The sequence below is a fragment of the Mesorhizobium sp. BR1-1-16 genome, assembly GCF_020165495.1.
Classification (GTDB): Bacteria; Pseudomonadota; Alphaproteobacteria; order Rhizobiales; family Kaistiaceae; genus Kaistia.
The window spans coordinates 113789-337339 of sequence record NZ_JAIUIE010000004.1 but is presented as its reverse complement, the minus strand read 5'-3'; the positions used below and the strand labels follow the sequence as shown (position 1 = coordinate 337339).

224 protein-coding genes, 1 tRNA gene and 3 pseudogenes (2 of these 228 only partly in view) are annotated in these 223551 nt (G+C 64.2%); 148 read left to right on the top strand and 80 right to left on the bottom strand.

All coding sequences use genetic code 11. The annotated features are described in order from the left end of the window. The 3 genes from fabB to hrpB form a co-directional block, all read left to right on the top strand. Positions 1-298: the final stretch of a beta-ketoacyl-ACP synthase I gene (gene fabB, locus LB518_RS12315; protein ID WP_224577800.1), read on the top strand. 926 nt of this gene lie to the left of the window's left edge; only the last 298 of its 1224 coding nucleotides appear in the window; the start codon falls outside the window, past its left edge; its stop codon occupies positions 296-298. Between the two features lie 120 nt (positions 299-418). Next, positions 419-1261: an enoyl-ACP reductase FabI gene (fabI, locus tag LB518_RS12310; RefSeq protein ID WP_224577799.1), complete on the top strand. Its 843-nt coding sequence runs from the start codon at positions 419-421 to the stop codon at positions 1259-1261. 16 nt (positions 1262-1277) lie between these two features. Beyond that, positions 1278-3740: an ATP-dependent helicase HrpB gene (gene hrpB / locus LB518_RS12305; protein ID WP_502845825.1), complete on the top strand. Its 2463-nt coding sequence runs from the start codon at positions 1278-1280 to the stop codon at positions 3738-3740. Positions 3741-3749: 9 nt separating this feature from the next. On the opposite strand, the gene glk is transcribed toward hrpB, so the two are convergent. Continuing rightward, complete coding sequence (gene glk, locus LB518_RS12300; RefSeq protein WP_224577797.1) at positions 3750-4784, bottom strand: glucokinase; 1035 nt, start codon at positions 4782-4784, stop codon at positions 3750-3752. Between the two features lie 29 nt (positions 4785-4813). Beyond that, positions 4814-5218, bottom strand: coding sequence for a methylglyoxal synthase (locus LB518_RS12295; RefSeq protein WP_224577796.1), 405 nt, complete (start codon positions 5216-5218; stop codon positions 4814-4816). Between the two features lie 225 nt (positions 5219-5443). Here LB518_RS12295 and cdd point away from each other — a divergent pair, with 225 nt between their 5' ends. Continuing rightward, positions 5444-5857, top strand: coding sequence for a cytidine deaminase (gene cdd / locus LB518_RS12290; protein WP_353619950.1), 414 nt, complete (start codon positions 5444-5446; stop codon positions 5855-5857). A 14-nt stretch (positions 5858-5871) separates the two neighbouring features. Here the strand turns inward: cdd and LB518_RS12285 are convergent, their stop codons facing one another. After that, positions 5872-6633 carry an SDR family NAD(P)-dependent oxidoreductase gene (locus LB518_RS12285; RefSeq protein WP_224577794.1) on the bottom strand — a complete coding sequence of 254 codons (762 nt, stop codon included), beginning with the start codon at positions 6631-6633 and terminating at the stop codon, positions 5872-5874. A 95-nt stretch (positions 6634-6728) separates the two neighbouring features. Beyond that, positions 6729-7775 (bottom strand): Gfo/Idh/MocA family protein, encoded by a 1047-nt coding sequence (locus LB518_RS12280; RefSeq protein ID WP_224577793.1) that lies wholly within the window; start codon positions 7773-7775, stop codon positions 6729-6731. A 211-nt stretch (positions 7776-7986) separates the two neighbouring features. On the opposite strand from LB518_RS12280, the gene LB518_RS12275 reads away from it, so the two are divergent. Beyond that, a complete protein-coding gene (locus tag LB518_RS12275) occupies positions 7987-8394 on the top strand; it encodes an SMP-30/gluconolactonase/LRE family protein (protein WP_224577792.1) in 408 nt (135 codons plus the stop codon). Then, a complete protein-coding gene (locus LB518_RS12270; RefSeq protein WP_224577791.1) occupies positions 8286-8843 on the top strand; it encodes an SMP-30/gluconolactonase/LRE family protein in 558 nt (185 codons plus the stop codon). Before LB518_RS12275 ends, LB518_RS12270 begins: the two co-directional genes overlap by 109 nt. A 3-nt stretch (positions 8844-8846) precedes the next feature. Here LB518_RS12270 and LB518_RS12265 read toward each other — a convergent pair whose 3' ends face one another. From LB518_RS12265 to ubiE, 7 genes are read right to left on the bottom strand one after another with little or no spacing between them, the layout of a single operon-like run. After that, positions 8847-9239: a VOC family protein gene (locus LB518_RS12265; RefSeq protein ID WP_224577790.1), complete on the bottom strand. Its 393-nt coding sequence runs from the start codon at positions 9237-9239 to the stop codon at positions 8847-8849. A 5-nt stretch (positions 9240-9244) separates the two neighbouring features. Next, positions 9245-10219 (bottom strand): cysteine synthase A, encoded by a 975-nt coding sequence (gene cysK / locus LB518_RS12260; protein WP_224577789.1) that lies wholly within the window; start codon positions 10217-10219, stop codon positions 9245-9247. Between the two features lie 46 nt (positions 10220-10265). After that, entirely contained in the window at positions 10266-10745 is a 480-nt protein-coding gene (gene dut, locus LB518_RS12255) for a dUTP diphosphatase (RefSeq protein WP_224577788.1), read from the bottom strand. Between the two features lie 13 nt (positions 10746-10758). Beyond that, positions 10759-11787: an Lnb N-terminal periplasmic domain-containing protein gene (locus tag LB518_RS12250; protein ID WP_224577787.1), complete on the bottom strand. Its 1029-nt coding sequence runs from the start codon at positions 11785-11787 to the stop codon at positions 10759-10761. Further along, a complete protein-coding gene (gene coaBC / locus LB518_RS12245; RefSeq protein WP_224577786.1) occupies positions 11784-13013 on the bottom strand; it encodes a bifunctional phosphopantothenoylcysteine decarboxylase/phosphopantothenate--cysteine ligase CoaBC in 1230 nt (409 codons plus the stop codon). The genes LB518_RS12250 and coaBC overlap by 4 nt, the downstream gene beginning before the upstream one ends. Before the next feature lie 19 nt (positions 13014-13032). Further along, on the bottom strand, positions 13033-14607 hold the full coding sequence (ubiB, locus tag LB518_RS12240) for a 2-polyprenylphenol 6-hydroxylase (RefSeq protein WP_224577785.1): 1575 nt from the start codon (positions 14605-14607) through the stop codon (positions 13033-13035). Positions 14608-14620: 13 nt separating this feature from the next. Beyond that, positions 14621-15451, bottom strand: coding sequence for a bifunctional demethylmenaquinone methyltransferase/2-methoxy-6-polyprenyl-1,4-benzoquinol methylase UbiE (gene ubiE, locus LB518_RS12235; RefSeq protein ID WP_224577784.1), 831 nt, complete (start codon positions 15449-15451; stop codon positions 14621-14623). Between the two features lie 98 nt (positions 15452-15549). Here ubiE and mutM point away from each other — a divergent pair, with 98 nt between their 5' ends. The 10 genes from mutM to LB518_RS12185 all read left to right on the top strand — a co-directional run bounded on the left by mutM (position 15550) and on the right by LB518_RS12185 (position 25740). Continuing rightward, positions 15550-16413 carry a bifunctional DNA-formamidopyrimidine glycosylase/DNA-(apurinic or apyrimidinic site) lyase gene (gene mutM / locus LB518_RS12230; RefSeq protein WP_224577783.1) on the top strand — a complete coding sequence of 288 codons (864 nt, stop codon included), beginning with the start codon at positions 15550-15552 and terminating at the stop codon, positions 16411-16413. A gap of 58 nt (positions 16414-16471) precedes the next feature. Then, complete coding sequence (locus tag LB518_RS12225) at positions 16472-17245, top strand: enoyl-CoA hydratase (RefSeq protein WP_224577782.1); 774 nt, start codon at positions 16472-16474, stop codon at positions 17243-17245. Between the two features lie 150 nt (positions 17246-17395). Then, positions 17396-17662, top strand: coding sequence for a 30S ribosomal protein S20 (gene rpsT / locus LB518_RS12220; RefSeq protein ID WP_073053666.1), 267 nt, complete (start codon positions 17396-17398; stop codon positions 17660-17662). Positions 17663-18312: 650 nt separating this feature from the next. Further along, positions 18313-18759 (top strand): rhodanese-like domain-containing protein, encoded by a 447-nt coding sequence (locus tag LB518_RS12215; protein WP_224577781.1) that lies wholly within the window; start codon positions 18313-18315, stop codon positions 18757-18759. A 29-nt stretch (positions 18760-18788) separates the two neighbouring features. Next, positions 18789-20312 (top strand): chromosomal replication initiator protein DnaA, encoded by a 1524-nt coding sequence (dnaA, locus tag LB518_RS12210; RefSeq protein ID WP_224577780.1) that lies wholly within the window; start codon positions 18789-18791, stop codon positions 20310-20312. 183 nt (positions 20313-20495) lie between these two features. Beyond that, positions 20496-21623 (top strand): DNA polymerase III subunit beta, encoded by a 1128-nt coding sequence (gene dnaN / locus LB518_RS12205; protein ID WP_224577779.1) that lies wholly within the window; start codon positions 20496-20498, stop codon positions 21621-21623. Beyond that, entirely contained in the window at positions 21620-22792 is a 1173-nt protein-coding gene (gene recF, locus LB518_RS12200; protein WP_224577778.1) for a DNA replication/repair protein RecF, read from the top strand. Before dnaN ends, recF begins: the two co-directional genes overlap by 4 nt. After that, complete coding sequence (locus tag LB518_RS12195; RefSeq protein WP_224577777.1) at positions 22789-23412, top strand: LysE family translocator; 624 nt, start codon at positions 22789-22791, stop codon at positions 23410-23412. Before recF ends, LB518_RS12195 begins: the two co-directional genes overlap by 4 nt. 95 nt (positions 23413-23507) lie before the next feature. Further along, positions 23508-25313 carry a DNA helicase RecQ gene (gene recQ, locus LB518_RS12190; protein WP_224577776.1) on the top strand — a complete coding sequence of 602 codons (1806 nt, stop codon included), beginning with the start codon at positions 23508-23510 and terminating at the stop codon, positions 25311-25313. Between the two features lies 1 nt (position 25314). Continuing rightward, positions 25315-25740, top strand: a complete 426-nt coding sequence (locus LB518_RS12185) for a hypothetical protein (protein ID WP_224577775.1) — start codon at positions 25315-25317, stop codon at positions 25738-25740. Here the strand turns inward: LB518_RS12185 and LB518_RS12180 are convergent. Beyond that, on the bottom strand, positions 25718-26359 hold the full coding sequence (locus LB518_RS12180; protein ID WP_224577774.1) for a LysE family translocator: 642 nt from the start codon (positions 26357-26359) through the stop codon (positions 25718-25720). The two genes, LB518_RS12185 and LB518_RS12180, sit on opposite strands and share 23 nt — an antisense overlap. A gap of 116 nt (positions 26360-26475) precedes the next feature. Here LB518_RS12180 and LB518_RS12175 point away from each other — a divergent pair, with 116 nt between their 5' ends. The 9 genes and pseudogenes from LB518_RS12175 (at position 26476) to LB518_RS12135 (ending at position 38404) form a co-directional block, all read left to right on the top strand. Further along, a complete protein-coding gene (locus LB518_RS12175; RefSeq protein ID WP_224577773.1) occupies positions 26476-27570 on the top strand; it encodes an AbrB family transcriptional regulator in 1095 nt (364 codons plus the stop codon). A gap of 176 nt (positions 27571-27746) precedes the next feature. Continuing rightward, on the top strand, positions 27747-28595 hold the full coding sequence (locus LB518_RS12170) for a sugar phosphate isomerase/epimerase family protein (RefSeq protein ID WP_224577772.1): 849 nt from the start codon (positions 27747-27749) through the stop codon (positions 28593-28595). Positions 28596-28864: 269 nt separating this feature from the next. Continuing rightward, positions 28865-28941: transfer RNA gene (locus tag LB518_RS12165), tRNA-Arg, on the top strand. 584 nt (positions 28942-29525) lie between these two features. Next, positions 29526-30102 (top strand): annotated as a pseudogene (locus tag LB518_RS12160) (BREX system ATP-binding domain-containing protein); the annotation flags it as partial. Beyond that, positions 30077-32224 (top strand): DEAD/DEAH box helicase, encoded by a 2148-nt coding sequence (locus tag LB518_RS12155; protein WP_224577771.1) that lies wholly within the window; start codon positions 30077-30079, stop codon positions 32222-32224. The pseudogene LB518_RS12160 and the gene LB518_RS12155, both read left to right, overlap by 26 nt. 327 nt (positions 32225-32551) lie before the next feature. Continuing rightward, the gene (locus tag LB518_RS12150; RefSeq protein ID WP_224577770.1) at positions 32552-33745 is read left to right on the top strand and encodes a DUF932 domain-containing protein; all 1194 of its coding nucleotides are present in this window, start codon (positions 32552-32554) and stop codon (positions 33743-33745) included. A 174-nt stretch (positions 33746-33919) separates the two neighbouring features. Then, complete coding sequence (locus tag LB518_RS12145; RefSeq protein ID WP_224577769.1) at positions 33920-36043, top strand: ParB/RepB/Spo0J family partition protein; 2124 nt, start codon at positions 33920-33922, stop codon at positions 36041-36043. Between the two features lie 70 nt (positions 36044-36113). Continuing rightward, positions 36114-37154 (top strand): DUF7146 domain-containing protein, encoded by a 1041-nt coding sequence (locus LB518_RS12140; protein WP_224577768.1) that lies wholly within the window; start codon positions 36114-36116, stop codon positions 37152-37154. 314 nt (positions 37155-37468) lie between these two features. Then, complete coding sequence (locus LB518_RS12135; RefSeq protein WP_224577767.1) at positions 37469-38404, top strand: DUF2493 domain-containing protein; 936 nt, start codon at positions 37469-37471, stop codon at positions 38402-38404. 203 nt (positions 38405-38607) lie between these two features. On the opposite strand, the gene LB518_RS12130 is transcribed toward LB518_RS12135, so the two are convergent. After that, positions 38608-38913 carry a BCCT family transporter gene (locus LB518_RS12130; protein WP_224577766.1) on the bottom strand — a complete coding sequence of 102 codons (306 nt, stop codon included), beginning with the start codon at positions 38911-38913 and terminating at the stop codon, positions 38608-38610. Between the two features lie 42 nt (positions 38914-38955). Then, entirely contained in the window at positions 38956-41376 is a 2421-nt protein-coding gene (locus LB518_RS12125; RefSeq protein ID WP_224577765.1) for a membrane-bound PQQ-dependent dehydrogenase, glucose/quinate/shikimate family, read from the bottom strand. 137 nt (positions 41377-41513) lie between these two features. On the opposite strand from LB518_RS12125, the gene cyoA reads away from it, so the two are divergent. The 9 genes from cyoA to LB518_RS12080 all read left to right on the top strand — a co-directional run bounded on the left by cyoA (position 41514) and on the right by LB518_RS12080 (position 49600). Continuing rightward, a complete protein-coding gene (gene cyoA / locus LB518_RS12120) occupies positions 41514-42476 on the top strand; it encodes a ubiquinol oxidase subunit II (RefSeq protein ID WP_224577764.1) in 963 nt (320 codons plus the stop codon). Positions 42477-42479: 3 nt separating this feature from the next. Continuing rightward, on the top strand, positions 42480-44483 hold the full coding sequence (locus tag LB518_RS12115) for a cbb3-type cytochrome c oxidase subunit I (RefSeq protein WP_224577763.1): 2004 nt from the start codon (positions 42480-42482) through the stop codon (positions 44481-44483). Continuing rightward, positions 44480-45175, top strand: coding sequence for a cytochrome o ubiquinol oxidase subunit III (gene cyoC / locus LB518_RS12110; protein ID WP_224577762.1), 696 nt, complete (start codon positions 44480-44482; stop codon positions 45173-45175). The genes LB518_RS12115 and cyoC overlap by 4 nt, the downstream gene beginning before the upstream one ends. Further along, positions 45172-45579, top strand: a complete 408-nt coding sequence (gene cyoD, locus LB518_RS12105) for a cytochrome o ubiquinol oxidase subunit IV (RefSeq protein ID WP_224577761.1) — start codon at positions 45172-45174, stop codon at positions 45577-45579. The genes cyoC and cyoD overlap by 4 nt, the downstream gene beginning before the upstream one ends. A 31-nt stretch (positions 45580-45610) precedes the next feature. Then, positions 45611-46861 (top strand): cation:proton antiporter, encoded by a 1251-nt coding sequence (locus LB518_RS12100; RefSeq protein WP_224577760.1) that lies wholly within the window; start codon positions 45611-45613, stop codon positions 46859-46861. Positions 46862-46889: 28 nt separating this feature from the next. Continuing rightward, positions 46890-47375, top strand: coding sequence for a DUF305 domain-containing protein (locus LB518_RS12095; RefSeq protein ID WP_224577759.1), 486 nt, complete (start codon positions 46890-46892; stop codon positions 47373-47375). 523 nt (positions 47376-47898) lie between these two features. Beyond that, positions 47899-48066, top strand: coding sequence for a hypothetical protein (locus LB518_RS12090; protein WP_224577758.1), 168 nt, complete (start codon positions 47899-47901; stop codon positions 48064-48066). Between the two features lie 144 nt (positions 48067-48210). Next, positions 48211-48651: a hypothetical protein gene (locus LB518_RS12085; RefSeq protein ID WP_224577757.1), complete on the top strand. Its 441-nt coding sequence runs from the start codon at positions 48211-48213 to the stop codon at positions 48649-48651. Positions 48652-49270: 619 nt separating this feature from the next. Beyond that, on the top strand, positions 49271-49600 hold the full coding sequence (locus tag LB518_RS12080) for a DUF736 domain-containing protein (protein ID WP_224577756.1): 330 nt from the start codon (positions 49271-49273) through the stop codon (positions 49598-49600). A gap of 71 nt (positions 49601-49671) precedes the next feature. Here the strand turns inward: LB518_RS12080 and LB518_RS12075 are convergent, their stop codons facing one another. Further along, positions 49672-49890 carry a helix-turn-helix domain-containing protein gene (locus tag LB518_RS12075; protein ID WP_224577755.1) on the bottom strand — a complete coding sequence of 73 codons (219 nt, stop codon included), beginning with the start codon at positions 49888-49890 and terminating at the stop codon, positions 49672-49674. 213 nt (positions 49891-50103) lie between these two features. Here LB518_RS12075 and LB518_RS12070 point away from each other — a divergent pair, with 213 nt between their 5' ends. The 14 genes from LB518_RS12070 to LB518_RS12005 all read left to right on the top strand — a co-directional run bounded on the left by LB518_RS12070 (position 50104) and on the right by LB518_RS12005 (position 60407). Next, entirely contained in the window at positions 50104-50364 is a 261-nt protein-coding gene (locus tag LB518_RS12070; protein ID WP_224577754.1) for a DNA -binding domain-containing protein, read from the top strand. A gap of 113 nt (positions 50365-50477) precedes the next feature. Beyond that, complete coding sequence (locus LB518_RS12065) at positions 50478-50837, top strand: transcriptional regulator domain-containing protein (RefSeq protein ID WP_353619951.1); 360 nt, start codon at positions 50478-50480, stop codon at positions 50835-50837. A gap of 97 nt (positions 50838-50934) precedes the next feature. Next, positions 50935-51264 carry a DUF2285 domain-containing protein gene (locus LB518_RS12060; RefSeq protein WP_224577752.1) on the top strand — a complete coding sequence of 110 codons (330 nt, stop codon included), beginning with the start codon at positions 50935-50937 and terminating at the stop codon, positions 51262-51264. A gap of 140 nt (positions 51265-51404) precedes the next feature. Then, entirely contained in the window at positions 51405-51686 is a 282-nt protein-coding gene (locus LB518_RS12055; RefSeq protein WP_224577751.1) for a helix-turn-helix transcriptional regulator, read from the top strand. A 17-nt stretch (positions 51687-51703) separates the two neighbouring features. Continuing rightward, entirely contained in the window at positions 51704-52861 is a 1158-nt protein-coding gene (locus LB518_RS12050) for a replication initiator protein A (protein ID WP_224577750.1), read from the top strand. Next, the gene (parA, locus tag LB518_RS12045) at positions 52858-53511 is read left to right on the top strand and encodes a ParA family partition ATPase (RefSeq protein WP_224577749.1); all 654 of its coding nucleotides are present in this window, start codon (positions 52858-52860) and stop codon (positions 53509-53511) included. Before LB518_RS12050 ends, parA begins: the two co-directional genes overlap by 4 nt. Further along, positions 53508-53759, top strand: coding sequence for a ribbon-helix-helix protein (locus tag LB518_RS12040; RefSeq protein WP_224577748.1), 252 nt, complete (start codon positions 53508-53510; stop codon positions 53757-53759). Before parA ends, LB518_RS12040 begins: the two co-directional genes overlap by 4 nt. Beyond that, a complete protein-coding gene (locus LB518_RS12035) occupies positions 53756-54277 on the top strand; it encodes a DUF2840 domain-containing protein (protein ID WP_224577747.1) in 522 nt (173 codons plus the stop codon). The genes LB518_RS12040 and LB518_RS12035 overlap by 4 nt, the downstream gene beginning before the upstream one ends. Further along, entirely contained in the window at positions 54274-54819 is a 546-nt protein-coding gene (locus tag LB518_RS12030; protein ID WP_224577746.1) for a S26 family signal peptidase, read from the top strand. Before LB518_RS12035 ends, LB518_RS12030 begins: the two co-directional genes overlap by 4 nt. A gap of 67 nt (positions 54820-54886) precedes the next feature. Next, complete coding sequence (locus LB518_RS12025) at positions 54887-55222, top strand: DUF736 domain-containing protein (RefSeq protein ID WP_224577745.1); 336 nt, start codon at positions 54887-54889, stop codon at positions 55220-55222. Between the two features lie 4 nt (positions 55223-55226). Continuing rightward, entirely contained in the window at positions 55227-55943 is a 717-nt protein-coding gene (locus LB518_RS12020; RefSeq protein ID WP_224577744.1) for a lytic transglycosylase domain-containing protein, read from the top strand. A 243-nt stretch (positions 55944-56186) separates the two neighbouring features. After that, positions 56187-57926, top strand: a complete 1740-nt coding sequence (locus tag LB518_RS12015; RefSeq protein WP_224577743.1) for a relaxase/mobilization nuclease domain-containing protein — start codon at positions 56187-56189, stop codon at positions 57924-57926. 28 nt (positions 57927-57954) lie between these two features. Further along, the gene (locus LB518_RS12010; RefSeq protein WP_224577742.1) at positions 57955-59955 is read left to right on the top strand and encodes a conjugal transfer protein TraG; all 2001 of its coding nucleotides are present in this window, start codon (positions 57955-57957) and stop codon (positions 59953-59955) included. Positions 59956-59960: 5 nt separating this feature from the next. Next, positions 59961-60407 carry a CopG family transcriptional regulator gene (locus LB518_RS12005; protein ID WP_224577741.1) on the top strand — a complete coding sequence of 149 codons (447 nt, stop codon included), beginning with the start codon at positions 59961-59963 and terminating at the stop codon, positions 60405-60407. 205 nt (positions 60408-60612) lie between these two features. On the opposite strand, the gene LB518_RS12000 is transcribed toward LB518_RS12005, so the two are convergent. The 5 genes from LB518_RS12000 to LB518_RS11980 all read right to left on the bottom strand — a co-directional run bounded on the left by LB518_RS12000 (position 60613) and on the right by LB518_RS11980 (position 65427). Beyond that, positions 60613-61617, bottom strand: coding sequence for an NADP-dependent oxidoreductase (locus tag LB518_RS12000; RefSeq protein ID WP_224577740.1), 1005 nt, complete (start codon positions 61615-61617; stop codon positions 60613-60615). A gap of 30 nt (positions 61618-61647) precedes the next feature. Further along, positions 61648-62511 carry an alpha/beta fold hydrolase gene (locus tag LB518_RS11995; protein WP_224577739.1) on the bottom strand — a complete coding sequence of 288 codons (864 nt, stop codon included), beginning with the start codon at positions 62509-62511 and terminating at the stop codon, positions 61648-61650. 46 nt (positions 62512-62557) lie between these two features. Then, on the bottom strand, positions 62558-63382 hold the full coding sequence (locus tag LB518_RS11990; RefSeq protein ID WP_224577871.1) for an oxidoreductase: 825 nt from the start codon (positions 63380-63382) through the stop codon (positions 62558-62560). A gap of 106 nt (positions 63383-63488) precedes the next feature. Beyond that, positions 63489-64583: an alkene reductase gene (locus tag LB518_RS11985; RefSeq protein ID WP_224577738.1), complete on the bottom strand. Its 1095-nt coding sequence runs from the start codon at positions 64581-64583 to the stop codon at positions 63489-63491. 55 nt (positions 64584-64638) lie between these two features. After that, on the bottom strand, positions 64639-65427 hold the full coding sequence (locus LB518_RS11980) for an SDR family NAD(P)-dependent oxidoreductase (RefSeq protein ID WP_224577870.1): 789 nt from the start codon (positions 65425-65427) through the stop codon (positions 64639-64641). Positions 65428-65538: 111 nt separating this feature from the next. Here LB518_RS11980 and LB518_RS11975 point away from each other — a divergent pair, with 111 nt between their 5' ends. Continuing rightward, positions 65539-66087: a TetR/AcrR family transcriptional regulator gene (locus LB518_RS11975; RefSeq protein ID WP_224577737.1), complete on the top strand. Its 549-nt coding sequence runs from the start codon at positions 65539-65541 to the stop codon at positions 66085-66087. Positions 66088-66603: 516 nt separating this feature from the next. Here LB518_RS11975 and LB518_RS11970 read toward each other — a convergent pair. Together LB518_RS11970 and LB518_RS11965 are read right to left on the bottom strand one after the other, a co-directional pair. After that, complete coding sequence (locus LB518_RS11970) at positions 66604-67797, bottom strand: IS91 family transposase (RefSeq protein ID WP_224577736.1); 1194 nt, start codon at positions 67795-67797, stop codon at positions 66604-66606. Positions 67798-67800: 3 nt separating this feature from the next. Beyond that, a pseudogene (locus LB518_RS11965) lies at positions 67801-68706 on the bottom strand (tyrosine-type recombinase/integrase). Between the two features lie 395 nt (positions 68707-69101). Here LB518_RS11965 and trbB point away from each other — a divergent pair. The 11 genes from trbB (at position 69102) to LB518_RS11910 (ending at position 79054) form a co-directional block, all read left to right on the top strand. Continuing rightward, positions 69102-70118 carry a P-type conjugative transfer ATPase TrbB gene (trbB, locus tag LB518_RS11960; protein WP_224577735.1) on the top strand — a complete coding sequence of 339 codons (1017 nt, stop codon included), beginning with the start codon at positions 69102-69104 and terminating at the stop codon, positions 70116-70118. Continuing rightward, complete coding sequence (locus LB518_RS11955; RefSeq protein ID WP_224577734.1) at positions 70115-70447, top strand: TrbC/VirB2 family type IV secretion system protein; 333 nt, start codon at positions 70115-70117, stop codon at positions 70445-70447. The genes trbB and LB518_RS11955 overlap by 4 nt, the downstream gene beginning before the upstream one ends. Before the next feature lie 67 nt (positions 70448-70514). Then, the gene (locus LB518_RS11950; protein WP_224577733.1) at positions 70515-70808 is read left to right on the top strand and encodes a VirB3 family type IV secretion system protein; all 294 of its coding nucleotides are present in this window, start codon (positions 70515-70517) and stop codon (positions 70806-70808) included. A 13-nt stretch (positions 70809-70821) separates the two neighbouring features. Next, positions 70822-73260, top strand: coding sequence for a conjugal transfer protein TrbE (gene trbE, locus LB518_RS11945; RefSeq protein ID WP_224577732.1), 2439 nt, complete (start codon positions 70822-70824; stop codon positions 73258-73260). Further along, positions 73257-74015 (top strand): P-type conjugative transfer protein TrbJ, encoded by a 759-nt coding sequence (trbJ, locus tag LB518_RS11940; protein WP_224577731.1) that lies wholly within the window; start codon positions 73257-73259, stop codon positions 74013-74015. Before trbE ends, trbJ begins: the two co-directional genes overlap by 4 nt. An 8-nt stretch (positions 74016-74023) precedes the next feature. Next, positions 74024-74416 (top strand): putative entry exclusion protein TrbK-alt, encoded by a 393-nt coding sequence (trbK-alt, locus tag LB518_RS24695; protein WP_286198672.1) that lies wholly within the window; start codon positions 74024-74026, stop codon positions 74414-74416. Position 74417: 1 nt separating this feature from the next. Continuing rightward, complete coding sequence (gene trbL / locus LB518_RS11930; protein WP_224577730.1) at positions 74418-75773, top strand: P-type conjugative transfer protein TrbL; 1356 nt, start codon at positions 74418-74420, stop codon at positions 75771-75773. A gap of 2 nt (positions 75774-75775) precedes the next feature. Then, complete coding sequence (trbF, locus tag LB518_RS11925) at positions 75776-76465, top strand: conjugal transfer protein TrbF (protein WP_224577729.1); 690 nt, start codon at positions 75776-75778, stop codon at positions 76463-76465. Continuing rightward, positions 76462-77538 (top strand): P-type conjugative transfer protein TrbG, encoded by a 1077-nt coding sequence (gene trbG / locus LB518_RS11920; RefSeq protein ID WP_224577728.1) that lies wholly within the window; start codon positions 76462-76464, stop codon positions 77536-77538. The genes trbF and trbG overlap by 4 nt, the downstream gene beginning before the upstream one ends. After that, positions 77535-78791: a TraB/TrbI/VirB10 family type IV secretion system protein gene (locus LB518_RS11915; protein ID WP_224577727.1), complete on the top strand. Its 1257-nt coding sequence runs from the start codon at positions 77535-77537 to the stop codon at positions 78789-78791. Before trbG ends, LB518_RS11915 begins: the two co-directional genes overlap by 4 nt. Beyond that, positions 78788-79054 (top strand): DUF2274 domain-containing protein, encoded by a 267-nt coding sequence (locus tag LB518_RS11910; RefSeq protein WP_224577726.1) that lies wholly within the window; start codon positions 78788-78790, stop codon positions 79052-79054. Before LB518_RS11915 ends, LB518_RS11910 begins: the two co-directional genes overlap by 4 nt. Here the strand turns inward: LB518_RS11910 and LB518_RS11905 are convergent. Next, positions 79005-79919, bottom strand: a complete 915-nt coding sequence (locus tag LB518_RS11905) for a LysR family transcriptional regulator (RefSeq protein ID WP_224577725.1) — start codon at positions 79917-79919, stop codon at positions 79005-79007. The genes LB518_RS11910 and LB518_RS11905 overlap by 50 nt on opposite strands. Positions 79920-80426: 507 nt before the next feature. Further along, positions 80427-80774 carry an AraC family transcriptional regulator gene (locus LB518_RS11900; RefSeq protein WP_224577724.1) on the bottom strand — a complete coding sequence of 116 codons (348 nt, stop codon included), beginning with the start codon at positions 80772-80774 and terminating at the stop codon, positions 80427-80429. Positions 80775-80913: 139 nt separating this feature from the next. On the opposite strand from LB518_RS11900, the gene LB518_RS11895 reads away from it, so the two are divergent. From LB518_RS11895 to LB518_RS11795, 21 genes are all read left to right on the top strand, one after another. Beyond that, complete coding sequence (locus LB518_RS11895) at positions 80914-81669, top strand: SDR family NAD(P)-dependent oxidoreductase (RefSeq protein WP_224577723.1); 756 nt, start codon at positions 80914-80916, stop codon at positions 81667-81669. A gap of 511 nt (positions 81670-82180) precedes the next feature. Continuing rightward, entirely contained in the window at positions 82181-83146 is a 966-nt protein-coding gene (locus tag LB518_RS11890) for an ABC transporter substrate-binding protein (RefSeq protein WP_224577722.1), read from the top strand. Between the two features lie 15 nt (positions 83147-83161). Beyond that, positions 83162-83914: an ABC transporter permease gene (locus tag LB518_RS11885; RefSeq protein WP_224577721.1), complete on the top strand. Its 753-nt coding sequence runs from the start codon at positions 83162-83164 to the stop codon at positions 83912-83914. A 56-nt stretch (positions 83915-83970) separates the two neighbouring features. Next, positions 83971-84672 (top strand): ATP-binding cassette domain-containing protein, encoded by a 702-nt coding sequence (locus tag LB518_RS11880; protein WP_224577720.1) that lies wholly within the window; start codon positions 83971-83973, stop codon positions 84670-84672. Further along, positions 84563-85750 (top strand): lanthanide ABC transporter ABC transporter substrate-binding protein PedA1, encoded by a 1188-nt coding sequence (locus LB518_RS11875; RefSeq protein ID WP_224577719.1) that lies wholly within the window; start codon positions 84563-84565, stop codon positions 85748-85750. Before LB518_RS11880 ends, LB518_RS11875 begins: the two co-directional genes overlap by 110 nt. Further along, on the top strand, positions 85738-86703 hold the full coding sequence (locus tag LB518_RS11870; RefSeq protein ID WP_224577718.1) for a PQQ-dependent catabolism-associated beta-propeller protein: 966 nt from the start codon (positions 85738-85740) through the stop codon (positions 86701-86703). Before LB518_RS11875 ends, LB518_RS11870 begins: the two co-directional genes overlap by 13 nt. Beyond that, entirely contained in the window at positions 86700-87395 is a 696-nt protein-coding gene (locus LB518_RS11865) for an ATP-binding cassette domain-containing protein (protein WP_224577717.1), read from the top strand. Before LB518_RS11870 ends, LB518_RS11865 begins: the two co-directional genes overlap by 4 nt. Continuing rightward, positions 87392-88195 (top strand): lanthanide ABC transporter permease protein PedC, encoded by an 804-nt coding sequence (locus LB518_RS11860; RefSeq protein ID WP_224577716.1) that lies wholly within the window; start codon positions 87392-87394, stop codon positions 88193-88195. Before LB518_RS11865 ends, LB518_RS11860 begins: the two co-directional genes overlap by 4 nt. A 127-nt stretch (positions 88196-88322) precedes the next feature. Then, positions 88323-90068 carry a methanol/ethanol family PQQ-dependent dehydrogenase gene (locus LB518_RS11855; protein ID WP_224577869.1) on the top strand — a complete coding sequence of 582 codons (1746 nt, stop codon included), beginning with the start codon at positions 88323-88325 and terminating at the stop codon, positions 90066-90068. Beyond that, positions 90049-90915 carry a substrate-binding domain-containing protein gene (locus tag LB518_RS11850; RefSeq protein ID WP_502845824.1) on the top strand — a complete coding sequence of 289 codons (867 nt, stop codon included), beginning with the start codon at positions 90049-90051 and terminating at the stop codon, positions 90913-90915. Before LB518_RS11855 ends, LB518_RS11850 begins: the two co-directional genes overlap by 20 nt. After that, positions 90915-91481 carry a c-type cytochrome gene (locus LB518_RS11845; RefSeq protein WP_224577867.1) on the top strand — a complete coding sequence of 189 codons (567 nt, stop codon included), beginning with the start codon at positions 90915-90917 and terminating at the stop codon, positions 91479-91481. The genes LB518_RS11850 and LB518_RS11845 overlap by 1 nt, the downstream gene beginning before the upstream one ends. Next, positions 91478-92509, top strand: coding sequence for a cytochrome c oxidase subunit II (gene coxB, locus LB518_RS11840; protein WP_224577715.1), 1032 nt, complete (start codon positions 91478-91480; stop codon positions 92507-92509). The genes LB518_RS11845 and coxB overlap by 4 nt, the downstream gene beginning before the upstream one ends. Continuing rightward, complete coding sequence (ctaD, locus tag LB518_RS11835; RefSeq protein ID WP_224577714.1) at positions 92506-94425, top strand: cytochrome c oxidase subunit I; 1920 nt, start codon at positions 92506-92508, stop codon at positions 94423-94425. The genes coxB and ctaD overlap by 4 nt, the downstream gene beginning before the upstream one ends. Then, on the top strand, positions 94422-95021 hold the full coding sequence (locus LB518_RS11830) for a cytochrome c oxidase subunit 3 (RefSeq protein ID WP_224577713.1): 600 nt from the start codon (positions 94422-94424) through the stop codon (positions 95019-95021). The genes ctaD and LB518_RS11830 overlap by 4 nt, the downstream gene beginning before the upstream one ends. A gap of 1 nt (position 95022) precedes the next feature. Next, positions 95023-95373, top strand: a complete 351-nt coding sequence (locus tag LB518_RS11825; RefSeq protein WP_224577712.1) for a hypothetical protein — start codon at positions 95023-95025, stop codon at positions 95371-95373. After that, positions 95370-96311: a cytochrome c oxidase assembly protein gene (locus tag LB518_RS11820; protein ID WP_224577711.1), complete on the top strand. Its 942-nt coding sequence runs from the start codon at positions 95370-95372 to the stop codon at positions 96309-96311. The genes LB518_RS11825 and LB518_RS11820 overlap by 4 nt, the downstream gene beginning before the upstream one ends. A 106-nt stretch (positions 96312-96417) precedes the next feature. After that, positions 96418-96837, top strand: coding sequence for a c-type cytochrome (locus tag LB518_RS11815; protein ID WP_224577710.1), 420 nt, complete (start codon positions 96418-96420; stop codon positions 96835-96837). Positions 96838-97325: 488 nt separating this feature from the next. After that, on the top strand, positions 97326-98501 hold the full coding sequence (locus LB518_RS11810) for a zinc-dependent alcohol dehydrogenase (protein ID WP_224577708.1): 1176 nt from the start codon (positions 97326-97328) through the stop codon (positions 98499-98501). A gap of 12 nt (positions 98502-98513) precedes the next feature. Continuing rightward, entirely contained in the window at positions 98514-99206 is a 693-nt protein-coding gene (locus LB518_RS11805) for a hypothetical protein (RefSeq protein ID WP_224577706.1), read from the top strand. Between the two features lie 246 nt (positions 99207-99452). Then, complete coding sequence (locus LB518_RS11800) at positions 99453-100253, top strand: SDR family NAD(P)-dependent oxidoreductase (protein ID WP_224577704.1); 801 nt, start codon at positions 99453-99455, stop codon at positions 100251-100253. Between the two features lie 11 nt (positions 100254-100264). Beyond that, the gene (locus LB518_RS11795) at positions 100265-100573 is read left to right on the top strand and encodes a DUF2934 domain-containing protein (RefSeq protein WP_224577702.1); all 309 of its coding nucleotides are present in this window, start codon (positions 100265-100267) and stop codon (positions 100571-100573) included. Positions 100574-100603: 30 nt separating this feature from the next. On the opposite strand, the gene LB518_RS11790 is transcribed toward LB518_RS11795, so the two are convergent. Further along, positions 100604-100837, bottom strand: coding sequence for a DUF2934 domain-containing protein (locus LB518_RS11790; RefSeq protein WP_224577700.1), 234 nt, complete (start codon positions 100835-100837; stop codon positions 100604-100606). A 247-nt stretch (positions 100838-101084) separates the two neighbouring features. Between LB518_RS11790 and LB518_RS11785 the strand changes: the two genes are divergently transcribed. The 3 genes from LB518_RS11785 to LB518_RS11775 are packed head-to-tail and all read left to right on the top strand — an operon-like array spanning position 101085 to position 102801. After that, positions 101085-101927, top strand: coding sequence for an aldo/keto reductase (locus LB518_RS11785; protein ID WP_224577698.1), 843 nt, complete (start codon positions 101085-101087; stop codon positions 101925-101927). 3 nt (positions 101928-101930) lie between these two features. Further along, positions 101931-102251: a hypothetical protein gene (locus LB518_RS11780; RefSeq protein ID WP_224577696.1), complete on the top strand. Its 321-nt coding sequence runs from the start codon at positions 101931-101933 to the stop codon at positions 102249-102251. A gap of 55 nt (positions 102252-102306) precedes the next feature. Continuing rightward, positions 102307-102801: a DUF2243 domain-containing protein gene (locus LB518_RS11775; RefSeq protein WP_224577693.1), complete on the top strand. Its 495-nt coding sequence runs from the start codon at positions 102307-102309 to the stop codon at positions 102799-102801. A gap of 44 nt (positions 102802-102845) precedes the next feature. Here the strand turns inward: LB518_RS11775 and LB518_RS11770 are convergent, their stop codons facing one another. The 5 genes from LB518_RS11770 to LB518_RS11750 all read right to left on the bottom strand — a co-directional run bounded on the left by LB518_RS11770 (position 102846) and on the right by LB518_RS11750 (position 109161). Beyond that, complete coding sequence (locus tag LB518_RS11770; protein WP_224577691.1) at positions 102846-103349, bottom strand: DUF4142 domain-containing protein; 504 nt, start codon at positions 103347-103349, stop codon at positions 102846-102848. A 115-nt stretch (positions 103350-103464) separates the two neighbouring features. After that, entirely contained in the window at positions 103465-104304 is an 840-nt protein-coding gene (locus LB518_RS11765; protein WP_224577689.1) for a manganese catalase family protein, read from the bottom strand. A 298-nt stretch (positions 104305-104602) separates the two neighbouring features. After that, entirely contained in the window at positions 104603-105586 is a 984-nt protein-coding gene (locus LB518_RS11760) for a chemotaxis protein CheB (RefSeq protein ID WP_224577686.1), read from the bottom strand. Positions 105587-105699: 113 nt separating this feature from the next. Next, on the bottom strand, positions 105700-106053 hold the full coding sequence (locus LB518_RS11755; RefSeq protein WP_224577662.1) for a response regulator: 354 nt from the start codon (positions 106051-106053) through the stop codon (positions 105700-105702). Between the two features lie 15 nt (positions 106054-106068). Then, positions 106069-109161 carry a CheR family methyltransferase gene (locus tag LB518_RS11750; RefSeq protein WP_224577660.1) on the bottom strand — a complete coding sequence of 1031 codons (3093 nt, stop codon included), beginning with the start codon at positions 109159-109161 and terminating at the stop codon, positions 106069-106071. 148 nt (positions 109162-109309) lie between these two features. On the opposite strand from LB518_RS11750, the gene LB518_RS11745 reads away from it, so the two are divergent. From LB518_RS11745 to LB518_RS11735, 3 genes are all read left to right on the top strand, one after another. Beyond that, positions 109310-109501, top strand: coding sequence for a hypothetical protein (locus LB518_RS11745; RefSeq protein ID WP_224577658.1), 192 nt, complete (start codon positions 109310-109312; stop codon positions 109499-109501). Positions 109502-109503: 2 nt separating this feature from the next. Further along, a complete protein-coding gene (locus LB518_RS11740) occupies positions 109504-110082 on the top strand; it encodes a response regulator (protein ID WP_502845826.1) in 579 nt (192 codons plus the stop codon). A gap of 128 nt (positions 110083-110210) precedes the next feature. Further along, positions 110211-110444 carry a hypothetical protein gene (locus LB518_RS11735; RefSeq protein ID WP_224577654.1) on the top strand — a complete coding sequence of 78 codons (234 nt, stop codon included), beginning with the start codon at positions 110211-110213 and terminating at the stop codon, positions 110442-110444. Positions 110445-110723: 279 nt separating this feature from the next. Here the strand turns inward: LB518_RS11735 and LB518_RS24690 are convergent, their stop codons facing one another. Continuing rightward, positions 110724-110846, bottom strand: coding sequence for a hypothetical protein (locus LB518_RS24690; protein WP_286198670.1), 123 nt, complete (start codon positions 110844-110846; stop codon positions 110724-110726). Between the two features lie 32 nt (positions 110847-110878). Next, positions 110879-111385 carry a DUF4142 domain-containing protein gene (locus tag LB518_RS11730; protein ID WP_224577652.1) on the bottom strand — a complete coding sequence of 169 codons (507 nt, stop codon included), beginning with the start codon at positions 111383-111385 and terminating at the stop codon, positions 110879-110881. 196 nt (positions 111386-111581) lie between these two features. Here LB518_RS11730 and LB518_RS11725 point away from each other — a divergent pair, with 196 nt between their 5' ends. Genes LB518_RS11725 through LB518_RS11695 form a run of 7 tightly spaced genes read left to right on the top strand, consistent with a single transcriptional unit; the run spans position 111582 to position 119205 of the window. Continuing rightward, positions 111582-112691 (top strand): NAD-dependent epimerase/dehydratase family protein, encoded by a 1110-nt coding sequence (locus LB518_RS11725; RefSeq protein ID WP_224577650.1) that lies wholly within the window; start codon positions 111582-111584, stop codon positions 112689-112691. Continuing rightward, positions 112688-113758: an NAD-dependent epimerase/dehydratase family protein gene (locus tag LB518_RS11720; protein ID WP_224577647.1), complete on the top strand. Its 1071-nt coding sequence runs from the start codon at positions 112688-112690 to the stop codon at positions 113756-113758. Before LB518_RS11725 ends, LB518_RS11720 begins: the two co-directional genes overlap by 4 nt. Continuing rightward, positions 113755-114843 (top strand): glycosyltransferase family 4 protein, encoded by a 1089-nt coding sequence (locus tag LB518_RS11715; protein WP_224577645.1) that lies wholly within the window; start codon positions 113755-113757, stop codon positions 114841-114843. Before LB518_RS11720 ends, LB518_RS11715 begins: the two co-directional genes overlap by 4 nt. 8 nt (positions 114844-114851) lie before the next feature. Next, complete coding sequence (locus tag LB518_RS11710; protein WP_224577643.1) at positions 114852-115967, top strand: CgeB family protein; 1116 nt, start codon at positions 114852-114854, stop codon at positions 115965-115967. Beyond that, positions 115964-117058 (top strand): CgeB family protein, encoded by a 1095-nt coding sequence (locus LB518_RS11705; protein WP_224577641.1) that lies wholly within the window; start codon positions 115964-115966, stop codon positions 117056-117058. The genes LB518_RS11710 and LB518_RS11705 overlap by 4 nt, the downstream gene beginning before the upstream one ends. Then, entirely contained in the window at positions 117055-118152 is a 1098-nt protein-coding gene (locus LB518_RS11700; protein WP_224577639.1) for a CgeB family protein, read from the top strand. The genes LB518_RS11705 and LB518_RS11700 overlap by 4 nt, the downstream gene beginning before the upstream one ends. Before the next feature lie 18 nt (positions 118153-118170). Then, positions 118171-119205 (top strand): UDP-glucuronic acid decarboxylase family protein, encoded by a 1035-nt coding sequence (locus LB518_RS11695; RefSeq protein ID WP_224577637.1) that lies wholly within the window; start codon positions 118171-118173, stop codon positions 119203-119205. A gap of 27 nt (positions 119206-119232) precedes the next feature. Here LB518_RS11695 and LB518_RS11690 read toward each other — a convergent pair whose 3' ends face one another. Further along, positions 119233-119808, bottom strand: coding sequence for a sigma-70 family RNA polymerase sigma factor (locus LB518_RS11690; protein ID WP_286198669.1), 576 nt, complete (start codon positions 119806-119808; stop codon positions 119233-119235). A gap of 27 nt (positions 119809-119835) precedes the next feature. Then, positions 119836-121575 carry a hypothetical protein gene (locus tag LB518_RS11685; protein ID WP_224577635.1) on the bottom strand — a complete coding sequence of 580 codons (1740 nt, stop codon included), beginning with the start codon at positions 121573-121575 and terminating at the stop codon, positions 119836-119838. A gap of 142 nt (positions 121576-121717) precedes the next feature. Here LB518_RS11685 and LB518_RS11680 point away from each other — a divergent pair, with 142 nt between their 5' ends. The 9 genes from LB518_RS11680 (at position 121718) to LB518_RS11640 (ending at position 130044) form a co-directional block, all read left to right on the top strand. Then, positions 121718-122818 carry an inositol-3-phosphate synthase gene (locus tag LB518_RS11680; RefSeq protein ID WP_224577633.1) on the top strand — a complete coding sequence of 367 codons (1101 nt, stop codon included), beginning with the start codon at positions 121718-121720 and terminating at the stop codon, positions 122816-122818. Further along, a complete protein-coding gene (locus tag LB518_RS11675) occupies positions 122815-123411 on the top strand; it encodes a histidine phosphatase family protein (protein ID WP_224577631.1) in 597 nt (198 codons plus the stop codon). The genes LB518_RS11680 and LB518_RS11675 overlap by 4 nt, the downstream gene beginning before the upstream one ends. A gap of 50 nt (positions 123412-123461) precedes the next feature. Further along, complete coding sequence (locus LB518_RS11670; protein WP_224577629.1) at positions 123462-124229, top strand: TIGR04290 family methyltransferase; 768 nt, start codon at positions 123462-123464, stop codon at positions 124227-124229. After that, on the top strand, positions 124226-125176 hold the full coding sequence (locus tag LB518_RS11665) for a glycoside hydrolase 5 family protein (protein WP_224577627.1): 951 nt from the start codon (positions 124226-124228) through the stop codon (positions 125174-125176). The genes LB518_RS11670 and LB518_RS11665 overlap by 4 nt, the downstream gene beginning before the upstream one ends. Then, a complete protein-coding gene (locus LB518_RS11660; RefSeq protein ID WP_224577625.1) occupies positions 125103-126245 on the top strand; it encodes a polysaccharide pyruvyl transferase family protein in 1143 nt (380 codons plus the stop codon). The genes LB518_RS11665 and LB518_RS11660 overlap by 74 nt, the downstream gene beginning before the upstream one ends. 29 nt (positions 126246-126274) lie before the next feature. Further along, positions 126275-127630, top strand: coding sequence for a Coenzyme F420 hydrogenase/dehydrogenase, beta subunit C-terminal domain (locus tag LB518_RS11655; protein WP_224577865.1), 1356 nt, complete (start codon positions 126275-126277; stop codon positions 127628-127630). Positions 127631-127702: 72 nt separating this feature from the next. After that, the gene (locus LB518_RS11650; RefSeq protein WP_224577614.1) at positions 127703-127966 is read left to right on the top strand and encodes a hypothetical protein; all 264 of its coding nucleotides are present in this window, start codon (positions 127703-127705) and stop codon (positions 127964-127966) included. Positions 127967-128005: 39 nt separating this feature from the next. Next, entirely contained in the window at positions 128006-129016 is a 1011-nt protein-coding gene (locus LB518_RS11645) for an MDR/zinc-dependent alcohol dehydrogenase-like family protein (protein WP_224577612.1), read from the top strand. Positions 129017-129033: 17 nt separating this feature from the next. Continuing rightward, a complete protein-coding gene (locus LB518_RS11640) occupies positions 129034-130044 on the top strand; it encodes a Gfo/Idh/MocA family protein (protein ID WP_224577610.1) in 1011 nt (336 codons plus the stop codon). A gap of 28 nt (positions 130045-130072) precedes the next feature. On the opposite strand, the gene LB518_RS11635 is transcribed toward LB518_RS11640, so the two are convergent. Then, positions 130073-130258: a hypothetical protein gene (locus tag LB518_RS11635; RefSeq protein WP_224577608.1), complete on the bottom strand. Its 186-nt coding sequence runs from the start codon at positions 130256-130258 to the stop codon at positions 130073-130075. Between the two features lie 264 nt (positions 130259-130522). Between LB518_RS11635 and LB518_RS11630 the strand changes: the two genes are divergently transcribed. After that, positions 130523-130774 carry a hypothetical protein gene (locus LB518_RS11630; protein WP_224577606.1) on the top strand — a complete coding sequence of 84 codons (252 nt, stop codon included), beginning with the start codon at positions 130523-130525 and terminating at the stop codon, positions 130772-130774. Next, positions 130753-130983, top strand: a complete 231-nt coding sequence (locus LB518_RS11625) for a hypothetical protein (protein WP_224577605.1) — start codon at positions 130753-130755, stop codon at positions 130981-130983. The genes LB518_RS11630 and LB518_RS11625 overlap by 22 nt, the downstream gene beginning before the upstream one ends. A 61-nt stretch (positions 130984-131044) precedes the next feature. Here the strand turns inward: LB518_RS11625 and LB518_RS11620 are convergent, their stop codons facing one another. Next, positions 131045-131821 carry a Crp/Fnr family transcriptional regulator gene (locus LB518_RS11620; protein WP_224577603.1) on the bottom strand — a complete coding sequence of 259 codons (777 nt, stop codon included), beginning with the start codon at positions 131819-131821 and terminating at the stop codon, positions 131045-131047. A gap of 63 nt (positions 131822-131884) precedes the next feature. Further along, complete coding sequence (locus LB518_RS11615; RefSeq protein ID WP_224577601.1) at positions 131885-132769, bottom strand: MBL fold metallo-hydrolase; 885 nt, start codon at positions 132767-132769, stop codon at positions 131885-131887. Between the two features lie 306 nt (positions 132770-133075). Here LB518_RS11615 and LB518_RS11610 point away from each other — a divergent pair, with 306 nt between their 5' ends. Continuing rightward, positions 133076-134842 (top strand): thiamine pyrophosphate-dependent enzyme, encoded by a 1767-nt coding sequence (locus LB518_RS11610; RefSeq protein WP_224577599.1) that lies wholly within the window; start codon positions 133076-133078, stop codon positions 134840-134842. A gap of 77 nt (positions 134843-134919) precedes the next feature. Continuing rightward, entirely contained in the window at positions 134920-136734 is a 1815-nt protein-coding gene (locus LB518_RS11605) for a YbhB/YbcL family Raf kinase inhibitor-like protein (RefSeq protein WP_224577597.1), read from the top strand. Positions 136735-136941: 207 nt separating this feature from the next. On the opposite strand, the pseudogene LB518_RS11600 reads toward LB518_RS11605, so the two are convergent. From LB518_RS11600 to LB518_RS11580, 5 genes and pseudogenes are all read right to left on the bottom strand, one after another. Then, positions 136942-137082 (bottom strand): annotated as a pseudogene (locus tag LB518_RS11600) (IS3 family transposase); the annotation flags it as partial. A 674-nt stretch (positions 137083-137756) separates the two neighbouring features. Continuing rightward, the gene (locus LB518_RS11595) at positions 137757-138284 is read right to left on the bottom strand and encodes a DUF4142 domain-containing protein (RefSeq protein WP_286198668.1); all 528 of its coding nucleotides are present in this window, start codon (positions 138282-138284) and stop codon (positions 137757-137759) included. An 88-nt stretch (positions 138285-138372) separates the two neighbouring features. Further along, on the bottom strand, positions 138373-138693 hold the full coding sequence (locus tag LB518_RS11590) for a con-10 family general stress protein (protein WP_224577593.1): 321 nt from the start codon (positions 138691-138693) through the stop codon (positions 138373-138375). A gap of 213 nt (positions 138694-138906) precedes the next feature. Further along, positions 138907-139719, bottom strand: coding sequence for a DNA adenine methylase (locus LB518_RS11585; RefSeq protein ID WP_224577592.1), 813 nt, complete (start codon positions 139717-139719; stop codon positions 138907-138909). 200 nt (positions 139720-139919) lie between these two features. Next, positions 139920-140435 carry a host-nuclease inhibitor Gam family protein gene (locus LB518_RS11580; RefSeq protein ID WP_224577590.1) on the bottom strand — a complete coding sequence of 172 codons (516 nt, stop codon included), beginning with the start codon at positions 140433-140435 and terminating at the stop codon, positions 139920-139922. Positions 140436-140592: 157 nt separating this feature from the next. Between LB518_RS11580 and LB518_RS11575 the strand changes: the two genes are divergently transcribed. Together LB518_RS11575 and LB518_RS11570 are read left to right on the top strand one after the other, a co-directional pair. Continuing rightward, the gene (locus tag LB518_RS11575; protein ID WP_224577588.1) at positions 140593-140814 is read left to right on the top strand and encodes a hypothetical protein; all 222 of its coding nucleotides are present in this window, start codon (positions 140593-140595) and stop codon (positions 140812-140814) included. Positions 140815-141310: 496 nt separating this feature from the next. Then, positions 141311-141520: a hypothetical protein gene (locus LB518_RS11570; RefSeq protein WP_224577586.1), complete on the top strand. Its 210-nt coding sequence runs from the start codon at positions 141311-141313 to the stop codon at positions 141518-141520. A gap of 497 nt (positions 141521-142017) precedes the next feature. Here LB518_RS11570 and LB518_RS11565 read toward each other — a convergent pair whose 3' ends face one another. Together LB518_RS11565 and LB518_RS11560 are read right to left on the bottom strand one after the other, a co-directional pair. After that, positions 142018-142257, bottom strand: a complete 240-nt coding sequence (locus LB518_RS11565; RefSeq protein ID WP_224577584.1) for a hypothetical protein — start codon at positions 142255-142257, stop codon at positions 142018-142020. Positions 142258-142357: 100 nt separating this feature from the next. Beyond that, on the bottom strand, positions 142358-142567 hold the full coding sequence (locus LB518_RS11560) for a hypothetical protein (protein ID WP_224577582.1): 210 nt from the start codon (positions 142565-142567) through the stop codon (positions 142358-142360). Between the two features lie 253 nt (positions 142568-142820). Here LB518_RS11560 and LB518_RS11555 point away from each other — a divergent pair, with 253 nt between their 5' ends. Next, positions 142821-143528: a Crp/Fnr family transcriptional regulator gene (locus LB518_RS11555; RefSeq protein ID WP_224577580.1), complete on the top strand. Its 708-nt coding sequence runs from the start codon at positions 142821-142823 to the stop codon at positions 143526-143528. A 12-nt stretch (positions 143529-143540) separates the two neighbouring features. Here the strand turns inward: LB518_RS11555 and LB518_RS11550 are convergent, their stop codons facing one another. The 4 genes from LB518_RS11550 to LB518_RS11535 all read right to left on the bottom strand — a co-directional run bounded on the left by LB518_RS11550 (position 143541) and on the right by LB518_RS11535 (position 145369). Next, the gene (locus LB518_RS11550) at positions 143541-143783 is read right to left on the bottom strand and encodes a DUF6894 family protein (protein ID WP_224577578.1); all 243 of its coding nucleotides are present in this window, start codon (positions 143781-143783) and stop codon (positions 143541-143543) included. A gap of 189 nt (positions 143784-143972) precedes the next feature. Beyond that, positions 143973-144344: a response regulator gene (locus tag LB518_RS11545; protein WP_224577576.1), complete on the bottom strand. Its 372-nt coding sequence runs from the start codon at positions 144342-144344 to the stop codon at positions 143973-143975. Between the two features lie 354 nt (positions 144345-144698). Further along, positions 144699-145112 carry a low affinity iron permease family protein gene (locus LB518_RS11540; RefSeq protein ID WP_224577574.1) on the bottom strand — a complete coding sequence of 138 codons (414 nt, stop codon included), beginning with the start codon at positions 145110-145112 and terminating at the stop codon, positions 144699-144701. A gap of 113 nt (positions 145113-145225) precedes the next feature. Next, entirely contained in the window at positions 145226-145369 is a 144-nt protein-coding gene (locus tag LB518_RS11535; RefSeq protein WP_502845823.1) for a hypothetical protein, read from the bottom strand. 194 nt (positions 145370-145563) lie between these two features. Here LB518_RS11535 and LB518_RS11530 point away from each other — a divergent pair, with 194 nt between their 5' ends. The 3 genes from LB518_RS11530 to LB518_RS11520 all read left to right on the top strand — a co-directional run bounded on the left by LB518_RS11530 (position 145564) and on the right by LB518_RS11520 (position 147413). Beyond that, the gene (locus LB518_RS11530) at positions 145564-146061 is read left to right on the top strand and encodes a YciE/YciF ferroxidase family protein (protein ID WP_224577572.1); all 498 of its coding nucleotides are present in this window, start codon (positions 145564-145566) and stop codon (positions 146059-146061) included. A 67-nt stretch (positions 146062-146128) separates the two neighbouring features. Then, positions 146129-146749: a cysteine hydrolase family protein gene (locus LB518_RS11525; protein ID WP_224577569.1), complete on the top strand. Its 621-nt coding sequence runs from the start codon at positions 146129-146131 to the stop codon at positions 146747-146749. A gap of 91 nt (positions 146750-146840) precedes the next feature. Beyond that, positions 146841-147413: a zinc-binding dehydrogenase gene (locus tag LB518_RS11520; protein ID WP_353619948.1), complete on the top strand. Its 573-nt coding sequence runs from the start codon at positions 146841-146843 to the stop codon at positions 147411-147413. Positions 147414-147896: 483 nt separating this feature from the next. Here LB518_RS11520 and LB518_RS11515 read toward each other — a convergent pair whose 3' ends face one another. The 4 genes from LB518_RS11515 to LB518_RS11500 all read right to left on the bottom strand — a co-directional run bounded on the left by LB518_RS11515 (position 147897) and on the right by LB518_RS11500 (position 151566). Beyond that, positions 147897-148289 (bottom strand): hypothetical protein, encoded by a 393-nt coding sequence (locus LB518_RS11515; RefSeq protein ID WP_224577565.1) that lies wholly within the window; start codon positions 148287-148289, stop codon positions 147897-147899. 108 nt (positions 148290-148397) lie between these two features. After that, positions 148398-149741: a tyrosine-type recombinase/integrase gene (locus LB518_RS11510; RefSeq protein ID WP_224577563.1), complete on the bottom strand. Its 1344-nt coding sequence runs from the start codon at positions 149739-149741 to the stop codon at positions 148398-148400. 519 nt (positions 149742-150260) lie between these two features. Then, positions 150261-151034 (bottom strand): alpha/beta hydrolase, encoded by a 774-nt coding sequence (locus LB518_RS11505; RefSeq protein ID WP_224577562.1) that lies wholly within the window; start codon positions 151032-151034, stop codon positions 150261-150263. 328 nt (positions 151035-151362) lie between these two features. Further along, positions 151363-151566 (bottom strand): 2TM domain-containing protein, encoded by a 204-nt coding sequence (locus LB518_RS11500; RefSeq protein WP_224577558.1) that lies wholly within the window; start codon positions 151564-151566, stop codon positions 151363-151365. A 265-nt stretch (positions 151567-151831) separates the two neighbouring features. Here LB518_RS11500 and LB518_RS11495 point away from each other — a divergent pair, with 265 nt between their 5' ends. Continuing rightward, positions 151832-153157 (top strand): MFS transporter, encoded by a 1326-nt coding sequence (locus LB518_RS11495; RefSeq protein ID WP_224577556.1) that lies wholly within the window; start codon positions 151832-151834, stop codon positions 153155-153157. 3 nt (positions 153158-153160) lie between these two features. Here LB518_RS11495 and LB518_RS11490 read toward each other — a convergent pair whose 3' ends face one another. Continuing rightward, entirely contained in the window at positions 153161-156019 is a 2859-nt protein-coding gene (locus LB518_RS11490) for an ATP-binding protein (RefSeq protein WP_224577554.1), read from the bottom strand. A gap of 150 nt (positions 156020-156169) precedes the next feature. Between LB518_RS11490 and LB518_RS11485 the strand changes: the two genes are divergently transcribed. The 4 genes from LB518_RS11485 (at position 156170) to LB518_RS11470 (ending at position 160358) form a co-directional block, all read left to right on the top strand. Then, positions 156170-157051 (top strand): helix-turn-helix domain-containing protein, encoded by an 882-nt coding sequence (locus LB518_RS11485; protein WP_224577552.1) that lies wholly within the window; start codon positions 156170-156172, stop codon positions 157049-157051. 170 nt (positions 157052-157221) lie between these two features. Next, the gene (locus LB518_RS11480; RefSeq protein WP_224577550.1) at positions 157222-158334 is read left to right on the top strand and encodes an SMP-30/gluconolactonase/LRE family protein; all 1113 of its coding nucleotides are present in this window, start codon (positions 157222-157224) and stop codon (positions 158332-158334) included. A gap of 305 nt (positions 158335-158639) precedes the next feature. Continuing rightward, a complete protein-coding gene (locus tag LB518_RS11475) occupies positions 158640-159398 on the top strand; it encodes an alpha/beta fold hydrolase (RefSeq protein ID WP_224577547.1) in 759 nt (252 codons plus the stop codon). A gap of 234 nt (positions 159399-159632) precedes the next feature. Continuing rightward, a complete protein-coding gene (locus LB518_RS11470; protein WP_224577544.1) occupies positions 159633-160358 on the top strand; it encodes a dihydrofolate reductase family protein in 726 nt (241 codons plus the stop codon). A gap of 115 nt (positions 160359-160473) precedes the next feature. Here the strand turns inward: LB518_RS11470 and dgoD (LB518_RS11465) are convergent, their stop codons facing one another. The 3 genes from dgoD (LB518_RS11465) to LB518_RS11455 all read right to left on the bottom strand — a co-directional run bounded on the left by dgoD (LB518_RS11465) (position 160474) and on the right by LB518_RS11455 (position 164240). Beyond that, the gene (gene dgoD, locus LB518_RS11465; RefSeq protein ID WP_224577542.1) at positions 160474-161610 is read right to left on the bottom strand and encodes a galactonate dehydratase; all 1137 of its coding nucleotides are present in this window, start codon (positions 161608-161610) and stop codon (positions 160474-160476) included. 394 nt (positions 161611-162004) lie between these two features. Next, positions 162005-162766, bottom strand: a complete 762-nt coding sequence (locus LB518_RS11460) for an alpha/beta hydrolase (protein ID WP_224577540.1) — start codon at positions 162764-162766, stop codon at positions 162005-162007. Positions 162767-163175: 409 nt separating this feature from the next. After that, positions 163176-164240, bottom strand: a complete 1065-nt coding sequence (locus tag LB518_RS11455; RefSeq protein WP_224577536.1) for an AraC family transcriptional regulator — start codon at positions 164238-164240, stop codon at positions 163176-163178. Between the two features lie 4 nt (positions 164241-164244). On the opposite strand from LB518_RS11455, the gene LB518_RS11450 reads away from it, so the two are divergent. Continuing rightward, a complete protein-coding gene (locus LB518_RS11450) occupies positions 164245-165024 on the top strand; it encodes an alpha/beta fold hydrolase (RefSeq protein ID WP_224577534.1) in 780 nt (259 codons plus the stop codon). 238 nt (positions 165025-165262) lie between these two features. On the opposite strand, the gene LB518_RS11440 is transcribed toward LB518_RS11450, so the two are convergent. The 4 genes from LB518_RS11440 to LB518_RS11425 form a co-directional block, all read right to left on the bottom strand. Continuing rightward, positions 165263-167971 (bottom strand): DUF8487 domain-containing protein, encoded by a 2709-nt coding sequence (locus LB518_RS11440; protein ID WP_224577533.1) that lies wholly within the window; start codon positions 167969-167971, stop codon positions 165263-165265. An 86-nt stretch (positions 167972-168057) separates the two neighbouring features. After that, positions 168058-169329 carry an extracellular solute-binding protein gene (locus tag LB518_RS11435; RefSeq protein WP_224577531.1) on the bottom strand — a complete coding sequence of 424 codons (1272 nt, stop codon included), beginning with the start codon at positions 169327-169329 and terminating at the stop codon, positions 168058-168060. A gap of 47 nt (positions 169330-169376) precedes the next feature. After that, positions 169377-170219 (bottom strand): carbohydrate ABC transporter permease, encoded by an 843-nt coding sequence (locus LB518_RS11430; protein ID WP_224577517.1) that lies wholly within the window; start codon positions 170217-170219, stop codon positions 169377-169379. Continuing rightward, positions 170216-171133: a carbohydrate ABC transporter permease gene (locus LB518_RS11425; RefSeq protein WP_224577516.1), complete on the bottom strand. Its 918-nt coding sequence runs from the start codon at positions 171131-171133 to the stop codon at positions 170216-170218. Before LB518_RS11425 ends, LB518_RS11430 begins: the two co-directional genes overlap by 4 nt. Positions 171134-171254: 121 nt before the next feature. Here LB518_RS11425 and dgoD (LB518_RS11420) point away from each other — a divergent pair, with 121 nt between their 5' ends. From dgoD (LB518_RS11420) to LB518_RS11410, 3 genes are read left to right on the top strand one after another with little or no spacing between them, the layout of a single operon-like run. After that, on the top strand, positions 171255-172427 hold the full coding sequence (gene dgoD, locus LB518_RS11420) for a galactonate dehydratase (RefSeq protein WP_224577513.1): 1173 nt from the start codon (positions 171255-171257) through the stop codon (positions 172425-172427). Between the two features lies 1 nt (position 172428). Continuing rightward, complete coding sequence (locus LB518_RS11415) at positions 172429-173190, top strand: SDR family oxidoreductase (RefSeq protein ID WP_224577511.1); 762 nt, start codon at positions 172429-172431, stop codon at positions 173188-173190. 37 nt (positions 173191-173227) lie between these two features. Then, on the top strand, positions 173228-173977 hold the full coding sequence (locus tag LB518_RS11410; protein WP_224577509.1) for a FadR/GntR family transcriptional regulator: 750 nt from the start codon (positions 173228-173230) through the stop codon (positions 173975-173977). A gap of 611 nt (positions 173978-174588) precedes the next feature. Here the strand turns inward: LB518_RS11410 and LB518_RS11405 are convergent. Next, a complete protein-coding gene (locus LB518_RS11405; protein ID WP_224577507.1) occupies positions 174589-176001 on the bottom strand; it encodes an aminotransferase-like domain-containing protein in 1413 nt (470 codons plus the stop codon). Positions 176002-176203: 202 nt separating this feature from the next. Between LB518_RS11405 and LB518_RS11400 the strand changes: the two genes are divergently transcribed. The 13 genes from LB518_RS11400 (at position 176204) to LB518_RS11340 (ending at position 188869) form a co-directional block, all read left to right on the top strand. After that, positions 176204-176539 (top strand): non-heme iron oxygenase ferredoxin subunit, encoded by a 336-nt coding sequence (locus LB518_RS11400; protein WP_224577506.1) that lies wholly within the window; start codon positions 176204-176206, stop codon positions 176537-176539. Positions 176540-176651: 112 nt separating this feature from the next. Further along, a complete protein-coding gene (locus tag LB518_RS11395) occupies positions 176652-177755 on the top strand; it encodes an amidohydrolase family protein (RefSeq protein WP_224577505.1) in 1104 nt (367 codons plus the stop codon). Beyond that, complete coding sequence (locus LB518_RS11390; protein WP_502845822.1) at positions 177752-178882, top strand: amidohydrolase family protein; 1131 nt, start codon at positions 177752-177754, stop codon at positions 178880-178882. Before LB518_RS11395 ends, LB518_RS11390 begins: the two co-directional genes overlap by 4 nt. Then, positions 178875-179294: a Rieske (2Fe-2S) protein gene (locus tag LB518_RS11385; RefSeq protein WP_224577504.1), complete on the top strand. Its 420-nt coding sequence runs from the start codon at positions 178875-178877 to the stop codon at positions 179292-179294. Before LB518_RS11390 ends, LB518_RS11385 begins: the two co-directional genes overlap by 8 nt. Positions 179295-179496: 202 nt before the next feature. Next, complete coding sequence (locus LB518_RS11380) at positions 179497-179820, top strand: 2Fe-2S iron-sulfur cluster-binding protein (RefSeq protein ID WP_224577863.1); 324 nt, start codon at positions 179497-179499, stop codon at positions 179818-179820. Beyond that, on the top strand, positions 179820-181055 hold the full coding sequence (locus LB518_RS11375) for an NAD(P)/FAD-dependent oxidoreductase (protein ID WP_224577503.1): 1236 nt from the start codon (positions 179820-179822) through the stop codon (positions 181053-181055). The genes LB518_RS11380 and LB518_RS11375 overlap by 1 nt, the downstream gene beginning before the upstream one ends. A gap of 55 nt (positions 181056-181110) precedes the next feature. Then, positions 181111-182181, top strand: coding sequence for an amidohydrolase family protein (locus LB518_RS11370; protein ID WP_224577502.1), 1071 nt, complete (start codon positions 181111-181113; stop codon positions 182179-182181). Continuing rightward, entirely contained in the window at positions 182178-183278 is a 1101-nt protein-coding gene (locus tag LB518_RS11365) for an amidohydrolase family protein (protein WP_224577501.1), read from the top strand. Before LB518_RS11370 ends, LB518_RS11365 begins: the two co-directional genes overlap by 4 nt. A gap of 5 nt (positions 183279-183283) precedes the next feature. Then, positions 183284-183694: a Rieske (2Fe-2S) protein gene (locus LB518_RS11360; protein ID WP_224577500.1), complete on the top strand. Its 411-nt coding sequence runs from the start codon at positions 183284-183286 to the stop codon at positions 183692-183694. A gap of 102 nt (positions 183695-183796) precedes the next feature. After that, positions 183797-185323: an ABC transporter substrate-binding protein gene (locus tag LB518_RS11355; protein WP_224577497.1), complete on the top strand. Its 1527-nt coding sequence runs from the start codon at positions 183797-183799 to the stop codon at positions 185321-185323. Between the two features lie 63 nt (positions 185324-185386). Beyond that, a complete protein-coding gene (locus tag LB518_RS11350; protein ID WP_224577495.1) occupies positions 185387-186319 on the top strand; it encodes an ABC transporter permease in 933 nt (310 codons plus the stop codon). Beyond that, a complete protein-coding gene (locus tag LB518_RS11345) occupies positions 186316-187218 on the top strand; it encodes an ABC transporter permease (RefSeq protein WP_224577494.1) in 903 nt (300 codons plus the stop codon). Before LB518_RS11350 ends, LB518_RS11345 begins: the two co-directional genes overlap by 4 nt. Beyond that, positions 187211-188869 (top strand): ABC transporter ATP-binding protein, encoded by a 1659-nt coding sequence (locus LB518_RS11340; RefSeq protein WP_224577492.1) that lies wholly within the window; start codon positions 187211-187213, stop codon positions 188867-188869. Before LB518_RS11345 ends, LB518_RS11340 begins: the two co-directional genes overlap by 8 nt. Positions 188870-188910: 41 nt before the next feature. On the opposite strand, the gene LB518_RS11335 is transcribed toward LB518_RS11340, so the two are convergent. Then, entirely contained in the window at positions 188911-189525 is a 615-nt protein-coding gene (locus LB518_RS11335; protein ID WP_224577490.1) for a helix-turn-helix transcriptional regulator, read from the bottom strand. A 149-nt stretch (positions 189526-189674) separates the two neighbouring features. Here LB518_RS11335 and LB518_RS11330 point away from each other — a divergent pair, with 149 nt between their 5' ends. Continuing rightward, positions 189675-190277: a superoxide dismutase gene (locus LB518_RS11330; RefSeq protein ID WP_224577488.1), complete on the top strand. Its 603-nt coding sequence runs from the start codon at positions 189675-189677 to the stop codon at positions 190275-190277. A gap of 134 nt (positions 190278-190411) precedes the next feature. Here LB518_RS11330 and LB518_RS11325 read toward each other — a convergent pair whose 3' ends face one another. The 12 genes from LB518_RS11325 to LB518_RS11270 all read right to left on the bottom strand — a co-directional run bounded on the left by LB518_RS11325 (position 190412) and on the right by LB518_RS11270 (position 204295). After that, positions 190412-191137 carry an SDR family NAD(P)-dependent oxidoreductase gene (locus LB518_RS11325; protein ID WP_224577486.1) on the bottom strand — a complete coding sequence of 242 codons (726 nt, stop codon included), beginning with the start codon at positions 191135-191137 and terminating at the stop codon, positions 190412-190414. Positions 191138-191163: 26 nt separating this feature from the next. Beyond that, complete coding sequence (locus tag LB518_RS11320; RefSeq protein WP_224577484.1) at positions 191164-191889, bottom strand: SDR family NAD(P)-dependent oxidoreductase; 726 nt, start codon at positions 191887-191889, stop codon at positions 191164-191166. A 74-nt stretch (positions 191890-191963) separates the two neighbouring features. Then, positions 191964-192965, bottom strand: a complete 1002-nt coding sequence (locus LB518_RS11315; RefSeq protein WP_224577482.1) for an ABC transporter permease — start codon at positions 192963-192965, stop codon at positions 191964-191966. 70 nt (positions 192966-193035) lie between these two features. After that, the gene (locus tag LB518_RS11310; RefSeq protein WP_224577480.1) at positions 193036-194523 is read right to left on the bottom strand and encodes a sugar ABC transporter ATP-binding protein; all 1488 of its coding nucleotides are present in this window, start codon (positions 194521-194523) and stop codon (positions 193036-193038) included. Beyond that, on the bottom strand, positions 194520-195548 hold the full coding sequence (locus LB518_RS11305) for a sugar ABC transporter substrate-binding protein (RefSeq protein WP_224577478.1): 1029 nt from the start codon (positions 195546-195548) through the stop codon (positions 194520-194522). Before LB518_RS11305 ends, LB518_RS11310 begins: the two co-directional genes overlap by 4 nt. 564 nt (positions 195549-196112) lie before the next feature. After that, positions 196113-196901 carry an SDR family NAD(P)-dependent oxidoreductase gene (locus LB518_RS11300; RefSeq protein ID WP_224577476.1) on the bottom strand — a complete coding sequence of 263 codons (789 nt, stop codon included), beginning with the start codon at positions 196899-196901 and terminating at the stop codon, positions 196113-196115. Between the two features lie 87 nt (positions 196902-196988). Then, positions 196989-198002 (bottom strand): ABC transporter permease, encoded by a 1014-nt coding sequence (locus LB518_RS11295; RefSeq protein ID WP_224577474.1) that lies wholly within the window; start codon positions 198000-198002, stop codon positions 196989-196991. Then, positions 197999-199477: a sugar ABC transporter ATP-binding protein gene (locus LB518_RS11290; protein WP_224577473.1), complete on the bottom strand. Its 1479-nt coding sequence runs from the start codon at positions 199475-199477 to the stop codon at positions 197999-198001. Before LB518_RS11290 ends, LB518_RS11295 begins: the two co-directional genes overlap by 4 nt. 93 nt (positions 199478-199570) lie before the next feature. After that, positions 199571-200515, bottom strand: coding sequence for a sugar ABC transporter substrate-binding protein (locus LB518_RS11285; RefSeq protein WP_224577471.1), 945 nt, complete (start codon positions 200513-200515; stop codon positions 199571-199573). 270 nt (positions 200516-200785) lie between these two features. Beyond that, entirely contained in the window at positions 200786-201514 is a 729-nt protein-coding gene (locus LB518_RS11280; protein WP_224577469.1) for an ABC transporter ATP-binding protein, read from the bottom strand. After that, positions 201511-203385 (bottom strand): branched-chain amino acid ABC transporter ATP-binding protein/permease, encoded by a 1875-nt coding sequence (locus tag LB518_RS11275; protein ID WP_224577468.1) that lies wholly within the window; start codon positions 203383-203385, stop codon positions 201511-201513. Before LB518_RS11275 ends, LB518_RS11280 begins: the two co-directional genes overlap by 4 nt. Positions 203386-203395: 10 nt before the next feature. Beyond that, positions 203396-204295, bottom strand: a complete 900-nt coding sequence (locus tag LB518_RS11270) for a branched-chain amino acid ABC transporter permease (RefSeq protein WP_224577458.1) — start codon at positions 204293-204295, stop codon at positions 203396-203398. Between the two features lie 514 nt (positions 204296-204809). Here LB518_RS11270 and LB518_RS11265 point away from each other — a divergent pair. Then, positions 204810-205970, top strand: coding sequence for an ABC transporter substrate-binding protein (locus tag LB518_RS11265; RefSeq protein WP_224577456.1), 1161 nt, complete (start codon positions 204810-204812; stop codon positions 205968-205970). Positions 205971-206111: 141 nt separating this feature from the next. Here LB518_RS11265 and LB518_RS11260 read toward each other — a convergent pair whose 3' ends face one another. Then, positions 206112-206984, bottom strand: coding sequence for an MBL fold metallo-hydrolase (locus LB518_RS11260; RefSeq protein WP_224577454.1), 873 nt, complete (start codon positions 206982-206984; stop codon positions 206112-206114). Between the two features lie 213 nt (positions 206985-207197). Here LB518_RS11260 and LB518_RS11255 point away from each other — a divergent pair, with 213 nt between their 5' ends. The 8 genes from LB518_RS11255 to LB518_RS11220 all read left to right on the top strand — a co-directional run bounded on the left by LB518_RS11255 (position 207198) and on the right by LB518_RS11220 (position 214758). Beyond that, on the top strand, positions 207198-207587 hold the full coding sequence (locus tag LB518_RS11255) for a hypothetical protein (RefSeq protein ID WP_224577452.1): 390 nt from the start codon (positions 207198-207200) through the stop codon (positions 207585-207587). A gap of 33 nt (positions 207588-207620) precedes the next feature. After that, positions 207621-208499, top strand: a complete 879-nt coding sequence (locus tag LB518_RS11250) for an N-acyl homoserine lactonase family protein (protein ID WP_224577451.1) — start codon at positions 207621-207623, stop codon at positions 208497-208499. 164 nt (positions 208500-208663) lie between these two features. Beyond that, positions 208664-209548, top strand: a complete 885-nt coding sequence (locus tag LB518_RS11245; protein ID WP_224577449.1) for an NAD(P)-dependent oxidoreductase — start codon at positions 208664-208666, stop codon at positions 209546-209548. Positions 209549-209621: 73 nt separating this feature from the next. Continuing rightward, positions 209622-210005, top strand: coding sequence for a carboxymuconolactone decarboxylase family protein (locus tag LB518_RS11240; RefSeq protein WP_224577447.1), 384 nt, complete (start codon positions 209622-209624; stop codon positions 210003-210005). 28 nt (positions 210006-210033) lie between these two features. Continuing rightward, a complete protein-coding gene (locus tag LB518_RS11235) occupies positions 210034-211512 on the top strand; it encodes an aldehyde dehydrogenase (protein ID WP_224577445.1) in 1479 nt (492 codons plus the stop codon). An 81-nt stretch (positions 211513-211593) separates the two neighbouring features. Next, a complete protein-coding gene (locus tag LB518_RS11230; protein WP_224577443.1) occupies positions 211594-212514 on the top strand; it encodes a LysR substrate-binding domain-containing protein in 921 nt (306 codons plus the stop codon). Positions 212515-212561: 47 nt separating this feature from the next. Beyond that, positions 212562-213950 (top strand): MmgE/PrpD family protein, encoded by a 1389-nt coding sequence (locus LB518_RS11225; RefSeq protein ID WP_224577442.1) that lies wholly within the window; start codon positions 212562-212564, stop codon positions 213948-213950. Position 213951: 1 nt separating this feature from the next. Then, a complete protein-coding gene (locus tag LB518_RS11220) occupies positions 213952-214758 on the top strand; it encodes an N-acyl homoserine lactonase family protein (protein ID WP_224577440.1) in 807 nt (268 codons plus the stop codon). Between the two features lie 21 nt (positions 214759-214779). Here the strand turns inward: LB518_RS11220 and LB518_RS11215 are convergent, their stop codons facing one another. The 5 genes from LB518_RS11215 to LB518_RS11195 are packed head-to-tail and all read right to left on the bottom strand — an operon-like array spanning position 214780 to position 221578. Next, complete coding sequence (locus tag LB518_RS11215; RefSeq protein WP_224577438.1) at positions 214780-216276, bottom strand: sugar ABC transporter ATP-binding protein; 1497 nt, start codon at positions 216274-216276, stop codon at positions 214780-214782. Next, positions 216273-217397 carry a hypothetical protein gene (locus LB518_RS11210; protein WP_224577436.1) on the bottom strand — a complete coding sequence of 375 codons (1125 nt, stop codon included), beginning with the start codon at positions 217395-217397 and terminating at the stop codon, positions 216273-216275. The genes LB518_RS11215 and LB518_RS11210 overlap by 4 nt, the downstream gene beginning before the upstream one ends. Then, entirely contained in the window at positions 217394-219517 is a 2124-nt protein-coding gene (locus LB518_RS11205; RefSeq protein WP_224577434.1) for an ABC transporter permease, read from the bottom strand. Before LB518_RS11205 ends, LB518_RS11210 begins: the two co-directional genes overlap by 4 nt. 27 nt (positions 219518-219544) lie before the next feature. Next, entirely contained in the window at positions 219545-220555 is a 1011-nt protein-coding gene (locus LB518_RS11200; RefSeq protein WP_224577432.1) for a sugar ABC transporter substrate-binding protein, read from the bottom strand. Positions 220556-220594: 39 nt separating this feature from the next. Then, a complete protein-coding gene (locus LB518_RS11195) occupies positions 220595-221578 on the bottom strand; it encodes an ABC transporter permease (RefSeq protein ID WP_224577431.1) in 984 nt (327 codons plus the stop codon). Between the two features lie 216 nt (positions 221579-221794). Here LB518_RS11195 and LB518_RS11190 point away from each other — a divergent pair, with 216 nt between their 5' ends. The 3 genes from LB518_RS11190 to LB518_RS11180 form a co-directional block, all read left to right on the top strand. Continuing rightward, entirely contained in the window at positions 221795-222535 is a 741-nt protein-coding gene (locus tag LB518_RS11190; RefSeq protein ID WP_224577429.1) for an SDR family oxidoreductase, read from the top strand. 216 nt (positions 222536-222751) lie between these two features. After that, a complete protein-coding gene (locus LB518_RS11185) occupies positions 222752-223195 on the top strand; it encodes a MarR family winged helix-turn-helix transcriptional regulator (RefSeq protein ID WP_224577426.1) in 444 nt (147 codons plus the stop codon). Between the two features lie 32 nt (positions 223196-223227). Next, positions 223228-223551, top strand: partial view of an isochorismatase family protein gene (locus LB518_RS11180; protein ID WP_224577424.1) — the 5' portion only. It continues 240 nt past the right edge of the window; only the first 324 of its 564 coding nucleotides appear in the window; its start codon is at positions 223228-223230; its stop codon lies beyond the right edge, outside the window.

The window sequence follows — 223551 nt, the reverse complement described above, 5'->3', positions numbered from 1 at the left end:
AGCGATCCGCGAGGTGTTCGGGTCGGGCGACGCCTGCCCGCCGATCTCCGCGACCAAGTCGCTGACGGGTCATTCGCAGGGCGCGACGGGCGTGCATGAGGCGATCTATTCGCTCCTGATGCTCAACAACCGTTTCATCACAAAGTCGGCGCATATCGATGAGCTCGACCCGGCCTTCGCCGACATGCCGATCGTGCGCGAGCGCATTGATGACGCGAAGATCGACACCGTGCTCTCCAACAGCTTCGGCTTCGGTGGCACCAACGCTTCGCTGGTCTTCCAGCGCTATGCCGGCTAGAGCGTCGGGCCGAAGAGTGGAATCCGGTTTTCGGAATCATTCGATGCAGAAACAACGAGCTGGATCGCGCCTTGCGCGTCCGGCAGGACGCGGGCGATCCAGCCGGCGGGGAGACCGAGCATGACGACGACGACAACACTGATGGCCGGCAAGCGCGGCCTGGTCATGGGCGTCGCCAATGATCACTCGATCGCCTGGGGCATCGCCAAGGTGCTCGCAAGCCACGGCGCGGAAATGGCCTTCACCTATCAGGGCGAAGCCTTCGGCCGCCGCGTCAAGCCGCTGGCCGAATCGATCGGCGCCAAGCTGCTGATCCCTTGCGACGTCGAGGATCTCGCCTCGGTTGACAGTGTGTTCGAGACGCTGAAGCAGGAATGGGGCGGCATCGACTTCCTGGTCCATGCCATCGCCTTCTCGGACAAGAACGAGCTCAAGGGCCGTTACGCCGATACGACGCGCGAGAACTTCACGCGCACGATGATGATCTCGTGCTTCTCGTTCACCGAGGTGGCGAAGCGCGCCGCCGCGCTGATGCCGAATGGCGGCTCGATCCTGACGCTGACCTTCGGCGGTTCGACGCGCGTCTCGCCAAACTACAATGTCATGGGCGTCGCCAAGGCGGCGCTGGAGTCTTCGGTTCGCTATCTCGCCACCGATTTTGGCGGCGATGAGATCCGCGTCAATGCGATCTCGGCTGGACCCGTGCGCACGCTGGCTGGTGCCGGCATCGCCGATGCGCGGCTCATGTATAATTTCCAGCGCAAGAATGCCCCGCTCCGCCGCACGGTTTCGACGGAGGAGATCGGCGGCACGGCCCTTTATCTGCTGTCGGATCTTTCGACCGGCGTGACCGGCGAGATCCATTTCGTCGATGCCGGCTATAACATCATCGCGATGCCGCGCCTCGATGATCTGAAGGTGCATGAGGCGCAGGCCGAAAGCACCAACGAGGCGGCCGAATAGGCCGTTTGGCCTTTTCTTGTCGCACGATAACCTCCCCGTTGAAGAAGCCCTCCCCGCGCTGAAGGCGGCGCTTGCGGCCGGCCGCAACGCTGTGCTCGTCGCGCCGCCCGGCGCCGGCAAGACGACTCGCGTTCCCCTCGCCCTGCTCGATGCGCCCTGGCGCGGCGACGGCCGTATCATCCTGCTGGAGCCGCGCCGCCTCGCCGCACGTGCTGCCGCGGCGCGCATGGCGGCAACACTCGGCGAAGAGGTCGGCCGCACGGTCGGCTATCGCGTCCGCATGGAGCGGCGGGTTTCGGCCGCAACCCGCATCGAGGTGGTCACCGAGGGCGTGTTCACGCGGATGATCGTTGACGATCCCGCGCTCGACGGCGTCGCGGCGGTCATCTTCGACGAATTTCACGAACGCAGCCTCGATGGCGATCTCGGCCTCGCCTTTGCGCTCGATGCACAGGCCGGTCTGCGGGATGATCTCCGCCTGCTGGTGATGTCGGCCACGATCGACGGTGCCCGTGTCGCGCGGCTGCTCGGAAAGTCCGAAGTCATCGAGAGCCAGGGGCGCATGTTTCCGGTCGAAACGCGCCATTGCGGCCGCGACGCCAGCCGCCGGATCGAGGACGAGACCGCTGCTGTTGTCCGCCGCGCCCTTGGCGAGGAAAGCGGGAGCCTGCTTGTCTTCCTGCCGGGACAGGCGGAAATCCGCCGCACGGCCGAACGGCTTGCCGACAAGCTTCCATCCGGCGTCGAAATTGCGCCGCTCTATGGCGCGCTCGATTTCGCCGCGCAGGATCGCGCCATCCGTCCATCGCTGCCCGGCAAGCGCAAGGTGGTGCTGGCGACCTCCATCGCCGAGACGTCGCTGACCATCGAGGGCGTTCGCGTCGTCATTGACTCAGGGCTTGCGCGCGTCCCGCTCTATGAACCGGCGACGGGCCTGACGCGTCTTGAGACCCGCCGCGTCTCGCGCGCGAGCGCCGATCAGCGCCGGGGCCGCGCCGGACGGACCGAGCCGGGGGTCTGCTACCGGATGTGGGACGAGGGTCAGACCGCGGCGCTCGCGCCGTTTGACCGGCCGGAAATCCTTGACGCCGATCTCTCGCCTTTCGTGCTCGATCTCCTCGCCTGGGGTGTCGATGATCCCGCGCGGCTCGCCTTTCTCGATCCGCCACCCCGTCCGGCCTATGATGAGGCGATGGCGCTGCTCGCGCGGCTCGGAGCGGTGGACGGCGACAGGCGGCTGACAGCCGAGGGGCGGGCGCTTTCTGGCCTCGCGATGCCGCCTCGCCTTGGACATATGCTACGGAAAGCGGCCGCCCTCGAGCTCGGCGGTATCGCCGGCGCTCTCGCAGCGCTGCTCGCGGAACCCGGTCTTGGCGGCAACGGCGTCGACCTCCGCGACCGGCTTGGCAATCTGCGCGGCGCACGCGACCAGCGCAGCCGCGACGCCCTCGCGCTTGGCGCGCGCTTCGCCCGTCGCGTCGGCGCCGATCCGGCGATCGATGGCGCGGCGATCGAACAGGCCGGCCTTCTGCTTGCTTTCGCCTTTCCTGAACGTATCGCGATGGCGCGCGGCGCACCTGGCGCTTTCGTGATGGCCAATGGGCGTGGCGGGGTGCTCGATCCCGCCGATGCGCTGGCGCGTCAGGATTTTCTCGCCGTGGCCAGCCTGCAGGGCGCTGCCGAGAACGCCCGCATTCTCAGCGCGGCGCCATTGACGCTCACCGAGATCGAAGCTGAATTCGGCGATGCGATCGTCGAGGAGGAAACCGTCGCCTTTGACGAGGCGACGGGCTCGGTTCGCGCGCGGCGAAGCCGGCGGTTCGGTCGCCTCGTGCTCAGCGAGGGTGCTGCCGCCCGTCCGTCCGATGCGGCCGTCGTCACGGCGCTCGTCGCGGCCATTCGCCGGCGGGGGATCGGCGCGCTCGCTTTTGAGGGTCAGGCGGGAGCGCTGAGGGCACGGCTCGCCTTTTTGCGCCGGAAGGCAGGCGAGGATTGGCCCGACGTCTCCGACGAAGCGTTGCTGGCGACGCTCGACGATTGGCTTGCGCCGCATCTCCTCGGCAAGCGGCGGCTCGACGCGATCGATGCCGCTTTGCTGCATGAGGCGCTTGCCGCGTTGATCCCGTGGGACCGCAAGGCGATGCTCGACCGGCTCGCTCCGACGCATTTCGATGCGCCGTCGGGCTCGCGCCTGCCGATCGACTATTCAGACCCGAACGGTCCGGTGCTCGAGGTGCGGGTGCAGGAATTGTTCGGGCTCGATCGCCATCCTGTGATCGCCAATGGCGTGCCGTTGACGCTGCATCTTCTTTCGCCGGCCCGCCGGCCGATCCAGATCACCGGTGACCTGCCGTCGTTCTGGCGCGGCTCATGGCGTGACGTCCGCGGTGATCTGCGCGGACGCTATCCAAAGCATCCCTGGCCTGAAGACCCGCTTGCCGCGCCGCCGACCGCGCGGGCGAAACCGCGCGGCACCTGAGAGTTCGGTTCAGCGGCGCCAGTGGCGCCCTTCCGTCGCGACGCCGAAGGTCTCGGGGTGACGGGCATAGGCTGTGAGTCCCGCCAGCGCCGGCTCGGGATGGATGACCACCGAAGTCGGCATCTTGTCCATGAGCGCCTGATGCGGCGCCTTGTCGATGAAGGCGTCGCGGAAGCCGCTTTGCGCCAGGAACGGCGCGATCCGCGCCGCGATGCCGCCGGCGAGAAACACGCCGCCGCGCGCCATGAAGGCGAGCGCGAGATTGCCGGCGAGCCGCCCGAGATGGACGCAGAACAGCGACAGCGCCTCTTCTGCAGCGCCGTCCGAACCATCCATGGCCGCCGCCGTCACCTCGGCGGGGGTGTCGAAACGGGCCTTGGCGCCGTCGGCTGCGATGACGGCCTTGTAGAGCCGCACCAGCCCCGCGCCGCAGAGCAGCGTCTCGCCGGCGATGCGGCGATAGGGGCCGCTGCCGAACGGCTCGTCGATATGCGGCCAGATCTGGAAATCGCGCTCGGTGACCGGGGCAAGATCGATATGGCCGCCTTCGCCGGGGACCGGGAACCAGGTGCCGCGCGCATGAATAAGCGCGGCGGCACCGAGCCCCGTTCCGGGGCCGACCGCGACCTGCGCCGCGTTGGGGACAGCCTCTCCGCTGCCGATCGCAACGAGGTCGTCACGGCCAAGGCCCGGCAGTGACAGGGCCTGCGCCTCGAAATCGTTGAGCAGGATGACTTCGTCGAGCCCGAGCCGCTCGATCATCCGCCGCGGCTCGATGACCCAGGAGCAATTGGTCAGCGGCACGCGGTCGCCCTGCACGGGTCCGGCCACGGCGAGCACCGCCGAGCGCGGCCGCGCTTCCGGCAGCACGGTGGCGGCGATGGCATCGTCGATGGTGGCGAAATCAGCCGTCTGGGCATTCGTGAAGCGACGGGTCGGACCATCGCCGTCGGAGACGAGCGAAAAGCGGGCGTTGGTGCCGCCGATATCGCCGATCAGCGTCGGAAAACGAACGAAATCGCGGTCGGTGGTGGTTTCGGCCATGGTGCCTCGGTCAGCGCTGGAAGGCGCGATCATGTCGGTCGCGCAATGGCGCCAGGATGGGTGATGATGAGTTCGGCGGTAGCGCTGTTGAGCGCCATCGGGATGTCATAGAGTTCCGCAAGGCGGGTCAGCGCCTTGACATCGACATCGTGCGGCATCGGCGTCAGCGGGTCGACGAAGAAGATGAGCGCGGTAATACGCCCTTCGGCAATCATGGCGCCGATCTGCTGATCGCCGCCGAGCGGCCCGCTCTTCAGCCGCGTCACGGGCAGTTCCGGCGCCGCCTCGACGATCCGCGCGCCTGTCGTGCCGGTCGCAAACAGTTCGAAGGCGGCGAGCCGCTTGGCATGGCTCCGCGCGAAGCGAACCATGTCGTCCTTCTTCTGATCATGGGCGACCAGCGCCAAAGCCGGCTTGTTCGGCGTCTCGGTCATGAATGGATTTGCCCCCGCTGGCGACCTCGTGACCGCAAGTGATAGAAAGATCGGGGTCCGACGAAAAGCAGAAAGTGCGCACCATGCCCGTAAATTCGGCGGGCGGCGCAATTCATCGGCAGTGTGTCGGGGCGGCGGCGCGGCGCTTGACGGGCCTGCCCGCGGGGCGCTTCAATCTCGGCGAGGCGCTGCGGAAGGTGGCGCCAGGCCATGAAGGACCCGCTCTTGGACGCCGAACTCTTCGAACGCGCGCGTGCGGTACGCGACAATGCCCACGCGCCCTATTCCCGCTTTCCCGTCGGCGCCGCCATCCGCACCGAGGATGGCCGCGTCTTCGTTGGCGCGAACGTCGAGAACGCGGCTTTTCCTGAGGGCTGGTGCGCGGAGACATCGGCTATCGGCGCCATGATCGCGGCCGGCACCGATGCGGCCAGCCGCCGTATCGCCGCCGTCACGGTGGTTGCCGACCGCGTCGATGGCGGCATCGTCTGCACGCCATGCGGCGGCTGTCGCCAGCGCCTTCGCGAATTCTCGACAGCCTCGACGGTCATCGAATGCCGAGATCCGGCTGGGGCCGGCAGCGCCTTTGGCATTGCCGACCTGCTTCCCTCGGGTTTCACGATCGAATCCCAGTTCTGAGAGGGGTTGCTCTCTCAGATCCAGCCGCCATCCACGACATAGGCCTGATTGGTGCAGCCGCTGGCCTCGTCCGAGGCGAAGAACAACACAGGCTTGGCGATATCCTCGGGATAGAGCTTGCGCTTCAGGCACTGGCTTTCCATCACGCGGGCCTCGGCCTCCGGCGTCAGCCACAGATCGATCTGCCGCTGGGTCATGATCCAGCCGGGCACGACCGAGCAGACGCGGATATTGAACGGGCCGAGGTCGCGCGCCAGGCTGCGGGTCAGACCAAGCACCGCCGATTTCGACGCCGTATAGGCCGGCATGCCGCCAAGGCCGATCATCCAGCTGGTCGAGCCAAGATTGATGATCGCTCCGCCGCCCGCCGCCTTCATGTCGTCGACCACCGCCTGCGCGGCGAAGAACTGGTGGCGCAGATTCACATGGACCCGGTCGTCCCAATATTCGGGCGTCACGTCCTCGAGCTTGTGGCGCTCGTCATGGGCGGCGTTGTTGACGAGGATGGTGATCGGGCCGAAGGCGGCGCGGATATTGGCGATCGCAGCGCGCAGCGCCGCGATGTCGCGCAGGTCGCAATGCTCGAAATGCACGCTGCCCTGGGACGAGAGCTCGGCGACGAGCGCTTCGGACGCCTCGCGGTTGATGTCGAGAAAGCCGACCTTCGCCCCCTGGGCAACGAAATGGCGGACGATGGATTCGCCGATGCCGCTGCCGCCGCCGGTGACGACGACGGTACGGTCCTTGAGACTCGGATAGATGGCGCCGGTCGGCATGGATGCATTCCTCCCTTGATCGTGTTTCGCTGGCGCAAAGGCGCGCCGACCGGCCGCCGCATGCGGCCGGTCACGGTCGTCCGGTCCTGCCGGCGTCAGGTGATGGCTTCGTCCTTGTGGCTCGCGTCGGAGACCAGCGCCTTGTCCAGCACCTTCTGGATGTTGGCCGCGCGGCGGAAGGAGGGCTCCAGCGTCTTGCCGTCCCGGACGGCCTTGACGAAGCGCTGATAGTTGGTCTCGACCGGCTCGAACTCGATGTCGCGCCAGGTGGCGGTGTGCACGTCCTCGCCGATGCAGGCCCTGAGCGTCGACTTGCCGGTGTCGTAGATCATCTCGATCGAGCCCTTGTCGCCATAAACGCGCAGGCGGAGCTGGTCGAGCTGGCCAGGCGCAGTACGCGTTGCCTGGATCGTCCCGATGGCGCCGTTCGAAAAATCGACATTCATCGTGAAGCTGTCATTGGCGTCGAGATCGTACTCGCCGATCTTGTTGCCGGGCGCCTTGTCGAAGGTCTTCAAGCGTCCGAACACATGGGCGACGTCTAGGCCCGAGCCATAGGACGTGAAATCGACGATGTGGATGCCGATATCGCCGAGCGCGCCGTTCGAGCCGTGCTTCTTCGACAGGCGCCACAGCCATTTGCTCTCGCTCGTCCAGTCGCCCCAGGCGTTGCCGACCAGCCAGCTCTGCAGATGCGAGGCCTCGACATGGCGCACGGCGCCGACAGCGCCGTCGAGCACCATCTGCCGGCCCTTCTGCAGGGCAGGAGAGTTTCGGTAGGTGAAGTTCACCATGCCGACCTTGCCGGCGGCTTCGATCGCCTCCGTCATCTCCATCGCCTTGCCGGCGTCGGTGGCGAGCGGCTTCTCGCAGAACACATGCTTGCCGGCGGCGATCGCCAGCATCGTCGTCGGATAATGGATCCGATCGGGCGTCACATTGGCGACGGCGTCGAATTCACCCCAGGCCAGCGCCTCTTCCAGCGTGCCGAACTGCCGGGGCAGGTTATGTTCAGCCGCGAAGGCTGCAAGGCGTTCGGGCACGACATCCACGCCGCCGACCAGGGTAACGCCATCGATCGCGGCGAAATTGCGGGCATGGGCCGCAGCCATGCCGCCGGTGCCGAGAATAAGCAGTCGCATCAAATTCCTCCCGATGAGATCATCGCCGACTCCTTGCAGTGGTCGGCTGGTGGCTCACTTAACGTCAGTCAGCCGAAAGATTCCAGCCACCTGCGGTGCGTACGTCATCGCGATGGTGTGATCACCGCTTGGAGGGAGGCAGAACGTGGATTTCGCGCGGCCTGTCGGGCTGTGGTCTCGCCATTCGTCCTCTGGATTGCAGGAGGAATCGATGATGAAGCATGCTCGAGACGGTGATCTTCGCATCGTGGCGGAGGGACTGCTGCTGCCCGAATCGCCGCGCTGGCATGCCGGGCTGCTGTGGCTGTCGGATTGGGGCGCAGGCGAGATCAAGCGCATCGAAGCAAATGGGGAAGTGACGGTGATCGCGTCCGTCGACGCGCTGCCCTTTTCCTTCGCCTTCATGCCCGATGGCGAAATGGCGCTGATCGCCGGCACGATGTTATCGATCCGCCGTCCCGACGGGCACTTTGCGCCGCATGCCGATCTCTCCGGCCTCTCGCCGAAGCCATGGAACGAGATCGTCGTCGACGAACGGGGCGCGCCTATGTCAACACGATCGGCTTCGATTTTCCGGGCGGTGAATTCCGTCCGGGGCGCGTCGCATCGATCTCCGTAGAGGGCGCGGTCCGTCTCGAGGCAGACGACGTCGCCTTCCCCAATGGCATGGCGATCAGTCCCGATGGCCAGACGCTCGTGCTCGGCGAATCCTATGCGAGCTGTCTGACGGCATTCACGATCGGCGGCGACGGCGCGCTGACGGCACGGCGACGTCTTGCCGAACTTCCCGGCTTTCATCCTGATGGCATCACGATGGACGCGGAAGGCGCGATCTGGTTCGCAGATGTGCCGAACCGCTGCTGTTGCCGGGTCGCTGTGGATGGCACGCTCCTCCAGCGCATCGATGTCGATCGCGGTTGCTTTGCCTGCATGCTGGGCGGCGCCGACGGGAGGACGCTGTTCATTCTCGCCGCCGACTGGAAGGGACCAGAGGCGATCGGACGCGGCGGACCGAGCGGACGCGTTCTCGCCGTGGAGGTCGCCGTGCCCCGCGCCGGCTGGCCGTAGCGCTCAGTCGGGCCGTCCGGGCTCCGAAAGCTCGACGAGATTGCCGTCTGGATCGCGCAGATAGAGCGAGGCGAACGCGCCCGCGGCACCCTCGCGCGGCACGGGGCCGAGTTCGATCGCCACGCCGGCCGCTTCAAGATGCGCGGCAACGTCGGAAAGAGGCGTCGCCACGATGAAGCAGAGATCGGCCGAGCCGGGCGTTGGACGGCTGGCCTTCGGCTCGAATTCGCGTCCGACCTCGTGCAGGTTGATCTGCTGCGCGCCGAAGCGTAGCGCCTTGCGTCCCTCCCCGAAGGTGACGACCGCCATGCCGAGGACCCCGCCATAGAAGGCGAGGCTCGCCTCGATGCTGGCGACCGTCAGGACCAGATGGTCGAGCCGCGCGACGCGGATCATGTCGTTCAGTCGAGACCCTCGAAGAGCGCCGTGGAGAGATAGCGTTCGGCAAAGGAGGGAATGATCAGCACGATATTCTTGCCGGCCATTTCCGGACGCTGTCCGATCGCAACCGCCGCCGCGATCGCCGCGCCGGAGGAGATGCCGACCGGGATGCCTTCGAGCCGTGCGGCGAGGCGGGCATAATCGAGCGCCTCGGCGCTCTCGACCTGGATCACCTCGTCATAAACAGACGTGTCGAGCACGCCGGGCACGAAGCCGGCACCGATGCCCTGGATCTTGTGCGGTCCCGGCGCGCCGCCGGAGAGAACCGGGCTTTCTTTCGGTTCGACGGCGACGACCCTCAGTCCCGGCTTTCTCGGCTTCAGCACCTGGCCGACGCCAGTGATCGTGCCGCCGGTGCCGACGCCCGAGACGAAGACGTCAATGGCGCCATGCGTATCGTTCCAGATCTCCTCGGCGGTCGTCTGGCGATGGATCTCGGGATTGGCGGGGTTCTGGAACTGCTGCGGGATGATCGCGTCGCCGATCTCGGCCACGAGTTCCTCGGCGCGGGCGATGGCGCCCTTCATGCCCTTCGGTCCCTCGGTCAGCACGAGTTCGGCGCCGAGGAGCTTCAGCATCTTGCGGCGCTCGACCGACATCGTCTCGGGCATGACCAGGATGAGCCGATAGCCCCGCGCCGCGGCGACGAAGGCGAGCGCGATGCCGGTATTGCCCGAAGTCGGCTCGATCAGCACGGTCTTGCCGGGCGTGATGCGGCCGTCCGCCTCGAGGGCGTCGATCATGGCGACGCCGATGCGGTCCTTGACGCTGGCGATCGGATTGAAGAATTCGAGCTTGGCAAGGAGGTTGGCCTTGACGCCCTTCGCCTCGGCGATCCGCTTCAGCCGGACGATCGGCGTGTCGCCGATCGTGTCGGTGATGGATTCGTAGATGCGGCCGCGGCCACGCGGGGCGGCGGTTGATTCCTCGGTCATGGCTTTTCCTCGGCTGCGAAGCGTTGTTGGTTGGAGCGAGCCTAGTTCAACCGCCGCCGCCGGTCGAGCCGAAGCCGCCGCCGCCGCGGCTTGTCTCATCGGTGAAGGCCTCGACTTCGGCGAAGCGTGGCCGCACCACGGGCAGGAACATCATCTGCGCGATGCGGGCGCCCGGCTCGATAACCACGGGCGGTCCCCCCGGCGGGTTGCGGTTCACGAGGCTCGCCATGATCGGTCCCTGATAGTCGGCGTCGATCAGCCCGGCGCCATTGCCGAGCACGAGGCCCTGCTTATGGCCAAGGCCGGAGCGCGGCAGGATCACGGCGCAGAGGAAGGGATCGCGGATGAAGATCGCAAAGCCGGCCGGCACCAGCACCGCCGGGGCCCCGGGTACGAGCGTCAGCGGAGCGTCGATGCAGGCGTGCAGATCGATGGCGGCCGCCGAGGCGCTTTGATAGGCCGGCAGTCCCCAGCTCGCGAGGCGCGGGTCGAGGATCTTCAGCTCGATGGAGGGTTCGGATGGCATTGAGGTCTCTTGCTCAAGGGGCGGGCGACCCGCCGTCGCCCGGCGTCGGTGCCGGCGGCGTCGGCAGGCGGATGCGCGTCGAGAAATCGAGCGCCGCGCCGGCTGCGCGCGCCCGTTCGCTGATCGCGGCCGCGCTGCGGAACTCGTCCAGCGTCATGCCGGCCGGGTGACTCTGGCGGTCGAAGAGATAGCCGGGCAGATAGCCGGAGATGAGGATGCGCCAGTCGAGCGGCAGGCCGGGGTCGAGCGCGCGGACGAGGCGGAAGACGACGGTCGTGCAGTTGGCCGTGAGCGAATTGTAGAAGCGCGGCGTGGCCGCGAGATCGTTGCCGAGTTCGATATAGGAGAGGAAGAGCTGCCGCATGGCCGGTTTCGGCATCGTCAGCGGATAGAGATAGACATCCTCGCCGCGGACATTCGTCCTGAGCTTGACGACATCGCGCTCGTCGGCGCCGATCAGGACAAGCTCGAATTCACGGAAGAAGCCGCCGAGTGCCGAGAACGTCTCCTGCGCCTCTGGCCGGATTTCGGCCGAGAAGGCGATGTGGTCGCCATTGTCGAAGCCGAACGAGACAATGGCATGGGCCAGCGCCGGGCCATCCCAATAGGCAAGGATCAGGTCGACCGAGGAGAGCGTGGAAAGATCATAGCGCCGCGTGCCCCAGCGCGGCGTGAACTCCATTTCCGAGCGCCAGTCGAAATCGCGGACATTCTGCAGCGTCGCGATGTTCCCCGCGACCGTCCCGGTCACGCCGTGTTCGACGGCGTCGGCCCAGTCACGATCATTCGACGGGCGAATGGTCGACCACCAGCCGAGCACGGCCAGGAAAGCGAGGCCATAGACGATGCGCGAGCGCCAGGTCGGCTTCACGATTTCGTTGAGCACGATCGCGACGACGAAGATTGCCCAGATGACGATGGCGATGACGACGGCCTGCTGGCCGAAGGGCAGCTGGAACCAGAAGGCCAGCGCAACCCAGCCTCCCGTGAGGAGGATCACCAGCGCGAACAGGAGCCGGCCGAGCCCGCGCAGGACGATCATCGTGGAATCCGCCCGGCGATCCAGTCGACGAGCCGGCGCGCCACTTCGTCCTTGCCGAGACGCGGCCAGCGATCGACGCCTTCATGGGTCACCAGAGCGACTTCGTTGTCGGCGCCGCCCATGACGCCGCTTTCTGGCGAGACGTCATTGGCGACGATGAGATCGGCGCCCTTCCGCGCGAGCTTGGCGCGGGCATGGTCGAGAAGCGCATCGGTCTCGGCCGCGAAGCCCACCACGAAACCCGGCCGCCCAGCGGGACGATGGGCGATCGTGGCGAGGATGTCGGGGTTTTCGGTCATGGTGAGCGGGGGAACGCGGCCGCTGCCGTCCTTCTTGATCTTGCCGCTTGCCTCGGCCGACGGGCGCCAGTCTGCAACCGCCGCGGCGAAGATCGCGATATCGGCTGGCAGCGCCGCTTCCACAGCGGCGAGCATCGCCCGCGCCGTCTCGACGCCGACAGCGGTAACGCCGACCGGCGGCGGGATCGCGACGGGGCCATGTACCAGCGTCACCCGGGCGCCCGCCCTTGCGGCGGCGGCGGCGATGGCGAAGCCCTGCTTGCCCGAGGAACGGTTGGCGATGTAGCGCACCGGGTCGATCGGCTCATGGGTCGGCCCCGCCGTCACGAGAACATGCTTGCCCGCGAGCGGCTTCTCGCCAGGCGCGAGCAGCGCCTCGGCGGCGGCGGTGATCTCGAGCGGCTCGCTCATGCGACCGGTGCCGGCTTCGCCGCGCTCGGCCATCTCGCCGCTCGCCGGGCCGACAAAAGCAATTCCGTCTGCTATCAGGCGTGCGACGTTGCGCTGTGTCGCCTTGTGGTTCCACATCGCCGGGTTCATCGCTGGCGCGATCAGGACCGGCGCGTTGGTCGCGAGCAGCACGGCGGTGGCGAGGTCGTCGGCAAGGCCAGCTGCCATCTTCGCCATCAGATCGGCCGTCGCTGGCGAGACGATGACGAGATCGGCGCCGCGCGCCAGGCGGATATGGCCGACATCCTGCTCGGCCTCGCGGTCGAAGAGTTCGGTATAGACGGTACCGCCGGCCAGCGCGCCAGCGGCGAGCGGCGTCACGAACTGGCAGGCCGCGCGCGTCATGACGACGGTGACCGCCGCGCCGCGTTCCTTGAGCCGGCGGATGAGGTCGAGCGCCTTGTAGGCTGCAATGCCGCCGCCGATGACGAGAAGGATGGCGCGGCTGGCGAGCGGACCTGGCGTGGCGTCGGTCATGCGGCTTCTCCCTTCCCGATCATCGCAGCGCAAGATAGGCGAGCAGCGCCGCCACCACCCAGACTCCGATCGCCAGCCAGCGATTGCCACGCCCCTCAGCACGGCCGATCGCCGCCACGGTCTCGGGCGCGAGCGTAATGCCATCACGCGTTGCCGCGTCAAGCTGGGCGGCCACGCGCGTGCCATGCTCCAGCAGCGCCGGCAGCCGCGTTGCGGCGCGGCCGAATTCGCCAAGCCCGCTCGCCGCCTGCTCGATGCGGCCGAGTGGCCCGAGATTTTGCTCGATCCAGTCGCGGACGACCGGCTCGGAGGCGCTCCACATATCGAAATCGCGGTCGAGCGAACGGGCGACGCCTTCGACGACCACCATGGTCTTCTGCAGCATCAGCAATTCGGGCCGCGTCTGCATGTCGAAGAGTTCCGTTACCTCGAACAGCAGCGTCAGCAGCTTGGCCATCGAGATGTCGCGCGCGGGCTGGCCATGGATCGGCTCGCCGATGGCGCGCAACGCCTGCGCGAAGTCCTCGGCGGCGTGGCGCGGCGGCACATAGCCGGCCTCGATATGCACCTCCGCGATGCGGAGATAATCGCGGCGGATGAAGCCGTAGAGAATTTCGGCGAGGAAGCGCCGTTCGGCGAGGCCAAGCCGGCCCATGATGCCGAAATCGACGGCCACGACGTCGCCGCTCGCATCGACGAAGAGATTGCCCTGATGCATGTCGGCATGGAAGAAGCCGTCGCGCATCGCATGGCGCAGGAAGGCCTGCATCAGCCGGCGCGCCACCTCTTTCGGATCGTGACCCGCCGCGGCGATGCCGGCCGGATCCGAAAGCTTGATGCCGTCGATCCATTCGAGCGTCAGCACATCGCGCGCCGTCTGCGCCCAATAGACCTTGGGCACGCGAAAGCCTGGATCGCCGCTGGTCCGCTCCGCCATCTCCGACAGCGCCGCCGCCTCGAGGCGAAGGTCCATCTCCATCGAAACGGAGCGGGCGAGGATATCGACGACCGCGACCGGCTTCAGCCGCTTCATCTGCGGGTCGAACCGCGTGGCGAGTTCGGCGCCAGCATAGAAAGTCGAGAGATCGCGGCGGAAGCGCCCGCGCACCCCCGGCCGCAGCACCTTGACCGCGACGGCCCGGTGGGTGCCATCGGCCTCGATCAGTTCGGCCTTATGGACCTGGGCGATCGACGCTGCGGCGACCGGCGGCGAGAAGGCTGCGAAGATCGCATCGGTGGGCCGCCCGAGATTGTGCTCGATCGACGTCCGCGCCGCAGCCTCGCCGAATGGCGCGATCTCGTCGCGCAATTTGCCAAGCGCATCAGCGACGTCCTCGCCGACGACATCGGCGCGGGTCGCCATGAACTGGCCGAGCTTGATATAGGAGGGCCCGAGGCGGTTCAGCGCCGCCGAGATGCGGGCGCCGCGATCCTCCCTGCGGGCGCGGCGGCGCTCCAGCAGTCGGCCTAGCCGCACACCGAGCGCTGCGCCGGGCGGAAGGTCGTCGATTTCGACAATGCTGAACGCGCCCTCGCGGGCGAGGACGAAGCCCGCCTGCGCGAGGCGGAAGAGCTGGACAGGGCCGATTGTCATTCCCGTCGCGGCCTTAGGTCTTCCAGGCGGAATGGATCGCCGCTATGCCGCCGGTCAGATTGCGATAGCTGACGCGCGAGAAGCCGGCCCGGCGGATCATATCGGCGAACCGTTCCTGATGCGGGAAGCGGCGGATCGATTCGACGAGATACTGATAGCTCTCGGCATCGCCCGCGACGAGCTTGCCCATGCCGGGGATGAGATTGAAGGAATAGACGTCATAGATCTTGTCGAGCACGGGCACGTCGACGGCGGAAAATTCGAGGCACAGGAACCTCCCGCCAGGCTTCAGCACTCGGTAGGCCTCGGCCAGCGCCTTTTCGATCCGTGGCACGTTACGAATGCCGAACGCGATCGTATAGGCGTCGAACCGGCCGCTCTCGAACGGCAATTCCTCGGCATTGCCGAGCGTGAAGTCGACATTGTCCGCGAGGTGGCGCTTCTCGGCGCGCTCGCGCCCGACATCGAGCATCGAGGCGTTGATATCGGCGACCGTCACATGGGCCGACCCGCCCGAGCGGCCGACAATGCGGAACGCGATATCGCCGGTGCCGCCGGCAACGTCGACCACCTCGAAAGGCCGTCCACGCGGTGGCGCCAGCCAGGACACGGCGGCATCCTTCCAGATGCGATGCATGCCGGCCGACATGACGTCGTTCATCAGGTCGTAGCGGGCGGCGACCTTGTGGAACACCGCGTCGACCATGCCCTGCTTCGCTTCGACCGCGACGTCGCGAAAGCCAAACGAGGCCTGACGCTCGGCGCGCTCGGCGACAGTTTCTCCCGCGCTCTCGCTTCGGGCAGCCGATCCTGATGGGGTAGCCATTCCTGTCTGGGTAGCCATGGCACGCGGCTCCTTATATGACGCTTGAGGGTCCTTGATAACCGAAGCGCTTCCACCGCGCCACGGTGGCGGGTGCCCAAGTCAGGACGAGCGACACCATGCCCGAGCTTCCCGAAGTCGAAACCGTCCGCCTCGGCCTGCAGCCGGTGTTCGAAGGCGCCCGCATCGAGGCCGTCGAATTGCGACGGCCCGATCTTCGCTTCCGCTTTCCCGAGCGTTTCGCCGAGCGGATTGCGGGCCGGACGGTGCAAAGCCTCGGACGGCGCGCGAAATATCTCCTCGCCGATCTCGACGACCGCACGCGGCTCATCATGCATCTGGGCATGTCCGGCTCGTTCCGCATCGAGGAGGGCGGCGCAAGCACGACGCCCGGCATCTTCTACCATCCACGCGACAAGCAGGCGGCGCACGACCATGTCGTGTTCCATCTCTCGAACGGCCATGCCGTCATCTACAATGATCCGCGCCGTTTCGGCTTCATGGACCTCGCCGATGGGCCCGGCGATGCCGCCTCGCCGCATCTGGCCGCGCTGGGGCTGGAGCCGGTCGGCAATGCCTTCGACGGCCCGGCGCTCGCACCGCTGCTGCGCGACCGCCGCACGCCTCTGAAAGCGGCGCTGCTCGACCAGCGGCTCATCGCTGGGCTCGGCAATATCTATGTGGCGGAAGCGCTGCACCGGTCGGGCCTGTCGCCGCTGCGCCCGGCGGGGACCGTGACGGAAGTCGAGGCCGACCGCCTGGCGGAGGCGATCCGGACCGTACTCGGCGAGGCGATCGCAGCCGGCGGCTCGTCGCTGCGCGATCATCGCCAGGCAAATGGCGAACTCGGCTATTTCCAGCATGCCTTCCGCGTCTATGACCGCGAGGGCGAAGCCTGTCCGACGCCCGGCTGCGATGGCATGATCCTGCGCACCGTCCAATCCGGCCGCTCCACCTTCCATTGCCTCGTCTGCCAGCGTTGAGCTTGCCGGGGCCGCCGGTGTCCGTTACCCCTTCTGCATCCGATCAGGGAGGCTGCGCTTGAGTTTCGAGACCGTCATCGTCGAGCGACAGGGCGCCGTCGGCATCATTCGCCTCAACCGGCCGAAGGCCTTGAACGCGCTGTCGAAGCACCTCGTCGCCGAACTGAACCAGGCGCTCGACGACTTCGAGGCGGATGCCGCAATCGGCGCGGTCGTGCTGACCGGATCGGACAGGGCCTTCGCCGCGGGTGCCGATATCCTGGAGATGCAGCCGCTTTCCTATGTCGATCTGCTCGAGAATGATTTCGTCGCCGCCTGGGAGCGCCTTGCGCGCATGACAAAGCCCGTCGTCGCGGCTGTCGCAGGCTTCGCGCTTGGTGGCGGCTGCGAACTGGCGCTGATGTGCGACATCGTCCTTGCCGCCGATACGGCGAAGTTCGGCCAGCCGGAGATCACGCTCGGCCTGATGCCGGGTGCCGGCGGCACGCAGCGTCTCGCCAGGGCGGTGGGCAAGGCCAAGACCATGGACATGGTGCTGACGGGTCGGATGATTGATGCCGCAGAGGCCGAGAGGATCGGCATCGTCTCGCGCGTCGTGCCATCCGCCGAACTGATGGAGACGGCGCTGGCGGTCGCGGAACGCATCGCCGGGCTGTCGCAGCCCTCGGTCCGGCTTGCGAAGGAGGCCGTGAACCGCGCCTTCGAGGGTGGGCTTGCCGATGGAATCCGCACGGAACGGCGGCTGTTCCACTCGCTATTCGCGACCGAGGATGCGCGCGAGGGCATGGCCGCGTTCACCGAGAAGCGCCCGCCGCAATTTCGCAATCGCTGAATCGGCCTGCGGCGATTGACGGCGTCTTCCAGCGCGACTATAAGGCGCCCTCGAACCGAGGCGGGGTCAAGACCGCCGTTCCGTGCTGCCGTGGCGAGACGCCGCCGGCGCGGAAACCCCGAACACGTTGATGGACCAGGAAGGCCCTGAATGGCCAATACGCCCTCTGCCAAGAAGGCCGCGCGCAAGATCGCTCGCCGCGCCTCTGTGAACCGTAACCGCCGCAGCCGCATGCGCACCGAGGTCCGCAAGGTCGAGGAAGCGATTGCCTCCGGCAATGCGGCGACCGCTGCCGAGGCGCTCAAGAAGGCGCAGCCGGAACTGATGCGCGCCGCCCAGAAGGGCGTGCTGCACAAGAACACGGCGTCGCGTAAGGTCAGCCGTCTGGCGGCCCGCGTGAAGGCCCTGTCTGCCTGAATCAATCCTTTCTGGGGATGATGCAAGAGCCCGGCTTTGGCCGGGCTTTTTGTTATGCGGGTAAGTGGCTGTTCCCGCTGCAAAATGCATTTGCGACCGGAATCGACGTCGTTTCAGACATGCCGGCTTCTCATGAAAATGGCTTCTATATCAATGGCTTGACCATTGGTCTTCTGGCGCGGGGAGATTCCCTGCGAGTCAAGGGGAGAGCGGCTAAAATTTTTCGCCCGCTATGCATCGAATGGCCTTTGGCCGTGCCTGCCAACCGAATCCGTTGACTCGCAATGGCTTACCGAACGAGTCATCGCCCGGCCCGGTCGCAATGGGGCGTCGGGGCCTGCCAGCGGCGTCGCTTCGGCCGTTTCAGCCGTTGCGGCCCTACCCCTCCCTGTGTATTTTCCCCTCATGGAGACGGCGGCCCAAGTTCTCGCCGCAGACGCCCTCAGGGCTCTCATGTGTCTCGCAGCAGCGTTGTTGCTTCCGTAGAATTAGAAGAGCGTGTGTGTTTGAGAATAGAGAAGTTGTGTCTGATTAATCTGTAGCTTGTCTTCATATTTGATTGCCTTCCTTTTGGAAGGGTCCTGTGTCCTGCACCATCATCGACGATCGATAGTGCTGCTGCCGTGAGGCGGCCGCATGAGGGGTAATTTATGTCTCAATCGCCTGCCGGAACCTTTGCCGGGGATGTCTCTGCTGCCGAAGCCTGGGATGGTCTCGCCAGCGAGCCGCAGTCGATGCTGATCGACGTCAGGACCAAGGCGGAGTGGGGCTATGTCGGCATCGTCGACCTCTCGGCCCTCGGCAAGGAGACGCTGCTGGTCGAATGGCAGAGCTTTCCGGCGATGGCGGTGAATGCCGATTTCGCCGAGGTGCTCGCTGGCGAGCTCGATCGGCGCGGCGTGGGCCGCGAGACCGCGCTCTATTTTCTCTGCCGCTCCGGCGTGCGCAGCCTTGCGGCGGCACGGGCGATGGCGGCGGAAGGTTTCGACCGTTGCTTCAATATCGCGGGCGGGTTCGAGGGGCCGCTCGATGAGGGGCGGCACCGGGGTTCAGTTGACGGCTGGAAGGCCGCCGGGCTGCCCTGGGTTCAATCTTGATGACACTTTCGATGAACAGAGGGGCTGTGATGCGCGATGACAGGACGGGAGACTTCGGCTCCGGGACGGCGGCGCTCAAGGCGATCGCCGATGCGGAGGGCATTGTTGTGAGTGGTTCTGCCACTACCGGCCCAGCCGATGCAGCCCTGTGGGACCGCGTCAAGCGCCGCCTGCGCAGCGAACTCGGCGAGGACGTTTTCCAGAGCTGGTTCGCGCGCGTCGAATTCGCCGAGGCCGACGGCCTTTCCGTGAATTTGACGGTCCCGACCCGTTTCCTGAAATCCTGGATTCAGGCGCATTATATCGAGAAGCTGCTCGGTCTCTGGCAGGCCGAGATCGAGAGCATCCGCCGCATCGAGCTCGTGGTGCGGGGCACGATCCGTGCCCGTCCGCTGGCCCGTGTCGAGCCGGTCGTCGCCGTTTCCGAGCCGGCCGCGTCTCAGCCGACCCTCCTTCCCGCCGCGCCGGTGATCATCGCCGCGCCGCAGCGCGCGGACAGCGAAGGCCCTGGCTCGCCGGTCGATCCGCGCTTCAGCTTCGAGACCTTCTGCGAAGGGTCGGCGAACCGTGTCGCCTATGCCGCGGCGCGCGCCATCGCCGAAACGCCGTCGGGACGCCCGACCGCCTATAACCCGCTTTATCTCCATGCCGGCGTCGGCCGCGGCAAGACGCATCTCCTGCATGCGATCGCCCAGGCTGCCCGCGCCGCCGATCCCGCGCGCAAGGTCGTCTATCTGACGGCAGAGCATTTCATGTTCCGCTTCGTCGCCTCGCTCAAGAACCAGTCGGCCATCGCCTTCAAGGAGAGCCTGCGCGAGATTGATCTTCTGCTGATCGACGACCTGCAGTTCCTGCAGGGCAAATCGGTGCAGCAGGAATTCTGCCACATGCTGAACGCGCTGATCGATGGCGCCAGGCAGGTGGTGGTCGCCGCCGACCGGCCGGCAGCGGATCTCGAAACGCTCGACGAGCGCGTGCGCTCGCGCCTGCGCGGCGGTGTTGCCTTCGAGATCGATGCGCCGGATCTCGATCTTCGCCGCCAGATCCTGAAGAGCCGCTACCGGCTCGCGCAAGGCCAGAATACCGGCGTCGCGATCCCTGACACTGTCATCGAATATGTCGCCCAGTCGGTGGTCTCCAACGGCCGCGATCTCGAAGGGGCGCTGAACCGCCTCGTCGCGCAGTGGCAGTTCACCAACCAGCCGGTGACCATGGCCTCGGCCGAGATCACGCTGCGTGATCTCGTCGGCGCGCGCGAGCCCCGCCGCGTCAAGATCGAGGACATCCAGAAGGTCGTCGCCGTTCATTTCAACGTGTCGAAGGCCGATCTCCTGTCGAGCCGACGCACGCGGACAATCGTCAGGCCGCGCCAGATCGCGATGTATCTCTCGAAGACGCTGACGCCGCGCTCATTGCCCGAGATCGGCCGCCGCTTCGGCGGTCGTGACCACACGACGGTGCTGCATGCGGTGCGCAAGGTCGAGGAACTGATGCGCGATGACCGCAACCTCGCCGAAGAGGTCGAGCTCCTGCGGCGGATGATCGACGAATAGCGCGCAGCGCTCACCGCAAAGCGCGTTTCTCCTCCGCGGCGGGTTTTCCCTGCCGCGCTTGGTGTCGGCGCTCTTGCCTTCCGCGGCGGAAACCGCCACCTTCCTTCGTCCGTGGAGGCGGCAGCGCTCGCCTCAATCGACCCCGCGCCGCGCGCGGCTCACTGCCAGGGTTCCCGCGTTTCCATGAGAGCGATCCTCGAGCGTTCCAGTCTCCTCAAGTCCCTCAACCACGTTCATCGCGTCGTCGAGCGGCGGAACACGATCCCGATCCTCTCGAATGTCCTGATCCGGGCGAGCGGGTCCGAGCTGACGCTGAAGGCGACGGATCTCGATCTCGAGATCCTCGAGACGGTGCCGGCGGAGGTTGGCCGCGCTGGTGCGACGACCGTCCCTGCGCATATGCTCTACGACATCGTCCGCAAGCTGCCCGACGGCGCTGAAGTAGCGCTTGAGACGGCGCCCGACGGACAGACGGTTCTGGTGCGCTCGGGCCGGTCGAGCTTCTCGCTGCAGATGCTGCCCGAGACCGATTTTCCCGATTTGACCACCGGCCAGTTCCCGGTGCGGTTCGAATTGCCGGCGACAGCCTTCAAGACGCTGATCGACCGGACCCAGTTCGCGATCTCCACCGAGGAGACGCGCTATTACCTGAACGGCATCTACCTGCACACGCCGACTGTCGAAGGCCGCACGCTGCTGCGCGCGGTCGCGACCGATGGCCACCGCCTTGCCCGCGCCCAGACCAGCGTGCCGGAAGGCGCCGATGGCATGCCGGGCATTATCATTCCGCGCAAGACGGTCGGCGAGATCCAGAAGCTGCTCGACACCCCCGATCCGGCGGCGCTGGCAGCGATCGAGATTTCCGACACCAAGATTCGCGTCACCTTCGGACCTGTCGTGCTGACGTCGAAGCTGATTGACGGCACCTTCCCGGATTACGCCCGCGTCATTCCGCAAGGCAATGACAAGGCATTGAAGGTCGACCGCGCCACCTTCTCCGACGCCGTCGATCGCGTCTCGACCATTGCCAGCGAGCGCGGACGCGCGGTCAAGCTCTCGCTCGGCGATGACGGTCGCCTGTCGCTCACCGTCAACAATCCCGATTCCGGCTCGGCGACCGAAGAGCTCGATGTCGATTACAGCGCATCGCCGCTCGATATCGGCTTCAACTCGCGCTATTTGCTCGACATCGCCGGGCAGTTGAAGACCGCGACGGCGCTGTTCCGCTTCGCCGATCCGGGCTCTCCGACCCTGATCCAGGACGAGGGCGACGATGACGCGCTCTATGTCCTGATGCCGATGCGCGTGTGAGCGTCGGCGAACCGTCCGCCGCGCCGCGCGTCGCGCGGATCATCCTCTCTGATTTCCGCTCCTATCCGAGCCTCGACCTGCCGGTCGCCGGCCGGCTCGTTGCGCTTACCGGAGAGAATGGCGCCGGCAAGACCAATCTGATCGAGGCGCTGTCGCTGTTCACCGCCGGCCGCGGGCTTCGCCGGGCCGATCTCGCCGAGATGGCACGGGCCGGCGGCGACGGCGGTTTTGCAGTGTCGATCGCGCTGGATGGCCCTTCCGGTGATGTCAGGCTCGGCACGGGCATCGAACGCCTTCCGGACGGAGCGCTTTCGCCGCGCCGCTGCCGGATCGATGGCGCTCCTGTCGGCTCGCCAGCGGCCTTCGCCGAGCATATCCGCGTCGTCTGGCTGACGCCGGCGCTCGATGCCATCTTCACCGGGGCTGCCGGTGATCGCCGGCGCTTCCTTGATCGTCTCGTCCTCGCCATCGATGCCCGACACGGCAGCCGGGTCTCTGCCTATGAGCGCGCGCTCCGCGGCCGCAACCGCTTGCTTGAGGAGCCGCAACCCGATCGAGCCTGGCTGGACGGGATCGAAACGGAGATCGCAACGCTTGGCGTCGAAATCGCCCGTGTGCGCAGCGGCGCGGTCGAAAGGTTGGCTGTGCTCGCGGCTGGGACCCGCGATGACGATGCGCCGTTTCCCTGGGCAGACCTTACCATCGAGGGCACCGTCGAGGCGATGCTGGCGGACGGCGAGGCGGCAGCGACGGAGCGCTTCCGCGGAGCGCTCCGCGACGCCCGGCCGCGCGATGCGGCGGCGGGCCGGGCACTCATCGGCCCGCATACCAGCGATTTGAAGGTCCGCCACGGACCCAAGGATGTGGCGGCCGAGCGCGCCTCGACGGGTGAGCAGAAGGCGCTGCTGGTCGGGATCGTGCTTGCTCATGCCCGCCTCGTCGCGGCCGCGAGCGGTCTCGCCCCGCTGGTGCTGCTCGACGAGGTCGCCGCCCATCTCGACCGTCGCCGCCGCGCCGCGCTGTTCGACGCATTGGACGCCTTGGGGAGCCAGGTCTTCATGACAGGCGCCGACCCGGCGCTCTTCGGCGAGCTGCCATCATCCGCCGAGATTTTCATGGTCGGCGCTGGTAGGATCGAGCCGTTCGCGCGGGAGGAACCTGCATCATGACCGGATTGTCGCCGTCGGGCCTTCTGATCTTTGCCCTTGCGCTTGCCGTCGCCGCCTTTGCGCCGGGTCCCGGCATTGCCGCGATCGTCGGGCGGGTGCTTGGACGGGGGCGGGACGGGGCGGTCGCCTTCGTTTCCGGCATGGCGGTCGGCGATGTCGTCTGGCTGTCGCTCGCGGTGCTCGGCCTCGCTGTCCTCGCCGAGACGTTCCGCGAGGTGTTCATGCTGGTCAAATATGCCGGCGCGGCCTACCTCCTCTATCTCGCCGTGAGGATGTGGACCGCCCCCGCCGAGGCGCGCCAGATCGCGCCGGCCCGGGGACGCGAGAGCCACGCGCGTCTCTTTCTCGCCGGCCTTGCCGTGACGATGGGCAATCCGAAGACCATGATCTTCTATCTCGCGCTGCTGCCTAGCCTTGTCGATCTTGCGCGGATCGACGTGCTGGCCTTTGTCGAGTTGACGCTCGTGACGCTGGCGGTGCTGGCCGTGGTGTTCGGCTTCTATATCGTGCTCGCGCTTCGGGCCCGCAGCCTCATCACCAGCCCGCGCGCGGTGAAACTCGTTCAGCGTACAAGCGGCGCGGTCATGGCCGGCGCCGCCGTTGCCATCGCGGCGCGCTGACGCTGCACGTGAAAGGCGTGAATTGCGAGGGGTGAGACGTTAGCATCCCGGTAACGAATCACTCCGCCCCCAAAGTCTTTTCGCCCAGGATCTCCATGACGCTTTCGCGCGCCCGTGCCGCGCTCAATACCATTTTCGGCTATCACGATTTCCGCCCCGGCCAGGAAGAGGTCATCGGCGCCGTGCTGGCCGGCGAAGACGTGCTCGCCGTCATGCCCACCGGCTCCGGCAAGTCGATGTGCTACCAGCTTCCGGCCGTCGTCGATGGCGGGCTGACGGTGGTCGTCTCGCCGCTGATCGCGCTGATGCGCGACCAGGTGCAACAGATGGCCCATGTCGGCGTGGCCGCGGCGACACTGAATTCCAGCAATGGCGATGAGGCCAACCGCGAGGCGCTCGCCCGCGTCCGCGCCGGCGACTTGTCGCTCCTCTTCGTCTCGCCGGAGCGGCTCGCTTCCGATGGGCTGGTGTCGCTGCTGGCCGCCTCGAATGTGCGCCGCCTCGCCATCGACGAAGCGCATTGCGTCTCGCAATGGGGCCATGACTTCCGCCCCGAATATCGCCAGCTTGCCACGGTCCGCACGGCGCTCGGCAATGCCCAGGTCGTGGCTCTGACGGCGACGGCCGACGCGGCAACGCGCGGCGACATCGCCAGCCAGTTGTTTCAAAAGCCGCCGCGCATCGTCGTTCACTCCTTCGACCGCCCGAACATCCATCTCCGCTTCGAGGCCAAGGACCGGCCGCGAAGCCAGATCGCCGACTTCCTGAAACGCCATGAGCGGGCGAGCGGCATCATCTATGCCTCCTCGCGCGACCGCACCGAGAAGCTCGCCGAATGGCTGAACGGCTCCGGCCGCCGCGCCGTCGCCTATCACGCCGGCATGGACGCGGCGCTCCGGGCGAAGAACCAGGACATCTTCCTGCAGGAGGATAATGTCGTCGTCGCCGCGACGATCGCCTTCGGCATGGGCATCAACAAGCCGGATGTCCGCTTCGTCATCCATGCCGACCTTCCGGGCGGCGTCGAATCCTATTATCAGGAGATCGGCCGCGCCGGCCGTGACGGGCTGCCGGCCGATACGCTGACGCTCTACTGCATCGAGGACATGGCCTTTCGCCGCCGCCAGATCGACGACAAGGCGGTATCCGAAGCGCAGCGGCGCCTGGAGCATCGCCGCCTTTCCGCGATGATCGATCTCGCCGAAAGCGCCACCTGCCGCCGACAGTCCCTGCTCGGATATTTCGGCGAGGAGAGCGGCCCCTGTGGCGCCTGCGATCTTTGCCAGGGCGGAGCGGCGCTCGCCGACGCGACGCGGGAGGCACAGATGGTGCTTTCGGCCGTGGCGCGGACCGGCCAGCGTTATGGTGCCGGACATCTGATCGACGTGCTGCGGGGCGAGGCCACCGAGGCGATCCAGCGGCAGGGCCATGACAAGATCAAGACGTTCGGCGTCGGCACGGCACGCAGTGCCAATGGCTGGCGCACGCTGATCCGCCAGATCTTCGCAGCGGGCGCCCTCACGGAGGCCAGCGAGGAGCATGGCGGCTTCCGCCTGACCGAGAAGGGGGAGGCGATCCTGTTCGGTCGCGAGACGATCGAACTGCGCCTGGTCGAGGACGCGCCGCCGCGCGCCCGCCGCTCATCGGCGCGCGAGAGCCGGGCCGATGGTCTCGAAGGCGAGGCGGCCAATCTCTTCGAGGCGCTCCGCGCGCTGCGCCGCGAGATCGCCCGTGACGAGGGCGTCGCCGCCTATATGGTCTTTCCGGATCGGACGCTTATCGAGATGGCGGAGCTCCGCCCGTCGACGCGGGAGGAGATGCGGGCCGTGCAGGGCGTGGGCGAGAAGAAGCTGTCGCTCTACGGCGATGCGTTCCTCGAGGCGATCAGCGAGGCCTCGTGAGATGCGGACGTTCCTGCGCATCATCCTCGTTATCCCGCTCGGACTGATGGCGGCGATCCTCGTCGCGGTCGCGGTCTATCTCCTGGCATTCGGTTTCAACGCCGACGACTTCCAGTTCGCGCCGGATGGCATGCCGCCGGGCGCGCTGGCGCCGGCCTTCGTGCTTACCGGCATCCTCGCTCAGGGCGCGCTGGTCCCGTTTCTGGTCGCGATCGCGGCCGCCGAGATCTTCGCCATCCGTTCGCTGATCGCCTGGGTGCTGTTCGGCGGCGCGCTCGGCTTCGCGCTGCAGCTCGTCGGCCTGCCGGGCAATACGGAGTTCCTGCCGCGGGTCGCAGCGGGCTTCTCCGCCGGCTTCGTCTATTGGGTGGTCGCCGGCCGCGGCGCCGGCCTGCGTGAGCGCGCTATTTTCCGTGCGCCAGAATGAGCCGCACGGCGAAGGCGCCCATCACGCCGGCGAACAGCCAGTCGACGGCCCGCGTCGCTTTGGGCGAGCGCTTCAGGAATGTCGCGATCGAGCCCGCGAACCAGATCAGGGCGAGGCTGATCGGCGTCGCGACCACCACGAACAGGATGCCGAGAAACATCAGTTTGCCCGCGGCATGCGGATCGCCGGGAGAGACGAATTGCGGCAGGAAGGTCACGAAGAACACGATGATCTTCGGATTGAGCAGATTGATCGCGAGACCCTTGAGATAGACCTTGCCGATCGGATCGGACGAGCCCTTTCCTCCGACCGAAAGTGCCGAACCGTGGCGGATGGCCTGAACCGCGAGATAGACGAGATAGAGCGAGCCGACCACTTTCAGGATCGTGAAGGCGGTGACGGAAGCGGCGAGCAGGGCCGAGAGGCCGACTGCTACCAGCACGGTATGGATGACCAGCCCGGTCGACGCGCCGAGAAACGCCGCGCAGCCGGCCAGCCGCGACTGGCCGATCGCCTTGCCGAGAAAGAGCGTCATGTCCGGCCCCGGCGTCAGCGTCAGCGCGACGACCGCGACCAGATAGGCGATGAGAACCGAGGTCTGGGGAACGAATTGCAGCATGGCCGGCCTTCTCCGAAGCCACTGAGCTATAGCACGGCGGCGAGCGGTTGCCGCAATGGCGGTGGCGTGCTGGAGCCGTTCGGATATCATCGGTTCCGCAAGGCATTTCGGGGCCGATGATCTCAACCACTCCTGCCACGATGTTCGGTGCCGCGCCGCGAGTCCTCCAGTGGATCATCGTGCTCGCAGTTTCCCTCGTTCTCGGGGGCGGGCTGTTCGTTGTCGGGCTTCCCGCTGCCCTGCTGCTCGGCCCGATGATCGCGGCCATCGCCGCCGGGCTGAGCGGAGCGACGATCCGCGTCTCCAACCCGCTGTCGCTGGCGGCGCAGGCCATCGTCTCGATGTTGATCGCCTCGGCGATGACGCCGGAGATCGTGGTCGCGTTCCTGGCCGATTGGCCACTGTTCGTGGCGGTGGTGCTGGCGACCATCCTCGCCTCCAGTGCGCTCGGCTGGTTCATGGGCCACCGCCGGATCGTGCCCGGGACAACAGCCGTATGGGGCTCTTCGCCGGGCGGCGCCTCCGCCATGGTGCTGATGGCCGAAGCCGCCGGCGCCGATGCGCGCCTCGTCGCGCTGATGCAATATATGCGCGTCGTCATGGTGGCAGCCGGAGCGGCGATCGTCGCGCGGTTTGCGCTCGACATCGGCGATCTCCACCCGCCGCCGATCATCTGGTTTCCGCCGCTGGAGCCCGGGCCCTTCGCGGCGACGATCGCTGTGGCCGTGATCGGGACCATCGTTGGCCGGTGGCTGCCGATTTCGGCCGGCGCGATGATCGTCCCGATGATCGCCGGTGCCACGCTGCAGGGGCTGGGCCTCATCCAGATCGCATTGCCGGAATGGCTGCTCTCGCTGGCCTATGCGCTGATCGGCTGGCGCATCGGCCTCGGCTTCACGCGGGCGGTCGTGCGTCACGCGGCACGGGTGATGCCGATGATCGCGCTCTCGATCCTTGCCCTGATGACCTTCAGCGCCTTGCTGGCCGGGCTGCTCGTCCTGTTGCTGGGCATCGACCCGCTCACGGCCTATCTCGCCACGAGCCCCGGCGGCATGGATTCGATCGCCGTCATCGCCGCCTCGACCCCCGTCGATCTTTCCTTCGTCATGGCGCTGCAGGCGGTCCGCTTCTTCATCATCGTGTTGACCGGGCCCTCGATCGCCCATTTCGTCGCCCGCCGCATGCATCCCCATCCGCCTGCGGCCCCGTAGAAGAGGGCGCCAGCGATCGGCCATCGAGATGCCGGCCGGCAATCGTGCACAATGCAAGAAAATGCACGGTCGCGGCCGCCGCGCGCGGTGTCGCGCCGCTTCAAACTGCACTAGCCTTGGGCATCGCGGAAACGGCGCACCGACAAGCCGTCGCATCGACAAAGGAGGAGACGGACATGCAGGGCTTTGGAATCCACACCAGTCTTTGGTCACATAGCTGGACGCGCGAGGCAGCCGAGCTTGCCATTCCCGAAGCGGCGGAACGCGGCCTTGCCTTTGTCGAGATCGCGCTGCTGGAGCCCGGCAAGGTCGATACCGCCCATACGCGCGCTTTGCTCCAGAAGCACGAGATCGAGGCCGTCTGCTCGCTCGGCCTGCCGGACGATGCTCGCCCGACCAGCAATCCCGACAAGGCCTATGAGTTTCTCAAGCTGGCACTCGACAAGACCGCGGAAATCGGCGCCAAGGCGTTGTCGGGCGTCATCTATGGCTCGATCGGCGAGCGCACCGGCAAGCCGCCGACGGAAGCGGAATATGACGTCGTCGCCCGTGTGATGCAGAAGGTCGCTGCCCATGCGCGGACGCTCGGACTGGAGCTCGGCATCGAGGCGGTCAATCGCTACGAAAACCACATGATCAACACGACCGAACAGGCGCTCGGGCTGATCGAGCAGATCGGCGCGCCCAACGTCTTCCTGCATCTCGACACCTATCACATGAATATCGAGGCGAAGGGCCAGGCCAACGCCATCCTCGCCGGCGGCGAGCACCTGAAGTATATCCACCTGTCAGAGAGCGACCGCGGCGTGCCCGGCACCGGCACGATCGCCTGGGACGAGGTCTTTGCCGGGCTTGCCGGCATCGGCTTCAAGGGCGGAATGGCGATGGAAAGCTTCGTCCATATGCCGCCTCAGCTTGCCGCGGCCCTTTCAGTCTGGCGTCCGGTGGCCGACAGCCGCGAGCAGCTCCTGGCCGAGGGCCTGCCCTTCCTGCGCAACAAGGCCCGCCAGTACAAGCTGATCTAGAGGCGAGGCCGAGGTGGGCGGGAACGCGTCGCATCGACGGCGCGCGTTCGTCTTTCGCCATTGAAGCGCCGCCCGCCTTCGTCTAAGAGAGGCGTCGGCTCAGCACCCGTAGCTCAGCTGGATAGAGCGCTGCCCTCCGAAGGCTCGTGTCAATCCCGCTGATGCGAAAAGTGAGACGAAAAGCAGTACTGTAATCAGAGGCTTGTGGGTTTTGCCCTTTGGGACTTAACACTCGCAGGAATTCCGCGTAAGCACTGCGTAAGCAGAAGGCACCCGTAGCTCAGCTGGATAGAGCGCTACCCTCCGAAGGTAGAGGCCCCGCGTTCGAATCGCGGCGGGTGCACCACTTTTCTGTGCTGCGATGCTTCGGTTGGATTAACCGCAGGTCCGCCGGTATGCCGAAGCCCTTGAGCGTCGAGGCGCTTCTCTTCGAGACTGCACGCTGCTTGACGGTTTTCTATGCGGTTGCCCAGGCGGCCGGGGCCAAACAACCCACCTCGAAGCACACCTACTGTCCGGGCCGACGGCGCAATCTCTAGCGCGTGGGGCTTCGACATATCGGAACAAATGGTAACCTCCATCGTTCGGTTGCCAACCTAGCCAAACGGACTCCCGCGAAAATTGCTACGGCGCTAACCGCCACGAGACGGTGACCATCTTCACGAAATAGGTGCAAGCCGAGAGCGACCCGGTGCGCGCGGTAGCGGAAGCAGTGAACCGGCGGCGGGCGGGCCTTACTTGGCGGTCGGTCGGCGAGCCTGCCTCCGGTGGTGCCCGAGCGCGAGGTTGTCGAGGCGGGGCTGGCCCCCAGCGGCAGGCCTCTCGGTCCCGACGATGATCATTATAGCTCCCTGACCAAGCTCAGAAGCCATCGGGCGTCCCGTCATCGTTCCGGCGAAAATCGCTCGGCGCGGCCTAGCGTCGGGCGCCAATCTCTGCAAGCTGCAGAGTGTGCAGGCGCAAAAGCAGAACTACGAGCAGATCCTGCGGATTATCAATGATGTCCTGCAGGGAACGACGGAGGGCATCGGATTCGTTCTCGGCGGCACGCCTGAGTTTCTCATGGATACGCGCCGCGGCCTCTATTCCTATGAGGCCTTGCAGTCACGGCTGGCCGCGAACAGCTTCGCCGCAAACGGGCTTGCCGACTATACCGGACCGGTCCTCAACCTGCCCAGCCTGACGGCTGAAGACCTTTTCCATCTTCTCGAGCGCTTGCGCGATGTCTTCGCTGCCGGCAAGGCCGAGGACTGTGCCGGACGAGGCGTTGCACGCCTTCATGGAGCATTGCGCCCAGCGGATCGGCGAGGCCTACTTCCGGACGCCGCGCAATACGGTGAAGGCGTTTGTCGATCTTCTCGCGATCATCCAGCAAAATCCGGGCGTGGATTGGCGGGGCCTGCTCGGATCGGTCGAGGTGATGGAAGATCGCGGCGCCAGCGCGGACCATGAGATCATTGCCGCCGCCGACGATCCGGATGATGAGCTTGTCACTCTCCGCCTTTGATCGGCTGGCCGAGCCGGTCAGACGGTGGATCTGGCAGCAGAAGTGGTCGTCTCTGCGCGATGTGCAGGAAAAGGCGATCCCGGTTGTCCTGGCAGGCGGGGACGTCGTCATTTCGGCCCGTACCGCCGCCGGCAAGACGGAAGCGGCGTTTCTGCCGCTGCTGTCGCGGATCACGACGAGCCGGCGCAGCGCTGACGGGTTCGGGATTCTCTATGTCAGTCCGCTCAAGGCGCTGATCAACGACCAGCATCGGCGGCTCGAGAGCCTCTGCGAGGGCTGCGACGTCGCCCTGCATAAATGGCATGGCGATGTGAACGAGGACGCCAAGGGGCGCGCCCGCAAGCGGCCGTCGGGCATCGTCCTCATTACGCCTGAATCGCTTGAAGCCTTGCTGGTGCGTCGCAGCGGCGAGACGCGGGGCCTATTCGGCCGCCTCGACGCGGTCGTAATCGACGAACTGCATGCGTTCATCGGCACGGAACGCGGCATGCAGCTCCTGTCGATCCTCAGCCGGATCGAAGTCGCCACGGGGCGGGACAGGATCGACCGGATCGGCCTTTCGGCAACCCTCGGCGACATGCGCCTTGCCGCGGAAGCGCTGAGGCCGGGCGCGGGCAACTCCGTCGCGCTGGTCGAGGGAAAGGACGAGGGCAATGGACTGAAGCTGCAGATCCGGGGCTACGCGCTTCCCATCCAGCCGCTGGAGATAGACGGCGAGCCGACGGAGGAGGGCACTGCGCCCGACGACGCATTCGAAGGGAACGACGTTCCAGATGCGCTGGCCGACGATCTTTTCCGATTGCTGCGCGGCCGCAGCAATCTCCTGTTCGCCGGATCCCGCGCCAGGGTCGAAATCTATGCCGATCGCCTCAGGCGGATGAGCGAGGCCAGCAGGCTCCCGAACGAGTTCTATCCCCATCACGGCAATCTTTCCAAGGCGATCCGCGAGGACGTCGAACAGCGGCTGCGCGATGATCCGCGTCCGACCACGGCGGTAGTCACGACGACGCTGGAACCCGGCATCGACATTGGCGATGTCGAGACGGTGGCGCAGATCGGGCCGGCTTTCTCCGTTGCCTCGCTGCGCCAGCGGCTGGGACGGTCGGGCCGCAGGCCCGGCAAGCCCGCTGTGCTGCGCATCTTCGTCACGGAACCCGCCACGACGAAAGGCCAGCATCCAATTGACGGGCTCCATGTCGATCTCGTCCAGTCGATCGCGATGGTCGAGTGCCTCCGCGCAGGCTGGTGCGAGCCGCCCATGTCGGCAGGACTGCATCTCTCGACGCTGATCCATCAGGTGCTGGCGCTCATCCTGCAGACGGGCGGGGTCCGGGCGGCGGTCGCATGGAAGCTGCTCTGCGAAAGGGGCCCCTTTCGCGCCGTCGACAAGCTGCTTTTCGCCGATCTGCTCCGGTCGATGTCGGCCAACCGATTGATCGAGCAGTCTCCGGAGGCACTGCTGATGATCGGCGAGGCCGGCGAAACCCTCACCGAGTCATATGAGTTCTATCCTGTGTTCATGACCGAACAGGAATACCGGCTCCTGCACGAGGGGCGTCTACTCGGGACCTATCCGCTCAGCATGCCCATTGCCCGGGACGGGACGCTGATCTTCGGCGGTCGCCGCTGGCAGGTCATGAACGTCGATGACCATGCGCGCGTCATCGTCGTGCGACCGACACGGTCGGGAAAGCCTCCCTATTTCACAAGCGGCGGAGCTGTCATTCACGATCATATCGTATCGCGGATGCGGGAAATCCTGGCCGGATCCGCAGCATACCCCTATCTGGACGACCAGGCGACGCTGTTTCTCGAGAATGCGCGGTCGGCCTTCAGGCACATGGAGCTTGCGCGGCAATCCATCGTGCCGTTCGACAGCGGCGTCCTGATCTTGCCATGGGTCGGAACGAGGAAGCTCCGTACCCTGATGCTGGCGCTGCAGGTGCGGGACTTCAGGCCACCCAGATGCGCCACGTCGTCGAGGTCGCGGAGTGCAGCGTCGCGGGAATCGTCCACCATCTGCAGGCCGTTGCTGCCGCTCCGGTCGAAGGCGGCGCGCTTGTCCGCCGACTTGCGCAGCCGCAGCTCGCAAAGTTCGATGCGTTCCTTTCCGCCGAGCTGATGAGCCGGGTCACCGAAGTCGAGCGGCTCGACCTTCCCGCGCTGCAGGAGGTGGCTCTGGCTGTGTTTGCGCCAACCGACGCGACGGAGAGCCATCGACTTTGAGGGCAAACGCGACGGCTCTCCGAGGCTCGCTTTGTTCGGACGGCACTGCGATTTGCTGCCTACTGACCTGGTTGCAATAGCTTCGTCGGCCTTAGCCACGCCAAATGAGCTTTCGTGTCAGGCATCCTGCCATCTCGCCCAGAGTGAGAGTGCGGGCAGGATTTCCATGGCGGGGTAAGTGCCGAGAGAGAGGCTTTCGGCGGCCGTCATGGAGATCGATGCCATGAACATGCAGATGCCGAATGCCGGTCACAGCCAGAGCGGTGGTTATAAGGTTGATGTCAGCCGCGGCGAGCGGCTCGGCCGCGTCTCGTCTGAGTGGTTCTCGCGTCCGGCCGACGAACGTTACATCTCGCTCTCCGAACTGGCGCAATCGGTACGCGACCGTGCCGACCGCAGCCGGACTTGCGTGATGGAAAGCGCGCTGATTCATGTAGAGGCGAGCCGCAACGACCCGGAGCGACTGGCCCTGATCCTGCCCGGCACAGATACGGCCATTGCGCCGACCCATTGGAGCTTCGGCCAACTCGCGAGCCTGGTGGGCGCGCCGGCAGCCTATCTGCGCCAGCTTCCCGCGCCGCTCGCCGCGATCAACTTGCAATTTGGCCTGGCTTCCAATCGCGCCGAGCAGATCAAGACGCTGGAAACCGATGACGGCCGCACGGAACTGCGCGCCGTCACCGGTCCAGATTACGGGAGGATATTCGACGCAGAACTGGTGGAAGCCGTGCAGCGCATCGCCGGCAACGGCACGGGCGACACCCGCTGGAAGGTGCCGGGCGTGCTCGACTGGTCGACCGGAGTCTACAATCCGCGCGTCGACATCACCAAGGATACGACCACGCTCTATGCCTCCGATCGCGACGTCTTCCTGTTCCTGGTCGACGACCTGAATCCGATAGAGGCCGGCCGCCTGCCGGACGGTTCGCCCGACCTCTACTTCCGGGGGTTCTATTGCTGGAATTCCGAGGTCGGCGCCAAGACGCTCGGCATGGCCAGCTTCTACCTCCGCGCCGTCTGCCAGAATCGAAATCTCTGGGGCGTGGAGGATTTCGAGGAGATCACCATCCGCCATTCCAAATATGCCGCCAACCGCTTCGCTCATGAGGCGGCGCCAGCGCTGGCGAACTTCGCCAATTCCTCGCCGCTGCCTTTCGTCAACGGCATCAAGGCGGCCCGCGAGCGGATCGTGGCGCGCAGCGACGAGGATCGCACCGACTTCCTGCGCCGGCGCGGCTTCTCCAAGTCCGAGACCGGCAAGATCATCGACACCGTGCTGGCCGAGGAAGGACGGCCGCCCGAAAGCATCTTCGATTTCGTGCAGGGCATCACCGCAGTCGCGCGCGACAAGCCCTATCAGGATGCCCGCCTCGACATGGAGGCCAAGGCGAAGAAGCTGCTCGACCGAGCGGCCTGATTTTCATGAAGCCGGGGATGCGGTTTTCCGTGTCTCCGGCTTTGCGCTTCTATGTCTTTCCGGTTTGCATGTCCGTGGCGCTGCCCCCTTTAGAGGAAGAGGGCGGCGCTTCGCTTCGTGACGGGTTGAGGTCGAGAGAGAGGCTTTCGGTCGCCCGTCGTGGAGTACATCCCCATGGCTACCGCTATCAAGAAGATCACCCTGTCGTCGTCTCGCGACATTCCCTTCAACCAGCTCGTCATCTCCCAGGCGAACGTCCGCCGGATCAAGGCTGGCGTATCGATCGAGGAACTGGCGGAGGACATCGCGCGCCGGACACTGCTACAGAGCACCACAGTTCGGCCGGTGCGCGACGCGGACGGCAACGAGACCGGCATGTTCGAGATCCCGGCCGGCGGGCGCCGCTATCGGGCGCTAGAACTCCTGGTGAAGCAGAAGCGCCTCGCCAAGAACGCGCCGGTCCCCTGTGTCATCCGCGAGGGCGGCATGGCCGAGGAGGACTCGCTCGCCGAAAACATCCAGCGGGCGCCGCTGCATCCGCTCGACCAGTTCCGTGCCTTCCTGACCTTCCGCGAGAAGGGCATGTCCGAAGAGGAGATCGCAGCCAACCAGTTCGTCTCGGTGTCGGTCGTGAAGCAGCGCCTGCGTCTGGCGTCGGTCTCGCCCAAGCTCCTCGACGCCTATGCCGCCGATGGCATGACCCTCGATCAGCTCATGGCGTTCACGGTCAACGGCGACCATGAGCGGCAGGAGCAGGTGTTCGAGCGCCTGGCACAGGGCTACAGCAAGGAACCGCATCTCATCCGGCGGATGCTGACCGAGGGTGCGGTCCGCGCCGCCGACAAGCGTGCGCAATTCGTCGGGCTGGATGCCTACGTCGAAGCCGGCGGCGTCATCATGCACGACCTGTTCCAAGGTGACGACGGCGGTTGGCTGCAGGATGTCGGCCTCCTCGACATGCTGGTGGCCGAGAAGCTGCGCGAACAGTCGGAGGCGATCTCCGCCGAAGGCTGGAAGTGGACCGAGGCGGCCTTGGACTTCCCCTACGGTCACACTTACGGCCTGCGTCACCTCCGTGGCGAGCACCCCGCTCTCACCGAGGAAGAGCAGGCCACGCGCGACGCCCTGCAAGCCGAGTTGGACGGATTGGAGGAAACCTATGCCGATGCCGAGGATCTGCCCGACGAGGTGGATGAACGGCTCAGTCAGATCGAGACCGCGATCAGCGCGCTCGATGATCGGCCGATGGTCTTCGACGCCGAGGAGATCGCGCGCGCCGGCGCCTTCGTCAGCATCGACGGATCGGGCAACCTGCGGGTCGAGCGCGGCTATGTCCGCCCAGAAGACGAACGCCCGATCGAGCCGGCAGCCGATCCCGAGATCGAGGCCGGCGCGAGCGCCATCGCGGCGCGCGCGGAGCATGAGGACGATCACCTGACCCCGGACATCGAGACCACGGCGGACCCCGAGGAAGACGACGGCTTGAAGCCGATCCCGGACCGCTTGATGACCGAACTGACCGCCCATCGCACGCTGGCTCTGCGCCACGCGCTCGGCGAGCAACCCGATGTCGCCTTCCTCGCCGCGCTCCATGCGCTCACTCTTCGAGCCTTCTATCACTATGGCTCGGACACCTGCCTGGAGTTCGACCTGAAGAGCGTCAGTTTCGGCGCGCAGGCGCCAGGTCTGAATGACAGCAGCCTGGCCTCGGCGGTCGATGGCCGCCATCAGACGTGGGTGGCGGCACTTCCGAAGGAGCCTGGCGATCTGTGGGAGGCGCTGCAGGCGTTCGATGGCGACAGCCGTTACGCCCTGTTTGCCCATTGCGTGTCGTTGTCGGTCAACGCGATCTATGAGGCCTACAATCGTCGGCCTCGCGCGCTCGCCCACGCCGACCAGCTCGCCCAGGCGGTCGATCTCGACATGGTCGCAGCCGGATGGGAGCCCACGATCGACACCTATCTCGGCCGTGTCACCAAGGCGCGCATCCTCGCGTCGGTGCGCGAGGCGAAGGGTACACGTGCCGGTGACCGCATCGAGCACCTCAAGAAGGGCGACATGGCCGAAAAGGCCGAGGCGCTGCTCGCCGGGTCCGGCTGGTTGCCGGAGCCGTTGCGCACGCCCGGCCATCTGGTCACCGAAGTCGACGACACGCCGTCTGCGGAGACTGGCCAGTCCAGCGATCGTGAGGTCGAAGATACGGCGGAAGACAGCGGCGAAACGGCCATGGCGGAATCCGAGCCGCAGATCGAAGATGAGCCGGCCCAGATCGACATGCATTTGATCGCGGCTGAATAGCCGAAGCAGCAACACTTCCCCCGAGGGCCCGCCGGCAACGGCGGGCCCATTTTTCGTCTCGGAGTCCGTGATGCAACCTGCCACAGATCTCGCGCGACGGCTGGCTGCTCAGGCCGAGGCCGTTTGTCGCCACTATCTTTCCAACGGCCACCGCGAAGGCCGCTATTGGCTCGTTGGCGACGCGCGCAACACACCCGGCCGCTCGATGTTCGTGCGACTGAAGGGTGGCGAGACAGGCAAGGGCGCCGCCGGCAAATGGACCGACGCCGCCACCGGCGAGCATGGCGATCTCCTCGACGTCATCCGCGAGAGTTGCGGCCTGGTCGATTTCAGGGATGTCGCCGATGAGGCGCGCGCCTTCTTGTCGATGCCACATCCCGAACCGAACCGTTCGCAGGGTGGCGAGCACAAATCACCGGCGCCATCCGGATCACCGGAAGCGGCACGGCGGCTGTTCGCCATGGCGCAGCCGATCTCGGGCACGCTCGTAGAGACGTATCTGCGCACACGCGGCATTACGGATTTGCACGGAACCGGAAGCCTGCGCTTTCACCCCCGCTGCTACTATCGGCCGGACGAGCACTCACCGACCGAGACCTGGCCGACGATGATCGCATCGGTCACCGATCTCGCCGGGCGTCAGACCGGCGCACATCGCACCTGGCTCGCATCTAACGGATCGGACAAGGCCCCGATCGACACGCCGAGACGGGCGATGGGCGACCTTCTGGGACATTCCGTTCGCTTCGGCGTGGCTGGCGACGTAATGGCGGCGGGCGAAGGCATCGAGACGATTTTGTCGCTCAGGATGGCGCTGCCCAACATGCCGATGGCGGCGGCGCTTTCGGCGGCGCATCTCTCGGCCATCCTGTTCCCCGACACGCTGCGCCGGCTCTACATTGCCCGCGACAATGATCCGGCCGGCGACGGTGCGATGGCGACGCTGATCGAACGGGCGAACGCGGCCGGGATCGAGGCGGTCGTGGTGTCTCCGAGCCTGGGAGACTTCAATGAGGATCTCCGTCTGGCAGGCCTGGACAGCCTCCGGACGACGGCCCGGGTGCAGATCGCGCCACAGGACGTCGCCCGCTTCATGGCGCTGGCGGCATAGGCCGAGAGGAGAATACTGGCGGCGGGAGCGCCGTCGTCGGCATCGCTCGGATGATCCCCAAGTCGGAGAGAACCGCGACCCGGCCTTCGAGAGGGCGATCGGCCAGCAAACGGCCCGGACCCGCAATGTATGCGGCGGACTATTTTCCGGCGCGGCCGAGGGCCGCTTTCCATCGCGAGGCAAAATAGCCCGCCTTCGTCCTCCTCCGCTGTGCTCCGGCCCTCCGCTTCGCTGCGGGTGCAGGTCCGGCCCGCCCGCCGGCTTTCGTCGCCATGAAGGCCGCGAGGGTCGCGGTCGAACCGACGGAGCATCCCATGAGCGAGCACGACGACTACGAACCGCACCACGCCTCTTCCCCCACCGACCATGTCCTCAGCGAACTCCAGCTCTACGGCTACCGTCCCTTCACGGATGAACCCGATCCTCGGCCGCTTCCTGAGGGCGACCGTGTCGCCGGCGCCATCGCCGATATCTTCGACGCCCTAATCGCCACCCTGGAGGACACCCGCCTCGAGCCCGACCTCGACGATCTCCTCTGGTCGACCGTCAACCTCTTCCACCGCGCCAACGAACGGATCGAGCGCGAACTGGACGACAACGAGCAGGCGCAGCGCCGCGGCCAGCGTGAACAGGACGGCAGCGAGGTGAAGGCCGTCGAACTGGAACGCCTGACGGCCGAGGGCCAGACCATGATCGAGCGCCGCAACGCTTTCGAGCTGATGCGCGACCAGGCCGCCGAGCACTATGAGCGCCACACCGGGTCGAACTGGCGACCGCGCTCCGGATCGATGGTCAATCACCGCAACCTGACCTCGGCGATGATCGACAGCCGGGACTTTCTCGCCGCCAAGAAGCGGGCCGACAACGAGGTACTGCTCCCCGCCGGTCCGAAGATCGCCTTCACCGGCGGGCTCGACTTCAACGATCACCGCCTGATCTGGGCCAAGCTCGATCAGGTTCACGCCAAGCACCCGGATATGGTGCTGCTGCACGGCAAGTCGCCCAAGGGCGCTGAGAAGATCGCGGCCAAATGGGCGGATGCCCGCAAGGTGCCACAGGTCGGCTTCGCTCCCGACTGGACGAAACACGCCAAGGCCGCACCGTTCAAGCGCAACGATCAAATGCTGGACGTCCTGCCGATCGGGGTCATCGTCTTCCCCGGCACCGGCATCCAGGACAATCTCGCCGACAAGGCGAGGAAGCTCGGCATCCCGCTGTTCGATTTCCGCCCGAAGGGAGGCGGCGCGTAAGCGCCACCTTCCTCACAGCCATTTTTCTGGGAACTCCAACGACGGCGGAAATCGACCCCTTTGTCGTCGTTCCGGCTGCTGCGGTCACTGCCCGCAACCTGCCGTTCAGTCCTGAACTAAGGCGACAGACAAAGAAACCACGGGCTCGATGGCATCCCGTGCCTGGCGTAGGGCCTTGCGCTTCGGTTTCGAATCATGCGCAATCAGACGGAGGCGCTCTCGATCTGCATCGATCGCAAGCGCGGCCTCGGCCCGTTGCAGCGCCTCCCGGGAGTGCCGCCGCGCGTTCTCGGCGAAAGGCGGAGGTCGCCGTAGCGGCCCGCCGCCAGCAAAAGCACCGAGCCGAGGAATATTCCGGCGGCAAGAAGGTATAGCCAGCCGAAGCCGGACAGGATCCATGCTTGAACCGCTCCGAAGATTGCCTCTGCCCGGGTCGGAAGAAGTCCGCCGATCGCTAGGGAAACGCGTGACGCCGACCTGCCCGAAGAAAACGGGAGGATTGATGACAACCTTTGTTCCGAGCAGCCTGCGTCGTCGCGCTATCCTGGCATCTACCTGTCCGGCAGAGCGTAAGCAATCACCTCGTCCCCCACCGGCGTTTCCATGAAATGGTGCCCGCCGGTCATGATGACGACATACTGGCGGCCTTCGACCTCATAGGTCATGGGCGTCGCCTGGCCACCGGCAGGAAGCGAATCCTGCCAGACAGTTTCGCCAGTCTCGATGTCGATGGCCCGCACCAGTCCGTCCGTGGCCGCGGCGATGAAGATGAGACCACCGGCAGTGACGATCGAACCACCATTGTTGGGCGTGCCGATTGAGATCGGCAGCATTGAGGGGATGCCGAAAGGCCCGTTGTTCAAAGCCTGGCCAAACGGACGATCCCACAGGGTTTCTCCCGTTGCCAGATCGATAGCCCGTATGCCGCCATACGGCGGCTCCTTGCACAGCAGGTTAGTGAAGGGCATGCGCCAGCCGGCGTTCACGTCGATGGCGTACGGTGTCCCGGCCTGCGGGTCACCGGCTCCTTCGGCCCCGCCACCATCGCTCAGGCTGCCGCCGCGCTCCTCGCCGCGAGGCACCCAGCCCTGCTTGTCGGCTTCCTCGCGCGGCACCAGCCGGTTGTGGTTCGGCATGTCGTTGTAGTTGGCGATGATGATGCCGCGGCGCGGATCGACAGAGACGCCACCCCAATCGGAACCGCCATTGTAGCCGGGGTACTCGATCCAATAGGTGTCGCTTGTCGGAGGCGTGTAGAAGCCTTCGTAGTGAGCCTGTCGGAACTGGATGCGGCAGATCATTTGATCGATTGGCGACATGCCCCACATGGACGCCTCGGTCAGTTCCGGCTTGCGCAAGGTGTGGTAGGTCGAAAAAGGCTGCGTCGGCGAGCGTTGGTCAGGCTCAACGCCACCCTGCGGCACCGGACGCTCCTCGACACCCGTAATCGGCTGGCCCGTGCGGCGGTCGAGGATGTAGAGATCGCCCTGCTTGCTCGGCAGCACCAGCGCGGGCACGGTCCCGCCCTGCGCCGGAAAGTCGATGAGCGTCGCCTGGGAGCCGAGGTCATAGTCCCAGACGTCCTTATGAACGGTCTGGAATGACCAAGCGGGATCGCCTGTCGTGACGTCTATCGCCGTGAGAGACGTCGAGTAACGGTTCTCTAGTTCGCTTCGGCCGCCGCTCCAATAATCAACCGCCGAATTGCCCATCGGCAGGTACACGAGTCCCAGCTCTTCGTCGCCCGTTGCCGTCGTCCACATGTTTGGCGTGCCACGCGTGTAAACGGCACCCGAGGGCGGCGTCGTCGGAAGATCAGGTTGCGTCATGTCCCAAGCCCAGCGAAGTTCCCCAGTGACCGCATCGAATCCTTTGATGACACCGGAGGGTGCCTCCCGCTTTTGCCCGTCGAGAACCTGATGGCCGACCACCACGACGCCACGGACGATCGTCGGCGCCGATGTCATCGACAGCATACCCGGAACGATATCGCCCATGTTCTCGGACGTCGATACCTGCCCGTCTCCTCCGAAATCGGCACAGGGCTGACCCGTAGCTGCGTCAACTGCGATAAGGCGGGCGTCCAGCGTGCCCTCGATGATCCTACGCGCGCAGGCGGAATCAGGGATCGAGCCGGGCATTTCGAAATAGGCAACGCTGCGGCAGGCAGCCGTATAGGGAATGTTCTGGTCCGACACTTTGGGATCGTATCGCCAGCGTTCCTGGCCGGTGGCTGCGTCGTAAGAAATGATGATGTTCTTTGGAGTGCAGACAAACAGGCTGTCGCCGATCTTCAGCGGCGTGTTTTCTGCGCCATACTTCTCCTGCGCGAACTCCGATTGCGGCAGGTCCCCAGTGTGGGCAAGCCAGACGCGTTGCAGGCTGCCGACATTGTCGCGGTTTATCTGGTCGAGCGGCGAGAAGCGCCGGGCCGAATAGGTGCCGCCATAGGCCGGCCAGTCATCACCGACCTGCTGGAAGGCAGGTTCCGACATCGTGTTCTCTCCCGGGGCGGGTACCGCGCGGACCAATATGGGAGGCGCGCTTGCCGAAATCCCCCAGCCGGCAATGGCTGCGAAGACGATCACGGCCGCAATTCCGGCCCAAGCGTAGCTTGCCCGCACTCTTCGTGGTTCGAGCGCGGGAAGCGCCGCAAGGACAGGCAGAAGCAGCACCAGTGGCGCGATTACGCGCGGCACGAGAGCCCAGCCGTTGGTCCCGACTTCCCAGAAGGCCCAGACCGCCGTCAGCACGACGACGAGGCAGTAGAGCCACGCGCCGGCGGTCCGGCGCATGATGATCAGTGCTCCGGAGGCGACGAGGCCAATGCCGGCGACGAGGTAATAGAGCGAGCCGCCCAGCATGGCCAGCCAGCCGCCGCCGCCAACGAGCACGACGCCGATCAGCAGGATGACCGCTCCAAGAATGCGGATGGCCCAGAGGGCGGCGACCGGCGGGGCGCGGTTTTCCATGGTGTCTCGATCCCTTCTTTCTAAAGCGCACCGAAGCCCTCAAGGCGCCAATTGTTCCGAGATTAAGCGGCGGCGGTGTGCCGGGAACAACTGCCTCGCGAGCCGGTTCGGCGCGTGAATTACCACGCGAGGGGATCATGGCTGGACGCAAGGCGCTCGGCGGGGCGCTTCCTCTGTTATGCGCTGCTCTGCTGTCAGGCTGCGGCAGAGGCGTGCTCGACCCTCAAGGTCCGGTCGGCGAGGGCAACCGGCAGATCCTGTTGAATTCGCTGGCGGTGATGCTGGTCATCGTCGTGCCGACGATCATCGGAGCGCTCTGGTTCGCATGGTGGTTCCGCGCCTCCAATCCGAAGGCACGCTACGACCCGACCTTCACCTATTCGGGCCGCATCGAGCTCATCGTCTGGTCGATCCCGACGCTGACCATCCTGTTTCTCGGCGGTCTGATCTACTACGGCTCCCACCAGCTCGATCCGCGCCGATCGCTCGGTCCGGCGGACCGCACGCTGGAAGTCCAGGTCGTGGCGCTCGACTGGAAATGGCTGTTCATCTATCCCGACCGCCAGGTCGCCACCGTCAACGAGCTCAGGCTGCCGGCGGGCGTGCCGGTCCGCTTCCGCCTGACCTCGGCCAGCGTGATGAACGTGTTCTTCGTGCCTCAGCTCGGCACGATGATCTACGCGATGAACGGAATGGAGAGCGAGCTCAACCTCCAGGCCGATCATGTCGGCCAGCTCTATGGCCAGGGCGCCCACTACAGCGGCGCCGGCTTCCCCGGCATGAATTTCACCGTGCATGTGCTTGCGCAGGACGACTTCGACCAGTGGGCAACCCGGCTGCGCGGCGGCACCGCCGTGCTCAATGCGGAGACCTATGCCGAGCTGGCCCAGCAGAGCCACGACGTCGCCCCCTTCGCCTACAGCCAGGTGCAGGGTGGGCTGTTCGACGCGATCGTCCGCCAGGTGCTGCCGCCGGCGCGCGGCCCCGACAGCGGACGCGGCGGCGAGCCCGAGATCCATCCGCAGCCGCTCGACGCCAGCATCTGCACCACGCCGGTGGATGTCTCCCGCATGGACTTCGACTTCGACGGGAGAGGGTGAGGCATGCTGGGCAAGCTGGACTGGGCCGCCATCCCGTTCGAAGAGCCGATCCCGCTCATCGCCGCGCTGGTTGTCTTCCTCGGTATGGTCGGCCTGTTCGCCTGGGTCGCCCTGAAGGGATGGCTGCCCTATCTGTGGCGCGAGTGGATCACTTCGGTCGACCACAAGCGCATCGGCGTCATGTACATCATCCTGGCCATGCTGATGCTGCTGCGCGGTTTCGTCGACGCCATCATGATGCGCACCCACCAGACGGCGACGCTGTTCGGCGAGGGCTACCTTCCCCCCGACCACTACGACCAGATATTCTCCGCGCACGGCACGATCATGATCTTCTTCGCGTCGATGCCGTTCATGATCGGCCTGATGAATTTTGTCGTGCCGCTGCAGCTCGGCGTCCGCGACGTCGCCTTTCCCACGCTCAATTCGGTCGGCTTCTGGCTGACCGCGTCCGGCGCGCTGCTGGTCAACCTGTCGCTCGTGATCGGCGAGTTCGCGCGGACCGGCTGGCTGCCCTACGCGCCGCTGTCGGAACTCGAATACTCTCCGGGCGTCGGGGTCGACTACTATCTCTGGGCGATCCAGATCTCAGGCGTCGGCACGCTCGTCACCGGCGTCAACCTGGTGACGACCATCCTCAAGATGCGCGCGCCGGGCATGGGCTACCTGCGCATGCCGATCTTCTGCTGGACCTCCCTCGCCTCCTGCATGCTGATCGTGGCGGCCTTCCCGATCCTCACTGCGACGCTCGCCATGCTGACGCTCGACCGCTATCTCGGGTTCCACTTCTTCACCAACACCGCCGGCGGCAACCCGATGATGTTCGTGAACCTGATCTGGGCCTGGGGACATCCGGAGGTCTACATCCTCGTGCTGCCGGCCTTCGGCCTGTTCTCCGAAATCTTCTCCACCTTCTCGTCCAAGCCGCTGTTCGGCTACCGCTCGATGGTGGCGGCGACGCTGTTCATCTGCGTCGTGTCCTTCACGGTGTGGCTGCACCACTTCTTCACCATGGGCGCCGGCGCGGACGTCAACGCCGCCTTCGGCATCGCCACGTCGGTCATCGCGGTCGGCACGGGCGTGAAGATCTACAACTGGATGTTCACCATGTATGGCGGCCGCATCCGGTTCGACACGCCGATGCTGTGGGCGCTCGGCTTCATCACCACCTTCACCGTCGGCGGCATGACGGGCGTGCTGCTGGCGGTTCCGGCAGCCGACTTCGTGCTGCACAACTCGATGTTCCTGGTGGCGCACTTCCACAACGTGATCATCTCAGGCGTGCTGTTCGGCGCCTTCGCGGGCTACACATTCTGGTTCCCCAAGGCGTTCGGCTTCAGGCTGCACGAAGGCTGGGGCAAGGCTGCGTTCTGGTTCACGCTCGTCGGCTTCATCCTCGTCTTCGTGCCGCTCTACGTGGTCGGCCTGCAGGGCATGACGCGGCGGCTGCAGAGCATTCCCGTCGACGGCTGGGCGCCGTCGCTGCTGGTCGCGCTGTTCGGCGTGGCCGTGATGATCGCGGGCGCCGCCTGCCAGGTCATTCAGCTCTTCGTCTCCATCCGCCAGCGTGACAGCCTGCGGGACGAGACGGGCGATCCCTGGGACGGCCGCTCGCTCGAATGGTCGACGCCGTCGCCGCCGCCCGCCTTCAACTTCGCGCGCCTGCCGCATGTCGAGGACGAGGAACCCTACTGGAACATCAAGCAGCGCGCCATCGAAGGCCAGCCTCCCGAAGTCCCGGAAAGCTATCAACCGATCGAGATGCCGAAGAACAGCCCGACCGGCTTCGTCAGCGCCTTCTTCGCCACGCTCATCGGCTTCGCCCTGATCTGGCACATCTGGTGGCTTGCCATCCTCGGCATGATCGGAGCCTACGCGACCTTCGTGGTCTTCGCCTGGCGCGACGAGGCCGAATACGAGATCCCGGCCAGCGAAGTCGAGCGCGTCGACCGCGAGCGGCTGGAGACGCGGCAGGCATGGTACAAGCGACGGGAGGAGCACGCATGAGCGGGGCCGCGGGTTCCTCCACCTTGCCGAGCGACATCTCGGCCCGCAGCGGCGAGCACGACCCCTACCGCGTCGGCCGGCATGGCGGTCACGGACACGGATCGACGGGATCGGGGGCAGTTGGCCCAGCGTCGCGCTATGTGACCGTCACTTACGGCTTCTGGATCTTCCTGCTCTCCGACATCATCATGTTCTCGGCCTTCTTCGCCGGCTACGCCGTGCTTTCGGGCGCCACCGCCGGCGGCCCGACGGGCAGGGAACTGTTCGAACTGCCCCGCGTCGCCATCCAGACGGGACTGCTGCTGACGTCGAGCTTCACCTGCGGGCTCGGCAGCCTGGCCAGCCACCGCCGCGACATGGCCTGGACCCAGATCTGGCTGCTCGTCACCGGCGTCCTCGGGGCCGCGTTCCTTGTGCTGGAAGTGCAGGAGTTCGCCGCCATGATCGACGAGGGCGCGGGGCCAACGCGTAGCGCTTTCCTGTCGTCCTTCTTCGCGCTCGTTGGCTGCCACGGGCTGCATGTCGGGCTTGGGCTGCTGTGGCTCGGCACCATGATGGCGCAGCTGTGGCTGAAGGGTTTCCGCGACGACATCCTGCGCCGCCTGCACTGCTTCAACCTGTTCTGGCACGCGCTGGACATCGTCTGGGTCGCGATCTTCAGCCTCGTCTACCTGCTGGGAGCAAGCGCATGAGCGTCAAGGACCACCGCGAGGACCACGCTCCGGACATGGACGATGCCGCCCCCGGTCAGGAGACCGTCAACGAGCGCGAGCCCGTCGGCGGCCTGCAAGGTTACGTCATCGGCTTCGGCTTCGCGGTCCTGCTCACGGCCGCCTCGTTCGCGGTCGTGATGACCGACCTGGTATACGGTCCCGCGGTCGTCTCGGCGCTCGTCGTGCTGGCGATCGGCCAGATGGGGGTGCACCTCGTCTTCTTCCTCCACCTGACGACGGGTCCGGACAACACCAACAACGTTCTGGCACTGGCCTTCGGCATCTTCGTCGTCGTCCTCGTCGTGCTCGGCTCCATCTGGATCATGTCGCACCTGAACCACGCCATGATGCCGATGCCTGGCATGAACAGGTTCGGAAGCTGACGGCGTGCCCTCGATCTTCGACCTTCTGGCGATGCTGCTGACCGCGACGGCCGTGTTCGCCTGGCTCAACCACGTCTATTTCGGCCTGCCGCACACGATCGGCCTGATGATCATGGGGCTGGTTTCGTCCCTGCTCCTGATCGCGGGCGAGCTGCTCGTTCCCGACGTCCATCTCTACGAGGACCTGACGAGCATCATCCGCCACATCGACTTCCAGCACATCGTCCTGGACGGCATGCTTGCGTTCCTGCTCTTCGCCGGCGCCCTGCATGTCGACTTCTCGCGGCTGCGGAACCGGGCCTGGTCGGTCGGGGCAATGGCCACGATCGGCGTCGTGATCTCGACGGCCATCGTGGGCACCAGCCTCTGGCTTCTCGCCCCACTGCTGGGGCTGCCGATCCCCTTCATCTGGGCGCTTGTCTTCGGCGTTCTGATCAGCCCGACCGATCCCGTGGCTGTCCTGGCCATTCTGAAGACCGTCAAGGTTCCGGCTTCCCTCGAGATCGACATGTCGGGCGAGAGCCTGTTCAACGACGGTGTGGCGGTGGTGCTCTTCTCCGTCCTGCTGGCCGCGGCCACCGGGGCGGGTGAGCTCGCTCCGCTGCCCGTTGCCGAGATGCTGCTGACAGAGACCTTGGGAGGCGCGCTGATCGGCCTGGGGGCGGGCTACATCGCCTATCGCGCGTCGCGCCGGATCGACGACTACGTGATCGAAGTCCTGATCTCCATCGCGCTCGCCATGGGGGCCTTTGCGCTGGCCTCCCGTGTTGACGCCAGCGGCCCGATCGCCGTGGTCCTTGCGGGACTTTACCTGGGCAACCGCGGGCCAATGGATGCGCTGAGCGAGGAGACGCAGCGATACCTGTTCGGCCACTGGACGCTCGTCGACCAGATCCTGAACTCCATCCTCTTCCTGCTCATCGGGCTGGAAGTGCTGGTGCTGCGCTTCGACGGGGGCCACGTGCTTCTAGCCCTCGGCCTCATCCCGGTCGTCGTCGCGGCCCGCCTCCTGGCGACGTCGCTGCCGGTGCTGGTGCTGCGGCGGTGGCAATCCTTCGCGCCCGGTAGCATCGCCATCTTGACCTGGGGCGGGCTGCGCGGCGGCATTTCCATCGCGCTGGCGCTCTCACTGCCCGAAACGCCGGAGAAGGCGATGCTGCTCACCGCCACATATTGCGCGGTGATCTTCACCATCGCGGTGCAGGGCCTTACGCTGAAGCGGGTCATCCGTCACTACTGCGGAGGCTCCTCCGAGCCTTCGCCGGAGCCGCGCGCCGGGTAGGGTACGCCGCCAGCCAGGAGGAAGCAGAATGTCCTATCTCCGTTTCGCCGCCATGATTGCGGTGTCGACCGTTATCATGTACGGCCTGATGTACCTCAACACCTATGCTCTCGATCACGTCACGTTCAGCCAGACGCGCGTATGGATGGCGCTTCTGATGGGCGCGACGATGGCGGTCGTGATGCTCGGCTTCATGTGGTCGATGTATGCAAGCCGGGTGACGAACTTGGCGATCGTCGCGGCCGCGGCCGCCGTCTTCACCGGCTCCCTGTGGCTGGTGCGCAGCCAGGAAACGGTGTCCGATGTGAGCTACATGAAGGCCATGATCCCGCACCACTCGATCGCAATCATGACCAGCGAGGGGGCGCACATCCGGGACCCACGGGTGCGCAAGATAGCGGACGGGATCATCAAGGCTCAGGTTCGCGAGATCGGCGAGATGAAGACGCTCATCGCCGACCTGGAGGCCAACCCCGTGCCGGATACTGCGGAGGACATTCCTCCCTCGCCTTGACGCTGCCCTCACGTGGGCCGCTTCGATACGCCGTGCGCTCGAGTGCCTGACCTCTCGCCAGGGGCAGCGGTGAAGCTGGTTTACCACTCCGCCAGCCAATGGTGTTGCCGCTACTCGTTAAGCCTGGTCTCGAGCTGCCTTCAACGTACAGCGGCCAGAACGACCGCTATCGCAGGGTCAGTGTCCAGAAGCCGTCGGGCAGGAATCCACCCCTCCTCGACATTGTCCTCGAGCGTGAGCCGGCCCCTCTTGGTCAGACGTTGGCGATGCAGTGTGGCGAGGAAGCGCTGAACGGGCGATCCCTCGTGGCCCCTTTCATGGCGGAGAACCATCACCCGCTTCCAATGCGCTGATCCTTGGACCAGCCGCTGGCCTGAAGCCATCAACCCGTAAAGGGTCGGCTATGCGAGAGCATGCCGCCGCTCCAGCTTCCCCTGCGCGGTGATTGCGGCCATCGGTCGGACACATCGGGCGCCTGTCACGCGGGAGATGGTCTCCCGCCTCCAAGACAGGAGCCGGTCAGATGTCCCTCAAGCAAGCGCACGCCTTCGCCTTCAGCCTCGCCACCACCCTCATGGTCTCGATCGTCATCTTCCAGGCCGGCGATGGCACCATGGGCGTCATGCCCGCTGGCGAATATGACGGCGAACTCGCCGCCATCGTTCACGAGATCGACCCCTTCGCCCGCTGACCGCGGGCGCGGCGTCCCGGCCGCAAGCGGAAATCCAACGGGATTTCCGCTGACGTCCCGCCTTCTCTTCGGCTATATTGGCGACGCGCCGCGGTGGTGGTGGAGGCGCGACCGTCAGACCTTTATCTCACGGAGAACACCACCATGATCTTCATCGGCATCCTCGCCAGCACCGCTGCGATCGGCGCTCTGTGCTGGCTGCTGTTCACACTGGCCGTCTTCGCGCTGCCATTCTTCGCTGGCGTCAGCGCCGGGACATGGGCCTATAGCACCGGCGCCGGTTGGCTCGGCGCGATCCTCGTCGGCCTCTTCACTGCTGCGCTGACGCTCGGCCTCGGCCAGTTCCTGCTCGCCTTCATCCGTCCGCTCTGGATACGGCTCGCGATCGCATTCGCCTTCGTCGCGCCTGCGGCTCTCGCCGGCTACCACGCGACCCATGGCATCGTGAAACACACCATGCCCTCCGACACGTGGCAGATCATCTTCTCCGTAATCGGTGCAATCGCCGTTGGCGTCACAGCGCTGGTCCGGGTGACAGCCATGGCCGCGCCCGGACCAACCGGGCAGACCATCGCGCGGGCCTGACATCGTTGCCGGCTGCGGCAGGACGGTGGGCTGATGTCTGGCGTGCCGCCCTCCTCGTCGGCAGGGTTGTTTGCACTCACATCGATTGGATCGATGGCTGATCCAGCCCACGCGCTATGCCCTCGGTGACGGAGTTGGGCAATGCCTTGGCAGTGCAACCGACGATGGGAGTGCCGAGAGGGGGTGATCTCGTGCGCGACGGGTGTGCGCCGGCCGAACGTTGCGTCTGGCGGAGCTGGTTTGAACCGCGGCGTCAGTCGTCGTCACGGTCCATCGGTACGAGATGGTCGCCACGTTCTCCTGTGATGCGTCTCTGTCAGGTCGACCGCTCCAAAACGGGCTCTCAATGGGCTGATCTGGCCGAAGGTCGGCTGCGCCTCGATCGCCTATGCCGCAACGGCGCCGATCGATTTTCTTCCCCTGCCGAGACCACCCCACGCGACATGTCGCGCGGGGACCCCGGATCGCCCCCATTCCTCGCGCAACAAGAAAATCGCCTGGCTGCCATCCTCCGCTGTGCTGCGGTCGCAAGCGATGCCGCGTCGATCGCCTCCGGCCTGTCGATCACCATCGAGGCCGCAATGGTGCGGGCTCGGAACAGAGTTCAAGGAGAACCATCATGGCGACCATCGGCACCTTCAAGAAGACCGGCTCGAACGAGTTCACTGGCGAAATCGTCACCCTCAGCCTGCAGACCAAGAACGTCCGCATCGTCCCTGAGGCCCGCGCCACCGGCGAGAACGCCCCCAGCCACCGCGTCTTCGTCGGCCGCGCCGAGATCGGCGCCGCCTGGTCCAAGACCTCCAACGAGGGACGCGCCTATCTCGGCCTGAAGCTCGACGATCCGAGCTTCAACGCCCCGATCTACGCCAACCTCTTCGACGACGAGGAAGGCGAAGGCTTCTCGCTGGTCTGGTCACGCCCCAGTGGACGCCGCAACGGGGAGTAAGGCCCTGCGAAGCCTCGCCCGGATCCTCCGGGCGGGGTCCTACAGCCAAGGCGCGGCGGCGGTACGATCTGTCAGTCCTGTCCGTCCGGTTTCACAAGCTCGATGTGGCTGGTCTCGAGGGCCTGAGCCAGTTCGTAGAGCGTGATCACCGTGGGATTGCGCCGGCCACGCTCGAGACTGCTCAGATATTGCTGGCTGAAGCCGGAACGCGCCTCGACGTCCTCCTGTGTCAGGCCCTTTTCCCGACGCAGGCGGGCGAAGTTGCGGCCGACCAGTTTGCGCATATCCATGCGCAGGAGGATCTTGATTTACACACTTTGAGTTTATCAACTAAAGTATGTAAACGCATCGCAATGCTCCCTTTGACGCGGTTTGGGCGGGAGGTCTTGCTCCTCATCGGCGGTTACAAGGCAACGGCCATCAGGTGTAGCTATCCTCGCTTCGGTTACCGGATTGCCCTAGAGAACGTTAGTCGTGCGGATGGTTGGGGACGAAGGGCGCAAATGACCGACGCATTCGATGACATCGCACCCTCCAGCGCCGATCTCACCGACTACGATCGCGCGCATATCAAACTCTATATGCGCCTGCTCGACGCGGCAGCCGATGGCGCGGACTGGCGCGAGGCTGTCGCTGTCCTGTTCGGTATAGATCCCGTCCGAGAGCCGGATCGCGCGCGGCGGGTTCACGACAGCCATCTCGCTCGTGCGCGCTGGATGACAGAAACAGGCTACAAGCACCTTCTCCGTACCTCTCAGGAGTGAGGCCGAACGAGGCCCACCACTGTGATGCCGTCAGAGCATCACCTGATGCCGCCGGGTGGTCTTCCGTGAATCAACGCAATTCAGGATTGTCCTCACGCGACTTCAGCATCTCTATGAGGAGCCGAGTGATGAAGCCAGACGTTTCGCAGTGGCGAGAAGGGAAGAGCTACGATTATTTCGACGGACTGTCCGTCGAGGGTCTGACTTGGGAATGTCTGCGCCGCAATGAAGGGTATCAAGAACTCTATAGCGCGCTCGTAGACGACGACACCGAGGCGGCGCCGCTCCCGCGGGAGGCGGAGCTCCGTTGGGGGCTTCGATTTCGCGGCGAGGCCTGGGCTGCCCGCGCCGGAACAGGATGTTCTGTGGTCTCCGCTCGTCGATCCGGCCATCGTCATGCTGACAACGGTTCCCGAATTCTTCGACCAAGTCTCCACTCCCGTGAACCACGCCATCGGCGCGCGTCGCGATAGCGCCGAGGGTAGCTATATCGTCGTCAGATCGGAAGCGCAGGAACCTTTCGAGGTCCTCGTCCTTCCCGGCAGCCGGCCTGCGAAACCCCTGGCAGCTTTGATCCCGCTCGACGCCGACACACCGGGCCGAGTCGAGGCGCTGATCCGCTATTGGCGAGCCGGACGCGGCAAGCCCGTCCCCGCCGACAAACGGATGACCGCGCAGCAGCGGCGGCGTCTACGCCTGATGATGCAGGCGGCCGACGGAAGATCGGACGGCGCAAGCTATCGCGAGATCGGTACGGCGCTGTTCGGCCGCGAACGTATCGCATCGGAACCCTGGAAGACCTCAGCCCTGCGCGACATGGTGATCGGGCTCGTCGAAGGCGCCACCGCCCTGATCGGCGGCGGCTATCTCCAGCTGCTGCGTCATCGCCGCCGGTCCTGAGCTTGCGACCTCATCGCCTGGGGTGGGGATTACAGCCGCCTCAGCTTCCCCATCCCCCACGCCGCTGCTTCTCCGCCACCGTGGTCGTCATCCGCCGCTTCACCGCAGCGGCACCCTGGAACCTCACGGAGCCTCGATCCATGCGACCCGATCTCGCCGTTCTGCCGCCACGCTACCTCCGGACCAAGGAAGCAGCCCATTTCCTGAGCCTTTCCGCGCGCACGCTCGAGAAGCACCGCACCTACGGCACCGGTCCCGCCTATCGCAAGCTCGGCGGGCGAGTCGTCTATGCGCTCGATGATCTCGAAGGCTGGGCTGCACGCGGTGCCGTCACCTCGACCTCCGATCCGCGCGGTTCCGTGCTGCCGGCCAAGCGCCAGGCCGTCCCCGTCAGTCGTCCAAGCGGCAGCAGCGCACGCTGATCGCGGTCGATCCCTCGATGACTCGGCATCGGCCCTCCTCGGAGCGCGGACAGCTCGACCTGTTCCGCGCGCTCCCCGGCGAGTTCGCACCGCGAGACGCACAGGATCTCATGGCCTATCCCTTCTTCTCCCTCTCCAAGACCCATCGCGTCGCGCCGATCGATTTTGCCGCCGGCAATGTTTCAATCAAAGTCGATGCCGTGCCGGACCACGGCATGGCGACGATCTGGGATGCCGATATCCTCATCTGGGCGGCGAGCCAGATCATTGAGGCCCGCGATGCCGGTCTTCGCACCTCCCGGCTGATGGCGGCGACGCCCTATGAGATCTTGAACTTCATCGGGAGAGGCGTTTCGCTTCGGGACTATCAGCGGCTCAAGGCGGCGCTCGACCGGCTGCAGTCGACCACGGTTTCCACCTCGATCCGCCAGCCGGCCGCGGGGCGGCGGCACCGCTTCTCCTGGATCAACGAATGGCAGGAGCGCACCGACCGCTATGGCAAGCCGGACGGGATCGAGATGATCGTCCCCGACTGGTTCTACCGCGCCGTCCTCGACGACGCGCTCGTGCTCACCATCGACCGGGCCTATTTCAGTTTGACGGGTGGGCTGGACCGCTGGCTCTACCGGATCGTGCGCAAGCATGGCGGCCGCCAGCGCAGCGGCTGGCGTTTCGACTTCCGCCATCTGCACCTGAAGTCTGGCAGCCTGTCGCCGTTCAAGCGCTTCTCCTTCGAACTGCGCGACATCATCCGTCGCCAGCCGCTGCCCGGCTACACGCTGTCGCTCGAATACGAGATTGCCGGACGAATGCTGCTCGCCTTCGAACCGTCCGCCTTGGCCGGTCAGCCTGTGGACGGCCTCGTGCTATCGGGAACCCGCACTATCGTGCCATCGGGAACCGGACACTCGTGCTATCGGGAACCCAAACCGGGCCTAACCCACGGTAGGAACAGTCAAAATCGCCCCCTTAACCTAGAGTCTAACCCAGAATCTAACTCGAAAGAGCGCGGGCTCGATGTGGAGAGCATCGCGCGGGACGGGAAAAGCGCGTTCAACACGGCCACATCGGCCACGAAGTCGGACACGTCTTTCCGTAAAGACGGCTCTACGGCTCCCCATACGCTCCGCATGCTGCGTCTTCCTCTCGCTAAGTATCCAGGAGGGACGCGATGATTATCGCCCTCCTCAATCAGAAGGGCGGTGTCGGCAAGACGACGCTCGCTCTGCATCTTGCCGGTGAGTGGGCCCGCAGGGGCAAGCGCGTCACGCTTATCGACGCCGACCCGCAAGGCTCGGCACTCGATTGGTCGCAACAACGAGTGCGTGAAGGACTGTCTCGTCTGTTCGGCGTCGTCGGCCTCGCCCGCGACACGCTGCACCGGGAAGCGCCGGAACTGGCGCGCGACGTCGATCACGTCGTCATCGATGGCCCGCCGCGCGTCGCCGGGTTGATGCGCTCGGCGCTGCTTGCCGCCGACCTTGTCCTGATCCCGGTGCAGCCATCGCCCTTTGACGGCTGGGCCTCGGCCGAGATGCTGGCGCTGCTCGGCGAGGCGCGCATCTATCGCCCGCAGCTCGCTGCCCGCTTCGTGCTCAATCGTTGCGGCGCACGCACCCTGATCGCCCGCGCGACGGCCGATACGCTGGCTGATCACGATCCGCCCGTGCTGGCGGCGACGATCGGCCAGCGCGTCGTCTTCGCCGATGCCGCGCAGTCCGGCCGGCTCGCCACTGAGATCGACGCCGACAGTCTGGCCGCGCGCGAGATCGCCGCGCTCGCCTCCGAGATCGAGCGCTTCGGCATCGGGAGGGCAACGCCATGAGCGCGCGCCCGAACCGTCGTGGCTTTGCTGCGCGCCCTGCCGATCCCGAGCACTGGATCAAGGCAGCGGAGGCTCCGCCACCGCGCGATGCGGCTGCCGGCTTCACCGCCCGGCTGACCATTGACGTGACGCCCGAGCTCCGCGGCCGGATCAAGATTGCCGCGTTTCAACGCGGCGTCACCGTCGCCGACATGTTGCGCGACCTGCTCGCGCGCGCGTTCTCTACCACCGAAGGACAATCCCAATGACCGGCACCGCGGATTCCCGCTTGCGCGGCGGCCCCGTGCCGCCCGTGCATCCCGATGACAATCTCACTCATGTCGAACTGACCCATGTCGAGAAGCGGATCGAGAACTGGATCCGCTTCGGTCGCGCCGCGCATGAGCAGATCCTCGACCGCCGCCGGCGCATCATCTCGTATCGGCCGGGCAGCGTCTTTGCGTTCGTGCGTTGGGCGGCCAATGAGTTCGGCACGGTCATCTCGCGCATCGACATTGTGCGCGCCGTCGAGCACGGTGAAGCCCACCAGACGCTGCCCTTTGTGCGCCCTGGCGGCGAGATCCTGTTGAAGATCGAGGGCTGGCCGAAGGTCGAGCAAGTGCTCCGCCACATCGACGCCGTCGAGGCCGTCGGCATCGATCCCTGCGACATCGCGCCGGATCACTGGCGCCATGTCGCCAGCCGCATCAACGCCGGCTTCGCGCCGCGCGCCTATCTCGTCGAACGTCATCAGGCCTGGATCAAGCGGCGGAGCACCGAAGAATGACCCGCTTCGGCACCACCATGGTGACCTACTTCTCTGTGATGGGCGTCGTCATCACCGCCTTCATTCCAACGCAGCTTCGGCTGGTCTGGAATGTCTCCGCCAGCGTGCCGGTCGGGCTCTACAGCCTGTCGGCGCCGCGCGATTTGGCTGGCGGTGATCTCGTTGCGGTGATGCCGGAGAAGGCGCTCGCCGATTTCCTGGTCGAGCGCGGCTATATCGGCCGCGGCGCGCCGCTCCTGAAGCGGGTCATGGGGCTTCCCGGTCAGCAGGTTTGCCGCACCGGCAACGCCATCATCGTCGATGCCGTGCGCCTCGGCGATGCGCTCGACCGCGATCGGATGGGTCGCGTTCTGCCAACCTGGCAGGGCTGCCGGCGCATCGCTGCTGGCGAGATCTTCCTCATGAACCCGGCTGTTCGCGACAGCCTCGACGGTCGGTATTTCGGGTCGATTCCGGCGCGCGCCGTCATCGGAATAGCCATGCCGCTGCTCACCGACGAGGCCGGCGACGGGCACTTCAGCTGGCGGGCGGCGACGCGCTGATCGCTTCAGCGTCGTCGGGTGCGCGCCCGCCGACGACCGTTCCAATGTCACTGCTAGGGAGACTATCATGCCGCAGATCGGCACGTTCAATCGCGAGACATCCGGCTTCACCGGCCGCATCCGCACGCTCTCTTTCGACACGCAATTCACCATCGTTCCCGCCGAAGAATCGGATGCCGAGAATGCGCCGGACTATCGGGTCCATCTCGGAGACGAAGATGGACCGGAGGTCGGCGCCGGCTGGAAGCGCACCGGCGAGCGCGCGGGCGACCATGTCGCGCTCATCCTCGACGATCCCCTCTTCCTGGCACCCCTCCGCGCCAATCTGTTCCGTGACGACGGCGATGGCTCAACCTGGTCGCTGCACTGGAACCGTCTGCCGAAGCGCGATGGAAGGGTCTGACGCCATGCGCCGATCGGTCCTCCTGCTCGTTTCCGGCCTGTCTCTCGTCGTCCTGTCGCCGCTCCCGGCCACCGCCCAATCTAACTCGGTTTCGCGCTCAGCTCCGGGCGACGTCTATGCCGAACCCATTGCCGAGGCGTCGCAGCGGTTCGGTATCCCGGCCGCCTGGATCCGTGCTGTCATGGTAACGGAGAGCGCCGGCAATCCGCGCGCCCGGTCATCGGCCGGCGCGAGGGGGTTGATGCAAATCATGCCGCGGACGTGGGCCGCGCTCCGTGCCCGTCACAACCTTGGCACGGATCCCTTTGATCCACGCGACAACATTCTGGCCGGCGCGGCCTATCTCCGCGAACTGCATGACCGCTACGGAGCGCCGGGGTTTCTGGCCGCCTATAATGCTGGTCCCGGTCGCTATGAGGCGTCGCTGAACGGTCGGCCGCTCCCGGCAGAAACCCGCGCTTATGTTGCCGCGCTTTTGCCGCTGATTGCTCCCGGTGCCATCGCCAATCCCGTCATCGTGGCGGCCGTCGATCCACTCGTCTGGGCCCGTGCGCCGCTGTTCATCGCACCGCCAGGGCGTGTGTCGGCTGCGGATCCAGCGTCGGGCAAACGTCGATTGGAGGGCGATCCTGCTGCAGCCGCTGTGCACGATGTCTCCGCCATCGTTCCGCTCTCCGCCGGCCTGTTCGTCGCGAGAACTCTGGCTGGAGACGCCCGATGATGGGGTCGGCTGTTGCTCGTGTCCTTTCGGGCTATGGCGTATCGGTGAGTGCTGCGAGGTGGGAAACGGGGAACACGACCGGACGAAGGCAGGATAAAAGGGCGCACATTGCGCTTCGGTCGGTCGGTTGTTTTTGCAGGGATTTTTGGGGCGCTCCGCACCTTGCGCCTTCTGGGCTCAATGTGCCCAGAAGGCCTAAGCCTCTGGATTTGATAGGTCTTCCGCACATTGGGGGGCCGCACTATGGCCGATGAGCATGAGTTTCGGGTTCGTCCGGGCCGCGTCCGCTCGTCCGGCGCCCAGCGCGCGAGGCCCTTCATCGCGCAGGCACTCGCGGCGGCCAAGAATGCTGGCGGCGGCGTGTCGCGTTCAGGCCGCATCGTCGCAGGCAACCGCTCCCGCTTCGGGCAGGGTCAGCGCGCTAGCATCCAGGCGAACCGCCTGATCACGTCGCGCTCGCGCGGCGCCGTCATCAAGGCCCGCGTCGTCCGCCATTCCGCGCGCACCGCGTCGCTCGGAACCCACCTTACCTATTTGCGCCGCGAGGGCGTGACCCGGGATGGGGAGAACGCCCGCCTGTTCGGGTCGGAGACCGAGACTGCCGATGCCGGTGCGTTCGCCGGACGGTGTGAAGAGGACCGGCATCATTTCCGCTTCATCGTCTCGCCGGACGATGCGCTGGAGATGGCCGACCTCAAATCCTTCACCCGCGATCTCGTCGGGCAAATGGAGAAGGATCTCGGCACCAGGCTCGACTGGGTCGCCGTCGATCACTGGAACACTGAGCACCCGCATATCCATTTGATCGTGCGCGGCGTGCGCGACGATGGCCAGGACCTCGTCATCGCCCGCGACTACATCAAGGAGGGCATGCGCGACCGGGCCCGTGATCTCATCACGCAGGAACTCGGGCCGCGCACGGATCTCGACATTCGCCGCATGCTTGAGCGCCAGATCGATACCGAGCGCTGGACCCAATTAGATCGGCAGCTCCTGCGCGACGCTCACGACGCCGGCGTTATCGACCTCGCCCCGCGTGTCGATCGGCAGCCAGACGCGTTTCATGGCTTGAAGGTCGGACGCCTGCGCAAGCTCGAAGGTCTCGGCCTGGCAAGCCAGGTTCGCCCTGGCCAATGGATGATCGACGACAAGGCTGAGGCGGTCCTGCGCGCGTTGGGCGAGCGCGGTGACATCATCAAACGGATGCACCGCGCTCTGACCGAGCAAGGCATCGAGCGCGGCTCGGCAAGTTATGTGCTTGCTGGCGAACAGCTCGATACCCCTATCATCGGCCGGCTGATGACACGCGGACTGGACGACGAACTGAGCGGCACCGCCTACGCCGTCGTCGATGGTATCGATGGCCGCACCCATCACATCAAGCTGCCCGATCTGGCCGCGGCGGGTGACAGTGCGCCGGGTTCGATCGTCGAGTTGCGTAGGTTCGAAGACGCCAAGGGCCAGCACCGTGTCGCCCTCGCCATTCGCTCCGATCTCGACATCAACAGGCAAATAACGGCATCGGGCGCGACCTGGCTCGATCGCCAGACCATCGCCCGCGCGCCGGTCGCCCTCTCGGATGGCGGCTTCGGCGCCGAGGTCAGTCGGGCGATGTCTGCCCGCGCCGAGCATCTGGTCGAGCAGGGCCTCGCCGAGCGGCAGGGGCAGCGCATCAGCTTTGCCACCAACCTGATCGAGACGCTACGTCACCGTGAGCTGGACGCCGTCGGCGAGAAGCTCGCCGCTGAGACTGGCCAGCCGTTCAATCGCGCGGCCAGTGGTGACTATGTCGCCGGCACTTATCGCCAGCGCCTGACGCTCGCTTCTGGCCGCTTCGCCATGCTGGACGACGGCATGGGCTTCCAACTCGTGCCGTGGACGCCCTCGCTCGAGAAGCATCTCAGCCGCCACGTTACTGGTGTCGCCCGCGGTGACGGCGGCATCGACTGGAGTTTTGGCCGCAAGCGCGGCCTCGGCCTCTAGCCTTCCTTCCCATCAAAGGACCGCCGCCATGACCGGCACAAAGATCCTCTGGGGTCAGATTCTTACAGTTGTCTTGATCGTCCTCGCCACAACCTGGGGCGCCACCGAATATGTCGCCTGGATGCTCGGGTTTCAGGCGCAGCTTGGGCCGCCGTGGTTCTCGTTGATGAGTTGGCCCTTTTACCTGCCGCCGTCGTTCTTTTGGTGGTGGTATGCCTATGATGCCTACGCCCCGAGCATCTTCACCGAAGGCGCGTTCATCGCTGCGTCCGGCGGCTTCTTCGCAGTCGCTGTGGCGATTGGGATGTCGGTCTGGCGGGCGCGAGAGGCCAAGAAGGTAGAAACCTACGGCTCGGCGCGCTGGGCCGGGACGGAAGAAGTCAGATCCGCCGGCCTGCTCGGTTCCGATGGCGTGGTGCTCGGCCGCTACGAACGCGACTATCTCCGCCACGATGGGCCGGAGCACGTGCTGTGCTTCGCGCCGACCCGTTCGGGCAAGGGTGTCGGTCTCGTCGTGCCCTCTCTGCTGACCTGGCCGGGTTCTGCCATCGTCCACGACATCAAGGGCGAGAACTGGCAGCTGACCGCCGGCTTCCGCGCCCGGCACGGCCGCGTGCTGCTGTTCGATCCAACCAATGCGAAGTCCTCGGCCTACAACCCGCTGCTGGAAGTGCGCCGAGGCGAATGGGAGGTCCGTGACGTCCAGAACATTGCCGACATTCTCGTCGATCCCGAAGGCTCGCTCGAGAAGCGGAACCATTGGGAGAAGACCAGCCACGCGTTGCTGGTCGGCGCCATCCTGCACGTGCTTTACGCAGAGGCAGATAAGACGCTGGCCGGCGTCGCTGCCTTCCTCTCCGATCCGAAGCGCCCGATCGAGTCAACGCTTTCCGCCATGATGACCACGGCGCATCTGGGAGAAGCCGGCCCGCATCCCGTTATCGCCAGCGCCGCCCGCGAACTCCTGAACAAATCCGACAATGAACGGTCGGGCGTGCTCTCCACCGCCATGTCGTTCCTCGGCCTCTATCGCGATCCCGTCGTCGCAGAATTGACCCGACATTGTGATTGGCGCATCGGCGATATCGTCGGCGGAAAACGCCCAACCACGCTCTACCTCGTCGTGCCGCCCTCCGACATCAACCGGACCAAGCCGCTGATCCGGCTGATCCTCAACCAGATCGGGCGACGCCAGACCGAAGATCTCAATGCGAAGGCGGACCGTCATCGCCTGCTGCTGATGCTCGACGAGTTTCCGGCGCTCGGCCGGCTCGACTTCTTCGAGAGCGCGCTCGCCTTCATGGCCGGTTATGGCCTGAAGGCCTTCCTGATCGCCCAGTCGCTGAACCAGATCGAGAAGGCCTACGGCCCGAACAACTCCATCCTCGACAACTGTCATGTCCGCGTCAGCTTCGCGACCAATGACGAGCGAACGGCCAAACGCGTGTCCGATGCGCTCGGCACCGCCACCGAGATGAAGGCGATGAAGAACTATGCCGGCCATCGGTTGTCGCCTTGGCTCGGCCATCTCATGGTCTCGCGCTCGGAGACCGCCCGACCGTTGCTTACTCCCGGCGAGGTAATGCAACTGCCGCCCACAGACGAGATCGTCATGGTCGCCGGCACCCCGCCGATCCGGGCGAAGAAGGCGCGCTACTACGAGGACATTAGGTTCAAGGAGCGTATCTTGATGCCCCCGGCGCTGACCGCACTGAGGGAGGCGTGGGCCGATGACTGGACCGGTCGGCAGTTGCCAGCGAAGTCGGAACGTGCGGCTGCTGCGACCCTGTCCATGCTCCCGGTCTCCGATGACGAGGACACGACCGACTCCGAGCGTCGCCATCAACCCGAGCTCAGCCGGGCGAAACCCATCGAGACGCAGCCTTCGATCGAGAATGAGTTTGAGATCGACGTGGATCGTGATGACGAGATGGAGAATGCCGCCACGCGCAACCGTCGCATGACCGGGATCATGCAAGGCGTCGCCCGCCAGGTCTCGCTCGATCCGAACGATGGGATGGATCTCTGATAGCTATGCCCGACCCCAAGAGCGTCCGTCGCATCAGGAAGGCTCAGATCTCGGTCTATCTCGATCCTGCCGTGATGAAGAGCCTTGCCGACTATGCTGCCCGCCGCGAGCAGCCGCAGTCCATGATCGCCGAGGCAGCCATCGCATCCTTCCTGTCGCCCGATGCTGACGAGCGGCGCGAGGCCATCGTCACCAAGCGCCTTGATCAAATCGATCGTCGGATGACGCGGCTGGAACGCGATGTCGGCATCGCCGTTGAGAGCCTCGCCGTGTTCATCAAGTTCTGGCTCGGCACGACGCCGGCTCTGCCCGAACCGGCGGCACACGCGGCCCGCGCCAAGGCTGGTGAGCGCTACGACCAGTTCGTGACTGCGCTCGGGCGGCGGCTGGCGAAAGGGCTGAAATTGCGGCAAGAGATTTCGGAGGACGTCAAACCTGTCAATGACGAATAGAGGTTCGCGTGACGACCGTCACGCTGCTGCCAATGACCGGCTGTAGTGGAAAGCGGGCGTCTGTGGCGTTCGTCGCTACGGCTCCGCAGCGGCTATCATAAACTACCGGTTTGAGGCCGCAAAGAGAATGTCCGCTTCTGTCCTAAGAGTCATGGAAGCGGACATGATGCCTTGAAAAAATGCGACCTGCCGGCTGGCGAGACGGTCATTGCGAAACGGCAACAACAACCTTCCCCTTGGCGCGTCCGGTTTCGACATAAGCCAAGGACTCTGGCGTCCGCGCAAAGGGAAACACCTTGTCAACAACTGGACGGAGGACGCCGGCGTCGATCAACTTGGCGATTTCACGCAATTGCCCCCCTTCTGCGCGCATGAACAGGAAGGAATAGTCGACGCCCCGACGCTTTGCCTTCTTCAGAATGCCTCGGCTCAGCATCCGCATCACAAGGCGCAGGAACAGGTTCAGCCGCAGAGACTTGGCGAAGGGGACGTCCGGCGGCCCGGAGATCGAGATGAGCTTTCCACCCGGTTTCAGCGCATTCAATGACTTTGCCAGCGTCTTGGCGTCCTGGCTGTTCAGCACCAGGTCGTATCCGGACAGCATCTGCTCGAAGTCCTGCGTCTTGTAATCGATGACCAAATCTGCACCGAGGCTTTTGACAAGCTCGGCATTTGCGACGCTGGTGGTGGTTGCCACGGTGGCACCGAGATGTTTAGCCAGTTGAATCGCAAAGGTACCGACACCGCCGGAACCGGCCTGGATGAACACCTTCTGACCGGGCTTGACCTCGCCCACCTCGACCAGCGCCTGCCAGGCGGTCAGTCCGACCAGCGGGATCGACGCGGCCTCCTCCATGGAGAGGCTTGTCGGTTTCAGCGCGAGGTCCGCCGAATCAACCGCAATCATCTCTGCAAAGGTACCGATCCTAAAATCGCGCGGGCGACCATAGACCTCGTCGCCCGCCTTGAACTGCCGAACATTGGCGCCGACGCGGATGACGGTGCCGGCCAGATCGTGACCGAGAATAAAGGGCGGGCGATAGGGCAGGAACAGCTTGAATTCGCCGTCGCGGACCTTGGAATCCAAAAGGTTGATTGCGGTGGCGTGGATACGAACGAGCACATCGTCGGCACCGATCTGTGGATCGGGCATGTCGGCCAGGCGCAGCGCGCCCTTCTTCTCGTATTTGTCGACGACAAAGGCTTTCACGGGTTTTCTCCAGTGTGAGATTTGATCGAGTCAGGCAGCCAGGAAAGCCAGGGCTCTCGGCACAAACTCGGAATGGTATTGGAATATGCCGCCATGGCCCGCATCCTCGTAGATCACCAGCTCGGCATTCGGGATGCGCCGTGCCAAATCCCGGGTGTTGGATGTGGGCACCATGATGTCATTGTCCCCGTTGGCCACGAGAACGGGAATGTGGATGAGCCCCAGATCCTGCGGTGCCTGACGACCCCAGGCCTTGATCGCCGCAAGCTGGCGCAGGAAGGCACGCGGCGTCGGCCCTTTGTCTCGGTCCATCGTGCGCTCTTTCAGGCGGGCCAGGAAGTCCATTGCCGCGCGACGGCCCTTGGCGGTCGAGGTGAAAAACAAATAGGCCTTCGGATCACGCAGCGTCAGCATGCCCTTGAGGATCAAGGGCCAGGAGATGGCTCCGACCCGTTCAATACCTGCTCCACCCGCGGGGCCCGTGCCGGTCAGGATCAGCTTGCGCACCAGAGCGGGGGCTTTGAGGGCAATATCCTGCGCCACGAAGCCACCCAGCGAGAAACCCATCAGATCGACCTTGGCAAAACCAAGCTTGCTGATGACGGCCATCACATCGCGTGCCATCTCGTCTATGGTCAGCGGAGCCGATCCGCCGGAAAGTCCGATCCCCCGATAGTCCAGCGCGACGACGTGATGGGAGGCGGCAAGTCCGTCGATAATCATCGGATCGAAATTGTCCAGCACCGCGCCCCAGTGATTGAGCAAGATGAGCTGCACCTCGCTGCGCGGACCAAGCTCGCGATCGGCAAAGCGGATGTCGTCCACGGCGACGAAGCGATTGGGAGCGTCGCGGTAGCAGGGCGTCGATGCCGTCTTAACGAATGTACCTGTCATGATGGGCCTGCTCTTTGCCCGCGCGGGCTGAAGGGAGAAGGCGCGCTCAGGCGATGTTGAACTGCTTGCGCAGCACCCGATCGAACAGCGCACGCGGGAGGAAACGTCGGGCAAACGAGGTCTGTCGGGCAGCCTTGCCCGAGGGGTAGCGAAGTCGCAGCTCCCGGGCCTGGGCCGCGGCCAGGATGGTCGCCGCGACATCATCTGCGGTGTCGCCGACGGCCATCGCTGCATTGAAGGCTGCCTGGTACCGGGCGAATGTCTTGCGATAAGCCGCAACAGGACGGTCGCCTTGCGGTGAGTTGGCTTCGATGGACGTCTTCGTCGCCCATGGCTCGATGACGGCGACCCGGATGCCGAACGACCGCACCTCATGGTCCAGGGATTCGGAATAACCCTCGATCGCGTGCTTGCTCGCCGTGTAATAGGCGCCGAACGGACCGGGGATGAGCCCCACAACCGAGCCGATGTTCAGGATCCGCCCCCCGCCCTGATGGCGCATGATCGGAAGGACCGCGTTCGTCACCCGCACGACGCCCAGGAAGTTGGTATCGAACAGCGCACGAACCTGCTCGGTCGAGCTCTCCTCCGCGGCGCCGGATACGGCATAGCCGGCATTGTTGACGAGGAGGTCGATGCGGCCGAGTTCTGAATGGGCCAGCGCCACGGCGGCAGCAACGGAGGTGTCGGAGACCACGTCGCAAGTGATCATCCGGATGCCGTCACGGATTTCGCCGGGTGCCGCCTTGCGGCTGGTGCCAATCACCCGGTAACCCGCGCCGCTGAGCGCCAATGCTGCCGCCTTGCCGATACCGCTCGACGCGCCGGTCACGAATGCAGTCTTCTGTCCTTTGGGTGATAAGGTCGCCATGGGTTTTCTTCTCGATCTGGCGCGCGACACCGGCCGCTGAGCCTTAGGAACTGATTGACGATGATCGGCATCAGAGGAGCCGCACCGAAGTGCGGCCCTTGATGGCTCAACTGCCGGAAGTCTCGGTGAAGCGGGGATAATCGGTATAGCCGGCAGCGCCGCCGCCATAGATCGTCGCCGGATTGATCTCAGCCAGCGTCGCGCCGCTTTGCAGCCGCTCCACGAGATCCGGATTGGCGATGAACGGGCGTCCGAAGGCGATCAGATCCGCCTTGCCATCGGCCAGATGCGATGTCGCAAGCTCGAGATCATAGCCATTGTTGGCGATGTAAGTCTTGCTGAAGCGGCGGCGTAGCGATGCATAATCGAAGGGCGCGATGTCGCGCGGACCGCCGGTCGCGCCTTCGACCACATGAATGTAGGCAATGCCGAGCGCATCGAGATGATCGACGATATAATCGTACTGCGCCTGGGGATCGCTACAGGAAATGCCGTTGGCGGGCGAGACCGGCGAAATCCGGATGCCGGTGCGCTCAGCGCCGATTTCCTGCGCCACCGCCGCAGTCACTTCCAGCATCAGACGCGCGCGATTTTCCACGGAGCCGCCATAGGCGTCCGTCCGGACATTCGCGCCGTCCTTGGCGAATTGCTCGAGCAGATAGCCATTAGCCCCGTGAACCTCAACACCATCGAAACCGGCTTCGATGGCATTGGCTGCCGCCTTGCGGAAGTCGTTGACGATGCCGGCGAGTTCATCGATCTCCAGGGTGCGAGGTTCGGACACATCGACGAAGGCATTGTTGACGAAGGTCTTGGTCGCGGCACGAATGGCCGAGGGCGCTACGGGCTGACCGCGATCGGGCTGCAGGTCGACATGGCTGATGCGACCGACATGCCAGAGCTGAAGGACGATGCGTCCGCCCTTCTCGTGCACGGCGGCGGTCACCTTACGCCAGCCGTCGATCTGCGTCTGGGTATAGATACCGGGCGTGTCCTGATAGCCCTGCCCCTGCTGCGAAATCTGGGTGGCCTCGGAAATGATCAGTCCGGCCGAAGCGCGCTGGGCGTAATACTTGACGGTCAAGTCGCCGGGCACGAAGCCCGCGCCGGCGCGGTTGCGCGTGAGCGGCGCCATGACGATCCGGTTTGAAAGGGCGATGTCGCCGAGGGCGGTGGGTTTGAAAAGCGGGTTACTGGTCATGAGATACCTGTGATGTGTCTTCTGTTGCCGCGTTGGCGCGCTGACTGGGCGATGCTCAGGCAAGCGTGCGATAGCGTTCGGCGGGGAGCGCGTTGACGAGGTTGCCGAGCATGGCCTTGCGCGCACCATCGAAGGCGTCCCACTGGCCGGCATCATGCAGCGGCGGGATGGTCACCGGTTCGCGACGGTCGAACCCGACCAGGGCCGCATCCACCAGATCGCTCACTTCCATGACATTGCTCATGGCATTCACGTCGGCGCCGACGTGATCCCAGATCTCGGTCCGGGTGGTGGCAGGAAGCACGGCCTGGACGTAGACGCCTTTGGGCCCGAGTTCCTGTGCAAGGCCCTGCGACAGGAACAACACGAAGGCCTTCGTCGCGCCGTAGACCGTCATGCCGAATTCCGGCGCAAGACCAACTACCGAACCGATATTGACGATCGCTCCCTCACCGGTCTTGGCCAGACGCGGAGCAATTGCACCGGCAAGCCGGACGAGTGCGGTGGCGTTGAGCGTAACGAGTTTTGTCATGTCATCGACGCTCTGGTCGATGAAGGTTCCGCCGATCGCCGTTCCGGCATTGTTGACGAGCACGCCGATGCGCGCATCGTCACGCAGCCTGGTCTCGACCTTGGCAAGATCCGCCGAGTGGGTGAGATCGGCGGGAAGGATATCGATCGTTACGCCGGTTTCCTGGCGCAGACGGTTCGCAAGCGCGTTCATACGAACCACGTCTCGTGCGACCAGTACGAGGTCATGTCCGCGTCGAGCAAACCGCGCGGCATAGGTGGCACCAATACCCGTGGAGGCGCCGGTAATCAGGACTGCGGAAACTTGGCTCATCGGATTGCTCTTTTCTGTAACCGACCCTATATTCATGATGGTTATCATGATTGGACTTAAATATGATTGCCATCATGTAAATGTCAACGGGCGTTGCGGAGGGTTCTGAAAATGAAGGTCAGCCGAGAACAAATGGCAGAGAACCGTCGCCGGATTTTGGACGTCGCCAGCCGGTTGTTTAAGGACAAGGGGTTCGATGCGGTCAGTGTCGCCGAGGTCATGAAGGCTGCCGGCCTGACCCATGGGGGCTTCTATGGACACTTCGGCTCAAAGGACGATCTGGTGGCGCAGACGCTGGCGCATGCGCTCGCGGCAGACAGTTTCGGAGACGGCCAGTTCAGTGATTTCGTTCGCTCCTATCTGGCGCCTCGTCACCGGGATAATCCCGACAATGGATGCCCGACGGCGGGTCTCGCCGCCGCCATCCGCCACCAGACGCCGGCCGCGAAGGCTGCCATGACCGAAGGATTGCGCGCGCAGATCGCGCGTATCGAACAAGCACTTCCGGAGCAGGGCGCAGCCGACAAGCGCCGTGCAGCGATCGGAATCTGGGCCGCGATGGTGGGGGCAGTCATCCTGGCCAGAGCGGTCGACGGTCCTCAATTGTCAGACGAGGTTCTTGAGCAGACGCGCGGATGGATCGATACACGAGTCGGATAATTCGCAGGCGACCATAGAGTGCGCATTTAGAATGTCTGATCCGGAGGTTGCGACAGCCCAGTTCAATGAGTCGACGCTGGGGTATTGGGTCGATTTTCGCGATATGCGAGGCCCTTTAGGTTTGCGCAGAACTCAGCGAAGAGAGAATTGAGTTTGGAGCCATAAGATAAACGTCCGTTATGAGGAAACGGTTCATCCCGCTGTAATGTCCGGAATGGTGAAGGGGTTCGGGTGCCGGCAGGCGTACGAAAGCCTCTCATGCAGGAACCCGCGGGCCACAAGTCGATGGCTATGGGGATTTAGGACTGCGGCCGGTGTCGTCGATGGCGCGACCGCCGCTGGAAAGCGCGGGGATGAATGCGAACAGGCCGCTTCGTTGCGCCTCGGCGCGGTTTGTCCGGCTCTGCACGTGGCTCGTCGCGACCCTTTGGGCGACGATATTCACCATAGAGGCGCGTTTGTCCGTTGTCGCAGGCGGGGCGCTGGCGGCTGAAGGCTCTACCATGCCATGCCGGGTCATGGAGCGGTCTCCCGGCTTGTTGCCGATCCGTGCGGCGGTCCGCGCGGCTGGTTCCATCGCTCGAACGTCTCGATGACGATCATGCGTCCGCCACAGCAGGGGCATGGCGGGCGGAAGTAGTCCGGTGTGCCCGGTGTGTCGCCATCGGGCTGCGCGGCGACATCCAGGAGCTCACGGGCGAGCGCAAGACTGGCCTTGCAGGCGGAGCCGGCGAGCAGGCCGTAATGGCGGATGCGGTGGAACCCGCGTGGCAGGACATGGATCAGGAAGCGGCGGATGAACTCGTCGGCCGCGAGCGTCATCATCTGCTGCCGGTCCGCGCCGTTGCGGCGAGAATCCTTGTAGCGGAAGGTGACGCCGCCCTGGTCGAACGAGGTCAAGCGGCTGTTCGAGATCGCCACCCGGTGGGTGTAGCGCGACAGATAGGCGAGCACTGCCTCGGGTCCCGCGAAGGGCGCCTTGGCGTAGACGACCCAGCGCTTCGTCCGGACGGGAGCAAGGTGGCGCAGGAATGCCCGCCGCTCGGCGAGGTGTGCCATCGGTCCGAAGAAGCCGAGCCGCCCGGCCTCGCGCAGCGCGAGCAGCCGCGTGAGGAAGAGCCGTCGGAACAGCTTGCCGAGCACGCGCACCGGAAGCAGGAAGGCCGGCCGCGACGCGATCCATCGGCTTCCGTCCTTTGCGATGCCGCCGCCCGGCACGATCATGTGCACGTGCGGATGGCGGGTCATCGCCGATCCCCAGGTGTGGAACACGGCGGTGATGCCGATGCGTGCGCCGAGATGCTTCGGATCGGCGGCGATCGTCAGCATCGTCTCCGACGCCGCCCGGAACAGCAGGTCGTAGACCAGCGCCTTGTTCTGGAACGCGATATCGGCGATCTCGGCCGGCAGGGTGAACACGACGTGGAAGTAGCCGACCGGCAGCAAGTCCGCCTCGCGCTCGGCCAGCCACGTCCGCGCCGCCGCGCCCTGGCACTTCGGGCAGTGCCGGTTACGGCAGGAGTTGTAGGCAATGCGCCACTGGCCGCAGTCCTTGCAGGCTTCGACGTGACCGCCGAGAGCCGCGGTGCGGCAGTTCTCGATCGCCGACATGACCTTGAGCTGGGCGAGGCTCAGGTGCCCGGCATGGGCGGCCCGATACGCAGGCCCTGCTACGCGGAAGATGTCGGCGACCTCGACCGAGGCGCGCACGGCTCAGCCGGGCGGCGTCTTGCCCTCCATCAGCGCCATCAGCCGGTCGAGCGGCCCGGTGACAGCGTGGATCGTCCGGGTCGAGACCTTGGCGTAGAGCGCGGTCGTCTCAAGCTTGCTGTGGCCGAGCAGCACCTGGATGACGCGGATGTCGACATCCTGTTCGAGCAGGTGAGTGGCGAAGCTGTGACGCAGCGTGTGCGGGCTGACGCGCTTGCGGATACCCGCGACCTCGGCGGCCTCCTGGACCGCGCGATGCAGTTGCCGCGACGAGATCGGATCGGTGCGGCTGCGGCCGGGGAACAGCCAGCCATACGGAAGCATGACCCCGCGCCGCCTGCCTTCGCGCTACCACAGCCGCAGCAGTTCCAGGAGCTGCGGCGAGAGCATCGCGTTGCGATCCTTGCGGCCCTTGCCCTGCTCGACACGGAGCAGCATGCGCGCAGAGTCGACGTCATCAATCTTGAGGTGCGCGACCTCGGACACGCGCAGGCCTGCGCCATAGACGACGCCGAGCGCTGCCTTGTACTTGAGGCCAGGTGCGGCTTCGAGCAGCCGCCCCGCCTCCTCAACGCTGAGCACATCTGGCAGTTTGCGGTGATAGCGGGTGATCACCAGAGCGCGCGACAGATCCCGGCACTGCAGTGTCACCAGAAACAGGAACCGCAGCGCTGAGACAGTGCCGTTGATGGTCGCAGGTCCAACGCCGTTCTCATGCTGATCCAGCTGGAAGTGGCGGATATCCTCCGGCGTCGCGGTGTCGGGTGAGCGGCCGGGGAACGCGGCAAAGCACCGGATATGACGAATATAGTCCTGCTGCGTGTGAGAGCCGAGGCCCCGCATGAGCATGTCGTGCTGCATGCGCTGGCGAAGCGGCGAAACGGGTGCATCGGTCGACGGGGTAGCCATGGCGAGTTCCTCTCGTTGAAGGGAACTCCATGGTCGGCTCGCCCGCCGCTACCTGCTCAAAGGCTACAAATACTAAGCCATCTCAGGGCAAGGCGCCCCTCCCGCGAAGCGGGTTCGTGCATGAGGGCGACAGCAGACGTCGCTGAAAGAGCGATCGAGGGGCAGGCATGGGTCATGAGCGGACTGGCGGCTCAGACGCCGCGACGGCAATGACCGAGGCTCCGCCTCGGGCAACCGCAGACACGTAGGCCAATACCAGCACCCCGCCGCTTTCCTGTATTTGTGCGCCACAGTACGACGACCACATGACGGTTGTTGTCAGGCCATGATTTCTGCCTCTTCTACTCATCCCCGATCCAGGGCCGCTCGCGGTCGCTCATGAGAACGGGGACGACGTGGCGGCAGCTCACCAGAAATCGGAGGCGATCCTTCGCGGCGCCCGCATGCTGCGCACGGCCCTCGGACCGGCGATCGCGCGGTTTTTGGAAGACCCCGCGATCGTCGAGGTGATGCTGAACCCGGACGGTCGGCTCTGGATCGACCGGTTGTCGGACGGACTGTCCGACACGGGCGAGCGGCTGGCCCCGGCCGACGGCGAACGCATCGTGCGCCTGGTCGCCCACCATGTCGAAGCCGAAGTCCATGCGGGTGCGCCTCGCGTCTCGGCGGAACTGCCAGAGACCGGTGAGCGGTTCGAGGGTCTGCTGCCGCCGGTCGTGGCCGCGCCTGCCTTCGCCATCCGCAAGCCCGCCGTCGCCGTGTTCACGCTCGACGATTATGTCGCCGCCGGGATCATATCGGCAGGCCAGGCCGAAGCGCTTCGATCAGCCGTCGCCTCGCGCGCCAACATCCTCGTCGCGGGCGGAACGTCCACCGGCAAGACGACGCTGACCAACGCGCTCCTGGCCGAGGTGGCCAAGACATCCGATCGCGTCGTCCTCATCGAGGATACCCGGGAGCTGCAATGCGCCGCACCGAACCTCGTCGCCATGCGCACCAAGGACGGCGTCGCCTCGCTCTCCGATCTCGTCCGCTCAGCGCTGCGCCTGCGCCCCGACCGAATCCCGATCGGCGAGGTGCGCGGACCCGAGGCGCTGGACCTCCTGAAGGCCTGGGGCACTGGCCATCCCGGCGGCGTCGGCACCATCCACGCCGGCAGCGCGATCGGCGCGATCCGCCGCCTCGAACAGCTCATTCAGGAAGCCGTCGTCACCGTGCCCCGCGCGCTGATCGCCGAGACCATCGATCTCGTCGCCGTGCTCGCCGGGCGCGGCGCGCAGCGCCGGCTTGTCGAACTCGCGCGCGTCGAGGGCCTCGGTCCCGACGGCGACTACCGCGTTATGCCGGCCGTCAGTGACGGCGGCGACATCCAGCCCGTCCTCAACCTCAACCCAACTGGAGATCCCGCATGATCCGTTCCCTTCGTCATATCCGCCGCCATCTGACCATGATGGTCTCGGTCGCCGTCATCGGCGTGATGAACGCGCCTGCCGCCCATGCCTCGGGCTCGTCCATGCCGTGGGAAGCGCCGCTGCAATCCATCCTCCAGTCGATCGAAGGGCCGGTCGCCAAAATCATCGCCGTGATCGTCATCATCTCGACCGGCCTGGCTCTGGCCTTCGGCGACACCTCCGGCGGCTTCCGCCGTCTGATCCAGATCGTCTTCGGCCTGTCGATCGCCTTCGCTGCGTCGAGCTTCTTCCTGTCGTTCTTCTCCTTCGGCGGCGGGGCGCTGGTCTGATGGGTGACGAACGGTGGCCCGAAGGGACACGCGAGGCTCCAGTGGAGCCTCGCGAGAGAGGAACGCCATGAGCACGAGCGAATGGCTGGCAGCACGTCAACAGGCCGAGGTGCCGGGTTATGCCGTGCCGGTCCACCGGGCGCTGACCGAGCATATTCTGCTCGGCGGCGCGCCGCGTGGCCTCGCCATCCTCAACGGCACGCTGGCGGCGGCGCTCGGCCTAGGGTTACGCCTTTGGCTGGTCGGCCTGGCCATCTGGGCGATCGGCCATCTCGCGGCAGTCTGGGCAGCCAAGCGCGATCCGATGTTCGTCGATGTGGTGCGCCGCCATCTGCGCATCCCCGGCCATCTCGGCGTTTGAGGAGGCCGATAACATGATGAACCTCGCAGAGTATCGCCGCACTGCCACCCGTCTCGCCGACTTCCTGCCGTGGGTCGCGCTGGTCGGCCCCGGCGTCGTCCTCAACAAGGATGGCAGCTTCCAGCGCACCGCGCGCTTCCGTGGTCCCGATCTGGATTCGGCGGTGACCGCCGAACTGGTCGCGGTCGCCGGGCGATTGAACAACGCCTTCCGCCGTCTCGGATCGGGATGGGCGATATTCGTCGAAGCGCAGCGTCATGAGGCCGCGTCCTATCCATCTAGCCGTTTTCCTGATGCCGCATCAGCGCTGGTCGATGCCGAGCGCAAGGCCGACTTCGAGGAGGCCGGAAGCCATTTCGAGTCCAGCTACTTCCTGACCTTTTGTTACCTGCCACCCGCCGACGACGTGGCGCGCGCCGAGACCTGGCTGTACGAGGGCCGCGAGCGCTCCGGCGTCGATGGGCGCGAGATGCTCACGGGCTTTGTCGATCACACCGACCGCGTGCTGCATCTGGTCGAAGGTTTTATGCCCGAATGCGTCTGGCTCGATGACGCCGAGACACTGACCTATCTGCATACCTGCGTATCGACCAAACGTCACCGCGTCCGCGTCCCCGAGACGCCTGTTTATCTCGACGCGCTCGTCGCCGACCAACCACTCACGGGCGGTCTCGAGCCGCGATTGGGTTCCGCGCATCTGCGCGTCCTCACCATCACCGGTTTCCCGACCTCGACCACGCCCGGACTGCTCGACGAGCTGAACCGGCAGGCTTTCCCCTATCGCTGGTCCACCCGCGCCATCCTGCTCGACAAGACGGATGCCACCAAGCTGCTGACCAAGATCCGCCGTCAATGGTTCGCCAAGCGCAAATCGGTCGCGGCGATCCTGAAGGAGGTGATGACCAACGAGGCGTCGGCCCTGGTCGATACCGATGCCTCGAACAAGGCGGCGGACGCAGATCTCGCTTTGCAGGAGCTCGGTGCGGACTATGCCGGTGTCGCCTATGTGACCGCGACGGTGACGGTGTGGGATACCGATGCGCGTATCGCCGACGAGAAGCTGCGGCTGGTCGAGAAGGTCATCCAGGGCCGCGATTTCACGGCGATGGCCGAGACCATCAACGCGGTGGACGCCTGGCTCGGCAGCCTGCCGGGGCACGTCTACGCCAATGTCCGGCAGCCGCCGATCTCGACGCTCAATCTCGCCCACATGATCCCGCTATCGGCGGTATGGGCGGGCGAGGCGCGGGACGAGCATTTTGCGGCGCCCCCACTGCTGTTCGGCAAGACCGAAGGCTCTACTCCGTTCCGGTTTTCCCTCCATGTCGGTGATGTCGGTCACACACTGATCGTCGGCCCGACAGGTGCAGGCAAATCCGTGCTGCTCGCGCTGACGGCGTTGCAGTTCCGCCGCTATGCCGGTGCGCAGGTCTTCGCCTTCGATTTCGGCGGATCGATCCGGGCCGCCGCCCTCGCCATGGGCGGCGATTGGCATGATCTCGGCGGTGGGCTGACCGAAGGCAGTGACGACAGCGTATCCCTCCAGCCGCTGGCGCGTGTCGATGTCGCCACTGAGCGCGCCTGGGCGGCCGACTGGATCGTCGCCGTCCTGATACGTGAGGGCGTGCCAATCACGCCGGAGGTGAAAGAGCATATCTGGACGGCGCTAACCTCTCTCAGCAGTGCCCCGGTCGCGGAACGCACCATCACCGGCCTATGCGTCCTGCTCCAGTCCAACGACCTCAAACAGGCCCTGCGCCCCTATTGCATCGGCGGCGCATGGGGCCGCTTGCTCGACGCCGAGGGCGAACGGCTCGGCACCGCGACGGTTCAGGCCTTCGAGACCGAGGGCTTGATCGGAGCCGACGCCGCGCCCGCCGTGCTCGCCTATCTGTTTCACCGTATCGAGGATCGGCTCGACGGACGTCCGACGCTTATCATCATCGATGAAGGCTGGCTGGCGCTCGACGACGAGGGCTTCTCCGGCCAGCTGCGGGAATGGCTGAAGACGCTGCGCAAGAAGAACGCATCGGTCATTTTCGCCACGCAGTCGCTGTCGGACATCGACGGTTCGGCGATTGCACCGGCGATCATCGAGAGCTGCCAGACCCGGCTGCTGCTCCCCAATGAGCGCGCGATCGAGCCGCAGATCACCGCCATCTACAGGCGGTTCGGTCTCAACGACCGCCAGATAGAGATCCTCGCCGGCGCCATGCCCAAGCGCGACTATTACTGCCAGTCGCGGCGCGGCAACCGGCTGTTCGAATTGGGCCTGTCCGACGTGGCGCTGGCGCTTTGCGCCGCGTCCTCGAAGACAGATCAGGCCGCCATTGCGAAGATCGTCGCCGAGCATGGCGCGAACGGCTTCCTCGCCGCCTGGCTGCGCCATCGCGGGCTCAGTTGGGCCGCCGACCTCATTCCCAGCCTCACCAATCTGGAGACATCCAAATGAATCTTCGCCGCACCGCTGCGGCGCGGCTCGCGGCCGCGTTGCTGATCGCCCCAGTCGTTGTCATGCCGATGTTAGCGACCCCCGCTCACGCCATCATCGTGTTCGACCCGTCGAACTATGCGCAGAACGTGCTGACGGCGGCGCGCTCGCTCGAGCAGATCACCAACCAGATCACCTCGCTGCAGAACGAGGCGCAGTCGCTGATCAATCAGGCGCGCAATCTGGCGAGCCTGCCCTATTCGTCGCTCCAGCAACTGCAGCAGTCGGTCCAGCGCACCCAGCAGCTTCTGAGCCAGGCGCAGAACATCGCCTATGACGTTCAGCAGATCGATCGCGCCTTCCAGCAGCAATATGGCAACGTCTCAACGTCGACCTCCGATGGTCAACTGATCGCGGACGCCCGATCGCGCTGGCAGAACACCGTTGGCGGCTTGCAGGACGCGATGAAGGTCCAGGCCGGGGTCGTCGGCAATATCGACACCAACCGGGCGCAAATGTCAGCGTTGGTCGGATCAAGCCAGGCGGCGACCGGCGCGCTCCAGGCAACCCAGGCCGGCAACCAGCTTCTGGCGCTTCAGGCGCAGCAGCTCGCCGATCTGACCGCCGTCGTCGCGGCGAACGGCCGAGCGGACGCGCTGACCGATGCCGAGCGCGCCGCGGCGGCCGAACAGGGACGCGAGCAGCGGCGCCGCTTCCTGACGCCGGGCACGGGCTATCAGCCGGGTTCGGCCAAGATGTTCTACGGCAGCAACTGAGCGTGGTCATGGACGGCAAGATGCTCGCCCGCCTCGGTGCCGTCGTTTTCGTCGGCACTGGCATCACCTTGAAGGTGGTCGAACGGACCCGGACGCCCGACGCGCCCGCGGTCCGCATCCTCGACCGGGACCACAACCGCCCCGCAGATCCGTTGCGGGCGTCGCTGCGCCATTGCCGCGACATCGGCGAAGCCGCTACGCGCGATCCCGCCTGTCTGAAGGCATGGGCCGAGAACCGCGACCGCTTTCTTGGTCAGGTGTCACCGGGGACATCACTGACAGCGGCTCCGCCAATAACGGCGCCGCTCATTCCCGCCGATGCCACGTCGTCTGACGATCCAGGGCGCAAGCAAGCTGCATCGGCGGCGGCCGCCGCGCCCGAACCAGATGGAGCACGCTGACATGGGCGGCACCGGCGTCATCGACCATTTTCTCGAGGTCTTCACCCGCTACATCGATAGCGGCTTCGGGTTACTCAAGCCCGAAGTGGCGTTCATCGCCACGACGCTGATCGTCATCGATGTGACGCTCGCGGCCCTGTTCTGGTCGATGGGCGGCGAGGACGACATCATCGCCCGCCTCATCAAGAAGACGCTGTTCGTTGGCGTCTTCGCCTACATCATCGGCAACTGGAACAATCTCGCCCGGATCATCTTCGAGAGCTTTGCGGGTCTTGGCCTTAAGGCGTCGGGCACCGGCTTCTCGGTCAGCGACCTGCTGCGCCCCGGCAAGGTGGCGCAGACGGGCCTCGATGCCGGTCGCCCGCTGCTCGATTCCATCTCCGACCTGATGGGCTGGGTCTCGTTCTTCGAGAACTTCATCCAGATCGCCTGCCTGCTGTTCGCCTGGGCGTTGATCCTGCTCGCCTTCTTCGTCCTCGCCGTCCAGCTCTTCGTCACCCTGATCGAGTTCAAGCTGACGACATTGGCCGGGTTCGTGCTGATCCCGTTCGGCCTGTTCGGCAAATCCGCTTTCATGGCCGAACGGGTGCTCGGCAACGTCATCTCATCCGGCATCAAGGTGCTGGTGCTCGCCGTCGTCATTGGCATCGGCTCGACCCTGTTCTCCGAGTTCACCGCCGGTTTCAACGGTGCGACACCCACCATCGACGACGCCATGGCGATCGTGCTCGCGGCCCTGTCGTTGCTCGGCCTCGGCATCTTCGGACCCGGCATTGCCAATGGCCTCGTCTCCGGCGGCCCGCAGCTTGGTGCAGGGGCTGCGGTTGGAGCCGGTCTTGCCGCAGGCGGCATGGTCGCTGCGGGGGCAGCGACGGTTGGCGCTGTCGCGTCCGGTGGTGCGGCGCTGGCCGGCGGTGCTGCCGCAGCCGCCCGTGGCCGGGCCGCGCTCGCTGGCGGAGCCTCGACCGCTTACAGCCTCGGTGCTGTCGGGCAGTCCGGCGCATCGGGCGTGGCATCCGGTCTTGGCAATGTCGCCAGCGCCGGCGCGCAGGCTGCCGCATCACCCTTGAAGCGTGCCGCATCCAGAGCCGCCGACGGCCTCAAGTCCAGCTACCAGTCCGGTGCGCGCGCCGCCTTCGAGGCGACAGGCGGCGCCATTGGTGTAGAGGCTGCCGGCGCTGACGCGGCCACTACTCCTGCCTCATCCTCATCCGCCGCCGATGGCCCACCTGCCTGGGCCAAACGCATGAAGCGCAGCCAGCAGATGACACACGGCGTCCAGGCCGCCGCCCACGCCGTCAAATCCGGCGACAGCCATGGCGGTGGGTCTTCCGTCAATCTTTCCGAAAGTGACTGACCATGAGCCTCTTCAACCGACCCTCCACCCATTACGGCAAGACACCGCAACCCGAGACGCCCTACCAGCGAGCCGCCCAAGTCTGGGACGAGCGGATCGGCTCGGCCCGCGTCCAGGCGAAGAACTGGCGGCTGATGGCCTTCGGCTCGCTCGCTTTGTCGGCGGGCCTCTCCGCCGCTTTGGCGTGGCAGTCGGCCAGCGGGTCGATCGTGCCCTGGGTTGTGCAGGTCGATAAGCTCGGCCAAGCACAGGCCGTCGCGCCTGCCGTCGCGGACTATCGCGCGACCGATCCGCAGATCGCGTTCCATCTCGCGCGCTTCATCGAACAGGTCCGTTCGATCCCGGCCGACGCGATCATCGTGCGGCAGAACTGGCTGCGCGCCTACGACTTCACCACGCAGGGCGGAGCATTGGCGCTGGGCGACTATGCTCGTGCCAACGACCCGTTCACCAAGGTCGGCAAGCAGCAGATCGCCGTCGAAGTCTCGTCGGTGATACGCGCATCGGCCGACAGCTTCCGCGTCGCCTGGGTCGAGCGGCGCTATCAGGACGGTTCGCTCGCCAGCACCGAACGCTGGAGCGCCATCCTCACCATCGTCGTGCAGGTCCCGCACGATGCGGAAAAGCTCCGGGCTAATCCGCTCGGCATCTACGTCAACGCCATCAACTGGTCTAGGGAGCTTGGACAATGATCCGGCCGTCTCATCCGACCGTCGGACATCCGGCGAACCATCTTCACGCCGTGCCGCCGATGCGCAAAGCCGGAAAGCCTGCTTTCCGTAAAGCCGCGTTCACGGTTTTGCTGCTTTCCGCAACGGCGCTTGCTGGCTGCGCCACGACACGAAAGCCACCCGAGATCGCCTATGACGATGCGGCGCCCGCGCTGCAGATAGTCGATCCGCCAGCACCTGTTACGGTCGTCGAACTGCCGAAGCCTTTGCCGCTGCCCGGCCAGCTGAAGCCGGTAGGACGTTCGCGCCAGTCGCCGGAGCTGACCGATCCCGCCGCGCGGGTCAATCAGGCCAATGCCGCTGCTCGCATCCAGCCCGTCCGCGACGGGTTCATCAACGCGATGCAAGTCTATCCCTATACCGGCGGCGCGCTCTATCAGGTCTATACCGCCGTCGGCCAGATCACCGACATAGCCCTCCAGCCGGGCGAAACGCTGGTAGGATCCGGTCCGGTCGCCGCCGGCGATACCGTGCGTTGGATCATCGGAGATACGCTCAGCGGTTCCGGCGCGACCCAGCAGGCTCATATCCTGGTGAAGCCGACCCGCGCCGAGCTGATGACCAATCTCATCATCAACACCAATCTGCGCACCTATCACATGGAACTGCGCTCGACCGAGAAGACCTATATGGCCTCGGTGTCCTGGCAATATCCGCAGGACCAGCTGATCGCGCTCCGCCGCCAGAATGCGGAAGCCCAGGCGGCGCAGCCTGTTGCCGGCGGCGTCGATCTGTCGAAGGTCAATTTCCGCTACGAGATCATCGGCGACCGTGCACCATGGCGACCGCTTCGCGCCTTCGATGATGGCCGGCAGGTGTTCATCGAGTTCCCGCGCGGCATCGGTCAGGGCGAGATGCCGCCGCTGTTCGTCGTCGGCCCCGAAGGCAAGACCGCCGAACTCGTCAATTACCGCGTGCGCGGCAACTACATGATCGTGGACCGGCTGTTCGCGGCCGCTGAACTTCGCTTCGGCGCGACGAAAGATCAGAAGCGCGTTCGGGTCACCCGTACGGACGGAAGGCCATCGTCATGAGCGTGGTCGATCCCCAGGGTGGGAAGCCCGAGGCCCCGAGTCCGCAGGAAGCAGACGATGATGCCCGGCCGCTCACCGGAGAGCCGGTCGCGCCGATGCGGCTGCGCCCCGAGCCGCCGCGCGTCACACGCCTCTCACGCAAGGTGCTCGCCGGCCTTGGTCTCGTCGCCAGCATCGGCGTCGGCGGTGCGCTGATCTATGCGCTCCAGACCCAGCATGGCGGAGGCCGGAATGAAGAACTCTATTCCATCGACAACAGGACGACGCCGGACGGCCTCAATGGCCTCCCCAAGGATTATACCGGCCCGGTTCTTGGCCCGCCGTTGCCCGGCGACCTCGGCCGCCCGATGCTCGAAGTGCAGAACCGCGGCCAGCCGGTGCCGACGCCGACGGTCGGGATTTCAGCCAATCCGGTTCAGCCGGGTGTGAGCGCCGAAGAACAGCGGCGGCTTCAGGAACTGGAGGCCGCGCGCACGGCACGCCTGTTCGCTTCGACCGAGACCCGCAATGCCGCGCCGCCGGCAGCGAGCACCGCCAACATCGCGCCGGCCCTCCCGGACCTGACCAGCCTCGGCCTTGCGCCGCAACCCGTCCCCCCGACTGCGCAGGACCGGCAACTCGCCTTCCTCAACCAGGCGCCCGACAATCGCACCGTCGCGCCCGATCGCGTCGCCGCTCCGGCATCGCCGAATGTGCTTCAGGCCGGCGCGGTCATTCCGGCAGCCCTCATCACCGGCATCCGCTCCGATCTACCCGGACAGATCACTGCCCAGGTGACGGAGAACGTCTATGACAGCCCGACCGGCCGCATCCTGCTCGTGCCGCAAGGGGCACGGCTAATCGGCCAGTACGACAACGGAGTCGGCTTCGGTCAGCGCCGCGTGCTGCTGGTGTGGAACCGTCTCATCCTGCCGAACGGCCGCTCGATCGCGCTGGAGCGCCAGCCCGGCGCCGACGCCGAAGGCTATGCCGGATTGGAGGATGGTGTCGATCATCACTGGTGGGATCTCGCCAGGGCCGCGGCCCTCTCGACACTGCTTAGCGTCGGCTCCCAAGCAGGCTCCGAGGGCGACGAGAGCGACATCGCCCGCGCCATTCGTCAGGGCGCATCCGACGGCGTCAGCCAGGTCGGCCGGCAACTCGTCGGCCGGCAACTCGACATTGCGCCGACCCTCACCATCCGGCCGGGCTTCCCCGTTCGTGTCGTCGTCACCCGCGATCTCGTCCTCGAACCCTATGGAGCGACACCATGACCAAGCTGAAGCTCGGCCCCATCGCCGACGACAAGCCGGTCAAGGTGACGGTGGAACTGCCCGCCAACCTGCAACGGGATCTTGTCGCCTATGCCGAAATCCTCGGCCGCGAGGCGGGTCAGCCTGTCGCCGATCCCATTCGTCTGATCGTGCCGATGTTGGAGCGGTTCATCGCCACGGATCGTGGATTTGCCAAGGCGAGGCGGGCAAAAGTTATGGCGGAGGTCCTCCCGCCACGCCAGCCGGGCGAGCCATCGACCTAGCAAGGCTGAGCAGTGTCCGAAACGCCGGGTTGTCGTTCCTAGGATTCCAAACTGCGGAGAACGGCACCCACTCGCCATGGACGGGCCGGTAGGCGACCCTTGGAACGATGATCGCACTCTCGGATTCGCTGACGAGCGTAATGCCTCGCCCTAGTGCGACGAGGTTCAGGATATTGGACCGCCCGACCCTTTGAATCTCGACATCGGCGTCGGCGTCGATCTCGTGCACCCGGCGGACGATGTAGTCCTTGATCTGCCTGCCCGGCCCGGTGTCACGTACGATGAAGTCTTGATCGGCGAGCTGGTCCCATATCAGCTCGGCTTCTCCCGCAAGATCATGATCCTCAGGCAGTGCAGCGAAGATGCGTTCAGACCAGAGAAGGGCCGCATCGCATTCGGGCCAGACCGAATTGCCGATCACGAAGGCCACGTCCAGATCGAGTTCGCGAATAGCCTTTGCGTGATCGGTTGCTTCACCTTCAACGAAATCGACGTGAACGCCCGCGTGTTCCTCATCATATCGGCGAAACAGGGCAGACAAGAAGCCGGATGCAAGGGTCGAGAACAGGCCAACTTTAATATGCCCATGTTCGGCACGGCCGATCGTAGCAACTTCATGAGCGCCTTCCCGAAGGTGTGCGAGCGCCTGGCGAACTCGGTGGAGAAATCGCTGACCCGCCAAGGTCAGGCTTATACCATCTGGTCGCCGCAGAAACAGAGATGCGCCAATCTGATCTTCGATGTCTCGAATACGGCGGCTGATCGCCGATTCTTGCACTTTCAGAGCTGCGGCCGCTTTGCGGAAGGAGCCGTGGTCTGCCGCCGCGATCAGGAACTTGAGATGCTTGATATCAAATTGCAGCAATTGGCTATCAACCGACCTTTTGACGATTACCGTACCCCAAAGTGGAATGATAGCGCGGTCAAAGGCGCAGCCTTATTGTTGCAACCACGCAGTGATTCTCTTTCGTCAGCAAATGAACAGGTTGTGATCCGATTTTCGGAATGACCAGTTTTGTAGGACCTTCGCTGTCGACCTAGTCGGCAATTGCAATCACAAACCTGTGGTTGATTGAAGATTGAAGTCGACGACAGGCAGCCCGCCGTCTGGGTGCCGCTCATCTCCTAGCTCAAAACCTTGCACGACATCGTCCAGGTCGCCATGCCGTTCGCGAACGATCACCTGTTCGAGTTCTGGGTCGATGGGAAGCGCTTCGCCATCCCTGACTGGAAGTGGGACAGCCTGCGCGAAAGACCTATTCCACCAAGACCACGACGCTCGGCGCCCTCTTCGACCACGGTGTCAGTCTTGGCCTCTCGAAGTGTGGTGATCTTCGAGGCCAGCGATGCTGTCCTGCCAGTCCTTGCGAGTTCATGTTTCCGTGACCAGCTCAGCCACCACGGCGGCATCGATCTCAAAGAAGATGGAGATATACGGCCTAGCCAGATTGGCCTCGGTGATCTGGCTGACCGTCGGCACGTCTGCGGTGATCAGCAGCGACTCGCCGGGATGGAGATCGAAGGTGCTGGCGCCCATGGCGACATGCTTGCGGCCCTGCAGCACCAGGGCCACCAGCGGCCGGTTGATCGCGTACTGAAGCGCGGTCGGCATCGTCTCCCGGACTACGGCAAGCCCAGGGACGGGGGTCGTGGCAACGCCATATGAGTCGGCATTGGCCTCAGCGTAGCGGTCGGCGGCGGCGAGCAGCGTCTGGGTCATCGCCTCACCCTATCCCGCGCAGCGAGGTCACTCAACGGGTGCGGACTATCAGGCAAGAAATGGCGAGCATCCGGCAACTTTGCCGGCCGCGGCTGCGCGATTGTTTCCTCAGCGAAAACACTGATCAAGGAGCAAGCGCATGACCACCATCTCGATCGTCACCGGGGGCAGCCGCGGACTGGGCCGCAACACCGCCATCAGCATCGCGCGCCATGGCGGCGATGTGATCCTCACCTATCGCAACGGCGCCACCAACGCCGCATCGACCGTCGCCGAGATCGAGTCGCTTGGCCGCAAGGCGGTGGCCCTGCAGCTCGATACCGGCATCGTCGCGAACTTCCCGGGCTTCGTCGACGCCGTTCGCTCCACGCTCAGCGACATCTGGGGTCGCGAGACCTTCGACCACTTCGTCAACAATGCCGGACACGGCGAAATGGCCGCCTTCACTGATACCACCGAGGCACAGTTCGACGCCCTGTTCGACGTCCATGTGAAGGGCGTCTTCTTCCTCACCCAGGCGCTGCTGCCGCTGATGGTCGATGGCGGACGCATCGTCAACTTCTCCAGCGGCCTCACCCGCGCCAGCTATCCCGGATTTTCCGCCTATTCCGCCGCGAAGGGAGCCGTGGAGATCCTGACACTCTACATGGCGAAGGAACTGGGGAGCCGCGGCATCATGGCCAACACCATCGCGCCCGGGGCGATCGAGACCGACTTCCTCGGTGGTGCCGTCCGCGACACGCCGGCCTACAACGAGGCTTTCGCGAGCATCATCGCGCTCGGCCGGGTGGGTCTGCCCGACGATGTTGGGCCCGCCGTCGCGAGCCTGCTCGGCCCCGAGAACCGCTGGGTGACCGCGCAGCGCATCGAGGTGTCGGGGGGCCAGAATATCTAGGCCGCGACGTCTGCTTCCGGCGCGGGACGACCAGATGCCGCGCCGGTTCGCTGCAGCCTGCCTGATGACTTGCGGTGGCCGGCTGGTATCGCACCGCAACAACGCAGCGTATTGCGCTGGTGGATAGCTTCGGCTTGCCTTCTTCATATGCGCATAGCTCAGATGGGCATGAGCATCGGTGAAGTAGAGGGCAAGATTTGTAACTGCAGCGCGTACTCTGCGCGTTGCTACTGTGTCCCTGACACCCCGGACTGGGGCGAGAGATAAGGCCCTCCTCGCAAAGGCGGCGCTCAGCTTGGCGACTCAAGCTCGACTTTTTCTAAAAGCAGAGTGTGCGGCGAGCAGCGGATTGCAAACACCCGGACCTCAGTGATCGGGCTCGCACCACAACGCGCGAGACGGGGGGAACAAACGGCGGCCGCACGAGTTCGGAACGTCAGGCGCGATGTGCGATGCAATACGGCGGGATCAGATTCGGACGGATGTCATGTCGTGCAAACGGTTGATCCTAATGGCGTTGATCGTAGGATTGAGCGTCAAGGCGGTCGCTGGCGCGAACGCGCACGACATGCCGGTTGTGACGGTCAGTACACTGGCTTTTGGGACGGTCGATTGGGAGTTGGACACAATCGCCCACCATGCGCTCGATAGTGCCCGCGGCATCGAGGTTTTGCCGCTGCGTGCGGCCAGCGGCGAGGCCGCCAAGCTGGCTCTCATCACCGGCGCCACCGACCTTATCGTTACGGACTGGCTTTGGGTGGCCCGCCAGAGGGCGGAGGGGAGAAAATTCGTCTTCCTGCCGTATTCCCGCGCGGTCGGCGCGCTGATGGTTCCTTCCACTTCCCCTTTGGCGACGATGAACGATCTGAAGGGCAGGCGCATAGGCATCGCAGGGGGACCTCTCGATAAGAGCTGGCTCCTACTCCGAGCGTATTGGCGCAAGCGCACTGGCTCCGATATTGAGGCGTTCTTTGATCCCGAATACGGGGCCGCGCCGCTGCTCAATGCCGAACTGGAACGTGGCCGCCTCGACGCTACGCTCACATTCTGGACATATGCGGCCCGCGTGCAGGCGGCGGGTGGACGGCCCCTGATTCAGGTCAGCGAGATCATGGCCGCGCTGGGGGTTGACCCCGACGTTCCCTTGCTCGGTTTCGTCGCGCGCGCGGACTGGGCGCGCGAGCATCGTCCTCAGCTGGACGCCTTCCTCCAGGCGTCACGCACCGCGAAACAGCTGATCATCGATCAAGATCAGGAGTGGCAGAGGATTTCACATCTAACCGGAACCTCCGATCCTGCCCTGCTGGCAGAACTCCGTCGGCAATATCAACTCGGCTTCGTTCGCCACTGGGGCGCAACCGAAAAAGCTGCTGCGAGCCGGATGTTCGACATTCTCCGGGAACTTGGCGGCGAGGGTCTGGTGGGGCGCAGCGATCATCTTGACCCGGCAATCTTCTGGACAGGCGCGTCCTATTGAAAGAGGCACTGCACGATGCCGTCATCCGCCCTTCGCCAAGGGCCGACATTCCTCTCGGTCGCGTGCCTGCTTGTGCTCTGGCAGATCGCGGCAGCATTCGGCCACAGCGCCCTGCTGCCGGGGCCGATCGACGTCGCGCGCACAATCGGCGTAGAGGCTCTTCACGGCCCACTGCTGGGTGATCTCGCGATCACGATGGCTAGGGTCGTTCTTGGCTTTGCAATTTCGATGGCGATTGGCACCGTCCTCGGGATCGTGCTCGGACGCTTTCCTCTTGCCGATCGTCTTGCTTATCCATGGGTTCTTATTCTTCTCAACGCGCCCGCGCTCGTTGTCATCGTGCTCTGCTATCTGTGGCTCGGCCTGACCGAGGCCGCGCTGCTGGTCGCCGTCGCCCTGAGCAAAGTGCCAGCGGTCGTGGTCAGTCTGCGGGAGGGCGCGCGGCAGTTCGATGCCGATCTCACGGAGATGGCGCGATCGTTCCGTTTCGGCCCATGGCGAACACTGCGCCACGTCCTGATGCCGCAGCTCGCGCCCTACTGCCTTGCTGCAGCTCGGAACGGACTTGCATTGATCTGGAAGATCGTGCTCGTCGCCGAATTGATCGGTCGTCCTGACGGCATCGGCTTCGAGCTGCAGACCTCCTTCCAGCTTTTCGATATCGAGCGCGTGCTGGCCTACGCGACGGCATTTGTCGGCTGCCTGCTGTTGATCGAAATGCTCGCTCTCGCGCCGGCGGATCGGCATATCCTCCGGTGGCGGCGGTGATGCGGATCCAGATAGTCAGCAAGGTCGTGAATAGGTCGGACGGGGTTGTTCGGTCTGTGCTTGAGCGTATCGATCTTCGCCTCGCCGCAGGGGAGACCTGTGCCATTGTCGGACCCTCCGGCATCGGCAAGTCGACATTGCTCGCCATCGCTGCGGGGCTTGACCGACGCTACGAGGGTGCGGTCACAGGCCGTCCAGCCCGCGTGAGCGTCGCCTTCCAGTCTGCCCGGCTGCTGCCGTGGAGAACGGCCGCCGCGAACATAGAAATCGCGTCCAGATGCAGCCGCCGGGACGCAGTCCGCTGGCTCGATCAGGTCGGCCTTGCCGATGCTGCCGATGTCTATCCCCAGCGGCTATCGGTAGGCATGGCACAGCGCGTCAACCTGGCACGCACGCTTGCGTCCGAGGGCGGGCTGCTGCTCCTCGACGAGCCGTTCTCGGCGCTCGATGCGGCGGCAGCGGCCGAGATGCGCGGCCTCGTCGCCACGGAGATCGCGAGGCGCGGATGTTTGACGCTCTTGGTGACGCATGACCAGCGCGACGTCGACGTCTTGTCTACTCGAACCATCAGGCTTGGCGGCGCGCCCGCCACCATTATGGCCGATGAACCAACGCGATCCGATGCCCTCAATAACCGGAGGATGAACGATGTCGCTTCGCTTGTTGGTGACCGTATGGGCATTGTCCATGTGGCTGGCGATGCCCGCGTCGGCAGCGCAGCCGGCGGCGATCGTGGTCGGCTATCTCGGCGAAAGTGATGATCCGCTGCTGCCGGTCGGGCCGCTCGACGAAGTTCCGGCGCGCGAGGGACTGGAAGGCGTCCGGCTCGGAATCGCTGATGACGCGACGACCGGGCGGTTCACGAACCAGCGCTTTGAGCTCGTGGAGAGGCTCGTGCCGAAAGACGGCGATGTCGTTGCCGCTGCCCAAGGGTTGGCAGGCCGAGGCATCGGTCTTGTCATCGCCAACCTGGACGCCGGGCCACTGCTGGCCGCGGCAGACGCCCTGTCGGCAACCGGCACACTCCTCATCAACAGCCGGGCGCCGGACGATGCGCTGAGGGGCGGAGAATGCCGTCCCGATCTGCTTCACACCATCGCCAGTCGCGCCATGCTCGCCGATGGCCTCGCGCAATATCTCGTCTGGAAGAAGTGGACCCGGTGGCTTCTTGTCGTTGGCCGCTCTCCGGGCGACAGACTCTACGCCGATGCAGTCCGTCGGGCGGCATCCCGTTTCGGCGCGGAGATCGTTGACGAAAAGACATGGGCGTTTCAACCCGGGAACGCTCGCACGGACACCGGACATGTCGCGCTGCAAACGGAAATTCCAACATTCACGCGGGCTGCTGACTACGACGTTCTCGTGGTCGCCGACGAGCGGGATGAGTTTGGAGCCTATCTCGAGGGCCGGACGGATCGTCCCCGGCCGGTCGCTGGCACCCACGGCTTGATCGCGACGGCGTGGAGTCCGGTCGCGGAGCAATGGGGCGCTACCCAGCTTCAGAACCGGTTCCATCGTCAGGCGGGCCGCTGGATGACATCGCGAGATTATGCCGGGTGGGTTGCGGCCCGGGCGATCGGAGAGGCGGCGGTGCGCACGGAGAGCGCCGATGCGGCCAAAATCTCGGGCTATCTGCGCGGGCCGGACTTTCTCCTCGCTGCCTTCAAGGGGCAGGGGCTCAGCTTCAGACTCTGGGACGGCCAGCTCCGCGAACCGATCCTGATCGTCGGATCGAGGCTTCTCGTTTCCATTTCACCCCAAGCTGCCTTCCTGCACCGGGTTAGTGAACTCGATTCCCTCGGCGTCGATGAGGAGGAGACAACATGCAAACGCTGAGATGTGGGCTCTTCTTGATCCTCGTCCTGGTGGCGAGGGCGGGCCGGGCGGATACGATCTATGTCAGTAACGAACAGGACAATACCGTCTCTGTCGTTGACGGAGCGAGCCTCGCCGTCACGAAGACCATTCCTGTCGGGCGGCGGCCCCGTGGCCTCGAGATCAGCCGCGACGGGCACTCTCTCCTTGTCGCGGTAGGGGATGATGACCGCATCGACGTGGTCGATCTCACGAGTGGCTCCGTGGCGGGTTCGCTGCCGTCAGGAGCCGACCCTGAAGTCTTTGCCACCCATCCGGACGGCAGGCGGCTCTTCGTCGCCAATGAGAATGACAATCTTGTTTCGGTGGTCGATATCGGGAGCCGGAGGGTTACGGCCGAGGTGCCGGTTGGCGTCGAGCCTGAAGGGATTGCGGTCAGCACGGACGGCAAGACTGTGCTCTGCACGTCCGAGACCACCAGCATGGTGCACATCATCGATGCGGAGACGCTGGAACTCACCGACAATCTCCTGGTCGACACACGGCCCCGCTGGGCCGCCGTTTCCCCTGACGGGCGGCAGATCTGGGTTTCGTCGGAGATCCGCGGCACGGTGACGGTATTCGACCGCTCCAGCGGTCTGGAGACCGGCAAGATCGAGTTCAGCGTCCCCGGCGTCGAGCAGGAACTGGTGCAGGCCGTAGGCTTCGTGCTCACGCGTGACGGCTCGCGGGCCTATGTCGCGCTCGGTCCCTCGAACAGGGTCGCGGAGGTCGATGTCAGGACTTTGACCGTGCGAAAGCTGTTCCTCGTTGGACAGCGGGTCTGGCATGTCGCGCTGTCGCCCGACGAAAGCCGGCTGTACACCGCCAATGGCAATTCGAGCGACATGACGGTGATCGACCTTCGGAACGAGGAGGTGCTGAAATCTGTCGGCGTGGGGCGCGGTCCCTGGGGCGTCGTGGTTGCGCCATGACCATGGCTCTCGAAATCCGAAACCTCACGCATGCCTTCGGCGGCGTGACCGTGCTCAGAGATGTCAGCTTCGCGCTGCCCGCAGGGGGGTTCGCCGTGCTGCTCGGGCCGAACGGTGCCGGCAAGACGACGTTGTTCAGTCTTGTTTCGGGCCTCTATTCGGCTTCGTGCGGTGAGATTCATGTTTTCGAGCACGATCTGCGGCGGGCACCGACGCTGGCGATGGCCAGGATGGGCATCCTGTTCCAGCAGCCCACGCTCGATCTTGATCTGACCGTGTCGGAAAACCTCCGCTATCACGCGGCGCTGCACGGACTGTCGCCTTCCGAAGGGCGGTTGCGGGCGGAGCGCGTGCTGCGGCGGCTCGACATTCTTCCGCACGCCCATCGCGTCGTTCGGCACCTCTCGGGCGGGGAGCGGCGCCGCGTCGAAATCGCCCGCGCTCTCCTGCACGATCCGCAACTCCTGCTGTTCGACGAGCCAACAGCCGGTCTCGATACCGCCTCCCGCAAAGCCCTGCTCGCGCATGCCAGAGACCTGTGTGCTCAGAGCGGCATCGCGGTGCTTTGGGCGACGCATCTGCTGGACGAAGTCGCGGATGACGATCACGCCATGCTTCTCGAGAAGGGCGTCGTGATCCGTAATGGTCGCACAGGCGACATTGGCTCCGTCCATGCCGAGGCAGGGCCATGACGACGCCGTTTCATTGTGCGCGCGCCTTCATGGGCATCTTGAGACGGGAGGGGCTGCGCATGCTCCGCCAGCGCGGACGCCTGGTCTCGGCGTTGATCCGCCCGTTGGTCTGGCTCGCCATTTTCGCGGCGGGCTTCCGTGCAGTACTCGGTCTCTCGCCGACGCCGCCCTATCGCAGCTACATCCTTTACGAGACCTATATCGCGCCGGGCCTCGCGGGCATGATGCTCCTCTTTCACGGCATGCAAAGTTCGCTGTCGATGGTCTACGACCGCGAGATGGGCAGCATGCGGCTGCTACTTACCAGTCCATTGCCACGCTGGTTCGTTCTTCTGGCAAGGCTCCTGGCGAGCGTCGTTGTCGTTCTGCCGGTGGTCTACGTCTTCCTCTTCCTCGCGCGCCTCTGGGATGTGCGGCCGCCGGCGCTCGGCTATGTCGCCGCGCTGCCGGCCCTCATCCTTGCCGGGACGATGCTCGGCGCCTTGGGCTTGTTGATCTCGTCGCTGATCCGCCAGCTCGAGAATTTCGCTGGCGTGATGAACTTCGTGATCTTTCCGCTCTTTTTTGCATCGACTGCCCTTTATCCGCTCTGGAAGCTCGACGACGCCAATGCCTGGCTCGGATGGATCGCTGCCACCAACCCGTTCAGCCATGCCGTCGAACTGATCCGCTTCGCGCTTTATTGCCAAGTGAACTGGCCATCTCTGGCCGTTGTGAGCGGTGCGTTGATCGTCTTTCAAGGCCTTGCGACCTGGGGCTATAACCCCGGCCGCGGTTTCTGGAAGCGACGCGATTTCTAGGTCCGGTCGTCTCTGATCTGGAACGGAATCCCCGCCGAGGCGTTCGATGTCTGATGGTACCATGCGGGAGTTGGCGTCGATGAAGCATCGAAGCCTGGTTGGGCTTTGCACCATCGCTTTTGTTGCAATGACGAGCTTGTGCCTCGGCCAGTCGATCGTGCCGCCACCGTCGGCTTCCCCACAGGAGGACGGCCAGTGGGTGATGCCGGCGAAGAACTATGCGAGCACCCGGTACAGCGGCCTCGACGAGATCAACACCGCCAACGTTGCCAATCTCCGAGTCGATTTCACATTCTCGACCGGTGTCGTCCGTGGTCACGAATCCGCGCCGATCGTTGTCGGGAGCACGATGTATGTGCTCGCGCCCTATCCGCTCATTCTGTATGCGCTGGACCTCACCAGGCCCGGCGCGCCGCTCAAGTGGAAATATGAACCCAAGCCGGAGGCTGCCGCGCAGGGGGTTGCCTGTTGCGATGTGGTCAATCGCGGCCCGACCTATGGCGATGGCCGGATCTATTACACGACGCTCGATTCCCACACGGTGGCGGTCGATGCGGCGACCGGCCGGGAAATCTGGAATGTGAAGCTCGGCGACATCAATATCGGCGAGACGATGACGATGGCGCCGCTGTTCGCACGCGGCAAGGTATTTGTCGGCAATTCAGGTGGCGAATACGGTGTGCGCGGCTGGATCGTGGCCCTCGATGCGGCAACGGGGAAGAGCGTCTGGAAAGCATTCAGCACCGGCCCGGACGCGGATGTCCTGATCGGGCCGGACTTCAAGCCCTTCTATGACATGGACAGGGGGAAGGACCTCGGCGTGACCACCTGGCCGCCAGATGCCTGGCAGCAAGGCGGCGGCAATGTCTGGGGGTGGCTCTCCTATGACCCCGATCTCAACCTGATCTATTACGGCACAGGAAATCCCGGTCCCTGGAACCCCGACGCGCGTCCCGGCGACAACAAATGGACGGCGGGCATCTTCGCGCGCGATCCCGATACAGGCGCCGCGCGGTGGTTCTACCAGTGGAGCCCGCACGACCTCTATGATCATGACGGCATTAACGAGCAAATCCTCCTCGACATGCCGTGGCAGGGCAAGCCGCGCAAGGTGCTCGTTCGGCCGGAGCGCAACGGCTACCTGTACGTGCTTGATCGGACGACGGGAGAAGTGCTCTCCGCCAAAGCCTTCGCCTATCTCAATGCCTCGCGCGGCGTCGATATGAAGACAGGCCGGCTGATCGAGAATCCGGACAAGGCGCCCGTCATGAACAAGGTCGTGCGGGACATTTGCCCGACGGCCCCCGGCGCTAAGGACTGGAATCCGTCGGCCTTCTCGGTTCGAACCGGATACATCTACATACCGCACAACAATCTGTGCATGGATTACGAAGGGGTCGAGCCGAACTATATTGCGGGAACGCCCTATATCGGCGCCAATGTCACCATGCATGCCGGCCCCGGCGGCAATATGGGCGAATATACCGCCTGGGACATCGCCGCGCAGAAGCCGGCATGGTCCCTGAAGGAACCATTTCCGGTCTGGAGCAGCACGCTCGCGACCGCAGGCGATGTCGTCTTCTACGGCACGATGGAGGGCTGGTTCAAAGCGCTGGACGCGCGAACGGGAAGGCTGCTTTGGCAGTTCAGGACCGGTTCTGGCATCATCGGCCAGCCCACGACCTATCGCGGTCCCGATGGCCATCAGTATGTCGCTATCCTCTCGGGCGTCGGCGGATGGGCGGGGGCGATCGTATCGGGACAGCTTGACCGACGCGACGCCACGGCGGCGAAGGGATTCGTCAACGCGACCCGCAATCTGCCCGATTATACGACCGCGGGAGGGACGCTCTATGTGTTCCGCCTCCCTTAGGAGGATAGCCGTCATCCTCGCCTTCATGGCCGGTGCCCATGGTGCCGCTGACGGCCGCGAATTGCGCTTCTGCGGAGATCCGAACGACCTGCCTTTCTCGAATGAGAAGCAGCAGGGTTTCGAGAACCGGATCGCCCGGATCGTTGCCGACGAGCTCAAGGCGAGCGTCACCTATCGCTGGTGGGCGCAGCGCCGCGGTTTTCTCCGCAACACGCTGAATGCCGGCACCTGCGATCTTGTGATGGGCATTGCCTCGAACCTGGAAATGCTGCGCACGACACGGCCCTATTACCGCTCGGGCTATGTTTTCGTCACCCGGGCTGCCGATCATCTCGATATCGCCTCGCTTGATGACCCCCGGTTGCGATGGTTGAAGGTGGGCGTCCAACTGGTCGGCGACGACGGAGCCAATACGCCGCCTGCCCATGCGCTGGCCAGGCGGGGGATCGTCGGTAATCTGCGCGGCTATCCGATCTACGGGAATTTTGCTGATCCAGAGCCGGGCCGGCGCATCGTCGATGCAGTCGCGAACGGTGAAGTCAACGTCGCCCTCGTCTGGGGCCCGACGGCGGGCTATTTCGCACGGTCGAGCGCGGTGCCTCTCGCTCTCGCCAAGGTCGCGCCCGAAATCGACGGGCCGATGCTGCCGATGGTGTTCGACATTTCGATGGGCGTCCGCAAGGACGATGCGACCTTGCGGCGCGAGGTGGACGACGCCTTGCGGCGCCGACGCTCCGACATTGACGCCGTGCTCGCCGCCTACGGCGTGCCGCGCTTCGAGCGTCTGTCGGGGACTACGCCGACTCTTGCGGCGAGAGGGGCAGTTAGCAGCGAGGCTGGACAATGATGAGGAGCGCAGCGTCGACAGTCCTGCTCGCGGCGCTGCTGCTGACATCCGGATGCGAGCGCGAGAAACGTGAATTCAAATCCGAGCGCGCAGAGAGCGGCGATCGCGACGAGGTTGCCCTGTCGAGCCTTTCCCCCGGGGCCACACCGCCTCAGGTTGCCACGTCCGGCCGGGCCGCCACCTTCGAGGGCAATGCGTATCACGTCGCTCAGGGCAAGCGACTGTTCACTTGGTTCAACTGCAATGGATGTCACGCCATGGGCGGTGGCGACTCCGGTCCTCCCTTGATGGACGACAAGTGGATCTATGGCGGCACCATCGAGAACATCGTCGCGACCATCAGGGAGGGGAGGCCGAACGGCATGCCTTCTTTCCGCGGCAAGATCCCGGACGACCAGATCTGGGAGATCGCCGCCTTTGTCCGCTCCATGGGCGGAAACCTGTCGAAGAACGTGGCGCCGCAGCGCAACGATGACCTGAACCCTTTCCCTGCTGAAAACCGGCGTCCGCCCAGCCCGCCGACCACGGGAGGCCAGCCCTTGCCGGCATCGAGAGGCACGCAATGAGCGGCCGAGCAGGGAACGTCCGTTTTGTTCTGGTGGTAAGTGCGCCGCTCGGGCTCACCGCCTGCAACGTCTGGCAATCCGCTCTGGATGCGCACGGTCAGAGTGCGGAGGCTGTGCTTCGGCAGTTCTACGGCTTCACGGCCCTTTCGGCCGGCATCTGGCTTCTGGTCATTTTCGCCATGATCGGCGCCTTGCGTCGGCGCCGCAGCCTCGCCGAACGGTTGGCAGCACCTCTTGAGCGCCGATCCCGACCCGAGGCGTTCGCGACCATTGCCGTATCGACGGCGATCGGATTGACGGCTGCGATCCTGATCGGGCTTACCACCTGGAGCTTCATGACCGGACGAACGCTGGCCAGCCTGCGAGGACGGGAGACGCTGACATTGCTTGTGACGGGCGACCAGTGGTGGTGGCAGGTCCGCTACGAAGACAGTCAGGCCAATCGGACCTTCACCACGGCGAATGAAATTCACATCCCGGTCGGGCAGCCGGTAAAGGTAAAGCTCGAGTCCAATGATGTGATTCACAGCTTTTGGGTTCCGAGCCTCGCGGGCAAGGAAGACCTCATTCCCGGTCACCAGAACGAGATCTATTTGAAGGCCGAGCGACCCGGCGTCTATCGTGGCCAATGCGCCGAGTTCTGCGGCTACCAGCACGCGCATATGTCCTTTCTCGTCGTGGCGGACGAAATCCCGGATTTCGAAGCATGGCGGAGCCGCCAAGTCGCGACCGCGGCGTCTCCGACCGGGGAGGAGGCGGCAGCGGGACAGCGCGTCTTTCTTTCGCGGGGATGCTCCATCTGCCACACGGTGCGGGGCACGCCGGCTGGCGGAAAGGTCGGTCCGGACCTGACGCATGTCGCCAGTCGCAAGACGGTTGCCGCGGGCACCCTGCCGCTCAGCCGTGGAAGCCTCGCCGCCTGGATCGCTGATCCGCAGGCCATCAAGCCGGGCACCAACATGCCGCGCGTCGCTCTCGATCCGGACGAACTCAACGCCGTCGTTGCCTATGTGGCGGGGCTGCAATGACATCGCATCCTGCCGACATGACGAAGGACCTCCGCGACACCGATCTCGACGATCCGACGCTCGATGGCATTCTGGCAAGGACGTGGGAAACGCCGCGCGGCTTCTATGGCTGGCTCGCCACCGTCGACCACAAGATGGTCGGCCGCCGCTACATCGTTACGGCGTTTGTGTTCCTCGCCCTCGCCGGCCTGGCAGCGCTGGCGATGCGGCTGCAGCTATCGGTGCCCGAAAACAGCCTGATGGGCCCCGACCTCTACAACCAGTTGTTCAGCATGCACGGAACGACGATGATGTTCCTTTTCGCCGTGCCAGTGATGGAAGCCGTCGCGGTCTATCTCGTGCCGTTGATGGTCGGGACCCGCAACATCGCATTTCCCCGGCTGAACGCCTTCAGCTACTGGGTCTATCTGTTCGGCGGCGCGATGATCTGGATCGCGTTTGCTTTCAACACGGGCGCCGAGAACGGCTGGTTCTCCTATGTCCCGCTCGCCGGCCCCGAGTTTTCCTTCGGCAAGCGGTCGGATTTCTGGGCGCAGATGGTCACGTTCACCGAGGTGTCGGCCCTCGCCGTCGCCGTCTCGCTGATCGCCACCATCTTCAAGCAGCGTGCTCCGGGCATGTCGCTGGACCGGATCCCGCTCTTTGTCTGGGCGATGCTGGTCACCTCTTTCGCGATCATGTTCGCGATGCCGGCTGTGATGATCTCCAGCACGATGCTGATCCTGGACCGGCTGGTCGGGACGCAGTTCTTCAATCCGGCCGAGGGCGGAGACCCCCTCCTGTGGCAGCACCTGTTCTGGTTCTTCGGCCACCCGGAGGTCTACATCATCTTCATTCCGGCGACAGGGATGGTCTCGGCGATCGTACCCACCTTTTGCCAGCGCCCGATCTTCGGCTATCAAGCGCTGGTGTTGGCGCTGATCGCAATCGGCTTCCTGTCGTTTGGGCTCTGGGTTCACCACATGTTCGCGACCGGGCTGCCGCAACTCGGCGAGAGCTTCTTCACCGCCTCCAGCATGCTGATCGCCATCCCCAGCGGCATCCAAATCTTCTGCTGGATCGCGACGCTCTGGCTTGGGCGGCCGATCCTGAAGACGCCGCTGCTGTTCGTGCTTGGCTTTATCTTCACCTTCGTCATCGGCGGCCTGACCGGCGTCATGGTCGCGTCGGTGCCGCTCGATCTCCAGGTGCACGACACCTATTTCGTCGTCGCCCATTTTCACTATGTGCTGATCGGCGGGGCCGTCTTTCCGCTCCTCAGCGCCATCTATTACTGGTTCCCCAAGATCAGCGGACGGATGTTGGACGAGCGTCTGGGGCGGTGGAACTTTTGGCTCGCCGTCATTGGCTTCAACGCCGCGTTCTTTCCGATGCATCTCCTTGGTCTCGAGGGGATGCCACGTCGTGTCTATACTTACCCCGCCGCCAGCGGGTGGGGCGAGGTCAACCTCTTCATCAGCTTGATGTCGGTTGTGTTTGCGGCAAGTTTCGCGGTGCTGGGCTGGAATGTCGTCCGGAGCCTCAGGCATGGGATCGTCGCTGGCCCCAACCCTTGGAACGCTGGCACGCTCGAATGGGCAGCACCGTCGCCGCCGCCGCCCTATAATTTCCTGCGCATTCCCTACGCCTCGCACAGGGAACCGCTGTGGAACGATCGCGATAGCCTCCCGGTGGTCTCGGGTTTGCGGGTCGATGCGCGCGAATTGCTTTCGGGCAGCCTCGCGGAGGCGACACCGGAACTCCGCGAGTCCTCGGTCGACAATTCGATATGGCCGCTGCTGGCCGCAATCGCCACCACCGCCGCCTTCGTCGGCTCCATCTTCACGCCCTCGGCCGTTGTCTGGGGCGGTCTGCTGGCCGCGATTCCGCTGATCGCCTGGTTCTGGCCCAAGGGCAACCCGGAGGACGAGGAATGACCCGACATTCGGTCGCCGACGTGTCCGGTCTGCCCACATCCGGCTTCGGCGCCACGAGCCCGATGTGGTGGGGAACCATGGCGTTCATGGCAATCGAGGGCATGGGTTTCGCGCTAGGTGTCGCCAGCTATTTGTATCTGGCTTTCCTTGCTCCCGAATGGCCGATGGCGCCGCCGCCCGATCTGATCCCGGGCAGCCTGGTGACCGCTTTGCTCGTTGTCAGCGTCCTCCCGAACCATCTGCTTGATCGTTGGACGAAAGCGAAGGATCTGAAAAGGGTGCGGTTCGGGCTCCTCTTGATGTCGATCCTCGGAGCGTTGCCTCTCGTCGTGCGCTGGTTCGAGCTCGGCGCCCTCAACGTCAACTGGGATACGAATGCGTACGGCTCGATCGTCTGGCTGCTGCTCGGCCTCCACACGACGCATCTCCTTACGGACCTGGTCGATACGCTGGTACTCGCCGCCCTGATGTTCACGCGGCACGGGCGGAGCGGCAAGCGCTTCAGCGATGTCAGCGACAATGCCTTCTACTGGGATTTCGTCGTCGGGACCTGGGTCGTCCTTTATCTGGTCATCTATTGGTTTCCGAGGATCTGAAATGGCGGTGGTCATCAGCCTCCGAAAGGGATTGCCATCGGCCGGTCTCATCGCCGGTCCGTCGGCGTGGGCGATCAGCTTTCAGGCCAGCTATGTGATCGTTCCCTGGCAATGCGCCAACATGATCAGGATCGTCCCCTGGCTCTCGGCGCTGGGCATTCTCGTGGCCCTCGCCGGCTGCCTGCTGTCCTATCGCGCCTGGGCCGCGGCCAGCCACGGCTGGGATACGCCGGCGGCCGGGCGTCGATGCGCCTTCGTGGCGGCGCTCGGCATCGCCACCGCCGCCCTTTTCGCGCTGGTCCTGGCGATGCAGGGCATGGCGAGCTTCATGTTCGAGGGGTGTGAGCGATGACGAGCCGCGCGCTTGACAACCTGGGTCTGCTTACGCCGCAGGCTTCGGCGGCTGATCGGGCTGCACTCTTGGACGCGGTTCAGTTCGGCGCGCGCTGCTTTGGCGGAGGAACCGTGGGCGGGTGGACACTCGCCTGGACGATCACCCTGCCGCTCGCCGGGGCGGCAGTGCTGTACGGGATCGGTGTCACCCGTCTGTGGAGCCGGGCCGGAGTCGGCCGCGCTGTCATGCGGTTGCAACTGTGCGCCTTCATCGCCGGCTGGCTGGTGCTGGCGCTGGCGCTCCTGTCCCCCATCCATGAGGCCAGCCGGGGCATCTTCGCTGCGCATATGATCGAGCATGAACTCGTCATGGTCGTTGCCGCGCCGCTACTGGTATTGGCGCGACCGCTCCCCCTGTTCCTGTGGGGCTTGCCCAAATCGTACCGCAAGCCGATCGGCGGCTTGCTGCACGGCATGGGACGCGGCCTGGGCCGAAGCGGCTTGACGGATCCGCTGCCCGCCACCCTGCTGCATGGGCTCGCGATCTGGCTTTGGCATGTGCCTTTCCTTTTTCGCGCCGCCCTCGTAACGGAATGGCTGCACTGGCTGCAGCATTTCACCTTTCTATCGACAGGGCTGATCTTCTGGTGGGCTCTCCTTGGCCGCGCTTCGCGGCGCAGCGGATCATCGATCGTTCATCTGTTCGCAACCTCGCTTCATACCGGCCTCCTCGGCGTCCTGTTGTTTCTGACGCCGCAGCTTTGGTTCGGAGAGCAATCCCGGGAAGCTGCTTCCTGGGGCCTGACAGCGCTCGAGGACCAGCAACTGGCTGGTCTGATCATGTGGGTGCCTGCGGGCGTGATCTATGCGGGTGCCGCGCTCGCCCTCGCGGCGCTTTGGATCGTCGAAAGCGGCAAAAGTGCTCTGTATCACGCCGATGCCCTGCCTACCCGCTAGACGTCACGCAGTCCTGCTCGCCGGGTTTGTGGCGATTGCCGTCGGCTGCCTGATGAGCCGTTCTTGGGCTCGCGTCATATCCGTCGAATCCGGCCGTGAGACTTCCATGCCGTCGGCCGCCGACCGCGGCGATAGGTGGGTTGCCCCCGCATTGGCCGTCGCTATCGCGCTTGCATGTGCGGCGACGTTCTATGTCGCCAGTCAAAAGCATGCTCGGCTCGTTTGGGCGAACGGACTGGCCGGGGGCGATGCACGCCGCGCGCCCGAAGTGATGATCCGCTATGGCTGTGCCGGTTGCCACTCGATTGCGGGAGTGCCCGGAGCCGCGGGTACGGTCGGGCCGCCGCTCCAGGGCCTCGCCGACCGTGCCTTCATCGGCGGAGCGATTGTGAACAACCCGTCCAACCTTGCAGAGTGGGTTCGGCGATCCCGCGACATGGTGCCGGATACGGCCATGCCGAATACCGGGGCGACTGACCAGGAGGCTCGGGACATGGCTGCCTACCTGTACGCGCTCGCCGACTGAAGGGCGGTCGGAAGTGCCGCCTTGTAAATCCCGGGAAGCCGGCAATGAGTGGCGCCAATCTGGCCTGCGAGCTTAGTTGAGAATTCGGCACCGATGTCTTCCCCGCGGCGCCGCTGAAGGTTCAGTGCGGGGTTCAGCAGGCCGCCGCGCACGGGCTCGGCCCCGGGGTGTATCGACCAGGGAGCCGAGCCAACCTACGAGTTCCACCAACCCAGACGCTCATCGGCGACCTGTGCTTGATCGCTCTCAGTTGGCAACGCTTAGTCTCCTGTTGGAGGCCGCAACGGAGCCAGCCGGCGAGTTCGTCAAACAAGGCAAGCCAGGCACTCGCGCGCTTCGATCACGAAGAAAGGCGGGTCCCCGTCCGGCTCAAGCGTGCGTTCAACGGGAACATCGGGGCGACGTAGGAGTTTGGTGGTCGTCAACGGCGCGCCGATCTGGCGTTCAGACAACCGCTCTGGCAACGGAGCGAAGGGACGGAGGTTCTTGTGAAAGCGCTCGTCTGGCACGGCAAGGAGGATATCCGCTGCGACAGCGTCACCGATCCGACAATCCAGGATCCGCGTGACGCGATCATCAAGGTCACGAGCTGCGCCATCTGCGGCTCCGATCTTCACCTCTTCCACAATCTGGTTCCGGCCATGCTGCCCGGCGATATCATGGGCCATGAGACGATGGGCGAGGTCGTCGAAGTCGGCAGCGGCATCAATGGCAGCCTCAAGAAGGGCGACCGGATCGTCATACCCTTCACCATTACCTGTGGGGAATGCGACCAGTGCCGGCGCGGCAACTTCTCGGTCTGCGAGCGCACTAATCGTCGCAAGGACCTGGCCGATAAAGTTTTCGGACACACAACTGCCGGTCTCTTTGGCTATTCCCACTTGACGGGCGGCTACCCCGGCGGTCAGGCGGAGTATCTCCGCGTCCCCTTTGCGGATTCGACGCATATCAAGGTGCCCAACAGCCTCTCGGACGAACAGGCGCTGTTCCTCAGCGATATCCTGCCAACCGGCTGGCAGGCCGCGGTCCAGTGCGACATCGAGCCGTCCGACACCGTGGCCGTCTGGGGCTGCGGGCCAGTGGGCCAGATGGCGATCCGCAGCGCCATCCTGCTCGGCGCCAAGCAGGTGATCGCCATCGATCGCCTGCCCGAGCGTCTCAGCATGGCGGAAGCGGCCGGCGCGATCACGATCGACCGCGACCAGGAGAGCGTCATCGAGCGGCTGAACGAGTTGACGGGCGGCAGGGGTCCCGAAAAGTGCATCGACGCTGTGGGCACCGAGAGCCATGTCGCGCTTTCGTTGCCTGACACGATCTACGACCGTGGCATGCAGATGCTGATGATGGAGAATGACCGGCCCCATGTGCTGCGCGAGATCATCTATGTCTGCCGTCCTGCCGGAACCGTCTCGGTCCCCGGCGTCTATACCGGCCTCGTCGACAAGATCCCGCTGGGCGCCGCAATGAACAAGGGCCTGACCTTCCGCATGGGCCAGACGCATGTGAAGCGCTGGACGGATGATCTGACCCGCCGCATCGAGGAAGGAGAGATCGACCCTTCCTTCGTCATCACCCACACGGCCGGCCTGGACGAAGGCCCGGAGATGTACGACCTGTTCCGCGATAAGCGCGACAGCTGCATCAAGGTCGTCCTCAAGCCGTAACGAGGTTTTCCGATGTTCTCGCTCGCCAACCTGACACGTTCCGACGGAGACCCCAAGATCATCGCCACGGGACCCTCGAGCTTGCCTGGCCCGGACAAGTTCGCGCGTGGCCTTGGCTGGTTCAGCATCGGGCTCGGCCTAACGGAATTGCTGGCGCCCAGAGCCTTGACGCGCTGGCTCGGCATGCCGGGCATGGAGGGGCTGGTTCGCTGTTTCGGCTGTCGCGAAATCGCGGCGGGCATGCTGACCCTCTCGACGGAGAGGCGAACGGGCGTCGCCAGCCGCGTCTTGGGTGACGGACTCGACATCGTCGCCTTGGCAACGGCGCTCGGACCCGACAATTCCAAGCGGCAGAATGCCGGACTGGCCCTCGCCCTCGTCGCGGGCGTGACATTGCTCGATATCGTCGCCAGCGCGGCGCTCGCCGATACGCATGCTCGACGGGGTAATCCCCGCGACTATGGCGATCGAAGCGGTTTGCGCGGAAAGCAGTGGCGCGGCGGCGGCCGGGGGCCGACGGCTGATCATGCCTCCAGGTCCGGCACTGTATCGGCGCCAAGTGTCTTGAGGCCGGCATCGTCCGAGCCTTCCATCGGCAAGGGCGTTCTGGACGAAGCTCCCGGCGCGGCTGACTCCGATGGCGAGGGTGACGATGCAACTTCGCGATCCACGGGGCAGGGCTCGCGGCACGGCTTCGGCGACTGACTATTGTCTCTTCGCTTCAGGCTCCGGTCGGCCTAATACCAAATCTTGGAGGAACCGCATGGCCCGGGTGAAGCACGCGCATTTCGCGTCCGGCCGCCCCCAAGAGAGGTGGGCATGGCGCCTGCGGAGCTCCCACTTGGTCTCCCATCAGCCGGCTGACTGGTCAACGAGAGGCCGAGGGGGTGGCACCATGCGTCCGGCGAACTCTTGAACCGTAATATTGCTCAGACGCGAAGGGGATTTGTCATGTCCAACCGAAATCCTCTGGCTGTGATTACCGGGGCCTCGACCGGCATCGGCTACCAACTGGCGCGCTTGGCGGTGGCGCACGGATACGACGTGGTCATTGCCGCTGACGAACCTTCAATCGAGAAGGCGGCTGCGGAGCTTCGTCGAGAAGGCGCAGACGTCGTTGCGGTGCAAGCGGACCTTGCCACCCAGGACGGAGTGGACGCGCTTTATGCAGCTGTCAGTCGCCTCGGCAGACCCGTCGATGCATTGATGGCCAATGCCGGCCGTGGCCTTGGCGATGCTTTCCTCGATCAGGACTGGAAGCGCATTCGCCATGTTATCGACACCAATATCATCGGTACCGTCTATCTCATTCACCTGATCGGCCGCGACATGCGCGCTCGGAACTCCGGTCGGATCCTGATAACCGGCTCGATCGCAGGCTTCATTCCGGGCAGCTTCCAGGCGGTCTACAACGCCACGAAAGCGTTTCTCGACAATTTCGCCTACGCCCTTCGAAACGAACTGAAGGACACCGCCGTCACGGTATCCTGCCTGATGCCAGGCCCCACCGATACGGAGTTCTTCCGTCGTGCAGACATGCTCGACACGCCTGTTGGCCAGGACAAGAAAGACGATCCTGCCGATGTCGCGCGCATTGGATTCGATGCGATGATGAACGGTGAGGCCGATGTCGTGAGCGGCTGGAAAAACAAGCTGCAGACGACGTTGGCCAATATCACACCCTCCGAGTTGCTGGCGGAGCAGCACCGGAAGATGGCTGAGCCAAACGATCGTCATTCGGACACGAAATGAGGAGGCCCAAGATGGACGAACACCTTTCCGATCGTATCCGTCGCAAGGCATATGAGCTTTGGGAAGCGGAAGGGCGACCAGAGGGTCGTGCACAGCTTCACTGGGACGAGGCCAAGGAAATTATCGCGGTCGAGGATGTCGGCGAACCGACGATGTCTATCGAGGAGAGCGCAAGGATCCCTGTCGAGCCCGCGCTCGCTTTTGAGAACCAGGCGGACGTGCCCGGATTGGACGATCAAGGCGACAGCGCGCCGGGCCCGAGCCGCGACGCACTGGAACGACCCTCTCCGATTCCCTTGGCGACGGATCTCAAGCGTTAGATTGGCGACAGGCTCATCACATGATCCCCATTAGGTGACCTCGCCGCTGCTCCCCGGCAGCAGAAGGTCATCCAGTGGCGGCCGAGCCGGCAATGCACCGACCGGACCAGCCTCTTCAACGCGGTCGGGCGTTGGCGATCGAGCACGCAGGCTCTCTATCGCCCTGAACCAATGGTCCTGGGGGTGGCCCCACACCGGCGAGCCGTCGGCCTGCCACAGGCGATAAGCCTCGGCGGCAATTTCGCTATCCGAGAATTCAGTCATTGCAGTCTCTCCGCGTCCGACATTGATCAGCTGTTGAGGGGCATGTAACACGGCAGACAGGGCATTGTTCCGGGCATCGCCTGCATTGAAGGGGAGGATTGCGTTGGCACGCACGCGTCCTCGGTCGTGCCCTAAACACAGGACCGATCGTCGGTCGTAGGACCACGGAACTTTCACCGAACGAGCTGGTTTCGACAGTCTCAACGGCGCTGAACTCATCGACGCGAGCAAAAGCAAGAGGATCCCCATGGCTTCTTCCGTTCCCACCCTGGAACTTGCTGAAGGTGTCTTGATGCCGCAACTCGGCCTCGGCGTCTGGCAAGTGAAAGATGATGCGGTCGAAGAACCCGTCCTTTCAGCAATCTCTACTGGATACAGGCTGATCGATACCGCCGAGGGCTATGGCAATGAAGCGGGCGTCGGTCGGACCATTCAGGCCTCGGACGTTCCTCGCGCGGAGATATTTCTGACCACGAAGCTCGATAATTCCCGGCAGGGTTACGACGAGGCTCTCCGCGCATTCGACGAAAGCCTTGGCAAGCTACAAACCGACTATCTCGATCTCTTTCTCATCCACTGGCCGCTGCCGATGCAGGACAACTATGTGGCGACCTGGAATGCGTTCATCCGGTTGCGGGACGAGGGCCGCGTTCGGGCGATCGGCGTGTCCAATTTCCTGCCCGAGCATATTGAGCGGCTGAAAAACGAGACGGGGGTCATGCCCTCCGTCAACCAGATCGAACTTCACCCTGAATTTCAGCAGCGACGCGTTCGGGATTTCCATCGCACACACGGAATCAAGATCGAAGCCTACAGCCCGTTGGGAAGTGGAGCCGTGCTCGACAATCCTGACATCGCATTATTGGCCCAAAGGCTGGAAAAATCGCCAGCTCAGATCATCCTCCGCTGGCACATCCAGCAGGGAATCATCGCCATCCCAAAGTCGGCGACTCCCGATCGCATCCGTTCCAATTTCGAGATCTTCGATTTCGAGCTTACCAGCGACGAAATGGCTCTCATCGCCAGTCTCGACAAAGGCGAGGAGGGCCGAACCGGTTCGGACCCAGCTACATTCGGCCAGCGAGACTAGCCCATGTCGGAGCAACCCGTCAGGACGGCCGACCGCCTTCGACACGAGATCGATTCAGGCAGCGGTTCCGACAAGATTGCGTTCCCCGATCCCGCAGCATCGCCATTGGGCACGGACGACGAGGCTGCGGGCCAACCGCCTGGCCCTGAGCAGGTGGCGCTTGCGGCGCAGCACGAGTTGACGCGGCCGGCCGGCGCAGTTCCTGGCGCCGCCGAGGAGCGGTCACGCGGAATGTCGGAACAACCGAAGGACCAGGTGCGCTGGATCGCTATTGCTCTGGTCGTCGTGCTCCTGGCGGCTGGTCTGGGATTCGCCGTTCTTTAGCAGCCACAAGGCTCTGGGCGCGCGTGCTGCTCGTCGATCCGTATGGGAAACGGGTATGATGAAAGAAGAAAGGCGCTTCCCGACCGAGGCGGGCATCCTCTTTGGGCTCGGGCTCGGAGGCTTCTTCGATGGGATTGTGCTCCACCAGATATTGCAGTGGCACCACATGGTGACCAGCGCTGGCTACCCTGCCAACTCGGTAGCGAACCTCAACCTGAACACGCGGCTCGATGGCCTCTTTCATGCGGCGACCTATGTCTTCGTGGTCGCTGGCCTGAGCGTGTTGTGGCGCGCCGCCCATCGCCGCCATCTCTGGTGGTCCGGCAAGCTGCTGGCTGGAACCATGCTGATGGGATTTGGGATCTTCAATCTCATCGAGGGATTGGTAGACCATCAGTTGCTGGGACTACACCACGTCAATGAAACGGTGCCACGAGAGCAGTGGATCTATTGGGATATCGGATTTCTGATCTGGGATTTCATAATGCTCGCCAGCGGATGGCTACTGTTCCGTTCTGGCAGGCGCCGGTCACCAGGTGAGGCCGTGTGACCACTTCCCGATGACCGATCGCGCACAGGCTCAGATTGCGACTCTCACTGCGCCTTCATCAACTGTTGAGCATGCTGGAGGTGCATCTGGATGATGGGTGCCGTCTTCTGTGCATGCGCCTTGAGGGCGGGAGCCTCACCCGTCTGCGCGTATGACATCATCAAAGCGACCGCTTCCTTGTGCGCGTTCACCTGTGCATCGATATAAGCGGCATCGAAGGCTCCGGCCGCAGTGCCGTTCAGCTTTTCCACGGTCGCTGCATGCTTCTCGAGCATCGCAGTAGGGATCGTCACCCCATCTTTCTGGGCGGCCATCTTCAACTCGCTGGATGCCTTCGTATGATCGTTGATCATCATCTGCGCGAATTCCTTGACGGCCGCGGAACTGGACTTCTGAAGCGCCACGTTACTGGTCTGTATCTCGAGCATGTCGGAACTCGCGGCGGTCGTCGCGAAATCCTGGGCTGACATCGTCCCGGATTGTGCCCATGCGAGCGATGCCATCAGGCTCACGCTAGCGGCGGCGATTGCTGATCTCATGTAGTTCATTTCCATCTCCCTATCATTCAAAATACCGCCGACGCTGGCAGCGTTGCCGATTACTTAGCTGTGTCGGCCGGGTGGCTGCTCTGGACGCCCAGAGGTCCCGGCCAACGACGCTCCATCAGAGAATGCTGCCGGCGATCTGCTCGTTCTGAGCGCCGCTATTCTTGCGGGGCGGGGCAAGGCGAGGCTCATCGCCGAGCGGGCGACCCTGGGCCAGGCGGAAGGAGCCCTTCCCATCAAGCGACTCGCCGGTTGTCCAGCGTCCTTCGGCGGGCGGCACGCCATCCACAAAGGTATTGATGAACGCGTAGCTGAAGTCTGCCTGCTCTTCAGTCTGCGGAAACGAGTTCGGGACCGGAAGCGACGCGGCGAGTCCACCCATGTCTTCTATGGCCGCCAGCCACTGCTGCTGGTGCATCGTGTCGCGCGCGATGAGGAACGAGAGCATATCCTTCATACCAGGGTCGTCGGTCATGTTGTGGAGCCGAACCGCCAGGACGCGGCCACTACCCTCCGCCGTGACATTGGCGATCATGTCTGCGGCCAGGTTTCCGCTGGCATAGACATGGGAGGCGTCGAACGGCACGCCATTGGCATCGCTCGGAAGGGCGGCCAGACCCGTCGACAGGAGATGCCGGAAGTCCATGCCGTTGAGGACGGATCCGGCGACGGTATCCTGGGCGACATCCTCCTGCACAGACAGCGGTGCATTCTCGAGGTTGAGCGCCACGGCGGTGGCGAGCATCTCAATATGTCCGATTTCTTCGGTCGCCGTGCTCAACAGCATGTCGCGATATTTGGTCGGACCCCGAGCGCCCCAGGCCTGGAAGAAGTACTGGAGAGCAACCCGGATTTCTCCCTCGACGCCGCCGATGGCCTGCTGGAGGGCGCGGGCAAAGACCGCGTTCGGCTTTTCCACTCGAACGGGAAACTGAAGCTTCTTATCAGTATAGTACATGCGATGCTCCGTGGCGTTTTCAGGTGCAAAGCATTCGACAATCGCCGCAGTGCCGGTCAGACCGCTGCGTTGAGATGAGTATCTTTAATACGCTCGAGCGAATAGCCGGACGAATAGAACCAGCCGTTTCACTAGAGACCGGGTCACAGCGATTACGATGCACACGCCAAACAGAGGTCTTGGATGATTGTTCCAGCCGTTTCCAATTGCTTTGGTGAGACGTCCAAAGCCTGCTTCAGTTTCGAAAGGCTAAGGCGGCTTCAGGTGCGTCCCCAGCAGCTCCGACCGCGCTGCGCGCTTAATCGGCGATGCTGATCGCCGCTTTCCTCAGGGTTGCCGCTCTGGCCCGCAACTCGTCCGTGCGATCGCCGAGATCCTCGGCGCTGAAGCGGCGTCCGGCCCGGGACGCGTCGGCTGCCATTTTGTCCAGGAGCACGACGCGTTCCTCGATGATGCGCATGGCGACGCGGATGGCCTCGTCGACGCTATCCTCCTGCTCTTCGGCCAGCACCTCGGCGGTGAACGCATGGCCCACCTGGCAGCGGAAGCGGAGAGGTGGACCGGTGCGCATCTGAGACATGACGCCGCCGCAAGAGGGACAGGAGATCGGGGCGACATCGCCGATCTCCGAGGTGGTGGAAGAATCCGAGCGCCGACCAAGGGCAATGCGGACTTCCAATTCCAGTTCGGGGGGCACCTCGAAGGCTGGTTCGACGTCTTGCCCTGCGAGTTCGACCAGCACCTCGGCAAGCTCGGCGGATGTTCCGCGGTAATCGACATCGACGGCGGCCAAGGCACCCAGCGGCATGTCCGACGCCCGGGAGTCGGAGGGGTTCTGTACGGCTGTTGCGCCGCCGCACTGTGCGATCGCCGACAACCCGGCGGCCCCATCGTTCAGCAGTCCGCTCAGGATAACCCCGATGGCCCTCGGTCCGAACGAAACCGCAACCGATCTCAGAAGGGCGTCGGCGGCGGGACGCGCGAGGTTTTCACGGGGGCCGCGGCCGAATCTTATGGTGTCGTCCATGACAAGCAAGTGATGACCGGCAGGCGCAACATAGACATGCCCACGCTCCAGGATCTGCCCATCGATCGCAGTGCTGACAGGCAGTCGCGATGCGCTTCCGAGGATTTCAGGTAGGCGATTGGCTCCTCGCGAGCCGATGTGAACGACGAGGAGAACGGCTGCGGGGAAGTCCGCGGGCAGACCGCCGAGAAGTGTCTTCGCGGCGTCGATTGCACCCAGCGAACCGCCGATCGCTATGATGTCGCGCTTGGCCAAATTTCTGCTCCTGCTTTATTCCGAGCGGACCTCGGGGCTGCGGCAGTCTGGCAATCGGCTCCCACCGCTTCCTCCGCCTACAGCGATCCGATCTCTCGCTGGCTTTGCAGCCATCAGCCGCGCGATGACATCCGCTCGACAGCCGCGATCAGGGTCGCTCGCTCGAGCGGCTTCGACAGCACGTCTCGGTCACGCATGCCTGGCGGCAACTCCTGAGTGCCGTGACCGCTGAGGAAAGCGAACGGTATGTTCCGCTCCTCCAGCCGTTCGGCGACCGCAAAGCTCTTCTCGTCGCGAAGCTCGATGTCCAGCAGTGCCATATCGACGAGATTTTCATCGATTGCGATCAAGGCAGCCTGTACGGTTGAACAGGGTCCGACCACACGATGATCAGCGCCGCGCAATGCTGCAGCATGATCTTCCGCGATCAACCATTCGTCCTCGACGATCAGTACATTCGCCGTCATTGGCCTCTCCCTGCACTAGATATCGAAGGACATGTGCACCTTCAAACCATCGGGATCAAAAAATGTTTCGACAGTACCTCGCAATCGGTACTCGATCTCGCCTTTGACCAGCGACAGGCCAAAACCATTCCTGTCGGGCGCAACAACGGGCGGCCCGTCTTTTTCCGCCCAGATCAGCTTGAGTCGCGGGCCGTCGAGTTCCCAGCGGATATCGACAGTCCCACCATTCTTGCTCAACGCGCCGTATTTGGCCGCATTGGTTGCCAGTTCGTGGATGACCATACCGATTGGCAGTCCGTACTGCGGCTCCAGACGGAGATCCGGGCCAACTGCCTGGAAGCGGGCCGCATCGAAAGCCGCCGCCTCCTGTTCGACGAGCTCCTTCACGGATGCGGTCTTCCAGTTGGTGCGCGACAGCAATCCGTATGCGCGCGCCATTGCATGAAGCCGGCCGATCAGCGAATTGCTGAATTCTTCCGGAGACGGCGCACTTTCGAGCGTGTGATTGGCGATGCTGATCACGACCGCCAGCATATTCTTGACACGGTGATTCAGTTCAGAGATCAGCACCTGCTGATGCTCTTCCGCCGCGGCCAGGGTTGAGACGTCGACGAGGGTCACGACGACGCCCCCGGTGCGGCCTACATCATCGCGATAAGGGATGAGCCGGATCAGGAAATGTTTGCCATTGCTGTCGCGTGGAAGCTGGTGCTCCAGCATCTCGCCAGTTCGGAAGACGGTTTCAATGGCATCGCGAAGGTCTGGATAGTCCAGATTGCTCGAAAGATCGGTCAGCGGTCTTCCGACGTCTGAGGACCGAAGATGGAAGAAGGTCGATGCAGCGGGCGTGAAGTTACGGATAACCAGATTGCGGTCGAGAAAGACCGTCGCGATCTTGGTGCTTTCGAAGAGGTTCTTCAGATCGCTGTTGGCCCGATCGAGGTCCTCGACCTTGCTGATCAGCTCGGTGTTGATCGTATTCAGCTCCTCGTTGAGGGACTGCATTTCCTCTTTCGAGGCTTCGAGCTCCTCGTTCGTGGATTGCGCCTCCTCGTTAACCGAGACGAGTTCCTCGTTCGATGACTTCAATTCCTCGAGGGCAGTTTCATACTCTTCAATCGTCGACTGCAGCCGTTCACGGGTGTCCCGAAGCTCTCGTTCAAGGTCGTCTGATCCGTCGGGCATCTCCGCACGCCCTTCCGACGCCGCTTGCATTACCGGCTGGCCGCTCGGCTCGAACAGCACGAGAAACAGCGGTTCCTGCATGCTGCGATCCGACAGTGGCTCGACGGTCAGGTCGATTTGTTGACTTTGTTCCGTCTCCCCATCGAGGACGACATTCTTGCGGATCGCTGTTGCTTTTGTCTCGACGGCTTGGCGCAAGGCGGCACGCAGGTCAAGTCGAAGGCCTTTCTTGGCCATCGATAGAATCTGACGGCTGGGTGCACCCTGCGCCGCCTCCAAAAATCGTCCTGTCCGCGAGGAGTAATAGACAACTTCGCCTTCGCCGTTCACGACGACATGAGCGGGGGAAAACCGCTCCAGTACCTGCATTTCCACCACTTGGCGGAGCGGAGAGGCGCTATGTCGGCGCTTGAGTCCCGAGGCATCCTCATGTGCCGCAAGGCGTGGCTCTGCCAAGAGGGCCGACAGCTGCGGCGGACTTGAAAGCCGCTCTCGCGCCTGGAAAATCCGGTTCTTCTTTTCGATCGTTGTGAACAGTTCGGTGTGGTGACCGATGCTCTCCGAGGTTCCGAGGAAGAGATAGCCGCCGGGCTTCAGCGCGTAGTGGAAGGTCGGCATCACACGATTCTGGATGTCCGGCCCGAAATAGATCAACAAGTTGCGGCAGGAGACCATATCCATGCGCGAGAAAGGCGGGTCACGGATAACGCTGTGCGGAGAAAAGACGCATAGCTCCCGCAATTCGCTGGTAACCGTGAAACTGCTGCCGTCACGATGGAAGAACCTCTGTCTCCGCTCGGGCGAAAGGCTTTCCGTCAATTGTTCCGGGTAGCGGCCTGAGCGGGCTATACCCAGTGCGTGTTCGTCGATATCGGTCGCGAAGATCTGGACCCGCGGAGGGTTGGAGGTGCGATCAAGATGCTCACGCATCAATATGGCGAGCGAGTAGACTTCCTCGCCCGTCGCGCAGCCGGGCACCCAGATGCGCACCGCGTCATTGCTGCTGCGGCCTTCGAAAAGTTTCGGGACGACCTCCTTCTCGAGGAGAGCGAATGCTTCGGGATCGCGGAAGAAGTTCGTGACGTTGATCAGAAGATCCCTGAACAGGTTGGCAACTTCAGACGCATCCTGGCCCAGGAGATCGACATAGTCCTCAAGGCTGCCGAGTTGCAGCACCTGCATCCGCCGCCTGACCCGCCGCATGAAGGTCTTCGTTTTGTAGCCCGAGAAGTCGTGGCCCGTCTGACTGTTCAGGATGCTGTATATCTGCCCGCGGGCAGATTGCAGCGCGGCTTCTTCACTCTTGTTCTTGGTCTCGGTCAAGACCGCCAGTGCGTGGAAGCTGCGGACAAACGCTACGATCTTCTCGCCCATCTCTTCGGCTGGAACGGCGAGATCGATCATGCCGCTCGAAATTGCGCTCTCCGGCATATCGGGGTTTCTGGGGCCGGAAGCGTCGCTGGCCTGGGCGAGGGTAAGGCCACCGCGCTCCTTGATTGCCTTGGCACCAAGCGTCCCATCGCCGTCGCCTCCCGACAGGATGACGGCCACGGCGTATTCGCTTTGATCGGCGGCAAGAGAGCTTAGGAAGATATCGATCGGCTTGCGCTCGCGACCGGGACTGTTCGGCCGGCGCAACTGAAGAATACCCTCTGCCATCGTGAGAATGGCGTTGGGCGGCATGACATAGACATGATCAAGCTCGACGACGGTCGCATCTTCCGCCACGACGACCGGAAGCTCCGTGTATCGCCCGATGACCTCATGCAGAACACTATGATGTTCGGGATTGAGATGGGTAACGATCACAAAAGCCGCGCCCGGATTGACAGGCAAGCCCCTGAAAAACGCCTCCATCGCCGGGATTCCGCCAGCGGACGCTCCGATTCCAACCACTGGAAATCTGTTGTCTGAATCGGTCAAGCTTTTAGTTCTCCGCTATTAGCGAAACGCGCCAGTCGGGGTTATGATCCATAATAATACGGTGGTCTTAGCATTGCAGCCAACAATGGTTTGCGCTCGGTCGGAACGCTCCGTCTGCAGCCACGTTGGACCCCACAGGGAGGAAGCCATGCCAAAGCGTTTCGACGTCGATTCACGCTCGACCTTCGGCTTTGTCGATCCGGCCTTCCATTTCGGGATGGTTATCGAACCAGTTCCCGATCAGATCCTTCGTGCTGCACGATCCCTGCAGGCCCGACTTGACGAACGACGCGCGGAGCGTCTCGACGCGCCGAAATTGATGAAGGGACCTGAAGCGTGACGATGCTCCGTGGCAGCCGGGTGTTGATCGTCGAAGATGAGTATCTTCTCGCGAGCGATCTTGATCGGTACTTCAGCAGCTTGGGCGCCGTCGTGCTCGGTCCCGTCTCGAATGTCGAGGCTGCCCGCTCGCAAACAGTATATGCCGACGCCGCTGTGCTCGACGTGGATTTGAACGGACAGGAAGTCTTTCCGATCGCCGACGAACTCGACCGCCGAGGCGTCCCGTTCGTGTTCTTCACGGGGCGCTCGGATATTGCCATTCCGCCTCGGTTTGGCCATGCGGGCCGCCTTTCAAAACCGGCCGATAGCCGCGCCGTTCTCGAAGCTCTGCAGAACCAACATCGAAAGGCCGACACCGTCGAGCCCCTCGACGACGTCGTCGCGTTGCTGCCGAAACTCAGGCTGGCCGCGCTCCTGCTGATGGGAGAGAGCGACGCCGCGGATCATCTCGTGGAGTTGACGCTCGAACGGGCTTCGCTCGATATCGATGCGCGAGACGGCTATGCGAGCCTGGAGGGGTGGCTCGCATTCCTTCTCGAAGATACCCACAAACGCCGAGATCATAAGAACTGGCAGTGATGGCCCTCGTGCGATGTCTGCCACTGGATGACGCGACCGCGGACTTTTGCGGCTCGTGATGAAACCTTCTCGGGTGTTGCTTGTTCGTGGCAATGCCGATCAGCATGATCAGAGGGGAGGGCCGTCTCGTGGACGCATTCGAAGTTCAGCAGCGCTACACGTCGATCTCAAACGCCATTGAGGCCGCAAGGGCCGAGCGCAAGCGGCAGATGGACGTCATCGCGAGCACAGCCCGAAGCGGTCAGCACGATGCCAGCGATCGCGCGCGCCACTTGCTCGCAGCCATCGACGGATCCCTTGAGGAGCTTGAACGGCAGCAAGCAGCGCTGGAAGGCCAGTTGGCCAACGCCAGCGCCGAGTGATTGGGGCCCTCGTGCTCAGCGCTGTTCCTCCGTCACGCCTGGGGGCCGAACAGCCGGCAACGCTTCATCCATGCGAACCCGATGACCGTCGGATACCGACTGAGGCGGGTTGACACGGCTGGACTCCTGTCGTCTCCGGAGCCGCCGGCGACGGAGTATTCCATAGAGGAATGCTGCGCCAAGCGCGACCGGTCCGCCAGCAACGGCAAGGAACCAGAGTCCCGCGGCGACATGGTCGAGTTCGAGCATAACTGGCCTCCGTGCAATCGCTTTGCCTTTTCAGGGCATGAAGAACGACCAGATGATCACGGCGACGAAGATCACCGCCGCGATGATCATGGCGGGCATGATGATCCGCCGCGCGCCGCGCTGCTCTTCTTGGCGGGACATTGTCTTGGTCATGGAGAATTCCTCCAAATGCGCGTGAGTTCGCCTCAACGCTGTTGTGCTGTCGGTACCTTTTGGAGCGCGTCGCTCAGTCGCTTGATGTCGTCAACGAAGGAGCGCGCCGCGTCGCGCAGGGCGCCCGACGGGCCGTTCTGCGCATAGGCGGTATAGGTCATCAGCGTGGTGTCGAGCGTCTGGCGCTGAAGCCGGAGATAGGTCTCCTTGAACGTCGCCTGAGGCGTTCCCTGCAGCATGTCGTGCAGGGACTGCCGAGACTGGTCGAGTGACCGAGGCGGCTCAATGTCGCCGGCCGCCGAGGCGATGGCCTGATTGGCGTCATTGAAGACCTGAACGACATAATTGCCATATCGGAGGATATCGCTGTCCTCCGTCTTCGCCACGGCGAGGCGCGCAATGGCCAACTCCAGCAAGCCGTCCTGGGTGGCTTCATTGACGAAAGCTTCCGCGTCTCCAGGTGCTGGAGCCTGTGCGCTCGCGACGCCGGCCGGCAGGAACATCAGATAGGCAACGACTGCCAATAGAATGTGGCGCATGACGGGGTCTCTCGTCTTTTTGGATCGGCCAGTCCGAAGAACAAGCTCGTCCTGCATATGTTCCCGGCGGACGACGCGGCAGCCCGCGCGGCGGCATCATCAACAGCCCTCGACCGTGCAATCGAGGGGGAGCAGGAACAAAGCTTGCGTTCCGAGGTTCGGGGGCCGTTGCAAGCCCAGTGAATCGAGGAATGCGATGGCGGATCTGGTTCTGATCACCGGAGGCGGCGGCTTCATCGGCCGACATATCATCGACGAACTGCTCGAACGCGGTTGGCGGGTCCGTGTGCTCGATGCCCTGATCGATCAGGTGCACGGCAGCGGCCATCCGCAGCTGCCGCAGGATGTCGAGTTGGTCAAAGGCGACGTCCGCGATCCCGAGGCGGTCTCACGGGCCCTACAGGGTGTCGACTGCGTCATCCATCTCGCGGCCGAGGTCGGCGTCGGCCAATCGATGTATGAAATCGCGCGATATGTCGGTGCGAACGATCTCGGCACCGCGGTTCTGCTTGAGGCGCTGATCAACCATCCCGTGCAGCGGATCGTCGTGGCATCGTCGATGAGCGTCTATGGCGAGGGCCTTTACAGGACCGCAGATGACGAACGTTTCGACCATGCACGGCGCAGCCGCTCGCGCGTGGCGGCAGGCCTCTGGGACCCCGTCGACGCGAATGGCGGGCAGTTGTCCCCGGCCGCGACCGACGAGGAGAAGCCGGTCGATCTCGCATCCATCTACGCGCTGACGAAATATGTCCAGGAGCGGTCCGTGCTCATCTTCGGTCGGGCCTATGGCGTCGAGACGGTGGCGCTGCGCCTGTTCAATGTCTTCGGCGCGGGTCAGGCGCTCTCTAATCCCTATACCGGCGTGCTCGCGAATTTCGCTGCTCGCCTTGCCAATCGGGAACGGCCGCTCGTCTTCGAGGACGGCGCCCAGCGGCGCGACTTTATCCATGTCCGCGATGTCGCGACGGCGTTCCGCCTGGCGCTTGAGCGGCCGGGACTTGATGACGTCGTGCTGAATATCGGCAGCGGCCGGTCCTATGCGATCCGCGACGTCGCCACCATGCTTGCCGAGGCAATGGGCGTGCCGGATCTCAAGCCGGATATCCTCGGTAAGACCCGCTCCGGCGACATCCGCAATTGCTATGCGGACATCAGCAAGGCGCGCGCCCTGCTAGGGTTCGAGCCGGCACATCGTCTCGAAGACTCGCTGGCGGAGATTGCCGACTGGGTCCGCGACACGGTCGCGCTCGATCGCAGCGCGCAGATGCGCAGCCAGCTCGAAGCGATGGGGCTGGTGTCATGAGGCCCAGCGACGACGCCGAGATCGCTGTAGTCGGAGGCTGCGGCTTCATTGGCTGCAACCTGGCCGATGCGCTGCTGGCCAGAGGCAGGCGGGTGGTCCTGATCGACAATCTGAGCCGGCCGGGCGTCGAGACCAATCTCGACTGGCTGCTCGATCGGCATCGAGGTGCGGTGCGGTTCGTTCGCGCCGACATTCGTGACGGCGGAGCGATGCAGCGCCTGCTCCGGGACGCCGCAGCGGTATTCCACTTCGCCGCCCAGACCGCGGTGACGACAAGTCTCGACGATCCGCTCTCCGACTTCGAGGCCAACGCGCGCGGAACGTTGAACGTGCTCGAAGCCGTGCGGCGCGCGGAGACGCGGGCTCCCCTGATCTTTGCCAGCACCAACAAGGTTTATGGGGCGCTTGACGACATTCCGATGATGCTGTCCGAGGGACGGTATCGGCCCCGCGATCCAGCGCTCGCCACACGCGGCCTGGACGAGAGCCTCAATCTCGAATTCCGCACGCCCTATGGCTGTTCAAAGGGTGCCGCCGACCAGTATGTGCTCGACTATGGCGCGTCATTCGGCATGCGGACGGCTGTGCTCCGCATGAGCTGCATCTACGGCCCACGCCAGTTTGGCACCGAGGACCAGGGCTGGGTGGCGCATCTTCTGAAGCGCGCCATCAATCGCCAGCCGGTCACGATATTCGGCGATGGCTGTCAGGTTCGCGACGTGCTGCATGTCAAGGATGCGGTCGCGGCCTATCTCGCTGTGTTCGACGGCATCGATCGCTGCGCTGGCCGCGCCTTCAATCTCGGCGGAGGCCCGTCCAATTCCATCAGCCTCATGGAATTTCTCGAACTGATTGGAACGATCACCGGAAGCCGGCCGTCCGTCCGCCATGCTCCGCGGCGGGCAGGCGATCAGGTCTATTTCGTTGCCGACAGCCGCCGCTTGAACGAAGCCGTGGGCTGGACGCCGGAGGTCGACTGGAGAGATGGTGCGCGCGATCTCGCGGACTGGCTCTCCCGCCACAGGAAGCTGCCTCTGCCGGCCGGAACTGAAAGGCTGCGCGCATGAGCCGATCGGCACGACGGCACATGCTGCTGACAGTCGATGCGGTTGGCGGGGTCTGGCAATACGCCATGAGACTGGGCCGTAAAATCGCGAACCATGGCGATCGCGTTCACTTCGCGGGCCTCGGGCCGCGGCCGAGCCCCGCGCAGCAGGGCGAGGCAGAGGCGATCGGCGAACTTGTATGGCTCGGCGCGCCACTTGAATGGATGGCGTCGGAAGAGGCTGAGGTTGAGCCGGTCGCAGTGGCGCTCGACAGGGTCGTCCTCGACCATGACATTGATTTGCTCCACCTCAACTCGCCGACACAGGCCGTTGGCCTCAGGACACGCAAACCTGTTGTGGTCGTCTCGCATTCCTGCCTGGCGGGCTGGTTTCGGACTGTCCGGGGGGAGAGCGTTCCGAGCGGATGGAACTGGCAGGTGACGCGCGCCGCGCGGGGATTCGCGCGGGCCGACGTCGTTGTCGCTCCAAGTGCAAGCCATGCTGCGATGCTCGTGGCCTGTTACGACGCGCTTCCAAAAATCGAGGTCGTTTACAACGCGGCAGGCAGGTTGCCGGCAGGAGACCACCGCCAGCCATTTGCTCTCGCCGCCGGACGATGGTGGGACGAAGGCAAGAACGGTGCGGTCCTGGAAGCGGCGGCACAGCGCTGCCAGTGGCGGATCTTTGCCGCGGGGGCCACAGAGGGGCCAAACGGCGCATCGATCGATTTCGACGCCGCTAATGGGCTCGGCACGGTCGCCGGCGACGAACTGCGCGGGCTGATGGCTCAGTGTGGCGTCTTCGTCTCGCCGTCGATCTATGAGCCGTTCGGCCTCGCCGCGCTCGAAGCAGCCCTGACAGGGGCACCGCTCGTCCTGGCCGATATTCCGACCTATCGCGAGCTTTGGGATGGCGCTGCTGTCTTCTTTCCGCCGCTCGATGCAACGGCGCTGGCCCGGACCATCGACTGGCTGGCATCCGATACCGAAGAGCGGCTCGCACTCGGTGAAGCGGCTCATGAGCGCGCAAGCCGCTTCACGCTCCGTCGACAGGGCAGGGCGATGCGCGCCGTCTACGAGCAGGCCGTCTCCATTTTCGCGGAATGAGGATATTCATGCGTTTTGCTTTTTACACCCATTCCCTCGTATCCGACTGGAACCATGGCAATGCGCATTTCCAGCGCGGGATCATGCAGGAATTGATCGCTCGCGGTCACAGGGCGGTCGCGCTGCAGCCGGCCGGCGGCTGGAGCGAGGCCAATCTGGTCAAGGACCAGGGCGAAGGAGCCCTGCAGAAGTTCGGCAGCGACTTTCCCGATCTCGACGCCGTTACTTATGACGAAACCTTCGACCATGAGGCCATGCTCTCCTATGCGGACGTGGTCGTGGTGCATGAATGGACCGATCCAGGTCTCGTTGCTCGGATTGGACGAGCCCGTAGGGCCGGCGGCAGGTTCGCGCTGCTGTTTCACGATACACATCACCGGGCTGTTTCAGACCGCGATGCGATCGCGGCCATGCCGCTTGAGGACTATGACGGCGTGCTGGCATTCGGTGAGGCGCTGCGCGAGCGCTACCTCGCCGCCGGCTGGGGCCGGGATGTACACACCTGGCACGAGGCTGCTGACACGCGGCACTTTCATCCGCTGCCCGACACGCCGATCGAGGGCGACCTCGTCTGGATCGGCAACTGGGGCGACGGCGAGCGCAGCGCCGAGCTGGCGAGCTACCTCATCGAGCCCGTCCGGCAGTTGGGCATCTCTGCCACGGTTCATGGCGTCCGTTATCCTGATGCAGCGCTGCAGCTCCTTGCCGGTGCCGGCATCGCGTATCGCGGCTGGCTGGCGAATGCCCGCGTGCCCGAGGTCTTTGCGGCACACAAGGTGACCGTCCATGTGCCGCGGCGCCCCTATGTCGAGAGCTTGCCAGGCATACCGACCATCCGTGTCTTCGAGGCGCTGGCCTGCGGCATCCCGCTGGTATCGGCGCCTTGGTCTGATGCCGAGGGTCTGTTCCGTCCGAACACGGACTTGTTGTTCGCTCAGACCGGAGCCGAGATGGCGAAGCATCTGCGCAGCCTGCTGGCCGATCCGGACCTCGCCCGAGCAGTGGCGACGAACGGCCTCGAAACGATCATGGCACGTCATACCTGCGCGCATCGCGTTGACCAATTGTTCGCGATCCTCGGCCACTCCGAACCCGTAGCAACGCCATTGGAGGCTGCACAATGAAGATCGCCTTCTACGGATCCAGCCTGCTCTCAAGCTACTGGAATGGCGCGGCTACCTATTACCGGGGTCTCCTGCGCGCTCTGGCTGCGCTCGGCTACGACATCACGTTTTTCGAGCCGGATGTCTACGATCGGAGCCGCCATCGCGACCTCGAGCCTCCTGACTGGTGCCGTGTCGAGGTTTACGAAGCAACGCCCCAGTCTCTGCTCGATGTTGCTCGCCGCGCCGTCGAGGCCGACATTGTCGTGAAGGCAAGCGGCGTCGGCTATGAGGATGAAGCGCTTCTGCTTGAAGTACTGCGCCATGCCCGCCCCGACGCGCTGACCGTGTTCTGGGATGTCGATGCGCCGGCGACGCTCGCACAGCTTCGTACCGAGCCATATCACCCGCTGCATCGCTTGCTGAAACGCGTCGATCTCGTGCTGACCTATGGCGGAGGCGATGCGGTTATCGAAGCCTATCGCGCGTTCGGCGCGGCGGCATGCTTCCCGATCTACAATGCACTCGATCCCCTGACGCATCATCCCGTCACAGCAGAGGCCCGCTTCGGGGCCGATCTCGGCTTTCTCGGCAACCGACTGCCGGATCGGGAAAGCCGCGTCGACAGCTTCTTCTTCGAGGCGGCGCGGCGCCTTCCCGAGCGTCGCTTCATCCTCGGCGGGGCCGGGTGGGGCGACAGAGATTTGCCCTCCAATGTGCGCTGGGTCGGGCATGTCGGGACGGCCGACCACAACGCGTTCAACGCCAGCCCGATGGCGGTCCTCAACATCAACAGGGCAAGCATGGCTGAGACCGGCTTTTCGCCGCCGACCCGAATTTTCGAGGCGGCTGGGGCAGGGGCCTGCGTCATCACCGATGTCTGGCCTGGCATCGACAAATTTCTCATGCCGGGCGAGGAGATCCTGGTTGTCCGGGATGGGCTCGATCTCGCCGAAGTCATCGCGCAGTTGCAGCCGCCGGACGCTCGCGAGCTCGGCCAGGCGGCACTTTGCCGGGTGACAGCCGAGCACACCTATGCGCATCGCGCGGCCGAGGCAGACGCGATCCTGCGCCGTTACGCGCGGCAAAGGACGGCGGAGGCAGCGGAATGACTACGCCGCTCAGCATCGTCATCGTCGGCCTTTCGCTCTCCTCGTCCTGGGGAAACGGCCATGCGACCACCTATCGCGCGTTGATAAGAGGGCTGCATGCTCTCGGCCACCGCGTCACGTTCCTCGAGCGCGACGTGCCTTGGTATGCCGAGAACCGTGATCTCCCCGATCCGGACTTCTGTTCGCTGATCACCTACGAAACGGTCGCCGAACTGACGTCAGGGCACGGAGCTCTGCTGAGCGGCGCCGACCTGGTCATGATCGGGTCCTATGTCCCGGAGGGAATTGCGGTGATCGACGCTGTCGCGCCGCTGGTTTCCGGCGTCTTCTGTTTCTACGATATCGATACGCCCGTCACGCTGGTGGCGTTGAAGGGGCGAGGCTGCGACTATCTCGATCCCTGTCAGATTCCGCTTTTTGACGCCTATTATTCGTTCAGCGGTGGACCGACGCTGAGGCGTCTGGAGAGCGACTTCGGCGCGTGGCATGCGCTGCCGCTCTATTGCGCTGTTGATGCGGAGCGCTATCGGCCGACCGGTGAAGCCTATGACTGGGATCTCGGTTATCTCGGCACCTATAGCCCCGACAGGCAGCCGGCGCTGGACGCGATGCTCCTCGATGTCGCGCGCAGCCTGCCAGACCGGCGCTTCGTCGTCGCAGGCCCGCAATATCCTGACGAAATCGACTGGCCTTCGAATGTCGATCGGATCGGTCATCTGGCTCCGGCGGATCACGCCTCGTTCTACAGCCGGCAGAAATTCACACTGAATATCACGCGCCGCGATATGGCGACGGCCGGCTGGTCACCCAGCGTCCGGCTTTTCGAGGCCGCAGCCTGCGGCACACCGGTGATCAGTGACGCCTGGCCCGGTCTGGGAGACTTCTTCCCGATCGGAAAGGCAATCCAGGTTGCCGATGGAACCGACGCCGTGGTCGAGCTGATTGATCGCATGCCCGAGGGCGACCGCCGCACCATGGCCGATTGCGCCAGCCGGATCGTTGCCGCCGGCCATACCGGCGAGGCGCGCGCCCATCAGTTCATCCGCACAATCGAAGCATTGTCTCCCCGCGTCGGACGCGGCCGCGCAGCTTAGGAAATCAGGAGAGCAAGTATGTCGTCATCGCGCCAGACCGTGAAGGATACGGCTCTCGTTGCCGGCGGAGCCGGGTTCCTAGGCTCGCACCTCTGCGAGGCGCTGCTGGCCTCCGGCCATCGTGTGCTGTGCGTCGATAATTTCCTTACCGGCAGCGAGGACAATATCGCGGCGCTCATACACCATCCACGTTTTCGAATGATCAAGCGCGACATCTGCGCGCCCTTCGATCCGGGCGAGGCCATCGACCGCGTCTACAATCTTGCCTGCGCGGCATCCCCGCCGCATTACCAGAACGACCCCGTCCATACCATGCGAACATGCGTCGTCGGCACGCTGAACCTGCTGGAGCTCGCCGAGCGACATGGCGCGCGCTTTCTCCAGGCATCGACCAGCGAGGTCTATGGCGACCCGGAGATGCATCCTCAGACCGAGAGCTATACGGGACATGTCAACTGCACCGGACCGCGCGCCTGCTATGACGAGGGCAAGCGGGCGGCCGAGGCCATGTGCTTCGACTTCCTCCGGGCCGGCCGAGCCGATGTGCGCGTAGCCCGGATCTTCAATACCTATGGACCGCGCATGCATCCGAAAGACGGTCGCATCGTCTCAAATCTGGTGGTTCAGGCTTTGTCGGGAAATCCGCTGACGATCTATGGCGACGGATCGCAGACGCGCTCCTTCTGCTATGTCTCCGATCTGATCGATGGGCTGATGCGGCTCATGAACGTCGCGGACAGCCCGGGCGCTCCGGTCAATCTCGGCAATCCCTCAGAATTCACCGTGCAGGAACTCGCCGACCTCGTGCTCCGCATGACGAATTCGCGCTCGCCGCTTGTCTTCAAGGCATTGCCCGTAGACGATCCCAAGCGTCGCCGGCCGGACATCGCGCGGGCGAACCGTTTGCTTGGATGGGAGCCACGCGTCGCGCTGCCCGACGGCCTTCTCGCCACGATCCGTCACTTCGAAGCGTTCGTCGCGCGATCGGCAAAGGCCAAGCAACCGGCACATGCGATGCCAGCCGAAGCCTACATGGGAATTCAGAAGGAGTAGTGGGCGGGGCGCGCATAGCGCTCTTCGTCAGCGTCTGTGGGAGGCGCTGGCGCCGGTGGCGTTCTCGGCGAGCCATTCAGAGGTTTCCACCAGGGTCCCGGCGGAATCTTCGCCCAGCATTTCCAGCAACGTGGCGCGGGCCCGATTGAGGCGGCTCTTCACGGTACCCATTGCACAGCCACAAATTTCGGCCGCTTCCTCGTAGCTGACGCCCTGCATGCCGATCAGCAGAAGCACTTCGCGGTGCGCGGGAGAAAGGCGGTCAATCGCGGCCTGGACCTCCTGCCCGCGCAAAGTCCATTCCTGCGAGGCTTTGACGACAGGCTGCGACGAGACGCAGTCCGCGGCCCCGGGGGCCTCGCGCCGCGAGAGGCGAATTCTGGTATAGAAGGTGTTGCGCATGATCGTGAAAAGCCACGATTTGAGGCGCGTTCCCTCCTCATACCTGTCCAGATTGGCAATAGCCTTGGTCAGGGTCTCCTGGACCAGATCATCCGCATCGTTCGTATCGCGGTAGAAGGATCGCGCGAACGCTCGCAACGCAGGAATCAACTCGACCACAGACTCCGCACCGGTTTGTCTGAGATGGGTTCCAAAGGACAAGTCCGTCTCCCGGGCCGCATTGAAGACTCAGTCAATGCGGCGGCGAAAGGTAAGTTCCTTCCCGCCGGGACGCCTTACCGAGGATGAGGAACAGCCCGTGAGCAGCGCGGCATAGAGTCCGGCGCGGCGTCGGTTTATCGTCTGTCCCCACAGGTCCACGGCGACGGCGGTGGTCCAGAGACCGAGCTGAAAGGCGCAGTAGCAGATGCGGAGACTGTCGACGAGGGCTGCGCGCGGTGCCGCGCCGCCTCGGGCGACCGCCAGCATGATGCGCGCGCGCTCGGCAGGGCCAAGGCCCAGCTCGACCGAAGCACCGGCGATATCCCAGGCGATGTCCTGGCAGCCGACGAGATCATGTCCTGCCCAATGGTCGACCGCGTCGAGCTTCACGATCCTGTCGCGATGACGAAGCCACTCCCACGCATGGAGCCTTCCATCCACTCGGACCGGGCGAGGCTCCATGCCTGGCTCCGTCAGATCGAGTAGCCTCATCGCGACGGCATAGGCAGCGTCGCGGCCCAGGGCGACACCGACATTGTGGATGGACATCTCGCGGAGCACATCCGGCGAGGCGCCGATTTGGCGATCCGGAAAGTGGCGCGCGCGGAACGCAAGGTAGTTGCCGAGTTGAGTGACGAAATCGGGCTGCATGCGATCAGGAGGTTCGCCGGTAACCCACCGCTGCACAAGAAAGCCCCTGCAAAGGCCGATCGTCTCCGGCCCAAAACCGGCCTTTTCAAGCGCGACCGCATCAGCATGTTTTTGCCGTCCGAGTGCACCAAGCCCGGCGAATCTGACGAGGTAAGTGCCGGTCTCTGATTTGACGATGAATTTGAGCCGCTCGAACCGAATATCCCGGGCCTGTTTTCTCGATGGCGTGGACCCGCTGTAGAACGCCAGCGGCGGCCCCAGTTGGATCCCGACGAGCGGGCGGATCCAGCGCTCCAGGCCCTCGGAATGTCTGATGACATCATGTTCAGCCGCGCTGTGGCGGACAATACCGGCCCAGAGTGCACGTGTCCTCTCGGATGCCGCTGAACCGGGCTCACCATTATGGCCACAGAAGAAGATGATCCGTTGCCGCCGCACACCATTGTCCAGCAACCACTGAGCCGCCGCTGCGAGCGATGAGCCTGAAAGACCGGGGCCTTCGTCGACAACGGCGACCGGCCTTCCAGTGGCCGCGGCCCCCGCAAGCAGGGCAGGGTCGGCCCGAATTCTCCGCTCGAACGGCGCTCCACCCGGACGAAGCGTGATGGCAGGCGCAGCTCCGAGCGCAGCTGCGACCAGAGCGCCCAGGCTCGTGCCGATGCTGCGCAGGCCGATAACGAGCGTATCCGGCGGCAGCCCGGATGCTCGCGCCGCCGCGAGATACGCTTCCGGCATCAACGCGTAATGGGCATACCCTTCGCAGCGCCGGGTCTTGAGAAGGATGTCCGGCGGTATCGAGGAGGCGAGCGCCTTGGCTGCCGCAAGCTGCGTCATATCAGGCGCGCCGCGGGCTGACTGATCGACCAGACGAGCCAGGAGCAGCAGAAGTTTGGCCGCGCGCTCTTGAAGCGGCGAATCCGCGTCGAAGCCTCGCTGCGCAAGCTCGGCGTCGGCAAGGCCTTGGAGAAGTTCTCCGGAGCGGATGAACGTTTCCACGACGGCGTCGTGCTCTGTTCGGCCGAATTCGCCGCCACCGAGACTGCAGAGTCCGGCGACCACGTCGTCGCGGACGGTGCCGGACCATTCGGATCGCTCCGCGTCGCCGTACACAATCATGACTGTCCTTCCTCCCAGTCAGTCTCGATCGTCCCGAACCGCCGCGCCGATCTTTTGATCCATGCGGGCGTGGGAAAGCGTGCGGTGTTTGGAACAAAGCTGCCGGCCTCCTGTTCGGGGGCAGACCATGAGGTGAGTGCAGATGGCAGGCAAAGCGATAAGGGTCGGCATCGTCGGTGTCGGAAATTGTGCCTCTTCCCTGGTGCAGGGGCTCAGTTTCTATCGGGGTATCGAAGGCAACGAGCCCGTTCCGGGGCTGATGCATGTCGATCTAGGCGGCTATCGGCCCGAAGATATCGAGATCGTCTGTGCCTTCGACGTGACGACCGCCAAGGTCGGTCGCGACCTCTCCGAGGCGGTGTTCGAGGCGCCAAACAACACAGTTCGCTTCTCGGATGTCGAGCCGGCAGGAGTAACGGTTCGGCGCGGCCCGACCTTCGACGGCCTCGGCCGCTATCTCTCGGAAGTGATCGAAGAGTCGGGCGAGCCGTCGGTCGATGTGGCGGAGGTGCTTCGCGACAGCGGCGCCGAGATCCTCGTCTCCTACCTGCCCGTCGGCTCGGATGCGGCGACGGCGCATTACGCCGAGGAGGCCCTGCAGGCCGGCTGCGCGATGGTCAATTGCATCCCATCCTTCATTGCCTCGGATGCCGAGTGGCGGCGTCGTTTCGAGCAGCGCGGCCTGCCGATCATTGGCGACGACATCAAGAGCCAGGTCGGCGCGACCATCATCCACCGGCTGCTTGCCAATCTCTTCCGGGAGCGAGGCGTGCGGCTCGATCGGACCTACCAGCTCAACTTCGGCGGCAATGCCGATTTTCTGAACATGCTGGAACGAGAGCGCCTGCAGTCGAAGAAATTGTCCAAAACACGTGCGGTCACCAGCCAGCTTGACGTTCCGCTTGCCGCCGACAACGTCCATGTCGGTCCAAGCGATCATGTGCCGTGGCTCACCGACCGCAAATGGGCTCATATCCGCCTCGAAGGGACCACCTTCGGCGGCGTCCCGCTCAATGTGGAGCTGAAGCTCGAGGTCTGGGATTCGCCGAACTCGGCCGGCGTTGTCATCGACGCCATTCGTTGTGCGAAACTCGGCCTTGATCGTGGCCTCGCTGGCGCCCTTATCGGCCCATCCGCCTATTTCATGAAGTCTCCCCCCGTCCAGTTCACGGATGACGAGGCACGTCGGCAGACAGCTGACTTCATTGCCGGCGACGAACGCCTGAGAGACGCCGCTGAATGACGACCGTGGTCTATCTCGTTCGCCACGCGGCGCATGATGCGCTGGGCAGCTATCTGGCGGGCCGCAGCAAGGGCGTGGTGCTTGGGCCGGATGGATTGGCGCAGGCCGGACGCTTGGCGGAACGGATGAGGAACGAGCGCTTCGGTTCGATCACGTCGAGCCCTCAGACGCGCACGCAACAAACTGCGGCCGCCATCTCCTCGGCGACCATCATGGCCCCGATCGATATCGATGACGATCTTGACGAGGTCGACTTCGGGGACTGGTCGGGCAAGACGTTCGAGGAACTCAACGGCGACCCGGCGTGGCGTCGGTGGAACGAAGAGCGCGGCATTGCCACGACGCCGACGGGAGAGAGCATGGAACATGTCCGCAAACGTGTGAGCCGCGCCATGCGGGTCGCCGCGGAACGTCACCCGGGCGAAAGCGTCGTGCTCGTCAGCCACGCCGACGTAATCAAATGTGCGGTCTGCGACGTGCTTGGCCTGCAGCCGGATAGCCTTTTTCGCTTCGAGATTGATCCGGCGTCGATCACGACGATCGCAATGGGAAGTTGGGGCTCGAAGCTCCTGCGGATGAATGAGGGTGTGTAGTCATGGACGGTAGGCCGCAACGGGATGCCGCAGCGCGGCGATCCGAGAGAATGAACGCCGATGGCAATGGCCGTGAAGCCATCAGCGCGCGCATTCGCGAACTTGGCCCCTGGTTTCACAACATGGATATCGGCGGGGTCTGGACGGCTCCGGAGCACTTCCTCGGGAACTATCCCTTTATCAAGTGGCGGAAGTTCGCGGGCTCGATCCCGGAGGATCTAACGGGCAAGACCGTGCTCGATATCGGATGCAACGCGGGTTTCTATTCGATCGAAATGAAGCGGCGCGGTGCGTCGCGGGTGCTCGGCATCGATTTCGACGATCGCTATCTCTCGCAGGCACGCTTCGCCGCCGACGCGACGGGCATCTCGGTCGAATTCCGGAAAATGTCGGTCTACGAGATCGGGGCGCTTCGCGAACGGTTCGACATCGTCCTATTCATGGGCGTGCTCTATCATCTAAGACATCCGCTCCTCGCTCTCGACCTTCTGCGCGAGCATGTCGTCGGCGATCTCCTGGTCTTCCAGTCGATGCAGCGCGGTTCGCCCGATCTCGTCGATCTGGATGGCGACTACGACTTCCGCCGCGCCGACATCTTCGAAGATCCCCGCTACCCGAAACTGCATTTCGTCGAACACCGCTATGCGGGCGATCCGACGAACTGGTGGCTGCCCAATCGCTGTTGCGCCGAGGCCATGCTTCGGAGCGCCGGCTTTGCCATTCATGGTCATCCTGAAGAGGAAGTCTATTTCTGCGGCCTTGCAGAGCGACCCCATGGCGTCGCCATACCCAGCCTGCCGATGGGAGTTCCCGCATGATCGAAGCAGCGATGATTTGGAACGAGCCCAACAACAAGTCGCACTGGGATCCGGAAATCGATCTCGACTGGAGCCGCTTCGCTGAAATGACGATCCTCGCCGCCGAGGCGATTGCTGGGGCCAATCCAGCGGTGACTCGCGTCCTCGGCGGCATTTCGCCGATCGATCCGCTCTTCATCGCGCGCTTGAAGGGGCTGGGCGTCCTTGATCATCTCGACGCCATCGCGGTGCACGGCTTTCCGCTCGACTGGAATCTCTGGCAGATCGACGAATGGCCGCGCAAACTGGTCGAGATCGGCGAAGCGACGGAACTCCCGGTCTGGGTCAGCGAAGTTGGCGTTTCGAGCTTCGGCTCCGAGGAGGTTCAGGCCTGGGGCATGAAGCGGACGGCCGACCTCTTGATTGGCCGTGCGCCGCGGATCCATTGGTACAGCCTCTACGATCTGCCCCAATCCTGGCAGGCGACGACACGCCACCGCGAGGCGGAAGGCTCTTCCTATTACCGGCATTTCTATATGGGACTGCTGCGCGAGGATGGATCGCCGAAGCCGGCGCTGGAAGTCTTCGCCAGCTGCACGCCGCAGGTCGGACTGGTGCAGTGGTTTCATTTCGAGGACCCGCGCCTCGATGCGGCGGTCGATTGGATGAAGCGCCTCGGCGTCCGCTATCTGCGCACCGGCCTTTCCTGGGCCGACAGCTTCCGACCGAACGCTCTCGATTGGTTCGATCGCCAGATGGAGGCGCTGACCGATTTTGACGTCACAGTCACTTTCTGCTTCACGCCCGCGCATCGCGGCTGGATGCCGCATCACACCAGCGCGCCGCTTGTCGCGGACGAGTTCGCGGAATTCTGCCGGACGATGATCGATCGCTATGCGCCCACTGCCGCCGTGTCTCCCGTCCGAAGCGAAAACGCGGCGGCCGGTGGCGTGGCCCTGTCCATGTGATCGCGCCATGTCCAGGATCGGGGTCCTCACCTTTCATCGCTGCGTCAATTATGGGTCCTATTGGCAGGCGCGCTGCCTCGTGGAAGGTATTGGTGCTCAGGGCCGCGATGCGGTTCTGCTGGATCATGATAGCGTTGCCGTGAACCGGGCCGAATGGCGCTGTGCGCTTCAACCCCGGCTGCCGGAGCCCAATTGCAAGGGCGATCTCGAAGCCTATGCAACTAAGACGCGGCGTTTCTTCGAGGCCTTTGCCGCCTTGCCTCTGTCGCCGCGCTTCGATCTCGATCGACCGGAACAGATGGCCGCCTGCGATACGGTCATTGTCGGCAGCGACGAGGTGTGGAACCTGCAACATCCGTGGTATGGCGGCTGCCGCCTGTTCTGGGGCGAGGGCGTGCGCGCGAAGCGACTGGTGTCCTACGCCGCCAGCTTTGGTAATCACGATGCTGCCTCCGGCCTTCCCCCGGCCTGGCCAGACCGGCTGCGGCGCTTCGACCGCGTGTCGGTTCGCGATGCCAATAGTCTTGAACTCGTCCGCGATGCGGGTATCGACGCCGATCTCGTCCTCGATCCGTGCCTGCAGTTTTCCGATCTAATCAACGATGCTGCTCCTGCATCTCGCGTACCCGACTATCTCCTCGTCTATGGCCACGGCTTTCCGGATTGGTTCGGTAAGGCGACGCGCGCGGCTGCGGCGAGGCAAGGCCTTAGCATTGTCAGCGTCGGCTATCGCAACGCGTTCGCTGACAAGCACGAGATCGAAGCCGGCCCGGACCGCTTTGCCACGTTGATGGCCGGTGCCGCTGCCGTCGTCACGAATTTCTTCCACGGCGCGGTTTTCGCTATCGTGAATCGCAAACCCTTCGCCACTATTGCCTCTACCTACAGGGCCAACAAACTTGGCGACCTCACGGCGCTGCTCGGCTTGGAAGAAAGACTTCTGGCCGGCGAGGACGCGGCGCGATTGCTGGGCGATCTGATCGAGACGCCGCTTCCGCCGAATCTGGACGATCGAATTTCCCTGCTGCGCGGCCGGTCAAGCCGCTATCTCGCATCGGCCCTGGGATGACGCCGGTATCTCACCTCAACCCTCGCGCCATGGTCGGGGCCGGACTCTGCAGCGGATGCGGCTGTTGTGCCGCCGCGGCGGGTGGTTCCGCGGCGATGACATGGGACCTGTTCGGCCAGCGCATCCCCGACATTCGGCAGGATTGGACCGGGCATGGCGCGAAGGACTTCGACACGCTGTGCCCGTTCTCGCCCCACTCTGCCAACGAGGATGAACTCGCTGAGCGGCTGTGGCCAAGCTCTCCGGCCACCGACCCCTCGCTTGGCCGTTTCGAGGCCACCTATGTCGGTTCCGTGGCCGAAGGCGGGTTTCGCCAGGAGGGCAGTTCTGGCGGCATGGTGAGTTGGGTCGCCTGCGAGCTTCTCCGCCTCGGGAATGTCGATGGCGTGGCCCATGTCGTGCCATCCCCGGCCAAGTCTGAAACGGGCTTGTTTCGCTACCGTATTTCGCGCTCGGAAGCCGAAATCACAGAGGGTGCACGGTCCCGCTATTATCCCGTCGACTTGGCGCCGGTATTGGCCGAGATCTTCGCCCGGCCCGGTCGCTATGCGGTTGTCGGCGTGCCTTGTTTCATCAAGGCGATCAATCTGCTCCGCGAAAAGGATGATGTCCTTCGCCAGCGGATCACGCACACGCTAGGGCTCTTCTGCGGTCACATGAAGAGTGCGCGCTTCGTCGACAGCATCGCATGGCAGATCGGCGTCAAGCCGGAAGCTGTGACCGCCATCGATTATCGCGTCAAAAGGCCCGAACATCCGGCAAATTGGTATCGTAGTGCCTTGTCGCTCGATGGCGGCGGCCGACCGGAGCGGGATTGGTGGGATCTCGTGGATGGTGACTGGGGCTCTGGGTTTTTCCAGAATTCCGCCTGTGATTTCTGCGACGATGTCGTCGGCGAGACAGCCGACATCTCGTTCGGGGATGCCTGGGTCGAGCCGCACAGCCAGGACGGCCGGGGAACTAATGTCGTGGTCGTCCGCTCCCCGGAAATCGGCGATATCGTCCGCAAAGCGATCACTGGCAAGCGGCTCGCGCTCGATCCCGTCGATGCGGATTTCGTGATCGAAACGCAGGCGGCCGGCTTTCGCCAGCGCCGGGAAGGTCTCGCCTACCGATTGGCCCGCTTTTCTCCGCGCCTGCGGCCGGTGAAACGGGTCGCTCCAACTTCGCGCGGATTGCCCTGGCGGCGACGGCTCATCTATCGCACGCGCCGCTCGATTTCGTTCTGGAGCCACCGCGTGTTCGTCTTGGCACATCGGCGCCAGTGGCCCGGCCTCTATCTGGCTTGGGGCCGCATGGCAGCCACCATCTATCACGCTCTCGCCTACTCCCGCGGGCCGCTCGGCCGTCTCCTCGATGGCATCGAACGCCGGAACCGGCATTGACTGAGTCAATGGAACAAAGCTGCCCCAGCTTGGTTCGACGCCACAACGGAGAGCAGAAGCCGGGAGCGTGCGATGAGCGAGGCGAAGAAGACCCGCGATCATGACGAGATCCGCCGCTGGGCCGAACAGCGTGACGGCAAGCCGGCGCGGGTGAAGACGCGTGGGAAGGGCGGTATCCTCAGGATCGATTTCGGTGAGCCCGAAGACGAACTCGAGCCGATCAGTTGGGAGGCTTTTTTCGAGATCTTCGATGAGAACGATCTCGATTTCCTGCATCAGGACCGGACAGCCGATGGCGGCACCAGCCGCTTCAACAAATTCGTCGCGCGCAGCTGACGATCCACATTCGGGCACAGGCAATCTGAAGGATACATCATGGCGTCGACAATGCTTGCCGAGCCTCCCGCCGAATGGAAGCCGCGCATGGCGATGATGAAGGCGGCGGTGCTCACAGCGGCGCGAACCATGGAGGTACGCCGCCTGCCCTTGCGAGAACCTGGCGCCGGCGAGGTTCGTGTGCGCCTTGAGGGCTGCGGCGTGTGTGCCTCCAATGTAGTCCCATGGGAAGGGCCCGAATGGATGCAGTTTCCGACCGAACCGGGCGGCCTCGGTCATGAAGGATGGGGCGTGGTCGATGCAGTCGGTACGGGGGTGAGGTCGCTTGCGGAAGGTGACCGCGTCGCAACCTTGTTTGGCCACAGCTATGCCGAATACGATGTCGGGCCAGCCGCCGCGGCCCTCCGCCTGCCAGCCGCGCTCGACGGCCGGCCGTTCCCGGGCGAGCCGCTTGGCTGCGCAATGAACATTCTCCGCCGCAGCGACATCCGGGCGGGCATGACGGTCGCCATTATCGGGATCGGCTTTCTCGGCGCGCTGCTGACCCGTCTGGCATCTGCCAAGGGTGCCGAGGTGATCGCCATCTCCCGCCGTCCTTCATCGCTCGAGACAGCCGCCGCAATGGGTGCTGCTGCAACGATCGCGATGCAGGATCATAACGAGATCATCGAGCGCGTGCGGGAGCTCACCGCCGGCCGGTTTTGTGACCGCGTCATCGAAGCCGTGGGGAAGCAATGGCCCCTTGATCTCGCCGGCGAACTGGTCGCCGAAGGCGGGCGCCTGATCATCGCGGGCTATCACCAGGACGGCCCACGACAGGTCAGCATGCAGCAGTGGAACTGGAAGGGTATCGATGTGATCAACGCTCACGAGCGCGATCCCCGTGCATATGTGCGCGGCGTCGAGGAAGCCATTGCAGCGGTCGCCGATGGGTCGCTGAATCCGGATCCGCTCTATACGCACCGCTATCCCCTCGATGATCTCGATGCGGCGCTGGCAGCGACGCGTGATCATCCGGGCAGCTTCATCAAGGCACTGGTTATCTTCTGATGGTCGACACGGATCTCATGCCGATCCAATCTGCCCGATCAGCTGCTCCGGTTCAGCTCGGTTTTCTTGGCGTCGGCCGTATCGGCCGCATCCGCATGGGATCTCTGCTCGCGGATGGAAGGGCGACTGCCATCGCCGTCTGTGACGCCTCGCCGGAAATGGCCAGCGCCGCCCGTTCGCTGGCGCCGGACGCCGCGATCGTGGCTTCGCTTGACGAATTGATCGAGGCCGCTCCGGACGGCATCGTCATAGCAACCCCGAGTGCGCTCCATGCCGCGCAGGCCATTCGGGCACTCGACGCCGGCATCGCCGTGTTCTGCCAGAAGCCTTTAGCGCGCACGGCCGAGGAGGTCGCGGCGGTGATGAAGGCGGCCGCTGAGGCGGACCGCCCGCTCGGCATCGATCTCTCCTATCGCCATACCGAGGGGATGCGAACCATCAAGGAGCGGATCGGCCGGGGCGAGATCGGAAAGGTCTATGCCGCCGACCTGGTCTTTCACAACGCCTACGGACCCGACCGCCCTTGGTTTTACGATGCAGCTCTCTCGGGCGGCGGCTGCATCATGGATCTTGGTATCCACCTCATCGATCTGCTGCTCTGGACGCTCGAGTTTCCACCCGTGGACGCGGTCAGGGCCGACTTGTTTGCTCGTGGCAGGAGGTTTCGTGCCGAGGAGGGCGGGGTCGAGGATTTCGCGATCGCCACGATCGGTCTTGCGGATGGCGCGGCAGCGAGGATCGCCTGCTCTTGGGACCTCCACGCGGGTCGCGACGCGGAAATCGGCGCAACATTCTACGGCGAGAGTGGATCGCTGGCTTTGGCCAATGTCGGCGGTTCGTTTCTTGATTTCACCGCCGAGCTTCGCAGAGGCACCAAGACCGAGATTATTGCCAGTCCGCCAGATTCATGGGGCGGGCGAGCCGGCAACGCCTGGCTCGATGCTCTCTCGTCGGGCGAGGGGTTTGATCGTGCGATCGTACGTCATCAGCTTGCGGCGGAGGTGATTGACCGCATTTACGGCCGTTAAGCCCGCAGCCGGCCGCGGACATTCTAGCTCAGTTGGGAGAGCGGCGCTGGCGGCGGAGATGCAATTCATCCTGCAGCGCTTGGGCCAGCTTTAACAGCCGATCCGGCACGCGTTCGCCCTCGATGGCGTCAAGCAGCGAGCCAAGGCGGCCTTCAAGCGTGGTGGGCTCGGAGCCCTCGGATGTAGAAGCCTCGTCGTCGTTCGAAATTGGCACGTTAGGCCCTTCTTCTGGTTGGCTAAGTTTATACCTGGAAGCCTGCGTCGGGGAAGGCAAGAGGGTGCCGCGATCCGCCCGATGGATTATTGCTTGTACCGCAGAGGTGCGATCACCTCGACTGGCCGCACTGAATACTGCGACGTTCCAGCTTTGCGTCCCGCCAAGGGAGGGACCATCACCCGGCCTTTTTTTCCGCTATCCCAACTGGCAGCGTATGCCAGATGACAGACAGTCTCGAAACACAGCATTTATGCTCAGCACATGAGCAAGATCGAACAGTATCTGCGAGGACGCGACTTCTGCCGCTTAAAGGCCGACGAGGCAAGCTGGTTGGAATTGCGCGCGATATGGAACACGCTCCAGGCAAGCTATTCTTTTCTGATCGAACTGGAACTGCGGGATAAGAGTTCGCCTCGCGGCCTGGCGGGTGCCGGCAGCCACTCGGGCGAAATTCGTTTCACAGCGGCGAAATCACTCGCAGGAGCGCGGTCATGCCCATCCACGGTTACTTGACGCCCGGGGCGGCTTTCGATCCTGACGAAATAGAAGTTTTATCCGAAGCCTTCAAAGAGGCATGTCGGGCCTTGCGGATCGATGGCGATGTCCGGGGCCGAGACATCGTTGCGGAACGCATCATCGCGCTGTGCCGTGCCGGGCCGATTGATGCAAAGGTCCTGAGCGAGCGTGTCATCAGGGAATTCAGCACATCAGATCGCGGCTGAGGTGACGGAGAGAAACCGCGCCAAATGTCGGCTCAGATCGATTGCCGTCATCATCGACAGTTCAATCGCTTTGCAGAAGGCGGTCATATTCACCCTTGATCAGTTCGTAGCAGTTGCATGATGCTGCCTCGAGCCCCTTGCGATCGGTGATCGTAATGGAGCCACGGCCATATTGGATCAATCCGCCGGTCTGCAATGCCGCTGCCGCCACGCTGACGCTGGGCCGGTGGACGCCCAGCATCTGAGCGAGAAACTCCTGGGTCAGCGGGAATGTATCACCCTCGACCCGATCATGCGTCTGCAGGAGCCACCTCGCACAGCGCGCCGACACCTCGTGCAAACGGTTGCAAGAGGCGCCTTGAGCAACCTGATTGAGCAGCGCCATCAGATATCGGAGGAGAAGTCTGTTCAGCACCGGGGAGTGGGGAAGAGCACGTTGGAAGTCGCGAACGCGCATTCTCAGGGCTTCGCCTGGGATCTGAACCATTGCCCGGTTCGGCACAGAGGGGGTATTCAGCAGGACAGGAAAGCCCGCCATGCCCTCAGGCCCAATGGTGGCGAACTCCACGATATCGCCGTCCTCGGGCTCATTGACCATCGAGACGACGCCTCTCTCGACGAAATAAACATGCTCGATCGGCTCAAGTTGTTCGTGGAGGACCATCTTTAGCGGCAGCTGAACCCGGTCGAAATTTGGAATAAGGGCTTCAAGTTCCTGTTGCGGAATCTTGGACAATAGCTTGTTCTTGAAAATCATTGCGGCTCTCTCGGTTCTTGAGGACGGCAGCTTTGAATGCCGCCTGCCGAAAAGCAGCACGCCTTCGAACACGCCATTCATCGGCGTGTTCCGAGAGCCAATCGTACGCTCTCCATTGGGCGACGGATTCTTGCAGCGATCGGGTCAGAGCGGACGATAGGCTGACCCGTCGTCGACGACCGCAGGCATGCTGCGGTAGCGGCCACGGCGAGGGACCGCGATTTCGGCGAACTCCTGCGCCAGACGATCGAGCACATCAGCAAGATGCGCACCACTCAGGGAAGGGCCGTGCCCTGTCACCATCGTGAGGGGTCGAAGTCTGGCCAGCGCAGCGGTAGAAGACGCAGCGGCTTGCCAATCGATTGTGTAGTACTTAGGCGGGCCGTGCAGTTCAGGATATTGGAGGAGGATCGAGCTTAACGATTCCTGCGCGGTTGTGATGACGGCGTCCCCGGCGATCAGTGTCGCATCGGCTTCGCGCCACAGGGAGATGTGGCCCACGCTGTGGCCAGGGGTGTGGATCCAGCGCCAACCCGGCATACCCGGCACGCTGCCATCTGCGGGCAGCAATCGAAGCCGGTCTCCGAGATTGATCGGCCCCCGTGGGTAGAGCGGTGCCAGAACCGCCATCAGGCCGCCGCCCACAGTGCCGTCTCCAGAAGGATAGCGTGCGCGTCCGTCGAGATAGGGGTGCTCGAGTGGGTGGGCATAAACAGGCGCATCCCAGTCTGCCGCCAATCGTTCTACAGCTCCGACATGGTCGAAATGTCCATGCGTCAGGATGATCGCCGCGGGTCTGGCCCCTTCGCCGAACCGCGCTGCCGCAGCCCTGCGGATGGGACCGGCGCTACCTGAAAGACCGGTGTCCACGAGAACCCAGCCACGATCACCCGCTCCCGGGACACCGCAGAACACGACATTGACCATCAGGACCCTGCGATAAGTTATGTCCTGCAGGACCTCGGCCAAATGTCCGGCACCGACTGGCGCCATCGCCGATTGCGGAGGAACGGCAAGCTGTTGGAGCATGATTGCTCTCCGTGGTCGGCACCAAAGAAGTGAGACAGGCCTTCGACGAACGCGGCTTATTGCGACTGATCGATCGCGTGGGGCGGCATGTTCCCCGACTGGTTTCCATCGGAAGAGTGTGCAATCGCCCAGTAGACGACAACGCCAACGACGACGATAGCCACCACGATCGAGATCATTCGCCCGGCATTCATGAACATCTCCCCTGTTTCGTGCTGCTGGAACAATCGGTCCGAGCAATTGTTCCACGCCGCGACTGGCCCGCTCCGCTGAGATGCGGGCATTGCCCAGCTGCGGAGAGCTACGATGCCGAATTCAGCCGATATTCTTGTTGAGACGCTCATTCAGTGGGGCGTCAAGCTTGTGTTCGGGCTTCCAGGGGACGGCATCAACGGTGTGATGGAAGCGCTTCGGATCCGGCAGGATCGGATCGGCTTCGTGCAAGTGCGTCATGAGGAGTCGGCTGCATTCATGGCCTCGGCCTACGCCAAATGGACCGGCGGCCTTGGGGTGTGCATCGCCACCTCCGGGCCCGGCGGGGCGCATCTGCTCGCCGGCCTCTACGATGCCAAGCTCGACCAGGCGCCGGTCCTGGCCATCACCGGCATGCAGTTTCACGACCTCATCGAGACCTTCACGCAGCAGGACGTCGACCTGACGCGGGTTTTCAACGACGTGGCGGTGTTCAACGCGCAGGTGAGCGATGCCGCGCATATGGAGAACCTTGCCAGCCTCGCCTGCCGTTCGGCGCTGAGCCATCGCGGCGTCGCGCATCTTTCGATCGCCAATGACATCCAGGAGCAGAGCCTCGGGGAGACAGCGCGGTCCAAGCGCAACCGCCCCGGTCACACGCCGAACCGCTGGTTCGAAGGGCGCCGGCTTCCGACCGAGGAGGACCTCGATGCGGCCGCGGCAATACTGAACGGAGCTGAACGCGTCGCGATCCTTGCCGGGCGAGGCGCTCTCGGCGCCCGCGCCGAACTTGAGCAGACGGCCGATCTTCTCGGTGCGCCGATTGCGAAGGCGCTGCTCGGAAAGGCCGTCCTTCCCGATGACCACCCCCATGTGACGGGCGGAATCGGCATGCTCGGCACGCTGCCATCGCAGGAGGCCATGGAGCAGTGCGACGCCCTTCTGATCGTGGGATCAACCTTTCCCTATATCGAGTATTACCCAAAGCCCGATCAGGCCCGCGGCGTCCAGGTCGATCGGGACGGACAGCGCGTCGGTCTCCGCTTCCCGGTCGATGTCGGCCTGGTCGGTGATGCCGCGGAAACGCTGCAACTGCTCAACCAGCGCCTGGAGCGCAAGACAGATCGCAGCTTCCTGAGGAAGGCACAGGAAGGCGTCCAGCGTTGGCGCGCCATGATGGAAACCTCCGAGACAAACGATGCGGTGCCGATGAAGCCCCAACGGGTTGCGCGTGCCTTCGGTCTTCGCCTGCCCGATGACGCCGTGCTCGTCACGGATTCCGGCCAGAATACCGAGCTTGCCGCGCGCCATATCGACATGCGTGACGGTCAGGCATTCGGGGTGTCCGGTTCGCTCGCCTCCATGGCGTGCGGCCTTCCTTACGCGATCGCGGCAGGACTGGCATTCCCCGGTCGCCCCATCCTCGCGGTGGTGGGAGACGGCGGGCTCGCAATGCAGCTTGGCGAGTTCTCCACGGCAGTCCGCTACCGCATTCCGCTGAAGCTGCTGGTCATCAAGAACAACATGCTCAACCAGATTGCATGGGAGCAGATGATGTTTCTCGGCAATCCTCAGTTTGGCTGCGAGTTGCAGCCGATCGATTTCGCCATGGCGGCCGAGGCCATGGGCGGCATCGGCTATTCCATCACCCGTCCGGAGCAGATCGACGAGGTACTCGATCGTGCCTTCGCGGCCGAAGGGCCGGTGCTCATCGAGGCGGTCGTCGATGCGGCGGAGCCGATGATGCCGCCGAAGATGCCGCCAGACTATGCCGAGAATTTCCGCAAGGCTCTGCCGCATACACCCGGCCACGACGAGATCGAGGCAGTCATCGCCGAGGAGCCCGTGCGAAGCATGATGGAAGGCGCTTCGGGCGCCTGATCATTTTACGTGGCCGCTAGGGACCTATCAGCCTGCTTGGAAGTTCGGCTGATCGCTCAGTCCACGGGAGAAGCAGTATGCCAGTGAGGTCCAGCGTCTTTTCGGTCCTGTCGATGGCTGCGGTCACGATTACCGCTGCCCCCGTCCTCGCGCAGCCACGCGGCGAAGTCGGCAAATACTCTGACGTTGTCGTCGAGGGCTCAGTGCTCGAGCCGCGCTCGCTTGACGTTCCCTCCGACAAGGTGGCTGCGCTGCTCGATGTGCCGGACGGATTCCGTGTCTCGGTCTTTGCCGACAACCTCATCAATCCGCGTATGCTCGCCGTGTCCGATGCGGGCCGCCTCTATGCAACGCGGCGATCGGTCGGTGACGTCGTGTTGATCGAGGACAAGGACGGCGACGGCCATGCCGAGACGGTTCGCACCGTCGCCAGTCGCCCTGGCATGCACGGCATCGCCTTCGACGGCGAGAGGGTGCTGCTGGCGACCGTGAACGATGTCTATGAGGCGAAGGTCGAAACGGATGGAAGCTTTGGGCCCTTGCATCGGATCATCAATGACCTGCCCGATGCCGGCCAGCATGCCAACCGCACACTTGCGATCGGCCCTGACAGGATGCTGTATATTTCAGTCGGCAGCACGTGCAACGCCTGCGCCGAACCTAACCCCGAAAACGCAACCATCCTCCGTGCGAAGCCGGATGGCAGCAGCCGTACCATCTTCGGTCGGGGGCTGCGAAACACCATCGGCTTCGATTGGGAGCCCGGAACGGGCGCGCTCTATGGCTTCGATCACGGTATCGATTGGCTCGGCGATCAGGAGCAGGTCGAGGAACTGAATAGGATCGAGCAGGGGCGCCAGTATGGATGGCCGTACATCTATGGCGATGGCCAAGCCAATCCGCAGGACAATCCGCCGGAGGGCATGACCTTGGCGTCGTGGGCCGCGGCGTCCGAAGCGCCGATGCTTGGCTATACCGCCCACAGCGCGCCAATGCAGATGGCTTTCTATGATGGCACAGCTTTCCCTGAAGATTATCGCGGCGATCTCTTTGTCGCGATGCGTGGCTCATGGAACCGCCGGCCGCCCTCGGGATACGAGGTGTTGCGTGTCAAGTTCGAGAACGGAAGGCCGACCCGCTTCGAGCGCTTTCTCGAGGGTTTCCTCATTCAACAGCAGGACGGCAGCTACGGCTATCTCGGCCGCCTGACAGGCATTGCGGTCGGCAAGGACGGTTCGTTGTTTGTCGCCGACGATTCCAACGCCCGTATCTTCAAGGTGGCCTATGGGAGCGCATCCTCGGCAGCAGCCACGACGACGGCAAAGACGCCTAATACCGTCACATCGCCTGCCGCATCGGAGATCGCGATCAAGCTGCTTCTCCCGAAAGATCGGTCTGGAATGGCTGTGAAGGCGCCGTTCTCGGACGGCAGCAAGATCGCGACCGCCCAGGCTGCCGATGGCGACAATGCCTCGCCAGCGATTGGCTGGCGCGATACGCGGCCAGATACGAAGTCCTATGCCGTGATCCTCGACGATCCCGACGCTGCGGAACCAAAACCGTTCACGCACTGGATCGCGTACGATATTCCGGCCGGCGTCACGGAACTGCGCGAGGGGCTCCCGACTGAGCCTGTGCTGCAGGATCCAAAGGGCATGAAGCAAGGGATGAACAGCGGCGGGTCCAGTGGATACCAGGGTCCGAAGCCGCCCGTCGGGGATCCGCCGCACCACTATCACCTGCAGATCTTCGCGCTGGACGTCTCAAGCTTGGGCCTCAAGCCCGGGGCTGGACGGAAGGAGGTCCTCGAAGCGATGCGCGGCCATGTGCTGGCGGCAGGCGAGCAGATCGGGACCTACAAGCGCAGCGGTGTTGACAACGCCAGGAATTGATCGGCGGCGTGCGCCCTTTTGTAGCGGCGTGTTGGCTCGCGAGCATTGATGGCAAGCGGGACATTCAAACGACGTTCAGCGGTATTTCCTAACATACCCGTCGTTCAGGCAGGCGCCGCAAGTGAATTCTCGAGAGGGCACAGGTGACGGTAGTCGCTAAGAGGCGTTCTGAAGCGCCCCGGCTTCATCGGAGGCCGTCCGGTTTAGTCACGCCGCCATTTGCTGCTCACCGAGCATGACGTAGTAGCGCTCCTTGGCGTCGGCCGGCGGGATGTTACCGATAGGCTCCAGCAGCCGGCGTTGGTTGAACCAGTCAACCCAGGTCAGCGTGGCGAACTCGACGGCCTCAGAGGATCCAGCGTATCCAGCACTAAGCGGGCATGTGCGGTCCGGCTGACCCTCCAGCCGACAATGCGGCGGGCATACCTATGGCGGCACGAGCTCGGTATCGTTGAGGGTTGGCTCAGCGGGGGATTTGACGCTGCGGCTGAGGTCAAGCCGGCCATCGAGGCGGTGCTCGCACGGCAGAACGGACAGTTGCCGACGTCGCTGCGGTATTTCGAGGGGGCAATTGCCGATCAACCACGGCACCGCGGTCGCGCGGTCACCCAAGGGGCGAAAGCGCCGTCGGCCGCAGCCAAGATCATCGACTGGCGGACGGCGACCGATGAACAATGGCGGACGAAGCTCGGCGTCTGGGCGCGGCAGCGCGCTCGCTACGGACCGGAGCAAACATCGTGGCCGGAGTTCGCGCGATGGCGCTCGGATGATCCGATGGGCCCGCCTCCCGGGGATCCCGGCTGCCGCGCGCCTGCGGCGCTGGTCGATGAAGCAATCGCGGCGAGGGAGTCGGTGCCTCTAGCGGCGGGGCGGAAGCTATCATGGATGAAAAGGGTTCGCGGCGCGCGCGACGCGCCGATCCTCTGGCGCGGGCATGACGGTCGACAATCTCGCCCGCCGGACATTAGGCGATCTGGCCGGCGGGCGATTGATATTCGGTCAGATGAAGACGGTGGCCCGGGTCAACGCGGCTTGAGCGCGCCGGCCATCTCTTGATGATGCTGTAGCGTCGGCAGCATCTTGGCCGCCAGCCCGCGCAACGCGCCATTCGGGCCGGTCTCTGAGTAGCGAGTGAACAGCGCCACCGCGTCCTTGTGAGCGGCAATCTGCTGCTCGACATAGAGAGCATCGAAGTTCGGCCCAGCCGCTCCGAGCGCGTCGATCAACGCCTGATGCGGCGGATCTAGCGTCGTCGGCAGTGTCATTGTGCCCGCGGTCTGTCGAAGCTCGCGGTCGGCCTTGGTATGGTCAGTGATCATCATTTCAGCAAACGCCCGAACCTCCGTATCCTTCGAGCGGTCGAGCGCCAGCTGACTTGCCTGCACTTCGTAAAGGCCGGAGACCGCGGCCATTCGCGCGAATGCCTCGGCCCCGGCCGGTGTTTCGGCCCGGGTTGCACCTCCGCTGTCATTCGCCGCCTGGGCGAAGGCAAGCGATGGCAATGTGGCGATCCATGCGACTACCAGCGTCCTGGCTACGATCGAGGACATCAGTGACCTTCCTCCCGGATTTGATTTCCGGATTAAGCCGGCGGCTTGGATAAGGAGAGGCCCGCCTTAACGGCGGGCCTTCCGATCGTCAGCTCTGGCCACCCTTGCGGCCGGCCTCGGCTGCACGCTCGCGGTCGTTGGCAAAATTGCCGCTGCCGCCGCGTTCCGGCCCGCCCTGCTGAGACCCGGAGCCCGATTGGGACGCCTGTTGCTGGCCACCCTGCGAGCCCTGTCCACCCTGTGAGGCCTCACCGCCTTTGCGACCGGCTTCGGCCGCCATCTGGTGGTCCTTGGAGAAGCTGCGCTTCTCGTCCGGGACGCTCTGGCCACCCTTGCTCGCGATTTCGCGCTGCTTGTCATCGTCCATCGAAGCGAAACCGCGGTTCGACGTGTCCTGGTTGTTAGCCATGATCGTTTCTCCTTGTGTTTCATGATCCGCCGACTCGGTGTCGGCAGGTAGACAATGCCTTTCCTCAATATCGGTTCGATGGGGATCTACGTTTTTTCGAGCAAAGCTCAAGCTCAAGGCAACGTCTAAGCTTGCATCGAGTGCTCTATGCTATGCGCTCCGCGGTTGTTCCCAAGTTCGGCCGGCGGAAGCAGAAGACGTTCGCTCTGGTGGTTATGCGGACCCGCCGATCACGATCAGCTCGGCCTGCCCGGGCTTCTGATCGAAGCCGCCGGCCGTATAAGTGACAGTGGCTTCCTGGATCATGAAGCGGCCGAACGCGGCCCGCGTGTCCGGATGGTCGTTGACGCTGAGGATGAACCGCCCCTGCAGTCGCGCGAGCCGATCGGCCAGGCGATCGAAATCCGCCGGCGCGAACAGGCCTTTGCCGTAGTAGCCCTCGGTGCCGCGATAGGGCGGATCCAGATAGAATAGCGCGCCTGGACGGTCCCAGCGGTCGAGCAGTTCTTCCCATGGCAGGCATTCGAGCCAGACGCCGGCGAGGCGCTCATGTGCGGCCGCAAGGGTCTCGGTTAGGGCGACGGCGTTGAAGCTTGAACCGCCATTCCGACTGATTCCGAAGCTGCGGCCAGCCACCTTTCCGCCGAATGAAAGCCGCTGGAGATAGAGGAACCGGGCCGCGCGCTGCAGGTCGGTCAGCCGCTCTGGATCCTGACCCATCAGGCGCTCGAATTCGGCGCGGCTGGCGAGCTGCCATTTTAGCACGTCGAGTAGCGCCTGGTAGTGGTTCTGCAGGACGCGGAAGAAGGTGATGACGTCGCGGCTGATATCGTTCAGCACCTCGACCTTGGGTGCCGTCTGACGCCGGAAGAACACGCCGGCCATGCCGGCGAACACCTCGCCATATAGATCGTGCGGTGTCGCCTCGATCATGGCCGAGAGGCGGCCAGCGAGCTGCTTCTTGCCGCCGACATAGCCGGCGACGGGACGCGCCTTCGGAACGGCGCGGTGGGTATCTTCACGCATTTTCAACTCGGGATAGAGCACGCTCCGGCTCGGCGGGGCGGCGTTATCTCCAATTCCGTCGGGGCGGTCCCGTGCTAACAAAGCCGCCTGCCGGGCTTGCCCGGCCCCCGCTGCCATCGCGGGATCGGGCCGGAGCGGTTTATGTCGCTCCGGCCGATTTTGTGTCGCTGCAACTGGAATCCAGCCGCAGGGCTCGACGGTCAGCGCCGCTCGACGAGGTCCGCCGTGACGGGCGACACCGAGAAATCCTCGATCGGGTCCTCGAAGCTGATGCCCTTGATGCGCTTGACCTTGTCGCGCGCCTTGCCAACGGCCGCGAGGTCGAGGTCCTCCTTGACGCGGACGAGGTCAGTCAGGCCGCGCTTCTTCAGCGTCGCGATGATGGTGTCCTTGAGAACGGAATCGACCAGGACGCGTAGCCGGCCGAGTCGCCACGCGGCACTACCAGTCGGGAAGGTCGCCGTCTTGCTTCGCCCACCATCGGTGAGACGCTGCCGGTTCGCGACACAATAGGCCTGCACCTGAACGAACAGGCCCGACCGTTCGGTGATCAGCGGCTCGGCCGCCTTCTCCGCCGCGGTCGATGCCTTCTCCACAGCCTCGGCTTTCGTGGTCGCGATCAACGCCAACTCGCGATCAAGCTCGCCCATCCGGCCGATTGCGGCCGCACAGGATTCATCATCGGCCAAGGCCGGCGATTTCACTTCGTCACTCATGTCATCACCCGGAGAAAGCCGCCCAGTGGCGCGGGACGGTCGATAAGGCCGGCTGGCGTCACCGGCGGTTCGATGGTCGCGATCATTGACGGCCGCGCGACCGTGAACGAAAAGGGAACATGATCAAGTTCCGGGTTCGTTCACTGAGGCCCTGTCCATGACGGGCTTCGAGACGATAGGCGGCGCCTTTCAGGCGGGCTGCGTTGCCCGCGTGCGCTGCAATGGCAAACGGAAAAACGTGCCGAAGAGCTCACGCCCATGCGAATTCAGGGCTGACCTCGACATGCAAACACTGCTTTTGACGCGCGGACCGAACTTCCCGCTCGAGATGCTGCCGAGCCGGCTGATGTGTCCGAGCTGCGGCGGCCGCAATATGTAGGTCTTCTATTTTGTGCCGCCGGAGCGGTTGAGGTCATCCGGATGAGCGCCGGCATCGTCGTCGCGTCAGATTCGAGGCAAGCGCCCGCCTGCCTATGGCCGTCTCCCGCCGTCGCGTGCCTAGTGACGCGTGGGATGGACCGGCATTCGGCACGGCTGCTTCTCGTCTCAACGCTTGATCGCGTACTCCGACAGGTGGGACCCACCGACAACAGCCAAGCGGCCCAAATTCCGCTAAACACCAGCATTCATTGCCAGACCGTGTTCATCCGTCCGGCGCAGATGCATCAAACTTCTGTGCCTCTGCTTCTCGTCGAGCGCAAATGCGCATATTGTTAATCGGACGCTTGGTTTGTGCTTTGCAATATGAGTTGTGCATGGCAACCTGAGGAGGCGAGGCGGTCCTGCTTCCCCCAGAGCGACCGAGAGGAGCGATCCAACTCAATCCTCTGCCCGCCAGGGCCCTCGTACCTCCTCCCTGAAGACGAGGAGCAGCTATGGGATCAGCATTCAGAGACATTGAGCTACAATTGACCGAAGCGGCATTGGTCGCAGAGCAGATGACACCTGACGAGATCTCGGTTTTGTTTGCCGATGCGGCCCGCGCGATCAAGGAGTTGCGGACGGAGGTTGAAGACCTGAGGTCTCAACGAGGCCGCGTCACCGATGGTCCCTCGGACTACCTGCCCTCTATCGGGCAGCGCTAGACGGCAAAGCCCTGCGAGCCATCGCCGACCAGATGCTTGAGATTTTTCGTTAGGAGAATGTCGGCAAATGGCAGACCGTCCGAAGGTCGGGGACCTGGTCCGCATGGTGACCGGAGGACCGCTGATGGTCGTCGTGTCCATTGCCACAACACCGAATGGAACTGTCATGGTCGGCTGCGCACCCGTTCAGAAGCCAAGCCTAACCAAAATCGAGGTGCCCCTCGGACGCCTCACGACAGTTCACTAACCGGCGGCCGTCATCCGTCTTGCTTTGCTCCACCGTTACGATCGTGAGCGACCGTCCGTCAACGCCGCTTCAGCGCGAGAGCTGGTTTTTGCCGGAGCGAGCGTCGACATCCGCGCGCCATCTTATGGCACTAGGCAAGCGGCATTCCTTACAGTTGCGCGCGGATGTCCCTTAGCCCCTAGGTCCGAAACAATGAAGCCAGATGAGGGTCCGCCCTGCGGCGCCAAATGAGACCGTAGCGCGACTGTCATTATTGATCGCCCGCCGACAGGTCGGTGTCCCAAGGGATGCCGAGGCTCGCGGCCAGCGTCACGATGTCTTCGCCCTCGATTTGCGAACCCGCCGTGGTGGCTATCCACGCCTTGCGGCGCCGGAATGCGGGAACTTCGCGTATGAGGAAGCGCACTGCGTCTTGGAGCGTGTCGAACTCTTCGACATATAGCCTGTCTTCCAGGATGTGGACGACCGCAGGGGCGTCAGGATCGAGCATATTGATTAAACTCTAGCACTAAAGTTGCGCATGGGCCCGATCACCACTAGCCGAGCGCGGCGTGAGTTTCTATTTTGCCACCCTCTCCACCGACTCTCGGTCAAGCTGAGTGCATATGTCCGAGCATGATTGCAACTCGCCGCTTAGTCGCCTCATCCACTAAGCGCGCCGCGATTTCTTCCAACGTTACCGGCTCGCTTGGCCTGGTGGACTTGAGCCGCGCCGCTGTCCTGTCTACATCAAGAACAGAACTGTCTTCGGCGGCAAACAGTACTTCAGAGATAATGAGTTCACTCATCATTGCGGTCATCTGAGGTCCTCCTCAACAACCTGGACTATTGCCTTTAGTCTTCTGCGCTTCAAGAGCTAATTCTGTACGGTTTTGTACCTCAAGTCGCTTTCAGAAAAATGTTGGCATCGCTTCCGGCCCCTGATGTACGCATTCGTACCAAGTTGCAGCAGTAACCGAATATCCGGACGCTCTCGCCGTAAAAAGCCTATGGTTCACTGCAAGTAAGAGGATGACCCCGGCAGAAACCGCTGCATCCTAGTCAGGAGTGTCAGTGGCAATTGCCGAAGGAGTGCGTCCCCGCAATCGTCTGTTGCGCGCGATGAGCGAGCGTGACCTCGCCGTTCTGAAACCTGGCCTCGAGCGGGTTTCCCTTGATATGCGGATGAACCTGCAGCTTCCAGGTCGTGTTATCGAACGCGTCTACTTCCCGGAGTCGGCGATTGCATCCGTCGTCGCAGTTGGCGGTGATGACAGTCGCATCGAAATCGGCCTAGTCGGATATGAGGGCGTTTCCTCGCTGGCGGTCGTGCTGGGTGATCGACGCTCGCCGCATGAGATATTCATCCAGCTTCCCGGTTCAGGTTTTGAGTTGCCTGCGAATACGTTGACCTCGGCAATGGAAGAAAGTCCGAGCCTGCGCACTTTGATGCTGTCTTACGCGCACGCCTTCACAATACAAGTTTCGTGGACGGCCTTGGCCAACGCCCGTCTGAAGCTCGAAGGCCGGCTCGCCCGTTGGCTGCTGATGTCGCAGGACCGAGCTGAGGGTGACGAACTTCCGCTGACCCATGAGTTCATCTCGGTTATGCTCGGTGTGCGCCGCCCCGGTGTCACCGTCGCGCTGCAGATCCTGGAGGGCCGCGGTCTGATCCGGGCTGTTCGCAGCCGAATTCACATTCTCGACCGTGAGGGTTTGGAAGAGAGCGCGAAAGGCTTTTACGGCATCCCTGAGGCGGAATATCGGCGGCTCATCGGCTGAAGTTTCTCATGCTCATTCGACGAGCGCGATTGCCTCAGTGAACGACAGAGATAGAACGACCGCGCCCTGCTCATCGGTGATCTCGAACCGGCGACTCGAAATATCTATACCGGCGTGGATAGCATCGCTCATCATCATCTCGCGCGCGCCATCTATCGCCTCGCCTCGCGCGACATCGATGTCGGGAAGCTCCGATCCTTCGAGATCCTCGATAAGCCCGCCGCGCCTCACTTGATGGAAGAAATATCGAGGCATGGTTTGTTTGGCTTCGCTTGATCAACAGAAATTTGGTTGAGATCGTACCGTCGCACAATCTTCACAACTGCATATAGCGCCTGACCTTCCGATGCCCAGGCGGCTGCGCTGCAAGTTACCGACATCGAGTTCGTCCTTCAGAAGTCCGGCAGACGCTCGAACAAGCTGCGCTGACTTCTCCTAGCAGTGCTAACGAAACAGCCCTTCAACTGACGATACGAGGGCTGACGCCGCATAGGGCTTTCTCAGGAACGGAACTCCTTCCGGGAGTTCATCCTCGCGCGGCTCCCAATGCCCCGACGTCACGATCAATTTGACCGGCGGCCAGCGGTCCCGCACGGCGGCTGCAAGACGCAACCCGTTCATTGAACCGGGCATATCGATATCGGTGAATACTGCTTGGATGTCGATGCCCGATTCAAGGATTAAAATCGCTTGGTCGGCGTCCGACGCCTCAATCACTCTGAAGCCCGCAGTAATGAGATCGTCGGCGGTAGCCATCCGCAGTAACGGGTCGTCTTCGACTAATAGGATGACGGCAACTCGCGCAAAGTCCGACATTGGGCAGATCTCCGCGCTTCCACACTGGCAAACAGTAAGCTAGCACATACGTTCCATCGTGGAGCGCCTCTTTAGAAAGTTAATGCGCAGCTTGCGAACCAGTTTAGCATTATAGGGCGGCTATGCGCCGCTCTGTCGCGGGTGCAGCGATCTCGCTTGTGAGATCAAGACAATGATGCGCGGCGACCTGGGGCCACTCGTTGATCGCGGCTGCATGATGGCGGCCTCCGGGCGCACGTTTGGCGCATTCGCCATCACCTCTCCGGCGCAACGCTCCGACTGCTCCCATGCGCGACGGAGGACTTGCGCGCCGCGACGGACGAGGCGTTGGCCTCAGCCGCGTCTGTTGGCCGCCTACACCGCGTGCCCCCTGGAGCGCCGGGCCGTTCTGGCCTTTTCGACTGCATCGGATGCGCGGCGAGCCATGTCCTCGCACCGCATATGCAGGCGTTCGAGCTCCTCGTCGGTCAGCTTCTCGATCCCCATGAACGCATCCTCGGCATTGGACGAGCGGATGAGCTCGTCGAGCTTTGTCTGCACGGCAGCGCCGTCGCGGTTCTGCGTATTCTGGATCAGAAAGACCATCAGAAAGGTGATGATCGTCGTGCTCGTGTTGATGACGAGCTGCCAAGTTTCGGAAAAGCCGAAGATCGGACCAGACCCGGCCCAGAGCACGACGCCGGCGACGCAAAGGAGAAAGGCGACGGGACTCCCCGTCGCGCGAGCCGTTTTGTTGGCAAATTGTGCGAACAGCTTGTCGAGCGGCATCGCTGCGTCTCGTCCCATCATCGGAAGCGTCAGGCCACTGGAGCGCAGGCGCGCAAGGCATGACCACCGTACAAAACGTCATCGAGCCGCTGCTGTTCCTTCCAGCGGGACCGCTAGATGCGGCCGCCGCCCACCACCGCGATCGTGGCACCGGACAGATTGATCGAGAGCGGATCAGCCAGCACCAGATAGGCGGCAGCAATGTCCGCCGGATCGGCGATACGCTGCCTCGGCACCTGCTTGCCGAAACTCGCCACCTGGCCCTCCGGTGTCCCGGGAGGGCGCCGCATAGTCCCGGCCGGGAGATCGCGGAACCATCCGATGAGTCAGGCGCATCGTGCATAATATGCAATGGAACGTCTTCCGGCCTCGACGACTTGTAGTCCCGACGGTTCGTCTATCGCTGGGGGCGAAGACCGGGCCGCAGCCACCCCATCTATGGAGACGACACATGGCCAAGCAGCCCAAGGACTTGAACGACCTCTTCTTTGAGACCCTCAAGGACATCTACTTCGCCGAGAAGCAGATCCTTCGTGCTCTGCCGAAAATGGCAAAAGCCGCGCAGTCGCCTGAGCTGACCGCCGCTTTCGAGAAGCATCCCGACGAGACTGAGACGCATGTCGACCGCCTCGAGCAGGTGTTCGAACTGGTCGGCAAGCCGGCACGCGGCAAGACCTGCGAGGCCATTCTCGGCATCGTCGAGGAAGGCAAGGAGATCATGGAAGATTTCGCCGGCACAGCGGCGCTTGATCCCGGCCTCGTCGCCGCGGCTCAGGCCGTCGAGCACTACGAGATGGCCCGCTACGGCACGCTGCGCGCCTGGGCACAGCAGCTCGGTATGAAGGAAGCGGTTGCGCTGCTTGACGCGACCCTCGGCGAAGAAAAGGCGACGGATGCGGCGCTTTCGAAGCTGGGCACGGCCGCGCTCAACCAGAAGGCCGCTGCCTGATCTGCAACGGGGCCATCAGCGGGGGAGGCGACAACGCTCCCCCGCTGATGGCGATCGGGTTCACGCAATGCTCCTCGAGCCCAAATCTGACGATTTTCCCTGGCTCCCGACCCGTGCGACCGTCCATCTGGCGATCGACATGCAGTGCATGTTTGCCCGCGACGGCCTTTGGCCAACGCCATGGCTGGAGAGGATCCTGCCCATGGTGACGCGGATTGCAGAACACGCGCCGCAGCGCACGGTTTTCACGCGATTCGTCCCGCCGGCCCGTCCCGAGGAGATGCACGGGACTTGGCAGCGCTATTATGAGGCGTGGCGGGCACTGACGCTTGATCACATCGATCCGCGCCACCTTGGTCTGTTATCTCCGCTCGACGAGATTGCACGCTTCGCCCGCGTTCTCGACAAACCCGTTTATTCGGCCTTTGTCGGTACGGGCTTGCAGCGGCTTCTGGTCGAAAGGGGCGCCGATGGGCTGGTGGTGACTGGCGCCGAAACCGATGTCTGCGTCCTGGCCACGGTCCTCGATGCAGTCGATCTCGGCTATCCGGTCTTCGTGGTCACGGACGCTATCTGCGGTTCGACCGACCGCTCGCATGATGCCGTGCTGACGCTTTACCGCACGCGATTCTACCAGCAGATCCAGACCTTCACGACCGATCAGCTGCTTGATATCTGGCCGCGATGAGTGCAGGAATCCGAGGCACACTTTTCCGCCAATAGGCCTTGCTGTGGTGCGGCATTGCAGCACTACGGGCCTCACCTGCGGCTGCGGCCCCGTGGGCCAATTCGCGATCAAGTCGGCTTTCCTGCTCGGCGCCGCGCGCGTGCTTGCGATCGACACAGTGCCGGAGCGACTTGCGCTTGTCGAGCGCTCGGGCGCCGAGACACTCGACTATGCGGACGCGGACCTGCAGCAGAAGATTCTCGCCATGACTGGCGGCAAGGGACCTGACGCTGTCAACGAGGCGGTCGGACTCGAGAGCCACGGCCCGGGCGGCGTTATCGAGAATTTCGAATCGACCTTTACCGCCATGGAGCGGCCCTATGCGCTGCATCAGGCGATCCTGGCCTGCCGACCCGGCGGGACCGTTTCGCTGCCGGGCGTGTTCATCAACGCCGTGACTGTTCCCATGGGCGCCTTTGTCGCCAAGGGGCTCACCATGTGGACGGGGCAGACACACGTTCAGCGCTATCTCGAACCGCTGATGAAGCGCATTGAGGCCGGTGAGATCGATCCGTCCTTCGTCATTACGCACCGGATTGGCCTCGAAGAGGGACCGGAAGCCTACAAGACGTTCCGGGACAAGAAGGACGGATGCATCAAGGTCGTCATCCGTCCAAACGGCTAAGCCCCTCCCGGCGCCGAACTGCTGATTGTCGCCCGCTTCTGTATCTCTGAAGGATCGGGTGACGGTCGGGCTTCCTCGACGAGCGAAGGCGCTTCAGCCGACTTGCCTTGCCACGCAGCTTGTCGGCGCGGTCCGGCGCGGCCGTGAACAGCGTCTGCGAGGACGGCATCCTGATTTCGATCACACGATTCCGGAACAGCCGAACAACATCTAGGTGGACTCGCCCGGTAATTCGCCGTCTCCGCTCCCGAAGCAGAAGTCAGCTGCGGCGACGGTGAAAGATCGGTATGGGGGCGTCTCCGGACGGTCTGCTTTCGGAAAACGACGGACGAAGGCTGCCTTCTTTAGACGCGCCAGTTCCGGCCATTTACAGAATTTGAAACTCCCGAAAGCAGCCGCTACCTTCGGGAATTGCAGATTCTCGGCCAACCAATCTCTCATGCCCGAAGCCGATCAAGCTTTATTCAGATCTCCCAGAGCGGATTAGTGCGACAGTCGGACCTGCAAATCGTTTAGGAGCCACCGGCCGGCCGGACCAAGTTCATTGTTCACCATGCGTGCGGCGTAGATCGTCAGATCGTCTGCCGGGTCGCGGGCATCTTCGGCAAGATCGATTTGCACCAGATTGCCGGCTATGAGGTGCTCGACAATCAAATGGCTCGGCATCCGGCACCAACTGGTGCAAGCCGCTTCCTGCGGTATATATTCATCATGCTCTGCAGAGAGCATGGTGCGCAATTGTTCTGCTTTTTGACTATCAAGCGCTGCGGCCATCAGCACCTCAGCCGTGAAGCTGGCAGGAGCTGGAGTAGGAGCCGAAATAATATCAGCAGAACGAAGTACCTTATGCTGCTCGATATAGTTATCGGTTCCCACGCAGTTAGAAGCGTGTTCTTGAAGATATCCCACAAGTTCCGTTCAACGTGTTGGTCATCTGGCGCTGCATTCCGTTGGTTCGCACTCCGGTCCGAGGCCCAGGACCTCTTAGGCTGGAAGCCGCCGATAGGCGTCCGCTCGCTTTGCTTGCAGGAGGAACCGTGCGAGCGCCGCCTGCCGGGAGGCGCGATCAAGGGCATAGGCCGTCTGCTTGAACTCGATGCCATCGAGCAGGCCTTGGATGTAACCGGAGATCGTGTCGGCAGCCATGATGAGCGCGGTATCGAGGGTGTGGATGTATTTGCTCGTGACCGATCCTTTTGCATGACCGACCAAAGCCGCGATCGTGATCTCGGTGAAACCGAGGTCGTTTGCGATGCTCGCGAAGCTGTGCCGCAGAACGTGCGGAGTGATGCCGGAAAGTGCCGTATCCCTGAAAATCTTCTTCCAATAACTAGGGAAGCTACCGAACGCATTGTCGGCGCCCTGGCCGGGGAAGACGTAGGTGCCGATGTCGCCCGTCCTGCGGCTTTCCAGATATTCCAGGACCGGCAGACCGATGGGCCGGATAGAGGCACCTTCTTTGCTGTCGACCAGCCGCAGGCAACTCGCGTCCGTATCGGCCTCAATCCATCGCAACGCGATCATCTCCATGCGGCGACAGCCGGTGAAAGCGATCTGCCTGATAATGTCCACCGTCAGTTGGTACTTCTCTTCTCGGGCCGCCCTGCGCAGAATTCCTCCGAGCGTGCGATACTCAGCCTCGGTCAGGCGGCGATCGCGGACGTTGTCCTTCGGCTTCCGAATTCCATGGGCGGGATTGGTCTCGATGATGCCCGCCTCAACAGCATAGGTGAGGATGCCGCCCAGCAGGCCAACTGTCCGTGTCGCCGTACCGGCACCGCCGCGCACGATCGCCTTGCCGCGCAGTTTGCTGGTCTTGACGCTGACTCTGGTCTTCCCCGCCATGATGTCCTTCAAGACCTTATTGATGTCGGCCTTGCTCAGATCCTTTACACGGCGTGTACCGATCAGCGGCACGATGTGACGATGGATGCGTCCGGTGTCGCTTATAATGGTGGTCTGCTTCTTGGGCCGTCCGCCTTTTCCCAGGATGAGAGCCTCATTCAGATCGTTGAAATAGAGGTCGCACAGTTCCTTAACGGTGATGGCCTTGTGATCGATCTGACGTTCTTCCGCGGGATCGCCGCCCTGCGCTATCTTGCCCAACTGGACTTTCGCCTCTTGTCTGGCGAGCTCCGGGGTCCAGACGCCATGCAGACCGATGGTGTACCGGCGCGAGCGGCCGGCTGATCGATACTGGAGGACGTAGCTACGTTTACCTGACGCGAAGATGCGCAGGCCGAAGCCGGGGAGATCGTCGTCCCAAACAACGTAGTCCTTGGCCCGCGTTTCAGCGGTATCGACAAGCCTCTTCGTGATCTTAGCCATGGGACCTCTCCGATTTGAGCCCCGTCTCTCGCGTAAGCACCACGTAAGCAGGCGCGCGGAAATCAGGGCGAAGTTTCGGATATGATTGTGGTGACCGAATTTCCGATTTTCTAGTGATTTCAGTTGGATAGCGTAGCATAGCGTGCCCTATCGCGTTTTTCGGATAGGCAGGTCTAATTGCTCCGAAGGCAGAGGCCAGGGGTTCGAATCCCTTCGGGTGCGCCATTTCCCTTTTTTGGCCTGCGATTTGTTGCCAAGGAAGTGAACTGTCCCGACGGTGCCGCCCGCGAAGCCGTCGCCGCCCGCAAGCCCCTCCGCCACCGTGGCTGAGTGAATCAGCGACGGAGCCACGTAGACCACCTCGGACCCGATATTGGCCCACGGCATAGTCGGCCAGCGTTCGCTCGACATAGTCGCTGCCATAGTTGCCTGAGCCGCTCCCGACGCCCGACGCCCGCACTCGGCCCGCAACGGGATCCCACCATTCCAAGGGCTGAACAACCTTCTTGGCAACGGCAGCTAGTCGATCTCTCCGAGCACGGCCGCCAGTTCCGTCGGCGCGAGGATCATGGCATCGTGGCCTGTCGCCAGCTCACGCCACGTCCAGCCCGCCGGCTGCCGCTTCACCCATGCTCGCGAGCTCTCCGTCGATTCATTGAACGGGTCCGTGCACGCGACGTAGGTGCGGCGCCGGCCGTTGCCGATGGGATGGGCGAAATTCAGCGTGCTCTCATAACTGCCCACCGGGTGCGGCGTGAGCCGCCGGCGCACCCAGTCCGTTTTCGGGTGTCCTTCCGGGATGCCGAAGGCGGAAGGCTCGGGTACGGGTAGGAACAGGCCATTGCCCTGTTCGACGACCAGCTTGCGCCGAGCCGCCGCGACATCCGGCGCCAGCAGGCTGAAAGCCGTATGTCCGCTCTCGATGATCGCCGCGTCGAGATAGACGAGATGGCGAATGCGCTTGGGGATCAGGTCGGCGACGCCGGTAATCACGGCTCCCGCATGGCTGTGGCCGACCAGGATGATGTCGTCGAGTTCCTCCGCCTCGATGTGGTTGATGATGTCAGCCACGAATGTGTCGAGGGTGATGCCGGCGTTCAGCAGATGGCGGCGCTCGCCGAGGCCTGTCTGCGTGGGTGCCGTGACGTGGTGGCCGCCGGCGCGCAGGAGGGCAGCGACGTCTCGCCAGCACCAGCCGCCATGCCACGCGCCATGCACCAGCACATAGGTCTTTTCTTCCGGCCGAAGCTGGGAAACCGGACGGCGTGAATGGCTTTTCTCATCTGCGGGCATGGCTTGCCGGACCTCCTGCTGGCCGAGACGTCCGTCCGGCTGTCCCGACCGGGGAACGGGGTTCTGACTTCCAGTCCAACGTAGCAATTGCTCCACAAAATGGAGCCTGGGCCTGCGCGAATACCAACAGATACAATATGCGTCAGTAGTTGGTCTCCGAGGACCGCATCGCTGATCCAGACGAGATCGGCCGCGTTGCGGTATTCCCGCCTCCGACCTGTCCAGTTTCGTCGCGGGGACCGAGCGTTTCGCCGACGGCGGCATTGCACAGAGTTGATTTCGAGCAAGCCGTGCAAGCGGCCCCTTCTTCGACGCAGCGGTCTTCGCGTCAATCGGTCTGCAGCGCTCCCGGCCCCAGCACGAACCACCAATGGACCAGAAGGCCGAGCCCCCAACCGAGCAGCGGCCATTCGAACCAATAGGGCGCGCCGAGAATGACGTTGAGAACGACGAGAAATATGATCGACGGGACGAATACGAACGCGTGAATCTGGAATCCGCGTCGGCGTTCGGACTTTGTAGCGTGCATCATGGGCGTTCTCCTGCCGATGTCATGGGACGGGTGCTCGGCAGGCATCTGATCAGGCGCATGGCGCATCGCGCATTGTCATGGGGACTACCGGCGTCGCCACAGAAGCATGACGGAGAAGCCGGCCCTGCTCTTTGCCACTCCTGCGTTTCATTTGTTCGGATTTGCTTTTTCCCGACACCCGCACTGCGCCTTTCGCATTGCTTGTCTCGGCCGGGCCGCTCGTGCGACTTTTGCTGTCGCCGCGCCGATAGCGTCAGGGTGCCACATGAATGAGCGGGTGATGATCGAGCCGGCCCAAGCGGACGAGCGTTCCTCGGCGGCCGGCTGGTATGCCGTCACCGTCCTCAGTCTTGCGCTTCTCCTGTCCTTTACCGACCGACTTGTCATCAATCTGGTGGTCGACCCGATCAGACGTGAGCTGAGCCTTTCGGATCTCCAAATCAGCCTTCTGCAAGGCGCCGGCTTCGCGGTCATCTTCGCGCTGGCGGGCTTGCCATGCGGACGGCTCGCCGATCGTGCCAATCGGCGAAACCTGATTGCCGGCGGCGTCGCCCTCTGGTCGGCGGCGACGATCGCCTGCGGGCTCGCGACCGATTTCTCGTCCTTCTTCGCCGCGCGCGTCGGCGTCGGGCTTGGAGAGGCGGCGCTCGTTCCCTCGGCGTCGTCACTCATCATCAGCGGCTTTCCGCCCCACCGTCGGGGCATCGCCCTCGGTGTGTTTTCACTCGGCGCGACGTTTGGCACCGGCGCCGCCCTGTTCGTCGGCGGCATCCTCCTCAGCTGGAGCGCGGCCGGCCTTTTTGATCCCTTGCCCCTCGTTGGCGGGCTCGCACCCTGGCGCCAGATGTTCGTCTTCGTCGGTGCGCCGGGCTTTCTGTTGTTGCCGCTGCTGCTCGTCATGGCCGAGCCGCTCAAGCGCCAGCGTTCGGATTTCGTTTCTCTCCAGGCGGTCCTTCGCGGATGGCTGGCTGAAAACGGGGCCGTGCTCCGTGTTGCGCTGGTCAAGGGAGCCCTCGGGATCGGCGACTATGCGCTTGTTTCCTGGTTGCCGACGCTGCTTCAGCGTTCCTACGCCCTGTCGCCACTCGAGGCCGGCGGTCTCGTCGCCTTCTCGATTACCACAAGCGGCGTGATCGCCTCTCTGGCGGGAGGGGCGCTTTCCGATTGGCTCGCGCGCCGCCACGGGGTGGCAACGCGTGTCGTGCTTTTTCTCGGCTGCTACACGCTGACATCGATCGCCGCTGTTGCGACCTTCTTCGCCGCCACGCCTGCGCAACTCGCGCTTGCCTTCGCGGCCTGGGCACTTGGATCGATCTCCGGCTATGTCATCGGCCATGTCGTCATGCAGGAAAGCGTGCCAAACGGGATGCGGGCGACGACGATCGCCCTGTCCCTGACGATCACGGCACTGGTGGGGATCGGTCTCGGACCGACATTGGTGCCCCTGGTGGCCGCCCAGATTCCAGGGGGTCATGCAATGCAGAAGGCGATGGCCGCGGTCGCCCTCGGGGCATCGCTCGCCGCGTTCGTCATCATCCTGCCACCGCTCCGCCGGGGATTCGCGGCCTTGCGGACAGAGGGCCGATCCTGACGGTCAATGGCCGTGGCGCGCTTCGATCAGTGTGCGCGCGCGCCGCAGATCGGCAGTCCCGAACCCCTCGGTGAACTTGAAAAAGGCCGTTTCCAGCAGGGCCTCGGCGTCGTCGTCGCCACCTTGCTGCCGCGCAAGCTTCACGAGGCTGGTAGCGCTTCGCAGCTCCCAGGCGAGGGCATGGTCGCGCCGGGCAAGTTCGATCGACTGCCGGTAACATTCGGCCGCGCTATCCAGCCGGGATGGATCGTTGAAACGGATGACATTGCCCTTGATGCGCAGGATTTCAGGGATGCCCACCACCTGTCCGCTTTCCCGGCAGAGCGCCATCGCCTCGTCGATGGCTGCCAGTCCGCGTGCAACATCGCCGGTCCGGGCAAGCGCCTCGCCGTAGTTCGTCAGATAATTTGGATAGCGCATGCGAAAGCCCCCCTGGCGGATTTCGGCGAGGGCGCCGCGATAGGCAGCGAGATCGAAGGGCTGGTCCATATAAAGCTTCAGCCTTCCGCCCGCACAAAAGCCCATGTTCCGCCAGATCGAGAGCCCATGCGTCGATGCATGGGCGAGGCCGCGGTCGAGATACCGCACCGCGGCGGCGTAATCGCGGACATACATCGCGATGATCAGCGATCCATGCAGGAGCGCGCAGCAAAGAGACACGGCATAGTTGGACGCTTCCGCATCGCGAAGCTGGCGCTTCGCCGTTTCCATCGCCTGGTCGGCATAGCCCTGCAGCCACAGGACTGTCGCCAGCGCACCGGTTGCCGTCAGCCTCTGGTCGAACTCGAAGCGATCTGTCTCACCCCGGTGGTCGCGGATGAGCGGCCTGTAGACGATCCCTTCGAGGCGATGGCGTGCCGCGCCTAAGGCGCCGAGCCAGGAGAGGGCAGAGCCGGTCTGCGCATCGGCATCGCCCGCCGCCGCCGGTTCGCCCTTCGTCTCGAGCGTACGGATCGATTCGGCCACCGCCATCGCGGCCCGTGAGTCACCGGTCCACAATTCGTATTCCGAGAGGCCGCGCAGACAGTCGAGCTGCAGATCGGTGTCCGCCAGATGTTCCGCCAGGCCCAGCGCCCTGGTCAGCGATGTCTTCACCTCGGCGAGCGGCCCGCGCGAATGCAGCACGGTCGCGCCGAGGGCGAGGTTCAGGACCAGATCGTCGCGTTCCGTGCGATAGGGGCCGAAGCGGGCCTGCAGAGCCGTCTCGACGACGGTCCGGCACTCGTCGATCAGCGACACCTGCTTGCCGAACGGGATCGCCGCCACGGTCAACCGCACGGCCAGCGGCGCGCCCGCCTCTTCGGTGAAAGCCCAGCCGAGTGCGTTTCGCACATCGTCGATCCTGACCCCATAGCGGGCGAGCCAGGCGGCGCGCGACAGACGACCGGAATCGAGCCGCGCGACGGCGAGCCAGGCGATGCAATGCTCGGCGTGGCGTCGCCGCATCTCCGGCTGCTCTCCGCTTGCAACCAGCTTTTCGAGGGCATAGGCCCGCACGGAATCGAGCAGCCGATAGTTCATCTCTCCATCGGCGATCTCGGCCGCGAGCAGAGATTTCGAGGCAAGGCTCGCAAGGTCGCTGGCGACGGCCGATCGGGCATCGCTGTCATCGCCGACGACAGCGATGGCAGCCTCGAGGTTGAAGCTGGCGGCGAAGACGGCGAGCCGCCGCATGGTCAGCCGTTCGGCTTCGGACAGAAGAGCATGGCTCCAGTCGATGGTCGCCAAGAGGGTCCGGTGACGCTCGGGGCCGCCCCTTCGGCTCTCCAGCACGCGGAAACGGTCGTCGAGCTGACCGAGCAGGCCGGCGACGCCGAGCCCGTCGACGCGGGTGGCGGCAAGCTCGATCGCGAGCGCCAGGCCGTCGAGCCTGCGGCAGATGGCGGCGACGATCGGCGCATCGGCGTCGCTGAGCTCGAAATCCTCCCGGCGGTCGGTGGCGCGGTCGACGAAGAGTTCGATGGCGGGATAGGCCAGTGCGTCGCGCGCGCTGATCGACGACGCTTCAGTGGGCACAGCGAGGCCGGGCAGGCGGCGCACCCTTTCTCCACGCACGCGCAGCGGCTCCCGGCTGGTCGCGAGGATCACGATCCCCGGTGCTGTCGCGAGCAGGCGGTCGACGCAGCTGGCGACGCCGTCGATGACATGCTCGCAACTGTCGAGAATGATCAGCATCGACTTGTCGCGGAGAGCATTGCAGAGCGCGGCGAGCATGTTCGCCGAATGTGCGGAAAGACCGATGGCCGCGGCAATGGCATTGGGAACGAGGGCGGGATCGCGGAGCGCGGCGAACTCCACCAGCCAGACGCCGTCGCCGCGCGAGCCTACTGTGGCCTCAGCGACCGCAAGCGCCACGGTGGTCTTGCCGATGCCGCCAGCGCCGACGATCGAGACCAGACGGGCCTCGGCGAGATCCTGCCGGACGGCATCGACCGCATCGCCGCGGCCGATGATGCGCGTGGTCGCGGTCGGCAGGTTGTTGTCGCGCCGCTGTGAAAACGCACCGTCGGCATCGCGGGATAATGCTACCTCGACCGGCACGACGAAGCGATAGCCTCTCCCGACCACGGTGGCGATGCAGGGCGGAGCCCCGTCGCCAGCGTCGAGCGCGCGGCGCAAGGCGTTCATGTTGACCTTGAGATTGCCGTCCTCGACGAAGGTCTTGGGCCAGACGCGCGCGATGAGCTCACGCTTGCCCACCACCTCGCCCGCATGCTCCACCAGAACCGTGAGAATATCGAGCGCGCGACCGCCGAGGCGGATCGGCACGCCATTGCGCATCAGCAACTGGCGTTGCGGCACGAGTTCGAACGGGCCGAACGCGAAAGATCGGCCGGTATGCTCTTCCGGGATGTCCGCCATGGTTCCTGCCGCCGCACAGGTCATGCCCAATCTAGCATGCTGACGCTTATCGGCCCACCTCGCGCCCGACATCGCTTAACCGCGTTTAACTCGCCGCGCGGCAGCCCAGGGGCGAGACTGGCACGGCATTCAATCTCTCCGGGTGATGTCATGCCCCTCGCGACCCATGCCGAGCGAAAATACCAGTCGAGCGAGCTGCTAGGCGGTGCATCTGAGTGGGAATCCGTCCGCGTCGAGCATCGGAGGATCGGGCCGGGCGTTCAGAACTGCGTACGTCCGGAATGTACGGAACTCGTCCTGATTCTCTCGGGGAAAGCAGTCGTCCGCCGCTGCGCCGATGGGAAGATGCAAGAAGGGTTGGCGCTTCCCGGCACCGCCTGGCTGGTACCGGCAGGGACGGACGAAACATATCTCGAACTCGACGGCGCGACGGAGTGCCTGATCCTGTTCCTGCCAGCCAAGCTGCTGGAGGAAAGCGCACTCATCGATCACGGTCTCGATCCGGCGCGGGCTCAGCTCGCTTATGTCGGCGGCTTCGCCGATCCACTGCTGAGCCGGGTCGGCGAAGCCCTGCACGGGCTCAAGGGGGGCGATGCCGGCCCCACCGAAAGCCTCGTGGCGGATGGCCTCAGGGCGGCGCTGACCGCCCATCTGGTCGGCCATTATACCGTCGATCGCTGGCGAGCGGCTGAACCTTCGCCGGCGCTCGACAAGCGGCGGCTGCGCCGGGTCCTCGACCGGATCGAGGCCCGTATCGGCGAGCCGATATCGCTCGCCGAGCTGGCGGGCGAGGCCTGCCTGAGCCCGTTTCATTTCTCGCGCCTCTTCCGCCAGGCGACGGGGTTGTCACCGCATCGCTATGTCGTCGAGCGGCGCATCGAAGCGGCGCGGCGGATGATTGCGGCGGGCAACGCCTCGATGTCCGAGATCGCGCTCGAGACCGGCTTCGGATCGCAGGCCAATTTCTCCCGGACCTTCAGCCGGCTCGCCGGATGCACGCCGCGGGACTATCGCCGCCTGCACGGACGGTGATCGCGATCGAGGCGTCGCAACGGCAAGGGCCGGAATCGCAAGATCGGCGTGGTTTTCCGCAGGTTCCGGCAATCGGCCGGCAGTGAGGCTTCTTAAGATGAGCCGAGCTCGTCGCCCCGCGCGGGCCGTTCGCCCTTCACGGTTCTGACCTTTGCAGCACGAGGTTCGTCTTGCGCAGATTTCTCATTCGTGCCGGCCTCGCGGTCCTGGTGGTCCTCATCGGGGCGGCCCTTTATCTCTGTCTCTGGCCGGTGCCGATCAAGGCCGCGGCCTGGTCCGCGCCTTCCCCGCCCGGCTATGTCGGCGCCCATGCGTCCAATACGCGGCTTTCCGGCCTTGGCAGGATCGAGGTCGCGGGGCAGTTCGGCCCGGAGCACATCGCGATCGGCCCGGATGGCGACGTCTATGCCGCGATGACGAGCGGCGCGATCATCCGCATGCATCCCGACGGCAGCGACCAGCGGATTTTCGCCCGGACGGGTGGAAGGGTGCTCGGCTTCGCCTTCGATGCCGACGGACGGATGATCGCCTCCGACGCCATGGCGGGGCTGCTCGCGATCACGGCGGATGGCGAGACTTCCGTGCTGACGAACCATGTCGGAGTAGACGATCCGATCGGCTACGCCAATTCCGTCGTCGTCGCCAAGGACGGCGCGATCTATTTCACCGACTCATCGACGCGCTTCGCGCCGTCCGTCTGGGGCAGCACGCTCGAAGCCAGCGTCCTCGACGTCCTCGAGCAATCGGCGACGGGCCGGGTCCTTGCCTATGATCCCAAGAGCGGAACGACGCGCATCGTCGCGCATGGGCTCTCTTTCGCCAATGGCATCGCCCTCTCGGCCGATGAACGGAGCCTCTTCGTCAACGAGACGGGGCGCTACCGCATCTGGAAGATCGACCCGGACGCGAAGGATCTCGACGTCGCCAGCGGTTCGCCAGAGGCGCTTGTCCTCGTCGACAACCTGCCGGGCTATCCGGACAATCTGATGCGGGGCCGCGACGGGCGCATCTGGGTCGGTCTGTTCCGGCCGCGCAATCCGGCTGCCGACTCCCTCGCCGACAAGCCGTTCATCCGCGAGATCCTGCTGCGGTTGCCGCGATCGATGCTGCCGCTCGGCAAGCCTTACGGCCATGTCTTCGCCATCGACGAGAGCGGCCGTGTCGTCGAGGACCTCCAGGATCCGACCGGGGCCTATCCCGAGACCACCGGCGCCACCGAGACCGACACGCGTCTGTTCATCCACAGCCTGCACGCCGACGCGATCGGCTGGCTGCCGCGATAGCACTGCCGTTCGCCGGGCATGGCGCATCCCGGAAAGGCCGCTCGCGCCAAACGCGCTCCACCCGTCGACGGGCCGCGACGCAGGAAGCAACACCGCAACTTCGCGCGCAACAATCGCAAGTTTCGCAAATATCCGGCGCGGCCGGCTTGCCAGAATGGAACGGTCGAGGCTGACGAGGCGTGTCTCTCGTGTCGCGGCCATCGAGAAGGATCTCCGGAACTTTGCCGACGAAATACCGGCGGTGACAGCGTTGTTGCCGTTCCACTGCAAATCAGAGACGACAACAGAGCGAAAGGAAGAGTTCGATGCCAATCAAGTCGGTCTTCATTGCCGCGGCCATCAGCACAGCAAGCATGTCCGCGGCCGTCGCCGCGGATGCGCCCTCGATCGTGCTGGTGCACGGCGCTTGGGCGAACGGCTCCAGTTGGTCCGAGGTCATCCCCCTCCTGCAGGAGCATGGCCTGCACGTTGTCGCGGTCCACAATCCCTCCTCATCCTTCGAGGCCGACGTCGCGGCGACACGGCGCGTGATCGCCGACCAGCCCGGCGATGTCGTGTTGGTCGGCCATTCCTATGGCGGCGCCGTCATCACCGAGGCCGGCGACAGCGACAAGGTGCGCGCCCTCGTCTATGTCGCCGCCTTCGCGCCGGCGGCCGGACAGTCGGTGAACGCGATCGTGGCCGCCGCGCCCGAGCCGCCGCCGTGGCAGAGCGAGATCCACGCCGACACGATGGGCTGGCTGACCTGGTCGGCGCCTGGAATGGCGAAGTATTTCGCCCCCGACGTCACACCGAAAACCGCGGCGCTCCTTGCCGCGACGCAGGCGCCTCTGTTCTCCGGTGCCTTCGATGGCAAGGTGACGCAACCAGCCTGGTCGAAGAAGCCGAGCTGGTACGTGATCGCAGACAATGACCAGATCATCCCGCCGCCGCTGCAGAAGATCTTTGCTGACGCCATGCACGCGACCACGGTTCATGCCCCGGCGAGCCACGTCGCCATGCTGTCGCAGCCGCAGATCGTCGCCGACGCGATCATCGCTGCGGCCGCGACCAAGGCACCCTGAACCGTCGTTCATGCCGGTGCCGGGCGGAGCGGACCTTTGATTTTGGGTCCGTGCTTCCGGGCGGCGTGACAGGGGCCTCCCTCTCGCCACGCCTCCCGTTCGTGCCGCGCATCCCGCTTGTCCCCGGCAGACGGGCGCGCCAAGCCGGCGTTGCAACGGCGGTGGCCGTTTCACCGCGGGTCATGACCGGCAACCAACCGCAGTCCACCAGGCCAATTCAATCTGGAGCGAGCCATGCGACCGCGCGTCATCCTACACATGATGTCCAGCATCGATGGCCGGATCACCCCGGAAGGCTGGCCCGCATCGGCGGACAGGGATGAGGTCTACGAGGCAGTGCATCGGGCGCTTGCCGCCGATGCCTGGCTGGTCGGCCGCCATACGATGGCCGAATTCGCGCAGGGCGCGCCACGTCCGATATCGGCTGACGGGCCTTATCCACGGCAGACGTGTAAAGCATCCGCGGCCGGGATGGGGCCCTATGCCGTCTGCCTCGACCCATCCGGAAGGCTGCATCTCAATCGCGACCGCGTGAATGGCGATGCCGTCGTCGCCATCCTCTCCGATGCTGTTCCGGACGACCACCTCGCGGAACTGCGCCGCGACGGCATATCCTATCTGTTCGCCGGCGCTCCCGAACTCGATCTCGTTTTTGCGATCCGCGCCTTGAGGGCCGAGTTCGGCGTCGAGACGCTGCTGCTCGAGGGTGGCGGCGCCACCAATGGCGCCTTCCTTGGTGCTGACCTCGTCGACGAAATCAGCCTGCTCGTCCTTCCGATCGCGGATGGAAAAACGGGCACGCCGACGACGTTCGACGGCAACCGCCTCGGCGCCTCGCGCCTCGCCCTGATTTCGGCGACGCCTCTGGCGGTCGACATCGTTCACCTGCGCTATCACCTGCTGCCGAGGGGTGATCCCGGAACAACGGTTGGGGACTCAAGGAGAAGACACTGGCGCTGAGGGATATCATCAAAGACCGGCTCGGCTTCTTGAGGTCCTGTTTTGGTCCGTGACCTCTCGCGAGATTTGCCGGCCGGGACTATGCTGCGGCGGCCGGCTCTGGGCCTGCGGAAAGCTACCAGTTGGTGAAGCTGCCATCCTCGCGCCGGAACAGCGGCAGGTTCTCATGGACGAAGGGGTAGCGCGTCAGGCCGTCCCAATCGACTTCGAGGCCAAGTCCGGGAGCGTCGGAGGGGATCAGCCAACCATCGTCCCAACGATGCCCGCTGACGATCACATCGGCCAGGCTCTCGCCCGGCCGGCGGGGCAACTCCTGAACCAACATGTTCGGCGTCGCGACGTTCAGATGGAGACACGCGGCCGTCGACACCGGCCCGATCGGGTTGTGCACGGCGATATCGATCATATGCGTCTCACACCATCCGGCGATCTTCCTGGATTCGGTGAAGCCGGCGCAGATGCACATGTCGATGCGCGCATAATCGATCAGTTCGTCTTCGATCAGAGCGCGGAACTGCCATTTGGTGCCCAGTTGTTCGCCGGCCGCGATCGGGACGGCGGTCTGGTCACGCAAGCGCCGATAGGTTTCGGGGTTCTCGACCCGCAGCGGATCCTCGATGAACATGGGGCGATACGGCTCGACGCCCCGGCAGAGCCGGACGGCATCGGCTACGCTCATGCGTGTATGCGCGTCGAAGCAGAGCTCGACATCGGCCCCGAGTTCGCTGCGTAGCAGCCGGAAGGCCTCGATCGCTGCGTCGACCGTCTTGTTGGGCTCATAGACGCCATCCTGCCTGGCGCCGCTCGCCCAGCGCAGGCAGTTCCACCCCTCCGCTACATGCGCCCGTGCGGATTTGAGCAGCGTTTCCGGCGAGTTGCCGTCACCGAGATGACAATAGGTGTCGACCTTGTCGCGCACCTTGCCGCCAAGCAGCTGGTAGACCGGAACGCCGAGCGCCTTTCCCTTGATGTCCCAGAGCGCGATGTCGATCGCGGCGATGGCTGAGGAAAGCACCTGGCCGGAGGGATGGAAGCCGCCGCGCCACATCAATTGCCACAGATGCTCCGAGCGCATGGCGTCCTCGCCGATGAGCAGCGGTGCAAGTGCGCGCACGATGCCCGCCACGCCGTCCTCGCGTGACGTGAGGCCGGCCTCGCCGATCCCGACGATGCCTTCGTCCGTCTCGATCTTGACGAACAGCATCGTCCTCCACTCCTTCACGAGGATTGGCGTGACTGCAGTGATCTTCATGGAATTGTCTCCTCCGGATAGTCGCCATCACAGCGTGAACGCGCCGGCATGGCCATGAACGTCTTGGAGAGCGTAGCTGCGGGTGCTGTCGGGGCCACACCGTGGGGCTTGCGAAAGGGGGCTGCCCTCATGGGGACGACGAGGCGGGCTCTCGATAGGGGCGTCCATCAGGCCTGGTCCGAGGGAGGCAAGATTTGCGAGCCTGCTGGAGCCAGACACGGACCGGATGGACATCCATGAGAATGCCCGTTTGACGTCGTTCGGTCGAGAGCCTCCAGCGATATTGCGCGGCAACCCACGCAAACACGGCCAGAGGCCGGATTGGGTGGCAAGACGCCGCCAACGACGCTATCGATCCCTGAACCGGGTTCGATAGCGTCGCATGGCGGCCGGCTTACTTCGCGTTTGCCGCGGCTTCGATCACCGCTGCCACCTCTTTGGCATGCGAGGCGAGCGATGCGTGGCTGCCTTCGACAGTGGTGATCTTGGCCTTGATGCGGTCGGCGAAGAAGGCCTGCGCGTGCGGGTCGAGCACCAGATCCTTCGAGCTGAGGACATACCAGCTCGGCTTGTCGTGCCACGCTGCGACCTCGGCCGGAGCATCGAATGCCGTGTGGTTGATCGGCATTTGACGCGCGGCAAGATAGGCCCCGATATCCTTCGGCAGGTCGCCGGCCACCGCACTCGGGAACACCGCTGGGTCGATCGTCAGATAACCCTTGTTGTCGGCACGGATCGCCTTGACGCCCGGGGTCGCCGGACCGCTCTTGGACAGGGCCGTGACGCTTTCGCCTTTGTCGGGCGCGAAGGCGGAGACATAGACCAAGGCCGACACCTTGGCGTTGTTTCCGGCTTCGCCGATCACCACGCCAGCCCAGGAATGACCGACCAGGACGGTCGGGCCATCCTGAGCGTTCAGCACCTTGTTCGTCGCCGCGACATCTTCGGCGAGCGAGGTGAGCGGATTCTTGACCGCGGTCACATGGTAACCCTTGGCCTTGAGGATTTCGGCCACGCCGTTCCAGCTCGTCTCATCGACGAAGGCGCCGTGAACCAGCACGATATTCTTGGCCGGATGGCTCGGCTGCGCCGACGCGGGAGCGATGCCAAGCATCGCAGTGGACATCATGAGGGCGGATAGAAGAAGGGCTTTCATTGTGGTCTCCATTGGCCAGCGCCTTGTTGCAGGCGGGTTTGATTCCGGATGATCTGCAATACTCGCATTCGGTGCTCCGTAGCGAGGAAGCGGCTGCTTCACGCGCTTAAAGCATTGAGTATTCAGAGCGTTCGTCGCTGAACGCATCGGAAACATAGAGACGAGTTGAAAAAACCTCCATGATGCGGACGCCGCAAGTCATGCTCCATCGTCCGGATCTGCAATCTGCTCTCCCGAGCATGCAGGCACGCCGCTGGACGTTGATCAGGCTTGAGGGCGAGGCGGCAACCCTCGGCGGCGACGCCGTGTCTTGCGCGCCGGGCTTATCTCGAGCGGCCGGCTGAACGGAGCCGGGCGCGCTCACATGCGCTTGAGCGCGTCCGGCTTCTGGACACGCGTTCGTCGCCGCTCAAGACGACAGATGGCCTCTGGCCTCGCTCGGCGCGTAGCCGAAATGCGCCTTGAACGCACGGCTGAAGGCTGCGTCTGAAGCATATCCGCTTTGATAAGCCGCTTCCGTCACTTTCAGTCCGCCGCTGCGAAGCAGATCGGCGGCGATCGTGAGGCGCCAACGCGACAGATAGCGTAGCGGCGGCTCGCCGACGGCTGCGGTGAACCGCTCGGCAAAGATGGAGCGAGACATTCGCGCGATCTCGGCAAGCGACTGCACTGTCCAGCGCCGGAAGGGATCGGCATGCATGGCGCTCAGGACGCGCCCGATCCGCTCCTCGCCCAAGCCTCCGAGCCACCCCATGCGGTTGGCCTCGCTCGCCGCCCAACTCCGCAAGGTTCTGATAACCAGCAGATCGATCAGTCGGGAAATCATCAGCGATGAACCTGGATTGGGTTGCTGCGCCTCCGCGACCAGGAAGCGAGAAATCGCAGCGAGCCACGGCGGCGCACCAGCATCGCCTCTGGGGATATGGATCAAGGGCGGCAGCGCCGACATGACGGCGGGAAGCGGGCTTCCCTCGAAACTGAAAAAGCCTCCGACCATCTGGCTGACGGGCCCGTCGCCGCCATGCCGCAACACCAATTCGTCTCGATCGAAATGTTCCGCCGCGACAACGCCGATGTCTTCAGACGGTGAACCCAAGGCGTCGGTGATCACATGGCCCTTTCCCAACGGCAACAGGACGAGGTCGCCCTGATTGATCCGTGTCGGCCTTTCGCCGGCCGGTGTGATCCAGGCCTCTCCTGTCTCGATGAAATGAAAGTGGGCGGGTCCGGGCTGGAACTGAAGCCCCCATGGCTCTCTCAGAAACGCCGTATAGACCAACTCTCCGCGCAGACGGATCAGTGTCAGCACCTCGGACAGCACGTCGTTTCGGGCTGCCGACATTCCAAAATCCTGCGTCATTCCGGACGATCCATCATGTATTCCGGAGAACGTGGCATGTCCCAACCTCCTGCCTTCCACTAGTTTTTGCTCATCGACTTCCTCGAAATTACCAGCAAAAACGCGAAGGAACAACGAAATGACCTCCGATAACTCCGCTTCGAACGTCTCCTCAAGCACTTCAGGTGTGGCTGCAGAAAAGCCGCCCGTCATCCTCGTCCACGGCGCCTTTTCAAGCGGTCTCGTCTGGGGACATGTCGCAGCCCGGCTTCAGGCCGCCGGCCACGCGGTCGTGACGGTCGAATTGCCCGGTCGGCCGTCAAACCCGATGGCCTCCGATAAGGTCAGCCTCGAGCTGTATCGGGATACGGTGCTCGGCGCGCTCAACAACGCCGCGTGTCCAGCGATCCTGGTCGGCCACAGCTTCGCCGGCATCGTCATCGCTGCCGCCGCTGAGCAGGCGCCGGAGAAGATCAAGACGCTGGTCTTCGTTGCGGCCTACCTGCCGCAGGACGGCGATTCACTTCTCTCGTTGGCCCAGCAGGATCACGACGCGAGGATCGGGCCGCACCTGACGATCGACAAGGAGCACGGCATTGCTGTCGTCGACTATGCGGCGCGCGCCGAACTCTTCGCGAATGACGGCCCGGCGCCTCTGAAAGCGAAGCTCCCGGACCTTATCCTCGACGAACCTGTCGCGCCGTTGGTGACCCCCGTGCATGTCACGGAGGCTCGGTTCGGCCAGGTCGAAAAGGTCTATGTCCACACCAATCTGGACCAGGTCATCAGCCCCGCCTTTCAAGGCAGGATGGTGGGCCGCATGCCGGTCCGAAATTCCGTCACCCTCCAGACCGGACACCTTCCGTTCTTGACCGACCCCGATGGCGTCGCCACGGCGATCCAGCGCGCAGCTGACTAGCGCTCCTAAAGACGCTTCGGCGTCTACCGCGACAGGCGGGCGACATTCGCCCCGACATTCTTCCCGCAAGGAATGGCGTCGCTCGCCTGTCCTGGCCCCACAAGGGCGCCGAGAACCAGCACGCCAGGATCGTCAGCGGAACGGTACGCATCGAGCCCAACGCCAACACGGGCGCCCATCATCACGGAGCGCTGGTGAGCGTCATCAATGTGGTGAGCGCCCGCGCATGCATGCTGCCTCAGGCGCTGGCCTCCTGCCACCAGGCTTGGACGTCGTGTCGGCTAACGGCGGGCGCGGCGACGGCGCTTTTTGCCAGATAGCCGGAGAGGGCCCTGCGAAAGGCGGCCGCGACGAGACGGTTCTCGAGGTCCGATTGGAGATCAATGGCCGAGAGGATCAGCCGGCCGCGCCCGATCCGGACTTCCGAGAGGAGGACGAGATCGCGGTTGGCGTTCCAGTCGTCGATGACGCGCACGAGCGGCCTCTGGGCGAGCCCGGCCATGTCGAAGGCACGGCGGCCATGCGTCAGCTCCCACCAGTGCCAGTCGGAATGGCGATCCGAGGGGAACGCCTCGAACAGCGGATGCGCCTCGTCGATGAGGAGGCCGAGCGTGTGCGGCGCCTGGCCATCGGTCCACAATGTGTTCCAGAAGGCGGCGGTGTGCCCGAGAACGGCATTTGGCTTCAGCGCATTTGGCGATGGCGCCAAGACGAGCGTCTCGCCGGCCTCGATGCGATCAAGCGTTGCCGCGTCGAGCGTCTCGATGAGCGGCAGTGCGGGCGTCGAGCCCATGGCCGGCATCAGCCAGATCGACCAGCGATTGCGGGCCTCGGTGCCTTCGACGGCAAGCTCAATCTCATAGCGCGCCGGCGCCGCGAGGCCATCGATGTCGATCGCGAGAGTGCCGACATCGTGCAGCGCGCCGGTCGCGAGGCGGCCGGTCCCGACTTCTCCCTCGCGAACGATGCGTCCCGCAGAGTCGCGCAGCGTATAGCGCATGCGCACATCGTCGAGGTCGGCCGGACCGAACTGGGCGAGTTGCATCGTCGCCGTGAACGGCGTGCCCGCGGCAAGGACGAAGCCGTCAGCGCGGAGCAGCGGCACGAGCGGACCGCAGAATTCGCTGAAGCGCTCCGCCGTGACATAGGGCTTCGGATCCCAGAAGGCGTCGACGACGCCGACAAGCGCCGTGCCCTGGCCTGAGAAGTCCTGCAGGCCGAGCAACTGCGTGCCGGCCATGTCGGGTGTGCGCAGCGCGGCTTCCATCTCCTCCTTGTAGAGGGCTGTCTGCAGGGCGCCGCTCGCCATCATGAGATCATGCGCCAGTGCCCCGAGGCCCTTCGCCTCGAGATCGCGGCGGATCATCATGAAATTGCGCGCCTCGAGCACGCCGGTATATTTCTCGATCTCGGCAAGGTCAGGATAGACGCACCACTGCCCCGTCTCGTGGCTGACAAGCGCCATGGGCAGCGACTGGACCCAGTCGGTCCAGTCGGTCCGCGTTTCCAGCGGCCGCGCATTCAGCCGTCCATCGAGCCCCTCGCCCCAGCGCTGGTTGCGCGGTTCCGGCTTCGAGATGAAGTCGGCGCGCTGGATCGTCGGCCAGCCGGAGCCGCCAGTATAGACGCGGCGCCCATCGCGAGCCTGCCACTTGGCGATGAAGCGTTCCAGAAAGGCGTGGAGACCCGAACCGTTCACTTCGTTGCCCACGCACAGCATGACGAAGCTCGGATGATTGCCATAGTCGCGGACGATGCGCTTGGCCTCGGCATGGATATAGCGGTCGAGCGCCGGATCGGCGCCGAGCATCGGCCAGACCGGCGTTTCGACATGGAGCAGCAGGCCCATGCGGTCGGCCACCTCGAAGGCGGCCTTCGGCGGGCACCAGGAATGATAGCGGACATGGTTGAGGCCATAGGCCTTCACGGTGCCGAACACCTTCTCCCATCCTGCATGGTCTGTCGGCGGATAACCCGTCTTCGGAAAGATGGCGCAGTCGAGCGTGCCGCGGAGAAAGACGCGGCGGCCATTCAAAAGCAGATGCCGCCCGTCACTGACGAAGGAGCGAATGCCGAAATCAGTCTCGGCGCGATCGAGCATCACGCCGTCGCGTTGCCATTCGACCGTCAGGCGGTGGATGACCGGCGCGAATTCGTCCCAAAGGCCAGCGCTCTCCGGCAGCTGCGCCGAGAGCGCGAGCTCGGTAAAGCCGCTCGTCACCGCCACCGCTTTGGTGAAGCTGATCGGCGCGTCGTGACCGGCGAGATGGAACGCGAAGCGGATCTCGTCCTGATGAGCGCCCGTGAAGAAGGTCGGGAAACGGCTGTCGCTGTCGAAGGCGTCGAGCTCGATCCGGACGGTGACATCGCGGCTCGGGGCATCGACCTCGATCTTTGCGATGGAGGCACGCGCCGCCTCGATGCGCAGATAGCCGACGACGCCGTTCCAGTTGGTCTGGGTGTGGTCGGTCTTGGAATGGGCCACGTCACCCATCAGGTGATGATTGCGGATGATCGCATCGCCCACAGCCTCGAAGCGGGCATTGTCGATCATCATGACGAGGTGGTGGCGCCCCGCCGTAAGCGGACCCGCCAGCATGCGCACGGCGGTTGAGAGGCTCTCGTCGCGGCCGAGCTTGTAGCCGTCGAGCCAGATATTCACCTCGCCATGCGGCCGCTCCAGCGCGACATGGAAGAAATGGTCGTCGAGCCCTTCCGGCACCTCGAAGTCGCGGGCGTACCAGGCCTTGCCGACATAGGGATGCCGCCGCGAAAGATGCGCCATCGTCTCGCCAGTCGAAAGCGGCGTCTTCCTGGCTTCATCGACGCTTCCCGGCAGCGCGATGGTGTCGCCGAGCTCCGTGCGGAACCAACCTTCGGCCTCGCCTCGGCTGTCGGGATCGAGTGCGAAGGACCAGGTGCCTTCGAGCGGAATGGAGCGGAGCATCCGAGCGATCTCTTCAAAATGGCGGAAGGGCGGGGGAGGGACGGCCGCCCTTTGCGGCCGTCCTAAGGCTTGCGCTTCGTTTGCCGCTACTGCTTGGCGGCGATCTCGGCCTTGACCTGCGCCAGTGCGTCGTCGACCGACATCACCCCGCGCGCGACATTGTTGATGGCCGTCCCCATCGAGAGATAAGCGGCGTTGTCGAGCGGGTTCAGCGTGAAGGGCGTCATGCCCGCCTGCACCGGGGCGAAGATCGCATTCACGTTCTCGCCGCCATAATAGGGGTCGGCGAAGTTGAGCCAGTCGGCCTTCCCGGCGGGCGTCCAGGCCGGATAGAGATCGTCGTTCTGGTACTGCTGCTTGAGGCTCTCGTCATTGGTGACGAGCCACTTCACGAAGGCCCAGGCCGCTTCCTTGTTCTGCGATCCCTCAAGGATGCCAATATAGTCGCCGCCCGAGTTGAAGGCATGCTTGCCGTCGAGGCCCGGCGCAAAGGTCACGCGCCACTTGCCGCCCTGGTCGCTGGCATAGGCCCGCTTCAAGAGGCCGCCGAACCAGTTGCCGTAAAGGACAGTCGCGATCTGGCCGCGCTGGAAGGCGCCTTGCCATTCGGGGCTCCAGGCCGTGAAGGGCGAGATCATGCCCGCATCGGCCGCCTTCTTCACCATTTCCAGGCTCTTGCGGAAGACCGGATTGTCGATCTGGAACTTGCCGTCGGCGCCGAAATAGCTGACGCCGGCCTCCGCCACCACGGCACGCACGATCTCCTCGCCATTGCCGATGACCCAGCGCTGGTTCGGGACGACGAGCTTCTTGCCTTCGTTGATGAAGGCATCCCAGTCGGAAAACAGCGCCGAGACCTTTTCCGGATCGGTCGGCAGCCCCGCCTCGGCAAAGATGTCCGAGCGGTAGAACATGCCGCCCGGGCCGGTATGCTTCGGCAGAACGGCGATCTTGCCGTCGGGAAGCGTGACGTTTGCGACCGTGAAGGGCGCGAAATCCTTGATGAAGCTGCCTGCGTCATAGGGAGGCTTCGAAAGATCGACCCATTGCGGCTTGTCACGCAGAAGCGCCATCATGCCGATCTCGATCATCGCGACATCGGTGCCGGTGCCGGCCAGCATCGCGCGCTGCACGGCATTCAGATAGGCGTTGTTGGCCTGCGGAATGCCCTGAACATTGACCTTGATGTTTGGGTAGGCCGCGTTGAAAGCCGGCAGCAACGCCTGGAACGTCCGGTCATTGTTCGGCCAGGTCAGCACATTGATCGTGCCCGAAACCGAATTATCCGCCGCCGCGGCTGGAAGCGCCGCGAGGCTCGCAATGGCGAGGGCGGCCAGGCCGCCGAGCAGTTTCCTCATCTTCATCCCTCCCAGTTGATCATGAGCCGCCGAGGCGGCGATCCAGCTCACTTGACCGAGCCCGATGTCAGGCCGGCGATGAATTGCCGGCTCAAAAGCGCAAACAGGACGAAGACGGGAACGAGCCCCATCAGCGTCGCCAGCATCACGGCCGGCATGTCGGAATAGTGCGTGGTGGACAGCGTCGTGAGTGCGAGCGGAACCGTGAATTTGGAGCCGTCGCCGAGCACGACCAGCGGGATCTGGAAGTCGTTCCAGGTGCCGATCAGCGTCCAGACCGCAAGTGCCGCGAGGCCCGGGCGGATGATGGGCAGCACAATGTGGAAGAAGGTGCCGATCCCGCCGGCGCCATCGATCTCGGCCGCTTCGTAGAGCTCCTTCGGCACGGTGCTGCCGATATAAGTGTACATCCACACGACGCCGAACCCTGAGGCGATCGGCGGCAGGATGAGCGGCCAGAACGTGTTGAGCCAGCCGATCGCATTCATCTGCAGGAAGAAGGGGATGAGCGCGAGCGAGGGCGGGAAGAACAAGGTCGCGAAGGTGACGGCGAGCAGCGCCTTGTGGCCTGGCGCGCGCACATAGCGCGAGAACCCATAGCCGGCGAGCGCGCTGACGAGGACAAGACCGATCGTCTTCGGAAGAGCGATGATGAGCGAGTTGATGATCGGGCGGAAGGGCGGAAAGACGGCGGCGATGCTCTGGTAGTTCTGGACGAGATGGCTGCCGAACCACAGCGGCGGCGGAAACTGGAAGGTCTCGTTCAGCGAGCGCGTCGCGAAGACCGCCGTCCAGTAGAGCGGCAGGATGAAGAGGACGCTGAGCAAGAAGAGGCCGATCGTCACGCCGATGTCGAAGCAGCGGCCGGGCTGGTAGGTGCGCCGGCTCATGACGCGGCGCCTTGCAGGCGGCGCTGGCCGGCGCGGTAAAGCAGCGTCATGATCACGACGGCGGCGAAGATGTACCAGGAGACGGCCGACCCGACGCCGAAATTGAGCTGGGTGAAGGCTGTTGCGAAGAGATACATGCCGAGTGTCGTCGCGGCATTGTTCGTGCCGCCGAGGCCCTGGGTCAGCACATAGGGCTCGTCGAACATCTGCAGCCCGCCGAGCGTCGCCGTGATGGCGGCGAAGGCGATTGCCGGCAGGAGCAGCGGCACGGTGATGCGCAAGAAGATGCCCCAGCGCGAGACGCCGTCCATGCGCGCCGCTTCATAGATATCGCGCGGAATCGACTGCAGCGCCGCCATGAAGATGATGATGTACCAGCCGGTCCAGCGCCAAACGACGAGCAGCGCCACCAGCGGCTTGATCCAGAATTCCGAGCCGAGCCAATCGAAATAGCTCGGCGTGCCCGACACGGCGCCGACGAGCAGATTCACGAGGCCGCCATTGGATGAAAAGAAAAGCCGCAGCACGATCGCCGCGATCGCCGGCGCAACGAGCAGCGGCAGCAGGAAGACCATGCGGAAATAACTCTTTCCGAAGGCGACATGCTCGTTGATCAGCACCGCGAGGCCGAGGGCCAGCGCGATCGTCACCACCGACGACCAGAACCAGAGATAGACCGTGTTGCCGATCGCCTTCTGGAAGACCGGATCGCGCAGCGCACGGATATAGTTCTCGAGCCCCACCCATTTCGCATCCGAAAAGCCGTCCCACTGGTTGAAGCCGAGATAGAACGAAAACAAGACGGGAAAAACGGAAAAGACGAGGAAAATCAGCAGGAAGGGCGCGATGGCGAGATAGAAGGCGCGATCGCGGCGCAAATGGTCGAGTTTCCCCGCTTGGCGACCCGCAGCCATCAATCATCCTCCCTGGTTGATTAAATAATCCGATGTTTGAAGGGCGTGTCAAGCCGTTCGGAACTGTTGACCAGCCATTTTTGAGCGGATACCATCGAATAATCAGATGTATGGGTGCGCCTTGAAGATTACTGCTATTACGACGCGGGTCGTCAATGCCGAGATGCGAAACTGGGTTTTCGTCAAGGTCGAGACCGACGAGCCGGGCCTCTTCGGCTGGGGCGAGGCGACGCTCGAATGGAAGACCCGCGCGGTGGTCGGGGCGGTCGAGGATCTCGCCCCGCTCCTGATCGGACGGGATCCGCGCGACATCGAGCAGGCGTTCCGCGTCATGACCAAGCAGAGCTTCTGGCGCCTCGGCGCCATCGGTATGAGCGCGGTCTCCGGCATCGAGATGGCGCTCTGGGACATTCTCGGCAAGCATCTCGGCGTGCCGGTCTGGCGGCTGCTCGGCGGCAAGGTGCGTGACCGCGTCGGCGTCTATACGCATCTCGGCATGGGCGACATGCGCGCCGTCTACGAGACGACGGATGTTGCCCCGCTGGTGGAGCGCGCACGCGAGGTGGTGGAGAACGGCTACCGCGCGTTCAAGGCGGTGTTCGTGCCCTACACGCACTACCACGCGCCCCTGCCGGATGTGGACAAGGTGGCGCGCATGATGGAAGCGATGCGTGCGGCGGTGGGCGATACGATCGAGATCATGGTCGACTTCCACGGCCGTCCGGCCTCGGCCGGCGCGGCGCTCGCTTATATCGAGGCGCTCGCGCCTTCGCGGCCGATGTTCGTCGAGGAGCCGGTGCAGCCGGGCGATTTCCAGGCGCTCGCCAGTCTCGCAGGGCGAAGCCGCGTTCCGCTCGCCACCGGAGAGCGGCTGATCGAGCGGGCCGATTTCGAGGCGCTGTTCGCGACGCGCTCCATCGACATCGTGCAGCCCGATATCTGCCATTGTGGCGGCCTGCTCGAGGCGAAGAAGATTGCCGCCCGGGCCGAGGCGCTCGGCATCGGCGTTGCACCGCATAACCCGCTCGGGCCGATTGCCGGCGTGGCAGCGCTGCATTTTGCCGTCTCGACGCCGAACCACGTCATCCAGGAGGAGATGGTCGGCGCCGTGCCCTGGTATTTCGATGTCGTCGAGGGCCCGATCCGCCGTGTCGACGGTTACTGGCAGGTTCCGGAAACGCCGGGCCTCGGCGTCGTCGTGAACGAGGCGGAATGCGCGCGCCACCCTTACGCGCAGGAAGTGTTGCATACGCAGAACGCCATCCTTCCCGATGGCACGATCGCGGACTGGTAAAATGCGCCTCGCGGACAAGATCGCCATCGTCACCGGAGCAGGCCGCGGCATCGGCGCGGCCATTGCCCGCGCCTTCATCGAGGCCGGTGCGCATGTCGCCATTGCCGAGCGCGATCCGCTCACCGGCGCGGCCATGGCGGAGAAGCTCGGCGAACGGGCGCTGTTCGTCGAGACCGATGTGACGGCTCAATCCTCGGTCGACGCCTTGGTCGAGACGGTCGTCGCCCGGTTCGGCCGCATCGACGGACTCGTGAACAATGCAGGCATCAATGTCTTTCACGAACCGCTGGAGACGACGGACGCCGAATGGGCGCGCTGCATGGCCGTCGATCTCGAAGGCGTCTGGCGCGTCTGCCGTGCTGTGCTGCCGGTGATGCTCGCTGGCAAGGGCGGTTCGATCGTCAACATCGCCTCCTCGCACAGCTCCACTATCATTCCGCACACCTTCCCCTATCCGGTGGCGAAGCACGGCCTGCTCGGTCTCACCCGCGCGCTCGGCATCGAATATGCCGCCCGCAACATCCGGGTGAACGCGATCGCGCCCGGCTATATCGAGACCGATCTCGCTATCGAATATTGGAACGGCTTCCCCGACCCGGAGGCGGAGCGGCAACGCACCTATCGCCTGCATCCGCCCGGCCGCATTGGCCGGCCCGAGGAGGTGGCGATGACGGCCGTTTTTCTCGCCAGTGACGAGGCGCCCTTCATCAACGCCACATCGATCGCCATCGATGGCGGGCGTTCCGTGCTCTATCATGAATGAAGGGCCGCTCCGGGGCGGCCTCGAGAGGGCACACGAATTGACGCTATCCGCCGCGCCGACCAAGCCGCTTGCCAAGGCGCTCGTCAAGCCGCGCGTCCATCGCCACGTCGTGAAGACGCTGGCGCAGCGTCTCCTCGACGGCGAATTCATGCCGGGCACTGTGCTTCCGTCCGAACCGGAACTCTGCGGCATGTTCAATGTCAGCCGCAGCGCGATGCGCGAGGCGATCAAGGTTCTTGATTCCAAGGGCATGGTGACGACGCGCCCGCGTGTCGGCACGGTGGTCCGCGCGCGCGACTACTGGAACCTGCTCGATCCCGATCTGCTGGCCTGGTCCATGGAATTGCGGCCAAGCGCCGAGCTGGTCCTGAGCCTCATCGAGGCGCGGCAGGTGATCGAGCCGGCCGCGGCGCGCCTCGCAGCCCTGCGCGCCACCGCCGCCGACATCGCGCCGATGGAGGAGGCCTTCCGCCTCATGAGCCGCCACAAGCAGTCGCAGGACTTCGACGCCTTCAACCGGGCCGACATCGATTTTCACACGGCGCTGCTCCGCGCGAGCCGCAACATCGTCTTCCAGCAGCTCTCCAACACGATCGGCGCAGCGCTGGCCTATTCCTTCCGCCTCACCATTGCGCGTGCCCGCGAGCCGGGCGCCTCCCTTTCCATGCATGGCGAGGTGATCGACCGCGTCCGCATGCGCGACAGCGAAGGCGCGTTTGCGACGATGACGCAACTCCTGAACATCGCCGTGGTCGATCTCGGTTTGTCGTCCATCCGCGAGGGTTAGCGACGTCGCCTTCGAAGGCCGCTCTCGAGCCCGATCGCGCGATGGATATGCGGCGACGGCACCGCCACCTCGATCCGCCCGCTATCGGTCGACGGGAGAAGGATATCCTCCCCTGAAATCGCGTCATGGACGCGGGCCGGAAGTGAATCCAGTCTCAAGCTGACGGTCACCGGGCGGGGCGTTGGCAGAGCCAATCCTTGACAGCGACACTCTTTTGATTTTCTATTTTATATCAAATTATGAAGGGCGGTCCCCGGTGGGTCGTCGATCTGCACGCTGCCCCTTCTTCTGAGGTTCAGGCGGAGGCTGCGGAGGTGTTTTCACGGCCCTCTGTCCTCGTGCCGCAGAAGATCGTCCTGGTCTTCTGGGTGCGTGAAGGGCAGACGGGCGAGAAGCACGTGAACTGGCGGAGAACCCGGCCATGGAGCGTGGGCACGGCGCCGCTAGACACCCCGCTATGTTTCGCTGGTGACGATCGATGCATGCGCCGCTCGACGGACATCGGTTCGATCGCCGTTAAAAGGGAGGGACGAGGCGTCGCATCACCGGTCGTGCGGGCCTGACCCAGAGCGGCGGAAGGCTCGAGCGGAACCGTTGCCCTCTCAAGGTGCTCATTCCAGCAGGCCGGCGAGCGTGGCAAGGCGGTCTTCGGTCGCGTCCGTCCATTCGAACGAAAAATTGAGGCCGATGAAGTTGCGGAATGAACTGGCCACCGAAAGAAGCGGCCCCGGGATGATCGAGATGCCGAGATCCGCTGCGCGTTCGGCCAGGGCAATGGAGTCGACGTTTCCCGGCAGGCGGATCCAGCACATGAAGCCGCCCGAGGGCCGGGAGATCGTGCACTGTCGCGGAAACAGCTGCGCGACCAGATGCATGCCCCTGCGCATCCGAGCCTTCAACTGCTCGCGGATGTGCCTCAACTGGCGGTCATAGCTGTGGCGGACGATGCATTCAGCGATGGCGTGCTGCAAGGCCGCTTCGCCGGCGGCCAGGTCGGTAAAGACGAGCTTTTCCAGGATCGCCTCGCGATAGCGGCTGTTCAGCACCCAGCCTGCGCCGGCGAGCGGTCCCAGCGTCGAGGCAAAGCTGCCGATTTGCAGAACAAAGTCGTTGCGATCAAAATTCTTCAGCGAGTGCGGATTGCTGGGCGCATGGGTGAGCTCCGAGAATGTGTCGTATTCGATGATCGGAACGGCCTTGTCGCCCGCTTTGGAGGCGATGCGCTGCAATACGCCCTCGGGATAGCTCACCCCCGTCGGAAAGTGGTTCACCGGCATCAACAGGCAGGCGCGGATGTCGTTGGTGTCGATGAGATGATCGAACTGGTCGGGATCGATGCCGGTCATCGGATGGGAGTAGATTTCGATCGCTCGCAGATGCCGTCGCTGCAGCGCCGCGAACAGCGGAAAATAGGACGGGCTCTCGATCATCACGAGATCCCCCGGCCGCGTGACCACGTCGAGGCAGAGATCGAGCGCCGTCTGGCTGCTGCTGGTGACGATCGTGTTGTTCTCGCGGATGCGTATGCCGCGTGTGGCCGCCCGGCGCGAGACGATGTCGCGCAGATCCGAAGACCCGGCCAGCGACGTGACCGGAGGCCGGTCGGGTCGGACGTTGCGCAGGAATCGGCGCATATGGGTCAGCAACTCCTGCGTCGGCAGGAGGTCGCTGCTCGGGTGAAGCGAGCCGAAGGTTTCGATCTTCCGGTCGCGCCACAGGGCCATCAACCTGTAGAGCTGGACGGAGATCGATACTTCCCCGCTTGCTTTGCCGTGGGGGACGACCAACTCGGGGAAATCGGTCGAGATCTGGGGCGTATGGGCAACATAGAAACCGGATCGGGGCCGAGCCTCGATCATGCCCTCACTTTCGAGCAGCGAATAGGCATGGTGAACCGTGACGACACTGAAGCCGGTCTGGGCGCTCATCTCGCGCACCGATTGCAGCCTCTCCCCTGGCTTGAGCGTTCCCGTATCGATGCAGTTTTGCACGAAGCGGACCACCTCCTGGTAGCGCCAGTTCATTCCCGATACGCCCTGTCAATATCGTAAATGCATTTGTCTGCTTGTTACAGCACAAGGACAGGCGCCCTTCAATTGCGGTGCCAAAGGCCGTATCGGCAAAGCATCGCCAACGGCATCCGAAACGGGTGCCGCGCAGTCCTTCTCGCGGGGGCGTTGCTGCCGCCGCCCTGCAGTTTTCCGGAAAACACGTGAAAGTTACGCAATGCCAATACGTGACGGCACATGGACCCGCCTCTTCCCAGCCGAAGACCTGGCGCCGGGCATGATGGTCGGCGTCGAGGTTGGCGAGCACAAGCTCGCGATCTGCAATGTCCGGGGCACCTTCCATGCCACACAGAATGTGTGCACCCATGCCTTCGCGATACTCTCCGATGGCTGGCTCGACGACGACATCATCGAATGCCCGCTGCATGGCGGGCGCTTCGAGGTCGAGACCGGCCGGGCCGTGCGTGAGCCGGCCGAGGAGCAGCTGATCATCTATCCGGTCAGGGTCGCCGCCGATGGCGTCGAGGTGCTGCTGCCGGAGGACGAAGCGTAGAGGCCAGCGCGGCCAGCCGCTGCATCTGTTCCTATCCATCGCGGCGGGATGTGCGCCTAGCGCACGAAGGCGACTGACGTAACATGATCTGTCAGGGAGGACATTTCGGACGATGAACGATCTGAATGTCGGAGGAGACCGGCCGCGGCCCTATAGAGGCGCGGTCGATTGCGACGTCCAGATCACGGTGCCGCACCGGGACGCGCTGCTGCCATATCTCGATGAATATTGGCGCGACGTCTCGCTGCAGCGCGGTCTGCAGACCCTCGATACGGCGGCGTTCCCGCGGCAGGCCCCGATTAATGCGAGGCCGGACTGGCGGTTGCCCGAGCCAGCGTCTGTCAGGGATCAACTCCGCAGCCTCCAGGTCAACCTGCTCGACCGCTACGGTTTTTCAGCCGCCATCTGCAACTGCCTCTATGGCGTCCAGCTGCTGCACAGCGAGGACATGGGGCAGTCGATCGCTCGGGCGCTGAACGATTGGATAGCGCGCGAATGGCTCGACAACGAACCGCGGCTGCGGGCTTCGATCGTCGTGCCGATGCAAAATCCGACCATGGCCGCCGAAGAGATCCGCCGTGTCGCCACGGATCGCCGCTTCGTGCAGGTCCTGATGCTGGTCATGGGCGAGATGCCGCTCGGCAAGCGCTACTACTGGCCGATCTATGAGGCGGCGGAGGAATGTGGGCTGCCAGTCGGCATCCATGCCGGCAGCATGTACCGTCACCCGGTCACAGGCACGGGATGGCCGAGCTACTATGCGCAGGACTATTTTTCGCAAGCCTCTGCGTTCCAGACACAGCTCACCAGTCTGATCCTCGAGGGCGTTTTCGGCGCCTTCCCGACCCTTCGCGTCGTCCTCAGCGAGACCGGCGTCAGTTGGTTGCCGCCCTATCTGTGGCGGCTCGACAAATACTGGCATGGCCTCCGCAGCGAGACGCCCTGGGTCAAGGTGCCGCCCAGCGAGATCGTCCGCAGCAGGGTTCGTCTCACGACCCAGCCGTTCGACACCCCCGCCGATCCCGCGGTTGTCGAGCGCCTACTCGACCATATCGGGTCCGATGAAATGCTCCTGTTCGCGAGCGACTTTCCGCATTGGCGCTTCGACGGCGACGACCTGCTGCCCGCTGGAGTGAGCCCGGACCAGATCGCGCACATCAGTCGAGCCAATCCGCTCGCCACCTATCCGCGACTTGCCGAAGGGGTGGTGCCGTGACCGATGTTTCGACCCCAGCCGGAGGGGCTGCAGCGCGGCCAGCGGTCATTGTCGGCGGCCGCCAAGCGATTGCCGATTGCGACATTCATCCGGCGCCTCGCTCGATGGAGAAAGACATCTTCTCGCGGCTGGCGCCCCGCTGGCGCACCCATATTGCGACCGTGGGTATGCTGGCGCGTCAAGGTTTTACGCAGGAGATGCAGTATCCCAAGGGGCAGCCAATGGCCGTCCGGCGTGATGCCTTCCCGCCAGGCGGCGGCATGCCGGGAAGCGATCTCGACTTCATGCGCGCCCAGCATCTCGACCCCAACAATGTGCAATTCGGGGTGTTGATCCCGCTCGGCGCTGCGCAGTCGCTGCAGAATATCGATCTCTCGGTCGCGCTCTGCACCGCCATCAACGACTGGCAGGTCGAGGAATGGACATCCCGCGAGCCGCGGCTCCGCGGTTCGATCGTTGCTGCCTATCAGGACCCGCAGGCGGCCGTCGCCGAAATCCACCGCCTGGCAGGCAAGCGGGACTTCGTGCAGGTGTCTCTGCTGAGCCGTCTTCCCAATCCCATTGGCCATCGGAGCTTCTGGCCGATCTATGCTGCTGCCGCCGAAGTCGGCCTACCCATCGGCGTCCATGCATTCGGCAATGGCGGCTGGGCGATTACGGGCGGCGGCTGGCCCTCTTACTACGGCGAGGACATGATGAGCCACGCCCAGACTTCGCAATCCGCGCTGGCCAGTCTGGTCCTCGAAGGTGTCTTCGAACGCTTTCCGACGCTGCGCGTCGCCCTCATCGAAGGCGGGCTCGGCTGGCTGCCGTCGCTCCGCTGGCGCCTTGATCGCATCTGGGAGCGCAGCAGGGACGAACTGGCTCATCTGCCGCGGCCGCCTTCCGAATATATCCGCGAGAGCGTCTGGCTGACGTCGCAACCGATCGAGGAACCGGCCAACCGCCAGCACATCGCCGAAGTGATCGACTGGATCGGCTGGGACCGCGTGCTGTTTGCCTCCGATTATCCGCATTGGGATTTCGACGATCCCCAGCGCGCGATGCCGTTGCCGCTCAGCAGGGAGCGCCGCGACCGCTTCTTCCTGAAGAACGCGCTCGATCTCTATGGAATTCCGCATGGCTAGATATGTCGTCTGCAAGATCGAGGATTTTCCCGCAAGCGGCCGCATGCTGGTGGAGGTCAACCGGCGACCTGTCGTGATTTTCAGGCTGGGAGAGGAGTGGTTCGGGCTATTGAACACCTGTCCGCATCAAGGCGGCAGCCTTTTCAACGGCTACCAGGCCGGGCTCGCGGAATCCGACCGGCCGGCGGACTATCGTTACAGCCGACAGGGCGAGATCATCCGGTGCCCCTGGCACGGCTGGGAATTCGACATCCGCACGGGCCGGTCCCGCTGCAGGCCGGACGCGGTGAAAGTCGCTCAATTTGCCCTTGCCGTAGCCGGCGGCAAAGAGATCGAAAGCCTCGACGACGTGAAGGGCGTCGAGACCTTCGACGTCAAGCCGGAGGGGGAGTACCTCCTCCTGTCGCTGTAGTCGTCACCGATCTGTTCATATCGATATTCAAATATACTGATCCTATCAGTACAGCCTTTCCTCAGGTCTGATGGCTGGAACGACAGCGGCACCAGCCGCGCCGATCCGGGAGGAAGGGTGACAGCATGCCGATGAGTTCCGCATGGCCAACTGCCTGCGCGACGTCCCGTCACGAAGTCCAGCTGCAACGGGCGTCGACGGCATGCCGCGCGTGACCTATCTGTCGCCGTCAGGCGTTGCCCATTCGGTCGATGTCCGCGCCGGCGATTCGGTGATGCAGGGCGCCATCGCCAACGGCATAGACGGCATCGTCGCCGAGTGTGGCGGCTCCGCCTCCTGCGCGACCTGCCATGTCTATGTCGACGAGGCCTTCCTGCCCTTGGTTGGTGAGGTCAGCCCGGTCGAAGACGAGATGCTCGATTTCGCCGCCAGCGAAAGGCAGCCGAACAGCCGCCTCGGCTGCCAGATCGCCGTCACCGCCGGGTTGGACGGGCTGGTCGTGACACTGCCGGAGAGGCAAGTCTGATGGCGGCCGCAACCACGCTCATCATCGGCGCCAGCCATGCCGGCGTCCAGACGGCCGCCTCGCTCAGGGACAACGGCTATGACGGCCGTATCGTCATGATCTCGGACGAGGCGCATCTGCCTTATCACCGCCCGCCCTTGTCCAAGACGCTGGCGAAGCCGGGCGGAGCGGCGCTGCAGGTGCTGCGGTCGGCACGCTTCTTCGAGGACCGGCGGATCGAGTTCGTTCCTGATACGCGCATCGCCACCCTCGCCCCGAATGAGCGCCGGGTCGTGACCGCAGATGGAGCGGTGATTGACTACGACGCTCTGGTGCTGGCCACCGGTGCCCGGCCGCTGGTGCCGCCGATACCGGGGCGGGATCTCGACGGCGTCATGACGCTTCGCAGCCTCGACGATGCGCTCCGGCTCGGCGAAGCGCTTCAGGGCGCCGACCATGTGGCGATCATTGGCGGCGGCATGATCGGGCTCGAATTCGCCGCGGTCGCGGCAGGCGAGGGCCGGCAGGTGACCGTGATCGAGGCGGCTCCCCGCATCCTCGGCCGCGCCGTCTCCGCCGAGACGGCCGACCAGCTGGCGGCGGAGCACCGCAGGCGCGGCGTCACGATCGTGACGGGCGACAGCGTCCTTGCGATCGAGGGACAGACGCGCGTCAGCGCGGTCGTAACGAAGGCTGGTCTCCGCGTTCCCGCGGATCTCGTGCTGATCGCAGTCGGTGCGATAGCGAATGCTGAGCTTGCCGGCGATATCGGCATCGGCAACCGCGAAGGCATCCAAGTCGATACCGGCCTCGCGACGGCCGTGCCGGGCATTTATGCGGTCGGCGACTGCGCCCACCATCCGAACACCCATGCCGGGGCATCGATGCGCATCGAGTCGGTCCAGAACGCGACCGACCAGGGCCGTACGGTGGCGGCCGCGCTCACCGGAGGCAAGGCGCGCTACACGGCGCTGCCCTGGTTCTGGAGCGACCAGTATGAGCTGAAACTGCAGATCGCCGGCATCACGCAGGGGCACGACCTCGCGGTCTCGCGACGCGACGGACCTGATGGACGGCTGACGGTCTTCTGCTTTCGCCGGGGGCGCCTCGTCGGCGTCGAGTCGATCAACAATGCCAGAACCCACATGGCCGCGCGCCGACTGCTCGGCGCCGGCATGACCATCACAGCCGCACAGGCCGCCGATCCCGATTTCGACATCGGAGCCGCGGCGAAGCTGATCGCGGCCGCGGAATAAGCGGAGGAATCATGCATCGGAACAACCAGATGTTCGGGCGGAAGGGCGCAGCGAAATGAATCTCCAGAATTTGGGAGCCATCGATTGCGACATGCATCCCGTCGTTCCGGAGCTGAAGGCTCTCGTGCCGCATCTGCCAGCGAACTGGCGCGAGGCAGTTGAATCGCGCGGAATCCCAGGCTTCGAATCCAACGCCTATCCGCAGCGGGCGCCGATCACCGCGCGCCCCGACTGGCGCGATGATGCGGGCGCGCCCCCTGCAGGCATCGATCGCTATCGCAAGGCGGTCATGGACCGCTGGCAGCTCGGCCATGCGATCGGCAATTGCATCTACGGCGTCCACATGGTGCTGAGCGAGGACATGGCCGTCGCGCTCGCGACGGCGGTGAATGACTGGATGGCGGCGGAGTGGCTCGACGCCGATCCGCGCATGCGCGCCTCGATCATCGTCCCGTGGCAGAACCCCGAGCGCGCCGCCGACGAGATCGATCGCTGCGCTGCCGACCGGCGTTTCGTCCAGGTCCTGATGCCGGTCATGGCCGAGGCGCCGCTCGGACGCCGGCACTACTGGCCGATCTACAAGGCGGCCGAGCGGCACGGACTGCCGATCGGAATCCATGCCGGCAGCGCCTATCGCTTCCCGGTCACGCCGGTCGGCTGGCCGAGCTACTATGTCGAGGACTATGCCGCCCAGTCGCTTGGCTTCCAGGGCCAGCTCGGCAGCCTAATCTGCGAGGGCGTGTTCAGCAAGTTCCCGAATCTCAAGGTCGTGATGATCGAATCCGGCGTGTCGTGGTTCACGCCGTTCCTGTGGCGATTGACCAAGTTCTGGCGCGGAACGCGCAGCGAGGTCCCCTGGGTCGACCGCCCACCGCTCGAAATCGCCCGCGATCACATACGCCTCACCGCACAGCCGCTGGACGCGCCCGATGACGTGGAGACGGTCGGGCGGATCATCGACCAGTTCCAGTCGGACGAGATGCTGCTGTTCGCTTCGGACTACCCGCATTGGCAGTTCGACAATGATGAGGTCGTTCCCGCCGGTCTCAGCGCCATCTCGATCGAGAAGATGGCGGTCCAGAACCCGCTGGCGACCTACCCACGGCTCAGGGAGACGCGCCTATGAACATCGCCCTCACCGACACGGCCGACAAGTCGTCGGCGCGTCAGGCCACGGCCCTCGTCGATTGCGACATCCATCCGGCGCTGCGCTCGGCGGCGGATCTGCGTCCCTATCTCAGCCTGCGCTGGTGGGACTATCTGCAGACTTACGGCCTGAGGTCCCGGCACGGCTTCGCCAAGGGAACGCCGTTTCCGAAGATCGTGCCGGGTGCCGCCCGGCGCGACGCCTGGCCTGAATCCGGACCGCCGGGCAGCGACCTTGCATTGATGCGGCGCCAGCATCTCGACCATCACGGCATCACGATGGGCATTCTCAATCCGCTCAGCCCGTCCGGCGGCGACCAGAACTCAGCCTTCAGCGCCGCGCTTTGCTCGGCAACGAACGACTGGCTCGTCGACGCCTGGACCAGCCAGGAGCCGCGGCTGAAGGCGTCGGTCCTTGTCCCCTATGAGGATGGCGAGGCGGCGCGCGAGGAAATCCGCAAGCGCGCCGGCCAACCCGATTTCGCGCATGTGCTGTTGCTGAGCCGAACCAGCGAGCCGCTCGGCAAGCGCCGCTACTGGCCCATCTTCGAGGCCGCCTCCGAGGCGGGGCTGCCGGTCGCGACACATGTGTTCGGCTATAGCGGCTTTCCGTCCACCAATAGCGGCTGGCCTTCCTACTATATCGAGGAAGGCGCCGCCCATCCGGCCGGTTGCCAAGCGTCGATCGCCAGTATGATCTTCGAAGGCGTGTTCGACCGCTATCCGGACTTGCGCTTCGTTGTCATCGAGGCGGGTTTCGGCTGGCTTCCCGCCCTTGCCTGGCGGCTCGACCGCGCCTGGCACCGGATGCGCGACGAGGTTCCGCATGTGAAGCGGCCGCCGTCCGAATATATCCGCGAGCGGGTCTGGATCAGCACACAGCCGATGGAAGAGGCGCCGCAGCCGCAGGCGGTTGCGCAGACGATGGCCGATATCGGCTGGGACCGGCTGCTCTTCGCCAGCGACTATCCGCACTGGGATTTCGATGATCCGAAGTTCGGCCTGCCGCCTTCGCTTTCGGCCGAGCAGCGCGACCACATCCGCTTCCGCAATGCCCACACGCTCTACGGACTCTGACCGTCATGGCCTATCACGTCGTCGCGGCGATCGAAGACATGCCGCCGGGCTCGCGCCGGGTCATCGAGGTGAACGGGCGGGCGGTCGCCGTGTTCAACGTCGAGGGCGAGTTCTATGCGCTGCTCAACCGTTGCCCGCATCAGGGCGCGGACCTCTGCAACGGGCTGCTGACCGTCGCCGTCACGTCGACCGAGCCGGGGATCTACGATTTCGACCCGAGCCGCAACGTGATCCGTTGCCCCTGGCATGCCTGGGAATTCGATGTGCGGACCGGCAAATCGTGGTGCGAACCCAACCGGGTCAAGGTTCGCAGCTTCAAGACGGAAGTCAGGAGCGGGAAGCTGATCGAAGGCCCCTATGTGGCCGAGACGTTCCCGGTCAAGACGGACGGGACCTATGTGCTCGTGGAAGCCTGAGCCGGGCTTCTGGGCGGCCGCGAACAGGGCGGAGGAGCCCGGACGGCAGAAACGGCGCGGTTCGGTTCAACAACAAACAGATTTCGAGGGAGGGACAATCAGATGGCCAATCGGCTGAGAACAAGACAGGCTCTAGGAGCCACCCTGCTGGCGAGCGCGGTCGTGCTGGGCTTCGGCGCCCCGGCGCTGGCGCAGCAGAACGACGCCATAACCGTCGTGCAGGAGCAGGAGCCCGATACGCTCGATCCCTGCGAGCTGACCAAGAAGAATGTCGGCATGGTGATCCGCGAGAACATCGTCGAGACCGTGACCGAGATCAACCAGCAGACGGGCAAGGTCGACCCACGCCTCGCCGAGAGCTGGTCGACCATCGACGACACCACGTGGCGCTTCAAGCTTCGCCCGGGCGTCAAGTTTCATGATGGCAAGCCGCTCAACGCCGCGGCCTTCATCCAGGCTTTCAAGCGGATGATGGATCCGAACCTGTCCTGCTCGAACCGCGTTCTCTATTTCGAGGGAATGGGTGTCGACCTGACGGCCGTCGACGACCTGACGGTTGACGTGAAGACCCCCCAGCCGAGCCCGATCATGCCTGTGCTGATGTCGATGGTCGGCATCGAATCGCCGGCGACCGATGCGCACACCCTCGTTCGCAATCCGGTCGGCACCGGCCCCTACCGGCTCGTCGAGTGGGCATCCGGCCGCAGCATCACGACGGAACGCAATCCGGACTATTGGGGCGAGAAGCCGCAAGTCGGCAAGGTGACCTACGTCTTCCGCGAAGAGCCAGCCGTCCGCGCGGCGATGGTGGCCAATGGCGAGGCCGACATCTCCCCGGTCATCGCTCCACAGGACGCGACCAACAAGGACACCGACCACAGCTATCTCAATTCGGAGACGGTTCGCCTGCGCTTCGATATCGGCAAGCCGCCGCTCGACGACATCCGCGTCCGCGAGGCGATCAATTACGCCCTCGACCGCCAGGCGATGCTCGGCACCGTCTTCAGCGCCAGCTGGCAACCGGCCAAGAACATGGTGATGCCGACGATCAACGGCTACAATGACGCGGTGCCGTTCTGGCCGTACGACCCGGACAAGGCCCGCGCGCTGATTGCCGAGGCCCGCGCCGCCGGCGTTCCCGTCGACAACGAAATCCTGCTCATCGTCAACAATGGCTCGCCCGGGGGCACCGAGGCGCCGACCGTGATGATCGAGATGCTGAAGGACGCCGGCCTGAATGTCCGCCTGCAGATTCTCGAATCGGCCGAATTCTACAAGTTCTTCTACAAGCCGTTCGGCGACGGACAGCCTGCCAACATCCTCTTCGAGTCGCATGACAACAACAGCGGCGATGCCGGATTTACCCTTGTCGGCAAATACGCTTCCTGGGGCGGCACCTCGAAGCTGAACGACGCCGAGGTCGATAGCGAGATCAAGCGTGGCCTGGCCGCGACCGATCCCGAACGCGGCGAGATCTTCCGTGACGTCTTCAAGAAGGTGCATGACATGGCCGTCGACGCCGTCCTCTATCACCAGACGACAGATACCCGGATTGGTCCGCGCATCACCTACACGCCGACCGCCGCGACCAACCAAGAGCTTCAGATCAGCCAGATCCAGTTCAAGTAAGTCGTATAGACGCATTGTACGGCGGCCGGGTTCGGCCGCCGTCAGGTCCGGGGAGGACGAGATATGGCTCGATATGTGCTGCGGCGTGCGCTTCAGAGCCTTTACGCCGTTCTGATGCTTCTGCTCATCGTCTTTGCGATGACGCGGCTGACCGGAGATCCGACCAATCAATACCTGCCGCTGTCGGCCTCGCCGCAGGCGCGCGCCGACTTTGCAGCGTTGCACGGCTTCAACGACCCCTATTATGTGCAGTTCATCCACTATGTCTCCGACCTCGCGCATGGTGACTTCGGCCAATCCCTGTTCAAGCAGCGGCCGGCGATGGAAGTCGCGCTCGAGGCATTTCCGATCACGCTGACGCTCGCCTTTTTCACCATGTCGATCGCGCTGGTCCTCTCGATCGTCCTCGGCTCGCTCGCGGCGATGCGGCCGAACGGACTGTTCGACCGCATGATCAGTCCGCTGACGATCTTCACCGCGTCCGCGCCGACGTTCTGGGTCGCTCTGGTCGCCATCTTTGTCTTTGCGATGATGCTTGGCTGGGTACCGACCTCCGGCATGGGCACGCCGGTGCACTGGATCCTGCCCGTCTGCGTGCTGGTGCTGACACCGCTCGGCGTGCTGACGCAAGTCGTCCGGTCGAGCATGGTTTCGAGCCTCAGCGCGCCCTATGCCAAGACCGCGCTCGCCAAGGGCGCCAGCGATGCCCGCGTGGTCTTCGTGCATGCGCTCCGCAATTCGCTTCTGCCGCTGATAACGATTGCCGGCGTGCAGGCGACCGGCCTCGTCAACGGCGCCGTCGTCATCGAGACGATCTTCGGCTTTCCGGGCATCGGAAAGGTCATGATCGATTCGATCCGCGACCGCGACTTTTCGCTGACCATCGCCTGCATCCTGCTCGCCGCCGTTGTCGTCTATGCGATGAACGTCGCCATCGACATCATGTATGCGCGGCTCGATCCCCGTGTGCAGATCGGCGGGGAGGCACGCCGATGAGGCAGATGCTGGGACGTCTCGTCCATGACAAGGCGGCGCTGGTTGCGGCTCTCTATCTGCTTGCCGTCGTCGTCGTAGCGCTCGTCGCCCCGCTGATCGTCGATGCGAGCCTGATGCGCTCCAATCTAAGGCTGCGGCATCTTCCGCCGCTCCACTTCGATCATGGCTGGTGGTATGTGCTCGGCGGTGACGCGCTTGGCCGCAGCATGCTGGCACGGCTCGTGGTCGCGGCGCGAACGACGCTGGCGATCTCCTTCGCCACCGTGAGTTTGTCGCTCGTCATCGGCGCCGCCATAGGGCTCGTCGCGGGGCTGAGCAATGCTTGGTGGAGCACCGCCATCATGCGGGCGATCGATGTGCTGATGAGCATCCCGTCGCTGCTGCTGGCCATGGTCGTGCTGTTTGTCATCGGAGCTTCGCCTCCGGTCGTCGTGATGATCCTCACGGTGACACGCATCCCGATCTTCGCGAGGACCGCCCGCGGCCAGGCGCTGGAAATCCGCGAGCGGCCGTTCGTCTCCGCCTCCCGGGTCATGGGCGCGAGCAGCCTGCACCTCCTGGTCCGGCACATGGCGCCCTTGGCGCTGCCAACGCTCTTCTCAGTGGCGGCGCTCGAATTCGCCCAGGTCATGCTTGCGGAATCGACGCTGACATTCCTCGGCATAGGCGTCCAGCCGCCGGACGTCACCTGGGGTCTCATGGTCTCTGACGGGCAGCGCTATCTCGCCACCGCATGGTGGAGCGCACTCTGGCCAGGTCTCGTCATTGCGTCGATCGCCCTCGCCGCAACCATCCTCGGCAACTGGTTCCAGGTGGCGAATGATCCGGTCCTGAGGGCCCGCAGCGCCCGCAAGTCGCGGGTGCCGGCCGCCGAAAGCAAAGTTGCGTCCAATGCTTAGCAAGACTCCGCTGCTCGAGATCGACAATCTGGTCGTGGACTTCGAGACGCCAGGTGGCACGTTCAACGCGGTACGTGGCATCAGCCTTTGCCTGGAGCAGGGCGGCTCTCATGCCATCATCGGCGAGAGCGGTTCCGGCAAGAGCGTGACCGCCTCGGCGATCATGAGCCTCATCGACTCGCCTCCGGGGCATGTGTGCGGCGGCGACATCCGGTTTCAGGGCCGCAGCATCCTTTCGATGCCACGCGCCGAGCGGCGCCGGCTCTATGGTCGCCATATCGCGATGGTCTTCCAGGATCCGGCGGCCCATCTCAATCCGGTCTATCCGGTCGGCTGGCAGATCGCCGAGGTCTGCCGTATCCACGGCCGGCCTGCCGGCGAGGCCAAGCGCAGCGCGATCGCGCTGATGGATCGTGTCGGCATCGGTGACGCCGCGCGGCGCTATCATGCATTTCCACACCAGTTCTCGGGCGGGCAGCGTCAGCGGATCATGATCGCGATGGCCATGGCCCTGCGACCGGAACTCCTGATCGCCGACGAGCCTACGACGGCGCTGGACGTCACGGTTCAGGCCCAGATCCTCGAACTGATCCGCGAACTGCAACAGGAGAATGGCAGCGCGCTGCTGCTGATCACCCACGATCTCGGCGTCGCCGCCGACATCGCCCGGACCGTTTCCGTCATGCGCCGCGGCGAATTCGTCGAGGAGGGCACGATCGCCGATGTCTTCGTGGCGCCGCGGCATTCCTATACCCAGAAGCTCTTGGAAGCGCGGACGTCCAGCCGCCCGCAAGTGACCACTGCTGATGCCGAGGTGCTGCTCGAAGTGAAGGACGTCAGCATCGACTATGGTTCCGTTCGCGCCGTGTCCGATGTCAGCCTCCAGCTGCGGCACAACGAGGTGCTCTGCGTTGTCGGCGAAAGCGGTTCCGGCAAGTCGACGATCGCCAACGCCATTCTTCGTCTGCGCGAGATCACCAGCGGCAGCATCTGCTATCGCGGCGCGGACATCCACAAGCTCGGACGGGCCGAACTCGACGCTTATCATCGCGCGGTGCAGGCTGTGTTCCAGGATCCCTTCGGTTCGCTCAATCCGCGCATGAGCGTCTTCGACATCATCTGCGAACCCTGGTCGATCCAGCGCTCCGTGCTGCCAAAGAGCGAATGGCGCCAACGCTCGGTCGAACTGATGGAGAGCGTCGGCCTGACGGCGGGCGATCTCGGCAAATATCCGAGCGAGTTCTCAGGCGGCCAGCGCCAGCGCATCGCCATCGCCCGCGCTTTGGCGCTGCAGTCCGAGATCATTGTCTGCGACGAGGCCGTTTCAGCGCTCGACATGACCGTTCAGGGCCAGATCATCAGCCTCTTGCAGGAAATTCGGGCACGCATGGGCGTGGCCTTGCTGTTCATTACGCACGATCTGACGCTGGTCAGGAACTTCGCCGACCGGGTGATCGTGATGAAGGCAGGGGAGATCGTCGAACAGGGTTCGACCGAGGACGTCTTTTCCAATCCGAAGCACGGCTACACCAAGATGCTCCTGGCCGCGTGCCCGGTGCCCGATCCTGTGGTGCAGCAGGAAAGGCGGAATGCGGCCAAGGTCGCATCGGGAGGCAATCAGGGCGCACACGCCTTGGCTCGCGGCGCTTGAACAGCTTGTCGCCGCACCGCCGAAGCTCATGCGTGCGGAAACTACCGAGGCGTTTCGTCCTCAACCGGACGCACGACATAGGTGCAGCGTCGGCCGCCGGCGACGATGTGCTCCGTGCGTTCCACGGTGGTCTCCTGCCCCAGAACGGACCTGAAAACCTGCAATTCCGCCCGGCAGAGCCCTTGGCAGGATGCGGCCGCAGCGCAGATCGGACAATGGTTCTCGATGAGGACGATCGAGCCATCCACCTCTTCGCGCCAATCCGCCATATAGCCCTCGGCCGACCGAAGATCGGCCAGCATGGCGACGCGGTCGCGAAGCGAGAGCCGCCCTTCCATCGCCGCCGCATAGGCCAGGCGCGTCTCGTCCTCACGACGCGATATGACGGCGTCGAGGGCAGTCTCGCCAAGGCTGTCGCGGATGATCTCGAGCAGCTGCACGGTCAGCGCGGCATGCGTGTCGGGGAAGCGGCTCTGCGCCCGCTCGGTCAGTTGCCACCGTTGGGTCGGTCGGCCGACGCCGGATGGAAGGCTGGTTGCCGATACGAGTCCGGCCTCCGATAGGCGCAACAGCTGCTGTCGCGCCGCTTCGCCGGTCGTTCCAAGCTGCTGACCCAGCACGGCGGCGGTGAGCGGGCCATGCATCTTCAGCGCCATCAAGATGCGCTCCGCCGGGCTGCGAGGCGACCAGGCGCTATTTTCCAAGTCGGAACTTGACATATCCACGGGCGTGTTATTCAAAGGACATGCTTGGAATAAACGGCGCGCCTGTCGAATGCAAGCGCGACCCTTTGAGGAGATCCATCATGGCGTTTGAATTGCCTGCCTTGCCGTTTGCCGCTTCAGCCCTTGCCGGGCGCGGGATGAGCCAGGAAACCCTTGAGCTGCACCACGACAAGCATCATCAGGCCTATGTGACGGCCCTCAACGGCTTCGTCGACAAGAACGCGGCGCTGCAGGGCCTTTCGCTGGAAGAGATCATCGCCGCCGTCAAGGACAAGCCGGATCTCGCGCCCGTCTTCAACAATGCGGGCCAGCACTGGAATCACATCCATTTCTGGAACGCCCTGTCGCCCACCGGCGGCACCGTTCCCGGCCGGCTCGAAGCCAAGCTCGTTGAAGATTTTGGCTCGGTCAGCGCCTTCAAGGATGCGTTCAAGACGGCGGCGACGACGCAGTTCGGATCCGGCTGGGCTTGGCTGATCCTCGGTCATGACGGCAAGCTGAAGACCACCAAGACCGCGAATGGCTCAAACCCGCTCGCCACGGGCGAGGGAAAGCCGCTCCTCGGTCTCGATGTGTGGGAGCACAGCTACTACGTCGATTTCCGCAATCGGCGTCCGGATTATGTCGTCAACTTCCTTGATACGCTCGCCAATTACGAGTTTGCGGAAGCCAATCTCGGCTGAGGGTCCCAAAAGGCTTCGATCGGTCCCCGAAAGCCCGAACGTAAACGATAATCACCAGCGCCGCGTCGGCGCTGGTGATCCTGTGGCACTCGGCGTCGGGCGGATGACCGCCGGTTTGCGAACTGCGTTTCGCCCTAAGGGGCGAGATAGCCACCGTCGACCACCAGCGACGTGCCGGTTATGTAGCTTGCCTCATCGCTCGCCAGGAACAGAGCCGCATAGGCGATCTCCATCGGCTGGCCGGCCCGCTTGAGAAGGCTGCCTTCGATCAGTGCTGCCTCGATCACCGGTCCCTGGTCCTTGTTCATCGGCGTGACGATGTAGCCCGGATGCAGCGAGTTGCAGCGGATCCCGTCCTGACCATGCGTTGCCGCGACGTTTTTCGAGACGTTCAGGATCGCGCCCTTCGCCGCCTGATAGGCGTGAGCGCTCGGGACACCGGCGAGACCCCAGATCGAGGCGACGTTGATGATCGAGCCCTGCTTGCGGCTGATCATGTGCGGCAGCGTCTCGCGCATGCCGTAGAAGATGCTCTTCAGGTCGATGTCGAGGACCTTGTCCCAGAGCTCGTCGGTCGTCTCCAGGATCGGCTCGTAATAGCAGACCGCGGCATTGTTCATGAGGATATCGATCTTGCCATGCCGGGCAACGATCCCGTCGACGATCTGCTTCCACCCTTCGCGGCTGGTGACGTCGAGAGGCAGGAATTCCACCGGGCTCGATCCGGCATCCTCCGCCTCCAGAACATCCCCCGAGATCACGGTGGCGCCTTCGAGGGCGAAAAGCTCCGCCGTCGCCCGCCCGATGCCGCGAGCCGCGCCGGTAACCAGCGCGACCTTACCCTTGAGCCTGTCGACCATAGGTACCTTCTCCTGTCCGTTCCGGCCTAGGGCGCCAGATAGCCGCCATCGACGACCAGCGAGGTGCCGGTGACGTAGCTCGACTCATCGCTCGCCAGGAACAGCGCGGCATAGGCGGTCTCGATCGCCTTGCCGGGGCGCTTCAGCACCGTGCCGGCAATCAGCGCCGCATTGATCTCGGGTGCCTGATGCTCGTTCATCGGCGACAGGATGTAGCCCGGATGCAGCGAATTGCAGCGAATGCCATCCTCGCCATGCGTGGCGGCGACATTCTTGCTGACATTGAGGATGGCGCCCTTGGCCGCCTGATAGGCGTAGGAGTTCGGCACGCCGGCAAGGCCCCAGATCGAGGACACGTTGATGATCGAGCCCTGCTTGCGCTTGATCATATGCGGCAGCACCTCGCGCATGCCGAGGAAGATGCTCTTCAGGTCGATGTCGAGGACGCGGTCATAAATCTCGTCGGTCGTCTCGAGGATCGGCTCATACAGGCAGATCGCGGCATTGTTGATCAGGATGTCGATCTTGCCGTGCTGGGCAACGATATCGTCGATGACGGCCTTCCACTGGTCTTTCTTGGTCACATCCATCTTGACGAAGGTGACCTGGCTTTCATCGGCGTCTGCCGCGTCGAGCACATCGGCCGAAATGACGGCCTTGGCGCCTTCCCTCATGAACAGCTCGGCCATCTCGCGGCCCTGGCCACGCGCGGCGCCGGTGATGAGGGCAACCTTGTCCTTCAGGCGATCCATGACGTTTCTTCCTTTCGATATCCAGGCTTGTTCGTTTGCCGCGCTTGCGGCTTGTGGCTGTTTCAGGATGCCGTCTAGGTCCGACGCATCCTGTTGCGTGCAAGGCGGCGCGTGTTGACCGCGTCGAACAGCACCGCAGCAAAAATCAGGGCGCTTTGCATGAACTGCACGAGGAACGGATCGACATTGAGCAGCGTCAAGCCGTTGTTGATAACGCCGATCAGCAGAACGCCAACCAGCGTTCCCCAAAGGCTGCCCTTGCCGCCGAACAGGCTGGTGCCGCCGATGACGATGGCCGCGATGACGCGAAGCTCGACACCGGCGCCGCTCGTCGGCGTCGCGGCGCCAATGCGGCCGACCGTGAGGATCGCCGCGATGCCTGCGCAAAGGCCTGCCAGCAGATAGACGATGAGCAGAACGCGGTTGACGTCGATGCCCGCGAGACGCGCCGCCTCGCGGTTGCCGCCGACTGCGAACACGCTCTTGCCGAACGAGGTGCCGGTCAGAAGGAACTGGCCGATGATGAAGATGATCACGGTCACGATCACCGACACCGGCAGGCCCCCGAATATACGGTCACCGCCGAAGAAGGTGATGGCGTGCGGCAGATCGTAGACGCTCTTGCCTGTGCTCGATTCGAGGGTGAGGCCCTGCGCCATGCCCATGGTGGCCAGCGTCACGATGAAAGGGGCCAAACGGAGCATCGACACGGAAAGCCCGTTCACCACGCCGACGAGCATGCCGACGGCCAGCATGACGATGATGCCCACCTCGGCGCCATAGCCCGCCTGAATGACGAGGGCGCCGATCATGCCGGCAAGGCCGATGGCGGCGCCGACGGAAAGATCGATGCCGCCCGTGATGATGACGAACGTGCCGCCGACCGCGGCAACGCCGACCACGGCCGACTGGGCGAGAATCGCATAGATATTCTGCGGCGTGAGGAAGCGGTCCGAGAGGAGCGTCAGCACCACGCAGATGATCAGCAGGACGACGGCGATGGCGCTAGTCGTGTTGCCGAGGAGCCGTCCGACAACACCGCCGGCGGTCAGGCGCTCACGGGGGGCGGCCGACATCAAGGCGTCCTCGCGACCTCCGGCTGCTATCGTCGACGTCTGCTTCATGTCTGCTTCCCTCCCTTGTTCTTCAGCCCAGCGACGCGGATGTCAGAATGCGCTCGCGATTGAAATCGGCGCGCTGCACCTCATCCACGATCCGCCCGGCCCGAAGCACATAGACGCGATCGCTCATTGCCAGGACTTCGTCCGTATCGGAACTCGTCAGCAGCACGGTGGCGCCGCGCTGCGCTAGGCGGATCACCTGTTCGTAGATGCTTGACTTGGCCCCCACGTCGACGCCGCGTGTCGGATCGTCGAACATGATGACCCGCGGTCCGCCTTCGGCAACCCGGGCCAGAATCACCTTCTGCTGGTTTCCACCCGAAAGCCCGCCGACCACCTGCCGGATCGACGACGCCTTCACGCCATAGTCGCGCACGGCATCGCGCGCAAACGCGCCGAGACGGCGGGAGCGCACGATGCCGAGCCGCGCCACGAGCGAATAGAGTCCGAGGACGACATTGTCCCGGATCGGTGCGTCGAGGATCAGGCCTTCGGCCTTGCGGTCCTCGGGCGCATAGACGATGCCGAGCTGGCGCGCATGAGCAAGGCTGCCGAGCCGTACCGGCGCCCCGGCCAGGGAGATGCTGCCTTCGCTCGGCCGCGTCGCGCCCGCGATCGCCTTCATCAGTTCGGTGCGACCGGCTCCATCGAGCCCGACCAGCCCGACGATCTCGCTGGCGCGCGCGGAAAGGCTCGATGACCGCACGCCAGGCGCGACCAGATCCTTGACCCCAAGCAGAACCGGGCCGAGCGACCGCTCGACCCAGGGATAGGCATTCTTCAGATCGCGAGCCAGCATCGCCCGCACGAGTTCGGGCTGCGTCCACGCATTGACCGGTCTCTGGTCGACAACAGCGCCGTCGCGCATCACGACGATGTCGTCGGCGATCGCGAACAGCTCCTCGAGGTGATGGCTGATATAGATGATGGCCAAACCTTCGCGGCGAAGCTGCTTGATGGTTTGCAGCAGCGCCTCGACCTCGCCCTCCGGGAGGGAGGAGGTCGGCTCGTCGAAGATCAGGACGCGCGCGTTGCGGGCGAGGCAGCGCGCGATCTCGAGCTGCTGGCGCTGCGCGGGCGACAGCGAACTGACCGTGCGACCGAGATCGAGCCCGGCGAGGCCGACCCGATCCAGCGCCGCGGTCGCCTGCCGGCGGTTGGCTTTCCGGTTGAGCACGCCCCAGCGCAGCGAATGCCGTGCCAGCAACACATTGTCGAGCACGCTCATCTCGGAGATGTCGGTCAGCTCCTGGTAGATCGTGCTGATGCCGCTCTCGATCACCTCGCCCGGCGTCCGCGGCAGCGGTGCACCGCCGATGGTGACGACACCGCTGTCGGCTTCGACCGCACCCGACAGGATCTTGATGAGGGTGGACTTGCCGGCGCCATTTTCGCCGGCAAGTGCCGTTACGGTGCCCGCCCTGAAGGCCAAGGTGACGTCGTCGAGAGCGACGACACCAGGGTATCGCTTGCTGACGTTGGTCAGCTCAACCAGGGCGGACTGCTTGGTCACTTTACGTCGTCGGCCCAAATGCCATAGGTCTTGACTTCATCCGAGTTGATGTTGTCGGCGGTGATGACCATCAGCGGCCAAACAACTGATGGGATGTCCTTGGCCGCACCCGTCTCCTTGGCGTGGATGTTGTCCATCATCATGATGCCCATCTTGATGAACTGCTGGCTGACCGTCGCGTCCTGCGAGCCGTTCCGGATGCCGTTGATGCCCGGAGCCGAACCGTCGATGCCGATCGTGTAGATATGATCCGGCTGACCCACGGGCTGGAAGCGGCCGGCTGCCTTGATGGCCGTGATGACGCCATAGGTCTCGGCGTCATTCGCGCCATAGACGGCGTCGATCTCGGGCTGTGCCTGAAGGATCGCCGTCATCACCTCGTTGGCCTTGTCGGTGTTGAAGCCGCCATCGGCGCTGGCGACGATCTTGATGTCGGGGTATTTCGACAGGACGTCCACGAAGCCCTGGTCACGCTGGGCCGTTGCCACGATGCCCGCGATGCCCTGGATGTTGACGACATTGCCCTTCGGCGAGCCGTATTTCTTGGTCAGATATTTGACCACCTCTTCGCCGGCGAGCTTGCCGCCTTCAACGTGGTCCATGCTGTAGGTGGCGGTGACGGGGGCGACCACATGGTCGGCAATCGCGATCACCGGAACGCCGGCGTCATCGGCATGCTTGACGGCCGGGGTGACGGCAGCGCCATCGGCGGGCGTGACGATGACATAGTTCGCGCCCTGGCTGATCAGGCTCTCGATGTCCGCGATCTGCTGGCTGGCACTGTTGTTGGAATTGGCGATCAGGAACTTGTAGCCAAACTTCTCCGCCTGCGACTTCATCCCCTGGATGATGCCGGCAAAGGCTGGGTTCTCGACCGTGTAGGTCGAATATCCAATGGTGATCGGCTTAGCATCGTCGGCATTGGCGACGATGCCGCTGCCAACCAGCATTCCGGCCGCCAGAATCGCGGCGCCCACAGGCATCGCGAGAACCCGACGTCGATTGTACATATTAACCAGTCCCATATTCCGCTCCTTGCTGGATTCGTCCCGAATTATTCTTCGTTGTTCTGCTTTGTCTCTTATGCCGAAACGTTATTTATACGGACGACATAAGCCTTTCTTGGAAAGGCCGAGGGAGGGCCCGCCAAGATCAGAAATTCTCGGATAGGGAAAGAGAGGATCGCGATCCAGGCGCCGCGGGTTCTCGAATGATCGGGCGTCGATGCTCGCTCAGAGAGCAAGTATACTAGACGCAACCATCATCCGAATGAGACAGCCGCATCCACGAGACGAAAGGTCTTGGCCCTTCGTCAAGCAAGGACGGATTGCCTGCCTGGATTCCCCCCAAATAACTGTTCTTCTCCTCCACCACTCAGGCATGAAACTAGGGAACCTTCGGACCCTTCCGCAAGTCTGCAGTCACCCGGCCAGCGTCATAACAGCTATCGTCAGCCGGCGCGCCAGGTCCGACGGCGCCATCGCAGCGCGACGCCGGCCCGGCAGGTTCCTTGCCGCGCCGGGAGAGTCTGCATGCGGCCGGTCATGGTCGGTCCGGGCGTGCCGCTTGGTCGATGGACGGCAGCGTCTTCAGATCTTGTCAGCACCGGCGACGAAGCCGCCACCGTCGATGACGATCGCCTGACCGGTGATGAAGGAGGATTCATCCGATGCCAGAAAGAGGACGAGACGCGCGATCTCGGAAGGATCGGCAATGCGCCCCATCGGCAGAAACGGCAATACCGTATCCTTCGCTTCCTGTTCGCCGCCGAACATCCGGGTCAGCAGCGGCGTCATCGTCGAGCCCGGCGCGATCGCATTGATGCGGATATTCTTCTTCGCCACCTCCAGCGCCGCCGAATTCGTGAGGCCGATCACGCCCCATTTGCTGGCGCAATAGGTCGCCGTGGTGGCGTAGCCCATCACGCCGAACAGCGAGGAGGTGTTGACGATCGTTCCGCCACCCTGCTCCAGCATGTGCGGGATCTGATGCTTCATGCCGAAGAAGATACCGCGCAGGTTCACGTCCATGATCAGGTCATAATCGGCCTGGCTGAGCTCGTGGATCGGCGCTGTCTTGCCCGGCACGCCAGCATTGTTGAATGCCGTGTCGATGCGGCCGAAGCGCTTGTAAGCCGCCTCATGCAGCGAGCGCACGCCATCCTCGCTGCGCACATCGACCTCGGCGAATTCGATGGCGACCGCCGGGAACCGCTTGTTGATCTCGTCCTTCAGATCCTGGCCTTCGGCAGCGCCGAGACCGGCGACGAAGAGATTGGCGCCGGCCTCTGCGAAAGCAAGCGCGGCGGCGCGGCCGATACCGGTCGTGCCGCCGATGACCAGCGCGGACTTGCCCGAGAAATCATACTTGGCCTTCATTGTATCTCTCCTGATGTGACGACAGAGGGCACGGTCGGCGGCTGGCCAAATGGAGAGCGCGCTGTTCGGCCCATAGAACTGAAAAGGTTAAGCCTGCGCCGCGTAGCGGCGGGCGAGCGTCGAGAGGCCGACGGCCAGCACGAGCACGCCACCCTTGAAAATGGGCTGGAAGTAGGTTGGCGCGCCGAAGATGCTGAGGCCGTTGAATCCGACCGCGAGCACCAGCACGCCGACCAGCGTGCCGAGGATATGGAACTGGCCCTCGCGCATCGTCGCCGAACCGAGAAAGACGGCGGCGAAGGCGTCGAGCAGGTAGCCGTCGGCGGCGCCGAGCGTGCCGCTGCCGAGCAGCGAGGTCAGCAATATGCCCGTCAATGCCGCGCAGAAGCCGGCCACCGAGAAGGCGAACATCTTGACCCGGTCGACCCGGATTCCAGAGAGCCGCGCCGCTTCGATATTGCTGCCGACGGCCTGCATGCGCTGGCCCATTTCCGTCTTGTTGAGGATGATCCACAGCACGGCCAGAACCGCGATCATCACGAAGACCGGGTTGGGTATCCCGAACAATGGCCGGCCGAGGGCGATGTTCGTGAAGGCGCGGGGGATGCCCATCGCGATCGGAAACGCCGAATACGAGAAGCCGATGCCGGAAAGCATGGTGCCGACGCCGAGCGTGGCGATGACCGCGTTGATGCGAACCTTGGTGACAAGCGTGCCGTTTACGAGGCCGAGACCGATGCCGATCAAAAGCGCGAGACCGATCGCGACGGGGATGGGCAGGCCGGCCTTCGCCATGAAGCCCGCCACCATCAGGCCGACGAAGCTCCCGACATAGCCGATGGAAAGATCGAACTCCCCCACGACGAGCGTATAGGTGAGGCCGGCCGCGATGATGGCGGTCAACGAGGCTTGGCTCAGGATGTTGATGAAGTTTGCGCGCGAGAAGAACGTGTCCGGCGCGTTGATCGAAAAGAAGAAGATCATCGCCAGCAGGCCGATGAGCGTTGCATAGCGCGAGACGAAGACGAGAATCGCACGGCGCATCGGCGCGCCGGTGCGGGCGGTGGCGCGCTCCGGCGCGGCTGTCGTGCTGCTTGTCATGATTGTGCCCCAGCGAGTTCGGCGCGGTCGAGATAGCTGAGCTCGACGATGCGGGATTCGGTGATGTCGGCTCCGGTGAGTTCGCCTGTCACTCTGCCTTCGTGCAGGACGATGACCCGGTCGGCAACGAGCGCCAGTTCCTCGACGTCGGAGGAAATGAGGATCACGCCGACACCGGTCTTCGCGAGATCGCGGATGGCGTCGTGGATCTGTTCGCGCGCGCCGATATCGACCCCGCGCGACGGCTCGTCGATGATGAGCACGCGCATGTTGGTGTCGAGCCAGCGGGCGATCAGCGCCTTCTGCTGATTGCCGCCGGAGAGGCCGGCGATCCGCGTGCCGACGCCAGGCGTCTTGATCTGCAGGTGCTTCACCAGGCGGTTTGCCGCCGAGCGCATCTTGCCGGAGGAAAGGAATGGCAGACCGGGGATGGACTCGAACGGCTTCAACGTGGCGATGGTGATATTGAACGCGACCGACTGGTCGAGCATCAATCCCTGGGATCGGCGCTCCTCGGGGACGAGCGCGAGCCCCTTCTTGACCGCGTCGGCTTCGTCTCTGATCCGCAGCGGCGCACCTTCAAGCTCGAAATGTCCCCGCTCCAGTCGGTCGACGCCGAAGGCAAGGCGCGCGGTTTCCGTGCGGCCGGCGCCGACAAGTCCGCCGAAGCCGAGGATCTCGCCGCGCCACAGATCGAAGCTCACATCCTTGACCGCATGGCCGCGGCCGACATTGCGGGCGGAGAAAAGCGGCGTGCCGGTGCGGGTCACCCGCGGGCGCGGGCGGTCCTCCCGCGTCTGAACGTCGTGGCCGACGATGGCGCGGATGAGCCCCGCCTTGTCGAGGCGGCCGCGTTCGGAGCGATCGACGATCGCGCCATCGCGGAGAACGGTGATGCGGTCGGAGAGATCCAGAACCTCGTCGAGCCGGTGCGAGACATAGAGGATCGCGACACCGCTCGCCGAAAGGTCCCGGATGAGCGCGAACAGATGATCGGTCTCGGCGGCCGAAAGCGAGGCCGTCGGCTCGTCCATGGCGATCAGCGCGGCATTTCGGGCGAGCGCCTTGCCAATCATCACTAGCCAGCGCTCGCCGATGCTGAGTTCGCTGACGCGCGTGTCGAGCGGAACCCTCATGCCCACTTTCGCGGCCGCGAGACGTGCGCCGGCGCCGGAGCGCTTCCAGTCGATCAGTCCGAGACGCGTTACCTTCGGCACGCCGAGGAGCATGTTCTCCAGCACGCTGAAATGCGGGACGAGGTTCAATTCCTGATGGATGAAGGCGAAACCGGCCCGCTCCGCGGCACGCGGCGAACCCGGCCGCAGGTCCTCGCCGGCGACGCGAATCGTGCCACGGTCGGCGACGGTGACGCCGGCAAGGCAGCGGATCAGCGTCGACTTGCCAGCGCCATTGGCGCCGACGAGGCCGTGCACCTCGCCGCGCATGATGTCGAGGTCAACGCCGTCGAGTGCCACTTCGCCGGCAAAATGCTTGCCGAGGCCGCGTATCTCGACCCAGGGCCCCGGGGCTGGCCTTGCGGCCGCCCCGGGGCACGGGTCTGCTCGGAATTACTGGCCACTCGGATGATCTGCGAGGAACTGATCAACATTGTCCTTGGTCACCACGATGCCCGGAATCTCGATCACCTTGGCCTGCCAGTCCTTGCCGGCCGCAATCGAGTCGAGGATGGCCTGGAACACGGCTTCGCCCTCGGCATAGGCCGGCTGCCAGACCGTGGCAGTCATGTCGCCGTTCTTGACCAGGTCGACACCCTGGGGGCTGCCATTGATGGAGACGGTGACGACGTCGTCGCGACCAGCCTGGCGCAGCGCCGCGACGCCGCCCTGCATGGGCTCGTCCCAGCAAGACCAGATAGCGAGCTTCTTGTCGCCACCGGCGGGATGGGCGGTCAGCCAGGCCTGCGTCATGGCATTGCCATTCTGCACCTGCCCGGGAACCGTGACCTCGTTATAGGTGATGCTGAGGCCGGTCTTGCCCTTCACAGCCTCATCAAAGGCTTCGCCGCGGTCGATGCAGAGCTTGCCGGGATGAAAGGTCATCGCCAGGATCTCGGCATTGTCGCCGACCTTATCGAGCAGGAACTTGGCGGAATCATTGCCGACGGTCTTGCCGCTGGTGGTGACGACGATGCCGGGAACGATTTCGCCGCCCCAGGTTGCGACGGGAATGCCAGCATCATTGGCAGCCGCGAGGCCCGCGCCGATCGACGAGCTTGCGAAGGCGAGCACGAACATCGCGTCGACCTTCTGCACCGCGAAGTTGCGCATCGCGGCATTGGCCTGGTCGGCATTGGCCTGGGTATCCGTCACCTTGACGTCCCAACCCGCCTTCTTGGCCGCGTCCGTCGCCCCGTTGATGACGGCGATATTGAGCGCGTCGTTTGCGAGCAGGGCCACGATGCCAAGTGTCTTGGCTTCGGCCGCGACAGGGTTGGCGGCCACCATCCACGTCATGGCGAGCGCGGACATCGATGCCGTCAGAAGCTTCTTCATGTGGCTTATCCTCCCGTTTGAACGTACTTCGATGCCGGACGCCACCCATTTGGGCACATGCGAGCACCGAAACCTGCGAGGCCTCCCAACCGGTCGCGGGTCAGTCATATTTAACAGACATGGTCCCGCCGGATCGCCGCGTGGCCGAGATAGCAGTTATGGCGATTTCCGCTGACCAGCTCTGAAACGGCAGCTTTTCCGGGCGAAATCGCTCCCTCTCATCGACGCGGAATCGCGATCGAAGATCGATGCCGAACCGCCGGGTCGCGTTCATCCCAGATATTTGTCGATCAGCGACATGCCGGCGCCCCGGGCCGCTTCGGGTGTCATCTCGTCGACGATCTCGCCATGCGTCATGACGTAGAGCCGGTCGCAGACGCGGATCGCGACATCGATGCGCTGTTCGACCAGCAGCAGCGAGGCGCCGCGTCGGCGAAGCTCGATCAGCGCCTTGACGACGATGTCGACCGCGACCGGCGAAAGCGCGACTGACGGCTCGTCGAGGAGCATGATCTCGGGATCGCTCATCAACATGCGTCCGATGGCAACCATCTGCTGCTCGCCGCCGGAGAGGTAGGACGACAGGCGCTTGCGATAGCCTTTCAGGACCGGAAATAGCTCATAGACCGAGGCGAGCAGCGCTTCATGGCGCGCGGTGTCATGCCTCAAATGCAGCCCGCCGAGGATCAGATTGTCCTCGACCGTCTGATCGACGAACAGTCGGCGTCCCTCCGGCGCGAGTGCAGCCAGGCCGCGCGCGATACGGAAGGGCGGCATGGCCACGACGTCGGTGCCGGCAACCTGGATGCTGCCCCGGCGCTGGCGAATGAGGCCCATGATCGAGCGCAGCACGGTCGTCTTGCCGGCGCCGTTCGGACCGAGCAGGCCGACCGCTTCGCCGGTTCCGACCTTGAGCGCGATGTCGCGGATGACGTCGAAACGACCATAGCCGGCAGAGAGGCCGGAAATGTCGAGCGCATGGGGGACCGTTGTGCTCATTCGCCGAGATAGACCTGCCGGACGACCGGATGGGCACGAACCTCGTCGGCTGTGCCGGTGAGGATCACCTCGCCGAGATTGAGCACGGTCACCTGGTCGCAGAGCGGGAACAGGAAGCGCGTCTGGTGCTCGATGATGATCATGGTGACACCTTGCGAACGGAGGTCGGCGAGGATGCGCGCGAGATGCGCCACCTCTCGGGCCGAAAGCCCGGTCGCCGGCTCGTCGAGGATGAGGATGTCCGGCGCGGCGATGCAGACCGCGGCGAGCTGGGTCAATTGCTCGATGCCGTGCGGGACGTCGCCGACGCGCTCGCTCGCCCATTCGGCGGCGCCGACAGCGACAAGCGAATCGACGGCCTGCCGCTGGGTGATCGCCGTGTCGCGCCGCCCGGAAGGCAGCATCGGCCAGAGCGCGGCGCGACGCACGATGCCGGGAATGCGGTCGTAGAGGCCGACGGTCACATTCTGCGCCGTCGTAATTTCGCGAACCAGCTCGGCAGCCTGGAACGTGCGCCGCAGCCCGAGCTTGGCGCGGGAACTGGGCGGCTGGCCGTTGACCGGCTGTGACTTCAGGATGACGGTGCCGGCCGTCGGGGTCAGTCGTCCGGCGATCACATTGGCCAGCGTGCTCTTGCCCGAGCCGTTCGGTCCGATCAGGCCGTGAATTTCGCCGCGGCGGACAACGAGGTCGACCCCGCGCAGCACCTTCGGTCCGCGGCCATAGCCGCACTCGATGCCTCGGCATTCGAGCATGATCTCATCCAGCGGCGCCCGCCGAACGATCACCTCGCCGCCATGTGCGACGATTTCGACCGACGGGTCGCCGGCGGCGATTGCCTCGGGCGGCCGCGCATCGGTTGCTGCAGGGGTGGCTCCGCTGCGCTTCCCGGCAAGCAGCCGCCGTCCGACGCCGATGACGCCTTCCGGCAGGAACGTTATCGCCGCGATCGAGAGCGCGCCGTAGAGGATCTCCTGGATCCACGGATTGATATTGACGACCACCGGGAACATCGAGACGAACATGGCGCCGATGATCGGCCCGAAGGTCGTGTTGATGCCGCCGACCAGCACCATCACCAGGACATTCAGCGAGACCGACCAGTCGAACTGTCCCGGCGAGACGACGCCAAGGAACGAAAAGAGCCAGCCAGCACCCCCTGCGATCGCCGCCGACAGGCTGAACAGTCCGACCTTGATCAGCGAGGTGCGCACGCCGGCCGCTTCGGCGAAGGGCTCGGCGTCGCGGATCGAGAGCAGCACCGGATAGAGCGGCGAGCGGCGGATATTCCAGACGAGCCCGACGCAGAGCAACAGCGCCAGCATGATGCACCAGGCGACCGGCGCGCCAAGCCCCGACAGCACCTTCGGAAAGTCGGGGAAGGCGGGGCCAAGCTGGCCCTGCAGTCCGCCGGTGATCTCGAGATTAGTTTCGAGCACCGTCAGGACCAGCGTGACGATGAAGGTGGTGATCGCGAAATGCAGCCCGCTGACACGCAGCGACATGGCGCCGACAAGCGCCCCGGCGACGCCCGTCACCGCAAGCACGACGAAGAGCAGCAGGAACACGTCCCAGCCGAACTGGCCCGCCAGGATCGTCGTGACATAGGCGCCGATGCCGAAGAAGCCGCCCTGACCGAGGGAATAGAGGCCGAGCATGCCGGCAACGAGGTCGAGGCTGATCGCGAGTACTGCGAAAACCGCTGCCACCAGCACCACGCTCTGGATGCTGAGATTAGCTTTGGCGACGAAGAAGGTCAGCACCAGATAGGCGACAATCGCGAGGCCGCCGAGAAGGGCGCCGCGCCGGAATGAGGGCTGCGGCAGAGACGCGCCCGAGGGGTCCAACTTTTTGATTCGAGCCGCCGTCATTCCGTTCGCCTCACCGCCCGGCCCGGACGGGACGCAGTCGCGCCAGGGGGCCTGTGGAGCTGAACAAACCGCGCGGCGACACGACGAGGATCAGCGCCAGGACAAGGAACGGAAACCAGTCCGAGGCGCGCGAATTGACGAAGGCGTTGGCTCCTTCGGCGGAAATGCCGAGCAGGATGCCGCCATAAAGCGCCGTGATCGGCCGCTCGGTTCCGCCGCCGATCATCATGGCGATGAAGCCGTAGGTGCCGAAGGTATCGCCGAGATACGGGTTAGCGAAGGTGCTCGGTCCGATCATTACCCCGGCAAGGCCGGCCAGCAGCGCCGAAGCTGCGAAGGCGACCATCGCCACCGTCTTGGTGTTGATGCCGAAGGCCGAGGCCATCTCGGGATCAGCCGCCGTCGCCATGCCGATCTTTCCGAACAGCGTATGCCTCCGGACGAGTTCGAAGGCGACACCCGCGAGGAGCGCGACCACGATCGCCAGGATCTGCTGTCCTGTCAGCACCGCGGCATCGCCGAAATGCACGCTTGTGCTGTTGAGGATCGTCGGGAACGGAATCGAGGTCGGTCCCCAGAAATAGGCGGCCGCATTCTCGACGATAGCCGCGAACCCAAGCGTGCTGACCAGCCAGCCGAAGCCGAAGCGATTGAAGGCCAGGATGGGACGCACGGCGATCAGATATGAAAGCACGCCGACGACTGCCGAGGCGGCGAGGCCCGCCGCGACGCCGACCCACGGGGAATAGCCCTGACCGACGAGTTCTGCGGTGACCATGACGGTCACCATCATCAGCTGGCCCTGGGCGAAATTGATGATGCGCGTCACGTAGAAGGTGATGGCAAGCGCCATCCCGATCATTCCGTAGACACATCCAATGGCGATGCCACTGGCCAGGAACTGGAGCAACGAAGCCTCCCCTCCGCGTCTCGCCGGCAGCACAACTTGCACCTGCGGCGCGGTCCCTCCCAAGACCACAAGACAGTCCGTCTGATATCCGAGAGCTACGGAGAAAATCCGGCAGCGGACAGCCCACACCGCTGACATAACAGCTATCCGGGCGTGCCGAGCCGAGCCCAGAAAACCTTTGCCGGCGAATAATCCGAACAGGGTTGTGGCTTCGTCTCCCGCAATGCACTCGGCCGATCGGTCGTGTGACGGCGGCCGTCCGAATGTTGAAAGACATCAACTGCTTGCCAATCGCTGGCCTTTGCCCGCCAGTCGATTGGCAGGGCCGGCTGTGAGATCGCTCCTTCGGCGCTGCGATATCAGATCCGCAGCGCTCTCCCCGCCGCGAGGCGTCCCCGGGGACGCGTTGACAATGCCGGCGCACCGCGAGAGCACGAAGAGGAGGACAGACGCAGCCGGTTGGGAGCGGACCGCGGCGCGTGACGATGTCCGATCTTCCAAGGGAGGAAGTCTCATGAAAACCAGGATGATGAAGGCGGCACTCGTTGCCTCGACGGCGCTGATCGCCGCGGCCTCGTCGGCGCATGCGGAGGACGACATCCTTGTCGGCCTCATCGCCGGCACGACGGGCGCCTATGGCTCGACCGGCGTGGCGACCTTGAATGGCGCGACGCTCGCCGTCGAGCAGATCAACGCCGCCGGCGGCGTCATGGGCCGCAAGATCAAGCTCGAATCCTACAATGACAACGCGTCGGCGACGTTGTCCGGCCAGTTCTTCGCCAAGCTCGTCAGCAATGGCGCCGTCGCCATCGCCGGTTCGCCGGATACCGGCCCGACCACGGCCGAACTCGCCATCCGCTACAAGATCCCCACCATCGGCGTCGTCGACGATGGCGGGCTTACAGTCAATCCGGACGGCCCGGACGGCCCGCCAAACCCTTGGGTTTTCGACTTCGGCCTCAATACGTTCGCCTGGGGCGGCAAGATTGGCGAGCATGCGCTGAAGAACTGCCCGGATGGCCTCGCCGTCCTGCATGACCCGTCGACATATGGCATGGGCGGCCTTTACGGCATCGAACAGGTCTACAAGGCGGCCGGACAGAAGGTCGCCCTCGACCACTCGATCACCGAGAACTGGTCGACAGGCGCGACTGCGGGCCTCATGCCCGAGGTGCAGGCGATCAAGGACGCCGGCATCAAATGCGTCGATGTCTGGCTGACACCGCAGGACCAGGCCGCGTTCCTGCAGGATCTGCAGGCAGTCGGATACAAGGCTACCGTCTATGGCAATGACGAGACCAATGCCGACGATACCTTCGCCAAGCTCGCAGGCGACCTCGCCGAAGGCACGATCACGGCCGCGCTGACCTCGGGCCTTCATCCAAGCCCGGAGCTGAAGAAGTTCCGCGAAGACTACAAGGCGAAGTTCAATCTCGAATCCTCGCCCTTCGCCGAGACGAGCTATGATTCGATCATCATGCTCAAGCAGGTGATCGAGGCGGTGAAGTCGACCGAGCCGGAAGCGCTGCAGAAGGGCTTCAATGCCGTGCGGGGCTTCAAGGGCATCACCGGCGATCTTGGCTTCGACGAGAAGAACCACATCACGATCACCAAGGACCAGGTGTCGCTCGTGAAATACGACACCGCGACGAAGAGCTGGACCGAACTGCAATAGGTTCGGCAGGCAGCGGGCAGCCAAACGCCCGAAGCGCCAGCTAACGAAAGACCGGCCACCGGGTGCACCCGGCGGCCGGTCTTTTGCGTTGATGGGACGTCCCGGCCATTAGTGCCGGGGCTTCAAGCCCGCATCGGAAAATCAGACGACAACGGCCCACGGCTCGGGGACCAGACGGAACCCCTGGCCATCGGGAATGATGTGGGCAAAGGCCGGCAGGTGCAGGTGGCCGCCGGTGACCAGATGCCCCTCCTTCGCCGCATACTCGAAAATCCGGCGCCGGTTCGAATGAGCGAGGCCTTCGTCGACATCATATTCGCTGGTGACCTGGGGGCGGGGGATCTGGATCTCCGGCACATGCACCGTGTCGCCCCACATCACGAGCGTCTCGCCCGCCGATTCGATCTCGTAGCCGCTGTGGCCTGGCGTATGGCCCGGCAAAGCGAGCAACGAGATATGCGGCAGCACGCTGCCCTCGCGGCTGGGGCGGAACTGCTCGCGATAGGCCTCGATCACCATGTCGGCCGAATCGAGATAGGGCGTCGCCGCCGCCGAGCGGCCATCGCGAAGCGCCGGGTCGGACCAGAAATTCAGCTCGTCTTCGTTGACCACGATCTCGGCATGCGGGAACAGCACCTCGCCGCTCGGGCCAAGCAGACCGCTGGAATGATCCGGGTGGATGTGGGTCAGAAGAACCGTATCGAAATCATTAGGCGCAAAGCCTGCAGATTCGAGGTTATCGAGCAGCAGGCCCATCGAATAGACCGTGGTCGAGCCGCCGCCGACATCGACGAGCACCGTGTTCTTGCCCGTCTCGATGACGAAGGCATTGACAGTCAGTCTCGGCGGATGGCTGCGGAAGGTTGCCTGCATCAGCTCCTTCATGTCGTCGAGCTCAGTTCCGCGCAGAATCTCGAAGGGAATGTCGAGGAAACCGTCATTGATGACAGTGACCATCGCGTCGCCGATGCGGCGCTTGTAGACGCCGGGCGTCTGCCTCTCTGGAGCCTTCAACTGGATTTCCTCCCCGAACGATCGGTTGGCGTAGAGTTTCTTGGGAGCATGACATTGCCGCCGCTCCGAAAACCTGTCGCGGCCTGTTTCGCGATAACTGCTATTCCTGCCACAGAGTGTGTGCCCCGCGGGGGCGTCTGCTAGCCTCAAATCATGAGCCTATCACCGCAACTGGCCGCATACGCAGTTGATGCGAAGCACCCTTTCCAGGAGATGCAACGCGCGCTGGTTCAGCTTGCCGCCTTCCAGATTCAGCGCCTGACCGGGCGGAGGATTCCGGTCGACTATGGACCGGTGGAGGCAGCGCGCCTGGCGCTCGGTGAATCAGCCCGCGCGACGGCCGCACTTGCCGCGCCGGTCAGGGCCGCCCATCATTTCTCGCATTTGGACGCCGCCCGCTCGTCGCTGGACCGGGCCGTCGATGCCGCTCTCGCGCGTGGTGGTCCGGACGACGAGGCGATGTTCGCCCTGCTCGAACAGGCCGAGCATCACCTGAAGATCGTGTCACGCAACCTGCCGGGCTTCGAACCGGTCGATTTCAGCCAGGCCTGCTGCGCCAACCATGGCCTGCTGCGATACAGCGGAGCTTCGGCATCGCCCTAGAAGACCAAAGAACAAGAACGCCGGGGGAGGAATATGGCTGATTATTCGATCTGGGTCCTGGACTATGCGGCTGTTAATACGTTCCCGCAGAGCGTGATGCTCTACGGGCCGCAATATCATGGCATCCGTAACCTGCCCTATGCCTATGCCCTCCTCAAAGGCAACGGCGAGGTCATCCTCATCGATACGGGTTACGACCACAAGGAATATGGCAAGTATCTTGCCGATCTCTATGGCGTGACCAACTATCACGGGCCCGACGAAGTGCTGGCCGAATGCGGCGTAACGCCGGCGGATGTCACGCGCGTGCTGATCACCCACGCCCATTTCGATCACATGGGCGGCCTCGATCTCTTCCCCAATGCGACTTTCTACATCCAGAAGCGTGAGCTCGACAAATGGGCTTGGGCGCTGACCCTTGGGCCCGAGTTCCGCTTCCTCGTCGGCGCCGCCGATCCTGCCGACATCATGAAGGCGGCGCGGCTTGCCCGCGAGGATCGCATGGTCGTCATCGATGGCGATGCCGAGGACATTCTTCCCGGCATCGACCTGCATCTCGCCGCGGACACCCATACCTGGGGCTCGATGTATGTGACGATCCGCAATGATGGCGCCCGCAACAGCCAGGATGCGTGGGTCTTTGCCGGTGACAACATCTACACCTATGACAACCTGACCGGCCTCGACAAAAACGATCCCCATCTGGTCCCGATCGGGCTCGCTGTCGGCAGCCAGACCAATCTCCTCCTCTGCAGCGCCGACATGCTGAAGCAGACAGGCGGCGAAACGAAGCGCGTCATTCCCATCCATGAGGATCGCCTCAAGGATACGTTCCCGTCGCGCCGTACCAAGGCCGATCTCCATGTCGTGGAACTGGCCCTCGCGGGCGGCGAGACGAGCAAGGTCCGCTAAGTGCAGGCCGGCCATCCGCGCCCGTCTGGTCGCGCTCCAGCCCGTGCCCGGCAAGGCATTTCTGTTATGTCGGGCATGGACGTACGGTCATTTGGCAGTTGGGCTAGGTTGTCGGAAACAAACATTCGGCTCGGCTCGAGCGAGCTTCCAAGGAAGGCACTTCCATGAACCAAGTAATCGGCTTCGTCGGGCTCGGACGTATGGGAGGCCCGATGAGCGGCAGGCTTTTAGCCGCCGGCAACGCGCTTTGCGTCTTTGACAATTCCGCAGCCGCCATGGCGCCGATGAAGGATGCAGGTGCCGATACGGCAGCCTCGCCCGAGGATATCGGCAACAAGGCCGACGTCGTGTTCGTCAGCCTGCCGACGCCCGATGTCGTCGAGAATGTCGTGCTGAACGGCATCGGCAAAGGCCAGCGCGTGAAGACGGTCATCGACCTGTCGACGTCCGGCCCCGGCATGGCCGGCCGGGTGTCGAGCGGCCTCGAGAAGCGGGGCATCGCCTGGATCGACGCGCCCGTGTCGGGCGGCATCGCCGGCGCCAAGGGAGGCACGCTTGCCGTCATGGCCTCGGGTCCGAGGCCTGCGTTCGATCAGGTCGAAGGCCTGCTCAAGAATTTCGGCAAGATTTTCTTCGTCGGCGAAAAGGCTGGCCTCGGGCAGGTCGCGAAGCTCGCCAACAACCTGCTCGCCGCCGCCGCCATGGCCGTCTCGTCCGAGGCGATGGTGATGGGCGTCAAGGCGGGGATCGATCCGCACGTTCTCCTTGACATCATCAATGCCGGCAGTGGCAGGAACAGCGCCACCCAGGACAAGTTCCCCCGCTCGATCCTGCCGGGCACATTCGACTTCGGCTTTGCAACCGGGCTGTCGTACAAGGACGTCCGGCTCTGCGTGGATGAGGCCGAGTCCATGGGTGTCCCGATGGTGGTTGGGGCGGTGGTTCGTCAGATGCTCGCAGTGACCAACGCCAAGTACGGCCCCGCTTCGGACTTCACCTCCATGGCGCGGGTCATCGAGGAATGGGCCGGCGTCGAAGTTCGCGGTTGAGCGGAACACGACAGCGATACCATCACGTTTCCGGACGACAAACAAAGTCGCGTAGCGACTATCGGAGATTGCCATGAGCAAGGAAGTATTCGACCGCGGTCTCGAGATCCGCAAGAAGGTCCTCGGCGCGGAGTTCGTGGAGAAGGCGTTCGCTGCGGCTGACGACTTCAACATGCCGATGCAGGAACTGACGACGGAATATTGCTGGGGTGCATGCTGGGGCCGCGAGGGTCTCAGTCACAAGACACGCAGCATGCTCAATCTCGCCATGATCAGCTGCCTCAACCGTCCGCACGAGCTCAAGATGCACGTGAAGGGCGCGCTGAAGAACGGCGTGACCAAGGACGAAATCCGCGAAGTCTTCATGCAGGTCGCGATCTATGCCGGTATTCCGGCGGGCGTCGATTCCTTCCGCATTGCGCGTGAAGCCTTCGCCGAGGTGGAAAAGGCGGGTTGAGGCGCGAGCGCCAAGCCGGGAGAGCACGATGCAAGACTACAAGATGCTCATCGGCGGCGCATGGGTCGGCGCCTCCGGTGGCGAGAGCTTCGAGACCGAGAATCCGTATCTCGGCGCTCCCTGGGCGCTGGTGCCGCGCGCGACCACCGACGATGTCGACCGCGCCTGCGAGGCCGCCCGCAAGGCCTTCCGTGCGCCGTCCTGGGCGGGGCTCACCGCTACGGCCCGTGGCGCCCTGCTGCGTCGGCTTGCCGACCTGATCGCCGCCGAGGCCGATCGTCTGGCCGAGATCGAGACGCGCGACAATGGCAAGCTGATCACGGAGATGCGCGCTCAGTTGCGCTATATTCCGCAGTGGTTCCATTATTTCGGCGGCCTCGCCGACAAGGTCGAGGGGCGTGTCATCCCGATCGATAAGCCGGGCATGATCAATTTCACGCGCGAGGAGCCGCTCGGCGTCGTGGCGGCGATCACGCCGTGGAACTCGCCGCTGATGCTGGCGACGTGGAAGCTCGCGCCCGCGCTCGCGGCCGGCAATACGATCGTCTGGAAGCCGTCGGAATTCTCCTCGGTCTCGGCGCTCGAATTCGCCAGATTGTTCGAAAAGGCGGGTTTCCCGCCGGGCGTCGTCAACGTCCTGACCGGCTTTGGCAGCGAGATCGGCGAGCGGCTGGTCAGCCATCCCCATGTCGCCAAGATCGCCTTCACCGGTGGTGATCGCACGGGTCAGAGCGTTTATGAGCTCGCCGCCCGTTCGATCAAGCCGGTGACGCTCGAGCTCGGCGGCAAATCGGCCAATATCGTCTTCAAGGATGCCGACCTCGAAAATGCCGTCAAAGGCGTCGTCTCCGGCATTTTCGCGGCGACCGGCCAGACCTGCATCGCCGGCTCGCGTGCGCTTGTCCATCGCTCCATCCAGGATGAGTTCGTCGGCAAACTGGTCGAACTCGGCCGCACCGCCCGCATGGGCGATCCGCTTCTCGAAACGACCCAGGTCGGCCCGATCACGACGCGGTCCCAATTCAAGAAGGTGCTCGACTACATCGATATCGCAAAGGGGGAGGGCGCACGCCCTGTCCTCGGCGGCAGTCAGGCCTCGCGCCCCGAATGCGGCAATGGCTGGTTCGTCGAACCGACGATCTTCGCTGATGTAAAGCCGTCGATGCGCATCGCCCAGGAAGAGGTCTTCGGCCCGGTCCTTTCCGTCATCGCCTTCGATGATGACGAGGAGGCGATCGAGATCGCCAATGACACGCAATACGGCCTTGCCGCGGGTGTCTGGTCGCAGAACATCAAGACGGTGTTCACGCTGGCGCAGCGCCTCGAGGCGGGGACTGTCTGGATCAACTCCTATCGCGCGACGAGCTACCTCTCTCCATTCGGTGGCTACAAGCGTTCCGGCATCGGCCGCGAAAGCGGGCTGACGGCAATACGCGAATATCTGCAGGAGAAGAGCGTCTGGATCGACACGATTGGCGAGGTTGCCAATCCATTTGTCCAGAGATAGGCGCAACCGGCCCGGGTTTGTGGATACCTGACAATGTCGTACTATCCGATGAATTCCACAACGGATCGGGGAGTTCATTCAATGGAGCTGAAGCAGCTCGGCTTCTTCCTTGGAGTCGCCGAGTCCGGGAGCTTTTCGAAGGCCGCCGTGCGGCTTTCGATTGCCCAACCGATCCTCAGCCGTCAGATCAAGCTGCTTGAAGAAGAGCTCGGGGTGGAGCTGCTTTACCGCAATGGCCGCGGCGTGGTCCTGTCGGAAGCCGGCAAGATGCTGGAGGGCTACGCCCATGAGATCGTCAACCTGGTCGAGCGTGCCCAATCCGAGATCGGCGCCTTGCGCTCGATGCCGCAAGGTCGCGTCACCATCGCCATGCCGCCGTCGATCGGCTGGGTGCTGACCGGCCCGCTGGTCCTGCGTTGCCGCGAGGCCTTCCCGAATATCGTGCTGCATCTCGTCGAGGGGTTCAGTGGCCATGTCGCCGAATGGCTTTCGACGGGCCAGATCGATATCGGCATCGTCTACCAGGCGCCGCGCCGGCCAACGCTGACGACGGAACCCCTGTTCTCCGACGACCTCATTCTGCTCGGCCCCGTGGACGACCCCGCCGGTCTTGGTGGCGACACTATCGAAACCGCCCGGCTTGCCGAAATTCCCGTCATCCTGCCGGCGCGACCGCACGGGCTGCGCGTGCTGATTGACAGCGAGCTGGAAAAGCTCGGCCTCGCAGCGCATGTCGAGTTCGAGGTCGACGCGATGCCGGCGACACTCAGCCTGGTCGAACGCGGCGTCGGCTATACCGTGCTCTCCGATGGCGCGGTGCGGCATCTGCTCAGCGCCGGCCGCATCCGCCGCTGGGCGCTGACCAATCCGACGCTTCGGCGCGACCTGCTGCTCGCGACCTCGACGCAGCGGCCGATGAGCGTTGCGACGCGGCTGATCACCCGCCTCATTCGCGATGAGGTCCAGTCCATTCTCGAAGGCGGCGGCAGCGCGGCCGTTTGACATCCCTGCCCGGAATTCCGGGAGCGCGCTGACCTTGGGAGGGGTTCATGTCCGACACAGCGACTGCGGTTCGCCCGCCATCTTCTGCACCATCGACGCCGACGCTTGCCGAGCGATTGGCCGCGGCCATTGTCGGCCAACTTGATGTCGGTGTTTCGGCCGCAGCGACGGAAAAGCTCAAGGTCTGCCTGCTCGATTTTCTCGCCTGCGCGTTCGAGTCGCGCAATCTCCCCTGGGCGCGTCAGGCCCAGGCGATCGCGACAGACGGTGCCGGCCCCTGCAGCATTGTGGGAACGGCGCTCGCCGTCCCGGCTCCGGATGCTGTCTTTGCCAACAGCGTCGCCGGCCACGGGCTGGTGCGCGAGGATATGCACACCGGCAGCGTCAGCCATCTCGGCATCGTCGTTCTGCCCGTGCTTCTCGCTCTAGCCGAGGAGAACAAAGTCGATGGCCGCGCCTTCATCGCCGCAGCCGTGACCGGCTATGAGGTCGGCGGTCGCATCGGCCGCGCGCTCGTGACGCCGGAATTCGCCCGCATCTTCCGTCCGACCGGCTTTTGCGGCCCGATGGCGGCGGCCGCAGCGGCTTCCGCGCTGCTCCGCTATGACGAGAAGAAGACCCAGAACGCCATATCGCTCGCCACCAATATGGTCGCCGGCCAGAACCAATGGCCACACACCGGCGCGGACGAGATGTTCTTCGAAGCTGGTCTTGCGGCGCGCAACGGGCTGACCGCCGCGCGCCTTGCGGGTCTCGGCGCCTATGGCTCGGAAAAGGCGCTGGATGGCGAGGCGGGCCTTTTCACGGCCTATCGTCCCGACAAGCGGGCGCCGGATGTGCGCCTCTTCGACGGCGAGGCGGAGATCATGTCGGTGTTCTTCAAGCCGGCGCCGGTCTGCAATTTCGCGCAGACACCAAGCCTTGCCGCACTCGCGCTCGCCAATGCCGAGGATATCGATCCCGGTGAGGTGGTTTCGATCATCGCCAAGGTGACACAGGCGGCCAAGGCCTATCCCGGCTGCGACTATGCCGGCCCCTTCTCGCGCATCCTGCAGGCGAAAATGAGCATCCACTATGCCGTGGCAAGTGCCATCCTCGGCAAGCAGATCGACGAGACCAGCTATCAGCATCTCGACGACCCTGCGCTTCTCAGGCTCGCGGCCCTGGTCACTGCAGAGGTCGACCCGGAATTGACGGCCGCGTTCCCCGCCAGGCAGGGTGCCGAGGTCGTCGTCGAGATGAAGGACGGCCGCCGCCTTTCCCGTCGTCTGCCCGATGTCATTCCCGCCGATCTGGCGTTGATCCGCCGCCGCTTCGACATTGCGGCCACCGAGGCGATCGGGGCGGAGAAAGCGGCGGCCCTCGCGGCCGCGGTCGACAGCCTCGACAGCACGGATGATGTCGGCGCGCTGATGCGCCTGACGCGCGTGGCCTGACATGGATCTTCCGGTCTACGAGGTCTACGCCATCCGCTATGCAACGCGGGCGGGCCGTCGCCAGGACAATTTCATCGGCGGAGACCCGCATGACGGGCCGATGCCGATGGACTATTTCTTCTGGCTCATCATCGGCAACGGCAAGCACTATGTCGTCGATTGCGGCTTCACCGAGGAAGTATCGGCCGAGCGCAAACGGACCTATCTCCGCAATCCCGTCGACGCGCTCAAGCTGTTCGGCATCGATGCGGACGATGTCGAAGACGTCATCCTGACACATCTGCACTATGATCATGTCGGCAATTTCGATCGCTTCCCTAGGGCAAAATTCCACCTTCAGGAACCGGAGCTGACTTATGCCACCGGCAAATACATGCGCCATCCCTTCCTCAACCATGCGTTCGAGGTCGACGATGTCGTCGGTGTCGTGCGCTTGAACTATGCCGGCCGCGTGCGCTTCTATAACGGCGACGCAGAGCTTGCGCCCGGCATTGGCGTCCATCTGGTTGGCGGCCATTCGGCCGGTCTGCAGTTCGTGACGGTCAACACGGCGCGAGGCCGCGTGGTGCTGGCGTCCGATGCCACGCATTACTTCGAGAACATGGATACCGGCCGGCCGTTCACCACGGCGTTTCACATCGGCGATACCATCGAGGGCTATGACCGGGTGCGTCAGCTCGCGCCGACGCCCGAGCACATCATCCCCGGCCATGATCCACTGGTGATGCAACTCTATCCGGCGGCCCGGCCAGACCTCGAGGGGATCGCGGTGCGTCTCGACGTTCCGCCGAGCCGGCTTCCCGCCTGAAAACCTCGCCTGTCGCCGCGGTCAATGGACCGCGGCGTACATAATCCGCGCTTCGGTCGCCTCGGCCGGCGCCATTTCCTCGACGACGCGGCCCTGCCGGTAGATCAGGATGCGGTCGGAGAGCGCGAGCACCTCCGGCAGATAGGACGAGATCATCACGACGGCGATGCCGCTGTCGGCGAGCTGGTTGATGAAGTTGTGGATCTCGACGATCGTGCCGACATCGACGCCGCGGGTCGGTTCGTCGAGGATCACGAGCTTCGGCGCTTGCACGAGCGCCTTGGCGATGACCACCTTCTGCTGGTTACCGCCGGAGAGCTCGATGATGCGGGCATTCGCGTCGATGGCCCTGACGCCGAGACGGGCCGACCACTCCTTGGCCAGATCACGCGCCTCGGCCATGGAAACGACCGCGAGCGGATTATAGCCCTTGGCGAGCTTGCCGACCTGAACGTTGCCGGCGATCGACATCGTCTCGAAGAAGCCCTCGACCTTGCGATCCTCCGTCACGTAGACGATGCCGTCGAGCACGGCCGGACGCGGCGTCGCATAGCGCACCGGCCGGCGGTTCAGACGAATGCTGCCGCCGTGGAAGAAGTCACGCTTCAGCACGCCGGCGACGATCTTCATCGTCTCGGTCCGTCCCGACCCGACCAGTCCGAACAGCCCGGTCACCTGGCCGGCATAGACCGAAAACGAGGTGTTGCGCACGGTATTGCCCATCGAGATGTTCTCGATGCTCAGCACCTTCTCGCCGTAGGGCCGCGGCGTGCGCCCGCCGGCTTTGTTGTAGAGTTCGCCCGAAAGCGTGCGGCCGACCATGGCCTGGATGATGCGCTCCCGGTCGAAGTTTTCTGTCTTGTCGGTGACCACCACCTCGCCGTCGCGGAGCACTGTGATGCGATCCGAGAGCATCAAGGCCTCCTCCAGCGCGTGGCTGATGAAGACGATGGTCATGCCCTGTTCCTTGAGGCGCCGGGCAAGGTTGAAGAAGTGGAACTTTTCTTCCGGCGTCAGCGTCGCCGTCGGCTCGTCGAAGATGATGAGGCGCGCATGGTGATGCACGGCGCGGGCGATCTCCACCATCTGCTTCTTGCCGGCGCCGAGCGACGAGACAAGCGCCATCGGATCGACATAGAAGTTGAGCGACAGCAGGAAGCGCTGCGCCTGGATGTAAAGGCTCCGCAGCCGGTTGAAGAACTTTTCGTCGCCGAGATATATGTTCTGCGCCACCGTCATCGAGGGCACGAGATTGGTCTCCTGGAAGACCATGGCTATGCCGGATGCCAGAGCCTCCGCCGGCGAGGCGAGCTTCACCGGCTTGCCGTCTACCAGCATCTCCCCTGCGGTCAGCGGATAGACGCCGGCCAGGATCTTGGTGAGCGTCGACTTGCCGGCGCCGTTCTCGCCGACGATGGCGTGGATTTCGCCCTGCTCGAGGGTCAGGTCGACATCCTTGAAGGCGGGGATGCCACGAAACTCCTTGGTCGCCCGGCGAAGTTCGATGAAGGCAGTCATAGGGGGCGCTCCGTCATGCGAGCCGGCTCCAGCGCGACGATGGCACCCGCGCCTTTCGCACCGACGAAGAGAATGCCGGCGCGCTCGGCAAGCGAGGTGACGCCATGGACTTGGCCATCGGCGCGGCTGTGCCAGCTGGCGCGCGGCCGCATGCGTTCGTCACAAAGCGCAACGAGGCCATAGGACCAGCTCGGCGACCATGGCTTCAGCATGTTGAGCTTCTTTCGGGCCCCGCCCTGGATCGGCTCCAGGAAGCTGCGGCCACTCATCAGCGCCGGTGCGATCCAATAGGCGGGATCGATCGTCTCGATCATTTCCTTCCGATAGTCGTCTTCGGTCAGCACGAATTCGACCAGCGCGTTCCGCGGCGCGAAGAGCGAGAGCCAGAATCCGCCGGCCGTCGGAACGATGCGGCTCGGATAGGCAGGAAGATCCTCCAGCCGAACCTCCGCATCCGTCCGGCCGCCGCCAAACGCCACCACCCTGTGGCGCCAGGCCTCGGAGACCAGAATGTCGTCGCCGGAGGCTGCCAGTCCCGATGGAAAAGCGAGGTCGCGGCCGATCAACGTCGCGCGCCCCGAGGTCAACTCAATCCGCCAGACGCTGCCACTCCTGCCGCGCCCCATCAGGTCGCGCTTCCAGTCCGAGGCCTTCACCGTGTTCGAGCCGTTCGCAACGATCAGAACATCGGCGCCGGCGAACAGGACTGCGGTCGGACAGCGCAGCGCCGTGCCGCCGGCCTCGCGCATCATCGTGCCGTCATGCCGGCCGCCGAGGATCGTGATGCCCGCGCCGTCGATGCCGATAGCGAGCGCGTCGCTTCCGTCGGAGGCGATGGCCGAGATTGGCCCGCTCAGCGTCTGTCGCGCCGCGATGGCGAGGCCAGGCGTCCTGCGGGCGGGATCGGCTCTGAGTTCCAGCGTCAGAAGTTCGGCGCCGGTCGAGCAGACCAGCCCGCCGGATATCGCGACCAGATTGTCGATATCGGGCAGTTTCAGAGCCACGGCCGCATCGTCGAGCGCGGTGTTCGGCTTGAGTGGACCTTCCATCGGCAGGATGGCGCGGCCATCGATATCGAAGCCGCGAAATTCGGCATAGGCTCGCTTGAGCGCGGAAATCATCGGCTCGGCCCCCAATAGTCGTCCTGCGCGCACCAGTCTGGATTGGCGCCGGGAATGCGGTAGCGGCCGATCCGGTTGTTGGAGACGCCACCGAGATAGAGCCAGCCGCGATGCTCGCGCATCGAGGTGATCATCGGATGGTTCTCGCCGCCGAGATCCCAGAGGCTTTCCAGGATTTCGCCGGTATCGCTGAACTTCACCACGCAGCCGGTGTTGATGTTCGGGAAGAGCCACTGGTCTGGGGCGACCCGGCGCGCCATGCGGCGGCGGAAGCCAGGCATGCGCATGGCAAGGTCAAGCGCCGGCGTGCGCATGCCAAGCAGTGCCATCCAGTAATTTCCATCGGATGCACGGTTGATGTTGTCGGGATAGCCGGGCAGGTCGGAAATGATGCGCTCGATGCTGCCCTTCTTCGGGCCGTTGAACCAGTAGCGGCTGATGCTGCAGGTCCAACTCTCGGCAAACAGGAACGACTGGCCGTCGCGGCACATGCAGACGCCATTGGCGAAGACCAGCTTCGGAATGTCGGTGCGCGTCGTGTTGCGCTTCGGATCATAGACGATCATCCGGCCACTCGCTCGACTCTCGAGCGCGTCCGTCGCCCAGTCCTCCTGCTCGTAGCGGATCGTCGCCTCGCTGAAGAAGACGCGGCCATCGGGCGCGATATCGAGATCGTCGGCGAGGCGCAGCCGGGAATCATCGACCACCGAGAAGAGGCTGCGATTGGTCTCGTCGGTCAGCTTGGTCACTGTCTTGTCGGGCGCGACCTGGTAGAGCCCCATGCCGCCGATGCAGACGAGGAGGTTGCCCGCCCGGTCGAATGCCATGCCGAGCGGATGGCCGCCGATATGAGCGAAGACCTCGCTGCGCGTGTGGTCCGGCCCGAAAAAGCGGACGATGTCACCGAGACGGGTGCCGCAATAGAGATTATCGTCGCGGTCGAGGATGACATCCTCCGGCCCCTCGATCTCGCCGAGGCCGATGATCTCGACCGTGCGCAGTTTGTCGTTGAGCGCATAGGGCGAACCCGGCGCCGTGGTGTCCGGCGCTGGGGGCAGCGCCAGATGGACCGGCGAGACATAGACCTTGGCGAGCAACCGGCTGCGCTGCCGCATCCAGCGCATGTCGATGAACACGGAGAACAGCAGCACCGCGCCGAGAATGGTCGAGGTGACGGGACCGCTGACGCCGAGATTGACGAGGCTGTTGGTGAGGAGCAGGACAAGGGCTGCGCCCATGACCGCCTTGGCGACGGAGCCACGTCCACCGCCGATCGAACTGCCGCCGAGCACGGCCGCGGTCAGCGCGGAAACCTCAAGCCCGACACCGGTATCGGCGCCCGTCGAGCCGAGCCGCGCCGCGAACAGGAATCCGGCGATCGAGCAGAGCAGACCGGACCAGACATAGGCGAAGAACACCGTGCGCCGCACCTTGATGCCGGCATTGTGGGCCGAGCGGCGGGCGCCGCCGACAGCCGTCAGACGCCAGCCCGGGCGCATGCGTGAAAGCACGACATGCCAGACGATCGCAATCAGGGCAGCGACGAGGAGCGAGAACGGGATGCCGAAGACGGTTCCCTCGCCAATGAAGAACAGCAGCTCGGAATCCGGGAGGCCCGAGATGATCGCCGTCGACTTGCTGAGGAACAGGAGGTCATAGATCGAGCGGAAGATCATCAGCGTCACGAGCGTCGTCAGGAACGCACGGAGCCGCAGATAGCCGACGAGATAGCCGTTGATCGCGCCACAAAAGGCACCGAGTGCCAGCGTGACGAGGATGACGAGCGGCGTCGGCCATGCCTCGACATTCGTACCGATCAGCGAGGCCAGCACCGACAGCGTGAAGATCGACGCCACCGAGAGATCGATGCCGCCCGATAGCATGACGATCGACAGACCGAGCACGATCAGACCGAACTCGGCGATCTGCCGGCCGAAATCCGAAAGGCTCGAAGCGGAGAAGAAGTCCGGGATCAGCGTTCCGAAGACCGCGATCGCGATGATGAGCGCGAAGAACGGGACGACATTGTCGATCCAGCGCTTGGTCAACAACTCCCCGAGCAGATGCTCGGGGAGAAGCCGGGAGCGAAGCCCGACAAACAGTTTTTTATGATTGGCCATTGTCGGATCGCTTGTCGCCCGCTGTACTTACTTGAGCTGGTCCAAGGTCCAGCAGCTGCGCGGCGAGATGGTGTCCTTGGTCTGGAGCGTGAGCGGCGTGAAATAGGTCGACTTGATCTCGCCCGCCTTGGCCGGCGAGAGAAGCAATTGCACGATCGCCTGGTTGAGCGCGTCGCCCTGCAAGGGCACGTCATAGCTGACGATCAGGTCGAGCAGGCCCTTCTCGATATTGTCGCAGCCCGTCTTGCTGCCGCCGCCCGAGGTGACGATGTAGACCTGGTCCGACTTGCCGGCCGCCGCCACCGCCGCGCCCGCGCCGACGTCCTGGTTGTCCCAGTTGCCGACGATGCCGCAGAGGTCCGGATGCTGCTGCAGCACCGTTTCCGTGATGGCGCGTGCCTTGGCCGGATCGTAGGTCGCAGCCTGGTCGGCGACGATCTTGATCGCCGGATCCTGCCCGAAGACGTGATAGTAGGCGTAGAGTTCGTAGAGGTTGGAGGCAGCGGTCGGCTGGCCTTCGAGGATGGCGACCTTGCCCGACGTGCCGCTGCCCGTGCCGCACTTCTTGACGAGCGCCTCGGCCTCGATCAGGCCGACCTTCACCCAGTCGGCGCCGACATAATAGTCGGTCGGTACGGTCGCTTCGAGATTGACCTGCAGCACCTTGATGCCGGCCTGGACCATGCGCTGCTCGAGGCGGGCATAGGACTGGAGGTCCGGATTGTGGATGATCGCGAGGTCCGGCTTCTCGGCGATGATCGATGTGATCGCCCGCGTCCCGGCATCCGTGCTCCAGTTCGGATCACGGATCTCGAAGCTGTAGCCGAGGTCGGCGGCCTGCTTGCGCATGATTGCTGCCCAACCTTCGGTCAGGTCGAAGCCCATGGCGAGCGGCACGAAGACAACCTTCTTGCCTTTCAGGCCCTCATAATAGGGGTCGCGCTTGACGTGGTTATCGAGACCCTTTTCCTCGGCATGCGCGACAGTGGCGAGACAGGCGACAGCAAGGGCTGCCGGCAGAAGCTTCATCCATTTCATGATAGTCCTCCCTTTATTGTTGTATTTCCGCCCGTGACGTCAGATGTCGCCTTGTTCTTGTTGCGCTGTCTGCTCGTCACGCGGGTTGACGATGCTGTCGATGATGATGGCGATGAGCAGGATGACGCTCTTGATCAGGTTCTGCTGGGTGTAGGCAATGTCGAAGATCGTCATGCCGTTGAGCAGGATGCCGACCAGAAGCGTGCCCACGAGCACGTTGCGCACCCCGCCGCGCCCGCCACTGAGGCCGATGCCGCCGAGCACCACGACGAGCAGCACGTCGTAGATCATGGTGGAGTTGTAGACGCGGGTGCTCATGCCGGAATTGGCGGCTGCCATGATCAGGCCGGCCAGATAGGCGATGATCGCGGTGATCACATATTGCGCGACGACGAGCAGGCGCGTCGGGATGCCGGCGACGCGGGCCGCCGACGGATTGTCGCCCGTCGCGTAGACGAAGCGGCCGAAGCGGGTCCATTTGAGCAGCGCCCAAACCAGCAGCGCCAGTGCCGCGAAGGCGACGATCATCATCGGCACGCCGAAGATCGTCGCGCGGGCGAGGAAGTCGAAGAACTCGGAGCTGGCTGGCGTGTTCTGGACATCGACCTGGAACAGCCAGGCCCGGCCGCTGCCATAGACGATCAGGCCCATCGCCAGCGTCGTGAAGATGGCAGGAATGGTGGCGTAGGCGATGAGGATTCCGCTGGCCAGCCCGACGACGATCGCAAAGACGAGGCCGATGAGGAGCGCTGTGCCGAGCGGCAGACCGGTATCGGCGAGCGCCAGGCTCCATGAGACCGAAACAACCATGGTCGCGACCATGGCGAGGTCGATGCCCCGGCCGATGACCACGAGCCCCATGCCGAGACCGAGAATGCCGAGAATGGCGACGCTGCGCACCAGCGCCACAAGATTGCCGGCCGTCAGGAACCTGTCGAGCGTCACCGCGAAGATGACGAACAGGACCAACGCCAGGAGGAACACGACGCCTTCCTGCGTAAGCCTCAGCCTGACTGCCGCCATACGTCCGGCAGAACGACCGCCTCCTCGATCCAAGGCCATCCCTGATCCGCTTCCCCGACGTTTTTTGTCTTGTCAGGAGCATTGCCATTTCCCGATCCGGGCGAAATGGCTCGATACGGATATCAGTTATGTTTGCCTCGGCCATTCCACCGCAGGGGCCATGGCCGCTGGATGCAGCGCTGCAAATCAACGCAAGGGAGCGAGGCGAGAAACGCTATGGCAGATGAGGTCAGAACCGCGCTTGTGACGGGAGCCGGCAGCGGCATAGGCCGGGCGATCGCAACAGCGCTCGTGCAGGCCGGCTACCGTTTGGTCGCTGCGGACATCGATGAGGCGAGCGTCGGGCAATTGGCGGCGGAGTTCGGGGCGGATCTGGTATTCCCGCTCCGCCTCGACGTGACCGACAAGCCAACCGTCGATGGCCTGCTCGATCGGATTCCGGCGGCGATTCAGCCGATTGATGTGCTGGTCAACAATGCGGGCCACGACATTGGCGGACGCACGCGTTTCGACATCGGCTCGGCCGACGACTGGTCGAACATCATCGACACCAATCTCGCAGGCACGATGCGGGTGACCCGCGCCATCCTTCCGCAGATGGTGGCATGCAACCGCGGCGACATCGTCAATATGAGCTCGATCAGCGCCATTCGCCTGGTGCCGGACATGGCCGCCTATACCGCGTCCAAGGCCGGCATCCGTGCGTTCACCGATGTGCTGCGCGGCGATCTTGCCGAAACCGCGATCCGCGTCACCGAGATCCTGCCCGGCCTGACGCGCACCAACATCATCCGGAAGCGCCATCGCGGCGATGAGCAGGTGGAGCGCGAATATTTCGAGCGCTACAAGGTCGCGCTGGAGCCGGAAGATATCGCGCGCTCGGTGATGTTCGCCCTGTCGCAGCCGCCACACATGCAGATTGCCCAGATGTACATCTTGCCGATCAACCGTTGGTGAGAGGCCGGGCCATGCTTGGCTGAACGCGTCTCGCTCGCCAATTCCAACCGAGTAGCACAGGGTTCACCTAGGCGCGCCCATGGTCCACGGCGGTGCTGCGCATCCATGGGCTGACGGTCCATGCTTGCCGCCAGCCGATCAGCGCCGGAGTGCGCCCGTGCGCCATATTGTCAGTTGAACTTGCCAGTTTGACTGATGATATGCTATGCATAGGCCATGAGCAGCAAACCTGACAGCCCGATATCAGCCGAAACGGTCGTTCCCGCTCTGACGCAGGCCATTGGCCATCTCATCCGCCAACTCCGGGCCGAGGCAAATCCGGGCGGTCTCAATCTCTCACAGACTGCCGCTCTCGCCATGCTGGAGGAGGCGGGCGGCATGACCAACGCCGATCTTGCGCGCACGCAAGCGATGAAGCCCCAGTCGATGAGCACGATCCTGGCCGGCCTCGAAGAGGAGCGCCTGGTCGAACGCAGTCCTCATCCAACGGACGGCCGCCAGATCCTGTTTTCGCTGACGCCCGCGGGTGCCGAGGCGAGGCGAAAAAGGAGCACGGCAAAGCATGAATGGTTGTTGTCGGCCGTGGAAAAGCTCCATCAGGCCGAACGACAAACCCTGCTCTCTGCCTCCAGCATCATCCGCGGCCTGAGCGGTTCGTGACGTTCCTCGCCGTGTGACCGAAAGGAATCCCAATGACCGTGACATCGCTCGACCCCAAGACCGCGCTCCTTGTCGTCGATCTTCAGAACGGCATCGTTGCGCTGCCGGGCATTGCACATCCGATCAAGGACATCGTCGAACGCGCCAGCGCCTTGGCTGCCGCCTTTCGCGAACGGGGCCTGCCGGTTGTGCTGGTCAATGTTGCCGGCATGGCGCCGGGCCGGACGGAACAGCCGAGAGCCCTGCGAGACTTTCCGGCTGGGTGGACCGATCTCATTCCCGAACTAAACCGGCAGCCACAAGATCACGGCGTGACAAAGCACACACCCGGCGCCTTCACCCGGACCGATCTTGAG

What these genes read in the sequence shown, in the direction of transcription:
- LB518_RS11500 (WP_224577558.1), bottom strand. Translation starts at nt 151,566, where the DNA reads ATGATGCACGCTACAAAGTCCGAACGCCGACGCGGATTCCAGATTCAC.
- trbF (WP_224577729.1), top strand. Translation starts at nt 75,776, where the DNA reads ATGAGCCTCTTCAACCGACCCTCCACCCATTACGGCAAGACACCGCAA.
- LB518_RS11250 (WP_224577451.1), top strand. Translation starts at nt 207,621, where the DNA reads ATGGCTGATTATTCGATCTGGGTCCTGGACTATGCGGCTGTTAATACG.
- dgoD (WP_224577542.1), bottom strand. Translation starts at nt 161,610, where the DNA reads ATGAAGATCACTGCAGTCACGCCAATCCTCGTGAAGGAGTGGAGGACG.
- LB518_RS11570 (WP_224577586.1), top strand. Translation starts at nt 141,311, where the DNA reads ATGGGATCAGCATTCAGAGACATTGAGCTACAATTGACCGAAGCGGCA.
- LB518_RS11540 (WP_224577574.1), bottom strand. Translation starts at nt 145,112, where the DNA reads ATGCCGCTCGACAAGCTGTTCGCACAATTTGCCAACAAAACGGCTCGC.
- LB518_RS11605 (WP_224577597.1), top strand. Translation starts at nt 134,920, where the DNA reads ATGCCAGTGAGGTCCAGCGTCTTTTCGGTCCTGTCGATGGCTGCGGTC.
- LB518_RS12135 (WP_224577767.1), top strand. Translation starts at nt 37,469, where the DNA reads ATGAGCGAGCACGACGACTACGAACCGCACCACGCCTCTTCCCCCACC.
- LB518_RS11350 (WP_224577495.1), top strand. Translation starts at nt 185,387, where the DNA reads ATGGCTCGATATGTGCTGCGGCGTGCGCTTCAGAGCCTTTACGCCGTT.
- LB518_RS11485 (WP_224577552.1), top strand. Translation starts at nt 156,170, where the DNA reads ATGCCCCTCGCGACCCATGCCGAGCGAAAATACCAGTCGAGCGAGCTG.
- LB518_RS11295 (WP_224577474.1), bottom strand. Translation starts at nt 198,002, where the DNA reads ATGACAAGCAGCACGACAGCCGCGCCGGAGCGCGCCACCGCCCGCACC.
- LB518_RS12035 (WP_224577747.1), top strand. Translation starts at nt 53,756, where the DNA reads ATGACCGGCACCGCGGATTCCCGCTTGCGCGGCGGCCCCGTGCCGCCC.
- LB518_RS11715 (WP_224577645.1), top strand. Translation starts at nt 113,755, where the DNA reads ATGAGCCGATCGGCACGACGGCACATGCTGCTGACAGTCGATGCGGTT.
- LB518_RS11640 (WP_224577610.1), top strand. Translation starts at nt 129,034, where the DNA reads ATGCCGATCCAATCTGCCCGATCAGCTGCTCCGGTTCAGCTCGGTTTT.
- LB518_RS11530 (WP_224577572.1), top strand. Translation starts at nt 145,564, where the DNA reads ATGGCCAAGCAGCCCAAGGACTTGAACGACCTCTTCTTTGAGACCCTC.
- LB518_RS12010 (WP_224577742.1), top strand. Translation starts at nt 57,955, where the DNA reads ATGACCGGCACAAAGATCCTCTGGGGTCAGATTCTTACAGTTGTCTTG.
- LB518_RS11710 (WP_224577643.1), top strand. Translation starts at nt 114,852, where the DNA reads ATGCGTTTTGCTTTTTACACCCATTCCCTCGTATCCGACTGGAACCAT.
- recQ (WP_224577776.1), top strand. Translation starts at nt 23,508, where the DNA reads ATGACGCTTTCGCGCGCCCGTGCCGCGCTCAATACCATTTTCGGCTAT.
- LB518_RS11335 (WP_224577490.1), bottom strand. Translation starts at nt 189,525, where the DNA reads ATGGCGCTGAAGATGCATGGCCCGCTCACCGCCGCCGTGCTGGGTCAG.
- LB518_RS11740 (WP_502845826.1), top strand. Translation starts at nt 109,504, where the DNA reads ATGCTCCGTGGCAGCCGGGTGTTGATCGTCGAAGATGAGTATCTTCTC.
- cyoC (WP_224577762.1), top strand. Translation starts at nt 44,480, where the DNA reads ATGAGCGGGGCCGCGGGTTCCTCCACCTTGCCGAGCGACATCTCGGCC.
- LB518_RS11405 (WP_224577507.1), bottom strand. Translation starts at nt 176,001, where the DNA reads ATGAACTGGCGCTACCAGGAGGTGGTCCGCTTCGTGCAAAACTGCATC.
- LB518_RS12085 (WP_224577757.1), top strand. Translation starts at nt 48,211, where the DNA reads ATGATCTTCATCGGCATCCTCGCCAGCACCGCTGCGATCGGCGCTCTG.
- LB518_RS11900 (WP_224577724.1), bottom strand. Translation starts at nt 80,774, where the DNA reads ATGACCCAGACGCTGCTCGCCGCCGCCGACCGCTACGCTGAGGCCAAT.
- ubiE (WP_224577784.1), bottom strand. Translation starts at nt 15,451, where the DNA reads ATGGCTACCCAGACAGGAATGGCTACCCCATCAGGATCGGCTGCCCGA.
- LB518_RS12030 (WP_224577746.1), top strand. Translation starts at nt 54,274, where the DNA reads ATGACCCGCTTCGGCACCACCATGGTGACCTACTTCTCTGTGATGGGC.
- LB518_RS11470 (WP_224577544.1), top strand. Translation starts at nt 159,633, where the DNA reads ATGCGACCGCGCGTCATCCTACACATGATGTCCAGCATCGATGGCCGG.
- LB518_RS11890 (WP_224577722.1), top strand. Translation starts at nt 82,181, where the DNA reads ATGGCGTTGATCGTAGGATTGAGCGTCAAGGCGGTCGCTGGCGCGAAC.
- LB518_RS12050 (WP_224577750.1), top strand. Translation starts at nt 51,704, where the DNA reads ATGACTCGGCATCGGCCCTCCTCGGAGCGCGGACAGCTCGACCTGTTC.
- LB518_RS11230 (WP_224577443.1), top strand. Translation starts at nt 211,594, where the DNA reads ATGGAGCTGAAGCAGCTCGGCTTCTTCCTTGGAGTCGCCGAGTCCGGG.
- LB518_RS11330 (WP_224577488.1), top strand. Translation starts at nt 189,675, where the DNA reads ATGGCGTTTGAATTGCCTGCCTTGCCGTTTGCCGCTTCAGCCCTTGCC.
- LB518_RS11415 (WP_224577511.1), top strand. Translation starts at nt 172,429, where the DNA reads ATGCGCCTCGCGGACAAGATCGCCATCGTCACCGGAGCAGGCCGCGGC.
- LB518_RS11830 (WP_224577713.1), top strand. Translation starts at nt 94,422, where the DNA reads ATGACCCGACATTCGGTCGCCGACGTGTCCGGTCTGCCCACATCCGGC.
- LB518_RS12175 (WP_224577773.1), top strand. Translation starts at nt 26,476, where the DNA reads ATGATCTCAACCACTCCTGCCACGATGTTCGGTGCCGCGCCGCGAGTC.
- LB518_RS11585 (WP_224577592.1), bottom strand. Translation starts at nt 139,719, where the DNA reads ATGCGTGAAGATACCCACCGCGCCGTTCCGAAGGCGCGTCCCGTCGCC.
- LB518_RS11215 (WP_224577438.1), bottom strand. Translation starts at nt 216,276, where the DNA reads ATGACTGCCTTCATCGAACTTCGCCGGGCGACCAAGGAGTTTCGTGGC.
- LB518_RS11755 (WP_224577662.1), bottom strand. Translation starts at nt 106,053, where the DNA reads ATGACGGCGAATGTACTGATCGTCGAGGACGAATGGTTGATCGCGGAA.
- LB518_RS11475 (WP_224577547.1), top strand. Translation starts at nt 158,640, where the DNA reads ATGCCAATCAAGTCGGTCTTCATTGCCGCGGCCATCAGCACAGCAAGC.
- LB518_RS11665 (WP_224577627.1), top strand. Translation starts at nt 124,226, where the DNA reads ATGATCGAAGCAGCGATGATTTGGAACGAGCCCAACAACAAGTCGCAC.
- LB518_RS12250 (WP_224577787.1), bottom strand. Translation starts at nt 11,787, where the DNA reads ATGATCGTCCTGCGCGGGCTCGGCCGGCTCCTGTTCGCGCTGGTGATC.
- LB518_RS11280 (WP_224577469.1), bottom strand. Translation starts at nt 201,514, where the DNA reads ATGAGCACAACGGTCCCCCATGCGCTCGACATTTCCGGCCTCTCTGCC.
- LB518_RS11675 (WP_224577631.1), top strand. Translation starts at nt 122,815, where the DNA reads ATGACGACCGTGGTCTATCTCGTTCGCCACGCGGCGCATGATGCGCTG.
- LB518_RS11875 (WP_224577719.1), top strand. Translation starts at nt 84,563, where the DNA reads ATGTCGCTTCGCTTGTTGGTGACCGTATGGGCATTGTCCATGTGGCTG.
- LB518_RS11895 (WP_224577723.1), top strand. Translation starts at nt 80,914, where the DNA reads ATGACCACCATCTCGATCGTCACCGGGGGCAGCCGCGGACTGGGCCGC.
- LB518_RS11365 (WP_224577501.1), top strand. Translation starts at nt 182,178, where the DNA reads ATGAACATCGCCCTCACCGACACGGCCGACAAGTCGTCGGCGCGTCAG.
- LB518_RS11315 (WP_224577482.1), bottom strand. Translation starts at nt 192,965, where the DNA reads ATGTCGGCCGCCCCCCGTGAGCGCCTGACCGCCGGCGGTGTTGTCGGA.
- LB518_RS24690 (WP_286198670.1), bottom strand. Translation starts at nt 110,846, where the DNA reads ATGACCAAGACAATGTCCCGCCAAGAAGAGCAGCGCGGCGCGCGGCGG.
- LB518_RS12170 (WP_224577772.1), top strand. Translation starts at nt 27,747, where the DNA reads ATGCAGGGCTTTGGAATCCACACCAGTCTTTGGTCACATAGCTGGACG.
- LB518_RS11695 (WP_224577637.1), top strand. Translation starts at nt 118,171, where the DNA reads ATGTCGTCATCGCGCCAGACCGTGAAGGATACGGCTCTCGTTGCCGGC.
- LB518_RS11700 (WP_224577639.1), top strand. Translation starts at nt 117,055, where the DNA reads ATGACTACGCCGCTCAGCATCGTCATCGTCGGCCTTTCGCTCTCCTCG.
- LB518_RS12140 (WP_224577768.1), top strand. Translation starts at nt 36,114, where the DNA reads ATGCAACCTGCCACAGATCTCGCGCGACGGCTGGCTGCTCAGGCCGAG.
- LB518_RS12080 (WP_224577756.1), top strand. Translation starts at nt 49,271, where the DNA reads ATGGCGACCATCGGCACCTTCAAGAAGACCGGCTCGAACGAGTTCACT.
- LB518_RS11645 (WP_224577612.1), top strand. Translation starts at nt 128,006, where the DNA reads ATGGCGTCGACAATGCTTGCCGAGCCTCCCGCCGAATGGAAGCCGCGC.
- LB518_RS11320 (WP_224577484.1), bottom strand. Translation starts at nt 191,889, where the DNA reads ATGGATCGCCTGAAGGACAAGGTTGCCCTCATCACCGGCGCCGCGCGT.
- LB518_RS11340 (WP_224577492.1), top strand. Translation starts at nt 187,211, where the DNA reads ATGCTTAGCAAGACTCCGCTGCTCGAGATCGACAATCTGGTCGTGGAC.
- ctaD (WP_224577714.1), top strand. Translation starts at nt 92,506, where the DNA reads ATGACATCGCATCCTGCCGACATGACGAAGGACCTCCGCGACACCGAT.
- LB518_RS12020 (WP_224577744.1), top strand. Translation starts at nt 55,227, where the DNA reads ATGCGCCGATCGGTCCTCCTGCTCGTTTCCGGCCTGTCTCTCGTCGTC.
- LB518_RS11980 (WP_224577870.1), bottom strand. Translation starts at nt 65,427, where the DNA reads ATGAGCCAAGTTTCCGCAGTCCTGATTACCGGCGCCTCCACGGGTATT.
- LB518_RS11825 (WP_224577712.1), top strand. Translation starts at nt 95,023, where the DNA reads ATGGCGGTGGTCATCAGCCTCCGAAAGGGATTGCCATCGGCCGGTCTC.
- trbJ (WP_224577731.1), top strand. Translation starts at nt 73,257, where the DNA reads ATGAATCTTCGCCGCACCGCTGCGGCGCGGCTCGCGGCCGCGTTGCTG.
- LB518_RS11720 (WP_224577647.1), top strand. Translation starts at nt 112,688, where the DNA reads ATGAGGCCCAGCGACGACGCCGAGATCGCTGTAGTCGGAGGCTGCGGC.
- LB518_RS12185 (WP_224577775.1), top strand. Translation starts at nt 25,315, where the DNA reads ATGCGGACGTTCCTGCGCATCATCCTCGTTATCCCGCTCGGACTGATG.
- LB518_RS11800 (WP_224577704.1), top strand. Translation starts at nt 99,453, where the DNA reads ATGTCCAACCGAAATCCTCTGGCTGTGATTACCGGGGCCTCGACCGGC.
- cyoA (WP_224577764.1), top strand. Translation starts at nt 41,514, where the DNA reads ATGGCTGGACGCAAGGCGCTCGGCGGGGCGCTTCCTCTGTTATGCGCT.
- LB518_RS11425 (WP_224577516.1), bottom strand. Translation starts at nt 171,133, where the DNA reads ATGGCTGCGGGTCGCCAAGCGGGGAAACTCGACCATTTGCGCCGCGAT.
- LB518_RS11370 (WP_224577502.1), top strand. Translation starts at nt 181,111, where the DNA reads ATGAATCTCCAGAATTTGGGAGCCATCGATTGCGACATGCATCCCGTC.
- LB518_RS11780 (WP_224577696.1), top strand. Translation starts at nt 101,931, where the DNA reads ATGTCGGAGCAACCCGTCAGGACGGCCGACCGCCTTCGACACGAGATC.
- LB518_RS11785 (WP_224577698.1), top strand. Translation starts at nt 101,085, where the DNA reads ATGGCTTCTTCCGTTCCCACCCTGGAACTTGCTGAAGGTGTCTTGATG.
- LB518_RS11450 (WP_224577534.1), top strand. Translation starts at nt 164,245, where the DNA reads ATGACCTCCGATAACTCCGCTTCGAACGTCTCCTCAAGCACTTCAGGT.
- LB518_RS12075 (WP_224577755.1), bottom strand. Translation starts at nt 49,890, where the DNA reads ATGGATATGCGCAAACTGGTCGGCCGCAACTTCGCCCGCCTGCGTCGG.
- LB518_RS12145 (WP_224577769.1), top strand. Translation starts at nt 33,920, where the DNA reads ATGGCTACCGCTATCAAGAAGATCACCCTGTCGTCGTCTCGCGACATT.
- glk (WP_224577797.1), bottom strand. Translation starts at nt 4,784, where the DNA reads ATGGCCGAAACCACCACCGACCGCGATTTCGTTCGTTTTCCGACGCTG.
- LB518_RS12275 (WP_224577792.1), top strand. Translation starts at nt 7,987, where the DNA reads ATGATGAAGCATGCTCGAGACGGTGATCTTCGCATCGTGGCGGAGGGA.
- LB518_RS11820 (WP_224577711.1), top strand. Translation starts at nt 95,370, where the DNA reads ATGACGAGCCGCGCGCTTGACAACCTGGGTCTGCTTACGCCGCAGGCT.
- LB518_RS11195 (WP_224577431.1), bottom strand. Translation starts at nt 221,578, where the DNA reads ATGGCGGCAGTCAGGCTGAGGCTTACGCAGGAAGGCGTCGTGTTCCTC.
- LB518_RS11580 (WP_224577590.1), bottom strand. Translation starts at nt 140,435, where the DNA reads ATGAGTGACGAAGTGAAATCGCCGGCCTTGGCCGATGATGAATCCTGT.
- LB518_RS11220 (WP_224577440.1), top strand. Translation starts at nt 213,952, where the DNA reads ATGGATCTTCCGGTCTACGAGGTCTACGCCATCCGCTATGCAACGCGG.
- LB518_RS11855 (WP_224577869.1), top strand. Translation starts at nt 88,323, where the DNA reads ATGACGAGCTTGTGCCTCGGCCAGTCGATCGTGCCGCCACCGTCGGCT.
- LB518_RS11430 (WP_224577517.1), bottom strand. Translation starts at nt 170,219, where the DNA reads ATGAGCCGGCGCACCTACCAGCCCGGCCGCTGCTTCGACATCGGCGTG.
- LB518_RS12195 (WP_224577777.1), top strand. Translation starts at nt 22,789, where the DNA reads ATGACCGGATTGTCGCCGTCGGGCCTTCTGATCTTTGCCCTTGCGCTT.
- LB518_RS11300 (WP_224577476.1), bottom strand. Translation starts at nt 196,901, where the DNA reads ATGAAGGCCAAGTATGATTTCTCGGGCAAGTCCGCGCTGGTCATCGGC.
- LB518_RS11305 (WP_224577478.1), bottom strand. Translation starts at nt 195,548, where the DNA reads ATGGGACTGGTTAATATGTACAATCGACGTCGGGTTCTCGCGATGCCT.
- LB518_RS11235 (WP_224577445.1), top strand. Translation starts at nt 210,034, where the DNA reads ATGCAAGACTACAAGATGCTCATCGGCGGCGCATGGGTCGGCGCCTCC.
- LB518_RS11355 (WP_224577497.1), top strand. Translation starts at nt 183,797, where the DNA reads ATGGCCAATCGGCTGAGAACAAGACAGGCTCTAGGAGCCACCCTGCTG.
- trbG (WP_224577728.1), top strand. Translation starts at nt 76,462, where the DNA reads ATGATCCGGCCGTCTCATCCGACCGTCGGACATCCGGCGAACCATCTT.
- LB518_RS12100 (WP_224577760.1), top strand. Translation starts at nt 45,611, where the DNA reads ATGCTGCTGACCGCGACGGCCGTGTTCGCCTGGCTCAACCACGTCTAT.
- LB518_RS11400 (WP_224577506.1), top strand. Translation starts at nt 176,204, where the DNA reads ATGCCAATACGTGACGGCACATGGACCCGCCTCTTCCCAGCCGAAGAC.
- LB518_RS11680 (WP_224577633.1), top strand. Translation starts at nt 121,718, where the DNA reads ATGGCAGGCAAAGCGATAAGGGTCGGCATCGTCGGTGTCGGAAATTGT.
- LB518_RS12095 (WP_224577759.1), top strand. Translation starts at nt 46,890, where the DNA reads ATGTCCTATCTCCGTTTCGCCGCCATGATTGCGGTGTCGACCGTTATC.
- LB518_RS12155 (WP_224577771.1), top strand. Translation starts at nt 30,077, where the DNA reads ATGAGCTTGTCACTCTCCGCCTTTGATCGGCTGGCCGAGCCGGTCAGA.
- LB518_RS11685 (WP_224577635.1), bottom strand. Translation starts at nt 121,575, where the DNA reads ATGATTGTGTACGGCGACGCGGAGCGATCCGAATGGTCCGGCACCGTC.
- LB518_RS11625 (WP_224577605.1), top strand. Translation starts at nt 130,753, where the DNA reads ATGCCCATCCACGGTTACTTGACGCCCGGGGCGGCTTTCGATCCTGAC.
- LB518_RS11655 (WP_224577865.1), top strand. Translation starts at nt 126,275, where the DNA reads ATGGTCGGGGCCGGACTCTGCAGCGGATGCGGCTGTTGTGCCGCCGCG.
- trbE (WP_224577732.1), top strand. Translation starts at nt 70,822, where the DNA reads ATGATGAACCTCGCAGAGTATCGCCGCACTGCCACCCGTCTCGCCGAC.
- LB518_RS11985 (WP_224577738.1), bottom strand. Translation starts at nt 64,583, where the DNA reads ATGACCAGTAACCCGCTTTTCAAACCCACCGCCCTCGGCGACATCGCC.
- LB518_RS11870 (WP_224577718.1), top strand. Translation starts at nt 85,738, where the DNA reads ATGCAAACGCTGAGATGTGGGCTCTTCTTGATCCTCGTCCTGGTGGCG.
- LB518_RS11240 (WP_224577447.1), top strand. Translation starts at nt 209,622, where the DNA reads ATGAGCAAGGAAGTATTCGACCGCGGTCTCGAGATCCGCAAGAAGGTC.
- LB518_RS11325 (WP_224577486.1), bottom strand. Translation starts at nt 191,137, where the DNA reads ATGGTCGACAGGCTCAAGGGTAAGGTCGCGCTGGTTACCGGCGCGGCT.
- LB518_RS11670 (WP_224577629.1), top strand. Translation starts at nt 123,462, where the DNA reads ATGAACGCCGATGGCAATGGCCGTGAAGCCATCAGCGCGCGCATTCGC.
- LB518_RS11550 (WP_224577578.1), bottom strand. Translation starts at nt 143,783, where the DNA reads ATGCCTCGATATTTCTTCCATCAAGTGAGGCGCGGCGGGCTTATCGAG.
- LB518_RS12005 (WP_224577741.1), top strand. Translation starts at nt 59,961, where the DNA reads ATGCCCGACCCCAAGAGCGTCCGTCGCATCAGGAAGGCTCAGATCTCG.
- LB518_RS11360 (WP_224577500.1), top strand. Translation starts at nt 183,284, where the DNA reads ATGGCCTATCACGTCGTCGCGGCGATCGAAGACATGCCGCCGGGCTCG.
- LB518_RS11775 (WP_224577693.1), top strand. Translation starts at nt 102,307, where the DNA reads ATGATGAAAGAAGAAAGGCGCTTCCCGACCGAGGCGGGCATCCTCTTT.
- LB518_RS11200 (WP_224577432.1), bottom strand. Translation starts at nt 220,555, where the DNA reads ATGAAATGGATGAAGCTTCTGCCGGCAGCCCTTGCTGTCGCCTGTCTC.
- LB518_RS11440 (WP_224577533.1), bottom strand. Translation starts at nt 167,971, where the DNA reads ATGCTCCGCTCCATTCCGCTCGAAGGCACCTGGTCCTTCGCACTCGAT.
- LB518_RS11505 (WP_224577562.1), bottom strand. Translation starts at nt 151,034, where the DNA reads ATGCCCGCAGATGAGAAAAGCCATTCACGCCGTCCGGTTTCCCAGCTT.
- LB518_RS11765 (WP_224577689.1), bottom strand. Translation starts at nt 104,304, where the DNA reads ATGTACTATACTGATAAGAAGCTTCAGTTTCCCGTTCGAGTGGAAAAG.
- LB518_RS11725 (WP_224577650.1), top strand. Translation starts at nt 111,582, where the DNA reads ATGGCGGATCTGGTTCTGATCACCGGAGGCGGCGGCTTCATCGGCCGA.
- cyoD (WP_224577761.1), top strand. Translation starts at nt 45,172, where the DNA reads ATGAGCGTCAAGGACCACCGCGAGGACCACGCTCCGGACATGGACGAT.
- LB518_RS11795 (WP_224577702.1), top strand. Translation starts at nt 100,265, where the DNA reads ATGGACGAACACCTTTCCGATCGTATCCGTCGCAAGGCATATGAGCTT.
- LB518_RS11730 (WP_224577652.1), bottom strand. Translation starts at nt 111,385, where the DNA reads ATGCGCCACATTCTATTGGCAGTCGTTGCCTATCTGATGTTCCTGCCG.
- LB518_RS11865 (WP_224577717.1), top strand. Translation starts at nt 86,700, where the DNA reads ATGACCATGGCTCTCGAAATCCGAAACCTCACGCATGCCTTCGGCGGC.
- rpsT (WP_073053666.1), top strand. Translation starts at nt 17,396, where the DNA reads ATGGCCAATACGCCCTCTGCCAAGAAGGCCGCGCGCAAGATCGCTCGC.
- LB518_RS12055 (WP_224577751.1), top strand. Translation starts at nt 51,405, where the DNA reads ATGCGACCCGATCTCGCCGTTCTGCCGCCACGCTACCTCCGGACCAAG.
- LB518_RS11490 (WP_224577554.1), bottom strand. Translation starts at nt 156,019, where the DNA reads ATGGCGGACATCCCGGAAGAGCATACCGGCCGATCTTTCGCGTTCGGC.
- LB518_RS11375 (WP_224577503.1), top strand. Translation starts at nt 179,820, where the DNA reads ATGGCGGCCGCAACCACGCTCATCATCGGCGCCAGCCATGCCGGCGTC.
- LB518_RS11285 (WP_224577471.1), bottom strand. Translation starts at nt 200,515, where the DNA reads ATGAAGAAGCTTCTGACGGCATCGATGTCCGCGCTCGCCATGACGTGG.
- LB518_RS11345 (WP_224577494.1), top strand. Translation starts at nt 186,316, where the DNA reads ATGAGGCAGATGCTGGGACGTCTCGTCCATGACAAGGCGGCGCTGGTT.
- fabI (WP_224577799.1), top strand. Translation starts at nt 419, where the DNA reads ATGACGACGACGACAACACTGATGGCCGGCAAGCGCGGCCTGGTCATG.
- LB518_RS11245 (WP_224577449.1), top strand. Translation starts at nt 208,664, where the DNA reads ATGAACCAAGTAATCGGCTTCGTCGGGCTCGGACGTATGGGAGGCCCG.
- LB518_RS11435 (WP_224577531.1), bottom strand. Translation starts at nt 169,329, where the DNA reads ATGAGGAAACTGCTCGGCGGCCTGGCCGCCCTCGCCATTGCGAGCCTC.
- LB518_RS11620 (WP_224577603.1), bottom strand. Translation starts at nt 131,821, where the DNA reads ATGAATGGCGTGTTCGAAGGCGTGCTGCTTTTCGGCAGGCGGCATTCA.
- LB518_RS11275 (WP_224577468.1), bottom strand. Translation starts at nt 203,385, where the DNA reads ATGACGGCGGCTCGAATCAAAAAGTTGGACCCCTCGGGCGCGTCTCTG.
- LB518_RS12125 (WP_224577765.1), bottom strand. Translation starts at nt 41,376, where the DNA reads ATGGAAAACCGCGCCCCGCCGGTCGCCGCCCTCTGGGCCATCCGCATT.
- LB518_RS11770 (WP_224577691.1), bottom strand. Translation starts at nt 103,349, where the DNA reads ATGAACTACATGAGATCAGCAATCGCCGCCGCTAGCGTGAGCCTGATG.
- LB518_RS11545 (WP_224577576.1), bottom strand. Translation starts at nt 144,344, where the DNA reads ATGTCGGACTTTGCGCGAGTTGCCGTCATCCTATTAGTCGAAGACGAC.
- LB518_RS12280 (WP_224577793.1), bottom strand. Translation starts at nt 7,775, where the DNA reads ATGCGACTGCTTATTCTCGGCACCGGCGGCATGGCTGCGGCCCATGCC.
- LB518_RS11790 (WP_224577700.1), bottom strand. Translation starts at nt 100,837, where the DNA reads ATGACTGAATTCTCGGATAGCGAAATTGCCGCCGAGGCTTATCGCCTG.
- LB518_RS12065 (WP_353619951.1), top strand. Translation starts at nt 50,478, where the DNA reads ATGAGGAGCCGAGTGATGAAGCCAGACGTTTCGCAGTGGCGAGAAGGG.
- LB518_RS11210 (WP_224577436.1), bottom strand. Translation starts at nt 217,397, where the DNA reads ATGATTTCCGCGCTCAAGCGAGCCTATGCCGAATTTCGCGGCTTCGAT.
- LB518_RS11190 (WP_224577429.1), top strand. Translation starts at nt 221,795, where the DNA reads ATGGCAGATGAGGTCAGAACCGCGCTTGTGACGGGAGCCGGCAGCGGC.
- LB518_RS12040 (WP_224577748.1), top strand. Translation starts at nt 53,508, where the DNA reads ATGAGCGCGCGCCCGAACCGTCGTGGCTTTGCTGCGCGCCCTGCCGAT.
- LB518_RS11225 (WP_224577442.1), top strand. Translation starts at nt 212,562, where the DNA reads ATGTCCGACACAGCGACTGCGGTTCGCCCGCCATCTTCTGCACCATCG.
- parA (WP_224577749.1), top strand. Translation starts at nt 52,858, where the DNA reads ATGATTATCGCCCTCCTCAATCAGAAGGGCGGTGTCGGCAAGACGACG.
- cysK (WP_224577789.1), bottom strand. Translation starts at nt 10,219, where the DNA reads ATGACCGAGGAATCAACCGCCGCCCCGCGTGGCCGCGGCCGCATCTAC.
- LB518_RS11955 (WP_224577734.1), top strand. Translation starts at nt 70,115, where the DNA reads ATGATCCGTTCCCTTCGTCATATCCGCCGCCATCTGACCATGATGGTC.
- LB518_RS11860 (WP_224577716.1), top strand. Translation starts at nt 87,392, where the DNA reads ATGACGACGCCGTTTCATTGTGCGCGCGCCTTCATGGGCATCTTGAGA.
- LB518_RS12025 (WP_224577745.1), top strand. Translation starts at nt 54,887, where the DNA reads ATGCCGCAGATCGGCACGTTCAATCGCGAGACATCCGGCTTCACCGGC.
- mutM (WP_224577783.1), top strand. Translation starts at nt 15,550, where the DNA reads ATGCCCGAGCTTCCCGAAGTCGAAACCGTCCGCCTCGGCCTGCAGCCG.
- LB518_RS11595 (WP_286198668.1), bottom strand. Translation starts at nt 138,284, where the DNA reads ATGTCCTCGATCGTAGCCAGGACGCTGGTAGTCGCATGGATCGCCACA.
- LB518_RS11975 (WP_224577737.1), top strand. Translation starts at nt 65,539, where the DNA reads ATGAAGGTCAGCCGAGAACAAATGGCAGAGAACCGTCGCCGGATTTTG.
- ubiB (WP_224577785.1), bottom strand. Translation starts at nt 14,607, where the DNA reads ATGACAATCGGCCCTGTCCAGCTCTTCCGCCTCGCGCAGGCGGGCTTC.
- LB518_RS12150 (WP_224577770.1), top strand. Translation starts at nt 32,552, where the DNA reads ATGAACATGCAGATGCCGAATGCCGGTCACAGCCAGAGCGGTGGTTAT.
- LB518_RS11525 (WP_224577569.1), top strand. Translation starts at nt 146,129, where the DNA reads ATGCTCCTCGAGCCCAAATCTGACGATTTTCCCTGGCTCCCGACCCGT.
- dnaN (WP_224577779.1), top strand. Translation starts at nt 20,496, where the DNA reads ATGAGAGCGATCCTCGAGCGTTCCAGTCTCCTCAAGTCCCTCAACCAC.
- LB518_RS12115 (WP_224577763.1), top strand. Translation starts at nt 42,480, where the DNA reads ATGCTGGGCAAGCTGGACTGGGCCGCCATCCCGTTCGAAGAGCCGATC.
- trbK-alt (WP_286198672.1), top strand. Translation starts at nt 74,024, where the DNA reads ATGGACGGCAAGATGCTCGCCCGCCTCGGTGCCGTCGTTTTCGTCGGC.
- LB518_RS11745 (WP_224577658.1), top strand. Translation starts at nt 109,310, where the DNA reads ATGCCAAAGCGTTTCGACGTCGATTCACGCTCGACCTTCGGCTTTGTC.
- LB518_RS11510 (WP_224577563.1), bottom strand. Translation starts at nt 149,741, where the DNA reads ATGGCTAAGATCACGAAGAGGCTTGTCGATACCGCTGAAACGCGGGCC.
- LB518_RS11460 (WP_224577540.1), bottom strand. Translation starts at nt 162,766, where the DNA reads ATGAAAGCCCTTCTTCTATCCGCCCTCATGATGTCCACTGCGATGCTT.
- LB518_RS11845 (WP_224577867.1), top strand. Translation starts at nt 90,915, where the DNA reads ATGAGGAGCGCAGCGTCGACAGTCCTGCTCGCGGCGCTGCTGCTGACA.
- LB518_RS11995 (WP_224577739.1), bottom strand. Translation starts at nt 62,511, where the DNA reads ATGACAGGTACATTCGTTAAGACGGCATCGACGCCCTGCTACCGCGAC.
- LB518_RS11660 (WP_224577625.1), top strand. Translation starts at nt 125,103, where the DNA reads ATGCGCCCACTGCCGCCGTGTCTCCCGTCCGAAGCGAAAACGCGGCGG.
- LB518_RS12090 (WP_224577758.1), top strand. Translation starts at nt 47,899, where the DNA reads ATGTCCCTCAAGCAAGCGCACGCCTTCGCCTTCAGCCTCGCCACCACC.
- LB518_RS12295 (WP_224577796.1), bottom strand. Translation starts at nt 5,218, where the DNA reads ATGACCGAGACGCCGAACAAGCCGGCTTTGGCGCTGGTCGCCCATGAT.
- LB518_RS11565 (WP_224577584.1), bottom strand. Translation starts at nt 142,257, where the DNA reads ATGCTCGATCCTGACGCCCCTGCGGTCGTCCACATCCTGGAAGACAGG.
- LB518_RS11255 (WP_224577452.1), top strand. Translation starts at nt 207,198, where the DNA reads ATGCAACGCGCGCTGGTTCAGCTTGCCGCCTTCCAGATTCAGCGCCTG.
- LB518_RS11560 (WP_224577582.1), bottom strand. Translation starts at nt 142,567, where the DNA reads ATGACCGCAATGATGAGTGAACTCATTATCTCTGAAGTACTGTTTGCC.
- LB518_RS11615 (WP_224577601.1), bottom strand. Translation starts at nt 132,769, where the DNA reads ATGCTCCAACAGCTTGCCGTTCCTCCGCAATCGGCGATGGCGCCAGTC.
- LB518_RS12070 (WP_224577754.1), top strand. Translation starts at nt 50,104, where the DNA reads ATGACCGACGCATTCGATGACATCGCACCCTCCAGCGCCGATCTCACC.
- dnaA (WP_224577780.1), top strand. Translation starts at nt 18,789, where the DNA reads ATGCGCGATGACAGGACGGGAGACTTCGGCTCCGGGACGGCGGCGCTC.
- coxB (WP_224577715.1), top strand. Translation starts at nt 91,478, where the DNA reads ATGAGCGGCCGAGCAGGGAACGTCCGTTTTGTTCTGGTGGTAAGTGCG.
- LB518_RS12180 (WP_224577774.1), bottom strand. Translation starts at nt 26,359, where the DNA reads ATGCTGCAATTCGTTCCCCAGACCTCGGTTCTCATCGCCTATCTGGTC.
- LB518_RS11850 (WP_502845824.1), top strand. Translation starts at nt 90,049, where the DNA reads ATGTGTTCCGCCTCCCTTAGGAGGATAGCCGTCATCCTCGCCTTCATG.
- LB518_RS11380 (WP_224577863.1), top strand. Translation starts at nt 179,497, where the DNA reads ATGCCGCGCGTGACCTATCTGTCGCCGTCAGGCGTTGCCCATTCGGTC.
- LB518_RS12285 (WP_224577794.1), bottom strand. Translation starts at nt 6,633, where the DNA reads ATGCCGACCGGCGCCATCTATCCGAGTCTCAAGGACCGTACCGTCGTC.
- LB518_RS11185 (WP_224577426.1), top strand. Translation starts at nt 222,752, where the DNA reads ATGAGCAGCAAACCTGACAGCCCGATATCAGCCGAAACGGTCGTTCCC.
- LB518_RS11650 (WP_224577614.1), top strand. Translation starts at nt 127,703, where the DNA reads ATGAGCGAGGCGAAGAAGACCCGCGATCATGACGAGATCCGCCGCTGG.
- LB518_RS12270 (WP_224577791.1), top strand. Translation starts at nt 8,286, where the DNA reads ATGGAACGAGATCGTCGTCGACGAACGGGGCGCGCCTATGTCAACACG.
- trbL (WP_224577730.1), top strand. Translation starts at nt 74,418, where the DNA reads ATGGGCGGCACCGGCGTCATCGACCATTTTCTCGAGGTCTTCACCCGC.
- LB518_RS11610 (WP_224577599.1), top strand. Translation starts at nt 133,076, where the DNA reads ATGCCGAATTCAGCCGATATTCTTGTTGAGACGCTCATTCAGTGGGGC.
- LB518_RS11575 (WP_224577588.1), top strand. Translation starts at nt 140,593, where the DNA reads ATGACGGGCTTCGAGACGATAGGCGGCGCCTTTCAGGCGGGCTGCGTT.
- dut (WP_224577788.1), bottom strand. Translation starts at nt 10,745, where the DNA reads ATGCCATCCGAACCCTCCATCGAGCTGAAGATCCTCGACCCGCGCCTC.
- LB518_RS11950 (WP_224577733.1), top strand. Translation starts at nt 70,515, where the DNA reads ATGAGCACGAGCGAATGGCTGGCAGCACGTCAACAGGCCGAGGTGCCG.
- LB518_RS11495 (WP_224577556.1), top strand. Translation starts at nt 151,832, where the DNA reads ATGAATGAGCGGGTGATGATCGAGCCGGCCCAAGCGGACGAGCGTTCC.
- LB518_RS11630 (WP_224577606.1), top strand. Translation starts at nt 130,523, where the DNA reads ATGAGCAAGATCGAACAGTATCTGCGAGGACGCGACTTCTGCCGCTTA.
- LB518_RS11910 (WP_224577726.1), top strand. Translation starts at nt 78,788, where the DNA reads ATGACCAAGCTGAAGCTCGGCCCCATCGCCGACGACAAGCCGGTCAAG.
- LB518_RS11990 (WP_224577871.1), bottom strand. Translation starts at nt 63,382, where the DNA reads ATGGCGACCTTATCACCCAAAGGACAGAAGACTGCATTCGTGACCGGC.
- LB518_RS12015 (WP_224577743.1), top strand. Translation starts at nt 56,187, where the DNA reads ATGGCCGATGAGCATGAGTTTCGGGTTCGTCCGGGCCGCGTCCGCTCG.
- LB518_RS11590 (WP_224577593.1), bottom strand. Translation starts at nt 138,693, where the DNA reads ATGGCTAACAACCAGGACACGTCGAACCGCGGTTTCGCTTCGATGGAC.
- LB518_RS11885 (WP_224577721.1), top strand. Translation starts at nt 83,162, where the DNA reads ATGCCGTCATCCGCCCTTCGCCAAGGGCCGACATTCCTCTCGGTCGCG.
- LB518_RS11265 (WP_224577456.1), top strand. Translation starts at nt 204,810, where the DNA reads ATGAAAACCAGGATGATGAAGGCGGCACTCGTTGCCTCGACGGCGCTG.
- LB518_RS11205 (WP_224577434.1), bottom strand. Translation starts at nt 219,517, where the DNA reads ATGGCCAATCATAAAAAACTGTTTGTCGGGCTTCGCTCCCGGCTTCTC.
- LB518_RS11815 (WP_224577710.1), top strand. Translation starts at nt 96,418, where the DNA reads ATGCCGTCGGCCGCCGACCGCGGCGATAGGTGGGTTGCCCCCGCATTG.
- LB518_RS11705 (WP_224577641.1), top strand. Translation starts at nt 115,964, where the DNA reads ATGAAGATCGCCTTCTACGGATCCAGCCTGCTCTCAAGCTACTGGAAT.
- LB518_RS12265 (WP_224577790.1), bottom strand. Translation starts at nt 9,239, where the DNA reads ATGATCCGCGTCGCGCGGCTCGACCATCTGGTCCTGACGGTCGCCAGC.
- LB518_RS11915 (WP_224577727.1), top strand. Translation starts at nt 77,535, where the DNA reads ATGAGCGTGGTCGATCCCCAGGGTGGGAAGCCCGAGGCCCCGAGTCCG.
- coaBC (WP_224577786.1), bottom strand. Translation starts at nt 13,013, where the DNA reads ATGACCGACGCCACGCCAGGTCCGCTCGCCAGCCGCGCCATCCTTCTC.
- LB518_RS12215 (WP_224577781.1), top strand. Translation starts at nt 18,313, where the DNA reads ATGTCTCAATCGCCTGCCGGAACCTTTGCCGGGGATGTCTCTGCTGCC.
- LB518_RS11385 (WP_224577504.1), top strand. Translation starts at nt 178,875, where the DNA reads ATGGCTAGATATGTCGTCTGCAAGATCGAGGATTTTCCCGCAAGCGGC.
- LB518_RS11805 (WP_224577706.1), top strand. Translation starts at nt 98,514, where the DNA reads ATGTTCTCGCTCGCCAACCTGACACGTTCCGACGGAGACCCCAAGATC.
- LB518_RS11395 (WP_224577505.1), top strand. Translation starts at nt 176,652, where the DNA reads ATGAACGATCTGAATGTCGGAGGAGACCGGCCGCGGCCCTATAGAGGC.